This is a genomic window from Pseudomonas sp. B14-6 (assembly GCF_013260315.1).
GTDB classification, from domain to species: domain Bacteria; phylum Pseudomonadota; class Gammaproteobacteria; order Pseudomonadales; family Pseudomonadaceae; genus Aquipseudomonas; species Aquipseudomonas mandelii.
On the sequence record NZ_CP053929.1, the window covers coordinates 4,948,634 to 5,179,319 of the forward strand.

The following is a 230,686-nucleotide window of genomic DNA, read 5'->3' on the forward strand; positions in this document are numbered from 1 at the left end:
GCGACGCGCCTGGTGCAATGGGCCGACGTGATCGGCGCCATGAGCTTCGAAGCCCAGCGTGGCCAGATCGCGGCGTTCGATGCCGAGATCATCGCGCTCAAACCGCATCCGGGCATGCAGCAGGTCGGCATCAATCTGCGAGCGTTGCTGGATGGCAGTGAAGTGATTGCATCGAGCAAAGGCATTCGCACGCAGGATGCGCTGAGCATCCGTTCAATCCCGCAAGTCCACGGTGCTGCACGGGATCAACTGACGCACGCGATCCGCCAGATCGAAACCGAACTCAACGGCTGTACCGACAACCCGTTGCTGCTGGGTACGCCAGACAACTTCCGTGTCATGTCCCAAGCCAACCCGCATGGCCAATCGGTCGCGCTGGCGGCGGATTTGCTGGCCATCGCCATGGCCGAAATCGGCTCCATCGCCGAGCGTCGCCTGGACCGCTTGATCAACCCGCACGTCAGCGGCCTGCCAGCGTTTTTGGTGGCCAACCCCGGGGTGAACTCCGGGATGATGATTGTCCAGTACGTCGCCGCCTCGCTGTGCGCGGAAAATCGCCAATTGGCGCAACCGGCCGTGCTCGACAACTACGTCACCTCGGGCTTGCAGGAAGACCACTTGAGCATGGGCACCAACGCGGCGCTGAAGCTGCATCGTGCCTTGGAAAACTGCACGCAGATCCTCGCCATCGAGTACCTGCTGGCGGCCCAGGCGTTTGAATTTCTCAAGGAACAGCGTTTTGGCGCAGGCACCGATGCCGCTTGGCGTCTGCTGCGTGAACGCGTCCCGGCCTACGACCAGGACCGCTGGCTGGCGCCGGACATCGCCGCCGCTGCCGGCGTGTTGAAAGATCCGATTTTGCTGCACAAGGCTTTACCGAACCTCAACTGATTCCTACATCAAACCAGCGTGCCAAGGCGCCAGCCCCCACGAGGCGGGAAGCGACGGACAACGGACATTTCCGGAGCGTCTGGTTAGTTAACAAAAAGACTCTCAAAAGGAGAATAAAAGTGACTGCGCTAAATTTGATTCCCGGCCAACTGAGCCTTGCCCAACTGCGTGATATCTATCAGCAGCCGGTCAAAATCACCCTCGACAACAGTGCATCAAAGCAGATCGAAGCCAGCGTTGCCTGCGTGGAACAGATCCTCGCCGAGAACCGCACCGCCTACGGCATCAACACCGGTTTTGGCCTGCTGGCTTCGACCCGCATCGCCAGCGAAGACCTGGAAAACCTGCAGCGCTCGCTGGTGCTGTCCCATGCCGCCGGTGTCGGCGAGCCGATCAGCGACGCGCTGGTGCGGTTGGTCATGGTGCTCAAGGTCAACAGCCTGAGCCGTGGTTTCTCCGGCATTCGCCGCGTCGTGATTGACGCGTTGATCGCGCTGATCAACGCCGAGGTTTACCCGCACATTCCATTGAAAGGTTCAGTCGGTGCGTCCGGCGATTTGGCGCCTTTGGCGCACATGTCCCTGGTGTTGCTGGGTGAAGGCAAGGCCCGCTACAAAGGCGAGTGGATGGAAGCGACTGAAGCACTGAAAGTCGCCGGCCTGACGCCGTTGACCCTGGCGGCGAAAGAAGGCCTGGCGCTGCTCAACGGCACTCAGGTGTCGACCGCTTATGCGCTGCGCGGTCTGTTCGAAGGCGAAGATCTGTTCGCCGGTGCCGTGGCGATTGGTGCCCTGACGGTCGAAGCCGTGCTGGGTTCGCGTTCGCCGTTCGACGCCCGCATCCACGCCGCCCGTGGCCAGAAAGGCCAGATCGACGCCGCTGCCGCCTACCGTGATCTGCTGGGCGAGCGCAGTGAAGTATCCGACTCGCATCAGAACTGCGAAAAGGTCCAGGACCCGTACTCCCTGCGCTGCCAGCCGCAAGTCATGGGCGCCTGCCTGACTCAGTTCCGTCAGGCGGCCGAAGTGCTGGCCGTCGAAGCCAACGCCGTTTCCGATAACCCTCTGGTCTTCGCCGCTGAAGGCGATGTGATCTCCGGTGGTAACTTCCACGCCGAACCGGTGGCCATGGCCGCTGACAACATGGCCCTGGCCATCGCTGAAATCGGTTCCCTGAGCGAACGTCGCATCTCGCTGATGATGGACAAGCACATGTCGCAACTGCCGCCGTTCCTGGTGGCCAATGGCGGGGTGAACTCCGGTTTCATGATCGCCCAGGTGACTGCGGCGGCACTGGCTAGCGAGAACAAGGCGTTGTCCCATCCGCATTCGGTGGACAGCCTGCCGACTTCCGCGAACCAGGAAGATCACGTATCGATGGCACCGGCTGCCGGCAAGCGCTTGTGGGAAATGGCTGAAAACACGCGCGGTGTGTTGGCGGTGGAATGGTTGGCGGCGGTTCAGGGGCTGGATTTGCGTGAAGGTCTGAAGACTTCGGCGAAGCTGGAAAACGCCCGTGGGATTCTGCGTAAAGAAGTGCCGTTCTATGAGAAGGATCGCTTCTTTGCGCCGGACATCAATGCGGCGACTGAACTGTTGGCCACGCGTTGCCTGAATGAACTGGTGTCGGCCAGGCTTTTGCCGAGCCTTTAACCCCCACCCACCGATCGTTCCCACGCTCTGCGTGGGAATGCAGCCCGTGACGCTCCGCGTCACCGGACGCAGAGCGTCCCTAGAGGCATTCCCACGTGGAGCGTGGGAACGATCAAAGACGAGGAACTCGGGATGAAAACTCTCTGGCAACACTGCCACGTCGCAACCATGGCGCAAGGCGTCTACTCGATCATCGAGGATGCGGCCATCGTGACGTCCGGTGCGCACATTGAGTGGGTCGGCCCGCGCAGTGAACTGCCGTCGGGCGAGTACCCCGCCGTCAACGATTTGAAAGGGGCCTGGGTCACCCCGGGCCTGATCGACTGCCACACCCACACGGTGTTCGGCGGTAACCGCAGCGGTGAATTCGAACAGCGCCTGAAAGGTGTCAGCTACGCGGAAATTGCAGCAGCCGGTGGCGGCATCGCCAGCACCGTGCGCGCCACCCGTGCAGCGACCGAAGATGAGCTGTTCGCCAGCGCCGCCAAGCGTCTGAAAAGCCTGATGCGCGACGGCGTGACCACGGTCGAAATGAAATCCGGCTACGGCCTCGACCTGGCCAGTGAACGCAAGATCCTGCGAGTCATCCGTCGTCTCGGCGCCGAACTGCCGGTCAGCGTGCGCAGCACGTGCCTGGCCGCTCATGCGTTGCCACCGGAATATGCGGATCGCGCCGACGACTACATCGATCACATCTGCGCTGAAATGCTCCCGGCCCTGGCCGCCGAAGGGCTGGTGGATGCTGTGGACGCGTTCTGCGAATACCTGGCCTTTTCGCCGACACAGGTCGAGCGGGTGTTCATCACCGCACAAGAACTGGGTCTGCCGGTGAAGCTGCACGCCGAGCAATTGTCGTCGCTGCACGGTTCGAGCCTGGCGGCGCGTTACCACGCTCTGTCGGCCGATCACCTGGAATTCATGACCGAAGACGACGCCATCGCCATGGCCAGATCCGGCACCGTCGCGGTGCTGCTACCCGGTGCGTTTTACTTCCTGCGTGAAACCCAGTTGCCACCGATGGATGCCCTGCGCAAACACGGCGTGAAAATCGCCATCGCCAGCGACCTCAACCCCGGCACGTCACCGGCACTGTCGTTGCGCTTGATGCTGAACATGGCCTGCACCTGTTTCCGCATGACCCCGGAAGAAGCCTTGGCGGGCGCGACCATTCATGCCGCCACCGCGCTGGGCATGGCTGATACTCACGGTTCGCTGGAAGCCGGCAAGGTCGCGGATTTCGTCGCCTGGCAAATCGATCGTCCCGCCGATCTGTCGTACTGGCTGGGCGGTGACCTGGAAAAACGCGTCGTGCGTCACGGCGTCGAAACGAGCGTTTAGGAGAGCAGTTGTGGATAAGGTTCTGAACTTCAAACAAGGCCGCGTGCCGCTGCTGATCAGCATGCCCCACGCCGGCCTGCGCCTGACTCCGGCGGTGGAAGCCGGGTTGATCCCCGATGCGCGCAGCCTGCCGGACACGGACTGGCACATTCCCCAACTTTATGAGTTCGCTGCCGAACTGGGCGCCAGTACATTGGCTGCCGAGTACTCGCGCTTCGTCATCGACTTGAACCGTCCGTCTGACGACAAGCCGCTGTATGTCGGCGCCACCACCGGTCTGTATCCGGCGACGCTGTTCGACGGTATTCCGTTGTTCCGTGAAGGGATGGAACCGTCGGCGGCGGAACGAGCGACGTATCTGGAGCAGGTGTGGACGCCGTATCACACCACCCTGCAGAACGAACTGGCGCGACTCAAAGCCGAGTTCGGCTACGCGCTGCTGTTCGATGCGCATTCGATCCGCTCGATCATCCCGCACCTGTTCGACGGCAAGCTGCCGGACTTCAACCTCGGCACCTTCAACGGCGCCAGTTGCGATCCACAGTTGGCTACTCAGCTGGAAGCGATCTGCGCCAGGCACACCGATTACAGCCACGTGCTGAACGGTCGCTTCAAGGGCGGCCACATCACCCGGCATTACGGCAACCCGGCCGAAAACATTCATGCGGTGCAACTGGAGCTAGGGCAGTGCACGTACATGGAAGAGTTTGAGCCGTTTCGCTATCGCCCGGACCTGGCGGCGCCGACGCAGGTTGTGCTCAAGGAATTGCTGCAAGGTCTGCTGGCCTGGGGCCAAAAGCACTACAACGCATAACCCTGTGGGAGCGCGCTTTTGTGGCGAGGGCGCTTGCTCCCGCTCGGCGGCGAAGCCGTCGTAAACCCGGCGAGTCGGGTGTATCTGATAACACTCGGTTGAATGGGTTGGGTACTGCTTCGCAACTCAGCGGGAGCAAGCTCCCTCGCCACAGGGTGGGGTTGGTCTCGCTACCTGAGCGGAACGGTCGCCACCGTGCAAATCTCGGTCGCTACAGTTCGCTTTTACCCTCTCGACGCTGCGTAATGTGCTGGTCACGGTGCAAGAAGACACCGGCCCTCACAATAATCTGCCGCACGAGAACGCTCTCTATGACAAGCACCAAAGGTTTGTTCACCCGCTGTCTCTCAATCCTCTGCGGCACCGCTCTTCTGAGCACTAGCGTCCTGGCCAGTGACGACGCGTCCTGCAAGGCCGTGCGCATGGGCGTGGTCAACTGGACCGACGTGATCGCCACCAGCGGCATGGCTGACGTATTGCTCAACGGCCTCGGCTACGAAAGCAAGCAAACCAGCGCCGTGCAGCAAATCATCTTTGCCGGCATCCGCGACAAACGCCTCGATATCTTCCTCGGTTACTGGAAACCGGCGATGGACAAGAACATCGCGCCGTTCCTCGATGCCAAACAAGTGAAGGTCCTGGATAAGCCGAGCCTGGCCGACGCGCAGGCAACGCTCGCGGTGCCTCAGTACGTTGCGGACGCCGGGCTGAAAACCTTCGCTGACATCGCCAAGTTCAAAGACAAGCTCGGCGGCAAGATCTATGGCATCGAGCCCGGCAGTGGCGCCAACACCACGATCAAAACCATGATCGAGACCAATCACTTCGGCTTGAAAGACTTCAAGCTGATCGAGTCCGGTGAGGCCGGCATGCTCGCGGCCGTTCAGCGGGCGGTGAACCGTAAGGAGTTCGTGGTGTTCGTCGGTTGGACCCCGCACCCCATGAACATCAACATGAAAATCGCCTACCTGACCGGCAGCGAAGACGTTTATGGCCCCAACGAAGGCGCAGCGACGGTCTCGACTGTGACGTCCCCGGACTATGCCGAACGTTGCCCGAACGTGAACCGTTTGCTGGAGAACCTGACTTTCACCGCCGCTCAGGAAAGCCAGTTGATGGTGCCGATCATGGAGCGCAAGACGCCTCAGGACGTTGCCCGGCAATGGCTGCGTGATCATCCCGAAGACCTTCAGCGCTGGCTGGCCGGTGTGACCAGCTTTGAGGGCAAGGAGGGCGCGGCGACCGTTTTGGCCAGCTTGAAGCCCTAAACGCAAAACCTGTGGGAGCGAGCCTGTTCGCGAAGACGGAGTGTCAGTCGACATCAATGTTGACTGACACTCCGCTTTCGCGAGCGGGGCTCGCTCTCACAGGGGTTGGCCCCATCTCCTGAACGGGCACCAGACCCATGAAGCCTTACCCGATTTCTGAACAAATGTCGGCATTCGTCGAGAAAACCGTCAGCTTCAACAGCACCGACAGCAGCCTCGACGGTTTGCGCCAGGCCTACAGCGCGATGTGCCGGGCGTTCACTCCGCCACGTCCCGCCGGGCTCTACGTGGTCGATTTCGAGTTGGCCGGCGTGTCGGTGCGGTCTTATCAGCCGCCGGTTTCACCTCCGACCGGCGTTGGACCGTGCATCGTGTATCTGCATGGCGGTGGTTGGGTGGTAGGGGATCTGGAATCCCACGATTTCATCTGCGCCGAACTGGCGTCGACACTCGGCGCACTGGTGATCGCGGTCGATTACCGATTGGCGCCGGAACATCCTTTTCCGGCGGCGTTCAATGATTGCCTGGGTGTCTGGCGCGCGCTGCGAAGCGGACCTTTTCGGCTTGATCCCGGACGAACGCTGGTGGCGGGGGACAGTGCCGGTGGCAATCTGGCTGCTGCGTTGTGTCTGGCGCTGCGGGATGCGGGCGAGCCGGTCCCGGCGGCGCAGGTTTTGATCTATCCGGGGCTGGGCGGTGATCGCTCGTTGCCGTCGCGTAGCGAATGCATCGACGCGCCATTGCTCGCCAGCAGTGATGTGGATTGTTATCACGCCCTGTACTTGCGCGGCACCCGACAGCCGGGCGCCTATGCGATGCCGTTGCTCGCCGGACACTTCGGCGGGCTGCCGCCGGCATTGATTGCCGTGGCGCAATTCGATCCGCTGCGCGATGACGGCGTGCTCTATGCCGAGCATCTCCAGGCCGCGGGTGTGCCCACCACGCTTTACTATGGAGAAGGGCTGGTTCATGGCTGTTTGCGAGCCCGGGGCCAGGTTGCCGAGGTCGACTTGCTGTATGAAACGCTGCTCGGGTTTTTGGCTGACAGGTTATGACGCTGCAAGGGGCATGCTCATTGGCGTAATTCGGGTTTATGATGCCGGACGGCAGAATAATAGAAGTCCCCCAGGGATGACCTCGACCCCTTACGGAGCGCGCAATGCAGACTTTGTACCCGCAGATCAAACCCCACGCCCGGCACGATCTGGCCGTCGATGAAACTCACACCCTGTATGTCGACGAAAGCGGTTCACCGGAAGGTTTGCCGGTGGTGTTCATCCACGGCGGCCCCGGTGCCGGGTGTGATGCCCAGAGTCGACGGTACTTTGATCCGAACATGTACCGCATCGTGACCTTCGACCAGCGCGGTTGCGGGCGCTCCACGCCCCACGCCAGTCTTGAAAACAACACCACCTGGGATCTGGTCGCCGACCTTGAGCGCATTCGCAAACACCTGGGCATCGAAAAATGGGTGCTGTTTGGCGGCTCTTGGGGCTCGACCCTGGCGCTGGCCTACGCGCAAACCCACCCGGAGCGTGTACACGGTCTGATCCTGCGCGGGATTTTTCTCTGCCGTCCGCAGGAAATCGAGTGGTTCTACCAGTGTGGCGCCAGCCGTCTGTTCCCCGATTACTGGCAGGACTATGTCGCGCCGATTCCATTGGATGAGCGCGGCGACTTGCTCAGCGCTTTCCACAAGCGCCTGACCGGCAACGATCAGATCGCCCAGATGCATGCGGCCAAGGCCTGGTCCACCTGGGAAGGCCGGACCGCGACCTTGCGTCCGAATCCGCTGGTAGTCGATCGCTTCTCCGAGCCGCAGCGCGCATTGTCCATCGCACGTATCGAATGTCACTACTTCACCAACAATGCCTTCCTCGAGCCGAACCAGCTGATTCGCGACATGGGCAAGATCGCCCATTTGCCTGGCGTGATCGTCCACGGTCGTTATGACGTGATCTGCCCACTGGACAACGCCTGGGAACTGCATCAGGCCTGGCCGAACAGTGAACTCCAGGTGATCCGCGACGCCGGCCACGCCGCCTCCGAGCCGGGCATCACCGATGCACTGGTGCGTGCCGCCGGGCAGATGGCTCGCCGCTTGCTCGACCTGCCGCCCGAAGAAGCATGAAAGGCCTGCTGCAACGCGTGCATGGCGCGCGAGTCGAGGTAGCGGGGGAGGTGGTGGGGGCGGTCGATCAGGGATTATTGGTGCTGGTGGCGGTAGAGCCCGAGGATACTCGTGCCAGCGCCGACAAACTTCTGCATAAACTGCTTAACTATCGAGTATTCAGTGACGCCGAGGGCAAGATGAACCTGTCTTTGGCGGATGTAGGCGGCGGGTTGCTGCTGGTCTCGCAGTTCACCCTGGCCGCAGACACCAAGAGCGGGTTGCGCCCGAGTTTTTCGACCGCTGCCCCTCCAGCCCTGGGCGAGGAGCTTTTCGACTATTTATTAAGCAAAGCGAAACAGGTGCATGGCACTGTGGCATCAGGTAGATTCGGCGCGGATATGCAGGTGCACCTGGTCAACGATGGCCCGGTCACCTTCCTGTTACAGACGTGAAAGCACTTGAAACATGTTTTTCAGGGCTTTTCGACTGAAAACAGGGGTTTTTCGCGATAAATACTTTGTTACCCCTGATGCGTTGTAACGCGGCCTACTAGATAATCGCGCGCTACGGGGATCAGCGTTCGTTGGTCCATTTTGACTTAGGTAGAGACTTGTCCGAGACCTGTTGGGGAATCATTTAGCCCCATAGGAGTCGGAACAATGCTCGCCAACCTGGCATATAGATAGCTGGCCGTTGGTTTTTTGATCTGTTTTCGGCGAGGGTTGCTCGTGATTGTTACTCCCTGTAATGCACCAAAATTGACTGCCAAACGGTTCCGAAGCGCTCTGGTAGCGGGCTCAGCACTGCTCTGCCTGCTCAGCGCCGGCCAGATTTGGGCATTCAATCTGGAGGATGTATCGGTCAAGGCGAAAGAGCTGGCCGGACAAAAATACGAAGCCCCGCGCAGTAACCTGCCGAACGAATTCCGCGAAATGAAATTCGCGGACTATCAAAAAATTCGTTTCCGCACTGAAAAAGCCGAGTGGGCCGATCAGAAAACCCCGTTCAAGCTTTCGTTCTATCACCAGGGCATGCACTTCGACACGCCGGTGAAAATCAACGAAATCACGGCTAACACCGTCGAAGAGATCAAATACGACCCAACTCGTTTCGATTTCGGCGATGTGAAGTTCGATCCTAAAGCTACCGAACAACTGGGTTATGCCGGTTTCCGTGTGCTTTACCCGATCAACAAGGCCGACAAGCAAGACGAAATCATGACCATGCTCGGCGCGAGCTACTTCCGCGTTGTCGGCAAGGGTCACACCTATGGCTTGTCCGCTCGCGGCATGGCCATCGATACCGCATTGCCGTCCGGCGAAGAATTCCCGCGCTTCACCGAATTCTGGATTCAACGGCCAAAACCGGGTGACAAACACCTGGTGATCTTCGCGCTGCTGGATTCGCCACGTGCCACCGGTGCTTATCGTCTGACCCTGCGTCCTGGCAGCGACACCATTGTCGACGTCAAGGCCCGCATGTTCCTGCGTGACAAGGTCACCAAGCTTGGCGTTGCGCCGCTGACCAGCATGTTCCTGTTCGGCGCCAACCAGCCGTCGAAAGTGCTGAACTACCGTCGTGAATTGCACGATTCCAGCGGTCTGTCGATTCATGCCGGCAACGGCGAATGGATCTGGCGTCCACTGAATAATCCAAAACACTTGGCCGTGAGCAACTACTCGATCGAAAACCCGCGTGGTTTCGGCTTGCTGCAACGTGGCCGCGACTTTAGCCACTACGAAGACCTCGACGACCGCTACGACAAGCGCCCAAGTGCCTGGATCGAACCAAAAGGCGATTGGGGCAAGGGTTCCGTCGATCTGGTAGAGATTCCGACTGCCGACGAAACCAACGACAATATCGTTGCGTTCTGGAGCCCGGAAAAACTGCCTGAGCCTGGTCAGCCGCTGGACGTCGCCTATCGCATGCACTGGACCATCGACGAAGCCGCCCTTCACGCACCGGACAGTGCCTGGGTTCAACAGACCCTGCGTTCCACGGGTGACGTGAAACAGTCCAACCTGATCCGTCAGCCGGATGGCAGCGTTGCCTATCTGGTGGACTTCGAAGGTCCGTCCCTGGCAGCACTGCCGGAAACCGCGGACGTTCGCAGCCAGGTCAGCGTGGGCGACAATGCCGAGCTGGTCGAAAACAGCGTGCGCTACAACCCTGAAACCAAGGGCTGGCGCCTGACCCTGCGGATGAAAATCAAGGATCCGGGCAAGCCTACCGAGATGCGTGCGGCACTGGTCGAGAACATCGTGCCGGGCGACCTCGCCAAGAACTCGCTGCCAGTCTCCAACTCTTCGGTTGCCAAGGCCGATAAAGTGGCCGCCAAGCAACAAGAGAAGGCGGACAAGGAAGCCAAGGACGCCAAGCAAGCCGAAGCCAAGCAGGCCGACGCGAAGCCAGTTGCCGATACCAAGGAAAAGGACAAGGACAACAAAGACGCCAAGCAGCCTGTTGCTGCGGACGCGGCCCCAGCCACACCGGAATCGGCAGCGACGGAAGAAGTCCTGACCGAGACCTGGAGCTACCAGTTGCCTGCCGATGAGTAATTCTCAACTACAGCCAGAGACTCTTGCCGAGTATCTGGCGCATCTACCGATGACCGACCAGCAGCGCGCGGAACTCGCGGGCTGCCAGTCCTTCAGCGAATTGCACCAACGTCTGTCGTCTTCGACGTTCGACGCTCCGACCGAGGCTGCCCAAGCCTCGGTGGGCCGTCGCCTGACCCTGAGCACTGCTGAAGAACTGGAAGAAGCGGAAATGCTGGCGGTCGACGCCAGTGGTCGGGTTTGCCTCAAGGCCACCCCGCCGATCCGTCGGACCAAAGTCGTGCCGGAGCCGTGGCGCACCAACATTCTGGTGCGTGGCTGGCGGCGTCTGACCGGTCGCACCAATCCCCGGCCCCGCCGAAGGACGAGAACGTGCTGCCGGCGGCTCGCTGGCGCACCGTCGGTTCGATCCGCCGTTACATTCTGCTGGTCCTGATGCTTGGCCAGACCATCGTCGCCGGCTGGTACATGAAAGGCATCATGCCGTACCAGGGCTGGTCGTTCGTCGACCTGAACGAGGTTCTGCACCAACCGATCCTGAAAACCGTCACGCAAGTGCTGCCGTATGCGCTGCAAACCAGCATTCTGATTCTGTTCGGGATTCTGTTCTGCTGGGTGTCGGCCGGTTTCTGGACGGCGCTGATGGGCTTCCTCGAATTGCTCACTGGCCACGACAAATACCGGATCTCCGGTAAAAGTGCTGGCAACGAGCCAATTGCCAAGGACGCGCGCACTGCACTGGTGATGCCGATCTGCAACGAAGACGTGCCACGGGTGTTTGCCGGTTTGCGTGCGACCTTCGAGTCGGTTGCAGCCACGGGTGACCTGGATCGCTTCGACTTTTTCGTCCTCAGTGACAGTAATGACGCGGACATTTGCGTGGCCGAGCAGCAAGCCTGGCTGGACGTCTGCCGTGAAGCCAAGGGTTTCGGCAAGATTTTCTATCGCCGTCGTCGCCGTCGTGTGAAACGTAAAAGCGGCAACCTCGACGACTTCTGCCGTCGCTGGGGCGGTGACTACAAGTACATGGTCGTGCTCGACGCGGACTCCGTGATGAGCGGTGACTGCCTGACCAGCCTGGTGCGCTTGATGGAAGCCACGCCGGACGCCGGGATCATCCAGACCGCGCCGCGTGCGTCGGGCATGGACACCCTTTATGCGCGTATGCAGCAGTTTGCTACCCGCGTGTACGGTCCGTTGTTCACCGCCGGCCTGCACTTCTGGCAGTTGGGTGAATCCCACTATTGGGGCCACAACGCGATCATCCGCATGAAGCCGTTCATCGAGCACTGCGCCTTGGCGCCGTTGCCGGGTAAAGGTGCTTTTGCCGGTGCGATTCTGTCCCACGACTTCGTCGAAGCTGCGCTGATGCGCCGTGCCGGCTGGGGCGTGTGGATTGCCTACGATTTGCCGGGCAGCTACGAAGAACTGCCGCCGAACCTGCTGGACGAACTCAAGCGTGATCGTCGCTGGTGTCACGGTAACCTGATGAACTTCCGCCTGTTCCTGGTCAAGGGCATGCACCCGGTTCACCGTGCGGTATTCCTGACCGGCGTGATGTCTTACCTGTCGGCGCCGTTATGGTTCTTCTTCCTGGTGTTGTCGACGGCGCTGCTGGCGGTCAACACCTTGATGGAACCGCAGTACTTCCTTGAGCCGCGTCAGCTCTATCCGCTGTGGCCGCAATGGCACCCGGACAAAGCAATTGCGCTGTTCTCGACGACGATTGTGCTGTTGTTCCTGCCGAAGCTGTTGAGCATCATCCTGATCTGGGCCAAGGGCGCGAAAGAGTTCGGTGGCAAGTTCAAGGTGACCTTGTCGATGCTGCTGGAGATGTTGTTCTCCATGCTGCTGGCGCCGGTGCGGATGATTTTCCACACCCGTTTCGTCCTCGCCGCGTTCCTCGGCTGGGCCGCGACCTGGAATTCGCCACAACGTGACGACGACTCCACGCCATGGAGCGAAGCGGTCAAGCGCCACGGTCCGCAAACCTTGCTGGGCTTCTTCTGGGCCCTGCTGGTGGTCTGGCTGAACCCGAGCTTCCTGTGGTGGCTGGTGCCGATCGTCGGTTCGTTGATGCTGTCGATCCCGGTATCGGTGATTTCCAGTCGTGTCGGCCTGGGCCTCAAGTCCCGTGACGAAAGCCTGTTCCTGATCCCTGAGGAATACAATCCGCCGCAGGCGTTGCTGGCAACCGATCAGTACACCCACGAAAACCGTTGGCATGCACTGAACGACGGTTTCATCCGTGCGGTGGTCGATCCACAGCAGAACGCCTTGGCGTGCTCGCTGGCGACCTCGCGTCACGGTCAGGCCGAGCCGATCGAATGGTTGCGCATCGAGCGGGTGCGTCACGCCTTGAAAGTTGGGCCTGACGGCCTGAACAACAATGAGCGTGTGCAATTGCTGAGCGACCCGGTGGCATTGGCTCGCTTGCATGAGCAGATCTGGAATGAAGGCCATCCCGAGTGGCTGGCGGCCTGGCGCAAATCGGTGAAAGCCGATCCCCATGCGCCGCTGCTACCGCTCAAACCACTGAGTGCGCAGCCTCAGTTGGCCTGACGAGAAACCCCGCGAAAGCGGGGTTTTTTTTGCGCTGCTGATCGCTCCCACGCAGAGCGTGTGAACGACCAGCGTTAGAGCAACAATTCCTGCTTAAACCCTTGTGCAAACGGAGGCATGACCATGGTCTGCGTCACCCACGAGATGGGCTTTGCACGGGAAGTCGCGGATCGAGTGCTGTTCTTCGATCACGCCAAATTGCTGGAAGATGCCTCGCCGGCCGAATTCTTCGATGCGCCGAAGGATCCGCGGGCGCAGGCCTTCTTGCGCCAGGTTTTGTAGCTTTAGCACCTGTCCTGACGCCTTCGCGGGCAAGCCTCGCTCCTACAGTATTGTGTCGTGGCTCAATCGAGCGATACGCAAAGCCCTGTAGGCGCGAGGCTTGCCCGCGAAGGCATCACCTCTGTTTCAAACCTTGAACCTGCCCACTAGCATCTGCAGATGCGTCCCCAGGCGCGCCAGCTCGACGCTGGACGCCGCGGTCTCTTCACTGGCTGCCGAGGTCTGCTCGGACACATCGCGCACGTTCAGCACGCTCCGGTTGATCTCCTCGGCCACTGCGGTTTGCTGCTCGGCAGCGGCGGCAATCTGCTGGTTCATCGACTGAATCGCCGACACCGTGCGGGTGATGCTTTCCAGCGAGCTACCGGCGCGGCGGGTCAGTTCGACGCTGCTGTCGGTCAGGCTGCGGCTGTTGTCCATGATGGTCGCCACTTGCTGGGTGCCGGTTTGCAGGCCGACGATCAGCTCTTCGATTTCCTCGGTCGACTTCTGAGTGCGCTGGGCCAGGCTGCGCACCTCGTCGGCGACCACCGCGAAACCACGTCCGGCCTCACCGGCACGGGCAGCTTCAATCGCGGCGTTGAGGGCCAGAAGGTTGGTTTGTTGGGCCACGGATTTGATCACGTCCAGCACGCTGCCGATCTTGTCGCTCTCGCGTTTCAGATCACCCATGGCCGCTGTGGAATTGCCAACCTCGAGGGCCAGGCGCTCGATCTGAGCGATGGCCTCTCCGACCACTTTGTCACCTTCGCGGGCCTGCTGATCGGCGGCGACGGCGGCTTCGGAGGCTTCTTCGGCGTTTCGCGCGACTTCCTGCACGGTGGCCGTCATTTCGTTCATTGCCGTGGCCACCTGATCGGTCTCGACCTTCTGGCTGTTGACCCCGGCGCTGGTCTGTTCGGTGACGGCGGACAGTTCTTCGGCGGCGCTGGCGATTTGCGTTACGCCATCGCTGATACCGCCGATCAGTTCGCGCAGGCCCAGAGTCATGTTCTGCATGGCACGCTGGAGCTGGCCCAATTCGTCGCGACGTTCGGAAACAAGGTTTTGCGTCAGGTCACCAGCCGCCACGCGTTCGGCGACTTTGAGGGTCTGGTTCAGCGGAACCACGATCTGGCGAGTGATCGCCCATGCCGCCAGCAAGCCAAACGCCAGGGCCAGAACGGTGGCCATCAGCAGCAGGTTTTTGGCGTGTGCGGCGTCGGTGTCGCGGACGATGGTTTGTGACACGGTGAGTTTTTTACTGACGTCGAGCAAGATATCGCCTTGCGCGGCCATACGCTTGAGGGCGGCGGCGCTGGCCACTTGCGAGTCGCGGAACTGGCTGACGGCGGCGCGATAGGCCTTGAGCGAATCGCTGGCCTGTTGCAGGTTGGCAATGTGCTGTTCCGGCAGTTTGGAGGGCAGGCTTTCGAGGTTCTTCAGGGCGTTGTCGATGGCGTCCAGTGCAGGTTGCTCGGCCTCGGTCTTGCCGCTGTAGGTGTAGCCGCGCACCTGGAAGCGTGCCTGCTGAATCAGTTTGCTCAGGTCGATCACGCTGTTGAAGTCGGCGACGCTGTCGCCTTGCAGCATGGATTTTTCGACTTCAGCGACGCGGGCCACGGCGTTATCGGCGGTCGCGCCCAGTTTGCTGCGGGCGTCTTCGCGGTTGGCACCGGCCTGGGTCATCGCGATGAAGGCTTGCTTGTACTGGCTGACGGCGGCCAGTTGCTGGTCGATCATCGCCGCATCAGCGGGCTGTTCGATCAATTTGCGTGCGGTTTGCAGGCCCGTGTCGAGTTGGCTCAACAGATCGTTGACGGCGCCCGGGCCTTGTTCGCCTCGGCGCATTTCGTAGTCCAGACGGGCCAGGCGCAGGTCTTTGGTCTGGTCGTTGAGGCTGGCAATGAACCCCAGCTTGTCGCCCCGGCTCATCACGCCCGTCAGGCCGGTCCAGGCGGTGAAGGTGATCAGCAGCGTCAGCAGCAGCACCAGACCGAAACCGATCCCCAGTTTGCGATTGACGCTTACGTTTCCCAGACTCTCGGTTAGCCAACGGTACATGCTGCTACTCCCTCGGACTACAAATTGGTTTTATGGGAGCTGTATCGGCCGGCGGCCGGGAATCTGTAGGTACAGCGAGGTATTCAGGTCGAGTAAATCCCTGTGGCGAGGGAGCTTGCTCCCGTTCGGCGGCGAAGCAGTCGCAAATCAGGCTGAGATGGTTTTGCAGGAATAAAGCGGTGGCCGCGGCGCGCCCAAACGGGAGCAAGCTCCCTCGCCACAGTGACCGTGCTTGATCTTAAAAGAGGCGGGCGAGCAGGGCGGTGACGGCGGTTTCGACGCGCAGGATGCGCTCGCCGAGTTGTACCGGTTGCAGGCCAGACTTGGCCAGCAGGTCGATTTCGTAAGGGATCCAGCCGCCTTCGGGGCCGATGGCCAGGGTCACCGGTTCATTCAGGCCGCGAGGGCAGGGCGGGTAATTGCCCGGGTGACCCACCAGGCCGAGGGTGCCTTCGGAAATGGCCGGCAGCCGATCTTCGACGAACGGCTTGAAGCGCTTCTCGATGACGATTTCCGGCAGCACGCTGTCCCGGGCCTGTTCCAGGCCGAGGATCAATTGCTCGCGAATCGCTTCAGGTTCCAGAAACGGCGTCTGCCAGAAGCTCTTCTCGACGCGATAGCTGTTCACCAGGATGATTCGTGGCACACCCATGGCCGCCACGGTCTGAAACACCCTGCGCAGCATTTTCGGCCGTGGCAGGGCCAATATCAGTGTCAGGGGCAGCTTGGTCGGCGGCGGCTGGTCAAGGGTGACGCGCAATTCGGCTTCATCAGCGTCCAGGCGCAGAACTTCGGCCGCACCCATCAGGCCGCCGATACGCCCGACGCGCATGCTGTCACCCACTTCACAGCGGTGGACTTCCTGCATGTGCGTCAACCGGCGATCACGCAGGATCACCCGGTCGGCCGCAATGAAATCGGCCTCTTCGAGGAGCAGCAGGTTCACGGCTGGGTCGCTGGCGGCTGGTCGTTGTGATCGTCTGCCGGCTGGTTGTCCGGCTGATCGTCTGGATGATCGCCGCGCTTGCTGATCAGACCGCCGAACAGGATGCCGATCTCGAACAGCAGCCACATCGGTACAGCCAACAGCGTCTGCGAGAAGATGTCCGGTGGTGTCAGGATCATGCCGACCACGAAGCAGCCGATGATCACGTAGGGGCGGATTTTCTTCAGGTATTTGACGTCGACCACGCCGATCCATACCAGCAGCACCACAGCCACCGGGATCTCGAACGCCACGCCGAAGGCAAAGAATAGCGTCATGACGAAGTCGAGGTAGCTGCTGATGTCAGTCATCATTTCCACGCCGGCCGGGGTGGCGGCGGCGAAGAATTTGAAGATCAGCGGGAACACCAGGTAATAGGCGAATGCCATGCCGGCATAGAACAGCATGATGCTGGACACCAGCAACGGCACGGCGATGCGCTTCTCATGCTTGTACAGGCCCGGCGCGATGAAGCCCCAGATCTGATGCAGGATCACCGGGATTGCCAGGAACAGCGAGACCATCATGGTCAGCTTCAATGGCGTCAGGAACGGCGACGACACGTCGGTGGCGATCATCGTTGCGCCCACGGGCAAATACTGGCGCAGCGGCGTCGAAACGAAGGTATAGATCTGCTGGGTGAAGGCGAACAACCCGGCGAAGATGATGAAGATCGCCGCTACGCAACGCAGCAGGCGGGTACGCAACTCGGTGAGGTGCGAAACCAGCGGCATGTGCTGGTCGTTTTCAGGAAGATCGCTCATGGGGCTCGCGGCGCCAGTGTTGGGTCATGAGGGGCCGGCGCAACAGGCGCAGCCGCAGGCGTGGCAGGTTCAACCGGTGGCGTTGCAACAACGGGTGCAGGTGCTTCTACGGCGACGACAGGTGCTGGCTCGGCGGCGGGGGCATGAATCGTTTGCTCCGCGATCGGTTCAACAGGCTGAACGGGCGTGGCCTCCTGCTGGGTCGGCGTGAAAATCTTCCGCGCCTCCTGTTCCAGCGACAGGATGTGCTCGTTGTGCAGTTGCCGACGAATCTCGTCGGCACCGATTTCACGTTCAACTTCCTGTTTGATCGCGTTGAAGCTGCGCTTCAGACGACCGACCCACAGGCCGGCGGTGCGCGCAGCGCCCGGCAGGCGCTCGGGGCCCAGCACTAGCAGGGCGACGAGGCCGACGAGCAGCAGTTCAGAGAAGCTGATACCAAACATTAGTCAGTGCTCACACGTCTTTGCGGATCGGCTCTTCGACTTTTTGCGCCTGCACGTCGATGGTGTGCGGCTGGTTCACGGACTGCGTGGTCTGTGGCTGAACAGGTGGAACCGGTTGCGCCGGGGTCACGGTAGGATCGGCCGGTTTCTCGTCATCGTTCATGGCTTTCTTGAAACCCTTGATCGACTCGCCCACGTCAGTGCCGAGGTTTTTCAGTTTCTTGGTGCCGAACACCAGCACGACAACAACCAGGATGACGATCCAGTGTTTCCAGTCAAAAATGCCCATGTTGCTGCTCCTCTCTAATAGTTGTTCAGGCGGACGGGCGCGAGGCTTTCTCGGCGTGTCCGGACAGACCGAAACGACGGTCCAGTTCATCGAGTACAGCCTGTGGATGCTGCCCCAGTTGGGCGAGCATGACCATGCTGTGGAACCACAGGTCGGCGGTCTCGTAGATCACATCGCTGCAGTCGCCACTGATGGCGGCATCCTTGGCGGCAATGATGGTTTCGACCGACTCTTCGCCGACTTTTTCCAGAATCTTGTTCAAGCCCTTGTGGTACAGGCTGGCGACATACGAGCTGTCAGCGGCAGCGCCTTTGCGCTCTTCCAGCACCTCGGCCAGACGGGTCAGGGTGTCACTCATGGCTGTGTCCTGCGGAATAAATGGCGTGCGGGTCCTTGAGCACGGGATCGACGGTTTTCCAGTCGCCGTTCTCGAAGACGCGGTAGAAGCAGCTCTGCCGACCGGTATGGCAAGCAATGTCGCCGATCTGCTCGACCATCAGGATGATCACGTCGGCGTCACAGTCCAGGCGCATCTCATGCAGCGTTTGCACGTGGCCGGACTCCTCGCCCTTGCGCCACAGCTTGCCACGGGAACGTGACCAGTAAATGGCACGGTTCTCGGCAGCGCTCAGTTCCAGTGATTCGCGGTTCATCCAGGCCATCATCAGGACGCGCCCGGTCTTGTGATCCTGGGCAATCGCCGGCACCAGGCCGTCTGCGTCCCACTTGATCTCGTCCAGCCAGTTTTTCATCTTCGACTCCGACAGCGGGTTCCACACTTCATGAGCAGAACCCAAGCGTTCAAACAGTGTGCCAGCGTGCGGGGGCGCTGGCTATCGGCGAACGACCAGATACAAACCGACGGCCACCATGATTCCGGCCGGCCAATGACCCATATCGCTCAATGGCCCGCCGGCCAGCAGAATGGCGCCGCCCGCCAGGTGAGCGCAGCCGAGCAGGCGCAGGAACCAGTCGTCCTTGCGCTTGTGCCACGGTGGCGGCGGATCGTTGGCGTGGGGCTGGGACATGCGTTCGAGCAGGTCACGGGCCATGTTGGCCAGGTGCGGAATCTGTTCGAACTGGCTCTGCACGTTGCCGAGCAAGGCTTTGGGGCTGACGCGCTCACGCATCCAGCGTTCGAGGAACGGCTGGGCGGTGTTCCACAGATCGAGATCCGGGTACAGCTGACGGCCGAGGCCTTCGATGTTCAGCAAGGTTTTTTGCAGCAACACGAGTTGCGGCTGCACTTCCATGTTGAAGCGGCGAGCGGTCTGGAACAGGCGCATCAGCACTTGGCCGAATGAAATATCTTTTAACGGTTTTTCGAAGATCGGCTCGCACACGGTGCGGATCGCTGCCTCGAATTCGTTGAGCTTGGTTTCTGCCGGTACCCAGCCCGAATCGATGTGCAATTGCGCCACACGACGGTAGTCACGCTTGAAGAACGCGAACAGGTTACGCGCCAGGTAATCCTGATCTTCAGGGGTCAGGCTGCCGACGATGCCGCAGTCGATCGCAATGTATTGCGGGCTCCACGGGTTGACGGTGCTGACAAAGATGTTGCCCGGGTGCATGTCGGCGTGAAAGAAACTGTCGCGGAACACTTGGGTGAAGAAGATTTCCACACCCCGTTCGGCGAGCATCTTCATGTCGGTGCGCTGGTCGGCCAGGGTCGCGAGGTCGGTGACCTGAATCCCGTAGATGCGCTCCATTACCAGCACTTTCGGCCGGCACCAGTCCCAATAGACTTGTGGCACATACAGCAGCGGCGAGCCTTCGAAGTTGCGCTTCAACTGGCTGGCATTGGCCGCTTCGCGCAGCAGGTCGAGTTCGTCGTAGATGGTTTTTTCGTAGTCCTGGACCACGTCCACCGGGTGCAGCAAACGTGCATCGGCCGAGAGTTTTTCGGCGGCGCGGGCGAGGATGAACAGCCACGCCAGGTCTTGGGCAATGATCGGTTTCAGGCCCGGGCGTATCACCTTGACCACCACTTCTTCGCCGGTCTTCAGTTGCGCGGCATGCACCTGCGCCACCGAGGCTGAGGCCAGCGGTTCGACGTCGAAACGGCTGAACACTTCACTGATCTTTTTGCCGAGCTGCTCTTCGATCAGGTTGACCGACACTTGCGAGTCGAACGGCGGCACACGGTCCTGCAGCTTCATCAACTCATCGGCGATGTCTTCGGGCAGCAGGTCGCGGCGCGTCGAAAGGATCTGCCCGAACTTGATGAAAATCGGCCCAAGGTCCTGCAACGCCAGGCGCAATCGCGCACCACGGCTCAGGTCCAGCGTCTTGCGCGGGAACCAGCGCCACGGCAAGGCGTAGCGCAGCGCCAGGAGAAACCAGGGCAGCGGCAGGGCGAACAGCAGGTCATCGAGGCGGTAGCGAATCACAACGCGCTGGATGCGCAACAAACGGCGGACGGCAAGCAGCTTCATGCGTTATCGCTTGGGTCGAGGGATCGGGAAAGGCGCTCGAAACGCGCCTCGAGACGTTCCAGATCGAGCTTGATCTGGTCCAGTTCACTGAAACGGGCTTCGGCTTCGCGCTGACCGACGAGGGTGCGCGATTCTTCGGCCAGGTATTCGCCAAGATTCTGATTCAGGCTGGCGAAACCTTGCTGATACCAGCGTGCGCGGCTGCGCAGGTGACCGCCGACCAGTTGCGTGGCGACCGGGCCGAGCCAGCGCGAGAGTTCGTACTCCCAGTCCAGCTCAAGGTCCTGAAGGATCGCCGCCAGCTCCAGCAGCACGCCGCTGTCACCGTCGAGCTCGACTTCAGGGCCATGCAGCACCGAGGTCTTTTCCTTGCTCATCGCCAGTTTCAACAGGCTGGAGGCCGGTGCACGCAACGTGCAGTCAGCGCCGGATTCCCAGTGGGAAGCGAGCATCAGGCCTTCGTCGCTGGGCAGGATGAACAGTTGCAGCGCCGGGCTGCGGCAGTCGACGGCAATCACCCTGCCGCTCAAATGCGCCAGTCGCGGCAGCGCCGTGCTGTCGAGACGCAGCACCCGGTTCAGACCGAGTTCAACGCTGGCGAGCAGGCCGGCCAGCAACATCAGGGTTTGATGCCGCGGTGCAGGGCGACGATGCCTGCGGTCATGTTGTGGTAGGTCACGCGGTCGAAACCGGCCTCGACCATCATCGACTTCAGGGTTTCCTGATTCGGGTGCATGCGGATCGATTCGGCCAGGTAGCGATAGCTTTCCGAGTCGTTGGTGATCAGCTTGCCCATCAACGGCATGAAGGCGAACGAGTAGGCGTCGTAGGCTTTGGACATCAGCGCATTGGTCGGCTTGGAGAATTCCAGCACCAGCAAACGGCCGCCCGGTTTCAGTACTCGCAGCATCGAGCGCAGGGCGTCTTCTTTATGGGTCACGTTGCGCAGACCGAACGCGATGGTCACGCAGTCAAAATGGTTGTCCGGGAACGGCAGCTTTTCAGCGTCGGCCTGAACGAACTCGACATTGCCGGCCACACCCAGATCCAGCAGGCGGTCACGACCGACCTTGAGCATGGATTCGTTGATGTCGGCCAACACCACCTGGCCGGTCGGGCCAACGAGGTGCGAGAACTTCTTGGTCAGGTCGCCTGTGCCGCCGGCGATGTCCAGCACGCGGTTACCGGTGCGAACACCCGACAGCTCGATCGCAAAACGCTTCCACAGACGGTGCATGCCGCCCGACAGGAGGTCGTTCATCAAGTCGTACTTGGCGGCTACCGAGTGGAAAACCTCAGCGACTTTTTCCGCTTTCTGGCTTTCCGGTACGTTTTTGAAGCCGAAGTGAGTGGTGGGTTCGGCATCGCTGCCTTTGCGCTGATCAGTCATATCGCTGTCACCAAAAGAGAATGCGGGACATTCTAATCCCGGTGGCCTGCTTTGTCTTGGCAAGGCTGAAGGTAAGATAGGCAACCACCGGGACGTTTTGCCGCAGCAGCGGTCAAGATGCTTCAGGAAAGTATCCATAAAGCAGGAGTCATTCGATGGCCCGTATTAGTGTTGAGCGTGCCCACGGCCTGGGCAAGGAAGCAGCCCGCGAGAAGGCTGATCTGTTGGCGCAGAAGCTGTCCGATCAATATGGCCTGGAGCCGCAATGGTCCGGCGACACCCTGAACCTCAAACGTTCCGGTGTGAAAGGCGCGGTACATGTCAGCGAAGATTCGATCCGCGTCGATGTGGAGTTGGGCCTGATGATGTCGGCCATGAGCGGCATGATCAAATCGGAAATCGAAAAAGCCCTTGATAAGGCCTTGGTCTGATTCCGGATTGAAATCCCTTCATCTGTAGGAGTGAGCCTGCTCGCGATAGCGGTCTGTCAGTCGACATTGATTTCGACTGACAGACCGCTATCGCGAGCAGGCTCACTCCTGCATTTGTTTTGTGTGAAGCCAAAGTTTTATGTCAGTTGTTAGGGTGCCGTTTCTAATTTTTCTCCCTACTTTGTGCCTGAGCCCGACACTTTCGCGGGCAGTTCCTCAAACCTTCTGCGCGTGAGGTGCACCATGGCCAAAGTTATTTTGAAGAAAAAAATCGACGCTTCGACTACTGCTCTGGGCGACGTCAAATCCTATGCCCGCAAGATCTGGCTGGCAGGCCTGGGGGCCTACACCAAGGTCGGCCAAGAGGGCAGCGAGTACTTTCAAGAGTTGATCAAGGCTGGTCAAACTGTTGAAACCAAAGGTAAAAAAGTAGTTGCCGAGAAACTTGAAGCGGCTAACACAGAGATTGAAGAAGCCAAGAGTGAAGTGAGCACTTTCAAAGGCAAGGTCGAAGTTCAACTCGACAAGGTCGAGAAGGCTTTTGACTCGCGTGTCGCAAGTGCCTTGAATCGTATCGGCATTCCGTCTAAACATGACGTTGAGACACTCTCTGCTAAGCTCGATGAGCTGACGGCATTGCTCGAACGCGTCGCGCGTAAATCTTAAGGAGAACGGGATGGCTGGTAAAAAGAACACCGAAAAAGAAGGCAGCTCGTGGATCGGGAAAGTCGAAGACTACTCCCGCAAAATCTGGCTTGCTGGTTTAGGCGTGTACTCGAAGATCGACACTGACGGCAGCAAGCTCTTCGATACATTGGTTAAAGACGGCGAGAAAGCCGAGAAGCTCACCAAGAGCGCTGTCGGCAAGAAAGTCGATGCCGCCAAGGACTCCGCTTCGTCGGCCAAGTCGCGCATCAGCGGCGTGAAAGATCGGGCACTGGGCAAGTGGGATGAGCTGGAAGGGGCTTTTGACAAGCGCCTGAACAGCGCCATTTCGCGCCTGGGTGTACCGAGCCGCAATGAAGTGAAAGCGCTGCACAGCAAGGTCGATACCCTGACCAAGCAGATCGAGAAACTCACCGGCGCCAAGGTTGCACCTGTTGCGGCGAAAACCGCAGCGGCCAAACCTGCTGCTAAACCAGCCGCCAAAAGCGCTGCCAAGCCACTGGTAAAAGCGGCTGCCAAACCGGTCGCCAAAGCCGCGTCGAAAGTCGCATCCGCCGCCAAGTCCGCTACCAAAACTGCCGCCGCCAAACCTGCAGCAGCCAAGACAGCGGTCAAATCGGTTGCTGCCAAAGCCGCCGCCAAACCAGCAGCAAAACCGGCTGCCAAAACTGCAGCGGCCAAACCGGCAGCCAAGCCAGCGGCAAAACCTGCCGCAGCGAAGAAGCCAGCAGTGAAGAAACCGGCCACGCCTAAGGCTGCCGCGCCAAAACCAGCAGTGGCTGCCGCCAAACCGGCGACCCCGGTCAGCACGTCGAACTCCGCTGCTGCACCGACCCCTGCTGTAACCCCGACTGTCGCGCCAGCTCCATCGACGCCAACCAGTCAGTCCTGATTTTTCAGGGCTCAAGAAAACGCCCGGCCTGCAAAGGTCGGGCGTTTTTGTTTGTGCACGATTTCATATACACCGCAGAACCCTTGTGGGAGTGAGCCTGCTCGCGATTGCGGTGTGTCATTCAACATTGATATTGACTGACCCGGCGACATCGCGAGCAGGCTCACTCCCACAGTGAAATGTGTTTATCCGGTGAAAGGGTTACTCGTGTTCTTCGAGGTATTGCAGGGCCAGGTGCTCGGTCGCCACTTTGATCGGCGGCAGCAAATGCGGCGCCACCAGCATCATGATCTGATACACCACCAACCTGACTTCACCCTCGCGATCAAGAATCCGCTGATAGTCCAGTGAGAACAGCAGCGTCATGGTGATCTGCTCCACCAACTGCCCCAGCGCTTGAGTGTCACTGACCAACTGCCCTTGCGCCTTCAATCGCGCCAGCAACGAAGCCAGCGTGCGCTTCAGTGCATTGAGCAGATTGCGGATGCCCTTGGCCAGTTTCGGCAGGCGCCCGGCCAGGTTTGACAGGTCCTGGAACAGAAACCGGTAATGGGCCAGCCGCTCGACGATCAAGTGCAGGAACAGCCAGTAATCCTCCGGTGCCAGCTCCACGTCGGCCGGAGGATCAAGCAGTGGCGCAAGCTCGGCCTGGAAACGCTCGAACAAGCCGAGAATCAACGGTTCCTTGCCGTGGAAGTGGTAGTAGAGGTTGCCCGGGCTAATGCCCATTTCGTTGGCAACTTCCATGGTGGAAACGTTCGGTTCACCCTTCTGATTGAACAATTGCAGGGCACATTCGAGGATCCGGTCGCGGGTTTTCATCCAGTCTTCTTAATGGTCGGGTCATGCCACGGCAGGCGTGTGCCGTGGTTCGTTGTCAGTCAGCGCACACGCACGTAAGTACCGGGTGCCGCCTCCATCGGTGGATAGTTCTGGTTGCCGAGGGCCATGTGGGTTTCTTTTTGCGCGCCCGAGCGTTCCTGAATCCAGCTCAGCCATTGGGTCCACCAACTGCCGTCGACTTGCTTGGCGTCGTAATACCACGCTCGTGGGTCGCTACTTAGTTTCGCGCTCTCGACGAAGTTGGCCTTCGGGTTGCTCGGCGGGTTGAGGATGCTCTGCACATGACCGCTGTTGGACAGGACGAAACGTCGCTCGCCACCCAGCAGCAGCGTCGAGCGATACACCGCGTCCCACGGCGTGATGTGGTCGTTGATGCCGGCCACGCTGAAGCTGTCGACCGTGACTTTCTGCAAGTCGATCGGCGTGCCGCACACTTCAAGGCCGCCCGGATGACTCAGTGGGTTGTGCTTGAAGAAGTCCAGCAGGTCGCCATGCAAGGCTGCCGGCAACCGGGTGTTGTCGTTGTTCCAGTAGAGGATGTCGAACGCTGGAGGCTCCTTGCCCAACAGGTAGTTATTGACGAAGTAACTCCAGATCAAATCGTTGGGACGCATCCAGGCAAAGACCTTGGCCATGTCGCGCCCGTCCAGCACACCTTTCTGATAGGAGCGACGCTTCGCCGCTTCGAGGGTCTGTTCGTCAGCGAAAAGCGTCGCCGGAGAGTCCATCTGACTGTCGAGCAGGCTCACCAGATACGTCGCGCTGGATACCCGCCGCAGTTGTCGCTTGGCCTGCAAGTGGCCTTGCAGCGCGGCGATGGTCAGCCCACCGGCGCAAGCGCCCATCAAGTTCACTTCGCGAGCGCCGGTGATTGCCCGGCAAACGTTCATCGCTTCTTCAACCGCTTCGACGTAGGTCGACAGACCCCATTCGCGATGGCGCACATCCGGATTGCGCCAGCTGATCATGAAGGTCTGCAGGCCGTTTTTCAGGGCGAACTGGACGAAGCTGTTATGCGGGCTCAGGTCGAAAATGTAGTACTTGTTGATCTGCGGCGGCACCACCAGCAGCGGTTTGGAATACTGCTTTTCGCTCATCGGCTTGTACTGGATCAGCTCCAGCAGCTCGTTGCGAAACACCACGGAACCCGTGGTGGTGGCGACCGTTTTACCGACCTCGAACGCTTGCTTGGTGACTTGTCTGGGCAGGCCGTCGTTGTGCAGGAAATCGTCGACCAGATGGCTGATGCCACGCACCAGGCTGTTACCGCCGGAATTGAAGATTTCCTTGATCGCCAGCGGATTGAGCAGGGTGTTGGACGGCGCCACGGCGTCATTGAGCAAGGCGAACGCAAAGTGGGCGCGAGCGCGATCGTCCGGGGTCATGTTGCTTTCGTCGATCCAGCTTTTAACTTCTTTCTGCCAGCTCAGGTAGGCCTGCAAGCTGCGGCGATAAAACGGGTTGAGGCTCCACGCCGGGTCGGCAAAACGACTGTCCTGCGGGTTGGTCGGGTGCAGGGTTTCCCCCAGCATGACGCGACCCAGTTGGCCGCCCAGTTTCAAGGCATGTCGAACGCTGTGCACCGGGTTACGCAAGCCATGGGCGGCAACGCTGCGCAGGGTCGAAAACAGATCCCGGCCACGCAGGCCGGTGATCGCACTCTGCGCGTTGATGAACGCGGCGGGAGTGGGCAAAAAGTCCCTCGCTGGTTTGTCGCGCATGTGTCAACACTCCTTCGTCTTTCAGGCCAAATACAAACACATCGAACCAGAACACCATAGACGCTGTTATGGGTTGTTGCGCGGTGCGGCGTCCTGCCGACCGACAATGGGCCGGTTAACCGCCCAATGGCGCGGGATGCGGATGCATCACGGCGCGCTGACGTTCCTCCTCGAGGAATTTCATGATGATCGGTGCCACCGCTTCGGCGCGGGTAATCAGGAACAGATGCCCGTCATCGATGATGTGCAACTGCGCATTGGGGATCCGCCAGGCCAGCATGCGCATGTTGATCAGCGGGATCAGTGGATCGTCGTCGCCGGCCAGTACCAGCGTCGGCTGGTTGATCTTGTGCAGCCAGTGAATACTGGTCCAGCCAAGCCCGGCGAACAGCTGCCAGTAGTAACCGAGCTTGCCCGCCGAACGGACCTTCGCCGCATGGCTGGCGGCCAGGGTCGGATCGCGACGGAAAGAGCCGCCGTAGATCATCGGCGCAATGCGGATCACGTGAGACGGCTGGATGTAGCGCCGCGGGCTGGCCATCATCCACAGCACTTTCGGTTTGCCCGGCACCATCACCGCGCCGGCCGCCGTGGCCGCCAGCACGAGTTTTTTGCAGCGCTCAGGATAGTCGTAGGCGAACTGCTGAGCGAGTGCGCCTCCCCAGGACACGCCGATGACGTTGACTTGCCCATAGTCGAGATAGTCGAGCATCCGCGCCGTGAGTTTCGCCAGGCCCGGAAAACGGTACGGCCGATTCGGCGTCGACGAACCGCCGACACCGGGAACGTCGAAGGCGATGACTTCCAGGTCCGGGTCCAGCGCTGCGACGAACGGAAACACCAGCTCCAGGTTGGCGCCGATGCCGTTGAAAATCAGCAAGGGCGTCAAGTGAGGCTTGCCGGGGCGTACCGCCGTGCGGAGGGTCTGGCCATCCAGGTCGACAGTACGGAATATGAACGGTTGCGGCATGCTTCAGGCCCTGTGGGTTAATTCATCCCCGGTCCCCCTGCAGGAGCGAAGCTTGCTCGCGAAGGCGTCAAGTCAGTCGACATCCATGTTGAATGAAAGACCGTTTTCGCGAGCAAGCTTCGCTCCTGCAGAGGGGCGCGGGGTGTGTCAGTTACCGCTCATGCACATAAGTGCCGGGTGCTGCTTCGCCTGCTGGATAGGCCTTGTTCCCCAGGCTCGCCGGGGACTTCTTCAGCTTGCCCGAACGCTCGGCCTGCCAGGCCTGCCAGTGCAGCCACCAGGAGTCAGTGTGCTTGGTGGAGTTCTCTTGCCAGTCTTCGGCTTTGACCGGCATTTCGGTGCTGGTCATGTAGCGCGATTTCGGATTGCCCGGCGGGTTCAGAATGCTCTGGATATGCCCGCTGCTGGACAGCACGAACTCGACCTTGCCGCCAAACAACTGCGCCGACTTGTAGCAGGACTTCCACGGCGTGATGTGGTCGTTGGTGCCGGCCAGGGAAAAGATGTCGGCCGTGACCTGCTTCAGGTCGATCGGCGTGCCGCACACTTCCAGTGCATCAGGACGGATCAGCGGGTTGTTTTTGAACATTTCGATCAGGTCGCCGTGGAATGCGGCGGGTAACCGGGTGGTGTCGTTGTTCCAGAACAGGATGTCGAATACCGGCGGCTCGTTGCCCAGCAGGTAGTTGTTGACCCAGTAGTTCCAGATCAGATCGTTGGGGCGCATCCAGGCGAAGACTTTCGCCATGTCGCGGCCTTCCAGCACACCGGCCTGATAGGAATGGCGCTTGGCGGCTTCGAGGGTCTGCTCGTCGACGAACAAGGCCACGTCGCTGTCCAGGGTCGTATCCAGCACGCTGACCAGCAGGGTGAGGGCGTTGACCTTCTTCTCGCCGATTGCGGCGTAGTGGCCCAGCAGCGCGGTGCAGGTGATGCCACCGGAGCAGGCGCCCAGCATGTTCACGTCTTTGCTGCCGGTGATCGCAGTAACCACGTCGACCGCTTCCTTGAGCGCTTCGATGTAGGTCGACAGACCCCACTCGCGCTGCTCCTTGGTCGGGTTGCGCCAGCTGACGATGAACGTCTGCACGTTGTTGCGCAGGCAGAAGCGCGCCAGGCTCTTGTCCGGGCTCAGGTCGAATACGTAGAACTTGTTGATCTGCGGCGGCACCACCAGCAGCGGACGCTCGTGCACCTGCTCGGTGATCGGGCGGTACTGGATCAATTCCAGCACGTCATTGCGGAACACCACCGCGCCTTCGGTCACGCCCAGGCTCTTGCCGACTTCGAACGCGCCCATGTTGACTTGGCTCGGCATGCCGCCGTTGTGTACCAGATCCTTGGCCAGGTGCGAGAGGCCGTCGAGCAGGCTTTTGCCGCCGGTCTCGAAGAAACGTTTGACCGCCGCCGGGTTGGCCGCACTGTTGGTCGGGGCCATGGCTTCGGTCATGAGGTTGATCACGAAATGCCCGCGACTGACGTCTTTGGGCGGCAGGTTGCTGTCGTCAATCCAGTCGTGGAGTTCCTTGCGCCACGCCAGGTAAGTTTGCAGATAACGTTTATAGAGCGGGTTCTGGCTCCAGGCCGGATCGGCGAAGCGACGGTCATCGCTGGTAGGTTGAAGTTCTGATTTGCCGAACAACACGTTCTTCAATTCAAGGCCGAAATGGGCGACATGCTTGGCACTGTGAATCGGTTGTTTGATGGCCTGCCTGAGCACCATTCGAGCAGAAGCCAGTAGATCCTTTCCACGCAGCCCAACGACAGGATTCAGCCCCAAGGTGTTTTCCGAGGCTTGATACTTCAAGTCATCGTTATTCTTGTTACTCATCTACGACGCTCCATTGTCCTGAGACGAGTACCTGGGCCCAGCTGTCATCACACAGCCAATGCCAGGTACTTCTGCTCGGGTGACCGTTAATTCTGCATCGCTGCTTTTTACGGCAGAGAGCACTGCAGGGAACTTGCCAGCTCCATTGGTTACCCGAGTTTAATTTTTTTCGCAAGCGGGCCAATCATTGACCCAGGAGCGGAGCATTCAAACAGATGGAATTAGAAAATGCCCTCTAAAGAGCAAGAGGGCTGACCTAGAGCATCAGCTTGACGATGGATTCGTTCGGATCGCGGGTTTTTCCGGCGGCTTTGAGTTCGGCAAGATAATCGTTCCAGAGATCCTCTTGGCGCACGCCCAACTGGTACAGATATTCCCAGGTGAACAGGCCGCTGTCGTGCCCGTCGTCGAAGGTCAATTTCAGTGCGTACTGACCGGCCGGTTCTACCTTGGTCAGGCCTACGCCGATCTTGCCAAATTGCAGGATAGGTTTGCCGTGGCCCTGGACCTCGGCGGAAGGAGAGTGCACGCGAAGGAGCTCGGCGGGCAGGTGATATTCCTCGCCGGACGCGTATTTCAGCGACAGGGTTTTCGAGGCTTTGTGCAGTTTGATGTCGGTGGGAAGCATAGGAAGAGCCTCGGGCGGAAAGCTACAAGCTGCAAGCTTAACTCGATAAGCTTGACGCTTGTAGCTTGCAACTTGAGGCTTACAGAATGTAGCGGGACAGGTCTTCGTTCTGTGCCAATTCGCCGAGGTGACTGTTGACGTAATCGGCGTCGATCAGGATCGCCTTGTCGTCATGGGCGCTGGCCAGGTCGCCGGCGCTGAACGACACTTCTTCGAGCAAGCGTTCGAGCAAGGTGTGCAGGCGACGGGCACCGATGTTCTCGGTCTTCTCGTTGACCTGCCAGGCGATCTCGGCAATACGCTTGATGCCGTCCGGCTGGAACTCGATGACCAGGCCTTCGGTTTTCAGCAGGGCGCAATACTGCTCGGTGAGCGACGCATGCGGCTCGCTGAGGATGCGCTCGAAATCTTCCGGCGTCAGCGCCTTCAGCTCGACACGAATCGGCAGGCGACCTTGCAGCTCCGGCACCAGGTCACTTGGCTTGCTCAGGTGGAACGCACCGGAAGCGATGAACAGGATGTGGTCGGTCTTGACCATGCCCAGCTTGGTGTTGACGGTGCAGCCTTCGATCAGTGGCAGCAAGTCACGCTGCACGCCTTCACGGGATACGTCGACGCCGCCGGAGTTACCGCGCTTGGCGACCTTGTCGATTTCATCGATGAACACGATGCCGTGCTGCTCGACCGCTTCCAGCGCCTTGGCCTTCAACTCTTCATCGTTGACCAGGCGGCTGGCTTCCTCGTCACGCACCAGTTTCAGCGCTTCCTTGACCTTGATCTTGCGGTTTTTCTTTTTGCCCTTGCCCATGTTGGCGAACAGGCTCTGCAACTGGTTGGTCATTTCTTCCATGCCCGGTGGCGCGGAGATGTCGACGCCGGCCATTTCGGCGACTTCGATTTCGATCTCCTTGTCATCCAGCTGACCTTCGCGCAGGCGCTTGCGAAACAGCTGGCGGGTGTTGGAGTCGGCTGACGGGGCGTCGTCATTGTTAAAGCCCATGCGTGCCGGTGGCAGCAGGGCGTCGAGGATGCGTTCCTCGGCGGCGTCTTCGGCGCGGTGGCGAACCTTGGTCATTTCCTGTTCGCGCAGCAGCTTGATCGCCGCGTCGGCCAGGTCACGAATGATCGATTCGACATCGCGACCGACGTAGCCGACTTCGGTGAACTTGGTCGCTTCGACTTTGATGAACGGCGCGTTGGCGAGTTTGGCCAGGCGACGGGCGATCTCGGTTTTACCGACACCGGTCGGGCCGATCATCAGGATGTTCTTTGGCGTTACTTCAACGCGCAGCTCTTCGGGCAGCTGCATCCGGCGCCAGCGGTTACGCAGCGCGATGGCGACGGCGCGCTTGGCATCGTCCTGGCCGATGATGTGGCGATTGAGTTCGTGGACGATTTCACGGGGAGTCATGGACATAGTAATTGGCGGTCCTCAAGCAAAAGTGAGCCGTGGCACTAAGGCCGGAACAGGCTTACTCGGCGAGGTCCTGCTCCTCAATGGTGAAGGTGTGGTTGGTGAATACGCAAATGTCGCCGGCGATACCGAGTGCGGTTTCGACGATTTCCCGGGCCGACAGATCGGTTTTCTTCAGCAGCGCGCTGGCGGCGGCCTGGGCGTAACCGCCACCGGAACCCATGGCGATCAGGCCTTCTTCGGGTTCGACCACGTCGCCGTTGCCGGTGATGATCAGGGAGGCGTCTTTGTTCGCGACGGCGAGCATGGCTTCGAGGCGGCTGAGGGAGCGGTCAGTGCGCCATTCTTTGGCGAGTTCGACAGCGGCGCGAACCAGGTGGCCCTGATGTTTCTCAAGCTGGCCTTCAAAACGCTCGAAGAGGGTGAAGGCGTCAGCGGTGGCCCCGGCAAAACCGGCGATGACCTGGCCGTGGTACAGGCGACGAACTTTCTTCGCGTTGCCTTTCATCACGGTATTGCCGAGAGAAACCTGGCCGTCGCCGCCCATGACGACTTTGCCGTGGCGGCGAACTGAAACGATGGTGGTCAAGGGAGAGTCTCCACGCAGCGGGGCGAAAATGCCTTATGCCAACTCATATGGGGGTGGCGATGCGTTTTTCAACTGCGGGGCGGGAGAGGGGACGAGCGGTGTTGCGCGGGGAAGGGTGTGTTGGCTGTTCTGGCGCCTTCGCGGGCACGCCTCGCTCCTACAGGGAATCACGCAATCCTTGTAGGAGCGAGGCTTGCCCGCGAAGAACGATAACGCGGTGCCCCTGACGAAATCAGCGGTTCTGGCGTTGTTGTAACAGCAGGTTGCTGAAGCCGGCGCCGGACAGTTGTTTCTGCGCCGTGGTCAGCTGTTCGCGATTGCTGAACGGCCCGACCAGCACTCGATACCAGGTTTCATCTTTGACTGTGCCGGATTCAACCGCCACCGCCTGGCCCAGCAGGATGATCTGCGCCCGAACCTTGTCCGCGTCAGCTTCCTTGCGGAACGAACCGGCCTGGAGGAAGAACTTGGTCACCGGGGCCGCTTTGGACACCGGTGGCGCTGGCGGCGGCGTGATCCCGGCCAGTGCCGCCTGGGCTCGCGCAGTATCAATCTTCGCTGCTTGCTCTGGCGTGACCGGCGTGGTCGGAATTGCCGGCACTTGTGGCGTCGGCAGGGTTTTCTCCGGCACGGCATCCGGCGGCACGATCACTTCCGATTCCGGCAGCAGGGTGTAGAAGTCGTACTTTGGCTTCACCGGTTGCGTCGGGCTCGGCGGGGTCTTGTTGGCCTCGGCGATCTTGGTGGCTTTCTGCTGTTCGATCTTCTCGCGCTTGACGCTCTCGCTGCCCTTGCCCGGTTCCAGTTTCATCAGGAACACAATGAACGCGCCGACCGTCAGGCCGATGGCCATCCACAGCCAACCCGGGATCGGTTGCTTTGCAGGAGCTTGGTAACGGCTGGCGCCACGCTTGGGTGCAGGTTTTTTCTTGGCAGCCAACTTACATACGCTCCAGAGTTTCCAGACCCAAGAGTTCCAGGCCTTGCTTGAGAGTGCGGCCGGTCAGCGCGGCGAGGCGCAGACGGCTCTGCATTTGCGCCGGGGTGTCGGCGCTGAGGATCGGGCAGTTCTCGTAGAAGCTGGAGAACAGGCCGGCGACATCGTACAGGTAGGTGCACAGAATGTGTGGCGTGCCTTTTTCGCACACGTTGTTCAGCACTTCGCCAAATTGCGCGAGCTTGGCTGCCAACTCGTGTTCGTGTGCTGCTTCGAGGACGATCTGGCCTTCGACTTCACTGAAGTCCTTACCGAGTTTGCGGAATACACCGGCCACGCGGGTGTAGGCGTACAGCAGGTACGGAGCAGTGTTGCCTTCGAAGTTGAGCATCAGGTCGAAGTTGAAGCTGTAGTCGCTGGTACGGTGCTTGGACAGGTCAGCGTATTTCACGGCGCCAATGCCTACGACCCTGGCGATGTTGCGCAATTCGTTTTCGGCCAGCTCCGGGTTCTTGTCTTTCACCAGGGTGTAGGCGCGTTCCTGGGCTTCGGTCAGCAGGTCGATCAGCTTCACGGTGCCGCCATCACGGGTCTTGAACGGACGGCCATCGGCGCCGTTCATGGTGCCGAAGCCCATGTGTTCCATTTCCATCGGGTGCGTCACGAAGCCGGCCTTGCGGGCGACTGCGAACACTTGCTGGAAGTGCAGCGCCTGGCGCTGATCGACGAAGTACAGCGCGCGGTCAGCCTTGAGTTTGCCGCTGCGATAACGCACGGCTGCCAGGTCAGTGGTGGCGTAGAGGTAGCCGCCATCGGCCTTGACGATGATCACCGGCAGCGGGTCGCCGTCGGCGTTCTTGAATTCGTCGAGGAACACGCACTGGGCGCCATTGCTTTCGACCAGCATGCCGGCGGCCTTGAGGTCGTTGACCACGTTGATCAGGTCGTCGTTATAGGCGCTTTCGCCCATCACGTCGGCCATGGTCAGTTTGACGTTCAGCAGTTCGTAGATTTTCTGGCAGTGCGACAGCGAGATGTCCTTGAACTTGGTCCACAGGGCCAGGCAGTCCGGGTCGCCGGCTTGCAGCTTGACCACCAGGCCACGGGCGCGATCGGCGAACTCTTCGGATTCGTCGAAGCGTTGCTTGGCGGCGCGGTAGAAGTTTTCCAGGTCGGACAGTTCATCGCTGGTGATCGGGTTTTCTTGCAGATAAGCCATCAGCATGCCGAACTGGGTGCCCCAGTCGCCGACGTGGTTCTGACGGATGACGTCGTCGCCGAGGAACTCCAGAACGCGTGCCACGCCGTCGCCAATGATGGTCGAACGCAAGTGACCGACGTGCATCTCTTTGGCCAGGTTCGGGGCCGACAGGTCGACCACAGTGCGCTGCACCGGGCCAGCTTTGCGCACGCCGATGTGGTCGTCGGCGAGGGCGGCATCCAGGCGAGTGGCCAGGGCATCAGTGTTCTGGAAGAAATTCAGGAAGCCCGGGCCGGCGATTTCGGTCTTGGTGACGTTTTCATCAGCCGGCAGCGCAGCGATGATTTTCTCAGCCAGGTCACGCGGCTTCATGCCGGCCGGTTTGGCCAGCATCATCGCGATGTTGCTGGCGAAGTCGCCGTTCTTCTTGTCACGGGAGTTTTCCACCTGGATCGCCGGCGACAGGCCTTCAGGCAACACACCTTCGTTGACGAGTTGGGTGATGGCTTGTTGGATCAGCTGGCGAATGGTGTCTTTCATGGTGTTCTCTTTCGACCGCAAGCGCGGCGGCGCTTCGATGCGCTAGTGGAAAAACTGGGCATTATCCGTTGCGAAGACGGGCTTGCCAACTATAGCGGGCAGGTTATGGATATGTGGTGACAAATCGGGCCTCTTCGCGGGCCAGCCTCGCTCCTACAGTTTTTGTGTCGTTCACAGTATTGGCAAACGACTCTCCCCCTGTAGAGCGAGCCTTGCCCGCGAAGGCGATCGACCAATCAATACAAATCGACGGGATCCACATCCAGCGACCAACGCACCGCCCGCCCGCTCGGCATCTGCTCCAGCGCCAGCAACCAGCTACTCAGCAGCCGATGCAACGGCGCCCGGGCCGTGGCTTGCAACAACAACTGCGCACGATAACGCCCGGCCCGGCGCTCCATCGGAGCCGGCACCGGGCCGAGCAGCTCAATACCGGTCAGATTCTGCTCAGCCAGCAAGCGCTCGGCCTCGCTACACGCTTCATCGAGAAAACCTTCGGCCTGTCCCGGTTTGTGCGCTTCGGCCCGCAGCAACGCCAAATGCGCAAACGGCGGCAATCCTGCCGAGCGGCGTTCGCTCAAGGCCTGTTCGGCAAAGGCGAAATAGCCTTGTTCGGTCAATTGCACCAGCAGCGGATGATCGGCCAGGTGCGTCTGGATAATCACCTTGCCCGGCTCTTCTGCCCGCCCGGCCCGGCCTGCCACCTGAACGATCAACTGTGCCATGCGCTCGCTGGCGCGGAAGTCGCCAGAGAACAATCCACCGTCGGCATCGAGAATCGACACCAGCGTTACCCGTGGAAAGTGGTGCCCTTTGGCGAGCATTTGCGTGCCCACCAGAATGCACGGCTGGCCTTTCTGGATGGTGGCGAATAACTGATTCATCGCGTCCTTGCGCGACGTACTGTCGCGGTCGACCCGCAGTACCGGGACGTCCGGGAACAGAATCGCCAGGCGCTCTTCTGCGCGTTCGGTGCCGGCACCCACCGGCCGTAAATCGACCTTGCCGCACTTCGGGCAATGCCGCGGCACGCGTTCCACGTAGCCGCAATGGTGGCAGCGCAATTCGCCGGAGCGCTGGTGCACGGTCATCCGCGCATCGCAGCGCTGGCACTCGGACATCCAGCCGCAGTCATGGCACAGCAGCGTCGGCGCAAAGCCGCGACGATTGAGAAACACCAGGACTTGCTGGCCAGCCGCCAGCGTCTGGCCGATGGCTTGCTGCATCGGCCCGGAAATACCGCTATCCAGCGGACGGCTTTTTACATCGAGACGCAGGAATCGCGGTTGTTTGGCGCCGCCAGCACGCTCGTTCAGGCGTAGGAGCCCATACCGACCGGTGTAGGCGTTGTGCAGGCTTTCCAGTGAAGGCGTGGCGGAGCCGAGGACAATCGGGATGTTTTCCTGCCGCGCGCGCACCAAAGCCAGATCGCGGGCGTGATAGCGCAGGCCTTCCTGCTGTTTATAGGAGCCGTCGTGCTCTTCGTCGATGATGATCAGGCCGGGATTTTTCATCGGCGTGAACAGCGCCGAGCGGGTGCCGATAATGATGTCGGCGTCACCGTCCCGGGCCGCGAGCCAGGCCTCGAGGCGCTCCCGATCATTGACTGCCGAGTGAATCAGGGCGATGCGCGCATTGAAACGCTGCTCGAAGCGCGCCAGGGTTTGCGGGCCGAGGTTGATCTCCGGGATAAGGACCAGCGCCTGCTTGCCGGCTTCGAGGGTTTCGCGGATCAGCTGCAAATAGACTTCGGTCTTGCCGCTGCCGGTAACGCCGGCCAACAGGAACGCATGATAACTGTCGAACCCGGCGCGAATCGCTTCATACGCGGCACGCTGCTCTGGGTTGAGCGGCAATTCCGGTTGCGCCAGCCAATGTTCGTGGCGGGCGCCGGGAGCGTGCTTGCGGATTTCCACCTGCACCAGATCCTTGGCCAGCAACAGATCCAGGCTGTCCTTGCTCAGCATCAGTTTGCTCAACAACTGATGGGCCACGCCGTGAGGATGCTGGGCCAACGTGGCCAGGGCTTCGCGCTGGCGCGGGGCACGGGCGATACGCGGATCATCCAGGCTGGCACCGGGCGCGGCGGACCAGAAGCGTTCCTGGCGCGCCTCGGCCAATTCGCCTTGGCGCAGCAACACCGGAAGCGCCCAGCTCAAGGTGTCACCGAGGCTGTGCTGGTAATACTGCGAGGTCCACAGACACAGCTTGAACAGTGCTGGCGGTAGCGGCGGGGTGGCGTCGAGCAGGGCCAGCGCCGGTTTGAGCTTTTCCACCGGGACTTCGCTGGTGTCGGTGACCTCCACAAGAATCCCGATCATCTCCCGCCGGCCAAACGGCACCCGCAGGCGCATGCCCGGTTGCAACTGGGCGCGCAGGATCCCGGCCGGGGCACGGTAATCGAACAGGCGGCGCAGCGGCGAAGGCAGGGCGAGGCGCAAAATGGCGTCGGGCACGCGGGGATCTCGATAAACGGGCAGTAAAAGAAGTCGGACGCATACTAATTGTGGGAGTGGGCTTGCTCGCGTATGCGTTGGGTCAGACACCTCATCGCTGGCTGGCAGGCCGTATTCGCGAGCAAGCCCGCTCCCACAAGGGGCACATATCAGGCGGGGAGCCTAGCAGACGGTCGGTAGAAGCGACAGCTTGCGCGATTGGCATTGTCTGGTAGAATCCGCGGCCTAATTACGTGCGGTATTCAACAATAGTGTTGAGTGGCGGCACGCTAGCTCGAGGAAGACACCATGAAAGCCGATATCCATCCAGATTATCCAGTCATTGCTGTTACTTGCAGCTGTGGCAACAAGTTCGAAACCCGTTCGACCTTCGGCAAAGCTCTGCCGATCGACGTTTGCAACGAATGCCACCCGTTCTACACCGGTAAGCAGAAGACTCTGGATACTGGCGGTCGTGTACAGCGCTTCGCAGACCGTTTCGGCGCTTTCGGCAAGAAAGCTCCTGCTGCTGCAGAGTAAGCTTGAAAAGCCCCATGGGCTTTACCTTGCTAACGAAAAAGGCGTCCCTCGCGGGCGCCTTTTTTGTGTCCGCGATTTGGCTGTCCGGCGCCCAGGCCTTCTGCCCGGTGCCGAGCGGGCTTACACCCGTCGCGGTGCAGCGTGTGGTGGATGGCGACACCTTGCGCCTGAGCGATGGCCGCAGTGTGCGCATGATCGGCTTGAATACGCCTGAGCTGGGCAAGCAGGGCCGTTCCGACGAGCCGTTCGCCGTGGTCGCGCACAAACGCCTGGAAGTGCTGGTGGCGGCCAGCGACGGGCGCGTGGGTTTGCGTCCCGGTAAAGAGAGCAAAGATCATTACGGTCGCACGCTGGCCCATGTCTATGGCGCCAATGGCGCCAACCTCGAAGCGCAGATGCTCGCCGAGGGCCTTGGTTTTCAAGTGGCGGTCGCGCCGAATGTCGATTTGGTCAGCTGTCAGCAAGCCGCCGAACTCAGCGCCCGTCAGGCCGGCCTTGGCCTGTGGCGGCACTCACCTGTACTGAAAGCGGAGCAGATCAACGCCTCCGGTTTCGCCGTGCTCAGTGGTCGTGTGAGCAAGGTTCAGCGCAATCGCGGCGGAGTTTGGATTGAGTTGCAGGACGCGGTTGTATTGCGCGTTGCACCCAATTTGCTCGGGCAGTTCGATGTTGCATCGCTTGAGCGGCTGAAGGGCAAGCAGATTGAGGCGCGTGGCTGGGTCGTGGATCGATCGCGTCGGGGCGGCTTGAAACCCGGGCAGGCACGCTGGCTTCTGCCGCTGACCGATCCGGCGATGCTGCAAGCGGCGCCCCGATAAAAAATTGTAGACATTTTTTATGGCGATTGTGAACAGTATATCCCTTGTGTTCCGCGGCTCTTGGCCCAAAGTCGTAGGGCTGGGCGCTTGACAGGGGTGACCGGTCAGTCTTGTGGGGACTTTGCGACACGCGTATCCTCGGCGGTCCGTCTGTCCAACAGTAAAAGCGGAATGCCCACATGTCTGATTTGAAAACTGCCGCTCTCGAATATCATGCCCATCCTCGTCCAGGGAAGCTGAGTGTCGAGCTCACCAAGGCCACCGCTACCGCCCGCGACCTGTCGCTGGCCTACAGCCCCGGCGTAGCCGAACCAGTACGCGAAATCGCCCGCGATCCTGAACTGGCCTACAAATACACCGGCAAAGGCAACCTGGTTGCAGTCATTTCCGATGGCACCGCGATTCTCGGCCTGGGTAACCTCGGCCCATTGGCTTCCAAGCCAGTCATGGAAGGTAAGGGCGTGTTGTTCAAGCGCTTCGCCGGCATCGACGTTTTCGACATCGAAGTCGACTCCGAAAGCCCGCAAGCCTTCATCGACACCGTCAAGCGTATCTCCATCACCTTCGGCGGCATCAACCTGGAAGACATCAAGGCACCTGAGTGCTTTGAGATCGAGCGCGCTCTGATCGAGCAGTGCGACATTCCAGTGTTCCACGATGACCAGCACGGCACCGCAATCGTTACCGCGGCCGGCATGATCAACGCCCTGGAAATCGCTGGCAAAACCCTCGCTGACGCCAAGATCGTCTGCCTGGGCGCCGGTGCGGCCGCCATCTCCTGCATGAAATTGCTGGTGAGCATGGGCGCCAACATCGAAAACATCTTCATGGTTGACCGTACCGGTGTGATCCACTCCGGCCGTGACGACCTGAACCAGTACAAGGCTGTCTTCGCCCACGCGACCGACAAGCGCACCCTGGCTGACGCCCTGACCGGTGCTGACGTGTTCGTTGGCCTGTCCGGCCCGAACCTGCTGAGTGCTGAAGGCCTGAAGTCCATGGCGGCCAACCCGATCGTGTTCGCCTGCTCGAACCCGGATCCGGAAATCGCCCCGGAACTGGCGCACGCCACCCGTGACGACGTGATCATGGCGACCGGCCGTTCGGACTACCCGAACCAGGTCAACAACGTATTGGGCTTCCCGTTCATCTTCCGCGGTGCCCTGGACGTTCGCGCCAAGCGCATCAACGAAGAAATGAAAGTGGCAGCGGCCAACGCCCTGCGCGAACTGGCCAAGCTGCCGGTTCCTCAGGAAGTGTGCGACGCCTATGGCGGCATCAAGCTGGAATTCGGTCGTGAGTACATCATTCCGAAGCCAATGGATGCCCGCCTGATCACCGTGATCTCCGATGCCGTGGCCAAGGCCGCCATTGAGACCGGCGTAGCGACCCTGCCGTATCCGAAGAACTACCCGCTGAAAAGCGTGGATGACGTGTTCAACGGCTAAACCGTTGTAGCGCTTCAACCGAAAGCCCCGGCTCATTTGAGTCGGGGCTTTTTTTTTGTCTGTGGTTTTTGTGGTGTCTGTAAGGATCTCTTCGCGGGCAAGCCTCGCTCCTACAGGGGCAAGCGCTGGGAACTTTCCATGTCCGTAGGAGCGAGGTTTGCCCGCGGAGAGGCCCTCAAGGACAAAGCAAAACCTGCAGGCCATAAAAAGCCCCGCTCTTCTTGAGAAGGCGGGGCTTTTGCGTTGCGCTACGCGATCAGAACAGATCGATTGGCGCTGCTTCGTCCGCTGGCAGCGGGCTGCCCGGCGCATTGCCGTTACCCAGCTCATTCACCGACGGAGGCGTGTCCTCGGCCTTGAACAGCTCGAAGTACGCGCCTGGCGTGCCTGGGCTGGCCGCGCGGCCGCTGACGGGGTCAACCCGCAAACTGAGAATGCCTTCCGGCTCTGGTTGAGTGTGAGGCGGCTTGTCCTTGAGCGCGGCAGCCATGTAGTTCATCCAGATCGGCAGCGCGACGGTGCCACCGAACTCGCGCTTGCCCAGGCTTTCAGGCTGATCGAACCCGGTCCAGACGGTGGTTACGTAATCGGCGTTGTAGCCGGAGAACCAGGCGTCCTTGGATTCGTTGGTGGTACCGGTCTTGCCCGCAATGTCACTGCGACCCAAGGCCAGTGCGCGGCGGCCGGTGCCGAGTTTGATCACGTCCTCAAGCATGCTGTTGAGGATGTAAGTGGTGCGACCGTCGACGATGCGTTCGGCCACGGCCGGCGTTTGCGGCTCAGTGCCGGGTGCGGCTGGAGCTTCCCCTGGAGTCGCATTGACCGTGAATGCCTGGGCGTCGGTCGGTGCGGCGATGCCGTTGGTCACTGCGGCGCCCTGAGGAACGCTCGGCGGGTTGGCGACGAACAGCGTGTCGCCATTGCGGCTTTCGATCTTGTCGATGATGTACGGGCTGATTTTGTAGCCACCGTTGGCGAAGGTGCTCCAGCCGGTGGCGATTTCCATTGGCGTCAGGGTCGCGGTGCCCAGGGCCAGGGACAGGTTGCGCGGCAGGTCCTGCTTGTTGAAGCCGAACTTGCTGATGTAGTCGATGGTGCGATCGATGCCCAGCGCCTGCACCAGACGGATCGACACCAGGTTGCGCGACTTGTACAGCCCTTCACGCAGGCGGATCGGGCCGAGGAAGGTGTTGGTGTCGTTCTTCGGGCGCCAGACCTTGTCCAGGTATTCATCGACGAACACGATCGGCGCATCGTTCACCAGGCTGGCGGCGGTGTAGCCGTTATCCAGCGCGGCGCTGTACACGAAGGGCTTGAAGCTCGAACCCGGCTGACGCTTGGCCTGCATGGCGCGGTTGTAGTTGCTCTGCTCAAAGGCGAAACCACCGACCAGTGAGCGAATGGCGCCGTTCTGCGGATCAAGGGATACCAGCGCGCCTTGCGCTTGCGGGATCTGGCTGAACTTCAGCGAATTGTCCGGTTGGCGCTGCACGCGAATCAGGTCGCCGACCTGAGCCACGTCCGAGGGCTGCTTCGGATTGGCGCCCATGCTGTTGGTGTTCAGGAACGGACGCGCCCATTTCATGCTGTCCCAGCCGACGTGTTCTTCGCCGGTGCGGGTCAATACTTGCAGGCCAGTCTTGTCGACCTGAGTGACGATGGCGGGCTCAAGGCTGCTGATGGTCCGCTGTTTGGTCAGTTCGGTGGCCCAGGCCTCGCGAGTCTTGCCCGGCAGGCGCGACTCGGGACCGCGATAGCCGTGACGCTGATCGTAGGTCATCAAGCCTTCGTGCAGCGCGGTGTTGGCCATTTCCTGGAGATTGCTCGGCACCGTCGTGGTCACGCGAAAACCTTCGGTGTACGCATCGCTGCCATAGCGGCCGACCATTTCGGCACGGGCCATTTCAGCAATGTACGGCGCGTTCACTTCCGGCGTCGGCACGTGGTAGCTGGCGTTCAGCGGTTCGTTGATCGCAGTGGTGTAGTCGGCTTCGGTGATTTTGCCGAGCTTGTACATGCGCCCCAGGATCCAGTCGCGACGTTCCTTGCTGCGGGCCGGATTGGCCAGCGGGTTGAAGCGCGAAGGGGCTTTTGGCAGGCCGGCGATCATCGCCATCTGCGCCAGGCTGACATCACGAATCGATTTGCCGTAGTAAACCTGCGCGGCGGCTTCGATGCCATAGGCGCGGTTACCCAGGTAGATCTTGTTGACGTACAGCTCCAGGATTTCGTCCTTGGTCAGCTGCCGTTCGATCTGCAGGGCCAGGAGGATTTCGGTGGTTTTGCGCGAGAAGCTGCGTTCGCTGGTCAGGAAGAAGTTCTTCGCCACCTGCATGGTGATGGTGCTGCCGCCGGACTGGATGTGTCCGCTTTTTACCAACTGGGTTGCAGCGCGCATCAAGCTGCTGGGATCGACGCCGTAGTGGTTGGCGAAATTGTCGTCTTCAGCACTTAGTAACGCATTGATGAAATTGGGGGGGATGTCGGCGAAACGGATTGGTGTGCGGCGCATCTCGCCAAATTCTGCGATCAACTTGTTGTCGCTGCTGTATACCCGCAATGGAATCTGCAACTGGATGCTTCGCAGAGCCTCCACAGATGGCAATCCCGGACTAAGGTAAAGAAACGCGCCGCTCAGACCAAGGAGCAGTCCGCAGAAAACGGCGACGATGGACCAACCGAAAAATTTCAGCAGACGAATCAAGGCTTTGGGATATCCAGGGCAAAGAATGAATTGGGCAACAGGGTTCAGATAACAGGGAACGACCCGCGCTTGCAGTAAAAACCGGAAAAAATCGCTGGGCATTATAAGCATTTTTCCGTCGAGGGCGTCATTTGCGCTGCTGTCAAGACGGGTGGTTTGAACGCAATGGGTATTACAGAGTCCGTAAGACACGGATAGTCATAGGGAATTGGTAGTGCTAGGACTCTTCAATAAAAAAGCCAATACGCTTCTGGGCATCGACATCAGCTCCACGTCGGTGAAGTTGCTTGAGCTAAGTCGCCAGGGTGAGCGTTATCGGGTCGAGGCCTATGCGGTCGAGCCCTTGCCTACCAACGCAGTGGTCGAAAAAAATATCGCCGAGCTCGAAGGCGTGGGCCAGGCACTCGCGCGCGTGCTGCTCAAGGCCAAAACCAACCTCAGGAATGTCGCCGTGGCCGTCGCCGGTTCGGCAGTCATCACCAAAACCATCGAGATGGACGCAGGTCTTTCCGACGACGAGATGGAAAACCAGCTGAAGATCGAGGCCGATCAGTACATCCCCTATCCATTGGATGAAGTCGCCATCGACTTCGAAGTCCAGGGCTTGTCGGTGCGTAACCCCGAACGGGTCAATGTGCTGCTGGCGGCCTGTCGCAAGGAAAACGTGGAGGTGCGTGAAGCTGCCCTGGCGCTGGCCGGCCTGACCGCGCGAGTGGTGGATGTCGAGGCCTATGCGCTGGAGCGGTCGTTCTCCTTGCTGGCGGGGCAACTGGCGGTCTCTCAGGAGGGGCTGACCGTGGCGGTGGTCGACATCGGTGCGACCATGACCACCCTGAGCGTGCTGTACAACGGGCGGATCATCTACACCCGGGAACAATTGTTCGGCGGTCGTCAGCTCACGGAGGAAATCCAGCGTCGTTATGGCCTGACCGTCGAGCAGGCGGGGTTGGCGAAGAAGCAGGGCGGGTTGCCGGATGACTACGTCAGCGAAGTCTTGCAACCGTTTCGCGATGCGCTGGTGCAGCAGGTTTTCCGGTCGTTGCAGTTCTTCTTCGCATCCGGTCAGTACAACGCGGTCGATCACATCCTGCTGGCTGGCGGTACCGCGTCGGTCCCGGGGCTTGATCGCCTGATCGAGCAGCGGTTGGGCACGCCAACCCAGGTGGCCAATCCGTTCTCCGACATGGCATTGAGCAGTAAGGTCAACGCCGGGGCCCTGGCGAGCGATGCGCCAGCACTGATGATCGCTTGCGGGCTCGCCCTCAGGAGTTTCGACTGATGGCACGGATCAATCTTTTACCCTGGCGCGAAGAGCTGCGTGAAGAGCGTCGCAAGCGCTTTTTGCTGGCACTGGTCGGCGTATTGGTGTGCTCGGTGGGCGCGATTTTTATCGCGGACCAGGTCATCAGCAGCGCCATTGACCGACAAGTGGCCCGTAACGAATACATCGGCAAACAGATTGCCGTGGTCGACGAGCGCATCAAGCAGATCAGCGACCTGAAGTCCCGTCGCCAGCAGCTCGTCGAGCGCATGCGCATCATCCAGGACCTGCAAGGTAACCGTCCGATCAGTGGGCGGATTTTCGACCAGTTGGCGCGTACCCTGCCTGACGGGGTGTATTTCACCGAAGTGAAAATGGCCGGAAAAACCCTGTCCATTACCGGTGCGGCGGAATCGAACAATCGTGTTTCGGACCTGATGCGCAATCTGGATGCGTCCGACTGGTTCGATGCGCCGAGTCTCACGGAAGTCAAAGCCACCACCGCCGGTCAGCTGGATCAGGCCAACGTCTTTCAGTTGACCGTCCGTCAGACTCAGCCCGCCGTTGTGGAGGCTGGCAAATGAGCCCCTCGGAATGGTTCGAAAGCCTGCGCAAGATCGACATCAACGATCTGGACACCAACAACATGGGGTCCTGGCCGCCAGCGATCAAGGCCCTGGCGGGCGTCTTGCTCATGGTTCTGGTGTTGACCCTCGGCTACACCTTTTACATCAGCGATCAGGAAGATCACCTCGGACTCAAGCGTGAAGAGGAGTCGACCCTCAAGGAGCAATTCGCGAACAAGGCGCACATGGCGGCAAACCTGGAGCTGTATACCCAGCAGATGAAAGAGATGGAGAACTCTTTTGGCGTGTTGCTGCGGCAATTGCCCAGCGATACCGAGGTGCCCGGGCTGCTGGAGGACATCACCCGCACCGGCCTCGGTAGCGGGCTGGAGTTCGAAGAGATCAAGCTGTTGCCGGAGGTTGCCCAGCAGTTCTACATCGAACTGCCGATCCAGATCACCGTGACGGGTGCCTATCACGACCTGGCGACGTTCGTCAGTGGCGTGGCCGGGTTGCCGCGGATCGTTACGCTGCATGATTTCGACCTTGCGCCGGCCGACCCCGAGGGCGGTCCGAAACTACGCATGAGCATCCTTGCCAAGACCTATCGCTACAACGACAAGGGGTTGCAGAAATGAACCCGATTCGTTGCGTGTCGATGGTTGTGTTGCTCGCCGGCCTGGCCGGTTGCGGCAACGGCAATGACGTTGGCGACCTCGACGCCTTCATGAATGAAGTCCGTCTGCGGCCGCCGGGCAAGATTGAACCAACGCCGACATTCCGGTCTTACCCAACGTTCACCTATAACGCTGCCAACCTGCGCAGCCCGTTTTCTCGGCAGGTCAGGGTCGATCTGGCGGGGCAGAAGCGCGGCTCGCGCAACGTCAAACCCGACCCCAACCGGGCCAGGCAATACCTCGAAGGTTTCAACATCGAGCAGTTTGAAATGGTCGGCACGATCTCCAATGCAACCGGCTCCTTTGCGCTGTTGCGCGGGGCAGGCGGGGTGCATCGGCTGAAAGTCGGCGATTACCTGGGGCGTAACGATGGACGGATCGTCGCCATCAGCGGCTCGCAAGTCGATGTGGTCGAAATCGTTCCCGACGGCGAAGGCGCCTGGCTGGAACGGCCACGAACCATCCCTTTGAAAGAGCACTCATAGTGGAACTCGAATAATGAACAGGATTTTCTCAACCCTCGGTATCTCGCTATGGATAGCGTTGCTGTCGCCGATGGTACAAGCGGCCAACCTCAAAGCGCTGGATGTTGCTGCGCTGCCGGGTGATCGTGTCGAGTTGAAGTTGTCTTTCGATGGCCCGCCCCCACAACCTCACGGTTATACGACCGAGTCGCCGGCACGAATCGCGCTGGATCTGCCCGGGGTCGTCAATCAGCTTTCGAGCAAGAGTCGTGAGCTGGGTGGTGGCAATGCCCGTAGCGCGACGGTGGTGGAAGCCAAGGACCGGACGCGGCTAATCATCAATCTGACCCAGTTGACCCCGTACAGCGCCCGTGTCGACGGCAACAACCTGATTGTGGTGGTCGGGCAAGGCGCCAATAACAAAACGCCTCGGCCGACTACCCGCGCGCCTCGCGCCGCGACTGCAATGCCCGCCCGACGAAAGCCTATGCGCCCGTGGGCAAAGCCATTCGCGGTGTGGATTTCCAGCGCGGTACGCAGGGTGAAGGCAATGTAGTGATTGATCTGTCGGATCCGTCCATCGCCCCGGACATCCAGGAGCGCGACGGAAAGATCATCCTGGGATTCGCCAAAACCCAATTGCCAGAACCGTTGCGCGTGCGCCTGGACGTCAAGGATTTCGCCACCCCGGTGCAGTTCGTCAATGCCAGCGCCACGGGGGATCGGGCCACGATCAGTATCGAGCCCAGTGGAGCCTTCGATTATTCGACCTACCAGACCGACAACAAGCTGACGGTCAGCATTCGGCCAATGACCGTCGACGACCTGCAAAAGCGCAACGCCGAACGTTTTGCCTACACCGGTGAAAAACTCTCGCTGAATTTCCAGGACATCGATGTGCGTTCGGTGCTGCAACTGATCGCCGATTTCACCAACCTCAATCTGGTGGCCAGCGACACGGTGCAGGGCGGCATCACCTTGCGTTTGCAGAACGTGCCGTGGGACCAGGCGCTGGACCTGGTGCTGAAAACCAAAGGCCTGGACAAGCGCAAGATCGGTAACGTCCTGCTGGTGGCGCCTGCCGATGAAATCGCCGCGCGTGAACGTCAGGAACTGGAATCGCAGAAGCAGATTTCCGAGCTCGCGCCTTTGCGTCGCGAACTGCTTCAGGTCAACTACGCCAAGGCCGCCGACATCGCCAAGCTGTTCACGTCGGTGACCAGTGCCGAAGCGAAAATCGACGAGCGGGGTTCGATCACGGTTGATGAACGGACCAACAACATCATTGCCTACCAGACCCAGGACCGACTCGACGAACTTCGTCGCATCGTCGCGCAACTGGATATCCCGGTGCGTCAGGTGATGATCGAGGCGCGAATCGTCGAAGCCAACGTCGACTACGACAAAAGCCTCGGCGTGCGCTGGGGCGGTTCGGTGCAGAACAAGGGCAACTGGAACACATCCGGCGTCAGCAATGGCTCGTCGACCACTATCGGTACTCCGGGCAGCACCAGCACCAACTCGCCGTTTGTCGACCTGGGCGCTGCGGGCAACACCTCGGGGATCGGCATCGCCTTCATCACCGATAACGTGTTGCTGGACCTGGAGCTGACCGCAATGGAGAAGACCGGTAACGGCGAAATCGTCTCACAACCCAAGGTAGTCACGTCCGACAAGGAAACCGCGAAAATCCTCAAGGGCACCGAGATTCCCTATCAGGAAGCCAGTTCCAGCGGTGCCACGTCGGTGTCGTTCAAGGAAGCGTCGCTGTCCCTTGAGGTCACGCCGCAGATCACCCCGGACAACCGGATCATCATGGAGGTCAAGGTGACCAAGGATGAGCCGGACTACCTGAACAAGGTCCAGGATGTACCCCCGATCAAGAAAAACGAGGTCAATGCCAAGGTCCTGGTCAATGATGGCGAGACCATCGTGATTGGTGGGGTTTTCTCAAATACTCAGAGCAAGGTTGTAGATAAGGTGCCATTTCTCGGTGATGTGCCGTATCTTGGCCGCCTTTTCCGGCGTGATGTGGTTTCGGAGAAAAAATCCGAGCTGCTGGTATTTCTCACTCCGCGTATCATGAATAACCAGGCGATTGCTGTGAGTCATTGATTCTGTGCGAAATTTGATTCTTGTTGGACCGATGGGGGCTGGAAAAAGCACCATCGGCCGGTTGCTGGCCAAAGAGCTGCGCCTGCCGTTCAAAGATTCCGATAAGGAAATTGAATTGCGCACGGGCGCCAATATCCCGTGGATTTTCGATAAAGAAGGCGAACCGGGCTTTCGTGACCGCGAGCAGGCGATGATTGCCGAGCTGTGCGGCTGCGATGGCGTGGTGTTGGCGACCGGTGGTGGCGCGGTGATGCGCGAAGCCAATCGTCGGGCGTTGCACGCCGGCGGTCGGGTGGTCTATCTGCATGCCTCTGTCGAGCAGCAGGTCGGCCGCACGTCCCGCGATCGCAATCGCCCCTTGTTGCGCACCGCTGATCCGGCCAAGACCCTGCGGGATCTGCTGGCGATCCGCGACCCGCTGTATCGGGAAATCGCTGACCTGGTGGTTGAAACCGATGAGCGGCCGCCGCGAATGGTCGTGCTCGATATTCTCGAACGCTTGCAGCAACTACCTCCCCGTTAAAGCGAGGCGCGAAATGCGCTATCCTCGGCGTCCTGTCACGACTGCTCATGGTTGTGGCGGATGGCTACCGAACGGCGTCACACCAGCAGACGCCGTGGACATTCGTTAATTCAAGGCAGGACGCCTGATTCCATCTTCACTGTGGGGACACATGCAGACACTCAAGGTCGATCTAGGCGAGCGCAGCTACCCGATTCATATTGGCGAAGGTTTGTTGGATCAGCCGGAACTGCTGGCACCGCACATCCGCGGACGGCAAGTGGCGATCATCTCAAACGAGACCGTTGCGCCGCTCTATCTCGAACGTCTGACCCGCAGCCTCGCGCAGTTCTCGGTGATTTCCGTGGTGCTGCCCGACGGCGAAGCCTTCAAGACCTGGGAAACCCTGCAACTGATTTTCGACGGCCTGCTGACTGCACGCCACGACCGCCGTACCACGGTGATCGCCCTCGGTGGCGGTGTGATTGGTGACATGGCCGGTTTCGCGGCTGCCTGCTATCAGCGCGGTGTCGATTTCATCCAGGTCCCGACCACGTTGCTGTCGCAAGTCGACTCCTCGGTGGGCGGCAAGACCGGGATCAACCATCCGCTGGGCAAGAACATGGTCGGCGCGTTCTATCAGCCGAACGTCGTGCTGATCGATACCGCGACCCTCAACACCCTGCCGGCCCGCGAACTCTCTGCGGGGCTGGCGGAAGTCATCAAGTACGGGCTGATCTGCGACGAGCCATTCCTGACCTGGCTCGAAGAAAACGTCGATCGCCTGCGCGCCCTGGACCAGGTCGCCCTGACGTATGCCATCGAGCGTTCCTGCGCCGCCAAGGCTGAAGTGGTCGGTGCCGACGAGAAGGAAACCGGTGTTCGTGCCACGTTGAACCTGGGTCACACCTTCGGCCACGCTATCGAAACCCATATGGGCTATGGTGTCTGGCTTCATGGTGAAGCCGTCGCTGCTGGCACCGTAATGGCTTTGGAAATGTCCGCGCGATTGGGCTGGATCAGCGAGCAAGAACGCGATCGCGGTATTCGCCTGTTTCAGCGTGCCGGCCTGCCGGTCATCCCGCCTGAAGAGATGACTGAAGCCGATTTTCTAGAACACATGGCAATTGACAAGAAAGTGATCGACGGTCGTTTACGCCTGGTGCTGCTGCGCCACATGGGCGAAGCGGTGGTGACCGACGATTATCCGAAAGAAGTTTTACAGGCCACGCTGGGAGCGGATTACCGCGCCCTGGCTCAGCTTAAAGGTTAATAAGATCCCGATGACTAGTTTGCATGCCGACGAGGCTTTCCTCGGCCATTACCAGTTGAGTCATGACCCTTTTGCTCCACGGGTGCCTGGCTTCAAATTCTTCCCGGCCCAGCGCAAACCGGTGCTGGGGCAGCTGCATCATCTGGCGCGCTATAGCCAGTTGCTGCTGGTGGTCACCGGCCCGCAGGGCAGCGGCAAGACCCTGTTGCGCCAGGCCCTGGTGGCCAGCACCAACAAGCAATCGGTGCAAAGCGTGGTGGTTTCCGCCCGTGGCGCTGGCGATGCGGCTGGCGTGCTGCACCAGGTGGCCCAGGCGCTGAACGTTGCCCAGGCGGAGGTCAATGCGATTCTGTCGCAGGTCGTGCAGCTGGCGCTGACCGGGCAGGAAGTCTATTTGCTGGTCGATGACGCCGAGCAGCTCGACGAATCCGCGCTGGAGGCCTTGCTGGCCCTGGCCGCTGGTGCGCCGGAAGGTCGTCCGCATGTGTTCCTGTTCGGTGAGTCGTCGCTGATTGCGCAACTGGACGCGCTGAGCCTCGAGGAAGAACGCTTCCACGTCATCGAGTTGCAGCCTTACACCGAAGAAGAAACCCGCGAATACCTGGACCAGCGGCTCGAAGGCGCCGGCCGGGGTATCGAACTTTTTACCGCAGATCAGATCTCTGATATTCACGAAAGCTCCGACGGCTGGCCTGGCAACATCAACCAGGTTGCCCGCGATGCAATGATCGAAGCCATGATTGCCAGCCGCTCAGCGGTCAAGCGTCCAAGTATGGGGTTCAACATGCCGAAGAAACACGTATTGGCGATTTCCGCCGTCGTCGTGGTCGCGGTAGCCGCCGCCTGGTTGATGCCGGGCCGCAGCAAAGCACCGACCACCGGCGCGCCGGCCAACGAACAGGCGCAACTGCCGCTCGGCCAGGGCACGCCACAACCTGATAGCGGCGGGGCACCTTCCGTCGAATTCGCCGGTAATTCGCAGCCGATGCCATTGCCGCTGGTCGGCAATTCGCAACCGGTCATGCGCGGTCCGCTGGCCGAAGCCGCCGGTGGCATCACCGAAGGCGACGACGGTGTGCCGGTCGAAGGTTCCAGCGCTACACCGCCAACCGTGACCACCACTGCGCCGCCGGCGGGCATCCAGCCTGGCCCTGCGCCGACGCCTGCCGCCAAACCGGTGCCTGCGCCGACTCAGGTTGCGACCGCCAAGCCAGTCCCGACTGCGCCAGCCGTGAAGCCGGCCCCAGCGCCAGCCAAGCCAGCCGCCGTGGCCACCGCCAAGCCTGTCGAGAAGCCAGCTGCCGCTCCTGCGAAAGGCGCTGGTGGTACCTGGTACGCCGGGCAGCCTACCAGCAACTATGTGGTGCAGATCCTCGGCACCAGCTCCGAAGCGACCGCGCAAAACTTCGTGAAAGAGCAGGGCGGCGAGTACCGTTACTTCAAGAAAGTCCTCAACGGCAAGCCGCTTTACGTCATCACCTACGGTAACTTCGCCAACCGCGATGCAGCCCTGACCGCCATCAAGGCCTTGCCAGCGAAGGTTCAGGCTGGTAAACCTTGGCCTCGCACTGTCGCCAGCGTCCAACAGGAACTGGCAACAACTCGCTGAAGATTCGGCGGCCTTACCCAGGCCGCCTCTCCAAGCACCTCAAAATTTCTACAAGTGCATGCCGCCTCTACAGGCCGCGTGCCTTGTGGTGTCTGCGTCACAGTAGTCTTTGAGTCGTTGCGGTCAAAATTAAAAAAGTTTTGACTAGCACAGCAGATCGCTTTAAACCTTTCACAAATGCGACATAGATTTGCGACAGTTCGTCGTCAAATTTGTGAGCCTCTGTGTCGCTGTGTACAATGACCACCCTTTTGCCCCCGCTGAAGCCGGCGAACGTTCGGCGCGGAACGCAAGTGGTTGAATTGAAAAGAAATTTGCCTCGAAAAGAGGCAGCCTGGTGAGAAAGTGTCTATGAAAGCAGGTCTGTACCAACCAGATGAATTCAAGGATAACTGCGGTTTCGGCCTGATAGCCCATATGCAGGGCGAGCCCAGTCATACCCTTTTGCAAACGGCCATCGAGGCCCTGACCTGTATGACCCACCGCGGTGGGATCAACGCCGACGGCAAGACCGGTGACGGTTGCGGTCTGCTGATTCAAAAGCCGGACGTGTTCCTGCGAGCCATCGCCCAGGAAACCTTCGGCGTCGAACTGCCCAAGCAATATGCCGTGGGCATGGTCTTCTTCAACCAAGACCCGGTCAAAGCCGAAGCCGCTCGCGAGAACATGAACCGCGAGATTCTGGCCGCCGGCCTGCAGCTTATCGGCTGGCGCAAAGTGCCGATCGATACCAGCGTCCTCGGCCGTCTGGCCCTGGAGCGCCTGCCGCAGATCGAACAGGTGTACATCGGCGGTGAAGGCCTGAGCGACCAGGACATGGCGATCAAGCTGTTCACCTCCCGTCGTCGCTCGTCCGTGGCCAACGCTGCCGATGCCGATCACTACATCTGCAGCTTTTCGCACAAGACCATCATTTATAAAGGCCTGATGATGCCGGCGGATTTGACCGCCTTCTATCCAGACCTCAGCGATCAGCGCCTGCAAACCTCGATTTGCGTGTTCCACCAGCGCTTCTCGACCAACACCCTGCCGAAATGGCCGTTGGCGCAGCCGTTCCGCTTCCTCGCCCACAACGGCGAGATCAACACCATCACCGGCAACCGTAACTGGGCCGTGGCCCGTCGCACCAAGTTCACCAACGATCTGATGGACCTGGAAGAGCTCGGCCCGCTGGTCAATCGTGTCGGTTCCGACTCCTCCAGCATGGACAACATGCTCGAGCTGATGGTTACCGGTGGCATCGACCTGTTCCGTGGCGTGCGGATGATCATTCCGCCTGCGTGGCAGAACGTCGAAACCATGGACCCGGATCTGCGGGCGTTCTACGAATACAACTCGATGCACATGGAACCGTGGGACGGCCCGGCCGGCGTGGTAATGACCGATGGTCGTTACGCGGTGTGCCTGCTCGACCGTAACGGTCTGCGTCCGGCGCGTTGGGTCACCACCAAGAACGGTTTCATCACCCTGGCCTCGGAAATCGGCGTCTGGAACTACCAGCCTGAAGACGTGATCGCCAAGGGGCGTGTGGGCCCGGGCCAGATCTTCGCCGTGGACACCGAAACCGGTCAGATCCTCGACACCGACGCCATCGACAACCGCTTGAAGTCCCGTCACCCGTACAAGCAATGGCTGCGCAAGAATGCCCTGCGCATCCAGGCGACCATGGAAGACAACGACCACGGTTCGGCTTTCTACGATGTCGACCAGCTCAAGCAATACATGAAGATGTACCAGGTCACGTTCGAAGAGCGCGACCAGGTATTGCGTCCGCTCGGCGAGCAGGGCTACGAAGCCGTCGGCTCGATGGGCGACGATACGCCAATGGCCGTGCTGTCCCAGCGCGTGCGCACGCCATACGACTATTTCCGCCAGCAGTTCGCGCAGGTCACCAACCCGCCGATCGACCCGCTGCGTGAAGCCATCGTCATGTCGCTGGAGATCTGCCTCGGTGCCGAGCGCAACATCTTCCAGGAGTCGCCGGAACACGCCTCGCGCGTGATCCTAAGCTCGCCGGTCATTTCGCCGGCCAAGTGGCGTTCGCTGATGAACCTGGATCGTCCGGGCTTCGAGCGCGCGATTATCGACCTCAACTACGACGAAAGCGTCGGCCTCGAAGCGGCCATCCGCAACGTCGCCGATCAGGCTGAAGAAGCCGTGCGCTCCGGCCGCACCCAGGTCGTGCTGAGTGACCGCCACATTGCCCCGGGCAAGTTGCCGATCCACGCTTCGCTCGCCACCGGCGCGGTGCACCACCGCCTGACCGAGAAAGGCCTGCGTTGCGACTCCAACATCCTCGTGGAAACCGCCACCGCTCGTGACCCGCATCACTTTGCAGTGTTGATCGGTTTCGGCGCCTCGGCGGTCTATCCGTTCCTGGCCTACGAAGTGCTGGGCGACCTGATCCGTACCGGTGAAGTGCTGGGCGACCTCTATGAGGTGTTCAAGAACTACCGCAAAGGCATCACCAAAGGTCTGTTGAAGATCCTGTCGAAGATGGGTATCTCGACCATTACGTCGTACCGCGGTGCGCAGTTGTTCGAAGCCATCGGCCTGTCTGAAGAAGTCTGTGAGCTGAGCTTCCGTGGCGTACCGAGCCGCATCAAGGGCGCGCGTTTCGTCGACATCGAAGCCGAGCAGAAAGCCCTGGCGGCCGAAGCCTGGAGCCCGCGCAAGCCGATCCAGCAGGGCGGTTTGCTGAAGTTCGTCCACGGTGGCGAATATCATGCGTACAACCCGGACGTGGTCAACACTCTGCAAGCCGCTGTGCAGCAGGGCGACTACAGCAAGTTCAAGGAATACACGGCGCTGGTGGATAACCGTCCGGTGTCGATGATCCGCGATCTGTTCAAGGTGAAGACCCTGGACACGCCGCTGGACATCAGCGAGATCGAACCGCTGGAATCGGTGCTCAAGCGCTTCGACTCTGCCGGCATCTCGTTGGGCGCCCTGTCGCCGGAAGCCCACGAAGCCCTGGCCGAAGCCATGAACCGCCTCGGTGCGCGTTCCAACTCCGGCGAAGGCGGCGAAGACCCGGCGCGTTACGGCACCATCAAAAGCTCGAAAATCAAGCAAGTCGCGACTGGCCGTTTCGGTGTAACCCCGGAATACCTGGTCAACGCTGAAGTGCTGCAGATCAAAGTCGCTCAGGGCGCCAAGCCCGGTGAAGGGGGGCAGCTGCCAGGTGGCAAGGTCAACGGTCTGATCGCCAAGCTGCGTTACGCGGTGCCGGGCGTGACCCTGATTTCGCCGCCGCCGCACCACGACATCTATTCGATCGAAGACTTGTCGCAGTTGATTTTCGACCTGAAACAAGTCAACCCGAAGGCCCTGGTCTCGGTGAAGCTGGTGGCAGAAGCAGGCGTCGGCACCATCGCCGCCGGTGTGGCCAAGGCCTACGCGGACTTGATCACCATCTCCGGCTATGACGGCGGCACCGGTGCATCGCCGCTGACGTCGATCAAATACGCCGGTGCTCCGTGGGAGCTCGGCCTGGCCGAAACCCACCAGACCCTGCGTGGCAACGACCTGCGCGGCAAAGTCCGGGTGCAGACCGACGGCGGCCTGAAAACCGGCCTCGACGTGATCAAGGCCGCGATCCTCGGCGCTGAAAGCTTCGGCTTCGGCACCGCGCCAATGATCGCGTTGGGCTGCAAATACCTGCGCATCTGCCACCTGAACAACTGCGCCACCGGCGTCGCCACTCAGAACGAGAAGCTGCGCAAGGATCACTACATCGGGACCGTCGACATGGTGGTGAATTTCTTCACCTACGTCGCCGAAGAAACCCGCGAGTGGCTGGCCAAGCTGGGCGTGCGCTCCCTCGAAGAGCTGATCGGTCGTACCGATCTGCTGGATATCCTCGAAGGCCAGACCGCCAAGCAGCAACACCTGGACCTGACCCCGTTGCTCGGCAGCGATCACATCCCGGCAGACAAGCCCCAATTCTGCCAGGTCGACCGCAACCCGCCGTTCGACAAGGGCCTGCTGGCCGAGAAAATGGTCGACATGGCCACCTCGGCCATCAACGACATGAGCGGCGCTGATTTCGCCCTGGATATCTGCAACTGCGACCGTTCGATCGGCGCGCGGATCTCCGGTGAAATCGCCCGCAAACACGGCAACCAAGGCATGGCGAACGCGCCGATCACCTTCCGCTTCAAAGGGACGGCCGGTCAGAGCTTCGGCGTGTGGAACGCCGGCGGCCTGAACATGTACCTGGAAGGCGACGCCAACGACTACGTCGGCAAAGGCATGACTGGCGGCAAGCTGGTTATCGTTCCGCCGAAGGGCAGCGTCTACAAGACTCAGGACAGTGCCATCATCGGCAACACCTGCCTGTACGGCGCCACGGGCGGCAAGTTGTTTGCCGCCGGCACCGCGGGCGAGCGGTTTGCCGTGCGTAACTCCGGTGCTCACACCGTGGTCGAAGGCACTGGCGATCACTGCTGCGAGTACATGACCGGTGGTTTCGTCTGCGTCCTGGGCAAGACCGGCTACAACTTCGGCTCAGGCATGACCGGTGGTTTCGCCTACGTGCTCGACCAGGACAACAGCTTCGTTGACCGGGTCAACCACGAACTGGTGGAAATCCAGCGGATCAGCGGTGAGGCGATGGAAGCCTATCGCAGCCACCTGCAACGCGTGCTGAACGAATACGTCGAGGAAACCGACAGCGAGTGGGGTCGTAACCTCGCTGAAAACCTCGATGACTATTTGCGTCGTTTCTGGCTCGTCAAACCTAAGGCGGCGAGTCTGAAATCTCTGCTCTCAAGTACTCGTGCGAGTCCGCAATAAACGACGCAGCGGCAAGTCGCAAGCTTCAAGCGCCAAGCTTGAAGCTTGCGCGGTGTGGCGGATTAATTTGATTTTCTTGCAGCTTGAAGCTTGTAGCTTGAAGCTGTCGTGTACGAGGTTTTGAAGATGGCCGAACGTCTCAGCAACGACTTCCAATTCATCGATGTCGGGCGCAAAGATCCGAAGAAGAAACTGTTGCGTCAACGCAAGAAAGAGTTCGTGGAAATCTACGAACCCTTCAAACCCCAGCATTCGGCCGATCAGGCCCACCGCTGCCTGGGTTGCGGTAACCCGTATTGCGAATGGAAGTGCCCGGTGCACAACTTCATTCCGAACTGGCTGAAACTGGTGGCCGAGGGCAACATCCTCCAGGCCGCCGAGCTGTCGCACCAGACCAACACCCTGCCGGAAGTCTGCGGCCGGGTGTGCCCGCAGGATCGTCTGTGCGAGGGTGCCTGCACCCTCAACGACGGCTTCGGCGCGGTGACCATTGGTTCGGTCGAGAAGTACATCACCGATACCGCGTTCGCCATGGGCTGGCGCCCGGACATGTCCAAGGTTATACCGACCGGCAAGCGTGTTGCGGTGATCGGTGCAGGCCCGGCAGGTTTGGGTTGTGCCGACGTGCTGGTACGCGGCGGTGTGACCCCGGTGGTGTTCGACAAGAACCCGGAAATCGGCGGTCTGCTGACCTTCGGTATCCCCGAGTTCAAGCTGGAAAAGACCGTGTTGAGCAATCGTCGCGAAGTCTTCACCGGCATGGGTATCGAGTTTCGCCTGAACACCGAAGTGGGCAAGGACGTGACGATCGAGCAACTGCTCGAAGAATACGATGCCGTGTTTATGGGCATGGGCACCTACACCTACATGAAGGGCGGCTTTGCCGGTGAGGATCTGCCGGGCGTGCATGACGCGCTCGACTTCCTGATCGCCAACGTCAACCGCAACCTGGGCTTTGAAAAGTCGCCGGAAGATTTCGTCGACATGAAAGGCAAGAAGGTTGTGGTGCTGGGCGGCGGCGACACGGCGATGGACTGCAACCGCACCTCGATTCGCCAGGGTGCCAAGTCGGTGACCTGCGCTTATCGTCGTGACGAAGCGAACATGCCGGGCTCGCGCAAAGAGGTGAAGAACGCCAAGGAAGAAGGGGTGAAATTCCTCTACAACCGCCAGCCGATCGCCATCGTCGGTGAAGACCGCGTCGAAGGCGTGAAGGTGGTCGAGACCCGTCTCGGCGAACCGGACGCCCGTGGCCGTCGCAGCCCCGAGCCGATCCCGGGCTCCGAAGAGATCATCCCGGCCGACGCCGTGGTCATCGCATTTGGTTTCCGTCCGAGCCCGGCGTCGTGGTTCGAGCAGTTCAGCATCCAGACCGACAGCCAGGGCCGCGTGGTGGCCCCGGAACAAGGTCAGTACAAGCACCAGACCAGCAACCCGAAAATCTTCGCCGGTGGCGATATGGTTCGCGGATCTGACCTGGTGGTAACGGCGATCTTCGAAGGCCGTAATGCGGCCGAAGGGATCCTGGATTACTTGGGCGTCTGACGACGCCAGCGACAAGTTTCAAGGGTTTAGCTGCAAGCTCAAAGCCACGGCGCTTGCGGCTTGCAGCTTGAAACTTACCGCTGCATCTGTGCGACAAATTGACCCGATAGACAAAAGGCTGACCTGCAACCGTGCCTTTTGCGTCGAGCTCTGAGAAAATGCCCGCACTTTTTTTCCGGATGCCGACATGACTGCCCTGAAGAACGACCGTTTCCTTCGCGCCCTGCTCAAGCAACCCGTAGACGTCACGCCGGTATGGATGATGCGTCAGGCCGGTCGCTACCTGCCGGAATACCGCGCCAGCCGTGCCAAGGCCGGTGACTTCATGAGCCTGTGCATGAACCCGGAGTTCGCTTGCGAAGTCACGATGCAGCCACTCGACCGCTATCCGCAACTGGACGCGGCGATCCTGTTCTCCGACATCCTCACCATCCCGGACGCCATGGGCCAAGGCCTGTACTTCGAAACCGGCGAAGGTCCACGCTTCAAGAAAGTCGTCAGCACGATGGCCGATATCGAAGCCCTGCCGATTCCTGATCCGCACAAAGACCTTGGCTACGTCATGGACGCGGTCAGCACCATCCGCCGCGAACTCAACGGCCGCGTGCCGCTGATCGGCTTCTCCGGCAGCCCGTGGACCCTGGCCACTTACATGGTCGAAGGCGGTTCGTCGAAAGACTTCCGCAAGACCAAGGCTATGCTCTACGACAACCCGCAAGCCATGCACCTGCTGCTGGACAAGCTCGCGCAGTCGGTCACCAGCTACCTCAATGGCCAGATCATGGCCGGCGCGCAAGCGGTGCAGATCTTCGACACCTGGGGCGGTAACCTCTCGGCGGCGGCGTACCAGGAGTTCTCCCTGGCCTACATGCGCAAAATCGTCAGCGGCCTGATCCGCGAACACGAAGGCCGCAAAGTACCGGTCATCCTGTTCACCAAGAACGGCGGCCTGTGGCTGGAAAGCATCGCCGACGCTGGCGCTGATGCGTTGGGCCTGGACTGGACCTGCGACATTGGCGAAGCCCGCCGACGCGTCGGCAACAAAGTCGCCCTGCAAGGCAACATGGACCCGACTGTGCTGTACGCCAAGCCAGAAGCCATCCGCACCGAAGTCGGTCGGATTCTCGCCAGCTACGGCAAAGGCAGTGGTCATGTGTTCAACCTCGGCCATGGCATTACCCCGGAAGTTGATCCGGAACATGCGGGTGCGTTCATGCGCGCGGTACATGAGCTGTCGGCGCAATATCACGAGTGATCGTCGTCCAATAAAAAACGCCCGGCTTATGCCGGGCGTTTTTGTATAGAGATCTTCGGAACCACTCGGTCAATGTGGGAGCGAGCCTGCTCGCGAAGAGGCCGGCACATCCAACAGTGATGTCTGTTGAAAGACCGCTTTCGCGAGCAGGCTCGCTCCCACACGGAGTGGTGTCAGGCTTTGACTCCGCCCAACGGCGGTAACTTCGCCAGCTTCAACGCCACCAGCAGCGCAATCACCAGCAACGCACCAATGAACAACCCGATCCCGTTCCACCCGCCCAAGTGCCAGAACACCCCGCCCGCCGTCCCTGCAATACTCGACCCGGCGTAATAGCTGAACAGGTACAGCGACGAAGCCTGCCCCTTGGCTTTCACCGCTCGCCGTCCTATCCAACTGCTGGCCACGGAATGCGCGCCAAAGAAGCCGAAGGTGAAGATCAACATGCCGATAATCACCAACGGCAGCGGCGTGAACATGGTCAGCGCAAGGCCTGCGAGCATCAGCACAATCGTCGCCCACAGCACTTTGCGCCGGCCCAGTTGGTCGGCCAAGGAGCCGATTTTCGCCGAGCTGTAGATGCCCGACAGGTACACCACCGACAGCAGACCGACGAAGACCTGGTCCATGTGGTACGGCTCGGCCAGCAAGCGATAGCCGATGTAGTTGAATAGGGTGACAAACGCACCCATCAGCACGAAGGCTTCAAGGAACAGCAGCGGCAGGCCAGCGTCGCGAAAGTGCATGGTGAAGCCATCGAGCAGACTGCGCGGGTGCAGCGAGCGGGGGCGGAAGTTGCGTGATTCGGGGAGGATTTTCCAGAACACCGTCGCCGCGATCAGCGCCAGCCCGCCAATCACCAGCATTGCCGTGTGCCAGCTGACGAAGTCGATCAATACGCCGGTGATCAAGCGGCCGCTCATCCCGCCAATCGCATTGCCGGCGATGTACAAACCCATCGCCAGCCCGATGTGCTGCGGGTGGATCTCTTCGCTCAGATACGTCATGGCGACCGCCGCCAGGCCGCTCAACGACAAGCCGATCAACGCACGCATCACCAGCACGCCTTGCCAGCTCGGCATCATCGCGCTGGCCATGGTGCACAGTGCGGCGGCGAACAAGGCCGCGACCATCACCGGTTTGCGTCCGACACGGTCGGAGATCGGGCCGGTGATCAACAAGCCAATGGCGAGCATGCCGGTGGCCACCGAGAGGATCAGGCTGCTCTGCGCCGCATTGATCGAATACTCGTGGGACAGCAGCGGCATCATCGGCTGTACGCAGTAGAGCAGGGCGAAGGTCGCAAAGCCGCCGGAGAACAGCGCCAGTACCGTGCGCATGAACATCGGCGTGCCTTTCTCGATGTAGATCTCTTTCAATTCGGCGACAACATCGTCCACCGAGGTGGGCGGAACTTCGTGGGCAAGGGGGGCGACAGCAGTTTTCACTTCGGACCTCGGAGGGCGCAGCCGGTCAGGCAATGAAAAAAGCATATAGCTGCCTAATGATTCAATCCAATATATTGTTCGACCTGTTTGATAGGTTTAACGACCTAATGGAGTTTTCATGGAATTGCGTCACCTGCGCTACTTCATCGCCGTCGCCGAAGAATTGCACTTCGGCCGCGCCGCTCAGGTGCTGGGCATCTCGCAACCGCCCCTGAGCCAGCAGATTCAGGCGCTGGAACAGGAAGTCGGAGCACGGCTGTTCGAGAGAACCAATCGTCGGGTCGAACTCAGCGAGGCCGGTCGGCTGTTTCTGGAAGAAGCGCGACTGGTGCTGGCGCAGGTCGACAAAGCGGCCGACGTGGCACGGCGTGCGCAGTTGGGTGAGTTGGGCGAACTGAAAATTGGTTTCACTTCGTCGGCGCCGTTCAACTCGACCATTCCCCAGGCGATTTTCTCGTTCCGCCAGCGTTTCCCGGCGGTGCATTTGAATCTGCGGGAGATGAGCAGCACCCAAGTGGCCGACGCGCTGGTCGATGAGTCGATCGAAGTCGGCATCATGCGACCGCTTGGGCTGCCGGATTCCCTCAGCGTCGTGGAGTTGATGCGTGAGCCGCTGGTCGCGGTGCTCAGCTCCAAACATCCGCTAGTGAACGACAGCGAAGAGGGTTTGTTCCTCTCGGCATTGGCCCTCGAACCGTTCGTTTTCTTCCCACGCAGCTATGGCAGCGGTCTGTACGCACAGTTGCTCAGCTTGGCCCGCGATGCCGGTTTCAGCCCGCACTTCGCGCAAGAGGCAGGCGAGGCAATGACGATTATCGGGTTGGTGGCGGCGGGGCTGGGCGTGTCGGTGCTGCCGGCGTCTTATCAGCGGATGCGCATTGACGGCGTGGTGTACCGGCCGTTGCTTGATCCGGAAGCGGTGTCGGCGGTGTGGCTGGTGCAGCGCAAGGACCAGAAGTCGCCGATGGCCAAGGCGTTTGTGGATTTGTTGACGAGGAAGGTTGAGGGGGCTTGAGCGCAGGGACACTTAAAGTAACGGATCCTGTTTAGTGATTTGCGCGATTGTTGAGCAAAATCGATTTCTTTCGATGAGTGCCATGGATGCCACTTCTATATCAACCGAAGGAAGGCAGTGTGCTGATTTGTGATTTCAGGGGGTATGAAGTCCCCGAAATGATCAAAGTCAGACCTGTTGTCGTGATACGAAAACACAAAACCAACAGCTTACTGGTGACAGTTGTGCCGCTCAGTACTACCGCTCCGGATCGCATACTTGATCACCACCTGGAACTTCAAAGTCATCTACAGGGTGCCAGTCCTGTTTGCTGGGCGAAATGCGATATGGTTGCGACAGTAAGCCTCTCCAGGCTGGACCGGATCAAAAGTCGAGACCGACATGGAAAGCGTGTTTATGTTATTTCACACCTTGAAACAGATGAGTTTTACGCAATCAAAGTCGCGGTACGTAGTGCGCTTGGCCTGTGATGGCATCGGAAGTGGCGCAGTCAGGCGAATGGCCAGTCGTTGCCCTTGATCCTGTTTCGGGCAATACTCCCCCCGTTCCCGTAAGGGGCTTGTGAGACTCTGAGGATCCTGGGCAACCAGCCATCGCAGAGCCAGACAGGTACAGGGCGATGACAAGCCGACCTGTTTGTGAAGGGGCGCCGAAAGGCGCCCTTTGTCGTTCTCGAGGTGCTCGCCTCAGTCAACCCGCACCAGATCCCCGCGCAACGCCACCCCGGACACCACGGCCTTGAGCGCTTCCAGCCCAGGTATTTCCTCGTCGTCACTGCACTGGTATTTCCCGGTGTCCTGGCTCAGGTCGCGCTTGTTGATGCCGGCGATGTTGATCACGGCGTTAGCACCAGCCTTCTTGGCCTTGCTTTGCAACGTCGCCAAGGTCGATTGCAACGCCCAGTAGCAGGCGTCTTCAGCGGATTTGTCTTCGTTGTCGTCGGCTCTTCGGCTGCTGCTCACCGCATTCAGCTTGTGCACCTGGGTCGGCAGTGCTTCTCCCGCCAGGTAGAACTTGACGCTGCCATCCAGCAGACCAACCTCGGTGGCGCGTTTCACGCCTTCCTGAAAGTCCTGGTAGGTGGGTTCATAGGCGCCTTGCGAGGCGAAGACTTGATCAGCGTCCGGGTCGGTGGCCAGTTGTTTGACCACGTCGTCGCGCAGGTAATTGATCCAGCGGTTGTAGGTGCCGTGGATCCTGCCGTCCTTGTAGTCCAGGCCGCGGCTGTCGCGGTAGTCCATTTCGAACGAGGTGGAGGTATAGGGAATGTCGATTTCGGCGTGGTGCCGGTCGCGCACGGTGATTGCCGCTTTGATCATGCCGGGGCGCGCCGACTGCACGATCCATTGGCGCTCGATCAGTGCGGTGACGATGGCGCGGCTCATCCTGTCGTCGCTCAGGCCCTTGTCGCCGGGAAAGTGTTCCTTGGCGGTGTACACCGGGCTGGTGCAGCCGCTCAGCGCAACGGCCAGGGTGAATACTGCGCCGATGCGCTGAAACAGAGTCATTCCCTTCACTCCAGACGTTTTTTCAGATCAGTGCCAGCGACGGAAAATCAGCGAAGTGTTGACGCCACCAAACGCAAAATTGTTGTTCATCACGTACTCATTACTCATCTGGCGGAACTCGCCGCGCAGGTAGTCGAGCTTGCCGCAGTGCGGATCGACCTCGTCGAGGTTGAACGTGTGCACGTACAGGTCGCGGTTCATCATTTCGATGCTGAACCAGGATTCCAGCGCACCGCAGGCGCCCAAGGTGTGCCCGAGGAAGCTCTTCTGCGAACTGATCGGCATGTGCTCGCCGAACAACGCGCTGGTGGCCAGTGTTTCGGCAATGTCGCCCTGCTCTGTCGCCGTGCCGTGGCCGTTTACGTAGCCGATGTCTGACGGTTGCAGCCCGGCGTCTTCCAGCGCCAGTTCCATGGCCCGGCGCATGGTGACTTGCTCTGGGCGGGTGGTGTGCTGGCCGTCGGCGTTGCTGCCGAAACCGACGAGTTCGGCATGGATGTGCGCGCCGCGTGCCAACGCATGTTCAAGCTCTTCGAGCACCAGCATGCCGCCGCCCTCACCGATCACCAGGCCATCGCGGTCTTTGTCATACGGACGTGGGCTGGTTTGCGGGGCGTCGTTTTTCAGGCTGGTGGCGTAGAGCGCGTCGAAGACCATGGCTTCGGTGGGGCACAGTTCTTCAGCACCGCCGGCGAGCATCAGCGGCAGGCGCCCGAATTTGATCGACTCGTAGGCGTAGCCGATGCCCTGGCTGCCGCTGGTGCAGGCGCTGGACGTCGGGATCAGCCGGCCGGTGAGGCCGAAGAAGATGCTGATGTTCGCCGCAGTGGTGTGCGGCATCATCCGCACGTAGGAGTTGGCATTAAGGCCCTCCGCCACCGAGTTGAGCAGCATATTGCCGAACGCCTTGATCTCGTCGGTGCTGCCGGTGGAGGAGCCGCAGGCGACGCCCATGCGGCCATCCTTGATGATCGGGTTACCCAACAGTCCGGCATCGGCCAGCGCCTGCTCCGACGCGTCGACCGCCAGGCGCGAGACTCGGCCCATGCTGCGCAGCTGCTTGCGGGTCCAGTGGCTCGGGACTTTGAAGTCGTCGATAGGCCCGGCCAGGCGCGTGTTGAGTTCGGTGAACCGATCCCACTCGTCCATCCGGCGTATGCCGCTGCGGTTGGCCGCGAAGTTGCCAGCGATGGTCTCCCAGTCGCTGCCCAGTGAAGTGATGCCGGCCATGCCGGTGACGACGACGCGCTTCATCAGCACAGGCCTCCGTTGACGGCCAGAACCTGCCGGGTGATGTACGACGCTTCCGCCGACATCAGGAAATTCACCGCGCTGGCCACTTCTTGCGGAGTGCCCATGCGTTGTGCGGGGATCATTTTCATCAGTTCTTCCACCGGCACGTTTTCGTCAAGCATGGCCGTGTCGATCAGGCCGGGTGCGACACAGTTGACGGTGATTTTGCGCTTGCCCAGTTCGATCGCCAACGCTTTCGCCGCGCCGATCAAACCGGCCTTGGAGGCGCTGTAGTTGACCTGGCCACGGTTACCGATCAACCCGGAAACCGAGGTGATGCAGACAATCCGTCCGGCCGCGCGACGCCGAATCATCGGCATCATCACCGGGTGCAGCACGTTGTAGAAACCGTCGAGGTTGGTGCGCATCACCACATCCCAATCATCCTCGCTCAGCGCCGGAAAAGCACCGTCACGCGTCAGGCCGGCGTTCAGCACTACGCCGTAATAGGCGCCATGAGCTTCCACGTCGGCTTCGAGGATGGCTTTGCAGCTGGCGCGATCTGAGACGTCGAACTGCAAAACGCGAGCATTGCGTCCCAGCGCCTGGATTTCGCCCTGGACGGCGATGGCGTCGGCCAGGCCGCTGCGGCAATGCAGCACGATGTCGTGCCCGGCCTGGGCCAGACGCAACGCAATGGCACGGCCGATGCCGCGGCTGGAACCGGTGACCAATACGGATTCAGTCATGGCTGGCTCCTTGGGATTCATGAAGGTATTGAGCGGCCTGAGGCGGGCGGAACACGTTCAGGCGGGCGGTGGCGTGAATGCCGGGGGCGTTGATGTGGCATTCGAACACGCCCATGCCGTTGTCGTCTTCCAGCGAGCGCAGTCCATGGATGGTCAGTTCGGTGCCCGCGGGGAAGTGCTCCACGTTGCATTCGAATTTCCGGGTGCCGAGCAGAAACCCCAGCACCACCGCATCACCGCGCTGGCGCGCATGGCAACCGGCGTAGGCGGCAACACTCTGGGCCATCAGTTCTATACCGACCCACGCCGGCAGGCTGCCGTCGGGACGATTGAACAGGCCCCCGGGCTTGACGGTGAGGCGGGTGTGAATCTGCTCGTCATCGAACGCCAGGATCTGCTCGATGAGGATCATGTCGCCAGCGTGCGGCAGCAGCTCGGCGAGCGGCCAGTCAATCATGGGGCATCTCCGATAATCAGGCTGACGTTGTTGCCACCGAAGGCAAAGGAATTGCTCATCAGGTAGCGAGGAGCAATGGACGTCAGGCGATGGTCCGGGGTCACCCACTGCAAGGCCGGCAAGTCGGGGTCGGGCTGACCGTCCCACACGTGGGGCGGCAGGAGGTTTTCCCGATTGTTCGTGCTCAGGCTCAACCAGCAGAACGCCGCTTCCAGGGCGCCGGCCGCGCCGAGCGTGTGTCCGGTCATCGGCTTGGTGGAGGAGCAGGGCACGCCGTGCGGGAACAGGGCCGAGACCGCCAGGCTTTCCATCGCGTCGTTGTGTTGGGTCGCGGTGCCGTGCAGGTTCAGGTAGCCGATTTGCTCGGGCTGCACCTTCGCGCGGTTCAGGGCTTTGCTCATCGCTTGCAGGGCGCCCCGGCCGGTCGGCTCCGGCGCCGAGATATGGTGCGCATCGGAACTGGCGCCGCTGCCGAGCAGGGCAATCGGTTGGCTCGCGCCGGCTTTTTTGCTCATCAGAAACAGCACGGCGGCTTCGCCGATATTGATGCCGTTGCGGTTGGCCGAAAACGGATTGCAGCGCTGCTCGGACACCGCTTCCAGGGCCGAAAAGCCGTTGAGGGTCAGTTTGCACAAACTGTCGACGCCGCCGCACAGTACGGCATCGCACACACCCAGATCGAGCAGCCGCTGGGCACTCATCAGCGCCCGGGCGCTGGAGGTGCAAGCCGTGGAGATCACATACGCCGGGCCGCTCAATTGCAGCCAGTCGGCGAGGAAGTTGGCCGGCGCGCCGAGTTCCTGCTGCTGATAATCGTAGTCGGCAGGGAATTCATGTTCACGAATGTAATGGGCCAGGCCACGGCTGGCTTCATCGATGCCGGAAGTGCTGGTGCCGAGGATCACGCCGATTCGATCGCGGCCGTAAGTCTGGATCACTTGATCAATGTCATCGCGAATTTGCAGCGCGGCTTCCAGCAGCAGTTGGTTGTTGCGGCTGCTTTGCTCGGCCAGTTCCGGCGGGATCGGCGCCAGCTCACCACGCACCGCCGCCACTGGCAACGACCGCTCCGGCACCCAGCCGGATTCGCTGCGCATGCCGGAGCAATCGCCAGCAAACAGGTTGCGGGCGACTTCCTGTTTGTCGCGACCCAGGGCGCAGATCACCCCGAGAGCATTCAGGTAAGCGGTCATGGCGTCTCCCCGCTCAAGGGCGTTACCAAGTACTTCGGACCTTTAGGCAGGATCAACTCAAATCTCAGTGGTGGCGAGTAACGCACGTCCCAGCGAGTGGGCAGGGAACGTTGGGAGCCGTGTTGCCAGGCTTCGGGGTAGTTGGCCTGCAATTCGTCTTGCGGGGTCAACGCGAACAGTAACGCTGCGAACAATTCCCGGGCTTCCGGATTCGGCGGCAGCAGGCCGTCAGCTTGCCACTGGCCATCGATCAGTTTCTGGCGTGCCTGCGGAATGCCCAACAAATCCATCATCGACCAGCGAATGCCGGGGCCTTCGCGCGCAATTACTAACACCCAGTCCTGACGCTGATCAGCCAGCAAGCGCTGAATGTGCAGTTGCTGCGGCAGCGGCAGGTTTTCGGTTTGCCCGGGCAGCGGCGCCTGGCTGGCGCAAGCGCTCAGCAGCAGGAGGCAACCCAGAAGCAGGTAACGGATCATGTGGCATCTCTAGCGCAAAGTTCCGACAGCACGCGCAGCCGACGTTTGGGTTCGCTGACGAACGGATTACGCTCGTCCCAGGCATAACCGGCGAGGATTGCGCTGATCATACGGCGGATATCCGCTGAGCTGCCTGGATGATAAATCACATCCTGGAAAGTCCCGGCGTACCAGCCTTCGACGTAGCAGCGGAACGTGTCGACGCCGCGCTTGAGCGGTGCGGCGAACTCGGTCTGCCAGTCGACGCTTTCACCTTGCAGCTGGCGATGCAACACGCCGGCGGCCATGCTGGCCGAGCGCATGGCGATGGTCACGCCGGAGGAGAACACCGGATCGAGGAATTCTGCCGCGTTGCCGAGCAACGCAAAGCCCGGACCGTGCAAGGTTTTGACGTTGGCCGAGTAGCCGCCGATGGTGCGGGCTGGCGTGTCCCAGACCGCGTTTTCCAGGACACAGGCCAGGCTTGGAGTTTCAGCGATGAAGCCGCGCAGGCACTCGTCCAGGTTCTCCATGCGGCCTTCGAAGTGCTCGGCGGCCGCGACCACGCCCACCGAGCAGCGACCGTTGCTGAACGGAATGGTCCAGAACCAGATGTCGCGATGGATCGGATGGGTGGTGATAAGGATCTTTTCCCGCTCGAAGGTCGGGCTGTCGATATGGTCTTCGATGTGGGTGAACACCGCCTGGCGCACCGGGAAATTCGACGGTGCTTCAAGGTCCAGCAGGCGTGGCAACACGCGGCCGTAGCCGCTGGCATCCAGCACAAAATCAGCTTCGACGCGGTACTGGCTGCCATCCTCACGAAGCACATCGAGCTGCGGCATGGGCAGGTCGAAATCGGCACTGACGATGGCTTCGCCATAACGAACGTCGACGCCTTGCAGCGCGGCCTGATCGGCCAGCAGTTTGTCGAAATCGGCGCGCTGGACCTGGAAGGTGGTCGGCTTGCCGTTGCTGAACGTGTCGCCGAAATCAAAGGCGCTGTAGTGCTCGCCCCAGGCGAACGCGGCGCCGTTTTTCATCTGGAACCCGGCGGCGTTCACGGCGTCGAGCATGCCGGCTTCTTCGACGAAATCCAGGCAGTGCGACAACAGGCTTTCACCGATGGAAAACCGTGGAAAATGCTGGCGTTCAATCATCAGCACATCGTGGCCTTTGCGCTTGAGCAGCGCGGCGGCAATGGCGCCCGAAGGACCCGCGCCAATGACAACAACCTGGCGACGTTCCATTTCAACTGTTGGCACGGGGGCTCCTTGCCGGGGCGGCGATATTCAAAGGGGTTTGGTGCATGCCGGCAAGTGCCGGCAGCAGTGTGGCGATCAGGCCCATCACCATCAGCGCGAAGTACAACGCCGGGCTGATGAGCTGTTGTTGCAGCAGCAGGTTGAGAAAGACGATCTCGCTCAAACCGCGAATATTGAGCAGCAGGCTTTCGCGCCAGCGACTGGCGCCTTCAAATGACGCGCCGGCCCAGCCGAGGCCGAGCCAGTTGCCCAGCAGTTTGCTGGCAATCGGCAACAGCAGCAGCGCCGCCAACTGCACCCAGCCGAGACTGGCCATGGCGGCGTGGACATTGATCTGCACGATACCGAAGGTGAGGATCAGCGGGATGGCGATCCAGGTTTGCAAACGGTTCATCCAGATCGCCGGCAACGGCAACACCAGCGGCATTTTCAGCGCGGCCATGCACAGCAGATAACCGATGCCGAAAATCAGAGCATTGAGCTTGAAGTGTTCGGCGACCACCAGCAGCGCAAAAAAGCAGCCGCTGTGCAGTAGCGGTTGGCGCAAACCCAGCAAATGCAGAAGCACCGGAAGGCAGGCGCCGGCCAGCGGCAGCAGCAGACTGCTCAGGTGCAGACTGCCTTGGGCGAAGCCGAACAGGGTCCAGCATGCCAGGTCGATGAGGATCGCGGTTTGCACCAGCCGCCGGGTTGCGGCGGGCGGGTAATTGATGTGTCGCAGGTAGAGGTACAACACCGGGATCGCGGTGATGGCGAACACCAGGCCCACTGCCAATGAACTGATCCACGGCTGTGCGGGTAACAACCAGACCGCAGTCGCCAGACCGCAGACAAATGGAATGCAAAAACTCGGCAGGGCGATCTTCAGGCTCTGGCGATCGAGTCGCAGGTCGATCACATCGCTGAGGATGTTTCCCAGCAACAAGGCAAAACCGAGGCTGTAGAGGTTTTTCAGCCATACCGGCGAGATCAGCTCGGCGCCGCTGAGTTGCCAGCCCGGCTCGATCCAGAAGTACATCAGCAGCGGTAGACCGAAGGTCGCCAGCAGCAACTGACTGACGATCGGGATCAGGCCGAAGTGACGACCCACACGGGTGGCCACGGCGAACATCGTCAGGGCCATCAGCCAAAACAGGGCGATCATCATGCGGCTGGCTCCACGACGGCGGCGGCATGCACTTGGCGTCCGGCCCAGGGCGCAAGGATGAAACTGAACGCCAGCCCGAGGCTCACGGACAGGCCGAAGTTGCTCACCGCCGGTGTGCTGGACACGGCCAGCAAACCGAATGACAGCCATGTGGTCACCGCTGCCAGCAAGGTGCCCAGCAGGCTCACGGCGGCGCCGCCGACCTGTTCGCGCATGAGGATTGCGTAATCGACGCTGATCGCCGTCACCAGTAACAGGCCGAACAGGCTGAACAGGGTCAGGGGTTGGCCCATCCAGCCGAGGCTGGCCAGGCTGCACAGCGCGGCCAGCAAGGGCAGTGAGACGATGCGCAACGCACCACCGAAGCCAAACGGCAGGATCAGCACCAGCACGATCAACACGCAGGAGGCGAGTTTCAGCTGCGCCGCGCTGATCTGTGTCGCGGCGAAAACGCTGTTCAGTTCACCGAGACGGTCGACCAGTTCGACCCCCGGCAAGTCCAGCGCCTGAATGCGCAACAGCGAAGGATTATTCAGGCCTTGCAGGCTGACCATCGCCGCCACGCCCTCATCGGTCGGCCCCAGCCACAGGGTGCGATAAGGTTCCGCCAGCGGACCGACCAGCGAGGCGTCGATGTCTTCGGCGGGCAGCGCCAGCAACGTTGCAAGCTCCGCTTGCAGCGCTTCTGCCGGCACGCCGAGGTCGAGCAAGGGTTGCCAGAACTGCGGCAACTTGCTCAACGCTTCGCGCACTTTGCGCTGCTCGCTCGGCTGGCTGACCAGTTGATTTAGCGACAGGTAACCCTGGAGTTTTTCCAGGTTGACCAACTGATCCAGGCGCTCGCTCAGTGCAGTCTGGCGTTCGAGCAGTTCCTGTTGATTGGCCGCGCGCACCAGGAAGAACTGGCTGGTCGGCTGATAGCCGGTGATGCGCGCAATGGCCTGGGCTTCGTCGGTCAATTGCTGCGGTGCGCCGATCCACTGGCGGATATCGTTTTTGCTCTCCAGTTGCAACAGGCCGCCGACGCAGAAGGCAATCAGCAGTGCCAATAACACGGGCGTACTGACGTGTTTGAGCAGCGCTTCGCGCAGGTTCAGCAAACACTCGCAGATACGCAGCGGCCAATGCGCCGGTCGCAGGTTCACGCCCTTGAGCAACGCTGGCAGCAGGCACACGGCCGACAAGTAGGCACCGAGCAGGCCGGCGGCGGAGAACACGGCAATCTGGGTCAGGGCCGGGAAAGGCGTCCAGGCCAGGGCCAGGTAGCCGATGCAACTGGTGATCAGGCTCAGCGTCAGGCCCGGCAGGGTCAGGCGTAACGCCGGCCAGCTGTTCCAGGGTTTCAGGCTCCAGCTTTTCGACAGGTAATGCAGCGGGTAATCGACAGCCACGCCGATCAGGCTCGAGCCCAGTACCAGCGTCATCACATGCATGTGACCGAATAGCGCCACGCACGCCACCGCACCAAACAGCATGCCCACCAGCACGGGAACGAAAGCGAGCAAGACACGCCAGCGCCGGAAGGCCAGCAACAGCAGCAACAAAATGCCCACGGTGGCACCGCCGCCGACCCATGTCATTTCGCGGGTGGCTTGTTGCTGACCGTTGGCCGCGTACAGCAGGCCGCTGGCAGCGAGCAGTTGCACGTCGGCCTGGGCGGCTTCTTTTCGGCTGCGTTCAAGCAGGTCAGCCACTTGCAGCGGCAGGCTCATGTCGAAGGCATTGCCGGTGGTTTTTGCCCGCAGCAACACCCAGCTCTTGCCGTCGGCATCGGCGACCAGCGCTCCGCTGCCGATGTCCAGTTGCACGGCGCCGTGTTGGGGTTGGCTGTTCTGGATGCGCCCGGTCAGGCCCAGCCAGTCATCCTGGCTCGGCACCAGGCTGAAACCGGTGAACGGGTCGAACAGCGCTTGCACCCGCTGCTGGATAAAGGCGTCGGGGTGTTCGATCAACTGCTGCCGATCCATCGCCGAAAGCATCGACAGCCGGCCTTGCAGCAATTGCGTGCGCAGCGCCGGCAAGTCGGCTTGCAGGTTCCACTGAACCTTCTCGAACAAACCGCTGGCCTGCCACTGCTCGCCGAGTTTCTGCGCCATGGCAATGGCTCGCTGGCGATCTTTATGGCCTACCAGCACCAGCATTTCCCGGTTCAACGGTTCTTGTATGCGTTGTTCGGCGCGCAGTTCCAGCGCGTCCGGCGCCGTGCCCGGCACCAGTTCCATCAGGTTGGCCGACAGCGGTGCACCGTCGCGCCATTGCCAACCGGCGAGCGCGAGCACCGCCAACAGCAGGATCAGAAACAGCCACGGTAGTCTGCGTTCACTCGGCAAAGTCATGTTGCTCCGCGTCGCTCAACGGTTGGGTGCTGGTGCTGTCCTGCATGCGCAAAAGGGTGCTGTCGCCCTGGGTTTCCAGCAGCTCGATGCTGTGCACCAATTCGCTGCCGGTGATGTTGATCTGATTGAACACCTGCTTGAGCAGCATTGAGCGCGGGATCAGCGTCAGTTTCCAGTTCTGTGCGTCGCCGCTCAGAGACAGTTCGAAGTCCCGTTGCAGACCGCTGCTGTCACCTTGCAACACGGCGAGGAACAAGCGGTTCTGCTCGGCGCCGGCGCTCTTGCCCGGGAGCATTTGCCAGCCGCTGGCGTCGCGGCGGGCAATGCCTTTGTTGGTGATGCGGTAATCCTGTTGCAGCGGGGTTTTCAACAACCAGAGCAATCCGTGGTTTTTAGCGAGGATAAAAGTGCCCTTGCTGGTCAGCGGCTGGGGCAATGCGCGCAGGTGTTTTTCCTGGATGAAATGGCCGTGGATCACATCAGGCTTGGCCAGTTGATCGCTCAACTGCTGCAAATCGAAGGCATGAGCCATCGATGACAGCCCGAGCAACGCCAACGCACCGAGGTATTTGAAAAACGGGGTCATGCGAGCATCCTTTCTACGGCATCGGTGAAGATCTTCGGTGAGGCCAGCTGCATCTCGCGGCTGCTCATGTCGACAGCGACCTGTACGGAACTGGCGCGGGTCAAACGCTCACCGGTTTTCACATCGCTGATCAGGTAATTGATCTTCAGACGGTTCTCCCACTCCACCAGATTGGCCCGCACGTTCAGCTTTTGACCGAACACGGCGCCGCGCACATAGCGCAATTGCAGGTCGATCACCGGCCAGGCATAACCCGACTCGACCATGGCGGTGTAGTTGTGACCGATCTTGTCCAGCAGCGCACAACGGGCGACTTCCAGGTATTTGACGTAATGGCCGTGCCAGACCACGTTCATGGTGTCGACGTCAAAGAACGGCACGAGGATTTCCGTATCGGTGTGAAGCACTCCCTTGCTACGCATGCAGCCTCCAGTGTTGCTCGGCGATACGTTTCAGGCACAGGCGCAATTCGCCTTCCAGCGCGCGATCTTCGATGACCGGCGGGAAGTCTTTGGCCAGCTCTTCGTGCATGGCCGCCAGGGCTGGCGGTAACGGGCGCGCGTCCTCGGCTTTGCTGCGCAGCCAAACACCCTGGTTGGCGGCGAGCAAGGTGGCGGCGGCGACCTGTTCGGTCAGCTCCAACACACGGATCGCATCGCGGGCGGCGATGGTGCCCATGCTCACCTTGTCCTGGTTGTGGCACTCGGTGGAGCGCGAGAAGACGCTGGCCGGCATGGTGTTTTTCAGCGCTTCGGCGGTCCAGGCGCTGGTGCCGATCTGCACGGCCTTGAAGCCGTGATTGAGCATCGCGCGGTCAGCCGTGGCGCCGGAAAGGTTGCTTGGCAAGCCATGGTTGTAACGCTCGTCCACCAGCAGGGCGAGTTGCCGGTCCAGCAGATCGGCCACGTTGGCCACCAGGTTTTTCAGGCTGTCCATGGCGAACGCAATATGGCCGCCGTAGAAGTGCCCGCCGTGCAGCACGCGTTCGGCTTCAGCGTCGATGATCGGGTTGTCGTTGGCGCTGTTGAGTTCGATCTCGATGAACGAACGCAGCCAGTTCAGGCTGTCGGCCAGGACGCCGAGGACATGCGGCGCGCAGCGCAGTGAATAGCGGTCCTGCAGGCGGTGCAGCGGTGCGGTCGGCGCATCGATTGCCAGATCCTTGCGCAACCACGCGGCGACTTGCATCTGCCCCGGATGCGGTTTGGCGGCGAACAGGCGCTCGTCGAAGTGCTCGGGATTGCCTTGCAGCGCGACCACGTTCAGCGCGGTGATACGGGTCGCCAGTTGCAGCAGGTAATCGGCGCGGGCGTAGGCCAGGCAGGCGAGGCCGGTCATCACGGCGGTGCCGTTCATCAGCGCCAACGCTTCTTTCGGGCGCAGCACCAGCGGTGTCCAGCCCAGTTCGCGATGGACGTCGGCGGCTTGTCGGCGCTCGCCCCGGAACATTACTTCGCGCTCGCCGGACAAGGTTGCGGCGACGTAGGACAGCGGCGTCAGATCACCGCTGGCGCCCACCGACCCTTCTTCCGGGATCAGCGGCAGGATGTCGTGTTCGAGGAAGGCCTGAAGACGCTCCAGCAGTTCCACGCGCACCCCGGACACGCCGTGGCACAACGACTGCAAACGCGCCGCCAATAAGGCCCGAGTGGCCTGGGCGTCGAGCAGTTTGCCCAGTCCGCAGCCGTGGAAGGTGTACAGATGACGGGGCAATGCCTCGACGTGATGCAGCGGCACCGCGACCACGCACGAGTCGCCGTAACCGGTGGTCACGCCATAGATCACGCCTTCCTTGTCCAGCAGGGAATCGAGAAATCGCGCGCCCTTGGCGATGCGCTCAAGGTACGCAGGGTCGCTTTGCAACTGCGTCGGCACCTGACGGTTGGCCGCGGCCAGCACGTCTTCGATGCGCAAAGGGAGTTCGCCGAAGGTTACCGGCTCAAGCGTTGGCGTCGTCATCGGTCTTCCAGAAAGGGTAAAAGTTGAACCATTGTTGGGGCGCTTCAAGGCAATAGTGACCCAGGCGTTCGGCGTAGCGGGAAGCCCACTGATGAATGACCTGCTCGCGGTCGCTGCGTTTCCACACCACGGCCTCGGCAAACGGTTCGAGGGTCACGCGATATTGCCCCGTCGGTTTCTTCAGGCACATCAGCAAATTGATCGGGCATTTCAGCAAGCCGGCCAGCAGCCACGGCCCCTGGGGCAATGCAGCCTGATGACCGAGGAAGTCTACGGTCACGCTGCGCCCGCCATGCAGCGGCACGCGGTCGCCGGCAATCGCCAGCCACTCGCCACGCTCCAGTCGTTCATGCAGTTGCAGCATGATCACCGGGTCCAGTTCACTGACCTGAATCAGCCGCAGATTGGTCGCGCCGGCCTCGCCCAGTAATCGGTTGAACTGCTCGGCGTGCTTGGTGTGCACCAGCACGTTCATGGTGACCTTCTCGCCGATCTCCGCGAGTGCGCGGCAGACTTCGAGATTGCCCAGGTGCGCGCCCACCAGCATCTGCCCGCGAGTGCCACGCAGCTGACTGCGCAGCAGCGCCGGGTCGACGATTTCGATGTGATCGATGCTCAACTTGCCGTTCCATACGTCGAGTTTGTCGAGCATCGAATCGGCGAAGGCCATGAACTGGCTGAACACTCGCCAGTGGGTCGGTCGCAATTGCGGGCGTGCGCTCCAGTCCGCGAGGCGTTGCTGGTATTGCCAGGCACTGCGGCGGGCACTGCGACCGAACAGGAAAAAGTACAGGACGATGCCGTACAGCAACGGACTCAGCAGCCGTCGGCCCAGCACTTTGGCGCAGAGCGCGGTGAATTTCATCAGCCAGAAGCTGCCGCGCTCCTGGCGGTCGGCCCAGTGCTGTTTGTCTGCGTTACTGCTCATGCTCGCCACCGTCGCCAGAGGATCACCGGGGCCCTCAGCAGCATGCCGAAGAACAGCCGGGTGTGCATGCTCGAAATCAGCACATTGTCGTGGAACATACGGAAATGCGAGACACCGTCCAGCGGGTAATGGACCTTGGTCGGCAGCCACTGCATCGGCTGATTGCGCCAGGCCAGGCGCACGAGGATGTCCGAGTCGAAATCCATGCGCTTGCCGATCTTCGCCGAGTCGATCACTGCCAGGGTCGGCGGCAATGGGTAGACGCGGAAACCGCACATGGAATCGCGGATCTGCAAGGAAAGCGTGTTGATCCAGACCATGACGTGGGTCAGGTAGCGGGCGTACAGACGGCCCTTCGGCACGCTGGCGTCGTATTGCGGATAGCCGCAGATCACCGCGTCGGGATGAGCGCGCGATTGTGCGATGAAGGTCGTGACATCCTGCAGGTCGTGCTGGCCGTCGGCGTCCACCTGCAAGGCATGGCTGAAACCCAGGCGCGAGGCTTCGCGCAGGCCGGTCATGACCGCGCCGCCCTTGCCTTGATTGGCGGCGAGGCGGATCAGGTTGACCATTTCACGCTGCGCCAGTTGGTCGAGCACCCTGGCGCAGGATGGATCGCTGGCATCGTCCACCAGAATGCACGGCAGGCCACTGGCGATCAGCGCGTCGACCACCGTGGTGATCGCGGTTTCGTGGTTGTAGACCGGGATGATTGCGCAAGGGTTAAACATCACCTGCAACCTCCAGCAGAATCCGCCCACTGGAGCAGGTTGCGGTTTCATTGCGGTAGGCGAAATACAATTTGCCGCGTTCCGGATCGAAGCGCAGGTGCAGTTGGACTTCATCGCCGGGGCGCACCAGTTGCTGGAACTTCAGCACTTCCATGCCAGCGAATTTAGCCGGCAGGTCCATCAATTGCTGGCCGAGGCTCAGCGCCCAATCCACCTGCACCACACCGGGCAATACCGGCGTTTGCGGGAAGTGTCCGCTGAAGTAGGCGAGGTCCGGCGGAACGGCCAGTTGCAGGCTCCATTCGCCATCGACCTCGACCTGTTCCAACACTTCCGGCGCTTTCGGGCGGGGGGTCAACAGCAAGGCTTCGACGTCGGCTTGAGGCAGTTTGCCTTGAGCGTTCAGGGGCAATTGCCGCAGTAACCGCCAGCGTCGTGGCAGGGCCAGGGCTTCGCAGTGCTGGCTCAGGTGCTGACGCAGTTCTTGCGTGACGGTGCGTCGGCCCTGATTGCGCAAGGCATGCAGGCCGGCGTCGGTCAGCACCAGCAGCGCGCCCAGCGAGGCGCGGTTTTCCCGGACCACGCCGAGGCGTGCTTCTGCGACCCAGTCATGCTCCATCAACGCCTTTTCCAGCATCGGCAGCGAGATACGTTTTTCTTCCAGTTTGACGATCCGGTCCAGCCGTCCGAGCAGTTCGAATCGGCCGTTGGCAGCGATTCTGGCGGCATCAGCGGTGTGTTCAATATGGCCGACGGGCAAGTAGGGAGAGGCGATCAGCAGCGCGCCCTCGCTGTCCTGACTCAGTTCGACTTCAGCAAACGGCTGCCAGAGATCGTGACCCTGACGCCAGGCGATGCCACCGGTTTCCGAGCTGCCAAGGATTTCCGTCGGCCATTGCTGCAAGCGTTCGTAGAGGCTTTGCGCAGCCTCGGCCGGTAGCGCTCCACCCGAGGAAAACACCCTGCGAACCGCGCTCAAGGCCGGCCAGTCGAGGTTGTCGCCCATGCGCTTGAGCAGCGCCGGGCTGGCGACCCAGGCAAACGCCATGTGTTCGCGACTGGCTCGCTGCAAGTCTTCCGGGAAGGCCAGTTGCTTGCGCACAAACGAGCGCCCGGCACACAGCGGCCACAGCACCCGAAACAGCAGGCCGTAGATGTGTTGGGCGGCGACGCTGCCGATGATGCACGCCTGGTCCAGATCGGCACCCCAGAGCTGCTCCAGCGCCTGCACTTCATTGGCTATCTGGCGCAGGGTCTTGTCGATGCGCTTGGGTTCGCCGCTGGAACCGGACGTGCACAGGCTCAGGCGACAGGCGTCCAGATCCAGTGCGGCGTGGGGCAGGGGCGGTTGCCGATAGTCGGTGAGGTGCGCGTCATCGGCCAGGTCGGTCAGCCACAGATCGACTTCGCTCGACCAGCGTTGGCGAGTCTGCGGTTGCAGGTCGGCAGGCAGCAGCACACTGACCCCGGCACGCCAGGCGCCGAGCAGGGCAATCGCCAGGTCAGCAGCATCTTCAAGGTGCACGGCGATGCGCTGCACGCCTTGGGATTGCAGGCCGGCCGCCAGGCTTAGCGCCTGTTCGCACAGCTGTGCGTGATTCAACGCCGGTTCTGCCGTAACGGCACGCTCCGGCTGTGCCTTGAGCAACAGCTGCTCAAGTGATATCCAATTCATGGGTGGCCTCGTACCCGTTGTCGTATGAGCCATTCAATGGCAAACAGCAGGCCCATCAATCCATAGGAAATCAGGCCGGTGTACAACATCCACCAACTCAGCGGCGCCCACAGGGTCAGGGCGGCGGCAAGCAAACCGTTACAGAGGAAAAACACACACCAGACGACGGTCACCTGGCGGGTGTAAACAATCGCCTTGGCCGGCAAGTGCGGCTCACGCAGGCGCGCCAGGCGCTCAACCATCGGCGGCCCGATTTTCAGGCTCAGGCCAAACAGCCCCAGCATGAAAGCGCTGATCAGCACCGGATACCAACGCAGCAACAACGGGCTGTCGAACAGCGCCAGCAACAGGCAAAAGCCGATCGCAGTGAGCGCCATCCACAGGCTGCCGGGGCGACGGGGACCCAGCAGTGCCCGCGCCAGCCACAGGCTGCCCAGCAGCAGACCGAACTGCCACGGAGCAAAGTGTTCCATGCCGAAATACACCGCAAAGGGGTACAACAGGCCCGCCAGCAGCAGGCCAAGGCCGATCAGTCGACTCATGCGGCCGGTTGAACCAGACGGTAGACCGCCTCGACCACGTCACTGACGGTGCGCACCGATTTGAATTCTTCGGCGGCGATTTTCTTGCCGGTCTGACGCTTGATGTGATCAATCAGGTCGACGGCGTCGATGCTGTCGATTTCCAGATCCTGATACAGGTTGGATTCGAGGCTCACGCGCTCAGGGTCCAGCTCGAAGAGTTCTACCAAGGCATCGCGCAGGGTGTTGAAAATGTCATCACGAGTTTGCATGGTCCGGTCTCAAGCTGCCTGTTTTGCGGTGACGAACGCCGCAAGGCTCGCCACGTTGCTGAAATGATTGCGGGTGTCCTTGGCGTCGGCGTCGATTTTGATGCCGTACTTTTTCTGGATGGCCAGGCCGAGTTCCAGGGCGTCTACCGAATCCAGGCCCAGGCCTTCGCCGAACAGCGTCTGGTCATCGCCGATGTCTTGTGCGCTGATGTCTTCAAGGCCCAGGGCGTCGATGATCAGTTCTTTGATTTCACGGTGTAGATCGCTCATCTTCGGCGAGCTCCTTAATAAAGTAAGAGTGCAAATAATCGTTGAGCTTGCGCGAAGCCTGAGGTGCAGGGCCACATGAAGCAAAGGCTTGTGGGTCTATATCGGCCCCGACACGGAAACTGAAGTGCACGCGACGTTTCGGGATGCGATACCAGGGTTCGGCCTTGGTCAATGTGGTCGGACTGACCTTAATAATCACCGGGGTCAGGATTCTCGCACCGCGCAGGGCGATTGCCGCGCCCCCCGATGAAAGGCTGGCGGTTCGCCCGGCTGGGTGCGCGTGCCTTCGGGAAAGATGATCAGCGTCTGACCGCTTTTCAGTGCGTCAGCCGCGGCGTCGAGCATGTCCATGCTGCCGTCGTTGCTGATGTAGTCGGTACGGCGTAGCGGGCCGCGGGTGAACGGGTTCTCCCAGAGGCTGTTTTTGACCACGCAGTTGGCGTGACGCACCAGGCCGATCAGAAATACCACGTCGATCAGCGACGGGTGATTGGCCATGATCATCTGGCCCGGGCGACCGAGTTTTTCCGCGCCCTGGATGTCGTAAGTCAGTACCCCGGTACGGGCCATGAACCGGACGAAAAACCAAAAGCAGCGACTGACGGTTTGCCGTGCCCGTAACCGATGGGTCTGCGCATCGCCGGGCAGGCAGCCCAGCAACGGGAACACCACCAGCCGCAGGCACAGCCCGCCCAACCCGAACAGGGTGAAGCTTGCGGCAGTGGCCAGCAGACGCCAGTAATAGGCGTCGCGGTTTTTTTCGCTTACAGGTTGCGTTGCCAGGTCCATACACGATTTTTCCAGGCATGTTGGCAGGTAGTCTGCTGGCCGAGCAGGGTACGCAAGAGATTCAGGGCATGGGGCCAGTGGGCGTTGGACAACGTATCTGAAGTGCTGTTCAGGGACAGCTGCCAGTCGGTACCCGGTGTCAGCAACAGGCCAACTGCATAGGGGAACGGCACGTCGTCGATCCAGGCCGAGTAGGCTTCGGGCGGTATTTCTTCAGTGACGATCAGCAGCACGGCAGGCGCGCCTTCGGAAAGTAGCGCCGCGGCCTCTAGCATGCCGTTTTCAAGGCCGTCACCCTCGGCGGCAAGGGCGGTCATCTCGCTGGTTTCACCGCGCATGATCGACCACAGGCCAATGACCGCGTTGTGCACCGACAAGCTGAATTGAGTTGGCGACAAGGGTTGCCCGGCTGCCAGATCACTCAGGATCTCGAAGGTACGGGGTGTTTCGCCATGACGGGAAATAAAGACCAGCGGTAGGTCTTGGCGACCATCGGCCAGGGGCCAGCCGACGCTGAACGCCATCCGCGCCAGGCGACTGAGCCGTCGGCGCTGCATGGCGGGCAGAAAAGACACGTCGGGGGCGGCATCGCTGCTCTGAAGCACGACCGGTTGTCGGCTCCAGACCTGCCAATCGTCCACGCTTTCGAGCCCAGGGGCCCACGCGCGCCATTGGGCGATGTTGAAATTGATCACAGCCATTCATCCCGCCCTGCGGGCTTTCTTGACACGGCGAATCGCAAAAAAAAGCGAACGGCCATACGTGGCGCTTAGCGCCGAGTGGCGCGCATTATCCCGTTGCGACGGGCGTGTAGCAAATGATGGTTACATTTTGCTCAGTGAAACGTACTGGTTGGTCCGTGAAAAAGCTGTCGTTTGGCCATTATCCACATCGGGGTGATCATGTCTGTCAGCTCTGTCGGTAATCAGTGGCGGGGTTGGCGGCTTTTTTATTAAGAGATTGCCGCTGACTGTGTAGTCCCCATGCCAGCGAGGTAGCTAAGCAGTGTCGTGGCCTACTACACTCGGTCATTCTTTGATACACGGAGGTTTTTGACATGCGGCGCGTGGTGTTCAATCAGAAAGGTGGCGTGGGCAAATCCAGCATTGCCTGCAATCTGGCGGCGGTCAGTGCCAGCGAGGGTTATCGCACCCTGTTGGTGGATCTCGATGCCCAGGCCAACTCCACTCAGTACCTGACAGGCCTTACCGGTGATGACATCCCGATGGGCATCGCCGACTTCTTCAAGCAGACCCTGTCCTCTGGACCGTTCTCGAAGAAAAACAAGGTCGACATCTACGAAACGCCGTTCGAAAACCTCCATGTCATTACCGCGACCGCCGAGTTGGCTGACCTGCAGCCCAAACTTGAGGCCAAACACAAGATCAACAAGCTGCGCAAACTGCTTGAGGAACTGGGGGAAGATTACGACCGCATCTACCTTGACACCCCGCCTGCGCTGAACTTCTATGCGGTATCGGCATTGATTGCCGCTGACCGGGTGCTGATCCCCTTCGATTGCGACAGCTTCTCGCGCCAGGCGCTGTACGGTCTGCTGGCGGAAATCGAAGAGTTGAAGGACGACCACAACGAAGGCCTGGAGGTTGAAGGCATCGTGGTCAATCAGTTCCAGGCCCGTGCCAGCCTGCCGCAGCAAATTCTCGACGAGCTGATCGCCGAAGGATTGCCGGTGCTGCCGGTGTACCTGACCAGCTCGGTGCGCATGCGCGAATCCCACCAGGCCAATACGCCGCTGATCCACCTCGACCCACGGCACAAGTTGACGCAGCAATTCGTCGAGCTGCACAACCTGCTCGAAAATGCCTGACAGTCCCCTGTAGGAGCGAGGCTTGCCCGCGAAGACGATCTGGCAGTCAACTGTAGTTTTGAATGTTATGCCCTCTTCGCGGGCAAGCCTCGCTCCTACAGTTGCGGGGTGATGACGAAATCTCGTTCAGATCCCTTGGCTACGCAACCAGCTCATCAACTGCGGTAACGGAAACGCCCCGCTCTGACGCGCCACTTCCCGGCCGTTCTTGAACAGAATCAGACTCGGAATCGAGCGAATCCCCAACTGCGCCGACAATTGCTGATTCGCCTCGCTGTCCAGCTTGGCCAGCCGACACTTACCCGCCAATTGCCCTGCCGCCTGCTCGAACACCGGCGCAAACGACTTGCACGGCCCACACCACTGCGCCCACACGTCCACCAGCAGCGGCAGATCACCCTTGATCTGACTGGCGTAATCGCCTTGCTTCAATTCGAACGGCTTGCTCAGCAGGACCTGGGCCTTGCAGCGGCCGCACTTTGGATGGTCGTTGAGGCGTTCGGCGGGGATGCGGTTGAGGCCGTTGCAGTGGGGGCAGGGGATGAGGAGTGGGTCGGTCATGGTCGGAGCTCTGAATGTTTGGGCTGTCTAAAACTGATTTGGAGTCGCACGCTACGTTTATCAAGACAACACAACCGGGCAGGCACGGTGATGCTCACATATTCGGGAGAAACAAACGGTGTCGCGGTTTGTAATCAGGTACGTAGTTTTGATATTGAGCAGCGTGCGCGCGACGGCTCAGCCAGGTTCATTGAGCGACTTGATGACGTTACGATGGCAGACATCGTTGCTCGCGTCGTCAGCGCCATTGATCCCTGGACTGACCACCCTCACGACGAACAACTGATCTCCAAATGCTTCCCCCACTCTGGCGGCCGCTCGGCGTAGCTTTCCATCCCCGCTTGCTCGTCGAATGGATTGCTCAACACCGCATGCAGTCGCCGAACCTCTGAATAGTCGCCGCTCTCTGCCGCATCGATGGCTTTCTGCGCCAGATAGTTGCGCAGGATGTACAGCGGATTGACGGCATGCATCCGCTTGCGCCGCTGCTCCTGATCTATCTCGCCTTCGCGGGCAACCCGGGCGACATACAGCTCGGCCCAGGCATCGAAGCCTTTGATGTCGACGAAGTCATCGCGCAAGCGGGCGACGGCCAGTTCCGGTGATTCATCCCCCAGGCGACGGAAGAACAAGGTGTAATCGACGCCGCTGTTCTGCATCAGTTGCAGCAGGTGTTCCAGCAGTTTCTGGTCATCATCTTCAGCGGTGGTGAGGCCGAGGCGGCGGCGCATCAGGTCCAGGTAGTGGGCCTGGTACAGCGGCAGGTACAGGCCAAGGGTTTCGCGCAGGGCGTCGACGCTGATGAACGGCGTCAGTGCCTGGGCGAGGGCGCTGAGGTTCCACTGGCCGATCGGCACCTGGTTGCTGAAGGAATACCGGCCCTGATCATCCGAGTGATTGCAGATGAAATGGGCGTCGAAGTCGTCGAGAAAGGCGAACGGTCCGAAGTCGAAGGTGATGCCAAGGATCGACATGTTGTCGGTGTTCATCACGCCGTGGCAGAAGCCATACGCCTGCCATTTGGCGATCAGCTCGGCATTGCGCTCGACGATTTCGCGGAACATCGCCAGATACGGTTCCGGTTGTTCCAGGCACTCGGGGAAATGCATGGCCAATACGTGCTCGCCGAGTTCTTTCTGCTTCTCGGGGCGTTTGGTGTAGTAGAAATATTCGAAATGCCCGAAGCGCACATGGCTCGGCGCCAGGCGCAGGACCATGGCCGCGCGTTCCTGCTTCTCGCGCCACACCGGGGTGTCGGAGCCGATCACGCACAGGGCGCGGGTGGTCGGGATGTTCAGGGCATTCAGTGCTTCGGAGGCGAGAAACTCGCGGATCGACGAGCGCAGTACCGCGCGTCCATCGCCCATGCGCGAAAAGGGTGTCTGACCGGCGCCCTTGAGGTGCAGGTCCCAGTGTTCGCCGGCCTCGTTGTAGACCTCGCCCAGCAACAAACCGCGACCGTCGCCCAGCTGCGGGTTGTAGGAACCGAACTGATGCCCGGAATAAACCATCGCCCGAGGCACCGCGTCGGCCCAGAGCTTGTGGCCGCTGAACAGTTCGGCGAACTCCCGGGTGTCGGCCACGGCCGGGTCGAGGTCGAGCAACGCCATGGCTGCTGGGCTGGCCACCACCAGGCGCGGGTTGTCGATGGGCTCGGGCAGCACATGGGCGGAAAACGTATCGCCCAGGCGGGCGAAGCGATTATCGAAGGTCAGTTCGTCGAGAGGTTTCAACGGCCATCTCCAGCAGAATGTCCGAGCATTCTGCTAGGGATAGGGCCGTTAGTCGAGTTTGGTGGGCGGCGGCTCTTGCGGCGCCTTGCTATCCACCAGCGGCGCGATGGTTTTGGACTCGGGATCGATCGGCACCATTTTGTATTCCTGGCCTTGAAGGTTCTTGAGGTAAACCTCCATCTGCCGGAACGAGATGTTGATGTGCTGCTTCTTGAACTCGCGATTGATGAAGCGGTTGACCTCGTCCAGCACCGGGTTGCGGTCACCGAGGTCACGCACGTGCATGCGCAACTCGTGGTCGAGGGTGCTTTCACCGAAGTTCAGGAAGTACACGTGGGGTTCCGGGTCTTTCAGGACGCGTGGGTTATCGCGCGCGGCTTTGAGCAGCAGCTCTTTCACCAGGTCCAGGTCTGAACCGTAATCGACGCCGAGCTTGAGGGTCACCCGGGTAATGGTGTCGGTCAGGGACCAGTTGATCAGTTGCCCGGTGATGAACGTCTTGTTCGGGACAATGATGTCCTTGCGGTCGAAGTCGGTGATGGTTGTGGCGCGGATACGGATCTTGCTGACCGTGCCCGACAGGTTGCCGATGGTGATGGTGTCGCCGATCCGCACCGGGCGTTCGAACAGAATCATGATGCCGGAGATGAAGTTGGCGAAGATCTCCTGCATGCCAAAGCCGAGGCCGACCGACAACGCCGCCACCAGCCATTGCAACTTGTCCCAGCTCACGCCGAGGGTGGACAGGGTCGAGACGAAACCGATGCCGGCGATCGCATAGGACAGCAACGTGGTCGTGGCATAGGCGCTGCCCTGCGCCAGGTTCAACTTCGACAGCACCAGCACTTCCAGCAGCCCCGGCAAGTTGCGCGCCAGAGCGAATGTGATGCCGATGATGATCAGCGCGCCGAGCATGTCGCCGATGCTGATCGGCACCATGCTCATATTGGCGCCGGTGCCGCTGGTGTATTCGTAGAGGGTGACGTTGTCCAGGTACGAAAACACCGAAATCAGATCGGACCAGACCCAATACAGCGCCGCGATGAATCCGCCCAGCAGTGCCAGGCGAATCAGGCGCAGGGACTGTTCGTTGACCTTCTCGATGTCCAGCGTCGGCTCTTCGATCACCGCTTCGCCGTCGCCGGCCTCTTTCGCCGCCTGGCGTTTGGCCAGGGCGCGTTGGTAGGCCAGGCGTCGTGCCGCCACGCTGAGGCCACGAACGAACGTGGCTTCGATCACCAGCCAGAACATCAGCAGGTAAAGGGTGTTGATCAACCGGTCGCTGAGCTTCAGCGCGGTGTAGTAGTAGCCGAAGCACACCGCCACGAACAATGCCACGGGCAGGATGGTAAACAGGACCCCGACTGCTTTGCGGAACAGCGAAGCGTTCTGGTGCGTCGGGCTGCTGACCAGCAGGCGGCTGAGCAGCCAGGCCATCAAGGCGTAGCAGGTCAGCACCACGGGCATGCCGAGCACGTCATCCGCCAGCGTCGAGGGCTGCAGTTCGGCAACCGCCACCACGGCAACCAATGCCATCACCACCAACCCGAGTCGGCGGACCCAGCCCTGAAGGAATTCGACCTGGGGTTTTTCCCAGCGGAAATGTAGTTCAGCCACGCCGCCCGGCGCGAGAATCCGGTAAGCGGTGTAGAACACCAGCCAGGCCTGGGCCATTTGCAGCAGCGCCGCGCCCATGTTGGCGTTCTGCCCGCGGGCGTCGATCTGCAGGGCCAGGCCGCACAAGGCCAGGCCCAGCGAGACCGGCATCGCCAGCAGAATATTGATCAAGATGGCCTGCGGCGTGTGCCATTGGCTGTCACGCTTGAAGTGGCCGATGTCCTGGTGAACTTTGCTCAGTCGGGCGTACAGGCTTTTACGCCGCCACAGCAGGGCGCCGATCAGCAACACCAGGGGCAGGAACAACAACGGCCGCTGGATCAGGCCATCGCTCAATTCGCTCAGGCTGGAAGCCCACGGCAGCGTGGTGACCTGCCGTTGCAAACGCTCCGGTACGCCGTGCATCCATTCCAGATCCAGCGGCTTGTTGCTGGGGATCCAGAACATCTGCTCATCGAGCGTCGCCCGCAGGCTTTGCGTGGTACTGAGCAGTTGCTTCTGGTTGAGTTGCAGGGTGATGGATTGGTTGAGCACCGCGCTCAGTTCGCGGTTGAGGCGCTCCAGCAGGTCTGCGCGGGTGGTGGCCAGCTCCAGCAGGCTCTTGCGCAGTTGCGGGGTGACTTGCTCCGGCGGTTGGGTCGCCAACAGATTGTCGACGTAGGTTGCCGGGTTGTTGAGCAGCTCCCGTTGCTGGCTGACTTCGAATTGAAACAGGCGAATGTCGGCGATCTGGTCAGCGAGGTCGCGGTCGAGTTTGAGGCGCGGCAGGGCCGCCTTCTGTTTGTAGAGAATCTTGGAGAGCAGCAGGCTGCCCTTGAGTACGCTGATCTGCTCGTCCAGGGCCGAATCGCTTTGGGTCACGCTGTCCAGTTGCTGTTTGGTTTGCAGGTTTTGCTGGGTGATTGCGTTGAGGCGGTCGGTGTTTTTGAGCAGGTAGTCAGAGAGTTTCAGGTTCGCCGCGCTTTCGGTGGCCAGCAAGCTGCTGCTGCCGGATTTCTGCGCTTCTATGGATTGTTGGGTGACGGCCTCTTGGGAGTGGGCCAGGCGCTTCTGATTGATCAGGGTCTGCAACTCCTGGATTTCCTGATCCAGGCGATCGGTTTTTTCCGTGAGCAAATCATGCTGGCTGTTGCCCAGGTCCTGCAACTGGCTGTTACCGGCCAGCTCCTCGCGGCGCAGCGGGATCAAGGCATTCAGTGCCGCAAGCTCGGCGTTGAGCTGGTCACGCTGTTCGCCGCTCAAGGCTTTGCCGTTGTCTTTGCCGGCCTTGAGAATGTTGTTGATCTGCTGGATGCGCGTCTGGCTGGTGGAAATTTCAGCCTGGGCGCGCTCGGGTCGTGTCTGGGCGGTAATCACCAGACTGTTGGCGTCGGCCAGTGCTTTCTGCAGATCGCTTTGCTGGGTCGAGCGCTCGGTGAGCACTTGCTCGAGCTGCTGGACCGACTGGTTGGCGTAGCGCTGCGCAACTGGCTGTGCCTTGCTGGCTTTCAGCCGCGCCAATTCCCGCTGGTTCTCGATGTTCTGCTTGGGAGCGGTGGCCAGTTGCTGCTTCAGATCGATCAATTTCTGATCGTAATCGCGCTTGTTATTGAGCTGAGTCAGCGTGTTTTGCAGGATGCCCTGCAACGCTTTTTGATCCGCTTCCGGCAGTTTGCGATCGGCGATCTTGTCCAGACTCGCCTGCACGGCTTCGCTGGTCGGCGGTCCAGCCGCTTGCAACGTACCGACAGAAAGACTCAAGCCCAACAGGGCCATGATGAAAAAAGTGCGCAGGGTTGGCATAGAGACCGATCGAAAACGAGACGAAGGTTGGAGTTTAGAGGAACAAGCCCGGGCCGGGGCGACTTCCTTCGGGGAATCTGACGCCCACTTTGCCGATCTTGTTCCCTTCCATGACCGCAACGGTCCAGATGGTGTTGTTCCACTCCACCTGGTCACCGACGACGGGAGCACCGCCGACTTTCTGGGCAATGAATCGACCCAGGGACATGTCTGGATCGATGCCTTCGACTTTCAACCCGTACAGTGCCGCAACCGCGGCCAGCTGGGCGTCTCCTTCGAGCACGAAGTCGCCGAAGAAGCGCAAATCGAGGCCGCGCTGCGGTGCCTGACTGAAGAGCTTTCCGAGGGCTGGAAGATTGTGCTCGTGGCCGATCACACACAGCAAATCATCGACTTCGAGCACCGTACTACCCGACGGATGGAGCAGTTGCTGACCACGAAACAGAGCGGCGATACGCGTGCCGTCGGGCATTTTCAGCTCGCGAAGGGGCGAACCGATGCACCATTTCTCGGCGCCGAGGCGATAAACGAACAACTCCCACTCGCTGGTAACGTGCACTTCCAGCGCTGCGCGCGAGATCGGTGCCGGCTCCGGCGGAACGGTCACTTTCAAAAGTTTCGCCACCCACGGCAGGCTCGTGCCCTGCACCAGCAGCGACACCAGCACGATAAAGAAGGCAAGGTTGAAGTAGAGCTGGGCATCCGGCAGGCCGGCCATCAGCGGGAACACCGCCAGAATGATCGGGACCGCGCCGCGTAGGCCGACCCAGGAAATAAACGCCTTCTCGCGGCCATGGAACGCCTTGAACGGCAGCAGGCCGACCAGCACCGACAGCGGCCGTGCAAACAGAATCATCCACAGCGCCAGACCCAGCGCGGGCAGGGCGATCGGCAACAGGTCATGCGGCGTCACCAGCAGCCCCAGCACCAGGAACATGCCGATCTGTGCCAACCAGGCCATGCCGTCGAGCATGTGGAGAATGCCGTGACGGCTGCGCACCGGACGATTGCCGATCACCAGGCCGCAGAGGTAAACCGCCAGGAAGCCACTGCCATGCAAGGCGTTGGTCAGGGCGAAGACGGCCAGGCCGCCGGCAATCACCAGAATCGGGTAGAGGCCGTTGGCGAGGTTGATCCGGTTGACCAATTGCAGCATGACCCAGCCACCGCCGAGGCCGATCACGGCCCCGATGCCGAATTCACGCACGAAATGCCCGAGCAGGCTCCAATGCAGGCCCGTCTGGCCGCTGGCGAGCATGTCGATCAGGGTGACGGTGAGAAACACCGCCATCGGGTCGTTGCTGCCGGATTCGATTTCGAGGCTGGCAGTCACCCGTTCGTTCAGGCCTTTACCGCCCAGCAGCGAGAACACTGCCGCGGCGTCGGTCGAGCCGACGATGGCACCGATCAGCAAACCCTGGATCATGTTCAGGTTGAACAGCCAGGCGGCGGCCATGCCGGTCAGCGCGGTGGTGATCAACACCCCGACCGTGGCCAGCGACAACGCCGGCCACAACGCCACGCGAAAGCTGGATACGCGTGTGCGCAAGCCACCATCGAGCAGGATCACCGCGAGGGCGAGGTTGCCGACCAGATAAGCCGTGGGGTAGTTATCAAAGATAATGCCGCCGCCGTCGACGCCGGCGGCCATGCCCACGGCGAGGATGATCACCAGAATCGGGATGCCGAGGCGCGAGGAAAGTGAACTCACCAGAATGCTCGCACCTACCAGCAACGCGCCGATCAAGAACAGGCTGTTGATGGTCGTCGCATTCAAAGGCAGTACTCCAGAAAGCTGAAAGGCGGGCAAAAACTGACCATGCAGTCTGCGTGCCAGCGATTCTAACCTGTTGAAATGTGATGCTGTCAAAAAGCTTTTGCAGCAGCGACAACGTCACCCGGATTGAGCATGATCCCTGTGGCGAGGGAGCTTGCTCCCGTTGGATCGCGCAGCGACCCCGAAGAGGCGGCGCGGTGAAACAGATTCAACGCGCAGGCTGATTGGCGACTGCTTCGCAGCCGAACGGGAGCAAACTCCCTCGCCACAGAAAAGGTGTCGGCGGTTAGAGGCTAAACCGCCCAACCATGTTGTTCAGGTCCAGCGCCAATCGCGACAACTCATTGCTCGCCGCACTCGTCTGATTCGCCCCGGTCGCCGATTGCACCGACAAATCACGGATATTCACCAGATTGCGATCCACTTCACGGGCGACCTGCGCCTGTTCTTCGGCCGCGCTGGCAATTACCAGGTTGCGCTCGTTGATCTCGACAATGGCACTGTTGATCGTATCCAGCGAAAGACCTGCACCGCGGGCGATGTTCAAGGTCGATTCAGCACGTTCGGTGCTGTTGCGCATCGAGTTCACCGCATGTTCGGTGCCGCTCTGAATGCTGCCGATCATGCGTTCGATCTCGCTGGTCGACTGCTGAGTGCGATGCGCCAGTGCACGCACCTCATCCGCCACCACTGCGAAGCCACGTCCAGCTTCACCGGCACGCGCGGCTTCAATCGCTGCGTTCAACGCCAGCAGGTTGGTCTGGTCAGCCAGTCCACGGATCACGTCCAGCACCTTGCCGATGTCACGGGACTCGTTGGCCAGATCACCAATCAAGGTCGCGGTGCTCTGCACATCGGCGCTCATGCGTTCGATGGCGCTGACGGTTTCCTGCACCAGGTCTCGGCCGTCACCGGCCGAGGTGGTGGCGTTCTTCGAGGCTTCGGACGTGCTCACAGCGTTGCGCGCGACTTCTTCCACGGCGCTGGTCATTTCATTGACAGCGGTGGCGGCCTGTTCGATTTCGTTGTTCTGCTGGGTCAGGCCACGGGCGCTTTCGTCGGTGACGCTGTTCAGCTCTTCAGCGGCGGACGCCAGTTGCGTGGCCGAGCCGGAAATCCGCTGCAGGGTGTCACGCAGCTTCTCCTGCATCTTCGACATGGCCAGCAGCAAGCGGCCGGCTTCGTCATCGCCATCGACATGAATCGGGCGAGTCAGGTTGCCTTCGGCGATTTCTTCGGCCGCGCTCAAGGCGTTGGCAATCGGTTTGGTGATGCTGTTGGTCAGGAGCCAGGCGAACAGCAGGGTAAGGCCGCTGGCAATAACCAATAAGGTGATCACCAGGTTGAGCGACGTTGAATACTGTTCGCCGGCCCGGGTGTCGGTGACTTCGATCTGTTGCGTATTGATTTCGAGCAACTTGGCCAGTGCCGCGTTGACGGCCTCGGAGTTGGAGAGCAATTCGCTATTGAGCATTGTGCGCAGTTCATCGACCTGATTGTTGCGCGAGAGGGTCTTCATGCGGTCTTCAAGTTGGCGGTATTGCGCCAGCAACTGCACGTACTGATCGTAGGCGGCACGCTCTTGCGGGCCCTCGATCAGCGGTTCGTAGACTTTCTGCGCGTCACGAATCTGCTGATTACGCAGATCGAACAGCTCGAAGGTTTTCTGCTGCACGTCTGGTTCGCGGTTCACCAGCAAGCGGTAGGACAGCACCCGCAGGCGCAGGGTCAGTTGAGTGAATTCGTCCAGGCTTTTGATGCTCGGCACGCTCATGGAGGCAATGTCTTCGCCGGCGCCGCGAATCTTGCTCATCTGGTTCAAGGCAAACACCCCCAGAACCAGCATCAAACCGCCAATCAGGGCGAAACCGAGGAACGCCCGCGGTGCGATATTCATATTACGAAGGGACATGGTGTTTACCAAAGTGAGCGCACCCGTGCGGCGCTGAAGCTGACGTATGGGTGACTTATCGGTCATACGACTAAAGTCTTGAGGGCCTGCGCGTTTTTGTCGCACAACCGCTCCGGCGACGAAGTGCAGGAACCAGATTCGCCAATCACAGTCTTTAAAGCTCGCGAGGAAGGTCGCCCGCCAGGAAAATCAAGGCCTTGCGTCCCAATAACCCTGGCATCGGTGGTGACTTTTCTTTATCGTACGCGCCCTTTGAAATGCTTGGAAAATCAAAATGTTGGAAGCATCCCTTAGTCAATTGGAACAGCTGGTCAGCGACCTGGTGCAACAGAACCAAACCCTGCTCGCCACCAACCAGACCCTGAGCACAGAACTGGCCCAGGCCAAGGATGAAAACGAAAGCCTGCAACTGAACCTGATGGAACAGGAAGAGAAACAAGGGGCCACCGCAGCCCGCATCCAGGCCCTGGTTGAGCGCGTCAGCGCCGGCCCGGTCAGCGCATGAATCACGGCGCCGCAGGGGTAAAAGTCGTCTCGATCCTGGGGGAGGACTATTCGATCAAGGCGCCGGCCGGGGAAGAGCAAACCCTGCTGGACGCCGCGATGATGTTGAAAGCTGCCTTGGCCGACACCAAAAGGAAGTACCCGACACTGATCGGTGACCGACTGCTGGTATTGGCTGCGATGAATCTGTGTTCCCAGCAGATCGAAATGCAAAAGCAGCACAAGCAGGAACTCGACCGTTACCAAGAGCAAGTCAGCGCCACGGTTGAAGTGATCTCCAAGACGATCAATCAGGCCTGATCGGCTTTGCGCACAACCAAAGAATAGATTGTCGTTTTAGTTGTATACAATCGGCACGGCTGTTGCAGTGTTTCAGCCTCTTATTCTTTGGGGGTGCTCCATGCAGTTCTGGCGACGCAGTATTCAATGGCAGTTGATCCTCAGTATGGGCACCGCCCTGCTGGTCAGCATCCTGATCGTGGTTGGCATTTATACCCTCGTGGTCAACCGCCTTGCCCAGAGCTATCTGGTCGAACAGGCACTGCCGTCCAGCATCGAAGCGATGCGCAACGACATCGAACGAATCCTCGTCCAACCCCTCACCGCCGCCAAGGACATCGCCAGCAACAGCATGGTGCGCGACTGGTTGGCCGGGGGTGAAAACAGTGCCCAGACCGCCGCGTTCGTCCAGTATCTGGAAGGCATCCGGGCCGAACACAAAGCCTTTACCGCGCTGATCGTCGGCACGGCTTCAAACCATTACTTCACTGAAAAAGGCCTGGACCGGACCCTCAGCCGTACCAACCCCAAGGACGCCTGGTTCTACGCGTTCCTCGACAGTAACCAGCCACGCACCCTCAATATCGACAATGACACCGCGACCGGAGAATTGGCGCTGTTCATCGACCTCAAGGTCGAGCAGGCCGGTAAAGTCGTGGGCGTTGCCGGGCTTGGGTTGAGCATGAAAGAGCTGTCGGAGCTGATTCACAATTTCAACTTCGGTGAGCGCGGCAAGGTCTATCTCGTGCGTTCCGACGGTTTGATCCAGGTTCACCCTGAGGCGCAGTTCAGCGGCAAGCGCACGCTGGCCGAGCAAATCGGCGCGCCCGCCGCACAATCGGTCATGGGTCAAAAAGTTGCCACCAACAGCAGCTTTGTCCGCGATGGCGAAGATTATCTGGCGTTGAGCCTGCCGTTGCGGGATCTGGGCTGGACCCTGGTGGCCGAAGTGCCACAGTCGCAGATCTACGCCGAAGCGCGTCGCGCCATGTGGATGAGCAGCGGCATTGGTCTGGCGGTGGCGCTGGTGTGTCTGTTGCTGGTGGTATTACTGGCCCGTGGCCTGGTGCGGCCGATCCGTCAGGTAACAGCGGCGCTGGTAGCCATTGGTAGCGGTGGTGGAGATTTGACCCACCGGTTAGATTCCAGCCGCGCCGATGAACTGGGTGACCTGGCGCGAGGCTTTAATCGATTCCTCGACAGTCAGCGCGAGATGATCGGTGAAGTGCTGACCACCAGCGAGCGTTTGCGCACGGCGGTCAGCCAAGTGGCGAAGGTCGTGGACAACACCGCCGAGCGCTCCGGTCGTCAGCAGGAAATGACCGATATGGTCGCCACCGCTGTTCATGAGATGGGCCTGACCGTGCAGGAAATCGCCCAGAACGCGGGTAACGCCGCGGTCGCTTCACAGAACGCTCGCGATGAAGCGATGCAGGCGCGGGAAGTGGTCGGTGGGTCGATCCGGCATATAGAAAGCATGTCCGACGAAATCGGCATCGCCGCCAGTGCCGTCGGCGAATTGGCTGATCAGGTCGCATCCATCGATCAGGTGCTGGCAGTGATTCGCGGGATCTCCGAGCAAACCAATTTACTGGCACTGAACGCGGCCATCGAAGCCGCGCGGGCCGGAGACATGGGCCGTGGATTTGCGGTCGTGGCGGATGAAGTGCGCACGTTGGCGCGGCGCACGCAGTCGTCGACCGATGAGATCCAGCAGATGATCGGCAGCCTCAAGCAGGGCGCGGAGAATGCCGTTTCATCCATGCACTCCGGGAAGGCAGCAACAGGCACCGGCGTGGAATCGAGCCAGCGCACTGGCGCGTCGTTGACGGCGATTACCGGTCAGGTCGAGCGCATCAGCGACATGAACCATCAAGTGGCGACGGCCACGGAGGAGCAATCGGCGGTGACGGAGGAGATCAACCGCAATGTGCAGGGCATTTCCGATTTGGCCCGGGCGACGGCGGGGGAAGTCAGGGCTTGTCGCGAAGACTGTCAGACATTGCAGCGGTTGGCGGATGATCTGGCGCGGCAGATGGGTGGGTTCAAGCTGAGCTGATAAATATGTTGTTTGTGCTGACGTCATCGCGAGCAGGCTCGCTCCCACATTGGATCTGTGAACACTTGACCCTGTGGGAGCGAGCCTGCTCGCGATTGGATTTCAGCAGCAGCAAAAAATTCTGATCAGAACCACTCATCCTGCATCGTCAGGCAAACATCATCCCGAGCCTCAAGAATCGCCAGCTCATGGTGGCAACCCGGCACTTCCCAGGTCAGGAAATACCGCGCCGCCTGCAGCTTGCCTTTATAGAAGCTCACATCCGCCGCATTCCCCTTCGCCAACCCTTCCTCGGCGCGAATCGCCTGTTCCAGCCAGCGCCAGCCGATCACCGTGTGCCCGAACACTTTCAGGTACAGCGCCGAGTTCGCCAGACTGCTGTTGACCTTGCCTTGGCCCAGATCCATCAGCAAGCCGATGGTCACCGTTTGCAGGCGCGCGACCAGCTTCTCCAGCGGTTCACGCAGCGCAGTCAATGACTCATGTGCCTGCGAGCGTTCGGCAGTGTTGGCAATCAAGCGGATCAGCTGCTTGAGCCCCGCCCCTCCGTTCTGCGCCAGTTTGCGTCCCAGCAAATCCAGCGACTGAATACCGTGCGTGCCTTCGTGGATCGGGTTCAAACGGTTGTCGCGGTAATACTGCTCCACCGGGTATTCGCGGGTGTAGCCGTGGCCGCCGAGAATCTGGATCGCCAGTTCGTTGGCCTTCAGGCAAAACTCCGAGGGCCAGGATTTGACGATGGGTGTCAGCAAATCCAGCAGTTCGTGCGCCTGTTTGCGCTGGTCTTCGGCCTCCAGCGTCGTGGTGTCATCGAACAGTCGCGCCGCATACAACCCAAGGTCGAACGAGCCTTCGACATAGGCTTTCTGCGTCAGCAGCATGCGCTTGACGTCGGCGTGCTGAATGATCGCCACTGGCGCGGTATTCGGATCCTTGCTGTCCGGCACGCGACCTTGCGGACGTTCGCGGGCGTACTCCAGGGAATACAGATACCCGGCATAACCGAGCATCACCGCGCCCATGCCGACGCCGATCCGCGCCTCGTTCATCATCTGGAACATGTAGCTCAGACCGTGGTGCGCCTTGCCCACCAGATAGCCGACGCACTCACCGTTATCGCCGAAGTTCAGCGCGGTGGAGGTGGTGCCGCGCCAGCCCATCTTGTGAAACAGGCCTGCCAGCAAGACGTCGTTGCGCTTGCCGAGGCTGCCGTCATCGTTGACCAGGAACTTGGGCACGATAAACAACGAAATCCCTTTCACCCCGGCCGGTGCATCCGGCAGTTTCGCCAGGACCATGTGCACGATGTTCTCCGAGAGCGGGTGATCGCCACCGGAGATGAAAATCTTGTTGCCCTTGAGTCGATAGGTGCCGTCAGACGCAGGCTCGGCGCGTGTACGAATATCCGACAGCGAAGAACCGGCGTGCGGTTCGGTCAGGGCCATGGTGCCGAAGAAGCGACCGTCAATCATCGGTTGCAGGAAACGCTGCTTCTGCTCATCGGTGCCGAAGCTTTCAATCAGGTTCGCCGCGCCCATGGTCAGGAACGGGTACGAGGTCGATGCCGCGTTGGCCGATTGGAAATGCGCGAAGCAGGCCTGGGACAGCAGCGTAGGCAGTTGCATGCCGCCGGCGTCGAAGCTGCGCGCCGCGTTGAGGAAACCGGCTTCGAGAAACGCATCCACCGCCGGTTTTACTTCCGGAATCAGAATCGCCTGACCGTTCTCGTAGCGCGGCTCGTTCTCGTCGTTCTTGCGGTTGTGTGGCGCGAAGAACTTCTCGGCGATGTTTCGGGCCGTGCCGATGGCGGCATCGAAGGTTTCGCGGTTGTGCTCGGCAAAACGCTCACGCTGGGTCAGGCCCTCGGCATCGAGGACTTCGTACAGCTCGAAAGCCAGATTGCGGGAACTGAGCAGCGTCTCGGACATGGCGGCCTACCTTTTTTTGGAATGGACCGAGTCTAGGCGTGAGAATAAAAGCTGAACAGGATGATTGATGAGCGTGATGGTGGAGCCGCGCAGCAACTTAGCAGACACCCCAAAACAACTGTAGGAGTGAGCCTGCTCGCGATAGCGGTGTGTCATCCAATAAATAGGTCGGATGACAGAGCGCTATCGCGAGCAGACTCACTCCTACAGGGTTTTGCATACCGGGCAGCCATTGCGGTTGCCCGGTTTTGTTGCGGTTTAGCCGATGGTCATCAAGCTGGCGTTACCACCCGCCGCAGCGGTGTTGACGCTCAACGCCCGCTCAATCACCAGACGCTCCAGCGCAATGCTGGTCTCGCCCTGCGACAGACCATGAACCCCGACAATCGCCCCGGCACGCTTGGCCACTTGCTGGCACACCGCACGCAGCTGGTCGGAATGGCCATGATGCAGAACCGCATCAAACACCACTTCGTCCTTGCTCCAGTCGGAAACAAGCTTGATTCGCGCCTGAACTTCCTTCGGCAGACGTGCGAACACCGCCTTGGTCAATTCAGCTTCCGGCCACACCGCCGAACCGCCGACAGCCAATACCGCCGCCAGCTGCGTCAGCAGATCGCCTTCGACTTCCGCCAGGCACAGCACGTGTTCACGCGGCAGGATGGCGTAGCTGTTGCGCTCGCCAGTCGGGCCAGCGAGGACACGGGTGATGCCGCTTTGCGACTGCGCCGCGAACTGCACACACAGCGTGCTCAGGTCTGCAAACGTGTTGCTGTCGGCCCACGCCTTCAGGGCGGTCAGTGGTTTGCTCATGGCATCACGCAAACGGACATCCGGTGCTGCGATGGCGTCGCCGCGAGCGAAGGATTGTTCGATGGCATCGGTAGGACGCGTCGACAGCAAACGGTACAGGTACAGCGGACCACCGGCCTTCGGGCCGGTGCCCGACAAGCCTTCGCCACCGAACGGCTGTACGCCAACCACAGCACCCACGATGTTGCGGTTTACGTAGACGTTACCGGCGTTGACGTTGTCGATCACCTTGGCGATGGTCTCGTCGATCCGGGTGTGCACACCCAAGGTCAGGCCATAACCCGAAGCGTTGATTTGACCGATCAGTTGATCGATGTCTTTGCGCTTGTAGCGAACAACGTGCAGCACCGGACCGAAGATCTCCCGTTGCAGTTCGTCGAAGCTTTCCAGTTCGATCAGGGTCGGCATCACGAAGGTGCCGCGTTTGACTTCTTCGCTGTTGGCGATGGCCACCTGATACACGTTGCGACCTTTGTCGCGCATGGCCTGGATGTGCTTCTCGATGCCGGCCTTGGCTTCGGCGTCGATCACCGGGCCGATGTCCACGGACAGGCGCTCAGGGTTGCCCAGACGGCATTCAGCCATGGCGCCCTTGAGCATTTCGATCACACGGTCAGCGGAATCTTCCTGCAGGCACAGCACGCGCAGGGCCGAGCAACGTTGGCCGGCGCTGTCGAAAGCTGACGACACCACATCGATCACCACCTGTTCGGTCAGTGCCGAAGAGTCGACGATCATCGCGTTCTGGCCACCGGTTTCGGCGATCAGCGGAATCGGACGACCCTGTGCATCCAGGCGACCGGCGACATTGCGTTGCAGCAAACGAGCGACTTCGGTGGAGCCGGTGAACATCACGCCTTTGACCCGATCGTCGCCGACCAGACGGGCGCCGACGGTTTCGCCACGGCCCGGCAGCAGTTGCAGCACACCTTCCGGAATCCCGGCTTCGAGCAGCAAACGCACGGCTTGAGCCGCTACCAGCGGGGTTTGTTCCGCAGGCTTGGCCAATACCGGGTTGCCTGCGGCCAGTGCAGCAGCTACCTGGCCACTGAAGATTGCCAGCGGGAAGTTCCACGGGCTGATGCAGACCACCGGACCCAATGGGCGGTGGGCGTCGTTGGTGAAATCGTTACGCGCCTGCACCGCGTAATAACGCAGGAAGTCGACGGCTTCACGCACTTCGGCGATGGCGTTGGCGAAGGTCTTGCCGGCTTCGCGAGCCAGCAGGCCCATCAGCGGCTGGATCTCGCCTTCCATCAAATCGGCGGCGCGTTCCAGAATCGCAGCGCGTTCGGCGGGCGGAGTGGCCTGCCAGATCGGTGCAGCGTTCAGGGCGCACTGGATCGCGTTGTCGACGTCTTCGACGGTTGCTTCCTGTACGTGGCCGACGACGTCACGCAGATCCGACGGGTTCAGCACCGGAGCCGGGGTTTCAGTGCTGGACGCGCAACCTAGCATCGGCGCGGCTTTCCAGTGATTGTGAGCGGTGGCCAGCAAAGCACAGGACAGCGAAGCCAGACGATGTTCGTTGGCCATGTCGATGCCGCTGGAGTTGGCGCGCTCGGCACCATAAAGATCACGCGGCAGCGGGATACGCGGGTGCGGCAGGCCGAAGCCGCCTTCCAGCGTCGCCATCTGCTCGATGCTGGCCACTGGATCGGCCACCAGCTCCTGAATCGAAATGGATTGGTCGGCGATGCGGTTGACGAACGAAGTGTTCGCGCCGTTTTCCAGCAGACGACGCACCAGATACGCCAACAGCGTTTCGTGAGTACCGACCGGGGCGTACACGCGGCACGGACGATTCAACTTGCCTTCGGAGACTTTGCCTACAACCTGTTCGTACAGCGGTTCACCCATGCCGTGCAGGCACTGGAACTCGTACTGACCCGGGTAATAGTTCTGACCGGCAATATGGTAAATAGCCGACAGGGTGTGGGCGTTGTGCGTGGCGAACTGCGGGTAGATGACTTCCGGCACCGACAGCAGCTTGCGTGCGCAAGCGATGTAGGAAACGTCGGTGTACACCTTGCGGGTGTAGACCGGATAGCCTTCCAGGCCCTCGACCTGGGCGCGCTTGATTTCGCTGTCCCAGTACGCGCCTTTTACCAGGCGGATCATCAGGCGATGACGGCTGCGACGAGCCAGGTCGATCACGTAGTCGATCACATACGGGCAACGCTTCTGATAAGCCTGGATCACGAAACCGATGCCGTTCCAGCCGGTCAGTTGTGGCTCGAAGCACAGGCGCTCCAGCAGATCCAGCGACAGTTCGAGGCGGTCGGCTTCTTCGGCGTCGATGTTCAGGCCGATGTCGTATTGCTTGGCCAGCAGGGTCAGCGACAGCAGGCGCGGGTACAACTCGTCCATCACGCGCTCGTACTGCGCACGGCTGTAACGCGGGTGCAGTGCCGAGAGCTTGATGGAAATGCCGGGACCTTCATAAATCCCACGACCGTGGGAGGCTTTGCCGATCGAGTGGATGGCTTGTTCGTACGAGGCCAGGTATTTCTGGGCATCATGCTCGGTGAGTGCGGCTTCACCCAGCATGTCGTAGGAATAGCGGAAACCCTTGGCTTCGAACTTGCTCGCATTGGCCAGGGCTTCGGCGATGGTTTCGCCGGTGACGAACTGCTCGCCCATCAGGCGCATGGCCATGTCGACGCCCTTGCGGATCATCGGCTCGCCGCTCTTGCCGATGATGCGGCTCAAGGAGGAAGTCAGGCCCGCTTCATTGTGGGTGGCGACCAGTTTGCCGGTCAGCAACAAGCCCCAGGTCGCGGCGTTGACGAACAGCGACGGGCTGTTGCCCAAGTGCGGGTGCCAGTTGCCGGTGCTGATCTTGTCGCGGATCAGCGCGTCACGGGTGCCTTTGTCCGGGATGCGCAGCAGCGCTTCGGCGAGGCACATCAGCGCGACGCCTTCCTGGGACGACAGGGAAAATTCCTGCAACAGACCCTGAACAATTCCGGCACGGCCGCCGGCGCTCTTCTGATTGCGCAGTTTTTCGGCGATCGAGGAGGCGAGCTTGTTAGTGGCTTCGGCCATCGCCGCCGGCAGACGCGCCTGCTCGATCAGCATCGGCACCACTTCAGGTTCCGGGCGACGGTAAGCGGCAGTGATCGAGGCGCGCAGCACCGATTGCGGCAGGATGCTTTCAGCAAATTCGAGGAAGCACTGGTGGGCGTGATCCAGAGGCGCATCGACGGCTTCGTCGGAATCCTTGGTCAAACCGCTCAGCTCGGTCAGGGTTGCACCACCCTCGAGTTTTTCCAGGTAATTGAAAATTGCCTGCTTGATCAGCCAGTGCGGCGTGCGATCAATCGAGGTCGCGGCCGCCTTGAGGCGCTCGCGGGTCGGGTCGTCAAGTTTGACCCCAAGGGTGGTGGTAGCCATATTTTTATCCTCATGTTTGCCACGACCGCGTGGCATCAGCTGGCCGCAAGATTAGCTGGGCAACCTTTGAGGTGCAACCGGGTGCAACCCTTTTTTTGTCGGAATAATAGGCAGCTCGTCAGGAAATAAATTCCGGAACGAACGTACCGCGCTGACTTGGTGCTTTTCATTCTAGTAAACCGTCAGGACTGCCCTAAAAGGGAGCAAAAACAGGGGTTTTTCAGGTAAATCCGACTAGGTGCAACTTATTCTCGAAAAATGGGTTGCACCTTATTTGCTTTGTTGAATAGCATTCGCGGCCAAGGTGCAACCGGTCATAAAAGACTGGTGTACCGGCTGATGGCTTTCCTGGGGAAACATCAGTCATAAATGCGCGGGACCTGAAATCGTCTGTCAAACGTCGTCGTTTGCGCGCGGTTCACCAGCCGCCGCTACATAAAAACAAAGCCAGGGCGAAACTTAATGAGCGTTAGCAATCCAACTCTGATCACGTTCGTGATCTACATCGCAGCAATGGTGCTGATCGGCTTCATGGCCTATCGCTCCACCAACAACCTTTCTGATTACATTCTGGGCGGTCGTAGCCTGGGCAGCGTCGTGACTGCATTGTCTGCCGGTGCTTCCGACATGAGCGGCTGGTTGTTGATGGGCCTGCCGGGCGCCATCTACATGTCCGGTCTGTCCGAAAGCTGGATCGCCATCGGCCTGATCATCGGTGCTTACCTGAACTGGCTGTTCGTCGCCGGCCGTCTGCGCGTGCAGACTGAGCACAACGGCGATGCACTGACCCTGCCGGATTACTTCTCCAGCCGTTTCGAAGACAAAAGCGGCCTGCTGCGGATCATTTCCGCCGTCGTGATCCTGGTGTTCTTCACCATCTACTGCGCTTCCGGCATTGTGGCTGGCGCCCGTCTGTTCGAAAGCACCTTCGGCATGTCCTACGAGACCGCGCTGTGGGCCGGTGCTGCTGCGACGATTGCCTACACCTTCGTCGGCGGTTTCCTGGCCGTGAGCTGGACGGACACCGTACAAGCCACGCTGATGATCTTCGCCCTGTTGCTGACCCCGATCATCGTGCTGCTGGCCACCGGCGGCGTCGACACCACGTTCCTGGCCATCGAAGCGCAGGATCCAAGCAACTTCGACATGCTGAAAAACACCACCTTCATCGGCATCATCTCGCTGATGGGCTGGGGCCTGGGCTACTTCGGCCAGCCGCACATCCTCGCGCGTTTCATGGCGGCGGATTCGGTCAAGTCGATCGCCAAGGCACGTCGCATTTCCATGGCCTGGATGATCCTGTGCCTGGGCGGCACCGTCGCTGTAGGTTTCTTCGGTATCGCTTACTTCTCGGCACACCCCGAGCTGGCCGGCCCTGTGACCGAAAACCCAGAGCGCGTGTTCATCGAACTGGCGAAAATCCTGTTCAACCCATGGGTTGCCGGTGTCCTGCTGTCGGCCATTCTGGCTGCCGTCATGAGCACCTTGAGCTGCCAACTGTTGGTGTGCTCGAGCGCCCTGACCGAAGACTTCTACAAAACTTTCCTGCGTAAAACCGCTTCCCAGGTTGAATTGGTCTGGGTCGGCCGCGCCATGGTGCTGCTGGTTGCCCTGATCGCCATCGCGTTGGCCGCTAACCCGGAAAACCGCGTATTGGGTCTGGTCAGCTACGCCTGGGCCGGTTTCGGTGCTGCGTTCGGTCCGGTGGTCCTGATCTCCGTGATCTGGAAAGACATGACCCGCAACGGCGCACTGGCCGGCATCCTGGTCGGCGCGATCACCGTGATCGTCTGGAAGCACTTCGAACTGCTGGGCCTGTACGAAATCATCCCGGGCTTCATCTTCGCCAGCCTGGCCATCTACATCGTCAGCAAGCTGGGCGCGCCGACTCAAGGCATGCTTCAGCGTTTCGCCGCTGCCGAGGCTGATTTCCGCCTGAACAAGTGATAGGGATGAGCTAAGGCTCTGAGCTTTCGCCGAACATGAAAACGGCCCGCTTCCTTTTGGAGGCGGGCCGTTTTTTTGTCTGCGGGAAAAGATTGGGTGTTTTTTATGGCCTTTTCGCGGGCAAGCCTCGCTCCTGCAGGGTTGGAGATTCGCCACAAAACTGTGGGCGCTAGGCTTGCCCGCGAAGAGGTCATCAGCTGCAACACACTACTTTGCAGAGAATGTCTGTAGCCAAAAATCCCAATTCTTGAAGGACAAATCCCTAAAAAAGTAGGGCAAATCTGATTTTCCTGTCCCTCCCTCAACACCCCTTGTCGCTCATGCAGAATCGCCCGCCCTCATTCTGCAGAGACACATCGGATGTTCGCTCCTGCCAATCAACCGCGTTTCACGTTGACGATCGACGGCGTCCAGATTGAGCTCAAGGTGCTTGAGTTCACAGGCACGGAAGCCATCAGCCAACCCTACCGCTTCGATCTGGAACTGGTCAGCGACCGGCCAGACATCGAGCTCGAAAACCTGCTGCATCGTCAGGCGTTTCTGAGTTTCGATGCACAAGGTTCTGGCGTACACGGTCAGATCTTTCGCGTCGGTCAAAGCGATTCCGGGAAACGTCTGACGGGCTATCAAATCAGTCTCGTACCGCGACTGGCCTACCTCGGTCAGCGCATCAACCAGCGGATTTTCCAGCACCAAAGCGTGCCAGCGATCATCGCGCAGGTCCTCAAGGACCATGGCATCCAGCGCGATGCCTTCGAGTTCCGGCTCGGCAGCGACTACTCACCGCGCGAATACTGCGTGCAATACGCCGAAAGCGACCTCGCGTTTATCCAGCGCCTGTGTGCCGAGATCGGCATTCATTACCACTTCCAGCACAGCCCCGACGGACATCTGCTGGTGTTTGGCGATGATCAGACAGTATTCCCGCGCCTGCCTGAGCCGACGCTGTACTTGCCGGGCAGTGGCATGGCGGCGGACGCGCCGGCCATCAAGCGTTTCAACGTGCGTCTGGAGACCCGCACCACGGCGGTCACCCGGCGCGATTACGACTTCCAGAAACCGCGTCTCTCCTTGGAAAATCGGGTCGACAGCGAACAGCGTCCGGTGCTGGAGGATTACCACTTTCCCGGCCAATTCACTGACCGCGAGCATGGCAAACAGCTGACACAGCGAGCGCTGGAACGGCACAACGCAGACTTCCGTCAGGCCGAAGGTCGTGGCGACGATTCTGCCTTGGTCAGCGGACATTTCCTGCACCTCGCCGAGCACCCGCGTCAGGCGTGGAACGACCTGTGGCTGATCACTGAAATCGAACACCGTGGCCGACAGCCGCAAGTGCTGGAGGAGTCGGCCACCAGTGATGACCCGGATGATTTCCAGGGTTATCGCAATACCTTTCTGGCGACGCCGTGGGATGTTTCGTTTCGTCCACCACTGGGGCCGGAAAAACCACGGATGCTCGGCTACCAACCTGCCGTGGTCACCAGTCCTGTCGACAGCGAAATCCATTGCGATGAGTTCGGCCGGGTAAAGGTCCAGCTCGCTTGGGACCGCGACGGTCAGCTCAATGAGCATTCCAGTTGCTGGTTGCGGGTCGCCACGGGCTGGGCCCACGACCATTACGGCAGCGTGCTGATCCCACGAGTGGGCATGGAAGTGCTGGTGGGTTTCATCGACGCCGATGCCGACAAACCGCTGGTGATGGGGTGCCTGCCCAACGCCGCAACACCGGTGCCGCTGGATTTGCCCGCCGAGAAGACCCGCAGCATTTTCCGCAGCCAAAGTAGTCCGGGCGGCGGCGGTTACAACGAATTGCGCATCGAGGATCGCAAAGGCGCCGAGGAAATCTACCTGCGCGCCCAGCGAAACTGGACCCAGCACGTGTTGAATGATCAGCAGGTGCAGGTCGATAACCAGCGCACCATCGTCGTCACGGGGACCGCTCGCCATGAGCTTAAGGCTGACGAGCAACGCATCACCCACGGCCAGCGCCAGGCCGAAGTGAAGCTCGACGATCACTTGCTGGTGATGGGCGACCGGCACATCCGCGTGTCCAGTCAGGCGCTCAACGCCAGTCAGCAATTTCACGTCAGCGCCGGTCAGCAAGTGGTGATCGACGGCGGTGCCAGCGCGACGATTCAGGCGGGCGGGCAGTGGATCAACATCGGTCCTGGCGGGATTTTCAGCAGCGTTCCGATTCAGGTTGGGGGCGCGCTGATGCCGCCTATGGCCGCTACGCCCGTGTCGCCCAATACGCCGTTGAAACTCGTCGCCGCCCCAGCCGCCCTGCTGAGCGCCGCACAGATCATGAGCCTGCAAAGCGACGCGCCGTTCTGTGAAGAATGCGAGCGCTGCAAGGACGGTGTCTGTGCCGCCTGATCGCATGTCACCCCACGCCTGGCTGGAACGCCAACCGCTCAAACCCGGACAGCAGTTGTTCGCGATTTTCGGCAACGCCAGTGCGTCGCAGCCGATGAAAGCCTGGCAGCTCTCGACCCCGGCCCAAGCACCGAGCCCGATCTGGGCCGACACCACCTATGCCGAGTGGGAACCGGTGATGCCCTATGTAGGAATCGTTCCCGCAAGCAGTGAGTTTCTGCAGTGGGTCGCCACGACCGAGTCCCGTGATTGGGGTTGGCTGGCGGTTTCTTCTGCGTCTCAGGAAGCGCTGGTCGAACATCTGCGCAGCCTTACACAAGTGCTTTTGCCCAACGGCAGTGCGGTGTTTTTTCGGTTCTGGGATGGGCGTTATTTGCTGCCGATTCTTCAGTCTGCCGACGTTAACCCAACGCAGTTAATGCCTGTGCTTGACCGCTGTTTGATCAATGGGCAGCCGCTCGATATCGGCGGCAGTGCATTGAAAGTCTCCAGGGTTTTTCCGTGGTGGGAAGTGTCCGAATCGCTGCTCGACGACCTCGCCGCCGAGTCCGCGACAACCCGGATCAACAACTTGATGAAGTGGTTGAGCGAAGACCGTCCTGATCTTTTTGAGGCGTTTTCGGCGCGTGTATTGCGGCACAAGGTTGCGACCTTTCTGAAGACGCCGGACCTGCCTCAAGCACCGAAACAAGCCTTGGCGGATTACCTGATGGCGGAGCGGAACTGATGGACCAGATTGTGCGGATCGAGCAGGAGCTCGACGGTTTCAAAGACACGTTGGTTTTGTATCGCGAGCAGCTCGGCAGTTTCTTGAGTCGGAATGCGGACAAGATCAGCCGGTCGATGGACATGCCTTCGCTGATGGGCATGGAGCGGCTGATAAAGCTTGGCGATTCGACGACAGCGTTGAGCAGTCGCGACGATGATTTTCTCTCGGGTTTGGCACAGTGTCCTGCGAACGGAATTCTGGAGATCGAGAGCAAGTTTGAATCGGTTTATGACATCCCGCTGGGGAATATTCAGGTCGATGTGATCGCCATGGACGGGGGTGAGAGCACCGCGGTCCCGCTCGACGAAAACGGCAAGGGACAGTTCGAAGGCACGCCTGGCAAGTTCTATCGCGTTCATGTCCAGAGTGACGTTTCATCGGATCAAATCGAAGACCTGTTCTCCTCTTACGATGGCCTGACCCAAGAGCTGGACAGTTGGCTGCGCAACGAGTGGGAAGGGTTCAAGCCGCAATGGTCGCAGTCGACATTTGCGGCCGCCGGTAATGGAATACTCGCGGGAAGTTGGGAGGCGATTACCGGTGTCTGGGACAGCATCAGCCTGCTCTCGGACATTCTCCAGGATCCCCGAAAGTTCGTTGGCTGCTTGGGCGATGGGGCCGACAAGCTTGCCGAACTGGCAGAGAAACTCCCGGCAACAATGGAAAAGGTCCAGCTGCTGGTCAGCGATGAAGCGGCCCTTTGTCTGTTGCTGCGCACGGCAAGCCTCTGGCTGGAGATGCTGCCCCCCAGTGAAATCGCCGGCAAAACTGCCGAAGCGCTTTCAACCGTGGTGGTGCAACTGCTCATCGATATTCTGATCGGGGTTGTTCTGACTTTTGCGGGCGCAGGCGCAGGCGTTGCCTATTTGGGGATGCGCCTTGCCAACTACGGCGCCCGAATCGTCGACGCTGTTGTGGGCTTCGTCAAAGCCATCTTCAACATCACCAACAGCTTCATTACCTACGTTGACCGCTACAAAAAAGTGGCCGCACGCGGTGTAGCGGCAGGCCTGAAAAAAGGTCGCATGCAACTGCGCTGGGACGCCAAACGCAACACCACACTCAAACAAAACGAACACCACGACAACGTCCCGGATCAGGCGAAAAACCCCAACGGCGACAGTGCCGATTCCGTCGATAAAACCGCCACCAACAAATGCCCGGTGTCGATGGTTACCGGCGAAGAACTGCTGACCCTCATCGACGGTTCGCTGGACGGCATTCTGCCGTTCGACTTTGTCAGGCTCTATCGCACCAGCGCCGCCGAGATTGATTGCGGCTTGGGCTTCGGCTGGAGCCACTCGCTCTCCCATCGACTGGAAATCGACGGTGACACCGTCGTCTGGATCGACCACGAGAACCGTCGCACCACGTTCCCGCTGCCGTCCGCTGAACGCCCGGCGATTCATAACAGCCTGTCGCGCGCCGCGATTTACGTTGGCAATGAACCCGAAGAATTGATCCTCGCCGTCGCCGGCGACGAGTCACGTTTCTACCATTTTCGTAATGGTTTTCTCACAGCGATCAGCGACCGATACGACAACCGCCTGTGCATAACCCGCGATCGTCAGGGCCGCATTCGGCGCCTCGACAACGGTGCGGGCCGCGCCTTGTTATTGCGTTATGAATGCAGTCACTTGGTCGCCGTCGATTATCAGGTTTTCGCCCCGGCCCAAACCCTGGACGAAGCCTGGCAGACCGAGCAGACCCTGGTCGGTTACCGCTACGACGAACGCGGTCGACTCATCGAGGCCACCAACGCCGCCGGCGAAAGCGAGCGATACGACTACGACGATCAGCACGTCATTCTCCAGCGGCAACTGGCCGGTGGGGCGAGTTTCTTCTGGGAGTGGGAAAGGTCCGGCAAGGCCGCCCGATGCATCCGCCACTGGGCGTCGTTTGCGCAGATGGACGCGCGGTATACCTGGGATGACCAGGGCAGCGTCACCGTCCACAACATCGACGGCAGCGAAGAGGTTTACGTCCACGACGACCGGGCGCGGCTGGTGCGCAAGGTCGAACTGGATGGCGGTGAACACCTCAAGGCCTACGACGACCAGGGTCGGCTGATTGCCGAGCAGGACCCGCTCGGCGCGGTCACCGAATACCGCTACGACGAAGTCGGACGCTTGGTGGCGCTGATTCCGCCAGAAGATGAGCCAACGGCCTACGAGTATCGCAACGGTTTCCTGCACGCACGCTATCGCGGCAAAGCGGTGTGGAAGTATCAGCGCAATGCGCAGGGGGATGTTACCGAAGCGACCGATCCCGATGGCCATGTCACCCACTATCACTACGACGAAAAAGGTCAGTTGCTGTCGATCCGCTACCCGGACACCAGCCGGCATGTGTTCGTCTGGAATGGCTTGGGGCAACTGGTCGAAGAGACGCTGCCGGACGGTGGCGTACGGCGGTTTTCCTACGATGCGCTCGGGCGGCAGATTACCCGTCAAGACGAACATGGCGCGGTCACCCAGTCGCAATGGGACGCCATTGGCCGACTGATCCAGACGATTCTTCCTACCGGTGCCAGTCGCGCCTACAGCTACAACGCCTACGGAAAAATCACCGCCGAACGCGACGAACTCGGCCGCGTCACCCGCTACGAATACCTCGACGACCTTCACCTGGTCAGCCGCCGGCTCAATGCCGACGGTACCCAGCTGAAGTATCGCTACGACAACGCGCAGCTGTTGCTCACGGAAATCGAAAACGAATCCGGCGAAAAATATCAGCTGGACTACACCCCCGGCGGATTGATCCGACATGAAACCGGCTTCGACGGCCGACGCACGGCGTATGCCTACGACCTCAACGGCCATCTGCTGGAGAAAACCGAGTTTGGCGACGATGGTTCGCAGCTCGCCACCGCCTATGAACGAGACTCGGCAGGGCGGTTACTGGTCAAAACGCTGCCCGACGGCGTCAAGGTCGAATACCGCTACGACAGCCTCGGTCGACTGATTGGCGTCGACGATGGCCACGACCATCCGCTGGAATTCGAGTACGACCAACAGGATCGGCTGATCACCGAGCATCAGGGTTGGGGCACGCTGCGTTATGGCTACGACGCCTGCGGCCAACTCAATCGCCTGCGCCTGCCGGATGGCAGCAAACTCGATTATCACCACGCCAAGGGCGGCGCACTGACCGCAATCGACCTCAACGGCGCAAGGCTTTCCAGCCACCAATTTGCGTTTGGTCGCGAGCAGCAACGTCAGCAAGGCCAACTGCTCAGCGAATATGCCTACGACGATCAAGGCCGCTTGAAGGCCCACGCTGTCAGACAGCAGCACCAAACGCTGTATCGCCGCGACTATGCCTACAGCGCCAACGGCAATCTCGACAGCATCGCCGACACCCGTCACGGCCAGCGCAACTACCAATACGACCCGCTCAACCGCCTGACCCGCGTCCGTCACACCCGCGACGACCCGGCGGAAAGCTTCGCCCACGACCCGGCCGGTAACCTGCTGATGCAGGATCGGCCTGGCTTGGCGACCGTTAAAGGCAATCGCCTGCTGATGCAGGGCGACCGCCATTACGACTACGACGCCTTCGGCAACCTGATCCGCGAACGCCGCGGCACCGCGCAAAAACTGGTCACCGAATACCGCTACGACTGCCAGCACCGATTGCTCGGCGTCACCACCCCGGACGGTCGCACCGCCAGTTACCGCTACGACGCCTTCGGCCGCCGCATCGCCAAAACCGTCGACGGCAAAACCACCGAGTTCTTCTGGCAAGGCGACAACCTCATCGCCGAAAGCAGCCGCGAACACTACCGCAGCTACGTCTACGAACCCGGCAGCTTCCGCCCGCTGGCGATGCTCGACGGCAAAGGCCCACGCAAAGCCTGCCCGTTCTACTACCAACTCGACCACCTCGGCACGCCGCAGGAACTGACCGATTTTGGTGGCGAGATCGTCTGGTCAGCGAAGTACAACGCCTACGGCAAAGTCACTCGCCAGACGTTCGGCGGGGGCGAGCAGCTTGAGCAACCGTTGCGGTTTCAGGGGCAGTACTTTGATGCGGAGAGCGGCCTGCACTACAACCGGCATCGGTACTATGATCCGAAGATTGGCCGATACCTGACGCCGGACCCGATCAAGTTGGCGGGCGGGCTGAATCAGTATCAGTACACGCCGAATCCGACGGGGTGGGTTGATCCGTTGGGGTTGAGCGGGAACTGTCCGCAGTCGGGTAAAGCTGGGTGCGAGGCGCCGGATGATACGACTGGCGTTAAGGTTGATGAAGGTGAACCGGCGCTGCCGAAGCTGACGGGTGATCAGCGGCGAGAAAGGATTGGGATTCTTAAGGAGGAGGTTGCTAAGCGCTGGGTTGAGCGGTTTGAGAAAAAGTACCCTGGAATGCATTCCATCGGTAAGCATAGTATCGAGGTTCCTGATGTGGTAATTCGACAGCGCTCGGTAGACGGTACGGATCCCATTACTAAGGTTCCCCATAGAGAAAACAGAGGGAACTTAAGCTCGCAATATAAAAGCTGGAACTTGCAAATGCATACGCTAAACGATGATATGACTAGGGTTGTTCGAGGGCTTCCGCAATTCACCGGCAAAGATGTCAATGGCTACAATGTGGTTAGAAGGGAGAATAGAAATGTTGGGCGAGGGTATAAGCCAAATAGAAAAGACCCGGAAAATCCACACCTGTTTGAAAATATGCACGGTTCGGAAACAAAATTTAGTAAAGGTGAAAACCCTAAACCGTTTACATCTCATCCGGTGATAATTAAATGATTAAAGATCCATATTTAGATCAGCCATACTCGCCAACAGTGAGGGAGCTTATAGGGGATTTTGATATTTATGATAGGGAGCACACTCTTGGTGTAGAGTTAGAGAAATACGATATCAATCTTTCTATTGATAGAAGGGCTCTTGCAAGAAAATATATTTTAGTTAGTTACGATTTTTTGAGTCATAGACATAAGTTTTTGCTGGTGGCCGTTCTTGAGTCTGCACTACAAGATGAGTCTTATGACTTTCAGGCATTGCTAGAGCATGACTGCGAAAGCACGAATCTCTTTCCAAGTGGTTGGGATGAAATGAAAAATCCTCGTGCATTTTTTGAAGATATTTACAGTGTTTTGAGCGATGAGTGGAAAGGTCAGCTGCTAAAGGCAAGCCTTGAGGATCAATCCACTTGGTGAGATGAAGTCAGCGAAGTTTCTGGGTAAGGTCTTCGGAAGTTTCCTGCAAATCTGCGGCGGCTTTCATGAACGGGTGGGCAACGTGTTTCATCAATAGTCTCTGGTGGTCACTGAAAATTCAGTGGCAGGGTGTAGGAACCCTTCAAGACTAGAGAGGACGCTTTGGCCTCGACACCTGAATTGCGGCCATCAACATGCATCCGTAAGATCAGTTGCGGCGGCTGTGCGCGGGCACGCTTTGGTGTGGTCGAGTTCTCTGGTCTCGATATTCCTACCCCGCGTATAGCTGCCACCCAAGCCTGTAGGATGCCAAAGGGGACGGATTTATTTTTGCTGATTTTTTGCTGCCAGCTTCGAAGGTGTTGTTATAGAGCAACAAATATATCCGTCCCCTTTGTGGTTTAACTACTGCTTCACTTGTGCTCGCGAATGCAACATTGTTTTGACAGTGGTAGCGAGCGGATACACTGTTGGAAAGTGTCATTGAGGAATTAGAAAAATAAATCCGCCATCTTTTTCAAGCTTGATAAGGATAATGTGCTGCGGCCTTTTACTGCTTATCCTTCGGGGAGAAAATGATGCTGCGAGATCCATTTTTAAATAAAGAATTTCAACCCGATTTGATGTGGTTTATTGGCGTCTTTGATGTTTATGATCGCGAGGAAACTCGAGGTGCGGAGCTGGAAGTGTTTAACCCTAATGATCGCATTGACAGAACGGAACTGATCAAAAGATACAGCTTGAATCTAGGTTGTCTGTCCTATAGACATAAGCTCGTGCTGATGGATTTTCTAGCGGAAAAGCTAAACGATGCGTCTTATGACTTTCAGAGTTTGTTTGATATAGATGAAGAAGATGCAGGGAGTTGGCCGCGTGGTGAGTGGTATGCATTGGTGGATCCCCGTGGATTTCTTCAAGATGTCTATACGTTGGCTCAGGAGGCCTGGAAGGAAGATGTTTTTTTAGCGAGCTTTGAAGATCGGGCCAGTTGGTGATAGAGAAGGTGGCACCTGTCAGTCTGGAGTCCTCCGCGTCGGTATTCGCAATGCCAATTGCCAGCACTACGGAATGTTTAAGTGTTGTTTAAAGACCTCGTAACTACTACGAAATTTCCGGGCAAGCTCATCGGAAGTTTCCTTCAAGTTGTGACGGCTTCCATGAACTGGTGGGCGATGGGTTGCAGGGATAGTCTTTGGCTGTCACCGCGCAAGTGGTGGCAGGGTGTAGGAGCCCTCTCTCATGATGCAACAGCTCTGTCGTCTGATTGCGGCACTTAACTCGTGTCCATATGATCGTTCGCGGCGGCTGTGTGCGGGACACGCTTCGGCGTGACCGAGGTTCATGAGTGCTCGGTACTCCTACTCCTGCGCATGGCTGCCACCCAAACCTGTAGGAGGGTGCGTTTGGCAGCTAATTTTCATACTCATGGAATTTACAAATGACAACGCTAACGCCAGATCCACCCTACGAAAAACCAATCCCCCACCCCAAAAACCGCTTCATGGCCCTCACCAGCAACTGCACCGACATGCCCACGCTATTCGTTGATACCCACGCGCCGCTCGATGTTCTATACGACGCCGCCAACTACCGAATTCACGCCGTCACGCAGGTGCTGGAGAACATGTCGATGCGCGGTTCGGTTGAGTGTGAGTCGTTCATTCTCAGTGATTTTGCGCTGCTGTGTGCCATTCCGTTGCGGGATGGGTGTGATGTCCTGGATGTGATTGGGCGGCGGTTGCGGGCTCTGCCGTAGCATCTGAATAAAGAGTGATCCTTCCTGTTTGATTGCAGGAAGGATCGTCCTTACTCATTTTGATGATCTACTTTGGCAGGTATTGATCCTGAGACTGAATGAATGCATCGAACTCCTTGGAGTTGTAAACCTCTAGGCAACCATAAAAAACCATTTTTTTATCAGAATGCTTGCTGAGGGACGAGGTCTTTGCATAGGCATTACGCATGTACTTCTCGGTTTCTGCGTAAGGGTCGTGTGTGACCTCGAGGGTGTCCTCGTTTTGAATGATTAGATGCTGACCTTTGCCCATCGACGAGTAGGCGCCAATCGCAAGTCCAATGTCAGATTTGATGTCTGACTCGTTCTTGAACTGGCTGGAAATACAGTTGGCCAATCCATAATCTTTAAGCGTTTCTCGCGCCTTATCGATATTGATTTCTGCAGATAAGGCTTGCCCTGAAACGAGTAGCAGTGCCAGCACAACTAGCCGCGAGCTTGTCATCCTTTCAACTCCCAGAAGTTTATTTTTTCCAGCTTTACCCTTGGATTGTCATAGGTATGGCTGTCTTGCCTGTGGTAGTCACTGTCGTCACCGGTAACGCTCCCGTTCCAAAGGGTTGCGTGGCCTGACGCGTCGCTCCATCCGTTGATTTCCATGACAATGACGCCCTTTTTTCCATTTATAAAATTTGAATTGGTTTGCGTCAGCGTGTGGTCGGGCTCGCCCCAGTTATGCCTAAGAAAAGCGAGGAAATCGACCACCTTCATTATGTAGGGAAGCTGGTCCGCTCCACTCAGTCGATAGATGGGCTGGTTTTGTATGATCGTGCCTTTGGGGATTTTATATCCGCCGTAATTAAAAGCTCTGCTTATCCTCAGTGCGCAGGCATTCGCATAAGCATCAGGTTTTTCCGCTCTTGCCGCTTCGACTCCGCCTCCGACAAGTCCGTAAACCTCGACTGAGCCTTTATTACCTACTTCTGCATATGCGTTCCATAGCGTGCTGAAACGAGGCCTTTTAACTGAGATGCTGGAAGACACTCCGCCGGCGTTGATAACCACTTGAGCCATTATGCTTCCCCTTCCATGTCAATGATTTCGCTTGCGAATGCATTTGGGATGATGGCTACGCCCTTGACCCCGACTATCCCTGTCAGCGCTTTTTCGGTGGGGCCGCTAATGTTGACGGTAACCGTCTCGCCGGGCAAATAACCCGAGGTTGTCACATGAATATTCAAGTCGGTGTAAAACCGGGAAACTGACTTAACAGGAATCTGCTCATCGCCATAGGACAAAGAAATATCGGTGATGGACTTGGGACGATTGAGCACGGCAGTGATACCTGAAAAATCTGCTTTGTTGTGCTCTGCTCCACCATATACAGATGACTGAGCGGACATCACCTTGTTGGATTGTGGAGGGCAGCCGCAGGCAACGTAGTCACCTTCCAGGGCAACCAATCCGGCCGGTAACGTGATGGTTCTGGGCCCGACCGCGATGATGGGGCCTTTTCCTTTGCTGCAGGCTGGGCAACTTGCCAAGTGTCCAATGGAAGAGGTACTTACAGCGCTATCGATGTTGATACCGACATTCCCTTCCAGTACCGAGCCGCCGGTTGAGGTAGGCGCACCGATACCAATCATTTTCCGTCCCATGTAAATCTCCATTTTTACGGGCGTTAGGTCGGTCCGATCTTCGCACTCATGTGTAAGCTCCACGATGGCAGGTCTTTGGCAAAGTGTGACTTGATGTTGCCCGCCACATGAGCAAGATCAGAACATCGCAACCTTTGGGGCTTCGACGCGCAGGGATGATTGCGATTGCAGGACCAAACGCCCGCTCAGCCGCGAACCCCTGACGTTCGCCTCGGTACAAGGTAAACTTCCCGGCCTTCGCAGGAGCAATCATGAATTATCGTCACGCCTTCCATGCCGGCAATCACGCCGATGTGTTCAAACACCTGACTCTGACCCGCATCATCGCCCTGATGTCGCGCAAGGAGCAGCCGTTTGCCTATCTCGACACTCACGCCGGCATTGGTCTGTATGACCTGCAGGGTGATCAGGCGAGCCGTACCGGTGAGTACCTGGAAGGTATTGCGCGTCTGTGGGATCAGCCGGATCTGCCAGCGCTGACCGCCGACTACATGAAAGTGCTGCACGACATGAACCCGGATGGCCAATTGCGCTATTACCCGGGGTCGCCGGAGTTGGCGCGGCGTCTGACGCGGCCGCAGGATCGGGTGATGCTCAACGAGAAGCACCCCGAAGACGGTTTGCTGCTCAAGGACAACATGGCCGGCGACCGTCGGGTGAAAGTGCATCTGGGCGAAGGCTGGCATGTGCCGCGGGCGATGTTGCCGGTGCAGGAGAAGCGGGCGGTGATGTTGATTGATCCGCCGTTCGAGCAGCTCGATGAGATGCAGCGTTGCGCGGCGTCGCTGAAAGAGGCGATTGGCCGGATGCGGCAGACGGTGGCAGCGATCTGGTACCCGGTGAAGGATCAGCGCATGTTGCGACGTTTTTATCAGGATCTGGCGGGCACGGGCGCACCAAAGTTGTTGCGTGTGGAGTTGCTGGTGCATCCGCTGGATACGCCGAACAGTTTGAATGGCTCCGGGTTGGCGATTGCGAATCCGCCGTGGGGCCTGGAAGAGGAATTGCGTGAGTTGCTGCCGTGGTTGTCCAAGAAGCTTGGGCAGACCCAGGGCGGGTGGCAGATGGATTGGTTGATTGCTGAGAGTTGATGGCTGATCAGATGGATTGATGGCGTCTGATCGGACGCCTTCGCGGGCAAGCCTCGCTCCTACAGGGATCGATATCTGAGCACAATTTTGTGATCGACATAAATCCCGTAGGAGCGAGGCTTGCCCGCGAAGCTTTTCAGGGCCCGAGAGTTAGATCGGGCAGGTAACGCCCGTACCACCAATACCGCAATACCCTTCAGGGTTCTTCGCCAGGTACTGCTGGTGATACGCCTCGGCGAAGTAGAACGTCGGCGCTTCTTCGATTTCGGTGGTGATTTCGCCTTTCCCGGCCTTGGTCAACTCAGCCTGGAACACGTCCTTGCTGTGCTTGGCGGCGGCCAGTTGCGTCGGGTTGGTCGCATAGATCACCGAGCGGTACTGAGTGCCGATGTCGTTGCCCTGACGCATGCCTTGCGTCGGGTTGTGCAATTCCCAGAACATTTTCAGCAGTTCTTCGTAGCTGACTTTGGCCGGTTCGTAGACCACCAGCACCACTTCGCTGTGGCCGGTCAGGCCCGAACAAACTTCTTCATAGGTCGGGTTCGGGGTAAAACCGCCGGCATAACCCACCGCCGTGCTGACCACGCCTTCACGTTGCCAGAACTTGCGTTCCGCGCCCCAGAAGCAGCCCAGGCCGAAGATCGCGAAATCCACGTCCATCGCGAACGGACCCAGCAGTGGGGCGTCGTGGACGAAGTGTTTTTCCGGCACGGTCATCGGGGTTTCACGGCCGGGCAGAGCTTGTTCTTTGGTAGGGAGCACGTTTTTGTTCACCAGGATTTCCGAGCGCAAGACCATCATCAGTCCCCTCAGTCAGGTTGAATTTAAATTGTCAGACACGCAGTTTGCCCAATGCCGGCCGGTTACGCACTACCCCTATGCGAGCGTGCCTGCTTGCGATAGCGGCGGGACATTAAACATTGATGGCGACTGACACACCGCTATCGCGAGCAGGCTCGCTCCCACCGGGGATTACGGTGTTCCACAGGGATTTTGCGGTGTGCTGTCAGACGAGCGGCCCGCGTGGGTAGCGCTTGAGCTTTTCGATCAGCTCGGCGCCGGGGATGGGGCGGTCGAACAGGTAGCCCTGGCCGACATCGCAGCGGTGGCGACGCAAGAACGCAAGCTGCTCGGCCGTCTCGATCCCTTCCGCCACGACCTTGAGTTTCAGGTTGTGGGCCATGGCGATCACCGCGGAGGTGATTTCCATGTCGTCCTGGTTGTCCGGGATTTCGTGGATGAAGCTTCGGTCGATCTTGATGATGTCGATCGGGAATTTTTTCAGGTAACTGAGCGACGAGTAACCGGTGCCGAAATCGTCCATGGCCAGGGTCAGGCCCAGGCGCTTGAGTTGATCGAGCTGCAAGTGGGTGTCTTCGGTGGCTTCCAGCAGCAGGCCTTCGGTCAGTTCCAGCTCCAGCAGGTTCCCCGGCAGCGCTTCTTCCTTGAGGATGTTGGCGATGGACGCCACCAGGTCCGGGTCGGAGAACTGCTTGGGCGACAAGTTGATCGCCACTTGAAGATTGCCCAGGCCGGCGGCGGTCAGGTCTTTGCTCATGCGGCAGGCCTGGCGGGCAATCCATTTGCCGATCGGGATGATCAAGCCGGTTTCTTCGGCAACGCTGATGAACTGGTCCGGGCGGATCATGCCTTTTTCTGGATGGTTCCAACGCAGCAGCGCTTCCATGCCCAGCAGGCGACCGCTGCGCAGGCACAGTTTGGGCTGATAGAACACGTCCAGCTCATTCTGGGTCAGGGCGCGGCGCAGGTTGTTTTCCACGAACAGCTTGTAGCTGGCCTCGGCGTTCAGTGCTTCGGTGAACACCTGGACCTGGTGTTTGCCATTGGCCTTGGCCTTGTGCAGCGCCAGGCCGGCGTTGCGCATTAATGTCTGTGGATCGCGACCGTGCAGCGGCGCGCAGGCCAGGCCCACGGAGCCGGTGACGCTGATCAACTGGTTGTCGACGAACATCGGCTTGTCGAGGGTCGCCAGCAATTGGTTGGCGACGTGCTGGCCCATTGCGAGGTCGGTGTTGTCCAGCAGCACGGCGAATTCGTTACTGGCGAATCGCGCCAGGCTGCCGCTCGGGCTCAGGCTGTTGCGCAGGCGCCGGGCCAGGCTGATCAGCAGTTTGTCGCCGGTCTGGTGGCCGAGGCTGTCGTTGATGCGCTTGAAATTGTCGATGTCCACCAGGAGCAGGCTGATCGGCGTATCGCTGTCCCGGGCGAAGCGTTCGTCGAGGTTGCGGATGAACGCCGGGCGGTTGCCGAGGTTGGTCAGATTGTCGGTGTAGGCCAGGCGCTCGATGCGCTGCTGGGCGAGCTTGGTCTGGGTGATGTCTTCGTAGATGCCGATGTAGTGCGTCAGCTCTCGGTTGTCGCCATAGACCTTGGAAATCGACAACTGGCCCCAGTAGGGTTCGAGGTTTTTGCGCCGGCTCTTGAACTCGCCCTGCCAGCTGTTGCTCTTGGCCAGCGCCGACGGTGCGTCGAACAGCAGTTCGCTGAGGTTCTCCAACGCAGGCAGTTCCGATAGCCGCTGGCCGTGGACTTCCTCGGTGGTGTACTGGGTGATCGCCGTGAAGCTCGGGTTGACGTATTCCACCACGCCATCGCAATTGACCAGCAAAAACGCGTTGGCGCTTTGCTCGACCGCCCGCTGGAACAAGTGCAAGGCACTCGTGGCGGTGCGGCGGTTGTGGTTGTTGATGACTTGGGCGAACTGATCGGCCAGCTCGCCGGCGAAGGCGATTTCATCCGACTGCCAGGCACGGGTCGCGCCAGTCTGTTCCAGGCACAGCACGCCGACCACTTGGCCGTCGACGCGGATACTGGCGTCGAGCATGGCGTTCACATCGCGCGGGCGCAGGTGTTCGGCCATTTCCCGGGTACGCGGATCGCGAATGGCGTTGTGCGCATCGATGGCGCGGCTGCCGTGCAAGGCGTCGAGGTAATCCGGGAAGCCGCTGACGTCGATCGGTTCCGGCAGCTGATATTCCCCGGAGGTGCGGTGATAGGCCGAGATCGGCACCAGCAGCGAGCCTTCGAGGTTCCACAGGCTGGCGCAGTCGATTTCATAGATGTCGCAAGCGCTGCGGGTAATCAGTTCGGCGGCTTCTTGCAGGGAATTGTTGGTGCTGTAGCGCTGGCGGGTCAGCAGCAGGATCAAGTCTTGCTGGGCGCGGACCCGATCCAGATGCTGCAGTTGTTCCAACTGGGCGCGCTGATTGAGTTCCAGGGCGATTTGCAGGCGCGAGTTCTGGGTTTCCAGGTCCAGCGACGGCAGCAGCGGTTCACCCTCGAACAAGCCGTCCACGACCATCAGGTAACCGCGCAGAAGGTGTCGATTGTGTTGTCGGTAGGCTTCGCCCAGTTCGAGCAGGCTCAAGGAGCCTTTGGCGGTGTGCAGGTTGTAGCGGATCAGGTAATGCGGGCTCTCTCTGAGTTGCTGCTGAATCGCGTCGTGCAGTTGATAGCGCGCTTCAGGCTCCATCAGGCTGGCATAAGGCGAGTCGACCAAGGCACAAAGCTCCACGGCCGGCAGACCAAATTGTCGTTCGCAATTGGGATCGAGAAACAGGAGTGCCCAGCTAGCTTCATTCAGCCGTTCGAAACGCAGCATGCCGAGCCGCGAGGGCACAGGCAATTGCGTCACTACCTCGGCCACCATACGGCTGGCGGCATCAGGTTGGCTTTTCATTGAGGGAAACTCGCTTCGAATGTGCTGATCGCGCCGGGCTCTCGCCCTCTTTACTGTTGCCTGCGGCAAGGTTGCATCATTGCGACACTGACTGACAAGAGACATGAAGGCCAAGTGCTATAAGAATATGTCGGCAGGGGCGAGGATTTCTCCAGCCAGGGCCGAAAACTAATGTATTTGGCCTTCATTTTCCTTAGTGCAGCGGGATGTTGATCGATTGCAGGCGTCGGCCGTTCCGGTCGTGGTAACTGACCTGAATCTGCTCCCGATCCACCACCAGATGAGCAAAGTTGTCTTCGCTGACCACCTTGCTGGTCAATTCATGTCGATAATCTCCCGCTGCGGTACGTGCCAGCGCCTGGTTCAGAATGAAGGTGGACTCGGAGGCATAGGGCAGCAATTTGCTGTTGCACAGCGGGGACGAGACGATGGTGTGCACGTCGAAGTCCGGATCCTCGCTGTGGGTCAGGCGGCTGGTCAGTGAGCCGTGGACATCGCCGGAAACGAAGATGACGTTCTTGATGCGATGCGTGCGAATCGTCTCCAGCAACCGCAGGCGTTGTTCCGGGAAGGCTTTCCAGGCGTCATCGCCGTTGAGTTTGCGGTCGGGGTAGAACATCACGCTGGTGACCACGAACTTGACCCGGGCCGGGCTGTGGATCAGCCATTTGCACAGCGCCTGTTCCTGCTCATCGTCGAGGATGCGTCGATCATTGGGCGACAAGTTACGACGGGTTCGGCTGTCGGTGACAAACCATTCAATATCGCCTTCGGCGAACTGATACCAATACTGTTCCAACTTTCGGCTTACTTGACCGTTGGGTAATAAGTCATGCGCCGGACTGTGGCTGGCTTGGTATATCTCATAGGCTGCCATGGCGTTCTTATATAAATAGGCATCGGCCTTGCTTTCGTTGGCGGGCCAGTTGTCTTCTATTTCATGATCGTCGAGGATCATATAAGTCGAGGTGTTGGACATTAATCGGGCGATGTTCGGTTGGGAAAACGCCGCGCGATATTTGCTGAGTATTTCCTTGTATTCCCGGTCGGGAGCAATAACGTTCAGATCATCGACGTAAATTTGATCACCCGTCATTAACATCGCGCTGATGGGCGGCTCGGCCTGCTGCGCAAGTTCGGTGATCGAGGCAAAAATACGGTCGCCCAGATGAGGTGCCGAAGGGATGCCTGCGGTCATGCGCAGGTAGCGGCATGAGCCGACGATGTACGCCCGCGGTGTGTTGGCTTTGCTGGACAGGGTGCGAAATCGATAAATCTCCCGTGGCCATTGCAGCGGCAGTTCCTGAACGGTCTCCACGGTGTGCACCGGGCTCATGGGGCTGAACCATCCGGCCTGGTATTCATAGTCGGTATCGGTGGCGAGGTTGTTGAGTGCAATCACATCGGACATATCGCGCAAGATCGACAGTTTGGCAAAGACACCTTGCGACCAACGCTCTTCCCCCGCGCGCCGATAACGAATGCCGGCAAATACCAGCGAGTTATCTTGACGTTCTCCCCGCAAAAAAATACGTACGTGGTTAGTTGTAGTGTGGCCAATAATAGGGCCGACAGTTGGTTTAAACATGTTCGAATCCGTTCGAAATAACGTTAACTAAGCAAATGAGGTTTTCAGTATTTAAAAGAAAATGCTGTCGAACTAAGCCTAGTTATTAAACGGCAAAAAATATCGAGCGAAAGCCGCCATGAGTTGTGGGCGGTGTAAGCCACGGCTGTAGGAAATTACTTTGTTCAAGGCAAAAAAAGCCCCGCCAAATTGGCGGGGTTGAGGTACGAGCGTGGCGCTCGGAAAACGTGGAACGCGACAGGCCCTCCGATGAAGGAGGGCCGGCCGGTGTTACAGCAGGATGGTACGGATGTCCGCCAGCAGGCTGCTCAGACGCTGGGTGAAGCGTGCAGCAGCAGCGCCGTTGATCACGCGGTGATCGTAGGACAGCGACAGTGGCAGCATCAGTTTCGGCTGGAAGGCTTTGCCGTCCCAGACTGGCTGGATGGTTGCCTTGGAAACACCGAGGATCGCCACTTCCGGCGCGTTGACGATCGGCGTGAAGCCGGTGCCGCCAATGTGGCCGAGGCTGGAAATGGTGAAGCAGGCGCCTTGCATGTCGTCAGCGGTGAGCTTTTTGTCGCGGGCTTTGGCGGCCAGCGCAGCGGCTTCGGCTGCCAGTTGCAACAGGCTCTTCTGGTCGACGTTCTTGATGACCGGTACCAGCAGGCCTTCAGGGGTGTCGACGGCGAAGCCGATGTTCACATACTTCTTGCGGATGATCGCCTTGCCGCTTGGCGCCAGCGAACTGTTGAAGTCCGGCAGCTCCTTGAGCAGGTGCGCGCACGACTTGAGCAGCAGCGGCAGGATGGTCAGCTTGACGCCGGCCTTCTCTGCGACGGCTTTCTGAGCGATGCGGAACGCTTCCAGGTCGGTGATATCAGCCGAATCGAACTGAGTCACGTGCGGGATGTTCAGCCAGCTGCGGTGCAGGCTCGACGCGCCGATTTGCATCAGGCGAGTCATCGGCACTTCTTCGGTTTCACCGAAGCGGCTGAAGTCCACGACCGGAATCGGCGGGATGCCCGCGCCGCCGGTTGCGCCGGCAGCAGCGGCCGGCGCTTCCTTGGCCTTCTGCATCATCGCTTTGACGTAAACCTGCACGTCTTCTTTGAGGATGCGACCGTGCGGGCCACTGGCGCCGACGGCGTTCAGCTCGACGCCGAATTCACGGGCCAGTTGGCGTACAGCCGGGCCAGCGTGAACCTTGGCGCCCGGCTTGGCCGGTGCAGCCGCGGGTGCGGCAGGTGCCGGAGCAGCAGGTGCTGCGGCGGCCGGAGCAGGAGCGCTCGGTGCAGCAGCGGCTGGAGCCGGAGCAGCGGCCGGCGCAGCGCCTTTGACTTTCAGCTTCAGAATCAGGTCGCCAGTACCGACTTCGTCATCCAGCTTGATGGAAACGCTTTCCACCACGCCAGCGGCAGGCGATGGAATTTCCATGCTCGCCTTGTCGGATTCCAGTGTGATCAGCGACTGGTCGGCGGTGACGGTGTCGCCGGCCTTGACCAGTACTTCGATGATCTTGGCCTTGCCCGACGAACCGATGTCCGGGACATGAATGTCCTGGACGCTATCGGCAACCGGTGCGGCCGGGGCTGCAGCGGCTGGCGCCGGAGCAGCGGCAGCAGGCGCAGCAGCCTGGGCTGGCGCGGCAGCAGCAGGGGCCGCAGCACCCGCCACTTCCAGATCCAGAATCAGGTCACCCGTACCGACTTCGTCGTTGAGCTTGACGCTGATGGCCTTGACCACGCCAGCGGCAGGCGATGGGATTTCCATGCTGGCCTTGTCGGATTCCAGGGTGATCAGCGACTGATCAGCCTCGACGGTGTCGCCGACCTTGACCTGGATCTCGATGATCTGGGCCTTGCCCGCCGAACCGATATCCGGGACGTGCACTTGCTGAACCGAAGCGGCAGCAGGCGCGGCTGCTGGCGCTGGAGCAGCGGCGGCGGCAGGCGCAGCAGCCGGTTTCTCTTCAGCTTTTGCAGCCGGCGCAGCGGCAGCCGCAGGGGCCGCAGCAGCGGCACCTTCGACTTCCAGTTCCAGCAGTTCGTCGCCTTCTTTCAGGCGATCGCCCAGCTTCACTTTCAAACTTTTGACGATGCCGGCCTTGGGAGCAGGGACTTCCATGCTCGCCTTGTCCGATTCCAGCGTCAGGATGCTCTGTTCGGCTTCGATACGGTCGCCGACCTTCACAAACAGTTCAATTACTTCACCTTCACCGCTGCCGATGTCAGGTACGCGAATGAGTTCGCTCACAGAGTGTCTCCTCAGCAGTCCAGTGGGTTGCGTTTTTCCGGGTTGATCCCGAACTTGGCGATGGCCTCGGCCACCACTTTAGGTTCGATGTCACCACGGTCAGCCAAGGCTTCCAGGGCTGCCAACACCACGAAATGACGGTCGACTTCGAAGAAGTGACGCAGCTTCTTGCGGCTGTCACTGCGGCCGAAACCGTCGGTGCCCAGGACTTTGAATTCCTTGGACGGGACCCACTGACGAATTTGCTCAGCGAACAGCTTCATGTAGTCGGTAGACGCGATGACCGGACCTTTACGGCCGTTCAGGCACTCTTCGACATAGCTCAGTTTAGGCTTCTGGCCCGGGTGCAGACGGTTGGTGCGCTCGACGGCCAGGCCATCGCGACGCAGTTCGTTGAAGCTGGTAACGCTCCAGACGTCGGCGGCAACGTTGAACTCTTCACGCAGAATTTTCGCCGCTTCACGGACTTCACGCAGGATGGTGCCGGAGCCCATCAGCTGAACGTGGTGCGCCGCTTCGCGGGTGTCTTCTTCGAGCAGGTACATGCCCTTGATGATGCCTTCCTCGACACCGGCCGGCATGGCTGGCTGCTGATAGGACTCGTTCATCACGGTGATGTAGTAGAAAACGTCCTGCTGCTCTTCGGTCATCTTCTTCATGCCGTCCTGGATGATCACCGCCAGCTCGTAGCCGTAGGTTGGATCAAAGGTGCGGCAGTTCGGGATGGTGGCAGCCAGGATGTGGCTGTGACCGTCTTCGTGTTGCAGGCCTTCGCCGTTCAGCGTGGTCCGGCCGGCGGTGCCGCCGATCAGGAAGCCACGGGTACGGCTGTCGCCTGCAGCCCAAGCCAGGTCGCCGATGCGCTGGAAGCCGAACATCGAATAGAAGATGTAGAACGGCAGCATTGGCTGGTTGTGGCTGGAGTACGAAGTACCGGCTGCAATGAAGGAGCTCATGGCGCCCGCTTCGTTGATGCCTTCTTCGAGGATCTGGCCCTTCTTGTCTTCCTTGTAGAACATCACCTGGTCTTTATCGACTGGCTCGTAGAGCTGGCCGACGGACGAGTAGATGCCCAACTGACGGAACATGCCTTCCATACCGAAGGTACGGGCTTCGTCCGGGATGATCGGGACGATGCGCGGGCCGATTTCCTTGTCCTTGACCAGCTGCGCGAGGATCCGCACGAAGGCCATGGTGGTGGAGATTTCACGGTCGCCCGAGCCATCAAGAATCGCCTTGAGGGTATCGAGTGACGGCGTCGGCACGCTGAAGCTTTGCGCGCGGCGCTGAGGCACGAAACCGCCCAATGCAGTGCGGCGCTCGCTCAGGTAGCGGGCTTCGGCGCTGTTTGGCTCTGGCTTGAAGAACGGCAGGTTTTCCAGCTCTTCGTCGCGAACCGGAATGTCGAAACGATCGCGGAACAGCTTCAGGCTTTCAACATCAACCTTCTTGGTGTTGTGCGCGGTGTTTTTCGCTTCGCCGGCACCGGTGCCATAACCCTTGATGGTCTTGGCGAGGATGACGGTCGGTTGTTCTTTGTGGTTGACCGCTTCGTGGTACGCCGCGTAGACCTTGTACGGGTCGTGGCCGCCACGGTTGAGTTTCCAGATCTCGTCGTCGGACAGATCAGCAACCATCGCCTTGAGTTCTGGCGAGTTGAAGAAGTGTTCACGCACGAACGCGCCGTCTTTGGCTTTGTAGTTCTGGTACTCGCCGTCGATGACTTCGTCCATGCGACGTTGCAGGATACCGTCGACGTCTTTGGCCAGCAGTGGGTCCCAGAAACGGCCCCAGATGACTTTGGTCACGTTCCACTGAGCACCGCGGAACACGCCTTCGAGTTCCTGGATGATCTTGCCGTTGCCGCGAACCGGGCCGTCGAGGCGCTGCAGGTTGCAGTTGATGACGAAGATCAGGTTGTCGAGCTTCTCGCGGCCAGCCAGCGAGATCGCGCCCAGGGATTCTGGCTCGTCGCACTCGCCGTCGCCCAGGAAGCACCAGACTTTCTGCTTGCCTTCTGGGATGAAGCCACGGGCTTCCAGGTACTTCATGAAACGTGCCTGGTAGATCGCCTGGATCGGGCCCAGACCCATGGATACGGTCGGGAACTGCCAGAAATCAGGCATCAGCCAAGGGTGCGGATAGGAAGACAGGCCTTGACCATCGACTTCCTGGCGGAAGTTGTTCATCTGGTCTTCGGTGATGCGGCCTTCCATGAACGCACGGGCGTAAACGCCTGGCGAGGTGTGGCCCTGGAAGTAGATCAGGTCGCCGCCGTGTTCATCGGTCGGGGCCTGGAAGAAATAGTTGAAGCCGATGTCATACAGGGTGGCGCTGGAGGCGAAGCTGGAGATGTGACCGCCCAGGTCCGAATCTTTCAGGTTCGTGCGCATCACCATGGCCATCGCGTTCCAGCGTACCAGCGAGCGAATGCGGCGTTCCATGAACAGGTCGCCAGGCATGCGTGCTTCGTGGGTAACGGGAATGGTGTTGCGGTATGGCGTGGTGATGGCGTAAGGCAACTGCGAACCGCTGCGGGTTGCGAGTTCGCCCATACGGGTCATCAGATAGTGAGCGCGGTCTTCGCCTTCTTTGTCGAGAACCGATTCCAGGGCGTCCAGCCATTCCTGGGTTTCGACGGGATCGAGGTCTTGCATGGCTTGCTCCAGGGCGGAAAGGCTTCCAGAATCGGTTGCCTGAGTTTGCGACTGGCCTTGTGGGCAGACGATATAAATTCTTGGATTGCCGAGTGGTAGGTTCCGGCGGCGTGTAGTTTTACTACAAATCATCGGGCATTTCAGCTATCTGGATGTATATACGAGTAGTAAAACTACAGATGAGCGGCTTGTGGCCTCCGGCTGCGTTGTGAGAATAATCGTTAAGGTTGGTCTTTTGCCAACCGAAAAAGGTGAAAGCTTGATGCTGCCTGCCAAAAAAAAAGAAATTTCAGCTATTTCTAACCTTTGTTCGACAGTCGATCACGTAGTGCGTTTTGAAAAATCACTACATGCCGCCCTCTACACGCCGATCAAGGATAGACCATGAGCCTCCCTCCGCTTGCCGAACTGCCCGGCATTCTCCTGCCGTTTGTCACCCGCGCCGAGCAGTCGTTCCGTACCGCCGTTGCCGAGTTGGAAGACGACCATGGCCTGTCTGCCTGGACAGCTGAGCGCTGGGCGCAATTCGCCCGCGTCACCGCCGCCAGCGATTTCGTGACCGAACAGAGTGTGCGTGACCCCTTGATGTTGCTGGCGCTGGTGCAGTCCGGCGAACTGGACCGCAGCTTCGCACCCGGCGAGTTATGCGGGCAGATCGCGGCAGCGGTGAATGCGGCCGAAACCGATGACGAGCTTGGTCGCGCCTTGCGCCGTCAGCGCACGCGTCAGCAAGTGCGGATCATCTGGCGCGACCTGACTCGTCAGGCTGATCTGGTCCAGACCTGCCGCGACCTCTCGGACATGGCCGATGCGAGCATCGATCAGGCCTATCAGTGGTTGTACTCGCGGCATTGCCAGCAGTTCGGCGTGCCCACCGGCCGGCGCAGCGGCGAGCCGCAGCAGATGGTCATCCTAGGCATGGGCAAGCTCGGTGCAGTGGAGCTCAACCTGTCATCGGACATCGACCTGATCTTCGCCTACCCCGAGGGCGGCGAAACCGTCGGCGTGAAACGCTCGCTGGATAACCAGGAATTCTTCATTCGTCTCGGCCAGCGCCTGATCAAGGCGCTGGACCCGATGACCGTCGACGGTTTTGTATTCCGGGTCGACATGCGTCTGCGGCCTTACGGCTCGGCCGGTGCCCTGGTGTTGAGCTTCAACGCGCTGGAGCAGTATTACCAGGACCAGGGCCGCGACTGGGAACGCTACGCGATGATCAAGTCGCGGGTGGTGGCTGGCGATCAAGTGGCCGGCGCGCAACTGCAAGAGATGCTGCGCCCGTTCGTTTACCGGCGTTACCTCGACTTCTCGGCGATCGAAGCGCTGCGCACCATGAAGCAGCTGATCCAGCAGGAAGTGCGGCGCAAAGGCATGGCCGACAACATCAAGCTCGGCTCGGGCGGCATCCGCGAAGTGGAGTTTATCGCCCAGGCGTTCCAGCTGATCCACGGCGGTCGCGACCTGAGCCTGCAGCAACGCCCTCTATTAAAAGTACTGAGCACCCTGGAAGGTCAGGGCTACCTGCCGCCGGCGGTGATCAGCGAGCTGCGCGAAGGCTATGAATTCCTGCGGTACACCGAGCACGCGATCCAGGCGATTGCCGACCGCCAGACCCAGATGCTGTCGGACGGTGCGCAGGATCAGGCGCGCATTGCCTTTATGTTGGGCTTCGCTGACTGGGAGGCTTTCCATGCGCAGCTTATGTATTGGCGAGGCCGCGTGGCCTGGCACTTTGGACAAGTGATCGCCGATCCCGATGAAGAGGAAGGCACCGAAAGCGAAGTGGTGGTCGGCGGTGAATGGCTGCCGCTGTGGGAAGAGGCCCAGGATGAAGAAGCCGCCTGCCGTCAGTTGGAAGAGGGCGGTTTTGCCGATGCCACCAAGGCACTGAAAGCGTTGGCCGGTTTGCGCAGCAGCCCGCAGTTGCGCGCGATGCAGCGTTTGGGGCGCGAACGCCTCGATGCATTTATTCCGCGTTTGCTGGCTCAGGCGGTCGAGCATGCCAATCCGGATCTGGTACTTGAGCGTGTGCTGCCGTTGGTTGAAGCGGTGGCCCGTCGCTCGGCGTATCTGGTGCTGCTGACCGAGAACCCCGGCGCGCTGCGACGTTTGCTGACCTTGTGCGCGGCAAGCCCATGGATCGCCGAGCAGATCACCCGCTTCCCGCTGCTGCTCGACGAATTGCTCAATGAAGGTCGATTGTTCAAGCCCCCCTGGCGCCGGAACTGGCCGCCGAGTTGCGCGAGCGCCTGACGCGGATTCCCGAAGACGACCTCGAACAGCAAATGGAAGCCCTGCGCCATTTCAAACTGGCGCACCGCTTGCGGGTCGCCGCTTCGGAAATCGCCGGCAGCCTGCCGTTGATGAAAGTCAGCGATTACCTGACCTGGCTGGCTGAAGCGATTCTCGCACAAGTACTCGCCCTGGCCTGGCGTCAGACCGTGGCCAAATATGGCACGCCACTGCGCACCGACGGCACGTTGTGCGATCCGGGCTTCATTATTGTCGGTTATGGGAAAGTCGGCGGACTGGAATTGGGGCATGGTTCGGACCTTGACCTGGTGTTCATCCATGACGGTGATCCGCAGGCGGAAACCGACGGAGCGAAACCTATCGACGGCGCGCAGTTTTTCACCCGGTTGGGGCAGCGGATCATTCATTTGATTACGACCCAGACCAACTCCGGCCAGCTGTATGAAGTCGATATGCGCCTGCGGCCGTCCGGCGCCTCGGGGTTGCTGGTGAGTTCGGTCGGGGCGTTTGCCCGCTACCAGGAAAACGAAGCCTGGACCTGGGAACATCAGGCACTGGTGCGGGCCCGGGTGTTGGTGGGCAGCCAGGATGTCGGCCAGGCATTCGAGAAGGTGCGCGCGGCGATATTGGGTAAGCACCGGGACCTGGCGACCTTGCGTCAGGAGGTGAGCGAGATGCGCGCCAAGATGCGCGATAACCTCGGTAGCAAGAGCACCGCAGCCGGCACGGCGGCAAATGCCTTCGAGGCCACGGCGCCATTCGATCTCAAGCAGGACGCCGGAGGTATCGTCGATATTGAATTTATGGTGCAATACGCGGCCCTGGCGTGGTCCGAAACACACCCGCCATTGCTGCGCTGGACGGATAACATCCGCATTCTGGAAGAGCTGGAACACGAAGGGCTGATGCCTGCCGAAGACGCCAGCCTGCTACGCGAGGCCTACAAGGCCTACCGTTCCGCCGCCCACCGGCAGGCCTTGCAGAAGGACCCCGGGGTGATACCGGGTGACCAGTTTGTCGATGAGCGTCGGCAGGTATTGCGGATCTGGCGTGAACTAGGGTTAAGCTGAAACGCGCGAGTTGAAGCAACAAGATTCAAATGTGGGAGCGAGCCTGCTCGCGAAGGCGGGGTGTCAGTCGCCATCGATGCTGGATGTGACGGCCCCTTCGCGAGCAGGCTCGCTCCCACAGTAGATCTGCTTTGTATCGCAGAACGATGCACACCAAATCCCAATGTGGGAGCGAGCCTGCTCGCGATAGCGGAGTGACAGTCGACAGCAATGTTGAAGGTGATGACCCATCGCAAGCCGACAGGCTCCCGCAGTGATTCTCGAGGCGGGGAGGCGTATGCCTCCCCGGTTCGTTTATGGAAACCACATGAAAATTCTGATCGTTGGGCCCAGTTGGGTCGGTGACATGGTGATGGCGCAGACACTGTTTCAGTGTCTCAAGCAACGCCACCCGCAATGCGAAATCGACGTCCTGGCCCCCGAATGGAGCCGGCCGATCCTGGAGCGCATGCCCGAAGTCCGTCAAGCCTTGAGCTTTCCGCTCGGCCATGGCGCCTTGGAGCTGGCGACGCGTCGGCGCATCGGCAAATCCCTGGCCGGCCAGTACGATCAGGCGATCCTGCTGCCAAACTCCTTGAAGTCGGCGCTGGTGCCGTTCTTCGCCGGCATCCCGAAACGCACCGGCTGGCGCGGCGAGTTCCGCTACGGCCTGCTTAATGACGTGCGCACGCTGGATAAAGAACGTTATCCGCTGATGATCGAGCGCTTCATGGCGCTGGCATTTGAGCGCGGTGCCGAACTGCCGACACCGTATCCACGGCCAAGCCTGCAGATCGACCCGGTCACCCGCGAGGCGGCGCTGGCCAAGTTCGGCCTGACCCTCGACCGCCCGGTGTTGGCCCTGTGCCCAGGTGCAGAGTTCGGCGAATCCAAGCGCTGGCCGTCCGAGCACTACGCCAAGGTCGCCGAAGCGAAGATCCGTGAAGGCTGGCAAGTCTGGCTTTTCGGTTCGAAAAACGATCACGCGGTCGGCGAGGACATCCGCGCGCGGCTGATTCCCGGCCTGCGCGAAGAGTCGGTCAACCTCAGCGGCGGGACCTCCCTGGCCGAAGCTATCGACCTGATGTCCTGCGCCGATTCGGTGGTGTCCAACGACTCCGGCCTGATGCACGTCGCCGCTGCGCTCAACCGCCCGCTGGTGGCCGTCTACGGTTCGACATCGCCGGGCTTCACGCCACCCTTGGCCGAGCACGTCGAGATTGTGCGCCTGGGCCTCGAATGCAGCCCGTGCTTCGATCGCACCTGCCGCTTCGGTCATTACAACTGCCTGCGCCAGCTCATGCCGCAAGCGGTGAACGAAGCCTTGCAGCGGTTGCAGGGCACTGTGGTCGAGGTCAAATAGCTTGCGCGTTCTGTTGATCAAGACATCTTCGCTGGGCGACGTGATTCACGCGTTGCCCGCGTTGACCGACGCGGCGCGGGCGATCCCCGGCATCACGTTCGACTGGGTGGTGGAAGAAGGCTTCGCCGAGATCCCGACCTGGCACCCGGCCGTGGGCAAGGTGATCCCGGTGGCGATCCGTCGCTGGCGCAAAAACCTCTGGCAAACCCTCAAGAGTGGCGAGTGGAAGCGCTTCAAACAAAGCGTTCGCGCCACCCGATACGATCTGGTGATTGATGCCCAGGGCCTGCTCAAAAGCGCCTGGTTGACGCGCTATGTCAAAGCGCCGGTCGCCGGGCTCGACAAGGACTCGGCGCGCGAGCCCATCGCCGCACGTTTCTATTCCCGTCGCCTGGCCGTGGGCCGTGGACAACACGCGGTAGAACGGGTGCGTCAATTGTTCGCTCTGGCCTTGGGCTACGACCTGCCCAAAGGCCTGGGCGATTACGGCTTGAACGTCGAGCGCCTGGTGGAACTGCCGCGCAAGAACCCCTATGTGCTGTTCCTGCACGGCACCACGTGGGACACCAAGCACTGGCCGGAAGCCTATTGGCGCGAACTGGCCGAGCGCGTTGGCTATCTCGGTGTTGCCGTGAAGCTGCCGTGGGGCAATCCGGTCGAGAAGGCCCGGGCCGAACGCATCGCCACCGGGTTCCGGCATGTCGAAGTGCTGCCCAAACTGAACCTGGCCGGTGTCGGCAAAGTGTTGGCTGGTGCTCAAGCCTGCGTGGCCGTGGACACCGGCCTCGGTCATCTGGCCGCCGCGCTCGACGTACCGACCCTGTCGCTGTTCGGTCCGACCAACCCGGGCCTGACCGGTGCCTACGGCAAGGCGCAGATTCACATCGCCAGCGATTTCCCCTGCGCGCCGTGCCTGCAAAAGAAATGTACGTATCAACCGACGGCCGAAGATGCCCGTCAGTTCGACCTGAAACGCGAGTGGCCCCTGTGCTTCACGCGTCTGAATCCCGAGCGTGTCGCGACCCGACTGAGCACGTTGTTACTGGCTGAGGAGCTGCGCTGATGCAATTGGCATTCGTCTTGTACAAGTACTTTCCGTTCGGGGGGTTGCAGCGCGATTTCATGCGCATCGCCCTGGAGTGCCAACAGCGCGGCCATCAGATTCGCGTCTACACGCTGATCTGGGAAGGCGATGTCCCGCCGGGTTTCGAAGTGCTGGTGGCGCCGGTCAAGGCGTTCTTCAATCATCGCCGTAATGAAAAGCTCAGCGAGTGGATGGAAGCGGACCTGGCCAAGCGTCCTGTGGACCGTCTGATCGGCTTCAACAAGATGCCGGGCCTGGACGTTTACTACGCCGCCGATGGTTGCTTTGAAGACAAGGCGCAGAACCTGCGCAACTCGCTGTACCGTCGTTGGGGCCGCTACCGGCACTTCGCCGAGTACGAGCGCGCGGTGTTCGCCAAGGACGCCAAGACGGAAGTGCTGATGATTTCCGAAGTCCAGCAGCCGCTGTTCATCAAGTATTACGACACACCGCTGGAACGCTTCCATTTGCTGCCGCCGGGGATCTCCCAGGACCGGCGCGCACCCGCCAATGCCGCCGAAATCCGAGCCGATTTCCGTCGCGAATTCAACCTCAAGGACGATGAGCTGCTGCTGGTGCAGATCGGCTCCGGGTTCAAGACCAAGGGGGTGGATCGCAGCCTCAAGGCGCTGGCCGCGTTGCCCGCTGATCTGAAGAAACGCACCCGGCTGTTTGTAATTGGCCAGGATGACCCCAAATTATTCCAGATGCAGAGCGCCACTTTGGGGCTCGGCGACAACGTGACGTTCCTCAAGGGGCGCAGCGATATCCCACGTTTCCTGCTGGGTGCCGACCTGCTGATTCATCCGGCGTATAACGAAAACACCGGGACTGTGTTGCTCGAAGCCCTGGTGGCCGGGTTGCCGGTATTGGTGAGCGCGGTCTGTGGTTACGCCCATTACATCGCCGAGGCCGACGCCGGCCTGGTGTTGGACGAACCGTTCGATCAGGCGCAACTGACGCAGTACCTGACCGGCATGTTGAACGACGCTCAAGCACGGGCGGCCTGGAGCCGCAACGGTCTGGCCTTCGCTGAGACGGCCGACCTCTACAGCATGCCGCAGCACGCGGCCGATGTGATTCTGGCGGAGCACGCTTAATGAAGTTGATGCTGGCTGAACCGTTCAAGAGCCTTTGGGCCGGACGCGATGCGTTCACCGAAGTGGAAGGCTTGCAGGGCGAGGTTTACCGTGAACTGGAAGCGCGCCGGACCTTGCGCACTGAAGTGAACGGCAATGGCTTTTTCGTGAAGATCCACCGTGGCATCGGCTGGGGCGAGATCTTCAAGAACCTGCTGACGGCCAAGCTGCCGGTACTCGGCGCGGGTCAGGAGTGGAAGGCCATTCAGCGCCTCAAAGAAGTCGGCGTGCCGACCATGACCGCCGTCGCTTATGGCGAAAAGGGCAGCAACCCGGCGGATCAACACTCGTTTATCGTCACCGAAGAGCTGGCGCCCACCGTTAGCCTCGAAGACTTCAGCATCGACTGGATCAAGAACCCGCCCGAGCCCAGACTCAAGCGCGCGCTGATCGCCGAAGTCGCGCGCATGACCGGCATGATGCACCGCGCCGGGGTCAACCACCGCGACTGCTACATCTGCCACTTCCTGCTGCACACCGATAAACCGGTGACGGCTGATGACTTCAAGCTCTCGGTGATCGACCTGCACCGCGCCCAGACCCGGCCGGCCATTACCCAGCGCTGGCGCAACAAGGATCTGGCGGCGTTGTACTTTTCGGCCCTGGACATCGGCCTGACCCAGCGCGACAAACTGCGATTCCTCAAAGGCTACTTCCAGCAGCCATTGCGCCAGATTCTGGCTGAAGAAGCGTCGCTGCTCGCCTGGCTTGAAGGCAAAGCCAACAAACTTTACGACCGTAAACAGCGATACGGGGATGCGCTCTGATGCCCGGTTGGAAGCTGGAACCTGCTTACAGCGATCTGACGGAAGATTTTGGCAGCCTGGAAGCAGTGTTTGCGCTTCAGGGTGAACGCCTGACCCGCGACCCGTTGTCCGAGGTCATCCGCGTCAATCGCAACGGCGTCAATTATTACGTCAAGCGCTACGTGGGTGCCGGCAAAGGCCTGCGCCGCTACCTGGGCAAACCCCGGGTCAAGGCCGAATGGCAGAACCTCAAGCGCTTCGCCAAGTGGGGCATTCCGACCGCTGAAGTGGTTGCCTGGGGGCTGGAGCGGCGAGGCGCGGCGTATGCTCGTGGCGCGATGATCACCCGCGAACTGCCCAACACCGAAGACTTGTCGGCCCTCGCCGACCGCCACGATCCCAAGCTGGCGGACCGCGCCTGGGTCGATTCCGTCAGCCGTCAGTTGGCCGGTTACACCCGGACCATGCACGACAACCGTTTCACCCATAACGATTTGAAGTGGCGTAATCTGCTGATCGACGATGAGGCCAAGCTGTTCCTGATCGATTGCCCCAACGGCGATTTCTGGCGCGGCTTCTGGCTCAAATACCGGATCACCAAAGACCTGGCCTGCCTCGACAAGGTGGCGAAATATCACCTGTCGGCCACCCAGCGCCTGCGCTTTTACCTGCAATACCGCCAGCGTGACCGGCTGAATGCCGACGACAAAAAACGCATCCGGCACGTGGTGAGATTTTTCGAGGGGCGCGAATGACTGATTTCCTGGCCGCTGAAGACCGTGCGCTGCTTGAGCGCCATGGCCTCGGCACGTTCGATGCACTCTGGGACAAGCAACTCGAGGCGGTGGATGAGCCCAACACCGTCAGTGGCGGCTGGAGTAGCGTGTTTCGGCTGGATCTGGAAGGTCATGGCTACTACCTCAAGCGCCAGAGCAACTACCTGACGCGCACCTTCCATGCGCCGTTCGGCGAACCGAGTTTTGCCCGCGAGTTTCGCAACATCAGTCGTTATCAGAAGCTGGGTATTCCGGCGCTGAAAGCGGCGTTTTTTGGTGAGCGCAAAGTCGATGGGGAAGTGCGGGCGGTTCTGCTGACCCGTGCGTTGGACGGTTGGGATGACCTGGATTCGCTGTTACAGCGCTGGTCGGACCTGAGCGAAGCGCAACACACGGCCATCATGAAAGCCTGTGGCGAGCTGGCGCGGCGCCTGCACGGCGTGCGCCAGCTTCACGGCTGTTTCTACCCCAAGCACATTTTCCTCCAGGCCACGGGTGAGGGTTATCAGGCGCAGTTGATCGACCTGGAAAAAACCCGGCCGTTGCTGTTCGGCCAGCGTGACCGGGTCAAGGACCTGGAACCGTTGCTGCGCCGCGCGCCGGAGTGGACCGAAGCGCAGTTGCGCGAATTGCTGGCGGTTTATGTGGATCAGCCACGGGACAGTTCGCTGGTGGACAGTTGGGTTTCGCGCCTCACCGCGCGACGCAGTCACAAGGAGGCGCGCTGATGCGTTTGTCCGAATTGAAAGGCGCGGGCCGCAGCCCGAGCCTGCCGATGAGCATTTCACTGGCCGATGCTGCCGGTCCCGCCGAGTTGCAGTTGCTGAGCTTGTTGCGCGTATTGCCGGGGCAGCGTTATGTCGGCGCCGGCGTGTGGCGCGGCCGGCCGGTGCTGGCCAAGTTGTTGGTCGGCGGCAAGGCGGCGCGGCATTTTCAGCGTGAACTGGACGGCGTGCGTTTGCTCGCCGATCAAGGGCTGACCACTCCGCAGTTGCTGGTGGACGGCCTGAAAGAGGGCGAGGGCGGCTGGCTACTGTTCGATTTCCTCGAAGGCGCCGAGAGCCTGGGGGAGACCTGGAAAAAAGTCGAACACTTGCCGGTGCTGGCTGATATGCAAGGGGCCGTGTTGGCCGAGGCGTTAGGCGCTATCGGCCAAATGCATCGCAAGGGGCTCTGGCAGGAAGACCTTCATCTGGACAATCTCCTGCGTCAGCGAGGTCGGCTGTACCTGATCGATGGCGGCGGAGTCTGTGCTGAAACCCCGGGCCAGCCGCTGTCACGGCAGAAAGTCCTGGAAAACCTCGGCGTATTTTTCGCCCAGTTGCCCAAGTCTTTGGAACCGTTCACCGAAGAATTGCTGGTGTATTACCTGCTGAGTAACGGCGAACACGCCTTGCCGATGGAAGCGTTGCAGAAGCAGATCGACAAGGTTCGCAGCTGGCGCTTGAAGGACTACCTGATCAAGGTGGGGCGCGAGTGTTCGTTGTTCAGCGTCCAGCGCGGGCCTTTTGGCTTGCGGGCTATTCGTCGTGAAGAAGAGGCGGCGATGCTGCCGGTGCTGGAACAGGCCGATGCCTTGCTCGATCAGGGCCATCTGTACAAGACTGGCGGTGCAGCGAGTGTAGGAAAAGTCGAGGTTGGTGGTCGGACGCTGGTGATCAAGCGCTACAACATCAAAGGCTTTGCCCACTGGCTCAAACGCTTCTGGCGTCCGAGCCGTGCCTGGCACTCGTGGCGCGAAGGCAATCGCCTCGCGTTCCTCGGCATCGCCACGCCCAAACCGCTGGCGTTGCTGGAGAAGCGTTTTCTCTGGCTGCGCAGCCGGGCGTACTTGATCACTGAGTATCTGCCGGGGCCGGACATCATCGAGCGCTTTGCGCCGTACGTTGAAAAGGGTGATGCGCCCGAGGCTGAATTGGTGGCGCTGGATCATTTGTTTGCCGAGCTGATCCGCGAGCGCATCAGTCATGGGGATTTCAAGGGGCATAACCTGTTCTGGCAGCAGGATCGCTGGGCGCTGATCGATCTGGATTCGATGTGTCAGCATGGCTCTGTAGGGAGCTTTGCCCCGGCGTATGCGCGGGACCGGGCGCGGTTCATGCGTAACTGGCCCGAGAGCAGTGCGCTGTATCAGGTCATTGACCAGCGTCTGCCCAAAGACATCTCTGGCGCGGCCTGAATCGGGTCTTCGACCCTATCGTCGGAACGCCGCCCGGAGCCGGCTCGCTCCCACAGGGGCTCTGTGTTCACCGCAGATCAAATGTAGGAGCGAGCCTGCTCGCGATGGGGCCAGAACAGACACCCGAGATTAAGAGGACAAGTTCTTGTGAACCGTCCTACATGATCCCCAGACCCCGTGAACTGTGCGCTGAAGAGCCGCGATGCTAGTTTCGCCTGACGTTCACGGAGGGCAAACCTTGACCATAAAAACGGCTGTTGCAATCGGTACATTCTCACTGGCTTTATCGGGATGCGGGACCGCGCTGACGGTGCTGCAAGATGACGAAGACGCCGCTCGCGGCCTGCGAAAACAAAAAACCTACTGCCAGTCCATCCCCCGCATCTACAGCGGCCTGGCCTACGACTTCTGCATCCTGAATGCCCCGCCAGATCCCACCGGCTTCCTCGTCCCCTTTGTGTTGCTGGACCTGACCCTGTCAGGGGTCATGGACACCGTTTCCTTGCCCTATACGATTTACCGCCAGGCTATCGACGGCAATCTGAGTATTTACTGGCGAGCAGGCCGCGGGTAGCGCTTTTGTAATCCGGCGGGTGATGTGTCTAGTCCTGAAACAGGTTTTCCCTGTTTCAGAAAGCGAAAAGCCCCGATGAACTCACCGAGGCTATAGCGCCGACCGGGATCTCCCAGTCCATTTGAGCAGGAGCCTATGTCGACGTCTTTCTGCTGTCAACGCGTGAGCTTGCTGCTTGCCACTTCCCGCTAGAGGCTTGCCGTCGCTTTTAAGCTATAATCCCGCCCTTTAGCTGTCTCTCGCCCCTTGCGAGGGGCACATCAATTTTTGAGGCGCTTGTCGCCTGAATGCAGACTAAAGAGGCTAGACCCCTGTGGCATTGACGATTCTTGGCCTGTCCGGCGCCCTTAGCCATGATCCTTCAGCAGCCTTGTACATCGACGGCAAGCTGGTCGCGGCGGCTGAGGAAGAGCGCTTCGTACGCGATAAACATGCAAAGAACCGCATGCCTTACGAATCGGCGAAGTTCTGCCTGGAGCAGGCAGGCATCAAGCCGTCCGACGTTGACGTGGTCGCGATTCCGTTCGCCCCGATCAGCATTTTCGGCAAGGCTCGCTGGCAGTACGCCAAGCGTTACTGGTACGCCCCGGACCGCGCACTCGACGCGATCCTGATGGGCAACCGTCGCTACAAGCGCTATCGCAACAAGATCGTCTGGTGCCTGGAGCAACTGGGCTTCGATCCGAAGAAAATCAAGATCGAGCCGGTTGAACACCACCTGGCCCACGCTTCCAGCGCTTATCACTGCTCGGGTTTCAAAGAGAAAACCGCGATCCTCGGGATCGACGGCAAGGGCGAGTACGCCACGACCTTCTTCGGTTATGGCGAAAACGGCAAGATCCACAAGATCAAGGAATTCTTTGATCCGGACTCCCTCGGCGGCCTGTACGGCGCGATCACCGAGTTCCTCGGTTTCGACATGCTGGACGGTGAGTTCAAGGTCATGGGCATGGCGCCGTACGGCGATGCCAGCAAATACGATTTCTCGCGTCTGGCCTCGTTCGAGAACGGCGAACTGGTGATCAACACCGACTACGCCAACGTGATCGGCCTGCGCCGTTATAAAGAGAAGGGCAAGGGTTACTACTTCTCGCCGAAGCTGATCGAGTGGCTGGGGCCGAAGCGCGAAGGCGACATCGCCGACGAGCCGTACATCCACTACGCCGCCAGCATTCAGGCGCTGTTCGAAAAAATTGCGCTGCAGATGATCGACTACTACCTGGGCGACGTGCTCAAGGAAACCGGCAAACTGGCCTACGCCGGTGGCTGTGCGTTGAACGTCAAGCTCAACCAGAAAATCATCGCCCGTGACGACGTCAAGGAGCTGTTCGTACAGCCTGCTTCCGGCGATGCCGGCACCGCAGTCGGCGCAGCAGCCTACGTGTCCAATGCCCGTGGCGTGCCGGTCGAGAAGATGGAACACGTCTACCTCGGCCCGTCGTACAGCAACGAAGACGTGGTCGCCGCGTGCGCCCGTCATCCGAGCAAGCCGGTCTGGCGCAAACTCGAAAACATGCCGGAAAACATCGCCAAAATCATGGTCGACGGTAACCCGGTAGCCTGGTTCCAGGGCCGCATGGAGTTCGGTCCGCGGGCCTTGGGCGGTCGTTCGATCATCGGTTGCCCGAGCGCTGTCGGCGTGGCTGACCGCATCAACCACCAGATCAAGTTCCGCGAGCGCTGGAGGCCTTTCTGCCCGTCGATGCTCGACACCGTGGCCCCGCAGATGATCAAGATCGATCACCCGGCGCCGTTCATGACCTTCACTTTCGAAGTGGCTGAAGAATGGAAGACCCGCGTGCCGGAAGTCGTCCACGAAGACGGCACGTCCCGGGCCCAGGTGCTCAAGCGCGAATACAACCCGCGTTATTACGACATGATGAAGGCGCTGGAAGTGCTGACCGGCAACGGCGTGTCGCTGAACACCTCGCTCAACCGTCGTGGCGAGCCGATGATCTGCTCGCCGACCGACGCGCTGAACATGTTCTTCGGTTCCGATCTACAGTATCTGATCATGGAAGACATCCTGGTGGTCAAAGAGGGCGCCAACGCTTATGACACGCTCGGCTGAACGCCATGTGTTGCAGTTCTGCCACGGCTATGACGGGCCGTTCCTGGACTGCGCCCGGCAGTACGCCAGCCTGTTCGCGGGGACCGGTTATCGGGTGACCACGGTCTTTTTGACCGGGGCCGCCGATAGCGAAGTCGCCGCGAACTGCGCTTCCGATGAAGTGCTGTTCATGGAATACAGCTCCAAGGCCATTCGTGGCCTGAAGCTGGGCGCCATCAGCGATCTGCGCAAGATCGCCGCCTCGCGCAATTTCAGTTTCTGCATTGCTCACCGCTTCAAGCCGATCTACATCGCCTTGCTCGGCACCTCGCTGCCGGTGATTGGTGTGCATCACGCGTTTGGCGATTACAAACGCGGCACCCGCAAACTGTTCGCGCATATTTTCCGCAAGCGCCTGAGCCTGCTCGGGGTCTCCGATGCGGTGCGTGACGACATGCGCCGTTGCCTGCCGAAATGGCCGGCCGGGCGGATTCAGACGCTGTATAACCGGGTCGATGTGCCGGCGTTGCAAACCAGCCAGGTGTCGGTGCGCGAGGCCCGGGAAACCCTCGGCCTGTCGGCGGATGCCTGGATTGTCGGCAACGTCGGACGGCTGCACCCAGACAAAGACCAGACCACGCTGCTGCACGGATTTGCCGAGGCATTGCCGGGCTTGCCGGGCAACAGTCAACTGGTGATCCTCGGCAGTGGTCGCCTGGAGGAGGACCTCAAGGCCCTGGCCCGGGAGCTGGGTATCGGCGACCGCGTGCTGTTCCTCGGCCAGGTGCCGGATGCCCGTCGTTACTTCCGTGCCTTCGATGTGTTTGCCCTGAGTTCTGATCACGAACCGTTCGGCATGGTGCTGCTCGAAGCCATGGCCGCCGGTGTACCGTTGCTCGCCACCGCGTGCGGTGGGGCCAAGGAGGTCGTCGAAGGCGTGGGCATTCTGTTCCCGTTGGGCGATGCCGAACACCTGGCCCAAGGGCTGCAACACCTGGCCGCGATGGACGACCAGCAACGTCACCAGTGTGCCGAGCTGATGCTCGATCGCCTGCGTGAGCGTTTCTCCGACCGCGCGGTACGCGATGCTTTCTGGCATTTGCCGCACGTCACTGAACTGGCACCGAGGGGCTGATGCTCAACCGATTTCAAGGCTGGCGCGAACGGGGCTGGGCGGTGGTCGACGCCTCGACTTATGCACAGGCCTGGCAACGTTTTGGCGGCAGCGTCGCGACCCATCCTCTGGTAGTTGAACGTCTGGCACAGTTGGCCGGGATCCCGGTGCGTTACCTGGCCTGGGAAAAAAACGGTGAAGTTAAAGCCGCCATCCCGACCTGGGGCCGCGACCTGGCGCTGTCCAAAGATGTACTCAAGCGCCGTGGTAAAAAAGGCCTGTTCGACCTCGGCAATGCCGAGTTGATCCTGCCGGCCGCCGCTGATGCGCAGGCGCCGCTGCGCCATCGCGGACGTTATTTGTCGGCGCTCAACGAAGGCCGTTTCACCGGCATCAAGCTGCAGACTGAGCAACTGGCGATGGCCCGCACGCCCGAAGAGTTGTCGAAGAAGTTTCGCTACAACCAGCGCCGTGAATTGCGTCTGCTGGAAGAGGCGGGCGGGGTGGTGCGGCCGGTCGCCGAGTTTTCCAGCGCTGAGCTGGGCGCGATCTATTGCGACCTGTTCCAGCGTCGCTGGGGCTTCCCGGCCACCGGCGCCGAGCGCATGGGCGAGGTGATCGAGCTGCTGCGGGACTTGCTGATCGGCTCGGTGATTTTCCTCAACGATGCGCCGATTGCGATTCAACTGGTGTACCGCGTCGAGGCGCCGGAGTGGATCAGCGTCGAGTACATCAATGGGGGTGTCGATCCCGAAACGCGAGAGTTCAGCCCCGGCAGCGTGCTGAGTTTTCTCAATACCCAAAGTGCCTGGGAACACGCCCGCGCCCTGGGTAAACCCTTGCGGTTCTCCTTCGGCCGCGCCGACCGGGAATACAAGGACCGCTGGTGCAATCCCGTGCCGGTCTTCACCGTGTGAGTGAACCCATGAGCCGCAAACAGCAACTGCTCAAGCGCCATCGGCGCAACAAACGCATCGGTCTGTTGATCGCACTGGTGCTGTTGATTGCCATCGGCGTGCTGGTGGCGTGGTGGTTGCCGCTGGTACTCGCGGTGCTGGGCTGGATTGCCCACGAGGCATGGTTCGCCGACCATTTGTTCTATTCGCCCAAAGACGATTACCAATACAGCTTCCCGCCCTACACCCCGCAGCCCAAGGTGCATCTGGACGGTGAGTGTTTGCGCCTGGACGAAGGCGTGATGCTGGTCGACGACGCAACGCTGGTGTTGGCGCTGCGGGTAAAAAGCACGTGGCTGGGGCGCTTTATCGACCCGGTGGTCGAGTTGCTGGGTGGCGAAAACCCGGATCGACAAACCTTTGAACGCGGTGTGAATGGCCTGCGTTACCTGAACCTCAGTGGTCAGGCGCAAGTATTGTCGCGGGGCGAGTTGCGCCTGCGCGGACGCTTCTGCCGCTTGCTCGGTGAGCCTGTGCTGTGGGCGCTGGAACAACCGGATTACCGCCGCCAGCGCGTAATGGTGATCGCCCCTCATGCCGATGACGCCGAACTGGCCGCCTATGGTTTATACAGCCAGGCCGATGAAGCCTGGATCGTGACCCTCACCGCCGGTGAAATCGAAGCCGAGCATTATCAGCAGATCGGCCTGAACAAGGTCGAGGCGGCGCGGCTCAAGGGCCGTTTGCGCGCCTGGGACAGCATCGCTGTGCCGCGTTGGGCTGGCGTGCCTGAAGCGCATTGCGTGCAACTGGGTTATTTCTGCCTGCAACTGGCTGCGATGCAGGCCGCACCGGCGAAGCCGATGGGTTCCCGCGAAGCCGAATTGAGCGACACCCGCGTGTATCGCCAGTTGAATCCATTTGCCCTGCCGGGCGACGTCGACGGTGCTCCGACCTGGAACAACCTGCTGGCCGATCTGCGTGAACTGATACTGCGCGCGCGCCCTGAAGTGATCGTGCTGCCGCACCCGACGCTCGACCCGCATCCCGATCATCTCTGTGCCCAGCAAGCGGTCCTCGAAGCCTTGCGAGGCCTGGAATGGCAACCGACCACCTTGCTCGGCTACGCCAATCATCTGCACGATAACGATCGCTGGCCGATGGGCGATGCGGGGCATGGCATCGCGCTGCCGCCGGCCTTCGACTCGACCACACCGATGCAGCCTTGCTGCCTGCCGCTGTCGCTGGACCTTCAGCGTGATAAAGCCATGGCACTGGGCATGATGCACGACCTGCAACCGCCCATGCCGTTCAAGCGACGTTTGCGTCGGTTGATACAGCGTCTGCTGGCCCGTAGAGTGCCGCCCCTTTATGGCGAAAACGAATTTTTTCGCAAGGCGGTCAGACGTCATGAATTGTTATGGCTTTTGAATCATGATGAAACATCTCGACAGCAGAAATGAAGCACTTCGCTGTCTAGCATGGCCGCGTCTTAAACCACTGCAGTGATTCTTCTGTGATCAACCCACGCCCGCGCATTGTTTTTCTGATTCCGTATTTCGGCCAATGGCCGTTCTGGATGCCGTTTTTCCTGGAAAGTTGTCGTCGCAATGCCGATATCGACTGGTTGCTGTTCAGCGATTGCGGCACGCCCGATAACCTGCCACCCAACGTCACCGTCGAGTTCATGACGTTCAGCGAATACTGCGGGTTGGTGTCAAAACGGCTGGGCATCGATTTTGCACCGGATACAGCTTACAAGCTTTGCGACATCAAGCCGGCGCTGGGGCATATTCATGCCGACCGCTTGCAAGGCTATGACTTCTGGGGGTTCGGCGATATTGATCTGGTGTATGGTGACCTGCGAAGTTACTTCACCCCTGATCGTCTGGCCGGTTATGACCTGTTCTCGACTCACGAGCGGCGGGTAGCAGGGCATCTCTGCCTGATGCGCAACAACGCCCGCAAACGTGAGTTGTTCATGCAGATGAAGGACTGGCGAAAGCGCTTCACCGATCAGGAGCATCATGCGCTGGACGAGGGCGCATTCAGTCGGATCTTTCTCTGGCGCAAGAATTTCCCCGAGCCTTTGTTCACTTTGGTGGGCAAGTTCAATCCGTGGCGTCGGCGCAGCGAATTCACCGAGGCGTTCAGCACGCCGGGTGGCTGCATCAAGTGGCACGACGGCACTGATGATTTTCCGCAACGCTGGTATTGGCGTAATGGCTGTTTGAGTAATGATCGCGATGGCGATCGCCGGTTTCCGTACTTCCATTTTGTTTGCTGGAAACGCAACGAGTGGTCACGGTTACCTCCACCCGATCCAGCCGAGGTCAGGCGTATTGCCGCCGAACCGGCCTGGGTCATCGATGCGACAGGTTTTCACCGGGGAGAGTTATGAGTCAACGGTCAAAGGTTCTGCAATTGCAGCCTGACTACAACGTCAAAGCCCATGATTTTGCCGACCTCGCGGAGCAGATCGTCAAGGCGCTGCCGAGTGATCGCTATGAGGTCACGGCGGCATTCCTGCGTGGCAAACCCGGGCCGGGCGAGGCTGTGAGCCGGGCCGACCGTTCGGTGTACTTCGAGTTTTCCGACAAGTCCCTCAAGGGCATGCGCCTGCGGGCGATGTGGCAGCTGTACAAGTTTTGCCGCGCAGAAAAATTCGACGTGGTGATTTGTAACCGCTTCAAGCCGGTAAACATGATGCTGACGCTCAACCGCTGGTTGAAGGTCCCGCTGTGCATCGGCATTTCCCACGGTTTTGGCGAGTACGACCGGTTTTACCGGCGCCGCCAGACCCAGCGCCTGATCGATCGTCACTGGCGCTTCGTCGGTGTGTCGCCGGCAGTCAAGCAGTACCTGTTGGACTGTGACTGCGGTTTCACCGACCAGAATACCTACGCCATTACCAACGCCATCGACATCGAGCAGGCCGAAGGCTTGCAGCACAGCCGCGAGCGTGCCCGTGAACTGCTGGGCATCGATCCGTCGGTGCGCTTGATCGGGGCGCTGGGTCGTCTGGTACCGGTCAAGGGGCACACCTATCTGTTGCAGGCTTTTGCTGCCCTCAAAGACAAATACCCCAATACCCAGTTGGCGATCATCGGTGCCGGCCGCGAAGAGTCGCGCCTGAAATCCGAAATCGAAAGCCTGGGCCTGACCGGCCGCGCGCACCTGCTGGGCTTCAAGGAAATCGCCTTGCAGTACATTCGCGCGTTCGACATCTGGACCATGCCGTCCCTGGCTGAAGGCTTGGGACTGGCGCTGCTCGAAGGCATGAGCGGGCACCTGCCGGTGATCGCCTCCAACGTGCCGGCCATGCTGCCGTTGATCGAAGGTGCCGGCGGGTTGGCGATTACGCCAAAAGACGTGCCGAGCCTGATCACGGCACTGGATAACTACCTCGGGCTGTCGGATGACGAGCTCAAGGTCAAGGGCGAGCAGTCCTTCCGTTATCTCCAGGAACAACATGACATCGAGGTGTTCCGCCAGGAATACCTGAACCTGATCGACTCCGGCCTGGAACAGGCCCGCAAGGAACAACCATGAGCGATGCGCAACCTCTAGTAACTGTCATCATCGCGTCGTATAACCACGCTCCCTATATCGAGGAAAGCATTCTCAGCGTCCTCAACCAGACCTATAAGAACATCGAGCTGCTGGTGGTCGACGACGGCTCCAAGGATGACAGCGTCGAGCGGATCAAGGTGTTGCAGGCGCAGTACGGTTTCGATTTCCAGGTTCAGCAGAACCAGGGGCTGACCAACACGCTCAATGCCGCCATTGCCCGTTCAAAGGGCAGTCTGATCGTGCCATTCGGTTCCGACGACATCATGCTGCCGGAGCGCATCGCGACTCAGGTGGCGTACATGGATGGCAAGCCCGAGGTCGGTATCTGCGCCGGCAACATCGAGCTGATCGACGCCGACGGCAATCTGTATCCGGAGAAGCGTCAGCGCCGTGATGTGCCGTTCCGTCGTCTGGATTTCGATGACATGTTCCTGGAGCGCAAACCCTATCCGCCCGCACCAACCCTGATGATCCGCCGGGAAGCGCTGGACAAGGTGGGTGGGTTCGATCCGAACATCCGACTGGAAGACTTGCTGATCGAGCTGAAGGTGACCCGTGCCGGTTACTTTATCGATGGCCTGAATGTGCTGATGGCGCGCTATCGCAAGCACGCCACCAACTCCTATAAGAACCACCGCTTCATGGTCGACAACATCCTGCGCTCCTACGCGCTGTTCAGCGATCATCCGCTGTACGACGAGGTGCGTTACAAGTTCCTCAGTTCTATGTTCCTCAAGACCGCCAACCGTGACCGCAAGCTCGCCCGCGAGCTGCTGGCGCAGATCCCGTTCAGGGCCTGGAACAAGAAGACCTGGCGCGGTCTGGGGCGGCTGTATTTCTCGCCGTTGGAAAAAGACTAAGGTCGTATCGCGATCTGTGCAGCAGCTGGCGAAACCTGCGTTCGGTTGTGCCAGCTGCTACAGAGGATGCGTTATCAGCTTTGGAAAGGGGGCTGATCGCTTCAGCGAGCGACCTTCTCCGTCAGGCTCTTTTCGGCCTTTTTGCCTTGGCGCAGCCACTGCAAGAGTTTGCGGCCGGCCGACATGCCTGGCTTTTCTATGTACAAGAACGTCAGGCTACTGATGACAATCAGCAGGCACGTGCATACGGCCAGCAGCGACAGATAGGTCCAGGTGTCACGAGCGTCCAGGTCCATCACGAGCGGCAGGCGTTGCACCATCACCCAAAGCACGAACCCGTGCAGCAAATAGGTGCTGTAGCTGATTTCCCCGAGCCAGCGGATGCTGCGCGGCTTGAGAGCGCCGAACAGGGTGTTTCCAGAGGCCACGATGACAAAAAACAGGGAAAGCAGCAGCAGTGGCAGCAGGTTGAACGCGCGGTTGAATGCCGTAAAGGCAATCGCCAGCGCCAGCAACGCGATAATCCCCGCCTGTCGCGTCTGACCCCAGGCCATCAAGTGTGGGCGGCGTATCCAGTACGCCGCACCAATGCCGCCCAGGAAACTCGCCAGAAAGTGCTTCTTCAGTGAGTGCTCCCACCCGACCAATTGGTACAGAGCGTAAATGCCGATCAGGCACAGCACCACTTGCAGCCAGCTGCCGCGATAAATGAAGACCATGCCGGCCAATGGCAGCGCCAGATAGAAAAACACCTCGTAGCCCAGGGTCCAGGTGACGTTGGAGATCAGCATGCCGGTTTGGTGGTACTGGTTGACGTCCGGCCGGTCGAACGTCAGCCAGGCCAGTATCTGCCCGGCCAGTCGGATGCCGGGGTCCTTGAGTTCCCAGTCCTGCAAATAGAACACCGTGACAAATACAATCAGCATCAACGGCAGGTACAACGGGTAGAGGCGAAACACCCGAGAGACTGCGAAGGCCAGCCAGTCGTGTTGACGTCCCTGAGTGAGCAATCGGTTCCAGAACAGAAAACCGGTGATCATGAAAAACAGCGCGACGCTTCCCTGGCCCAGCTGCGAGTAGAAGTTGCTTGGCGGAAATTCGATAACGCCGGTGCGCAGGAAGATCCAGGTGATGATCGAATGGTGCACGAACACACCAAACGCCAGATAGCCGCGTAGTCCGTCAATGCTGGCATAGCGGCTTTCGCCGGAATGCTCCAGGTGACGGGTGATTTTCGGAACGGCGCGCAACAACAGGGCGGCGGTCACGATGGCCAGCAGGTAGGCTGCCAGCGCAATGAACGGATTGGTTTCAGTCATCATTGAGTCCGAGCCGGGGAACTCCCGGCCAGCACTTGCCTGTGCAGGTTATCGACAGCGGATTTCGACGCCATCATGGCGTATCCCTGGAGCAGTGCTTCGAAATGGTCTTCGAACAACCAGCGCTTATCCACCGTGTAGCGCTGCATATGGCGCAGATTACGCTGACGCAGGGACAGGCTCAGCGACGAAGGATAGATGCGCATGTCGGCGACATCGATCAGGCCGAACTCGCCATCTTCCAACACCAGTACGTTACCCAGATGCAGCGAGCGGAAATAGACGCCCTGTTCATGCAGTTGCGCCATGAACTTGCCGAACCGCTCCACCAGCGCCTGACGTACCGCCGGTGCGGTAATGCCTTGCAGCACCTGACGCAACGTATTGCCCGGCAGTGGCGAGTAGTGCACGGCGCTGCTGCCATCGTCGAGCCGATACAGGTCAAGGATTTGGGGGGTGGGAATGCCGAGGTTGCGCAATTGCTCACTGTTGACCGCAAAGCGTTCGGAATATGGGTTGAAGTTACCCGAGGTGTACCAGCGGCGTCGCCGGAACAGCTTGAGGAAGCTGCCATCGACCAGACGCAGCACTTTGGGGCCCAGACCATCTTCTTCAATCACCTGCGCATTGGCAGTCATCGTATGCATGACGGTCGATTTCAGTGACTTGACCGGCATCGCCAATAAACGTTTGGCGCGCTGGTTAATGCTCAGCGCAGCGATCAGCGCCAACGGAATCCACAGCAGGAACCAGTGTTCCTTCGGTCGGGAAATGATCCCGCCACCTTCGGTCAAACCCGCGCCGATGCCGAATACCAGCCAGGTGGACGCAATGATGAACAGCGGTTGCACGCGATGGCGCCAGCTGCTCAGCAAACCCCAGGCTTGAAAGAACAACCACGGCAGAAGGCCGAGAATGCCGACGTAATAGAGCACGCCCAATACAAAGCTGTGAGGCTCCTGAAAATTCGTACCAACCCCAGGGTCGATGGCCAGGTCCGCGTTATAGCCATGACCGATCCACGGGTGATCAGCAATTTTGTTCAGGGCCAACTGCCAGATTTCAAAGCGATAGGAGTCGCCGCGTTCGATGATCATCTGCGAGAACAGTACGGTCACCGTTGCCCCACTGATGAGCAGCGCGCCGAGCAAGACCACGGACCTGCGACCCCAACAAATGAAACTCAGCCACAGTGACGCCAACGTCAGTGCAACCAGAGGCGTTCTTGACCCCGTTTCAAGCACCGCAGCGAACATGATGGCCATCGCCGGGATGCTCAGCCAGAGCACTTTCTGGCACTTGCAGGTCATGCTCAAACTCAGCCAGTACGCGCAAAAAAAGCCGAAGATGTGAGAACTGAGCAAAGGATTGTCGAACGCGCCGCCACCTATCAGCCGCAGCCCGGGCTCGTAGATTCGAGCAAAGAGGCATAAGTAGTAAGCCGTGCCGATCAGGGCGACCATCGAGGCGCTGAACAACAGCGGCTGAACGATTTCACTGCGATAACGCACCAGCAAGTAACAGCCTGCAAACAACAACAATGTATGCAGTGGCGGCTTGAACTGACCGATGCTTTTGTTTTCAGGACCCCAGCACAAACTCACCAGCGCCCAGGCTGCGAACACCAGCACTGCGACGAAGATCGGTTCGCGCAGCAATTCCTTGAATTCACGGGGCCGCAAGCAAAGGGCAATCAGCGCTGGAATGCTGAACAGGCCATAAAAAAGCTTGTGATGCAGACTTCGTCCCGGCAGGAAAAACAGCGCGCACAAAAGCAAAAAGTAGCCGACCGGAAGAATCCAGAGGCAAATGAAATCGAAGACTCGATTGGACACGCTATTGAAACCGCTGAGTTGCATGCTGAGAGATTCAATCCTGAAGTTGATCGGCCATTTTGGAGCGATGGCTATTTGATGCTTAATCTGACGCGTAACAATAACAGCCTTTATGCGATTGCCAGAACCCTGAGGAAGCTGTGCTAAAGTCAGCGTCCTTTTTATCGACATTCGCGTGATATGACCGACTCCAGTCTCTCCGCAAGCCCTTCGAGCTTGAAAATCTACTTCCGCCTGCTCGGCTATGTCCGGCCGTATATCAGCCTGTTTCTGATCAGCATCGTCGGTTTTCTGATTTTCGCTTCGACGCAGCCAATGCTCGGCTACATCCTAAAGTACTTCGTCGACGGCCTGTCCAACCCCGAGGCAGTGCTGTTTCCAACCGTGCCTTACCTGCGAGACCTGCAACTGCTGCAGGCGGTGCCGTTGCTGATCATCCTGATCGCCGCATGGCAGGGGCTGGGATCTTATCTGGGCAACTACTTTCTGGCCAAGGTTTCCCTCGGGCTGGTCCATGATTTACGTGTGCAGTTGTTTAATAACCTGCTGGTTTTGCCCAATCGGTATTTCGACAAGCATAACTCGGGTCATCTGATTTCACGTATCACCTTCAACGTGACGATGGTCACTGGGGCGGCCACAGATGCGATCAAGGTCGTAATCCGAGAAGGCATGACGGTCATCTTCCTGTTCGCCTCGCTGCTGTTCATGAACTGGAAGCTGACGCTGGTGATGGTTGCGATCCTGCCGTTGATCGCGGTGATGGTGCGCACAGCAAGCAAGAAATTCCGCAAGCAAAGCAAGAAAATCCAGTTGGCCATGGGCGACGTGACGCACGTGGCTTCGGAAACCATCCAGGGCTATCGCGTGGTGCGCAGCTTCGGCGGCGAAGTCTACGAAGAAAAGCGCTTTTACGAGGCCAGCCAGGGCAATACTGACAAACAACTGCGCATGACCCGTACCGGCGCCATCTATACGCCGTTGCTGCAACTGGTGATCTACAGCGCCATGGCGGTGCTGATGTTCCTGGTGCTGTACCTGCGCGGCGATGCGTCGGCCGGTGACATGGTCGCCTACATCACCCTGGCCGGCCTGCTTCCCAAGCCGATCCGTCAATTGTCCGAAGTCAGCTCGACCATCCAGAAAGGTGTGGCTGGTGCCGAGAGCATCTTCGAGCAGCTGGACGTCGCGCCGGAAATCGATACCGGCACGGTCGAGCGTGATGCCGTCAGCGGTCGTCTGGACGTGCGCCACTTGAGCTTCACTTACCCGGACACCGATCGCCAGGTACTCGACGACATCAGTTTCTCGGTCGAGCCGGGGCAAATGGTGGCACTGGTCGGGCGTTCGGGCAGCGGCAAGTCGACCCTGGCCAACCTGATTCCGCGTTTCTATCACCACGACAAAGGCGAGATCCTGATCGATGGCGTTGAAGTGGAGCAGTACAAATTGCTGAACCTGCGCAAGCACATCGCCCAGGTGACCCAGCACGTGACCCTGTTCAGCGACACCGTGGCCAACAACATTGCCTATGGCGATCTGGCGGGGGCGCCCCGTGAAGACATCGAAAAAGCGGCAAGAGACGCCTATGCGATGGACTTTATCGCGCAGTTGCCCGAAGGCCTGGACACTCAGGTCGGCGAGAACGGCGTGTTGCTGTCCGGCGGTCAGCGCCAGCGCCTGGCGATTGCCCGTGCGTTGTTGAAGAACGCTCCGTTGCTGATTCTCGACGAAGCCACTTCGGCCCTCGATACCGAGTCCGAGCGGCATATACAGGCGGCACTGGACCAGGTCATGAAAGGCCGGACCACCCTGGTGATCGCTCACCGCTTGTCGACCATCGAGAAGGCGGACCTGATTCTGGTCATGGACCAGGGCCGGATCGTCGAGCGCGGCACCCATGCCGAACTCCTGGCGCACAATGGCTACTACGCCCGACTGAATGCCATGGGCCTCGACGCCCCGGCGGAAGACATCGCCTGACCCTTGTTCACCGGGCGTGCAATGCGCCCGGTGATTTGTATCAGTTATCAGTATTTCTGCTCAATAAATGATCAGATTTGCCTGTCGAATCATCCCGTTGCAGCCGTCGCGCAAGCCAGTGCCAACCCTGTGGTAATATCGCGCCCCTGTTCATTTTGTATGTGGGTTGCTCCATGAAGTTGTCCATGCCGCGATTCGATCAAGCCCCTGTCTTGGTGGTCGGCGATGTCATGCTCGACCGTTACTGGCATGGTGGTACCTCACGGATTTCCCCTGAGGCGCCGGTGCCGGTAGTCAAGGTCGAGCAAATCGAGGACCGCCCGGGCGGTGCCGCCAACGTTGCGTTGAACATTGCCGCCCTCGGCGCACCGGCCTCGCTGGTCGGCGTGACCGGCGACGATGAAGCTGCCGACAGCCTGGCCAATAGCCTCAAGGGCGCTGGCGTGCGGGCATTGTTCCAGCGCATTGCGCACCAGCCGACCATCGTCAAGCTGCGGGTCATGAGCCGTCACCAGCAATTGCTGCGTATCGACTTCGAAGAACCCTTCGCCACCGACGCCCTGGCGCTGGGCGAGCAGGTCGACGAACTGCTCGAAGGCATCAAGGTGCTGGTGCTGTCCGACTACGGCAAAGGCGCACTGAAAAACCATCAGGTGCTGATCCAGGCCGCCCGTGCCCGTGGCATTCCGGTGCTGGCCGATCCCAAGGGCAAGGACTTCTCGATCTACCGTGGCGCGAGCTTGATCACGCCGAACCTCAGCGAATTCGAAACCATCGTTGGCGGTTGCGCCGATGAGCATGAGCTGGTCAGCAAGGGCGCGCAGTTGATGCACGACCTTGACCTCGGCGCGTTGCTGGTGACCCGTGGCGAGCACGGCATGACCTTGTTGCGCCCGGACCATCCGGCGCTGCACCTGCCGGCTCGAGCGCGTGAAGTGTTCGACGTGACCGGTGCCGGCGACACGGTGATTTCCACGCTGGCGGCCGCGATTGCCGCGGGCGAAGAGCTGCCACACGCGGTGGCCCTGGCCAATCTGGCGGCGGGCATCGTCGTCGGCAAGCTCGGTACGGCGGCGATAAGTGCCCCGGAACTGCGTCGTGCCATCCAGCGCGAAGAAGGTTCCGAGCGCGGTGTGCTGGGCCTTGAGCAGTTGCTGCTGGCGGTTGACGATGCGCGAGCACATAAAGAGAAGATTGTTTTCACCAACGGCTGCTTCGACATCCTGCACGCCGGCCACGTGACTTACCTCGAGCAGGCACGCGCCCAAGGCGATCGTCTGATCGTTGCGGTCAACGACGATGCCTCGGTCAGCCGCCTGAAAGGGCCGGGTCGTCCGATCAATAGCGTCGACCGTCGCATGGCCGTACTGGCCGGTCTGGGCGCCGTGGATTGGGTGATCAGCTTCCCTGAAGGCACCCCTGAAAACCTGCTGCGCGAGGTCAAGCCGGACGTGTTGGTCAAGGGCGGGGATTACGGGATCGACCAGGTGGTCGGCGCGGACATCGTGACCGCTTACGGCGGAACCGTGAAAGTACTGGGGCTGGTGGCAAACAGCTCGACTACCGCAATAGTCGAAAAAATCCGCAATAACTGAAGACGACGCGGTCCCTGTGGTGAGGGAGCTTGCTCCCGCTGGGCTGCGAAGCGGCCCCAAAACCATACACCGCGTGATTTCAGGGAATACTCGTTAGCCGGTGCGGCTACTGCGTAGCCGAGCGGGAGCAAGCTCCCTCGCCACACAAGCGCTCTTGTTCCTATCGCACTGCCTTACGCGGCACAATCTTCTTCAGCAATTGCTTCGCCTTCCCGCGTAACCGGGCCAGACCCGAATCCTTCCCCGGCGGGCTCAACCCCTGCTGCCGTACCCAATCCTTCCAACGAATCCGCTCATCGCGCACCAGCCAGCCTTCCTGCTGGGCAAAACTCTCTGCCAGGTACAGCCCGCGCGTACTCGCCGGGTACAGCTGATCCTTTTTCAAGGTATACAGCTCGGCCATCGGCTGGCCGTCCTGCAGCGGCATCAAATACAAATCGGGGCGCTTGCGATCGAGCCGGGCCACCAGCTGATCGCCCTCCAGTCGCTCATCGACATGAAACAGGCTCAGGGACTTGGCTTCCTTGGGTACGTCCAGGCGCAAGTCATAAATCAATTGCAGCGAAGCCGTCGGCAAATGCACGTAAGCCCGCGGACGTTCGATCAACTGCATCTTGGCGCAACGCACAGGCCGCGCGGAGCCGGACAACGGCGTCAGGCGAAAGGGTAATGCCTCGCGATAATGCAGCGCCGAGGAGTAGGGCGCCGGCAGCCAGGTGTCATTGAAGCGTCCGCCAAGCCAGCCTTCGGGGGTTTCCAGCAGGCACTCTTCGGCGATCTCCTGGATCGCCGTATGCAGTGGCAGGTTCAGCTCGTGGGCTGGCACGTAACCGGAGATTAACTTGAGCACCACATCGCCGCGGTCTTGCCGGCGTTGACGCACCAAGACCCAGTAATCGCGATTCTGCCAATGCAGGGTCAGGCGCACCGAGACCCCAAGGTTGGCCAGTTCCAGCGAGAAGCGCTCAGTGTCGGGCACCGTCACCGGGCGGCGACGTTGCAGGGTCTGGGAGAAATTGAGCGGCATCCCGACGCTCTGATAGCTCAAGCCTTCGGGAGTCGCTTCGACGTACAACGGCAGGGTCTTGAAGTTGCTCGGGTTCTTTCTTATGAGCGTGCGCGGCATGTCGGCTCCTGCTTAAGGCCGCGTGGGCGGCATCAGTTTCTACGTAGGACCTGGGCAACGGTCGCGACGTTGTGGGCGAGGTGCAGCGGATTGATGGTCCCGACAATAGCACTGGCAACACCCGGATGTTCAAACAACAACTCGAAGCTGGCGCGCACCGGGTCCACGCCCGGACTCAGGCAGACGTGACCGCTGGCGAGGGCTTTTTTGACCAGAATGGCTTTGCCGTGAGCAGCAGCATAGTCAATGACCGGCTTCTCGCTCTGTTCGTTCAGATTGTAGGTGACCATGGCGCAATCACCCTGTTCCAGAGCCTTCAAACCCCCTTCGACGGTTTTGCCGGAAAAACCGAAGCCGCGAATCTTGCCTTCGGCCTTGAGCGCGGCGAGGGTCGCGTAGACTTCGCTGTCGTTGAGAATTGCCAGGTCGTTGCCGTCGGAGTGCACCAGCACCAGATCGATAACATCTGTTTCCAGGCGTTGCAGGCTGCGCTCCACTGAACGTCGAGTATGGGCGGCGCTGAAGTCGTGACTCGACTGGCCGTCGGCAAATTCTTCGCCGACCTTGCTGACGATCACCCAGTCCTCACGCTGACCACGCAACAGCGGGCCGAGGCGCTCTTCACTGCGGCCATAAGCCGGGGCGGTGTCGATCAGGTTAATGCCCATATCGCGCGCGAGTTTGAGCAGCATGCGCGCTTCGTCATCGCCGGGAATCTGGAAACCGTTGGGGTATTTCACGCCTTGGTCGCGGCCCAGTTTTACCGTGCCCAGGCCCAGGGGCGAAACCATCAGGCCAGTGCTGCCCAGGGGGCGATGCAGGTCGTGCAGGGTCTTTACGCTCATGGCAGCAGTTGCTCCCAGGCTGGAACGCAAATCGGTGGTTTTGGCAAGTCGGGCAGCGGCGCTGTATGGCTTGGCTGGATGCCGTCACGCTGTAAAGACGCGATGACCCGGTCGGCGAAGTCCGGCGCCAGTGCCAGTTTGGTCGGCCAACCGACCAGCAGCCGGCCTTCTTCGGCAAGGAAGGCATTGTCTGGGCGCGTCAGTCCCGATTGCAGCGGTTCGGCGCGATCCACACGCAAGGTGGCCCATTGCGCGGTGCTCAGGTCGATCCATGGCAGCAACTGGCCAAGTTCTTTCTGCGCTGTGGCGATTTGCTCGGCGGGTTCACGGGCAACCCCTTCGGCTTCAGCGATATCGCCGCCCATGTACCAGACCCATTGGCCATCGGCGGCCGGATGGGTGGTCACGGTCAGGCGCGGTTTGGTGCCGCCGCCCAGGCAGTGGGCATACAGCGGTTTGAGGCTCGGGCCTTTGGCGATGATCATGTGCAACGGCCGGCGCTGCATGGCGGGCTGGCTCAGCCCCAGGGCGTCGAGCAGCGTCGCGGTGCCGGCACCGGCGCTGAGCACGATGCGCTGGGCGCGGATCTCACGTCCGTCGACCTTCAGGCCCACCAGAACCCCGGCCTCCAGCAACGGTTCGATCTTCTGACCGGCGAGCAGGCCATCACCGGCCAAGTCGGCCAGGCGCTGAATCAGGCTTGGCACGTCGATGACCAGTTCCGCCAATCGGTAAACCTTGCCCTTGAAGCGCTTGTCTTGCAGGGCCGGCGGCAGTTGGTCGCCCTTGACCTGATCGACACGGCCACGCACGGCTTTGCTGGCGAAGAAACTGGTGAGGTTGCCAGCGAGGGTGCCAGGGGACCAGAGGTAATGGGCTTCGGACAGCAGGCGCACGCCGGTCAGATCCAGCTCGCCGTCGCCGGCAAGGGCTTCACGCCAGCGGCGTGGCATGTCGGCGATGGCTTCCGAGGCACCGGTCAGGGCGCCATGCAGCGCGTACTTGGCGCCGCCGTGGATGATGCCCTGGGACTTCACACTCTGCCCGCCGCCGAGGCTGGCGCTTTCCACCAGCACGGTCGAAAAACCCTGGCGGCGCAGGCGCGCATTCAGCCAGAGGCCGGCGACACCAGCGCCGACAATCAGAACGTCGGTGGAAATAACGGATGGCATGCAGCGACCTCAGTGTTCAAGACGAGGGCGCAGTATACAGACTCGAAGATTGGAGGTTTTATTGCCTCTCAACAGAGGCTATACGCAGGACCTGTGGCGAGGGAGCTTGCTCCCGTTGGGTCGCGAAGCGGCCCCAAAATCTAACGATGCGGTTATTCAGATAAACCGCATCAGGCTATTTACGACTGCTTCGCAGCCGAGCGGGAGCAAGCTCCCTCGCCACAGGGGATCGGGGTGACAGTCAGTGGCCAGCGGTTTTGGAGAAGAGCTGGATGACGACGACGCCCAATACGATCAACGCCATCCCCAGCATCGCCGGTACATCCAGTTTCTGCCCGTAGATAAACAGCGCCGCGATGCTGACCATCACGATGCCCAAACCGGCCCACACCGCATAAGCGACGCCCACCGGAACGCTGCGCACCACCAGGGTCAGCATCCAGAAGGCAATGCCGTAACCGACAATCACCAGAATCAGCGGCAGCGGGGTGCTGAAGCCTTTGACGGCTTTCATTGAAACGGTCGCGATCACTTCGGCGCAGATGGCAATGGCCAGGTAGTAGTAAGCGGTCATAGGTGCATCCTCGTGTGAAGTGTTGCTGTCTGAGTTCGGCATTCTAGAGATTCTCCAGATGCGGTAAAGTCATTACCTATCTGTTCTGAAGATGGGTTGACTCATGAGCATGCAATGGAATCTGGAGCAGCTGCGCCTGTTTGTCAGCGTAGCGGAGCAACGTTCGTTTTCTGCCGTAGCACGGGTTCAGCGCAAGGCGCAGTCGGCGGTCAGCAGTTCGATTGCGCTGCTGGAGGAAGACCTCGGCGTCAGCCTGTTCGACCGCAGCAGCGGCCGGCAGCCGAAACTCACCGAGGCCGGCAATGCCTTGCTGGAGGAGGCGCGGGAAGTCTTGCGTCAGTGCGAGCGCCTGAACGGTCGGGCGCTGGCGATGATGCGCGGACAGGAAGCGCGTTTGCGCGTGGCTCAGGATGAGGCGATGCCCTATCAGCCGATCATCGAAAGCTTTGCAGCCCTGGCCGACAAATTTCCCAGCCTTGAAGTGCAGCTGACCAGTGCGGCTCAAGGTGATGTGGCGCGCAAACTGGTCGAGCGTCGGGCCGATCTGGGACTGTTGTTTTATCACGACCAGATCCCCGAAGCGCTTGAGCGTCGGGTGCTCGGCAGCGTCGAAATGCTCACCGTATGCGGCGTGCGTCATCCCCTGGCGAAACAGGCGCGCGTTGATTGTCAGCAACTGGCGCAGCACCGCCAGCTGTTGATGTCCACCCAGTCCAGTGTCTATCCCGGCAGTGAGCCGGCCAGTCCGCAGGTCTGGCGGGCTGACAGCTTCTACGTGATGGCCGAATGGCTGGTGCGCGGCCTCGGCTGGGCCTGGCTGCCACGGCACGTGGTGCAGTACCCGGCGTATCAGGACCTGATGGTCGAACTGGACAGCGAATGGACCCCGCCGGCGCTGGTTGTTGAGCTGGTCTGGCGCCGCGATGAACCCCTCGGCCCGGCGGCTCGTTGGCTGGCAGAACGTTTTGCCGTGCATTTGCGGGCGATCGGCGAAAAAACCGATAAACTCCGCCGCCATGAATAGAACTCTCTACACCGCGCTGTTTTACTTGGGGCTGCCATTGGTAGCGATTCGGCTGTGGCTGCGTTCGCGCAAGGCGCCGGCGTATGCCAAACGCATTGGCGAACGCTTCTCCCTCGGCCTGCCGACGATGAAGCCGGGCGGCATCTGGGTGCACGCGGTGTCCGTGGGCGAGAGCATTGCCGCAGCGCCGATGATTCGCGCCCTGCTGCAACGTTATCCACAGCTGCCGATTACCGTGACCTGCATGACCCCGACCGGTTCGGAGCGCATCCATGCCCTGTTTGCCAACGAGCCGCGCATCCAGCACTGCTATTTGCCTTACGACTTGCCGTGCGCGGCGGCACGGTTTCTCGATCGGGTCCAGCCGAAACTGGCGGTAATCATGGAGACCGAACTCTGGCCGAACCACATCCATCAGTGCGCCAAGCGCGGGATTGCGGTGGCGTTGGCCAATGCGCGATTGTCCGAACGTTCGGCCAAGGGCTATGGCCGCTTCCGGAAACTCACCCAGCCGATGCTCGCCGAGATGAGCCTGTTCGCGGTGCAGACCGAAGCCGAAGCTCAGCGCTTCCTTAACCTGGGTGCGCGTGCGGACACTGTCGAAGTGACCGGCTCGATCAAGTTTGACCTGACCATCGATCCGCAATTGCTTCTGCGCGCCACCGAATTGCGCGCGCAATGGCAGGCGCAGGAACGCCCGGTGTGGATCGCCGCGAGTACTCACGAAGGTGAAGACGAAGTGGTGCTGGCGGCCCATCGTCAGTTGCTGGCCAATCATCCCGATGCGTTGCTGATTCTGGTGCCACGTCATCCAGAGCGTTTCAACTCAGTGTTCGCCTTGTGCCAGCAGCAGGGATTCGCCACGGTGCGTCGTTCCTCCGGCGAGCCGGTCACGGCTAATACGTCGGTGTTGCTGGGCGACACCATGGGTGAGTTGCTGTTTCTTTATGCCTTGGCGGACAGCGCGTTTGTCGGCGGCAGCCTGGTGCCGAACGGCGGGCATAACCTGCTGGAACCGGCGGCGCTGGCCAAACCGGTGCTGTGCGGCCCGCACCTGTTCAACTTCCTCGAAATCGCCGCACAATTGCGCAGCGCCGGGGCGTTGCAGGAAGTGGAGGATGCCGAAGGCCTGGCGCTGGCGGTGCAGCGGCTGTTCGAATTGCCGCGCGATGCGCAGCGAATGGCGGAGGCTGGGTTGAAAGTGATGCGCACCAATCAAGGCGCGTTGCAGCGGCTACTGGATGGGTTGGGGCGGTTGATCGACTTGACTTGATACCTGTGGCGAGGGAGCTTGCTCCCGTTCGGCTGCGAAGCAGTCGTCAGTCCGGCTTTCTCGGTGTGTCAGGAAACTGCGAGTTGCAGGAGTTGGGGCCGCTTCGCAGCCCAGCGGGAGCAAGCTCCCTCGCCACAGAACCGGTTTTCACTGCGTTGGATTTGCCTTCAACTGCGCCGCCGCAGCCTTCGCCAGATCCGGTGGCAGGAAGTCCTTGTCCGGGTTGTAGTCGGCCTTGAGATAACGCGCCAGGTCCTGCAAATCCCCCGGGTTCAACGTGCCGGCAGCCTGCTTCAAACGCAGGTTGTCGAGGATGTAGTCGTAGCGGGTGTTGTTGTAGTTGCGCACCGAGGTGTACAGCTGACGCTGGGCATCCAGCACGTCAACGATATTTCGCGTGCCGACCTGATAACCGATTTCAGTCGCTTCCACCGCACTCTGGTTGGAGATGATCGACTGTTTGCGTGCCTGCACCTGCTCGACGTCGGTGTTCACCGCCCGGTGCAGGTTGCGGGTGCTTTCCACGATTTGCCGGCGCAGGGATTCACGTTGCTGCTCGGACTGGTCCAGTTGCGCATACGATTGGCGCACCTGGGAGTTGATCAGGCCGCCACTGTAGATCGGGATGTTCACTTGCAGGCCCACCGTCGTTTGTTCGACGTTGCCGCCATACGGCTGGCCAAAGGCGTTCGGGTTGCCGAAGCCCAAGGCGTCGTTATCACCTTTTTCGTACTTCGCCACGGCATCGAGGGTCGGTGCATGACCCGCCTTGCGCTGCTTGAGTGTTTCTTCGGCAGCACTGACAGCGTAGTTGCTGGCCAGCAAATTAAGGTTCTGCTTCGCCGCGGTATCGACCCAGGCCTTGGCATCATTCGGTGATGGCGGCAGGATCGGCAGTGTGTGGACAATGCCCTGGATCGAGTTGTATTGGCGGTTGGTCAGGGTGATCAACGCTTCGAACGCATCATCCACCTGGCGCTGGGCGAGGATCCGGTTGGCCCGTGCCGTGTCGTAGCTGGCTTGCGACTGCAGCACGTCGGTCTTGTCCGACAGGCCGACATCGAAGCGCTCGTTGGACTGGTCGAGCTGGCGTTTGAACGCCGCTTCCTCGGCCTTGGTCGAGGCCAGGTTGTCCTGGGTGCGCAGAACGTTGAAGTAGCTTTCGGCTGTCTGCAGGATCAGGTTCTGTTCAGTTGCCGAGAGTTGCAACGCGGCCTGTTCGTTGACGTCCTTGGCGGCCTGGAACTGGAACCAGCGATCGGCACGGAACAGCGGTTGTGCCAACGTCGCTTGATAGGAATGAGCGTTACGGTTGGCGGTGGCCGAAGGCTGATCGATCGTGGTGCGCACGTTGGCGAGCTCGGCGCCGCCCGAGAGATTGGGCAGCAGCCCGGCGCGGGCCTGGGGCACCACTTCTTTCTGGGCACCGTATTGGGCACGGGCGGCAGCCAGGTCGGCGTTGTTGTCCACCGCTTCCTGGTAGACGCTGACCAGATCGGTTTTGGTCGATAAGGGCGCTTCTGCTGCCCAGGCCATTCCATTGGACGCACAAGACACGGCAAGGGCCAGTGATAGGTTGCGCAGCATGAGGCCATCCCTAAAATTACGCTGATAATTTGAGCGCCAAGGCTACGGCGCGGCCCATACAGCGTCAAGGCGCAGCATGGCTTGGCGAGTGTAATTGTCGCCAAGCACGGCAACAATCCGGTAATTGCGCCATTCATCATGGTGTTTACCGCGGTGTTGGCGTTCTTTGCCAGTTGTGTCTAGACTGGCCGGGTTCTTGTCGGGGTGCCTTGCTATGAGGCTGAGATCGAATAATTTCGGATCCCGTTGAACCTGATCAGGTTAGCGCCTGCGTAGGGAACAAGATTTCTCGTCACCCGGCGAGTCCTCTTGTGCTTCGTCCGGGATGTTGTTCGACAATCGAACACCCCTCGAGCACTGAGCACAGCACCAACGGCTTCGTTATGGCTGATTGGTCGCGTCCATTCGTTACAGGTTCGCTCCGACAAAATTCCACTGCCTGGATGCTGTCTGGAGAGCCCGTGATGACGATAAAACTAAAAAACACTACGAACCTGAGTGACTCGGCCCAAGTCGATCAACAATCGGTTCAGCCGTTTACCCGCTCGCAAAAAATCTATGTCCAGGGTTCCCGCCCGGACATCCTTGTACCGATGCGCGAAATCAGCCTCGACGTGACCCCGACCGACTTCGGCGGCGAGATCAACGCACCCGTGGTTGTGTACGACACCTCGGGCCCGTACACCGACCCCAACGTCATCATCGACGTGCGCAAAGGCCTGGCTGATGTGCGCTCGCCTTGGATTGAATCCCGTGGCGACACCGAGCGCCTGTCCGGCCTGAGCTCGAACTTCGGCCAGGAACGCCTCGCCGACGCCGAACTGACCAAGCTGCGTTTCGCCCACGTCAACAACCCGCGCCGCGCCAAGGCCGGGGCCAACGTCAGCCAGATGCACTACGCCCGCAAAGGCATCATTACCGCCGAGATGGAATACGTCGCCATCCGCGAAAACATGAAGCTCGAAGTGGCTCGCGCCGCCGGGCTGCTGGACCAGCAACACGCCGGTCACAGCTTCGGTGCCAGCGTGCCGAAAATCATCACCCCTGAATTTGTCCGTGACGAGATCGCCCGCGGTCGCGCGATCATTCCGGCCAACATCAACCACACCGAACTGGAACCGATGATCATCGGCCGTAACTTCCTGGTGAAGATCAACGGCAACATCGGCAACAGCGCCTTGGGTTCGTCCATCGAAGAAGAAGTGGCGAAACTGACCTGGGGCATTCGCTGGGGGTCGGACACGGTCATGGACCTGTCCACCGGCAAGCACATTCACGAAACCCGCGAGTGGATCATCCGCAACTCGCCGGTGCCTATCGGTACCGTGCCGATCTATCAAGCGTTGGAAAAAGTCGGCGGCGCCGCCGAAGACCTGACCTGGGAGCTGTTCCGCGACACGCTGATCGAACAGGCCGAGCAGGGCGTCGACTACTTCACCATCCACGCCGGCGTGTTGCTGCGCTACGTGCCGCTGACCGCCAAACGCGTCACCGGGATCGTTTCCCGTGGCGGCTCGATCATGGCCAAGTGGTGCCTGGCCCACCACAAAGAGAACTTCCTCTACACCCATTTCGAAGACATCTGCGAAATCATGAAGGCCTACGACGTCAGCTTCTCGCTGGGCGATGGCCTGCGTCCGGGCTCGATTGCCGACGCCAACGACGCCGCGCAATTCGGTGAGCTGGAAACCCTCGGCGAGCTGACCAAGATCGCATGGAAGCACGATGTGCAATGCATGATCGAGGGCCCTGGCCACGTGCCGATGCAGTTGATCAAGGAAAACATGGACAAGCAGCTCGAGTGCTGCGACGAGGCGCCGTTCTACACCCTCGGTCCGCTGACCACTGACATCGCACCGGGATACGACCACATCACCTCGGGTATCGGTGCGGCGATGATCGGCTGGTTCGGTTGCGCCATGCTTTGCTACGTGACGCCGAAGGAGCACTTGGGCCTGCCGAACAAGGATGACGTGAAGACCGGGATCATCACCTACAAGATCGCCGCGCATGCCGCCGATCTGGCCAAAGGGCATCCGGGCGCGCAGATCCGCGACAATGCCTTGAGCAAGGCGCGTTTCGAATTCCGTTGGGAAGACCAGTTCAACCTGGGCCTTGATCCCGACACCGCTCGTTCGTATCACGATGAGACCTTGCCGAAGGATTCGGCCAAGGTCGCGCATTTCTGCTCCATGTGCGGGCCGAAATTCTGTTCGATGAAGATCACCCAGGAAGTCCGCGAATACGCGGCTAACCAACGGATCGAAACCGTCGACGCCGAAGTCGCCCAGGGATTGGCGGACCAGGCTGAGCGGTTCAAGCAGGAAGGCAGTCAGCTGTACAAGAAAATCTAGCCACGAGCGACAAGCGACAAGCTGCAAGAAGAAGCGGTTTGCTTCTAACTTGTAGCTTGCAGCTTGAAACTTGTCTCTGCTCTTATTGAGATAACACCCTTGAGCATTCAACCCAGCACTTATTCCCCCGACATCGCGGTGCCCATGGACAAACGTGTCTTTGGCGGTCGCGATCTGTTTTCCCTGTGGTTCTCCCTCGGCATCGGCCTGATGGTGCTGCAGACCGGCGCCTTGCTCGCGCCATGTCTGGGCCTGTCCGGCTCGTTGCTGGCGATCTTCCTCGGCACGCTGGTCGGCGTTCTGCTGCTGGCCGCCGTCGGCGTGATCGGCAGCGACACCGGCCTGTCGTCGATGGCCGCGCTCAAGCTCAGCCTCGGCAAACGTGGCGCGAGCCTGCCGGCCGTGCTGAACCTGCTGCAACTGATCGGTTGGGGTTCGTTCGAAATCATTGTGATGCGCGACGCTGCCAGTTTGCTGGGTGCGCGGGCGTTCAGCGAAGGCAGCCTGCTGTCGAATCCACTGCTCTGGACCGTATTTTTTGGTGGTTTGGCGACCTTGCTGGCCGTCAGCGGTCCGTTGACGTTCGTGCGACAAATCCTGCGCAAGTGGGGTATCTGGCTGTTGCTGGCCGCGTGCATCTGGCTGACGTGGAACCTGTTTGCCAAGGCCGATCTGACCGCGTTGTGGGCACAGGCCGGTGACGGTTCGATGCCCTTCGCCGTGGGCTTCGACATTGCCATTGCGATGCCGCTGTCGTGGCTGCCGCTGATTGCCGACTACTCACGCTTCGGCAAGCGTGCGAAAAATGTGTTCGGCGGTACAGCGATTGGCTTCTTTATCGGCAACTTCTGGCTGATGAGCCTCGGCGTGGCCTACACCCTGGCGTTCGCGCCGAGCGGTGAAGTGAATGCCTTGTTGCTGGCGCTGGCGGGTGCAGGCCTGGGCATTCCGCTGCTGCTGATTCTGCTCGACGAGTCGGAAAACGCCTTCGCCGACATTCACTCGGCGGCTGTCTCCAGCGGAATTCTGTTGCGCTTGAAAGTCGAGCATCTTGCGTTGGCCATCGGCGTGATTTGCACACTGATTGCGTGCCTGGCGCCACTGGCGCAGTACCAGAACTTCCTGCTGTTGATCGGTTCGGTGTTTGCGCCGCTGTTCGGCGTGGTGCTGGTGGATCACTTCATTCTGCGCAAACGCAGTGCTCAGGTGGCGTCAGCCGCGTTGCGCTGGCCGGCGCTGCTCGCCTGGTTGGGCGGGGTGAGCACCTATCATTTGTTGGCCAATCTGTATCCGGACATCGGCGCAACCCTGCCGTCGTTGATTCTGGCAGGGTTGCTCCAGCTAGTGCTGGGCCGGGCCTTCAGTTACGGCCGGGAAACAGCTCGGGCTTGAGAATGCCGTTCAGGCGCGGGTAGGGGATCTTCAGTTCGACGTGGCCCAGCGCGTAAGGCGCGATGGTGCTCACTTCGTACTTGAGGATCACCCCGCCGTAGGTCAGCGCCACATTCTGGGTTTTCTGGAACGGCCACTGCTTCACGAACTCCGGTTCCTGATCGAGCTTGGTGCTGATCAGCCAGCTGTTGTGCGCCACTTGCGCGGCTTTCCAGAACGCCTCTTCCTGACCCGGCACCAACATGTCGGACAAGGTCAGCACTTTATGCTGCTGGCGCGAATAGTTGATGAAGCCGCGGCCTGGTGTGCCATGTGCGCCGCCGGTGTCCAGGTAGCTGGAAAACTCGACGATCACCAAGCCGTCATGCTGCTCACGTACCTTGGCTTGCAGGTAGCTGCTGTTACGCGGGCCAGCGGTGCGCAAAAACTCATCGCGATAGGCCGCCAGCGTCGGTGCCGCAGGGGCTTCGGGCGAGGTGCGGGTCATTTGCAGCAGGCGCTTTTCGACAATACCGTCAAGCTGAGGCTCGGCCGGGAAGCGCAGCGTATCGATGTTCACTAGCGGGCAGTCAGGCGTCGTGCAACCCGGTTTCAGTGTTTCGGTGGCGTCGCGGGTAGTTTCCAGCGGAGCTCGGTAGTTGGGTTGGAACAAACTCTGGCAGGCACCCAGGGTCAGGGCGATTGCGGCCACGGAGGCGATTTTAAAAAGCGACATGGGCGTCCTTCGTAAAACAGGGAAAGGCAAAAAGTTATCCGCTTCGACTCTCAACGAAGCAGTCAGTTCGCCACTAAGCTAATTAGAGTTGGTTTCGCCCTCACCGTCTATCTCGCTGACGGGAAAGGGGCTGCATCAAACGGCGCGGGCGCGTTAGGATGGCGCGAAGTCGAGGTTGGAGCCTCTTCATGGATTTGCAGTAAACGAGGATTGTCATGACTGATTTTGCCAACGCCATTCCGACCGCCGTTGATATCGTTCGGCGCGAAAAGTGCTACGAGGGCTTCTACAAGCTCGATCGTGTGCACTTGCGCCATGAGTTGTTTGCCGGTGGCATGAGTCGCGAGATCAATCGTGAAGTGTTTGTTCGCCATGATGCGGTGTGCGTGTTGCCATACGATCCGCAGCGCGATGAAGTGGTGCTGATCGAGCAGTTTCGCGTGGGCGCCATGGGCAAGACCGACAACCCGTGGCTGATCGAGCTGGTCGCCGGTCTGATCGACAAGGATGAAGTGCCGGAAGAAGTTGCTCACCGCGAGGCGCAGGAGGAAGCTGGGCTTGTGTTCGGGGCGCTCTGGCCGATGACCAAATACTTTCCATCGCCGGGCGGCAGCAACGAATTTGTGCACTTGTACCTGGGGCGTTGCGACAGCACCGGAGTCGGCGGCCTGCATGGGCTGGAGGAAGAAGCAGAAGATATCCGCGTTACGGTCTGGGCGTTCGAAGATGCCTTGCAGGCCGTCCGCGACGGACGTATTGCCAACGCGCCAAGCATCATTGCCTTGCAATGGTTGGCCTTGAACCGCGCTGAAGTGAGGGGGCTATGGTCGTAAACAAGCTGCGCGATCGTTACAGGGTGGACCTCGTGGGGCTGCAAGCCTCCTGCGAGGCCAACTACGCGCGCCTCATGCGACTGCTGCCGGACATGCGCAACGAACCCGAGGCGCGGCGCATTGCCGTGACTCACGGCGACCAGATGCTCGGCGTACTGGCTCTCGAAGTGCTGCAGGTCTGTCCGTACACCACGACCCTGCAAGTGCGCCAGGAACACAGCCTGCCGTGGCTGCCGGTGCCGCAACTGGAAGTGCAGGTCTACCACGATGCGTGCATGGCCGAAGTGGTCAGCGCCGAACATGCACGACGCTTTCGCGGCATCTATCCTTACCCGAATGCCTCAATGCATCAGCCGGATGAAAAGGCCCAGTTGAATATGTTCCTGGGTGAATGGCTGAGCCATTGTCTAGCGTGTGGGCATGAGTACGCCGTTGTGCGCTGAGTGTGAACTGCGTCAGATTCACACGTTTCCTCTTTTGATCGTCCCCCAGCATAATTGCGGCACTCATCCAATCCCGTGATTCAGCCTGGGAGAACGCCTTGCCGAGCGTATCCACATTGACCACCGCCGATTCGGCGTTGCTGGTGCAACTGTCCGACAGTCATCTGTTTGCCGAAGCGGACGGGAAGTTGCTGGGTATGAATACCCGGGACAGCCTGCAAAAGGTCATTGAGCTGGTGCGCCTGCAGCAGCCGCAGATTGACCTGATCGTTGCCAGCGGTGATCTGTCTCAGGACGGGACGCTGGAGTCTTATCAGCTGTTTCGCGACCTGACCCGGCAGCTCGATGCGCCGGCGCGCTGGATTCCTGGCAATCATGATGAACCGCGGATCATGGCCGAGGCGGCGGTGCAAAGCGCATTGCTGGAGCCGGTGGTGGATGTCGGTAACTGGCGGGTGACTTTGCTGGATTCGGCGGTGCCGGGGTCGGTGCCGGGCTATTTGCAGGATGAGCAGTTGCAGTTGCTGGCGCGTTCGTTGAGTGAGGCGCCGGAGCGGCATCATCTGGTCTGCTTTCACCATCATCCGGTGTTGATCGGCTGTTTGTGGATGGAGCCTATCGGCTTGCGTAATCCTGAGGCCTTGTTTGCGGTGCTGGATCGCTTTCCGCAGGTGCGTGCTGTTTTGTGGGGGCATGTGCATCAGGAGGTTGATCAGGTGCGCAAAGGGGTGCGGTTGATTGCTTCGCCTTCGACTTGCATTCAGTTTGAGCCTGGGAGTGATGATTTCAAGGTTGGGGAGCAGGCACCGGGGTATCGCTGGTTGCGGTTGTTGCCGGATGGGCAGATTGAAACGGGTGTTGAGCGGGTCACCGGGTTTGATTTTCAGGTTGATTTCGGGTCGAACGGGTACTGACTTTTCATCTTGGTCTTGGCGGCCTGATAGCCGACCAGGTTCTTGTTTACCGGGTACATATCCGTTTCTGCGGTAACGGCGGCTGGCGGTTTCGCCCTTACGGCGAGTCCCTTTTGTCAAACGCCACAAAAGGAACCAAAAAGTCTCGCCCCATGCGTCCGGCCCCTCGCTAAGGCTCGGCGTTCCTTCGCTCCGGTATCCATCCGGGGACACTGCCCTCCGGTCTGCTTCGCGACGACCTACATGCAGCGTGTTCGACTGCGTCGAACGGCGCTGCGCGCCACTCCCCGGATGAACACCTCCACTCAGCCTCCCGAAAGGGGCGGGTAGATCAAGATCAAGAGCTGCAGGCGAGCTAACGCTCGGCCTGATGAGTGGTGAAGAGCGAAGCGTGTACAGCGAACCCCTTGTAGGAGCGAGGCTTGCCCGCGAAGGCGGCCTGACAGCCGACCAATCTCTTTTCAGGTACCCACATTCCACTGTAGGAGCGAGGCTTGCCCGCGAAGGCGGCCTGACAGCCGACCAATCTCTTTTGCAAGTACCCACATTCCACTGTAGGAGCGAGGCTTGCCCGCGAAGACGGCCTGACAGCCGACCAATCTCTTTTACAGGTACACCCATTCCACTGTAGGAGCGAGGCTGCCCGCGAAGACGGCCTGACAGCCGACCAATCTCTTGCAGGTACCCACATTCCCCTGTAGGAGCAAGACTGCCCGCGATGGCTTCTACCCAGACCCCCATGCCCGCCATGCATATCCCGATCCCCTCGACTCCCTGTAAACTCTGCGTTCTTTACCGACGCACAGGGAGCTCAAATGTCCGGTTCGATCCTTTATATCCACGGCTTCAACAGCGCGCCTTCGTCAAAAAAGGCCACGCAGTTGGTGCAAGTGATGGACCGCCTGGGTTTGAGCGATCAGTTGCGCGTTCCTGCCTTGCATCACCACCCGCGCGAAGCCATCGGTCAGCTGAACAAGGCGATTGAAGACCTTGGGCGGCCACTGCTGGTAGGCAGCTCACTCGGCGGCTACTATGCGACTCACTTGGCCGAGCGCCATGGCCTCAAGGCCCTGTTGATCAACCCTGCCGTCAGTCCGCACCGGATGTTTGACGGGTATCTGGGGACGCAGAAAAACCTGTATACCGATGAGGCCTGGGAATTGACCCACGACCACGTGACGGCCCTGGCCGAGCTGGAAGTGCCGGCGCCCCAGGATCCGCAGCGGTATCAGGTGTGGTTGCAGACCGGCGACGAAACGCTGGACTATCGCCTCGCCCAGCAGTATTACCGCGCCTGTGCCTTGCGCATCCAGGCCGGCGGCGACCATAGTTTCCAGGGTTTTGCCGCACAACTGCCGGCAATGCTGAGTTTTGCCGGTATCGGCGCAGATTTGTATCAGGCGATCGATTTCACAGCACTGTGAGTCGTCGTCTCTTTTTCACAGAACACTTTTTTGACAGGCGGACGACGAGACCCCATGGCCACTCCCAGCGCTAGCTCTTATAACGCAGACGCCATCGAAGTCCTCTCGGGCCTCGACCCGGTGCGCAAACGCCCCGGCATGTACACCGACACCAGTCGGCCGAACCACCTCGCCCAGGAAGTCATCGACAACAGCGTCGACGAAGCCTTGGCCGGGCACGCAACGTCGGTGCAGGTCATCCTGCACGCCGATCACTCCCTGGAAGTCAGCGATGACGGCCGTGGCATGCCGGTGGACATTCACCCGGAAGAAGGTGTGTCGGGCGTCGAGCTGATCCTCACCAAGCTTCATGCGGGTGGCAAGTTTTCCAACAAGAACTACCAGTTCTCCGGCGGTCTGCACGGGGTGGGTATTTCGGTGGTCAACGCTTTGTCGACCGAAGTCCGGGTGCGCGTGAAGCGCGACGGCAACGAATACCAGATGACTTTCGCCGACGGTTACAAGAAAACCGAGCTGGAAGTGATCGGCACCGTCGGCAAGCGCAACACTGGCACCAGCGTGTTCTTCGCCCCGGACCCGAAGTACTTCGATTCACCGAAATTCTCCATCAGCCGCCTCAAGCACGTGCTCAAGGCCAAGGCCGTTCTGTGCCCGGGGCTACTGGTCAGTTTTGAAGACAAGGCCACCGGCGAGAAAGTCGAATGGCATTACGAAGACGGCCTGCGCTCCTACCTGGTTGACGCCGTCAGCGAATTCGAACGCCTGCCGGACGAGCCGTTCTGCGGCAGCCTGGCCGGTAACAAGGAAGCGGTCGATTGGGCGCTGCTGTGGTTACCGGAAGGTGGCGACAGCGTGCAGGAAAGCTACGTCAACCTGATCCCGACGGCGCAGGGCGGCACTCACGTCAACGGTCTGCGTCAGGGCTTGCTCGATGCGATGCGCGAGTTCTGCGAATTCCGCAGCCTGTTGCCGCGCGGTGTGAAGCTGGCGCCGGAAGACGTCTGGGAACGCATCGCTTTCGTGCTGTCGATGAAAATGCAGGAACCGCAGTTCTCCGGCCAGACCAAGGAACGTCTGTCGTCCCGTGAAGCGGCGGCGTTCGTTTCCGGTGTGGTCAAGGATGCGTTCAGCCTGTGGCTCAACGCTCATCCGGAAACCGGCATGCTGCTGGCGGAACTGGCGATCAACAACGCCGGCCGTCGTCTCAAGGCCAGCAAGAAGGTCGAGCGCAAGCGCATCACCGCCGGGCCGGCATTGCCGGGCAAACTCGCCGACTGCGCCGGGCAAGACCCGATGCGTTCCGAGCTGTTCCTGGTGGAAGGTGATTCCGCCGGCGGTTCGGCCAAACAAGCGCGGGACAAGGAATTCCAGGCGATCCTGCCGTTGCGCGGCAAGATTCTGAACACCTGGGAAGTCGACGGCAGCGAAGTGCTGGCCAGTCAGGAAGTGCACAACATCGCCGTCGCCATCGGTGTCGATCCGGGCGCGGCGGACATGAGCCAGCTGCGTTACGGCAAGATCTGCATTCTCGCCGACGCCGACTCCGACGGCCTGCACATCGCCACCTTGCTTTGCGCCTTGTTCGTCCAGCATTTCCGCCCGCTGGTGGATGCCGGTCACGTTTACGTCGCGATGCCGCCGCTGTACCGCATCGACCTGGGCAAAGAGATTTACTACGCCCTCGACGAAGCCGAGCGCGATGGCATTCTCGATCGCCTGGTGGCCGAGAAGAAACGCGGCAAGCCGCAGGTCACCCGATTCAAAGGCCTGGGTGAAATGAACCCGCCGCAACTGCGCGAAACCACCATGGACCCGAACACGCGGCGTCTGGTGCAGTTGACGCTGGACGATTTCGAAGCGACCTCGGAAATGATGGATATGCTGCTGGCGAAGAAACGCGCCGGTGACCGCAAATCCTGGCTGGAATCCAAAGGCAACCTCGCCGAGGTTCTTGGCTGATGCGGGCTGGCTTTGCCCTGGCGTGTGCGTTACTTCTGACCTCCGTTTCGGCGCTTTCCGAACCGGCACCGCAGTTGCGCCTGTTGTCCGAGCATCCCGTCGACGGCATGCGCGGCGGCAATCTGTCGGGGCTGGCCCAGTGCGGCAAAGACTTGTGGACGGTCTCCGATCGCGACGATGACCAGATCTACCGTCTCGATACCCGCGACACGGTCTGGCAGGCCGAAACCGTGGGCATCGGCGTGCCGGCGGTGCCGGACAGCGGTTTGCCCTGGGGGTTGCGTTCGCGGGCCTGGGTCGCGGCGTTTGTACGGGGCGGGGACTTGGATTTTGAAGGCATCACTTGCGACAGCGCGGGTAATCGCTACATCGTCAGCGAGTCCCATGCCGCGATCCTGCAAGTGCCGCCCGTTGGGCCATCGTCCTGGCTGAAGATCTCGCCGATGCTGGTTCGCGAAGCGCGGGCCAGCGGCATGCTGTTGCAGTTCAATGCGCTGTTCGAGGGGCTGGCGATCAATCCGGCGGGCGATCAATTGTGGCTCGCCGCCGAGCGTCAAAGCCGTGGCTTGTTGCTGATCAAGCGCAAACAGACGGTGTGGGATTGCGACGGTGGCTGCGTGCTGCTGAGCGAGGCGGGGAAAGAAATGCAGCCGGCACAGTTTCCACGGGCCAAAGCCGTGACTCGGGACTTTGCCGATGTATCGCTGTTCAACGGCAAGCTGTTTACCCTTGAACGCAACGCTTACCAGATCTGCCGCCGCGACCCGGAGACGGCCAAGGTCGAGCGCTGCTGGTCATTTGCCGATGAAGCCTTGCAGGAACACCGCCGCTATCAAAATCCGTTTGGTCTGACTGAAGCGTTGATGGTCGACGCTGAGGGTGCCTGGGTCGGCACCGACAACAACAACGATGCCCGCGCCGATGGCGAGGTTCGCCCGGTCGTCTGGCGCTTCGCCGCGCCTGAAGGTGGCTGGAGTGCCAAGCCGTGAGCCAGCAAACGCCGGGAAAGCGTGCCGGTCGGGTGTTCATGGTGCTGGCCTGGTGCGCGGCCCTGTTCCTGGCGACGCGGTTTTTCGGCCAGTGGGAGGATCGGCAGCAAAATCCCAATGTGGTCGTCAGCTCGGAGCAGGGCGAAGGTTTTATTGAAGTGAAACTGGCCAGCAACACCCAGGGGCACTTCGTCGCCAGCGGCCAGATCAATGGCCAGCCGGTGGATTTCATGCTGGATACCGGGGCAACCGATGTGGCAATCCCGGCGCAAATGGCCGAACGGCTGAAACTGGAACAAGGCTTCGGGGTGACCCTGAGCACCGCCAACGGTCGTACCGAGGGTTATCGAACCCGCGTCGACCGGCTGCAACTGGGCGACATTGTGCTGCGTGATGTGCGCGCCATCGTCGTGCCAGGCCTGGATGGCAAGCAAGTGCTGCTCGGTATGAGCGCGCTGAACAAACTTGAATTTACCCAGCGCGGTGGCACCATGCTGCTGCGCCAGACAACGAACCGATGAGGCCCGCATGAGCGACTCCCTTGATCTCAGCCTGGACGGTGTAGAACGCCGGTCACTGGCTGACTTCACCGAAAATGCCTACCTCAACTACTCCATGTACGTGATCATGGACCGTGCCTTGCCGCATATCGGCGACGGCCTGAAACCGGTACAGCGGCGCATCATCTATGCGATGAGCGAGTTGGGGCTGGACGCCGACTCCAAGCACAAGAAATCGGCGCGTACCGTCGGTGACGTGCTCGGTAAATTCCACCCGCACGGCGATTCGGCCTGCTACGAAGCCATGGTCCTGATGGCCCAGCCGTTCAGCTATCGCTACACGCTGGTCGACGGCCAGGGTAACTGGGGTGCGCCGGATGATCCCAAGTCCTTCGCCGCCATGCGTTACACCGAGGCGCGGCTGTCGCGTTATTCCGAAGTGCTGCTCAGCGAACTGGGCCAGGGCACGGCGGACTGGGGGCCGAACTTCGACGGTACACTCGACGAGCCGCTGGTGTTGCCGGCGCGTTTGCCGAATATCCTGCTCAACGGCACCACCGGCATCGCCGTGGGCATGGCCACCGACGTACCGCCGCACAACCTGCGCGAAGTCGCGACAGCCTGCGTGCGCTTGCTCGATGAACCCAAAGCCACGGTCGAGCAGCTCTGCGAGCACATCCAGGGCCCGGATTACCCGACCGAAGCGGAAATCATCACGCCTCGTGCCGATCTGCTGAAAATGTACGAAACCGGCAAGGGGTCGGTGCGCATGCGCGCCGTGTACCACATCGAAGACGGCGACATCATCGTCACCGCGCTGCCGCATCAAGTCTCGGGCGCCAAGGTGCTGGAGCAGATCGCGGCGATGATGCAGGCCAAACCGTCCAAAGCCCCGCAAATCGCTGACCTGCGCGACGAATCCGACCACGAGAACCCGTGCCGGATCGTGATCATTCCGGGCGCGCGGAAGAATTTCGACCACGATGCGCTGATGCAACACCTGTTCGCCAGCACCGAGCTGGAGTCGAGCTACCGGGTCAACATCAACATCATTGGCCTGGACGGCAAACCGCAACTGAAAAACCTGCGGGCGCTGCTGGTCGAGTGGCTGGAATTCCGCGTGCAGACCGTGCGTCGCCGCCTGCAATTCCGCCTCGACAAGGTCGAGCGTCGCCTGCACCTGTTGGACGGTTTGTTGATTGCCTACCTCAACCTGGATGAAGTGATTCACATCATCCGCACCGAGGAACACCCAAAAGCCGCGCTGATCGCACGGTTCGCCTTGAGCGAAATCCAGGCCGACTACATTCTCGACACCCGTTTGCGTCAGTTGGCGCGACTGGAAGAGATGAAACTGCGTGCCGAGCAGGATGAACTGCTCAAGGAGCAAGCCAAGCTGCAAGCCCTGCTGAGCAGCGAAGCCAAGCTGAAAAAGCTGGTACGTACCGAGCTGATCAAGGACGCCGAAACCTATGGCGACGACCGTCGTTCGCCCATCGTCGAGCGCACCGAAGCCAAGGCCCTGACCGAGCACGATCTGCTGCCGAACGAGAAAGTGACTGTCGTGCTGTCGGAAAAAGGCTGGGTGCGTTCTGCCAAAGGCCACGAGATCGACGCCACCGGGCTTTCCTACAAGGCCGGGGATGGTTTCAAGGCGTTGGCACCGGGTCGCTCCAACCAGTTTGCAGTGTTTATCGACTCCACCGGTCGCAGTTATTCGGTGGCGGCCCACACGCTGCCATCTGCCCGTGGCCAGGGCGAGCCGTTGACCGGCCGTCTGACGCCGCCGCCAGGGGCGAGTTTCGAATGCGTGCTGATGCCGGAAGACGATTCGCTGTACGTGATCGCCTCCGATGCCGGATACGGCTTCGTGGTCAAGGGTGAAGACCTGCAAGCCAAGAACAAGGCGGGCAAGGCGTTGTTGAGCTTGCCGAACAACTCGAAGGTCATTCTTCCGCGCCCGGTGACCGATCGCGAGAACAATTGGCTGGCCTCGGTGACCACCGAAGGTCGCCTGCTGATCTTCAAGATCAGTGATCTGCCACAATTAGGTAAGGGCAAAGGCAACAAAATCATCGGGATCAACGGTGAGCGTGTGGCCAGTCGCGAAGAATATGTCACGGACATCGCCGTACTGCCGGAGGGCGCCACGTTGGTGCTTCAGGCCGGAAAACGTACGTTGTCCCTGAAAGCGGACGACCTCGAACACTACAAAGGTGAGCGTGGTCGTCGTGGTAACAAACTGCCACGTGGCTTCCAGCGGGTCGATGCGCTGCTCGTCGAAAACCTCAATTAAGCGGCCTAGAGCGCTCGATCTGCGATTTAACGCGTAGATCGACGCTTTGCCGCTGGAGTCGGAACGCATATTCACGGATGATATGGCCTTTCAAGCGCCGGCGTGGCCGAGCGTTCTTCATATTTATTGAGTATTTTCACTGTGGTTAGCCTTGTGGCAACCACCTGGATGGGACGATGACTGCTCTGCGCCTTCCTTTTATTTTGATGCTCGCTGGCGTTCTTGGCCTGGCGGGTTGCAGCGTTCACCAGCCGGTGTCGCTGTATCAGCTGGACAGCGGAAGTCCGGTTCAGCCTGCGCAAAGCGCCGGCATGGCGGTATTGCTCGGCCCGGTAACGCTTGCGGATTACCTGCAACGCGAAACCTTGTTGCAGCGACAGCCGGATGGCAGCCTTCAGGCGTCGACCGACGGTCGTTGGGCTGGAAGCCTGTCGTCGGACGTTGATCAGCTGTTGCTGCGTCAGGTGGCGGGCCATCTGGACAGTCAGCGGGTTGTGCTGGCGCCTGCGACCCTCGGCTTCACGCCGGATGTCCAGGTGCTGCTGACGATTACTCGTCTGGACTCGGGCGAATCGCAACCGGCGATCCTGGATGCGCAATGGCGCCTGATCGACCGTCGTGGCCAGGTTCGCGATAACCGCATCATTCACCTGCAAGAGCAGCACGCAGGCGGCACGGCGGCTCAGGTTCAGGCTCAAGGGGTGTTGCTGCAGCGTCTGGCCGAGCAATTGTCCGTGGCGCTCAAGCCACTGGCTAATCAACCGCCGATCGCTGAAGCACCCAAAAAGCCTGCTCCGAAGCCTGTGGCTCCCGCGGCAGAGCAAGAGAAACAGCCGAAGATCCCGATGGCCTCGCCGATCCGGACCGATATGGAAGTGTTCAGGTTCTAAGCCTGGATTGATCCAAGAACAAAGCCCGCAGTGATGTGGGCTTTGTTGTTTCTGCAGGGTGCAGATATCTGACGCTTGTCCTGAGCTCTTCGCGAGCAGGTTTTGTGTCGTACACCTATCGCGCGAACGACGCAGGACCTGTGGGAGCGAGCCTGCTCGCGAAGAGGCCGGGACACAGGCAACAAAAAAGCCCGCAGACGATCACTCGTCTGCGGGCTTCTTCACTTCTGGGTTTAAGGCTTACGCCCGACGCTCATGCATCCGCGCCAGTTGTCGCTCCAGCATCGACGGATAAGGCTCCATCAACCGCTCCACACAGCACGCACCCTCAGGGCTGGCAATCGGGCGGATCCGCGCACGCTGGCGTATCAGCGCGTCGTCACCGATCTTGCGCTCCACCAGCAGCAGGTTGCGGCTGTGTTGCGACAAGGCCAGGGCATCCTGAGCGGCTTCGGTCAGCAGCAGGTCGATCTGGCTCAGACCGAATAGCTCATCACCCAGCGTCAGGCCCAGCTGCAATTGCAGGGTGATGCCGCTGTCTGCAACTTCAATCTGTAACTGATGACCCAAGGCTCGCAACAATTCACCGCAGCAGATTGCGTTGGTCAGGTAATCGTCGCCGCTGTCTTCGGTGTGGAACAGCATCAGCGTGCTGCCATCGTTCAGGGTGTGCAGTTCGCTCTGATAGAGCGAAGCTGCCTGATCGAGGCAGTCGCGATAGCGTTTCAGCAGTTCTTCCAGGCGGGTGCGAGGCAGACGACGCAGTTGATCTTGAGCGCCCAGTTGCACGGCCAGTACGGCGCTGTGCTGCGGCACGTTCGAAATCACCGGTTTGGCGAGCGGCTTAGGCGCAACGTCGGACGATTCATCACGCAAGTCAGCAAACGCATCGTCGTCATCATCGTCTTCAACGGTGCTGACACTGCGCCGTGGCGCTGGCTTGAGGCCGGCCACAGGTTTGCTTTCATCGAAACTCGGATCCCGCAGGTTGCGCACTTCGAAGGACGGCTCGTTATCGTCGGCGTCTTCATAGTCGCTGTCGTCGAATTCCGGCTCCGGCACGGGTTCCGGTTCGGCCGGCTCCGGCGCGAAGTTGGCGTGCAGCTGACGGGCCAGGTCGCCGATCTCGTCCTGGCGCTCGGTGGCCGGGGTGTATTCGTCGATATTGCGCAGCCACACGCGCAGTTGCAGCAGCGGCGTGGAGATGTGTCGGCCCAGGCGCAGGCTCAAGGCCAGGGACAGGGCCAGCAGAATCGCACTCAAAATGCCCATGCTTTGCAGGCTGATGGTCATGGGCTGCTGGAACTGATCCATGTCCAGGCTGATGCGCAGTTGCCCGGCGGTGACGTCCTGGAACGTGATCTTGCTCTGGTACATGCCCTCGGCTTCGCCCAGCAGGCTGTGCTTGGGGCGCTGACCGGCTTCGGCGAGGATGCGGTTATCCACGCTGTAAATGGCGGCGTGGGCCACCAGCTTGTTTTTGGTCAGGTTGTTGAGCAGCACGTTGAGGCTGAGGATGTCGTTGGACACCAACAGCTCCGTGGCGGACGTGGCAGTCTGCGTGGTCAGGCTTTCACCCAGCGCATCGGCCTGCTCGTGCATGGCCTGCTTGAACTGCAAACCCATCACGCAGGCGTAGATCACCAGGGCCAGAGCGACCAGGATCACGTTATGGCTGGCGATGCGCAATGCAATCGGTACACGGCGGTGGCGCAGTGCACGGAAGATCAGCAGAAAGAAGTTATCGGTTTTTACTGGCGTGGGCCGGTTCACTTGAGCTCGGCTCTTTTGTCCGTGAAGTTGACGCGCAGTATAGCGACAGGCCCTAGACCGGCAAAGCGCTCACGGTGCCCGATGGTCACTGAAAGTGGGTAGAATGCGGTTTTTTTCCACTTGCGGGGGTGCGCCTTGCGCGAAATCGTCCTGATAAACATCACGGGAGTCGACCGACCGGGTCTGACTGCGGCCATTACCGGCGTTCTGGCCCAGGGTGGTGTGAACATTCTCGACATTGGTCAGGCGGTGATCCACGACACCCTGTCGTTCGGCATCCTGGTTGAAATTCCTGATACCGAGCAAGGCAAGTCGGTGCTCAAGGACATCCTGTTCAAGGGGTACGAGCTCGATCAGCAGGTGCGATTCACCCCGGTGTCCGAAGGGGATTACCAGCAGTGGGTCGGCAATCAGGGCAAAAAGCGCCACATCGTGACGCTGTTGACCCGCAAAGTAACCGCCGGACAGTTGCAGGCCGTGAGCTCGATCACCGCCAAATATGGCCTGAACATCGACCACATCGATCGCTTGTCCGGGCGCATGCCGTTGGACACCCCGGCCGACAAGGGCAAGGGCTGCATCGAGTTTTCCGTGCGCGGCGAAGCGGCTGACCCGCAGGCGCTGCGGGCTGAATTCCTCAGCGTCGCCCAGGAACTGAACGTCGACATCGCCTTTCAGGAAGATTCGCTGTTTCGCCGTAACCGCCGCCTGGCGGTATTTGACATGGACTCGACGCTGATCGAAGCCGAAGTCATCGACGAACTGGCCAAGGCAGCGGGCGTGGGCGATCAGGTGTCGGAAATCACCGAGCGAGCGATGGCCGGTGAACTGGATTTTCGCGCGAGCTTCAAGGAACGCCTGGCCTTGCTCAAGGGGCTGGACGTCAGCGTGCTGGATTCGATCGGTGCTTCGTTGCGCCTGACTGAAGGCGCCGAAACCCTGTTTGCCGAGCTAAAGCGCCTGGGCTACAAGACCGCGATCCTGTCGGGCGGCTTCACCTACTTCGCCAAGCAATTGCAGGCCAAGTTGGGCATCGACTATGTGTTTGCCAACGAGCTGGAAGTGGTCGACGGCAAGGTCACCGGTGTGGCGGTCGAGCCGATTGTCGATGCGCAGCGCAAGGCGGATCTGCTGAAGGAGCTGGCGCACAAGGAAGGTTTGCGCCTGGAGCAGACCATTGCGGTCGGCGACGGTGCCAACGATTTGCCGATGCTGGCAATTGCCGGCCTGGGCGTGGCGTTCCGCGCCAAGCCGCTGGTGAAGCAGTCGGCAAAGCAGGCGATTTCCACCCTTGGATTGGATGGCGTGCTGTATCTGCTGGGCTTTCGGGACCGTGACGGGCAGCTCTGAGTCTCCCCAGAGCTGAAAGGCGCTTGTGGCGAGGGAGCTTGTCGGATCGCCGCACCGTCCCGCTGGGCTGCGAAGCGGCCCCGAAAAAGGACTGCTACGCAGTCCATACGGGAGCAAGCTCCCTCGCCACAGGTATTGGATTCATCCTCAGAGCGACTTCCACAACGAATCGAAATCCTCCTCGACGCCGCTCCCCGCGGCGTTGTCGTTTCTGCTCGCCTCCAGCGAACGGTAGGCAAACTGATTGAAGCTGTTGGTGCTCGCTACTCGCCGATCCAGCCCGGCGCGGCGTTCCTGGCCGTTGGTGTTGATCAGCACTTTGCTGCCTTCCTGAAAGGGCAGGCGCGGAGCGAGCAACGTGGCGGGCAGGTCGATGGCGCTGATTTCCGGCAGCAACAGGCCGCGCAGATATTGACTGTGGTCGTCCCGCGTTCGCACCAGTTGCAACCCGCAAGGCTCGGCGTAAGGCGCGACCTGCTCGATCCCCATTTGCGTCCCGCCGCCGCGCACCTGACGAATCCAGCGCACCACCGCAATACTCCAGCCCTGATTGGCAGAGTCCTGGATGCCGATCATTTCGCCAGCCTGCAACTCGGCGGGCACCGCGTCGGGCCACGCCAGGCAATAACCGCCGGGGCTGTGGTTGATGACCGGCAGGGCGTAAGTCGGAAAGTGCCGATTGTTATCGGCCGCCTCCTGGCCGTCGTCGCTCTGGAGGTGCGGGTATTCAATTTCTTCGTAGGGCAGCAAGGTATCGGCGCTGCCGTGGGGGGCGGCGTCGAACGCGTGGTGCCATTGGTCCTTTCCCTGGTTCGTCGGGGACGCTGCCGAGAACTGCGCGAGTCGAGTGCCGGGGTTTTTCAGAATATCGCTGAACGAACGTTGCCCGCCCAGGTAGAAGTGCAATGCGCTCATGCCCACACACAAGGTCAAGGTGCCTTGGCCAACCGTGCGCTGAAAACTGCGTTCGGCCGCCTGGCCCCAGGCAGCGTGCAGGTGTTGCAGGGTATCCAGGCTGAGCCCGGTCGGTACCGGCAGCGGCGGTGTGCCGTCATTGCCTTGCAGATGCGCTTCGATGGCGGCGACCAGTGGCTGCGGATCAATCCCCAGCAAACCGGCCTGCTGCTCGGCCCTGAATTTCGAACGATAGCGCGGCCCGGTGTCGAGGTCCGGCGCGACGGCAAACAATCCGTCTGCGGGTTGGCCGGGTTGCAACTTTATCCATTGGCTCCAGGGCTCCAAGACCTCGGCGAGCCGGGCGATCTGGTTCTGGCGCAGTTGATTGCAGCGGGACGCGCCCAGCAGCAGGGCGGTTACATAAGTCTGTTCGACGCTCAGGGTTTTGGTCTGGCTGGCCAACTCATCGCGCAGGCTCAGGTGCTGGAGTTTGAGTGCGCAGGCGATCCGATACAGCTGATGCAGCTCCAGCCACAGGCCTTCCGGTACCGGGCAATACAGTTGAGTCGAGCGAATCAGCGGCCCGTTCAGGCAATGGATCGCCCGCTGCAACGCTTGGGTCAGCAGCGATGCTCGGTCCTTGCTGAAGCGCGGGGTGATGCGCACGACGATCTGTTTGTAACCAATCGCCAAGTGATTTTGCAGGGCCTGGCAGAGGTTGGCGATCTTGCGCGAACGCTCGTCGAGCACTATCGCCTGGTGCAGGAAATGCCGTTCCAGGTGTTTGCAGACGTAATACACCTCGGGTCGCAACAGTTCGAGCAGTTGCAGGCGATTGTCGCTGGGGGTGAGCAGCTGGTTGAGTTCGCTCAAGCCTTGATAGAGCAGGCGAGCGGTTTCACCGATGTTTGCTTTGGGCAGGTTGGCGATCCAGCGCTTGAGGTCGCGTGGCGTCGGTTCACAGAATGTCAGGCGCAATTGAGCCGGGATCGGGGCGCGTAGCAGCTGGTGAGGGCTGGTTTCATTCATGCCGTAGAAAAACTCCAACCGGGAAATGGGCAGTGAATGATCTGACTGTAGCAGTTACGGATGTCGACCGTTTGTCTGTCAGTCGAGTGCTGCCCGGGCGTACTACTAATCTGACACACGTGCGACTGGATACGCACGGTCGTGCGGCCTGCTGCCTACGCAGGGCAGGTCTCTTGTAACTTCAAGGAGATGAGGTTCATGTCTAGATACGTAGTGGCAAATCAATGGGGCGGTAGTTCGGCACCCTGGCATCCGGGCGGAGACTGGACGTTGGGTGCGAGGGACAACCAGAACGTGGTCGCGATCGAGATCAAATCGGGCGATGGCGGGAAGAGCTTCACCGGCACCATGACTTACGCGGGTGAAGGTCCCATTGGCTTCAAGGCTCAGCGCACGGGCCAGAACCAGTACAACGTGGAAAATCAGTGGGGCGGCAACGACGCTCCATGGCATCCGGGTGGCAAGTGGGTCATCGGCGGCCGTGATAATCAGAACGTTGTGGCGTTGAGCGTCACCTCCAGTGATGGAGGGAAAAACCTCAGTGGCACCAATACCTACGCCAACGAAGGGCCGATCGGCTTTCGTGGGCAGATAGAGTAACGGCGCTACCGAAATGTCCGCCCCTTCGAAGACGTTCGATGGGGCGGATTAGCCAATCAGGCTGCTGGCAGGCCCAGCGCCTGGCCCATTTGTACTGGCGACAGGGCGCCGAGCCCTTCAGCCCACTTCACCTGATCCGGCCCGAACAGCACCACAGCGGTCGAACCCAGCTTGAAGCGACCCAGTTCCGCACCTTTTTCCAGATGGATTGGCGCGCGGGCGGCTTCGTCGTAACGGAAGGTTTTCAGCTCGCGTTTCGGCGGCGTCACCAGCCCGGCCCACACGGTTTCAATCGACGCCACGATCATCGCGCCCACCAGCACCACGGCCATCGGCCCGCGCTCGGTGTCGAAAATGCACGCCACACGTTCGTTGCGGGCAAACAGTTCCGGCACGTTTTCGGCGGTGGTCTGGTTGACCGAGAAAATCCGGCCCGGGATGTAGACCATCTCGCGCAGGGTGCCGGCCAGCGGCATGTGCACGCGGTGGTAGTCTTTCGGTGACAGGTAAATCGTCGCAAAGTCGCCGCCCATGAACGGCGCAGCATTGGCGGCATCACCGCCCAGCAATTCCAGCACGCTGAAACTGTGGCCCTTGGCCTGGAACACGCGGCCATGTTCGATCGGGCCGAGTTGGCTGACCGCACCGTCTGCCGGGCTGAGAATGGCGCCCGGGGTTTCATCGAGCGGGCGAGCGCCGTCTTTCAAGGCACGGGTGAAGAACGCGTTGAAGTGCTCGTAAGCCGTCAGGTCTTCGACCAGCGCCTGGGACATGTCCACCTGATAGCGCTTGGCGAACCAGGCGGTAAAGGCATTCTTGAACCAACGCACGCGGCATTCGGCAATGCAGCCGGCCAGTCGCGAGAGCAAGTGGTGAGGCAGCAGGTATTGGCTGAGGATAAACAAACGCTTATTCATGGACTGTCCTTAAAAACCTTAAATCTCTACGGGCGTATCGGGGTGGTTGCCCCATTCGCCCCAGGAGCCGGCGTAGCCTTTGACCCGCGGATAACCGAGGGATTTGGCCACCAGATAAGTGAAGCCAGAGCGATGGTGAGTCTGGCAGTGGGTAATGACTTCTTTGTCTTTGGTGATACCGAGTTGTTCCAGGATCTGCGGCATGTCCGTGCGGATGCGCAGGTTGCGCGCTTGATCCATGCCGGCCGTCCATTCGAAATTTACTGCTCCGGGAATGTGCCCGGCCTTGGCTGCCAGGACTTTCTCGCCGGAGTATTCCAGAGGGCCACGCGCGTCCCAGATCGCCAGGTCGGCGGCACCGAGACGGCTTTGCAGGTATTCGCGGGTGGCGGTCGGCTCGTCGTGCAGGGTCAACGCAATCGGGCCGCCAGCGGGGGCCGGGATCTGGATCGACATGGGCATGCCTTCTGCCAGCCAGGCTGTCAGGCCGCCGTCGAGATAGTGGTAGTTGCGATGGCCGATGACATCGAGCAGCCAGATAAAGCGCCCGGCCCAGCCGCCGCCTTCGTCGTCATAGACCACGTAGGTGGCATTGGCGTTATGTCCCAACTCACCGAACAACGTTTCGAGTGCCGCTTGCGGCGGCATCAGCCCAGGCGCAGGCGCCTGGCCGAGTTGTGTGCGTTTGGGATCGACAAAGCGTGCACCGGGAATATGCCCTTCGGTATAGCGGGCACTGCTGGTCAGGTCCACCAGAATCAGTTCGCGGGACTCAAGGCGAGGGAGCAAGTCGCTCGGCTCGATGACCAGCGCCAAGCCAGAGAAGTCAGACATGTGAGGTCTCCAGAGCACAAAAGGGAGGATTGTAGCGCAGCATTCATTGACCGCGCTGGCTAAAGCTATGGAGTGCCTTTTCAATGCACTGCGCGGTTTTACCGAAGGCTTGCACGGTGATTTCCGAGAATGGCCCGCCGCCCTGATCCGCCACAACGACCATGATCACCCGACCATTGTTGACCAGCGAGCGCAGCAGCAGGTGTTCGCCGCGAAACTGCGCACGCAGGCTGGCGGGTAGCAGCGCCGAGAACTGGGCGTTGTTGGCCGGGGTCAATCGCACCTGGGCCTGTTGCGAGAGCAACCGTTGCAGCACAGTGCTCTGACTCACGACCAGGTTTAGCCCCGCCGCTTCCTTCGCCAGCCCGGCCGTTTGATGCGCACGCAAATTGGCGTGGGTGCGGTCAGCCATCAAAATCATCACTCGACGCATACCGCATGCGACCAGTGCGTCCCGGGCCGACGTGGTCAAGTGCATTGCATTGGTGAAGCGGCTCGGCTCGACCAGCAGTTCAGCACATTGTTTACGCCATGCCGTCAGGTTTTCGGTGGTCGGCGCCGGTGCCGGCAGCAACCCGGCGTGAATGCGGTTCACGCCCGAGGGCCAGATCAACGCTACGGCGGGGTGCCAGATGTCCGGCATGGCGTGCTGGTGCGCGCTGTTCACGGCTTGTTGATGCAGTTGCTGCTGCACGTCGCTCATCGGCATTTGCAGGTAAAGGCTGGTCAGGTATTGCCAGCGCTCGCTGTGCGGGCTGTCCCAGGCCTGTTGCGCCGACAGTGCCAGCCCATTGGCCAGCAACACGGTATTGGCCGGTTGGTTGAGCCAGCGACGCAAGGTCGGATCGTCATCGAGGCGGTTTTGCTGGCGCAAGGGATGCTCGCTGTCCCGGGCAATACGCAGGACTTTGACCAGTTCGCGCTGCTCGTTGAGCAGCAGGCGATAACCTTGCTGCACCCAGATTGGCAGGCGCCAGATGTCCACCAGCGCCTGGCAGATGTCCAGCAGGCGAACGCCGAACAGGTCCTTTTCGACTTTGCGCGCTGACTCGCCTTTATGAATGACCCGCAGTTCCCATTCTTCGAGCAACTGCGGATGAGTCAACGCCATCGGCCAGAGCGGCGAGAGAAACAGCAGGCTGCCCCAGTGGATGTCCTGCCAGAGCCGCGCCAGGCGAGCGGCAAAAAAACCGTTGGCCTGTTGGGTCGCGTGCTGGCTGATCATCTGTATCTGACGCAACGCCACCGGGATCTGTGATTGCGGTTCGGCAGGCAACCGGGCGAGCAATTCCTCGGTGCGTTTCAACCCGAGACGATTGATCGCCACCTCAAGGTTTTCCGCCGGGTCGGTCATGCTGCCGTGGGTATGACGATTGGCTTCACGAATCACGCTCAAGGCCAGGGCCGGGCTGTCCTGCAACAATTCGGCGATGTCGCGAATCGAGCTGCGGTTGTCGGCGAGGGCCTTGCAGACACGGTCGTGACTGTCTTGCGGAACCGGCAGACGCACGCCATCGAGAAGCTTGACCCAGCCTTCAAGAGTGGTTGGTTTTGGGATCGGGGTGTTCGTTTCGTTAGCCATGGTTGGACGTGATCATCGTCTGCATTACCTATGCCCAGAGAGGGCTAAATTAGCTTTTCGCTTGAACTGGCTATAGTCTGGCGCAGTTTTGCCGATAAGTAGAAGAAGAGATTTTTTAACTTCCGAATATGACCTTGAACCCGACTCAGTAAGTGCTCTCCTACCTATGGCTAAAATAATCGGCATCATCGTCGTATTCGCGAGCGTGCTCGGCGGATACGTGCTTTCCCACGGCAAGATTGCCGCCCTGATTCAACCTTTCGAGGTGTTGATTATCGGTGGTGCGGCCCTCGGTGCATTCCTGCAGGCCAACCCAGGTCACATGTTCAAACTCGTTCTCAAGAAAGCGCTGGGAATGTTCAGTTCGCGCTTCAACCACACGTTCTATCTGGAAGTGCTGGGCCTGATCTACGAGATCCTCAACAAGAGCCGCCGCGAAGGCATGATGGCGATCGAAGGCGACATCGAAGACGCCGCCGCGAGCCCGATCTTCGCCAAGTACCCTGCGGTTCTGAAAGATGACCGCATGACCGCTTACATCTGCGATTACCTGCGCATCATGTCCTCCGGCAACATGGCGCCCCATGAGCTCGAAGGTCTGTTCGACATGGAACTGACCAGCCTCAAGGAAGACCTCGATCACCCGTCCCACGCCGTGAACGGCATCGCCGACGCCATGCCTGGCTTCGGTATTGTCGCGGCCGTATTGGGTATCGTGGTGACCATGGCCTCCCTGGGTGAAAGCGATCAGAAAATGATCGGCTTACACGTGGGTGCGGCACTGGTAGGTACTTTCTTCGGTATTCTCGCCGCCTACGGCTTCTTCGGCCCGCTGGCCCATGCCCTGGCCCACGAAGCCAAGGAGGAGCTGAACGTCTACGAAGCCATCAAGGCTTCGCTGGTTGCTTCGGCTTCCGGCATGCCGCCATCGCTGGCAGTGGAATTTGGCCGCAAGGTTTTGTACCCGGCGCACCGTCCTAGCTTCGCTGAGCTGGAACAAGCGGTTCGCGGTCGCTAAGTCATGGAAAACAACCAGCCGATAATCATCAAACGCGTAAAAAAATACGCGGCCGGACATCACGGGGGCTCCTGGAAAATCGCCTTCGCGGACTTCGCGACGGCGATGATGGCGTTCTTCCTGGTGCTGTGGTTGCTGTCCACCGCCACGCCGGAACAGAAGATTGCCATCGCCGGTTACTTCAAGGACCCGGTCGGTTTTTCCGAAAGCGGCACGCCATACATCATCGATCTGGGCGGCTCCCCGACCCTGGCGCCGGAGAACACCCTCAACCCTGAGGTGAAGTCTCAGCCGCAGCCGGACCGAGTCACCGTCGACACCGACCAGGTCGAAGGCATGGCCGAACAGGTGGAGAAGGAACGCCTGGAACTGTTGCTGCAAGAATTGCAGAACAAGGTTGATGAAAACCCGCAGCTGCAAAAATTCAAGGACCAGATCCTGTTCGAAATCACACAGGACGGCTTGCGCATCCAGATCATGGACGCGGAAAACCGGCCTATGTTCGACTCAGGCTCAGCGCGTCTGAAACCGTATTTCGAAGACATCCTGCTGGCCATGGCCGACACCATCAAAGCGGTGCCGAACAAGATCAGCATCAGCGGCCATACCGATGCCAAGCCGTACTCGGGCACCGGTGATTTTGGTAACTGGGAACTCTCAGCCAACCGTGCCAACGCCGCCCGCCGTGCCCTGGTCGCCGGCAGCTATCCGGATCAGCAAGTGGCGCGGGTGGTCGGTTATGCCTCGTCGGCGCTGTTCGATCGCGAGAACCCGTTCAACCCGGTCAATCGCCGGATCGACATCGTGGTGCTGACCAAAAAGGCCCAACGCGCCATCGAAGGTTCGCAAGGCGTTGAACCGGCACCTGCGCCAACGCAAGGGCAGGGCGGTCCGGGCGAAGTGCCGGCCACGCCGATCGATCCGAACGCATTGCCGGCGGATAAACTACCGCTGCCGGCCCATGAGCTACGTGAGCGATTGAATATCTTCGAAGACCCGGCACCGAAACCGGCGGAACCGCCGAAGCAGTGATCCACAACAATCAAGCCGACAGAGATGTCGGCTTTTTTGTGCGGCTTTCACGGGTTTGGACGTCACTGCATTTTTAGCGTGGGCATGGTCCCTGTGGGAGCGAGCCTGCTCGCGAAGGCTTTGTGTCAGGCGACGGGGGGAGGGCGGTGTACATATCCGTTTCTGCGGTAACGGCCGCCCATGGATCATGTTCGTGGCATCACGAACATGATCACGGCTACTTAATAACTGGTTTCCGGCAAACTGGCGATGATCGAGCGATAGCTGTTCATCCGCTGCTGCTGCACGCGACCCTCTTCCAGCGCCTTGAGCAAGGCGCAACCCGGCTCGCGGTCGTGCTTGCAGTCGCGGAAGCGGCAGGTGCCGATCAAGTCGTTGAACTCGATGAAACCGGCTTCGACGTCGGCACGGCTGACGTGGCCCAGACCGAATTCGCGGATACCCGGGGAGTCGATCAACTCACCGCCACCGGGGAAGTGGAACAACCGCGCGGTCGTGGTGGTGTGGGTGCCCTGGCCGGACAGCTCGGACAGCGGGCCGACACGGGCTTCGACTTCCGGCAGCAGGCTGTTGACCAGCGAGGACTTGCCGACGCCGGACTGGCCGACGAATACGCTGATGCGTCCGTCCAGCTGTTTTTGCAGCTGTTCCATGCCGTTGCCGTGGTGCGCCGAGACCTCCAGCACCGGGTAACCCAGCGTGCGGTAAACCGCCAGCAAGGCATTCAGCGCCGGGGCGTTCTGCTCGTCGATCAGGTCGAACTTGTTGAGCAGCAGCAGCGGACGAATCCCGGCGTGCTCAGCAGCGACCAGGTAACGGTCGATCAGGTTCGCGTGTGGCTCGGGCAGCGGGGCGAAGACGATGACGATCATATCGACGTTGGCTGCAACGGGCTTGAGCTGGCCACGGCTGTCCGGACGGCAAAGTTCGGTTTTACGCGGCAGTTGCGCCACGATTACCCCGATGCCTTGGTTGCCGGCACGCCAGACCACCTGATCACCAGTCACCAGCGCCGGCAGGTTGGCGCGCAAATGGCAGCGGAACACTTCGCCGGCCAGTTCGCCCTCAAGGGCTTCGACTTCGACCTGCACACCGAAGTGCGCGATCACCAGGCCCGTCTGTTCCGGACCCAGGTCGCCGCCCTCAAGTGCCTCGACAGCCGAGGACTCGCGTTTGGCGGCGCGGGCAGCGCGTTCACCTTGGATCTTTTCGATGCGCCAGTTTTGACGACGATTGAGTTGGCGTTTGGCCATGGGTGTTCCGTATCAAGAATGCAGCGATTAGGTAAAACGGCCGCGAGTTTAGCACGCCCGGGCGCCGCCCTAGGCTAAACTGCGCAGCATTGCCTAGGAGCCGACACATGCAAAACCCGCAGAATCTGATCTGGATCGACCTGGAAATGACCGGTCTGAACCCTGATACCGACGTCATCATCGAAATGGCGACCATTGTCACCGACAGTGACCTGAACACCTTGGCCGAAGGGCCGGTGATCGCCATTCACCACAGCGACGAGATCCTCGCCGGCATGGACGAGTGGAACACCCGTCAACACGGCGGCTCGGGCCTGACCCAACGGGTGCGCGACAGCCGCATCAGCATGGCCGAAGCCGAAGCCGAGACCATTGCCTTCCTGGAGAAATGGGTGCCAAAGGGCAAGTCGCCGATCTGTGGCAACAGCATCTGCCAGGACCGTCGCTTCCTTTATACCCACATGAAATCCCTGGAAAGCTACTTCCACTACCGCAACCTCGACGTGTCGACCCTGAAAGAGCTCGCCGCACGCTGGGCACCGGACGTGCGCGACAGCTTCAAGAAAGGCAGCACCCACCTGGCCCTGGACGACATCCGCGAATCCATCGCCGAGTTGCAGCACTACCGCAAGCATTTCATCAAGTTCTGAAGGGTGTCGGGCCTTTGTGGCGAGGGAGCTTGCTCCCGCTCGGCTGCGAAGCAGTCGTAAAACCTGCAAATGCGGTGTGACTGGAAGAATGCCGGGGAGCGCTTCGCGCTCCAGCGGGAGCAAGCTCCCTCGCCACAGGTTGCGTGTAATGCGTTCTCTTGCCCTCTTTTGGTGCCGGGACTAAATGGCTAGACTGCGCGCCTTTCTGCAAGGACCGCCACCATGTTGCTGATGCTCTACCTGATCGCCATCACCGCCGAAGCCATGACCGGTGCCCTGTCCGCTGGTCGTCGCGGCATGGACTGGTTTGGTGTGGTGCTGATCGCCTGCATTACGGCGTTGGGCGGCGGTTCGGTGCGCGACGTGCTGCTCGGTCACTACCCGCTGACGTGGGTTAAACACCCGGAATACCTGGTGCTGACATCGATTGCAGCCATGTTCACGGTTTTCGCTGCGCGCTGGATGCGTCACTTGCGCTCACTGTTTCTGGTGCTCGACGCCGTGGGGCTGGTGGCATTCACCCTGATCGGCTGCATGACCGCCCTGGAAATGGGTCACGGCATGCTGGTGGCCTCGGTCAGCGGCGTGATCACCGGGGTGTTCGGCGGCATCCTGCGCGACATCTTCTGCAACGACATCCCGCTGATCTTCCGCCGCGAACTCTACGCCAGCGTCTCGTTCGCTGCGGCGTGGTGCTACATGCTGTGCATCTACCTGCAATTACCCGGCGAACAGGCGATTTTGATCACGTTGTTTGGCGGTTTCCTGTTGCGGTTGCTGGCGATTCGTTTCCACTGGGAAATGCCGAAATTCGTTTATAACGACGAAGCCTGACGCTCGGCGTGTTGTTTCAGCGCCCACTCGACGTGTTCCCGCACCAGTTCCGACGGATAGTCGCGCCGCGCTTTCAATGCTTCCAGCACCGGAATGCTCGAGGGTGCGTTCCCTAGCCCGACGGCGAGGTTACGCAACCAACGCTCGTAACCGGCACGGCGCAATGGTGAACCTTCGGTGCTGCTGAGGAACCTGTCCTCATCCCACATGAACAGTTCGGCCAGTTCGGCGTTGTCCAGGTTATGCCGTGGCTTGAAGTCGCTTTCGCCGGACGGGCGGGCGAAGCGGTTCCACGGGCAGACGATCTGGCAGTCATCGCAACCGAACACCCGGTTGCCGATCAACGGGCGCAAATCTTCGGGGATCGCGCTTTTCAGTTCGATGGTCAGGTAAGAAATGCAGCGCCGGGCGTCCAGCACATAGGGGCCGACGAAGGCGTTGGTCGGGCAAATGTCCAGGCACGCAGTGCAGCGTCCGCAATGTTCGGTGCTGTGCGGTGGATCGACTGGCAGCGGCAGATCGACAAAGAGTTCGCTGAGGAAGAAGTAACTGCCGGCCTTGCGATTCAACACCAGGGTGTTTTTGCCGATCCAGCCCAGGCCGGCCTTTTCTGCAATGGCCTTTTCCAGCACCGGCGCGCTGTCGACGAAGGCGCGGTAGCCGAACGGCCCGATGACCGCCTGAATTTTTTCTGCCAGTTGTTGCACACGTTTACGGATCAATTTGTGGTAATCGCGGCCCAAGGCATAACGCGATACGTATGCTTTTTCCGGTTGGGCCAGTAATTGCGCCATTTGGGTATCGCCGGGCAGGTAGTCCATGCGCAGGGAAACTACGCGCAACGTACCGGGGACAAGCTCTTCGGGATGCGAGCGTTTGCTGCCGTGGGCGCCCATGTAATCCATTTCGCCGTGGTAGCCGGCCGCCAGCCAGCGCTCCAGGTGCTGCTCATGCTCGGCCAGGTCGAGGCCGCTGATGCCGACTTGCTGAAAGCCAAGCTCGCGGCCCCAGTCCTTGATGGATTGGGCGAGGGCGGGCAGGTCTGTAGTAATAGCGGGCATGAGGCGAGAGAAACCGGAGCTGAGGTGCGTATAATTCTGCCAGACATCGGAGCCCGAAGACGCATGCCGCACACTAAAGATGATTTACCCGACGCGCTGTACAGCGCCGCGCACGTGCGAGCCCTTGATGCGAATCTGATCGCGGCCGGCACGCCGGGCTTCGAATTGATGCAGCGTGCAGCGCGAGCGACCTGGCGTGGACTCGTCCGTCAGTGGCCGTCGGCGAATGAATTGACAGTCGTGGCCGGTCGCGGCAATAACTCCGGTGACGGTTATCTGGTGGCGGTGCTGGCGCGACGTGCCGGTTGGCATGTCCGGGTCTTGGCGGCTGGCGATCCCCAGCGTTTGCAGGGGGACGCGGCGCTGGCCCATGCCGCGGCGGTGTCCGAGGGCATTGCGGTTCAAGCCTTCACTGCGCAGTCGGAATTGCGTGGAATCGTGCTCGACGCCTTGCTCGGTACCGGTTTGACCGGCGAAGTGCGAGAGCCCTTCGCCAGCGCGATCACCGCAATCAACGCCAGTGGACTGCCGGTGGCGGCGGTGGATATCCCTTCGGGTTTGTGCGCCGATACGGGGCGCATATTGGGCACGGCTGTCCGAGCTGATCTGACCGTGACCTACATTGCCTTGAAGGTGGGATTGTTCACGGGGGACGCCGCGGATGTGGTCGGCGAGCTGGTGTTCAACGATCTGCAAGCCAGCGCCGAGTCGTTTAACGGGGTCGACATTGATGCACGGCGCCTGACAGCCGGTAATTTGCCGCGTCTGGCAGGCCGCGTGCCAACCGCCCATAAAGGCAAATTCGGTCACGTCTTGCTGATCGGCGGTGATCGTGGCTTCGGCGGTGCCATTCTACTGAGCGCGCAGAGCGCATTGCGCAGTGGTGCGGGGATGGTGTCCGTGGCCACACGCAGTGAACATGTGCCTGCGGCGTTGGCGAGAATTCCTGAAGCGATGGTGTTGGGCACTTCCTCGGCCAATCAACTGATGGAACTGCTGCAAAAGGTTTCCGTGTTGGTGGTCGGCCCGGGCTTGGGTCAGGCTGCCTGGGGGCGCAGTCTTTTGTCGGCGGCGGCCAACGCGCCGTTGCCGCAAGTCTGGGATGCCGATGCGTTGAATTTGCTGGCTTCAAACCATGTGAGCTTGCCCAAGGACTGCGTGATCACGCCGCATCCGGGTGAAGCGGCGCGGTTGCTGGGGATCAGCACCGCCGAAGTCCAGGCTGATCGCCCGGCGGCAGCTCATGCATTGAGCAAAAAATATACAGCTGTTGTGATTCTTAAAGGCGTCGGCAGTCTGATCGCCAGCCCCGACGGGCGCCTGGCGTTGTCTCATCAAGGGCATCCGGCCATGGCCACCGCGGGTTTGGGTGATGTGCTGGCCGGTCTGGTCGGCGCGTTGCTGGCCCAAGGCATGGACGCGTTCAACGCTGCTTGTCTGGCGGTCTGGCTGCACGCCAATGCCGGCGAGCAACAAGGTAAATCGGGCCGCGGGCTGGCGGCCAGTGATCTGATCCCAGCCATTCGTCAGTTGTTGGAGGAGCAAGCACCGTGTCTGAAGTAACCCTGTACCTGGCCGATGAAGAGGCGATGACCGCATTTGGCGCACGCATCGCACAAACCACCCAAGGGCACGGTCTGATTTTTCTGGAAGGCGATCTGGGGGCGGGGAAAACCACGCTGTCACGGGGCATTATCCGTGGCCTGGGGCATGTGGGGGCGGTAAAAAGTCCGACGTTCACCCTGGTCGAGCCTTACGAAATCGGCGACATCCGGGCCTTCCATTTCGACCTCTATCGACTGGTTGATCCGGAAGAACTGGAGTACCTCGGTATCCGCGACTACTTCGAAGACGACGCGCTGTGCCTGATCGAATGGCCCAGAAGGGTGCAGGCTTTTTGCCAAAGCCCGACCTGACCATTACCATTAGCCCGCAAGACAGCGGGCGTTCGCTGAAAATTTTGTCCCAGGGCTCGCGCGGCGAGTCGTGGTGTGCCGCTTTGGCATTGGAATCCAATTAAATGATGGGGTCAGGTATGCGCTTTCGCGCGATGGTAGCTGCCGTAGGGATGTTGTTTTTGGCGGTGACCGTCGACGCTGTGGCCGAGACTAAGGTCAACAGCGTTCGCCTGTGGCGGGCGCCGGATAACACACGGTTGGTGTTCGACCTGACCGGGCCGGTGCAACACAGCGTTTTCACCCTGACCTCCCCGGATCGGCTGGTGATCGACATCAATGGCGCCTCCCTTGGCTCGCCGCTGAACGTCAACACCTCGAACACCCCGATTACCGCCATGCGCTCGGCCCAACGCACGCCGACCGATTTGCGGGTGGTCATCGACCTGAAAAAAGCTGTTACGCCAAAAAGCTTCACCCTGGCGCCAAATGCCCAATACGGCAATCGACTGGTGGTCGACCTGTTCGATAACGCCGCCGATGCCGCGCCAATACCGGCGCCGACCAATGTCGCGACGGTGGCGCCGGTGCCGGTCACGCCGGTAGAGCCTCCGGTGAAGCTGCCGCCTGCGCCTGCCGGCAAACGCGACATCATCGTGGTGATCGACGCCGGCCACGGCGGCGAAGACCCGGGTGCCTCGGGGTCTCGCGGTCAGCGTGAAAAAGACGTGGTGCTGGCCATCGCCCGCGAACTGCAACGCCAGGTCAACGGCATGAAAGGCTTCCGCGCCGAACTGACCCGTACCGGCGACTACTTCATTCCATTGCGCGGCCGTACCGAAATCGCCCGCAAGAAAGGCGCCGACCTGTTCGTCTCGATCCACGCCGATGCCGCCCCTTCGGCTGCGGCGTTCGGTGCGTCGGTGTTTGCCCTGTCTGATCGCGGCGCCACCTCGGAGACGGCCCGTTGGCTGGCCGATAGCGAAAACCGTTCCGACTTGATCGGCGGTGCCGGCAACGTCAGCCTCGACGACAAGGACCGCATGCTCGCGGGCGTGCTCCTCGATCTGTCGATGACGGCTTCCCTGACGTCCAGCCTGAACGTTGGTCAAAAAGTCTTGAGCAACATCGGTCGCGTCACGCCGCTGCACAAACAGCGCGTGGAGCAGGCCGGGTTCATGGTGTTGAAGTCGCCGGACATCCCGTCGATCCTGGTCGAAACCGGGTTCATCTCCAACGCCAACGAAGCGTCCAAACTGGCTGCCGCGAACCACCAGCAGGCGCTGGCGCGTTCGATCAGCAGTGGCGTGCGTCAGTTCTTCCAGCAGAACCCGCCGCCGGGCACCTACATCGCCTGGCTGCGTGATTCCGGCAAGATCGCTCAAGGCCCACGTGACCACCGGGTAAACCCGGGTGAGACGCTGGCGATGATTGCCGTGCGTTACCAAGTGTCTCCGGCCACATTACGCAGCGCCAATAACCTGAAAAGCGACGAGCTGAAAATCGGTCAGACCCTGACCATTCCCGGCACAGAACTGGCGTCCAAAGAATGAATCAGGTGCTGACCCATGCGGCTCGCATCGAGCTGCTCAGCCCGCGACTGGCGAACCAGATTGCCGCCGGTGAGGTGGTTGAACGCCCGGCCTCGGTGATCAAGGAGTTGCTGGAGAACAGCCTCGACTCCGGCGCCAAACGCATCGACGTCGATGTGGAGCAGGGTGGCGTCAAGCTGTTGCGGGTGCGCGATGACGGCAGCGGCATTTCGGCCGATGACCTGCCGCTGGCCCTGGCGCGACATGCCACCAGCAAGATTCGCAACCTGGAAGACCTCGAGCAGGTCATGAGCCTCGGGTTTCGCGGTGAAGCCCTCGCCTCGATCAGCTCCGTGGCGCGTCTGACCCTGACGTCCCGGACCAAGGATGCCGACCAGGCCTGGCAGGTCGAGACCGAAGGCCGGGACATGGCCCCCCGGGTTCAACCCGCGGCTCACCCGGTGGGCACCTCGGTTGAAGTGCGCGACCTGTTCTTCAACACCCCGGCGCGGCGCAAATTCCTCAAGACTGAAAAAACCGAATTCGATCACCTGCAAGAAGTGATCAAGCGTCTGGCGCTGGCGCGTTTCGACGTGGCGTTTCATTTGCGTCACAACGGCAAAACCATCCTCAGCCTGCACGAAGCCCATGACGACGCGGCCCGTGCGCGGCGAGTGGCAGCGATTTGCGGTTCAGGTTTCCTGGAACAGGCGCTGCCGATCGAAATCGAACGCAATGGCCTGCATTTGTGGGGTTGGGTCGGGTTGCCGACGTTCAACCGCAGCCAGGCGGACTTGCAGTATTTTTTTGTGAACGGCCGTGCCGTGCGCGACAAACTGGTGGCCCACGCGGTGCGCCAGGCGTATCGCGACGTGCTGTTCAATGGTCGGCACCCGACGTTCGTGCTGTTTTTCGAGGTCGATCCGGCCGGTGTCGACGTCAACGTGCACCCGACCAAACACGAAGTGCGCTTCCGTGACGGGCGTATGGTCCACGACTTTCTCTACGGCACCTTGCACCGCGCCTTGGGCGATGTGCGACCGGATGATCATCTGGCTGCGCCGGTGGCGACGGCGATCGTTCGGCCGACCGGCATAGACGCCGGTGAATTCGGTCCCCAGGGCGAAATGCGCCTGGCGGCCAATGCCCTGCTGGAGCAGCCTCAGGCGCAGCCGTCGTTCAATACGACGGCAGGCTCGGGCGCTGGCGCCGGTTATCAGTATCAATACACGCCGCGTCCTCAGTCCGGCGTGCCAGCGGCTGAAGCCCAGGCGGCGTACCGGGAGTTTTTTGCACCTTTGCCAGAGGCAAATGCCGTCGCGCTCCCGGCCGGTCAGGATGATATTCCTCCATTGGGCTACGCATTGGCGCAGCTCAAAGGTATCTACATTCTCTCGGAAAACGCCCAAGGCCTAGTGCTGGTGGACATGCACGCCGCCCACGAACGGATCATGTACGAGCGCCTGAAAATCGCGATGGCCAGCGAAGGCCTGAGCGGCCAGCCGCTGTTGGTGCCGGAATCGTTGGCGGTTAGCGAGCGCGAAGGCGATTGCGCCGAAGAAAACGTCGCGTGGTTCCAGCGTCTGGGCTTTGAACTGCAGCGCCTCGGCCCGGAAACACTGGCGATCCGGCAGATTCCAGCCTTGCTCAAGCAAGCTGAAGCGAATCGATTGGTGAGTGATGTGTTGGCCGATCTGATGGAATACGGCACCAGCGACCGTATCCAGGCGCACCTCAACGAACTGCTTGGCACCATGGCCTGCCACGGCGCGATTCGGGCAAACCGGCGTCTGGCGCTGCCGGAAATGAACGGTCTGCTGCGGGACATGGAAAACACCGAGCGCAGCGGTCAATGCAACCATGGCCGACCGACCTGGACCCAATTGGGCCTGGACGATCTGGACAAACTGTTCTTGCGCGGTCGTTGATGAGCCAGCTCCCACCTGCGATTTTCCTGATGGGCCCGACCGCAGCGGGCAAGACTGATCTGGCCATCGAACTGACCAAAGTGCTGCCTTGCGAGCTGATCAGTGTCGATTCGGCGCTGGTCTACCGCGGCATGGACATCGGCACCGCCAAGCCTTCGAAAGAGATTCTGGCCGAGTTTCCGCACCGTTTGATCGATATTCTTGACCCGGCCGAGAGCTATTCGGCGGCGGATTTTCGCCGTGATGCGCTGGAGGCGATGGCCGAGATCACTTCGCGCGGCAAAATTCCGCTGCTTGTAGGCGGCACGATGCTCTACTACAAGGCTTTGGTCGAAGGACTGGCAGAAATGCCGGCGGCGGATCCCGAGGTTCGTGCGCAAATCGAAGAAGAGGCTGCACGCCTTGGCTGGCAAGCCCTGCACGAACAATTGGCGCTCGTAGATCCGGTTTCGGCGGCGCGAATTCATCCGAACGATCCGCAGCGACTCAGTCGAGCGCTGGAAGTTTTTCGCGTCAGCGGTCAGAGCATGACCGAGCTGCGGCTGAGACAAAGTGCGCAAAGTACTGAAGCAGCCGCTTCGGGACTGCAACAATTGCCCTATACTGTCGCGAACTTGGCCATTGCTCCGGCAAATCGCCAGGTACTGCACGAGCGAATTAAACAAAGATTCACAGTTATGTTGGAACAGGGATTCATTGACGAGGTCGTAGCCCTGCGTAAGCGAAGTGACCTGCATTCCGGGTTGCCGTCTATACGTGCGGTAGGCTACCGACAAGTCTGGGACTACCTGGATGGCAAGCTGACCCAAGCCGAGATGCAGGAGCGTGGAATCATTGCCACGCGCCAATTGGCAAAGCGTCAGTTCACCTGGCTGCGCAGCTGGGCTGATTTACACTGGTTGGACAGCCTGGATTGCGACAATCTGCCGCGCGCCTTGAAATACCTGGGGACCATCTCCATATTGAGCTGAGTCCTTGCAATTGCCGTCTATCCTTGGGGGTGTGACGGCCACAAGCCATCTGTTTACCTATTTTTTATATTGAATCCTTAAAGGAGTGCGGCACATGTCAAAAGGGCATTCGCTACAAGACCCTTACTTGAATACTTTACGTAAAGAGAAAGTTGGGGTGTCCATCTACCTGGTGAACGGGATCAAACTGCAAGGCACGATCGAGTCTTTCGACCAGTTCGTTATCCTGCTGAAAAACACCGTCAGCCAGATGGTTTACAAACACGCTATCTCTACAGTGGTGCCGGTTCGTCCAATTCGTCTGCCTAGCGCAACCGAATCCGAAGCAGGTGACGCTGAGCCAGGTAACGCCTGATAGGAGTCTCCTTTGTTCTTTGAGCGCCACGGTGGTGGTGAGCGAGTGATCCTCGTTCACTTGGATGGACAGGACCCTGAGGCGCGCGAAGATCCGCAGGAGTTTCAGGAGTTGGCTAATTCGGCTGGCGCCGAGACCGTTGCGTTTTTTAACGTGCCGCGTCATCGGCCAACCGCCAAATTCCTGATTGGCAGCGGCAAGGTCGAGGAACTTCGCGACCTGGTCCATGCCGAGAAGGCAGATCTGGTGATCTTCAATCACATCCTCACGCCCAGTCAGGAACGTAACCTCGAACGTGTTTTCGAGTGTCGCGTGATCGACCGCACGGGTCTGATTCTCGATATTTTCGCCCAGCGCGCCCGTACCCATGAAGGCAAGCTCCAGGTAGAACTGGCCCAGCTTGACCACATGAGCACCCGGCTGGTTCGTGGCTGGACTCACCTTGAGCGTCAAGGTGGCGGTATCGGCATGCGTGGCCCGGGTGAAACCCAGCTGGAAACCGACCGCCGTTTGCTGCGGGTACGCCTGCGACAGATCAAGGGCCGACTGGAAAAAGTGCGCAGTCAGCGCGAGCAGTCGCGACGCGGCCGTTCGCGTGCGGATATTCCTACCGTGTCCCTTGTGGGCTATACCAACGCCGGCAAATCCACGCTCTTCAATAACGTGACGAAATCCGACGTGTACGCGGCTGACCAGTTGTTTGCCACGCTGGACCCGACCTTGCGCCGTCTGGAGCTCGACGACCTGGGGCCGATTGTCCTGGCCGACACGGTGGGTTTCATACGCCACTTGCCTCACAAACTGGTTGAGGCATTTCGGTCTACGCTCGAAGAGTCGAGCAACTCAGACCTGCTGTTGCACGTGATCGATGCGGCCGAACCGGATCGCATGTTGCAGATCGAGCAGGTGATGGTGGTGCTGGGCGAGATCGGTGCCCAGGACTTGCCGATCCTCGAGGTCTATAACAAACTCGATTTGCTTGAAGGCGTTGAGCCACAAATCCAGCGCGACGAAAACGGCAAGCCCCTACGGGTCTGGCTGTCGGCGCGTGATGGCAGTGGTCTGGAATTGCTTGAGCAAGCCATTGCCGAGTTGCTGGGCGGTGATTTGTTTGTTGGCACCTTGCGCTTGCCGCAACGTTTTGCTCGACTGCGTGCGCAGTTTTTCGAACTCGGTGCGGTGCAGAAAGAAGAACACGACGAAGAAGGCATCAGCCTGCTGGCCGTTCGCTTGCCACGGGTTGAGTTGAATCGACTGGTGAGTCGCGAAGGTCTGCAACCGATGGAATTCATCGAACAACACACTTTGCAATAAAAGCCTGAAAAAGCGGTTGTGCCGCGGTGACAGGCATTCTGTAGCATTGGTCGGCGCGCCGTGGGTGCGTCTTTGCTTTATCAGATGGAGAGCGCTATGGCTTGGAATGAGCCGGGTGGCAACTCGAATAATCAGGATCCTTGGGGTGGCAAGCGCCGCAATAACGGCGACCGCAAGGGACCACCGGATCTCGACGAGGCCTTCCGAAAGCTGCAGGAAAGCCTGAACGGGTTGTTCGGTGGTGGTAAGAAACGCGGTGATGACGGCGGTGGTTCGGGCAAGAGTGGCGGCTTTGGCGGCCTGCTCGGCATCGGCCTGGTCGTGTTGGCGGCCGTATGGCTGTACAGCGCGGTCTACGTAGTCGACGAGCAGGAGCAAGCCGTAGTGCTGCGCTTCGGCAAGTACTACGAAACCGTCGGCCCGGGCCTGAACATCTACTTCCCGCCGATCGATCGCAAGTACCTGGAAAACGTCACGCGCGAGCGTGCCTATACCAAGCAGGGTCAAATGCTCACTGAAGACGAGAACATCGTCGAAGTGCCGCTGACCGTGCAGTACAAGATCAGCAACCTGCAGGACTTCGTGCTGAACGTCGATGCGCCGGAAATCAGCCTGCAGCACGCGACCGAAAGTGCCTTGCGCCATGTGGTGGGTTCCACCGCGATGGACCAGGTGCTGACCGAAGGTCGTGAGTTGATGGCCAGCGAAATCAAGGAGCGTCTGCAACGCTTCATGGATACCTATCGCACCGGTATCACCATCACTCAGGTGAACGTACAGAGCGCAGCGGCACCGCGCGAAGTACAGGAAGCCTTCGATGACGTGATCCGTGCCCGTGAAGACGAGCAGCGTTCGCGCAACCAGGCTGAAACCTACGCCAACGGCGTCGTGCCGGAAGCCCGTGGTCAGGCCCAGCGTATCCTCGAAGATGCCAACGGCTACCGTGACGAAACCGTCTCGCGTGCCAAGGGTGAGGCTGATCGCTTCACCAAACTGGTGAGCGAGTACCGCAAGGCCCCTGAAGTCACCCGCGAGCGTCTGTACCTGGACACCATGCAGGAAGTCTTCACCAATACCAGCAAGGTCCTCGTGACCGGCAACAAGAATGGCCAGAGCAATCTGCTGTACTTGCCGCTGGACAAGATGGTCGAAAGTGGTCGCAACACCAGCACTCCGGTGACCGGTGCGGCAGCCACCAGCAATGAAGCGAATGCGCGTGCGGCAGCTGATCTGCAGCAACAGCAAGCACGTACCAGGGAGAGTCGCTGATGAGCAATAAATCGCTGATCGCCCTTATTGTCGGCGTCGTCGTGGCCATCGCTGCCTGGAACTGCTTCTACATCGTGGCTCAGACCGAGCGTGCGGTGCTGCTGCAGTTCGGTCGGGTGGTCCAGGCCGATGTTCAGCCGGGCCTGCATGTGAAAGTGCCTTACGTTAACCAGGTGCGCAAATTCGACGCACGCCTGATGACGCTGGATGCACCGACGCAACGCTTCCTGACGCTGGAAAAGAAAGCCGTGATGGTCGATGCCTACGCCAAGTGGCGCGTGAAAGATGCCGAGCGCTTCTACACCGCGACTTCCGGCCTCAAGCAGATTGCCGACGAGCGTCTTTCCCGTCGTCTGGAATCGGGCCTGCGTGACCAGTTCGGTAAGCGCACGCTGCACGAAGTGGTGTCCGGTGAGCGTGATGCGCTGATGTCCGACATCACTGCCTCACTGAACAAGATGGCGGAAAAAGAGCTGGGTATCGAAGTTGTCGATGTCCGGGTCAAGGCCATCGATCTGCCGAAAGAAGTAAACCGCAGTGTGTTCGAGCGTATGAGCTCCGAGCGTGAGCGTGAAGCTCGCGAGCACCGCGCCAAGGGTAACGAGCTGGCAGAAGGCATCCGTGCCGACGCCGATCGTCAACGCCGTGTGCTGCTGGCTGAAGCCTATCGTGAATCTGAAGAGGTTCGCGGTGATGGTGATGCCCAGGCCGCTGCGATCTACTCCAAGGCCTACGGCCAGGATCAGGAGTTCTACGGTTTCTACCGTAGCCTGCGCGCCTACCGTGAAAGCTTCGCGAACAAATCCGACGTCATGGTCCTGGACCCAAGCAGCGACTTCTTCCGTTACCTGGAAAAAGCCAAGCCTTGATACGACGTTGACCTGAATCATCCCCCGCCTGGCGGCTAAAGCCTCGGGCGGGGTGATCCTTTGGGAAAACGTGTGTATGATGCGGCAGCCGGGAAATTCCCGGCTTTTTTGCGTCTGCACGTTTGATTGCTGTTTTTAGCGGGCGCCCGAGTTGAATGACTCGACAGGTTTTTCGAGGAAAGTGGTTGGCGAAGCCGGTTTCAGGCTTTTCGCCACGTTGTTTATGCGCGTGGTTTGCACATGCGCCGACCATTTTCTGCTTCACTCAAGGCTCGCCCAACGGCTGGCCGCCCGGATCATAGGGGAATGGCGTAATGGCAACGGTAGACCGCTGGCTGCTGCCAGATGGCATCGAAGAAGTACTGCCACCAGAGGCGGCGCGCATTGAAGTCGCGCGTCGTCAGGTGTTGGATCTGTTCCAGAGCTGGGGTTACGAGTTTGTCGTGACTCCCCATATCGAGTACCTGGAATCCCTGCTGACCGGCGCGGGCTCGGACCTCGATCTGCGGACCTTCAAGGTCATCGACCCGCAATCGGGCCGGCAGATGGGTTTCCGTGCCGACATCACGCCGCAAGTGGCGCGCATCGATGCGCACACCCTGCGCCGTGAAGGCCCGAGCCGCCTGTGCTATGCCGGCAGCGTGCTGCATGCCCAGCCGCGCGCCCTGTCGTCCTCACGCAGCCCGATCCAGCTGGGCGCCGAGTTGTATGGCGATGCCAGCCCGAGCAGCGACGTGGAAGTCATCAGCCTGATGCTGGCCATGCTGCAACTGGCCGACGTGCCGGATGTGCACATGGACCTCGGTCATGTCGGCATCTACCGCGGCCTGGCCCGTGCGGCCGGTCTGTCTGGCGAAGTTGAACAGCAGTTGTTCGATGCGTTGCAACGCAAGGCCATCGACGAGGTCATTACCTTGACCGAAGGCTTGCCTGCCGATCTGTCGGGCATGTTGCGCGCGTTGGTCGATCTGTGTGGCGGCCGTGAAGTATTGAGCGCTGCTCGCGAGCGTCTGGCGCATGCGCCAGCGCCGGTTCTGGCGGCGCTGGACGATTTGCTGGCGATTGCCGAGCGTCTGTCCACGCGTTTCCCGGAGTTACCGCTTTATTTCGACCTGGGCGAGTTGCGCGGCTATCACTACCACACCGGTGTGGTGTTCGCGGTGTTCGTACCGGGTGTTGGCCAGTCCATTGCCCAGGGCGGTCGTTACGACGACATCGGCGCCGACTTCGGTCGCGCTCGTCCGGCAACCGGCTTCTCCACCGATTTGAAAACCCTGGTGACCCTGGGGCGTGCTGAGATCAAGCTACCGTCTGGCGGTATCTGGATGCCTGACAGTACGGATGCGGCACTCTGGCAGCAGGTTTGTCAGTTGCGCAGTGAGGGTCAGCGTGTCGTTCAGGCGTTGCCTGGACAACCTTTGGCCGCCGCCCGTGAAGCGGACTGCGACCGGCAATTGATTCAGCAGAACGGGCTTTGGCAAGTATCGCCACTGGCTTCTTGAGTTTTCCTGTCGGCTGCGGCCGGCACCAAGTTTGCGCGAATGAGGACAAGTGTTATGGGTAAGAATGTCGTAGTCCTGGGCACCCAATGGGGTGATGAGGGCAAAGGCAAGATCGTTGATCTGCTGACCGAACATGCTGCCGCCGTAGTGCGCTACCAGGGTGGCCACAACGCGGGTCACACCCTGGTGATCGACGGCGAAAAAACCGTCTTGCACCTGATTCCGTCGGGCGTGTTGCGCGAAGGCGTGCAGTGCCTGATCGGCAACGGCGTGGTGGTTGCACCCGACGCTCTGCTGCGGGAAATCATCAAGCTGGAAGAGAAAGGCGTACCGGTGCGTGAGCGCCTGCGTATCAGCCCGTCCTGCCCGCTGATCCTGTCCTACCACGTCGCGCTGGACCAGGCCCGTGAAAAGGCCCGTGGTGAGCTGAAGATCGGTACCACCGGTCGCGGCATCGGCCCGGCTTATGAAGACAAGGTTGCACGTCGCGGTCTGCGCATCGGTGACTTGTTCCACCGTGAGCGTTTCGCCGCCAAGCTGGGTGAGTTGCTGGATTACCACAACTTCGTCCTGGTCAATTACTACAAAGAGCCTGCGATCGACTTCCAGAAAACACTCGACGAGTGCATGGAATACGCCGAGCTGCTGAAGCCGATGATGCTCGACGTCACCGCCGAGCTGCACGAGTTGCGTCGCGCTGGCAAAGACATCATGTTCGAAGGCGCCCAAGGCTCCCTGCTGGACATCGACCACGGTACCTACCCGTACGTGACCAGCTCCAACACCACCGCGGGCGGCATCGCTACCGGTTCGGGTTTTGGTCCGATGTACCTGGATTACATCCTGGGCATCACCAAGGCGTACACCACTCGCGTGGGTTCGGGTCCGTTTCCGACTGAGCTGTTCGACGACGTGGGTGCATTCCTGGCCAAGCGTGGCCACGAGTTCGGTGCTACCACCGGCCGTGCCCGTCGTTGCGGTTGGTTCGATGCCGTCATCCTGCGTCGCGCGATCGACGTCAACAGCATCTCGGGCCTGTGCCTGACCAAGCTGGACGTGCTGGACGGTCTGGAAACCATCAACATCTGTGTTGGCTACAAGAACCAGGATGGTGCAGTGATCGACGCGCCGACTGACGCCGACAGCTACATCGGCCTGGAGCCGGTGTACGAAGAGATGCCAGGCTGGACCGAATCCACCGTCGGTGCCAAGACGCTGGAAGAGCTGCCGCAAGCTGCTCGCAACTACATCAAGCGCGTCGAAGAGTTGGTCGGTGCGCCGATTGACATTATTTCGACGGGCCCGGACCGCAACGAAACCATCGTTTTGCGTCACCCGTTCGCTTAATAAGTTGTTGATGTAGAAAGCAAAGGGCCCTTGATTGGGCCCTTTGTCGTTTATACCTGCCGGACGGCATGACCTTTGCTGTGATGTTGAATAAAAGCATCGCTTCCAGTGCGCCATCAATTTAATGGCGCCAAAGCAGAGGGATTCCAAGTGTCGGCCGTTCTCTCATTGTTACAAAGCCGTTTGTTGCGGCCTGTGTTCGTTACCCTTGGTATCGCCCTTTTGGTGCAGGTGCTGGTGGCTGTTGCTCTGACTCGGAGCACGGTGACTGCGCTTGAGGCTGATCTTGGTGTGCGTCTGGGTGTCGACAGCCAAAAACTGTCTGGAGAGCTTGAGCAGGCGGGGCGTGAAGTCACGTCGAGCCTGGACAACCTCTCTACCAGCACCCGTCAGCGACTCACTGCCGGCTTGTCGACTCGTTTGAAAGACGAGCAGGTGCAATTGCGTGCTACGTTGGAAAAGGATCTCAAGGATTCGGCCAACGACATGGCGCAACTGCTGGCCTCGGTCGCTCCGCGTGCCATGTGGGACAGCGACGTTCCAACCCTGTCCGAATTTGCCCGCCGGGCCCAGCGCAATCCCAACGTGTTGTTCGTGGTGTATGACGACGCGACGGGTCAGCACCTGACGCGCTACCTCAACCGCGAAAACCCGATCAACAAGGCGCTGCTGGAGAAAGGCCAGGGCGAGCGTGCGCTGGACAAAGTGCTGGACGCGGCGAAGAACGATCCGTCGGTCTACTACCTCGAAGCATCGATCAACCCCAATGGTGTGGAAATCGGCAAGGTCTTGATGGGTGTCTCGACCGCCTCGGTGGAAACTGATCTGGCGGCCCTGGATAAACGTTTTGCGGCGCTGATCGCCAGCGGAGATCAACTGGTTGGCGACAGCCTCAAAGGCGCGGCCGCCGACAGCGCTACGGCGATGCGTGCGCGTCTGACGTCTGCGCAGGCTACGGCCTCTGAAATGAAAGCCAACACCACCAGCACCGTGCAGGAAGCGGCGTCGACATTGCGCTGGCGCATCGGGATGTTCCTGGCGCTGGTCGGTTGCGGTGTGCTGCTGTTGCTCGCAGTGGTACTGGGCCGTCGCGTGGTCAATCGCTTGAAAATGCTCATTGCGGCCATGGATGACCTGGCGGCGGGTGAGGGCGACCTGACCAAGCGCGTGCAGATCAATAGCAAAGATGAAATCGGCGATATGGCCGCGGCGGTCAACCGCTTTGTGGATAAGTTGCAGCCGATCGTGCGCGAAGCGGGCGATGTGGCCCAGCGTACCGGTGTGGAAATCGGCGCCATGACCCTGCGCAATGCCGGAGCTGATGCGGCGGCGGGCATGCAGCGTGATGAGGTGGCTGAGAGCCTGCGCGCGTTGTCGCAGATGGCCGATGAGGCCCAGTCGGAAAGCCACGCCATGCAGGCTGCGTTGCAGCAAGTGGTGGACATTCGTTCGGCCACCGATGAGAACACTCGAACTTCGGCGAAGGTCGGCAGCCTGATCGAGGCGTTGGCCGGGCAGGTCGATACCGGAGCGAAAGTCATCGAGCGTCTGGCGCAGCAGAGCGAGCAGATTGAAGTGGTGCTGACGGTGATTCACGGGATCGCCGAGCAAACCAACCTGCTGGCACTGAACGCCGCCATCGAAGCGGCGCGTGCCGGCGAAACCGGTCGCGGCTTTGCGGTGGTGGCGGACGAAGTCCGGGCGTTGGCGAGCAAGACCCAAAGCTCCACCGGCGACATCCAGGCGCACATCGTGGCCTTGCAGCAAGGTGCGCGTGAAGCGGTGGCAGCGATCGGCCAGGCCGGGCGTCAGGCCAATGAAGGTTTGCTGGTATTGCGTGACAGCGCACGGTTGCAGCAATCGGTGCAGGCATCGGTCGAGCAGGTGCATGCGGCGATTGGTCTGGCGACCCAGGCAGCGGCGCATCAGGCGCAAGGTGCGCAGGCGGTGCGCGGTCGGGTTGAGACGATTCATGCGCAAGCTGAGAAAGCGGCTCAGGCGGTGGTGGAAACCACGGCCAGCGGCAAGGTGCTGGATGGGTTGGCGGCGCAGCTGAAGGCAAGCCTGGGGCAGTTCAGGGCGTAAGATTTGTATTGGTTGAGCTGACGTCATCGCGAGCAGGCTCGCTCCCACGGGATTGTGGGTGGGCACAGAATTTGTGACCACCTCAGATCAAATGTGGGGGTGAGCCTGCTCGCGATGGCGGTCTTATCGGCTCAAATACATCCGTGTTGTCAGTAAATAAACCGGCAGCCCCGACACCAGAATCAACAACGCCGCATAAGGCGCCGCTGCCGCGAACTCCACGTTCGCGGTAAGCGCCCAAACCTCCGTCGCCAGCGTATTGAGCCCGGTCGGACTCAACAGCAGCGTCGCCGTCAGCTCCTTCATCGCATCCAGAAACACCAGCGCAAACGCTGCACCCAGTGCTGGAAAGATGATCGGCAGCGTCACCCGGCAAAACGCACTGAAAGACGATGCCCCCAGCGTGCGTGCCGCCTCTTCCAGTTGCGGCGCGGCCTTGTTCAGCGCCGTGCGAATCGGTGCCTGCGCCAATGGCAAAAACAGTAGCGCATAAGCGATCAGCAGCAGTGCCGAAGTCTGGTACAGCACCGGCACGTAGTGCAGGGCGAAATACACCAGCGTCAGCGCAATCACCAAGCCTGGCAGCGCGTGCAGCAGATAGGGCAAGCGCTCGGCCCAGATCGCCAGCCGGCCTTTGTGCCGCACCACCAGCAATCCCACCGGCACCGCCAGCATCAGGCACAGTGCAGCGCCACCCAGCGACAGCGCCAGGGACGACAGTAGCGCCTCGCTGATTGCTGCCACCGGGAATGCTGCCGACGAACCTACCGCCAGCCAGTACGCCAGCATCCCCAGCGGAATGCCGCTGCCGATGATTGCCAATGCCAGGCAGTAAACCTGTCCGGCAACCGTCCATGGCCCCAGTCGAACCTGTTCCGCCTGCCGCGCTGCGCCCTGGCCGGTGCGCACGTGCCGGCCTTTGCCGCGTACTCGCAACTCAAGCCACAACAGCACCAGGCACAGCGCCAGAAGCACCGCCGACAGCATCGCCGCGTTGGCGTTGCTGAATTCCAGTTCGAACTGCTGATAAATCGCGGTGGTAAAGGTTTGCAGGCCGATGATCGACAGGGCGCCGAACTCCACCAGCATGTGCAGGGCAATCAACAGCGAACCTGCAAGCAGGGACGGCCAAAGCAGGGGGAGGGTGATCCTGAAAAACACGCCCCACCGATTCTGTCCCAGCGTGCGGGCTGACTCTTCCAGGGACGGATCGAGGTTGCGCAGGGTTGCTGCAACGGGCAGAAAGATCAGCGGGTACTTGGACAGGGTCATCACCAGGATCGCGCCGCCCAGGCCTTCGAAATGCGCGCTCAGGGATACCCAGGTAAAACTGCTGACGAACGCCGGCACGGCGAACGGCAAGCACAGGATAACGCCCCACACACGCCGTCCCGGCAGATTGCTGCGTTCCAGCAGCCAGGCAAGGGACAAACCGATCACGCCGCAGGCGACGGTCACGCCGATCATCAGCGCCAATGTATTGCGCAGCAGCCCGAACACATAAGGCCGCCACAGCAAATGCAGCGCCTCGGCCCAGCCGGCCTGCCAGGTCTTGAGCCCGACATACACCAGCGGCAAAAGGCTGAGCACCACCAGCAGCAAAACCGGCAGCAGCAGCCAGATCGACGGCCGCTTGCGCCGTGGCACGTAACCCCCGCGCGAGGCGGGGGCGGATAACGATGCGCTCATCAGTTCAAGCCAACGTCACGTTCCAGGTCCAGGGCTTCTTCGGCGTTGCCGAGGTCGGCCGGGGTGACTTTCGGTGCCTCCAGTTCGCTGAACGGCTTGAGACCGCGATCCGATTCCATGCCTTTGTGCAGCGGGTATTCGGCGGTGGTCTGGGTGATCACGCGCTGACCTTCTTCGCTGGCCATGTAGGCGAGAAATTGCTGGGCTTCTTTTGGATGCTTGCTGGATTTCAGCACGGCGGCGCTGGAAACAGTGATCAGGCCGCCGACGTCGCCGCCGGTGAAGTAATGCAGTTTCGAGTCGAGCTGGCCTTTTTCCCGTTGCAAGGCGAACCAGTAGTAGTTGTTCACCAGCACGGTGGCGACTTCGCCGTTTTCCACCGCTTTCAGCGCAACCATGTTGTTGCTGTAAGTCTTGCCGAACGCGCGCAGGCCGGTCAGCCATTCTTCGGCCGCGTCCATGCCATGCACTTTGATGATTGCCACGGCCTGTTCCTGGAACGCGCCGCTGGTAGGTACGAAACCGACCTTGCCTTGCCATTTCGGATCGGAGAATTCCATCACCGACTTGGGCAGGTCTTTTTCATCGATCAGTTTCGGGTTGAAAGCGACCACGCGGACCCGGGCGGTGATGCCGATCCAGGTGCCATTACCGGCGACGTAGTCTTTCGGCAGAACGGCGAGGGTGGCGGCGTCGGTCTGGGCCAGCAGGCCCTGTTCGCCGAGTTTGTTCAGCGGAGGCGATTCTTCTGTGTAGATCACATCGGCGGGAGAGCGGTCGCCTTCTTCGACGACCTGGCTGGCGAGCTGATTGCTGCTGCCTTTGCGCACATTGACGTGAATGCCGGTCTTGGCCTCGAAGGCTTTGGCGATGGCGTCGCCGACTTCCTTGTGTTGGCCGTTGTAGAGGGTCAGGGAAACTGGATCAGCAGCCTGGGTGAGGGGAGTGGCGAGTGCCAGGCCGAGCAGGGTGAAGGTCAGGCCGCGGCGCAGGGTATTTCGAAACATCATTCGCAGGGTTCCTCACTGTCGCATTGCAAAAACTTGAAACAATGATAAACGATATTGTTTCTCAAGTGCGCCTTGCGGGGCGCAGAGGGTTTTGCTAGAGGGGTGCGATCTCTTTGGCGAGGGAGGAGTAATGGCTTGAAGTTTTTGAATGCCAGAAACGCAAAAACCCGCTTTCGCGGGTTTCTGTGAAATCCAAGATCGAAACCTTGAATTTGAATTGGTGCCCAGAAGAAGACTCGAACTTCCACGACCTTGCGGTCACCAGCACCTGAAGCTGGCGTGTCTACCAATTTCACCATCTGGGCATAATCTTCAGCGTCGCCGCTGTTGATGTGGCGCACTATACGGAGAGCGTTTTGATCTGTAAACCCCTGATTTAGATTTAATAAATCAGATGTTTAGAATGCAAAAAACCCGCTTTCGCGGGTTTTTGTGTGAGCCTTGAAATTGATCTAATCTCAAGCTCGTAATTGGTGCCCAGAAGAAGACTCGAACTTCCACGACCTTGCGGTCACCAGCACCTGAAGCTGGCGTGTCTACCAATTTCACCATCTGGGCAGTATCGGCAACGCTAGTGCGTCGTCGATGGCGCGCACTATACGGAGCGTCTTTTTAACTGTAAACCCCTGGCATCAAAAAAACCTGGAAAATTTTACCAGCGGCATTTAAATCAGCTTTGCGCTGTCGATATAAGGCTTTAGATGGGCTGTCGCAGCCTGAAATTTCCCGTTTCATTACGCCTATGCCAAACTAACCCGCATATAGACAAGGTGAAAACTCTCTAATGGCCGATTGGCAGTCCCTCGATCCCGAGGCCGCTCGTGAAGCGGAAAAATATGAAAACCCTATTCCTAGCCGCGAACTGATCCTTCAGCACCTTGCTGATCGGGGTTCGCCTGCTAACCGCGAGCAGTTGGTGGAAGAGTTTGGTCTGACCACGGAAGACCAGATCGAAGCCCTGCGTCGCCGCCTGCGCGCCATGGAGCGCGACGCTCAACTGATCTATACCCGTCGCGGCACCTATGCGCCTGTGGATAAGCTCGACCTGATCCTGGGCCGCATCAGCGGTCACCGTGACGGCTTCGGCTTCCTGGTCCCGGACGACGGCAGCGATGACCTGTTCATGAGCCCGGCGCAAATGCGCCTGGTGTTCGATGGTGACCGAGCCCTGGCCCGTGTGTCTGGCCTCGACCGTCGCGGTCGTCGCGAAGGCATGATCGTCGAAGTGGTGTCCCGTGCCCACGAGACCATCGTCGGTCGCTACTTCGAAGAAGGCGGTATCGGCTTCGTGGTGGCGGACAACCCGAAGATCCAGCAAGAAGTGCTGGTCACTCCGGGTCGTAACGCCAACGCGCAGATCGGTCAATTCGTCGAAGTGAAGATCACGCACTGGCCGACCCCACGCTTCCAGCCGCAAGGCGACGTGGTCGAGGTCGTGGGCAACTACATGGCGCCGGGCATGGAAATCGACGTTGCCCTGCGCACCTACGATATTCCTCACGTCTGGCCTGAGGCGGTGCTCAAAGAAGCCGCCAAGCTCAAGCCTGAAGTTGAAGAGAAAGACAAAGAGAAGCGCATCGACCTGCGTCATCTGCCGTTCGTGACCATCGACGGTGAAGATGCGCGCGACTTCGATGACGCGGTTTACTGCGAAGCCAAGCCTGGCAAGCTGCGCCTGTTCTCCGGCGGCTGGAAGTTGTACGTGGCGATTGCCGACGTTTCCAGCTACGTGAAGATCGGTTCGGCACTGGATAACGAATCCCAGGTTCGCGGCAACTCGGTGTACTTCCCCGAGCGCGTCGTGCCGATGCTGCCGGAGCAGCTGTCCAACGGCCTGTGCTCGCTGAATCCGCACGTCGATCGCCTGGCCATGGTTTGCGAGATGACCATCTCCAAAACCGGCGAGATGACCGACTACTGCTTCTATGAAGCGGTGATTCACTCCCACGCCCGCCTGACCTACAACAAGGTCAGCGCGATGCTGGAAACGCCGAAACTCACAGAAGCGCGTCAGCTGCGTGGCGAGTACACCGATGTCCTGCCACACCTCAAGCAGCTTTACGCACTGTACAAAGTGCTGCTGGCTGCTCGTCACGTGCGTGGCGCGATCGATTTCGAAACGCAGGAAACCCGGATCATTTTCGGTACCGAGCGCAAGATTGCCGAAATCCGTCCGACCGTGCGTAACGATGCGCACAAGCTGATCGAGGAATGCATGCTGGCGGCCAACGTGGCCACCGCCGAATTCCTGAAAAAGCACGAAATCCCTGCGCTGTATCGCGTCCACGACGGTCCGCCACCGGAGCGTCTGGAAAAACTGCGCGCCTTCCTCGGCGAGCTCGGCCTGTCCTTGCACAAAGGCAAGGACGGCCCGTCGCCGAAGGATTACCAGGCCTTGCTGGCCAGCATCAAGGACCGTCCGGATTTCCACTTGATCCAGACCGTCATGCTGCGCTCGTTGAGCCAGGCGGTGTACAGCGCCGATAACCAGGGCCACTTCGGCCTGAATTACGAAGCCTATACCCACTTCACCTCGCCGATCCGCCGCTACCCGGACTTGCTCACGCACCGGGCGATCCGCAGCGTCATCCATTCCAAGCAGAACACCCCGCACGTTCGCCGTGCCGGCGCGATGACTATTCCGAAAGCGCGCATCTATCCATACGACGAAGCGGCGCTGGAGCAGCTCGGCGAGCAATGCTCGATGAGCGAACGCCGTGCCGACGAAGCCACCCGCGACGTGGTGAACTGGCTCAAGTGCGAGTTCATGAAAGACCGTGTGGGCGAATCGTTCCCGGGTGTGATCACCGCAGTGACCGGTTTTGGTCTGTTCGTCGAGCTGACCGACATCTACGTCGAAGGCCTGGTGCACGTCACCGCGCTGCCGGGCGATTACTACCACTTCGACCCTGTGCACCACCGCCTCGCCGGTGAGCGTACCGGTCGCAGCTTCCGCCTTGGCGACACCGTTGAAGTGCGCGTGATGCGCGTTGACCTCGACGAACGCAAGATCGACTTCGAGATGGCGGAAAAAACCATCAGCGCGCCGATCGGCCGCAAAAAGCGCGGAACTGAAAAGACCGAGCCAGCCGCCAAGACATCGGCCAAAACCGCAGCAGAACCGGCACCGGCAAAAACCGGTCGTCGTCCTGCCAAGGAAAAGGCTGTCGAAGCCTATCGCCCAAGCGATGCTGCGGCGAAAAATGCCGAGCTGCGTAAAAGCCGTGAATTGAAACAGGCGTTACTGTCTGAAGCAAAAAGCGGCGGTAAAGCGGCGTCTGGGGGAAAGACCGGACGGTCGGCGCCTGACAAGGCCCCCGGCAGCAAGCCAAGCAAACACCGTAAAGGCCCGCCAAAAGCGGGTTCGGCCCCAGCCAAAAGCGGCGGTGCGCGTAAACCTAAGGCCAAGTCATGAGTAATCTGGAAAAGATCTACGGCGTGCACGCTGTAGAAGCATTGCTGCGTCACCACCCGAAACGCGTCAAGCAAATCTGGCTGGCTGAAGGCCGCAGTGATCCGCGGGTTCAGACACTGATCGCCCTGGCTGCGGAAAATCGCGTGGCCGTCGGCCAGGCCGAGCGCCGTGAGCTGGATGCCTGGGTTGAGGGCGTGCACCAGGGCGTCGTGGCGGATGTGAGCCCGAGCCAGGTCTGGGGCGAAGCGATGCTCGACGAGTTGCTCGATCGGACCGAAGGCGCGCCGCTGCTGCTGGTGCTCGACGGCGTGACCGATCCGCACAACCTGGGCGCTTGCCTGCGTTCGGCCGATGCGGCCGGTGCGCTGGCGGTGATCGTGCCGAAGGACAAGTCGGCCACCCTGACCCCGACGGTACGGAAGGTGGCTTGTGGTGCGGCGGAAGTGATTCCGTTGGTCGCCGTGACCAACCTGGCGCGAACCCTGGAAAAACTCAAGCAGCGAGGCTTGTGGGTTGTCGGTACGGCGGGCGAGGCTGAGCAGAGTCTGTATCAGCAAGACATGACCGGCCCGACCATCCTGATCATGGGCGCGGAAGGCAGTGGCATGCGTCGCCTGACTCGCGATCTTTGCGACTACCTGGTGCATCTGCCGATGACGGGCAGCGTCAGCAGTCTCAACGTGTCTGTGGCGACTGGCGTTTGCCTGTTCGAGGCCCAGCGCCAGCGCAGCGTCAAAGCGGCGGCGGGCGGCAAGAAGTCTTAAGCCGGTTGTAATCCCTGTGGGAGCGAACCTGCTCGCGAAAGCGGAGTAACATTCAGCATCAATGTTGAATGTCATGCCCCCTTCGCGAGCAGGCTCGCTCCCACAGTGGTTTGTGTCAGGGTGAAAAGTTGCGGTGCGAACGAACTGTTCAAATAATCACCAATTGCCTTGCACCTCTTCTATCCCTTCTCTACAATTGCGCCCCTTGCTGTGACGGCAGGCACTCACGTGTCTATCGCAAGCAAGTCCATAAGTGTCATTCACTCCTTGTCTGACCGTTTTTGAACGGCAGGCTACAACCCGTAAGGAGCATTCATGCGTCATTACGAAATCATCTTTTTGGTCCACCCGGATCAAAGCGAGCAAGTCGGCGGCATGGTTGAGCGTTACACCAAGCTGATCGAAGAAGACGGCGGCAAAATCCACCGTCTGGAAGATTGGGGCCGTCGTCAACTGGCCTACGCAATCAACAATGTTCACAAGGCTCACTACGTGATGCTGAACGTTGAGTGCACTGGCAAGGCCCTGGCCGAGCTGGAAGACAACTTCCGCTACAACGATGCAGTGATCCGTAACCTGGTCATCCGTCGCGAAGAAGCCGTTACCGGCCAATCCGAGATGCTCAAGGCTGAAGAAAACCGCAGTGAGCGCCGTGAGCGTCGCGACCGTCCTGAGCACGAAGGCGCTGAAAGCGCTGATAGTGATGACAGCGACAACAGCGATAACGCTGACGAGTAATCCACGGACCTTTTAAGGAGCCTATCAAATGGCACGTTTCTTCCGTCGTCGTAAATTCTGCCGCTTCACCGCTGAAGACGTGAAAGAGATCGATTACAAAGATCTCAACACTCTGAAAGCCTACGTATCCGAGACCGGCAAAATCGTTCCAAGCCGCATCACCGGTACCAAAGCTCGTTATCAGCGTCAGCTGGCCACCGCTATCAAGCGCGCCCGCTTCCTGGCCCTGCTGGCCTACACCGACAGCCACGGCCGCTGAGACCGGGCAGTCGACACGTAGCAAAGGATTGAATGCATGCGCGCCTTAGCTGAGTTCATCATGCGCGGCCGTATGCAGGCCACTCTGGTAGTGGCTGGATGCGCAATACTGCCGTTGTTGTATTGGTTGGGTGCTGCCGCCGGATGCCTTGTGCTCCTGCGGCGCGGATTGAAGGACGCCATTGGCGTACTTGCTCTGGGGCTGCTGCCGGCGTTGATCTGGTGGCTTTACTCCGATGACCCACGGGCACTTCTGGTGCTGCTGGGGTCTTCGAGCCTTGCGTTGGTTTTGCGCGCAAGCGAGTCCTGGAACCGCGTGCTGCTGGTCAGCATAGCGATGGGAGTGGTGTTTGCAGTGGTGCTGGGGACAGTTTTTGCTCCCCAAATCGAGATGCTGGCGCAGGCTTTGATAAAAGTCATGCCGTCGCTACTCGGTGATGTCTACCAGAAGTTGTCGGTAGACGAGCAAGCGCATTTTGCGTCCCTGATTGCACCGGTCCTGACCGGCCTGATTGCGGCCTTGTTGCAAATCGTCAGTGTGCTGAGCCTGATTGTCGGGCGCTACTGGCAGGCGTTGTTGTACAACCCGGGTGGTTTTGGTCGCGAGTTTCGCGCCATCCGATTCCCGCTTTTACCAGCGATGTTGCTGCTGGCGTTCATGCTTCTGGGACCGAACATCGGTCCACAGATGGCCATGTTGACGCCGTTGTGCAGCGTACCGCTGGTGTTCGCCGGGCTGGCCCTGATTCACGGGCTGGTGGCGCAAAAGCGACTGGCCAGGTTCTGGCTGGTGGGGTTGTACGTCACGCTGTTGCTGTTCATGCAGCTGATCTATCCGTTGCTGGTGGTCTTGGCCATCGTCGACAGCCTGATTGATTTTCGCGGTCGTTCGACGCCGAAAGACGTCGATAGCGCGAACGGTGAAGGTTAAAAGTTAAGAGGATTTTCACATGCAACTGATCCTTCTGGAAAAAGTCACCAACCTGGGCAACCTGGGTGACAAAGTAAACGTTAAGGCTGGTTACGGTCGTAACTACCTGCTGCCTTACGGCAAAGCTACCGCTGCGACCGCTGCCAACCTGGCTGCGTTCGAAGAGCGTCGCGCTGAGCTGGAAAAAGCCGCAGCAGACCGTAAAACTTCGGCTGAAAGCCGTGCCGCCCAACTGGCTGAGCTGGAAGTGACTATCACTGCCACCGCTGGTGACGAAGGCAAGCTGTTCGGTTCGATCGGTACTCACGACATCGCTGATGCACTGACCGCCTCTGGCGTTGAAGTGGCAAAAAGCGAAGTTCGTCTGCCGAACGGCACCATCCGCAACGTAGGCGAATTCGACGTAGCCGTGCACCTGCACGCCGAAGTTGAAGCCACCGTACGCGTTGTCGTGGTAGCAGCTTAAGCAGCACTTGTCGGCTGGCACCCTCGGGTGCTTGCCGGTAACATCGGGCACGATCCTGTTTACAGGTCGTGCCCTTTGTCTTTCTGAAACCCCCAATTTCTAGTGGCCATGAACGATATCTCCGCTCCCGAGCAATACGATCTGCAAACCGCTGCCCTGAAGGTGCCGCCGCATTCCATCGAGGCCGAACAGGCCGTGCTCGGTGGTTTGATGCTGGACAACAACGCCTGGGAACGCGTGTTGGATCAAGTGTCGGACGGCGATTTCTATCGGCATGACCACCGTTTGATCTTCCGCGCGATCGCCAAGCTCGCCGACCAGAACTCCCCCATCGACGTCGTGACCCTTGCCGAGCAATTGGACAAGGAAGGTCAGACCTCGCAGGTCGGTGGTCTCGGTTACCTGGGTGAGCTGGCGAAAAACACGCCGTCCGTCGCCAACATCAAGGCTTATGCCCAGATTGTTCGTGCGCGGGCAACCTTGCGCCAACTGATCGGTATTGCCTCCGAAATTGCCGACAGTGCCTTCAACCCGGAAGGCCGTACCGCTGAAGAGATTCTCGACGAAGCCGAGCGCCAGATCTTCCAGATCGCTGAGGCCCGGCCAAAGACCGGCGGCCCGGTGAGTGTGAATGACCTGTTGACCAAGGCTATCGACCGCATCGACACCTTGTTCAACACCGACAACGCCATTACCGGCCTGTCCACCGGTTACACCGACCTCGACGGAATGACCAGTGGCTTGCAACCGTCTGACCTGATCATCGTCGCCGGCCGTCCATCCATGGGTAAAACCACCTTTGCGATGAACCTGGTGGAAAACGCCGTGTTGCGCAGCGACAAGTGCGTACTGGTGTACTCGCTCGAGATGCCAGGCGAATCGCTGATCATGCGTATGCTGTCGTCCCTCGGCCGTATCGACCAGACCAAGGTCCGTGCCGGTCGCCTGGACGACGACGATTGGCCGCGCCTGACCTCGGCGGTCAACCTGCTCAACGATCGCAAACTGTTCATCGACGATACGGCCGGCATCAGCCCGTCGGAAATGCGTGCGCGGACCCGACGCCTGGTGCGTGAGCACGGCGACATCGCCCTGATCATGATCGACTACCTGCAATTGATGCAGATCCCGGGTTCGGGCGGTGACAACCGGACCAACGAGATTTCCGAGATCTCCCGTTCCTTGAAGGCCCTGGCCAAGGAATTCAACTGCCCGGTGGTTGCGTTGTCCCAGCTCAACCGCTCCCTGGAGCAGCGACCGAACAAACGGCCGATCAACTCCGACCTCCGGGAATCCGGAGCGATCGAGCAGGATGCTGACGTGATCATGTTCGTTTACCGGGACGAGGTGTACCACCCGGAAACCGAGCACAAAGGCATCGCCGAGATCATCATCGGCAAGCAGCGGAACGGCCCGATTGGCACGTCGCGGCTGGCGTTCATCGGCAAGTACACCCGCTTCGAAAACCTCGCACCGGGCAGCTACAACTTCGACGACGAGTAACGCCCAGGCAGGACGCTTGCCTGTGGCGAGGGAGCTTGCTCCCGCTCGGCTGCGCAGCAGTCGCAAAGCTGAGGAATGCGGTCCGTCTGGAAAAATTCGGTCGAAGGTTTTGGGGCCGCTTCGCTGCCCAGCGGGAGCAAGCTCCCTCGCCACAAGGGTTGCGCCTGGCCTCTGGATCTTTGCGCGAAACGGGCGCCGCAATTTCCGACCATAGCCGTCGGAATTGGTTGTTTTTTGTGCTATATTCCGCGCCCGCGATTTTTCATCTCAACACCGGTCATCGTCATGCAAACAGCCAAGCCGTTATTTGACTATCCCAAGTACTGGGCCGAATGTTTCGGCCCGGCGCCATTCCTGCCGATGAGCAGGGAGGAGATGGATCAGCTTGGCTGGGATTCCTGCGACATCATCATCGTCACCGGTGATGCGTACGTTGACCATCCGTCGTTCGGCATGGCAATCATCGGCCGGCTGCTGGAGTCGCAAGGCTTCCGCGTCGGGATCATTGCCCAGCCAAACTGGCAGTCCAAAGACGACTTCATGAAGCTCGGCGAGCCGAACCTGTTCTTCGGTGTCGCGGCCGGCAACATGGATTCGATGATCAACCGCTACACCGCCGACAAGAAAATCCGTTCCGATGACGCCTACACCCCGGGTGGCCTGGCGGGCAAACGTCCGGACCGCGCGAGCCTGGTTTACAGCCAGCGCTGCAAGGAAGCCTACAAGAATGTACCGATCGTGCTCGGCGGCATCGAAGCTTCCCTGCGTCGCATCGCCCACTACGATTACTGGCAGGACCGGGTGCGCAACTCGATCCTGATCGACGCCTGCGCCGACATCCTGCTCTACGGCAACGCCGAGCGTGCGATCGTCGAAGTCGCCCAGCGTCTGTCCTTCGGTCACAAGATCGAAGACATCACTGACGTGCGCGGCACCGCGTTCATCCGTCGTGACACGCCGAAGGACTGGTACGAAGTCGATTCCACGCGCATCGACCGTCCGGGCAAGGTCGACAAGATCATCAACCCGTACGTGAACACCCAGGACACCCAGGCCTGCGCGATCGAGCAGGAAAAAGGTCCGGTTGAAGACCCGAGCGAAGCCAAGGTCGTGCAGATCCTGGCCAGCCCGAAAATGACCCGCGACAAAACCGTGATTCGTCTGCCCTCGGTCGAGAAAGTCCGTGGCGATGCGGTTCTGTACGCTCACGCCAACCGCGTGCTTCACCTGGAAACCAACCCGGGCAACGCCCGCGCCTTGGTGCAGAAGCATGGCGAAGTCGACGTCTGGTTCAACCCGCCGCCGATTCCGATGACCACTGAAGAAATGGACTACGTGTTCGGCATGCCTTACGCACGGGTTCCGCACCCGGCGTATGGCAAGGAAAAAATTCCTGCCTACGACATGATTCGCTTCTCGGTGAACATCATGCGTGGCTGCTTCGGTGGCTGCACCTTCTGCTCCATCACCGAGCACGAAGGCCGGATCATCCAGAACCGTTCCGAAGAATCGATCATTCGCGAAATCGAAGAGATCCGCGACAAGGTTCCAGGCTTCACCGGCGTGATTTCCGACCTCGGTGGCCCGACTGCGAACATGTACCGCATCGCCTGCAAGAGCCCGGAAATCGAATCCGCGTGCCGCAAGCCGTCGTGCGTGTTCCCGGGCATCTGCCCCAACCTGAACACCGATCACTCATCGCTGATTCAGCTGTACCGCAGCGCCCGTGCCTTGCCGGGTGTGAAGAAGATCCTGATCGCGTCCGGTCTGCGCTACGACCTCGCGGTCGAGTCGCCGGAATACGTCAAAGAGCTGGTGACCCACCACGTCGGCGGTTACCTGAAGATCGCCCCGGAACACACCGAGGAAGGTCCGCTCAACCAGATGATGAAACCGGGCATCGGCAGCTATGACAAGTTCAAGCGCATGTTCGAGAAGTACTCCAAGGAAGCCGGGAAAGAGCAGTACCTGATTCCGTACTTCATCGCCGCCCACCCGGGCACCACCGACGAAGACATGATGAACCTGGCCCTGTGGCTCAAGGGCAACGGCTTCCGCGCCGACCAGGTGCAGGCGTTCTACCCGTCGCCGATGGCCACCGCCACCGCGATGTACCATTCGGGCAAGAACCCGCTGCGCAAGGTCACTTACAAGAGCGACGCGGTGACCATCGTCAAGAGTGAAGAGCAGCGTCGCCTGCACAAGGCGTTCTTGCGTTATCACGACCCGAAAGGCTGGCCGATGCTGCGTGAAGCGTTGACCCGCATGGGCCGCGCCGACCTGATCGGACCGGGCAAGAACCAGTTGATCCCGCTGCATCAGCCGGCGACCGACAGCTACCAGAGCGCCCGTCGCAAGAACTCGACGCCGGCCGGCAGTCACAAGGTTGCAGGGGAAAAAACCACCAAGATCCTGACCCAGCACACCGGCCTGCCACCACGTGCCAGCGATGGCGGCAATCCGTGGGACAAGCGTGAACAGGCCAAGGCGGCGGCATTCGCCCGCAACCAACAGGCGGCCAAAGATCGCAAGGACGCGGCCAAAGGCAAGGGACCGAAGCCTGCGCGCAAGCCGGTAGTGCCGCGCTAAACGCTGACCGCTGATAACAGAACGCCAACCTTCGGGTTGGCGTTTTTTATTGTCTGCTGATCGTTCCCACGCGCTGCGTGGTAATGCCTCAAGGGACGCTCCGCGTCCAGTGACGCGGAGCGTTACGGGCTGCATTCCCACACAGAGCGTGGGAACGATCGTAGGTATCTCGCCACATTTGCGTGCAATCCTCTCAAACCAATTTCCCGCATCGCCCGATTTTGGTGCTGTACTGCCTCAAGCAATCGAAGAAAGCGCCAGCGCTGCTGGATGGCATAAGTCTTGCGCGCTTTCCCAATACGCTTAAGGCTCGCAGGAGGCACGCCGTGTCGATTCATGTCGCATTGCACCACGTCACGCATTACCGCTACGACCGCGCCATCGAGCTCGGTCCGCAGATCGTTCGCTTGCGCCCGGCCGCCCACAGTCGCACGCGGATTCTGTCCTATGCGCTGAAAGTCTCCCCCGAGCAGCATTTCATCAACTGGCAGCAGGACCCCCAGGGCAATTACCTGGCGCGGTTGGTGTTCCCGGAGAAAACCGCTGAGCTGCGCATCGAGGTCGATCTGCTGGCGGAGATGGCGGTGTTCAATCCGTTCGACTTCTTCCTTGAGCCCTACGCGGAAAAGATCCCGTTCACCTACGCCTCGGATGAGCGCAAGGAACTGGCGCCGTACCTGGAAACTTTGCCCCTGACGCCGAAGTTCAAGGCCTATCTGGACGGCATCGACCGCACGCCGCTGCCGAGCGTCGACTTCCTCGTGGCGCTCAATCAGCGCCTGAGCGAAGACATCGGCTACCTGATCCGCATGGAGCCGGGGGTGCAAACCCCCGAGCACACCCTTGAACATGCGTCCGGTTCCTGCCGTGACTCGGCGTGGTTGCTGGTGCAGTTGCTGCGTAACCTCGGACTGGCGGCGCGTTTCGTCTCTGGTTATCTGATCCAGCTGACTGCCGACGTCAAAAGCCTCGACGGTCCCTCGGGCACGGAAGTGGACTTCACCGACTTGCACGCCTGGTGCGAGGTCTATTTGCCCGGCGCCGGCTGGATCGGCCTGGACGCGACGTCAGGGCTGTTTGCCGGTGAAGGGCACATTCCGTTGGCGTGCAGCCCCGATCCGGGCTCTGCGGCACCGATCAGTGGCCTGGTGGAACCGTGCGAGTGCGAGTTCACCCACGAAATGTCCGTGGAGCGGATCTGGGAAGCGCCGCGAGTAACAAAGCCCTATACCGAAGATCAGTGGTTGGCGATCCAAGCGCTGGGGCGGCAGATCGATGCCGACCTGCTGGAGGGCGACGTGCGCCTGACCATGGGCGGCGAGCCGACGTTTGTTTCCATTGACGATCCGGACGGCGCCGAGTGGAACACCGCCGCACTTGGCCCGGACAAGCGTCGGCTGTCCGCCGAGCTGTTCCAGCGCATGCGCAAACACTACGCGCCCAAAGGCCTGGTGCATTTCGGTCAGGGCAAGTGGTATCCCGGCGAACAACTGCCACGCTGGTCGCTGAACTGCTACTGGCGGCGCGATGGCGTGCCGATCTGGCACAACAGCGCGCTGATTGCCGATGAGCAGGAAGACTACGGTGCCGATGGCGAACTGGCCGGGCGTTTTCTGTCGAGTGTCGCCGAACGCCTGAAAATTCCGACACGCTTTGTTTTCCCCGCCTACGAAGACAATTTCTATTACCTCTGGCGCGAAGGCACGTTGCCGCTGAACGTCAGCGCCGAAGACTCGCGTCTTGAAGAACCGCTGGAGCGGGCCCGCCTGCGTAAAGTCTTCAGCCAGGGCCTGGACAAGGTGATCGGTCAGGTCCTGCCGCTGGCGCGCACCGCCAAGGGTGATCAATGGCAGAGCGGTCGCTGGTACCTGCGTGACGAGCACTGCCGACTGGTGCCCGGTGATTCACCGCTGGGCTATCGGCTTCCGTTGGGCTCGCAGCCATGGGTAAAAGCGGCGGAGTATCCGTTCATCCATCCTAACGATCCGAATCAGGCATTCCCCTCGCTACCAGACACTCAGCAGTTGAACAGTCCGGGAGCACCGGCCGAACCGGTCGAGCGGGAACTGAAAGTCGATGAATCCGCCGACTGGCTGACCCGCACCGCATTCTGCGCCGAGGCACGGGAAGGTCGGTTGTACCTGTTCATGCCGCCGCTGGAGCGGGTCGAAGATTATCTGGAACTGGTCACCGCGATCGAGGCCACGGCGCAGGAACTGCATTGCCCGGTGCTGCTGGAAGGCTACGAGCCGCCGAGCGATCCGCGCTTGAGCAACTTCCGTATCACCCCTGACCCGGGCGTGATTGAGGTCAATGTGCAGCCGTCCGCCACGTGGGATGAGCTGGTCGAGCGCACCGAGTTCCTCTACGAAGAAGCGCGCCAGACCCGACTGACCACCGAGAAATTCATGATCGACGGCCGGCACACCGGCACTGGCGGCGGCAACCATTTCGTCCTGGGTGGCGCGACGCCGGCTGACTCACCGTTTCTGCGCCGTCCCGACCTGCTGCGCAGCCTGATCAGTTACTGGCATAACCACCCGTCCTTGTCCTACTTGTTTTCCGGATTGTTCATCGGCCCGACGTCCCAGGCGCCGCGTGTCGATGAAGCGCGCAACGATGCCTTGTACGAACTGGAAATCGCTTTCGCCCAGATGCCGGAGCCGGGCGAGGAGTGTGCGCCGTGGCTGGTCGACCGGTTGCTGCGCAATTTGCTGATCGACGTGACCGGCAATACGCACCGCGCCGAGTTCTGCATCGACAAGCTCTATTCGCCGGATGGCGCGACGGGGCGGCTTGGATTGCTTGAGTTGCGCGCCTTTGAAATGCCACCGCATGCGCGCATGAGCCTGGCGCAACAGTTGCTGCTGCGGGCGCTGGTGGCGCGGTTCTGGCGCGAGCCGTATGCGCCGCCGAAACTGGCGCGCTGGGGCACTGAGCTGCATGACCGGTTCCTGCTGCCGCACTTTATCGAGCAGGATTTCGCCGATGTGATCGTCGATCTCAATGCCGCCGGTTATCCCGTGCGCGCAGAGTGGTTTGCCGCGCATCTGGAATTTCGTTTTCCCAAGGTCGGCGATTACGCCGTCAGCGGCATCGAGCTGGAAGTGCGTCAGGCGCTGGAGCCTTGGCATGTGCTGGGTGAGGAGGGCGCGGTCGGCGGCACGGTGCGCTACGTGGATTCGTCGCTGGAACGCTTGCAGGTGAAGCTCACCGGTCTGGCACCGCAGCGTTATTTGCTGACGTGCAATGGCGTTCCCGTACCGTTGCAGCCGACCGGCCGCGTCGGCGAGTTCGTTGCCGGCGTGCGTTTCCGCGCCTGGCAACCGGCCAACTGCCTGCAACCGACCATCCCGGTCCACGCGCCGTTGGTGTTCGACCTGCTCGACACCTGGATGCAGCGTTCGCTGGGGGGCTGTCAATACCACGTCGCCCATCCGGGCGGGCGTAATTACGACAGCTTGCCGGTGAATGCCAATGAGGCCGAGAGCCGACGGATGGCGCGTTTCTTCCGCATCGGACACAGCCCGGGGAAACTTCCGATACCGATTCTGGAAATTAATGACGAGCTGCCGATGACGCTCGATTTACGACGTTTCTAAACCGTACACGACGCTCGGATTTTTCGTCTATCCGGGCGTCATGAGCCTGCGTTAGTCTGACCGTTCTTTGCTGTCTGCCGAGCTTTCCATGCCTGACCTGCTTGACCGCTACCCGCTGACGGCGGGCACTTATCACGAACTGCTCGACGACAGCGGCGCCGTGCGCCCCCACTGGCGCCGGTTGTTCGACCAATTGCAACGCAGCACGCCAGCGCAATTGGTGCAGCGTCAGGCTTTGTTGACCCGGCAGATCCAGGAAAACGGCGTGACCTACAACGTCTACGCCGACCCCAAGGGCGCGGATCGGCCGTGGGAGCTTGACCTGCTGCCGCATGTGATTGCGGCAGATGAGTGGCAGCAGTTATCGGCCGGGATTGCCCAGCGAGCTCGGTTGTTGAACGCCGTGCTGGCAGACCTTTACGGCCCGCAGCGATTGATTGCCGAAGGGCTGCTGCCGGCGGAACTGGTATTTGGCCACAACAATTTCCTCTGGCCCTGTCAGGGCATTACGCCGCCGGACGGGGCTTTTCTGCATTTGTACGCCGTGGATCTGGCGCGCACGCCGGATGGCCGCTGGTGGGTGACGGCGGACCGGACTCAAGCGCCTTCCGGTGCCGGTTATGCGCTGGAAAACCGTACCATCGTGTCCCGAGCGTTTCCCGAGTTGTATCGCGACCTGAAGGTGCAGCACCTGGCCGGGTTCTTCCGCACGCTCCAGGAAACCCTCGTCCGCCAGGCGCCAAACGATGAAGACGCGCCACTGATCGTGCTGCTGACGCCGGGGCGTTTCAACGAAAGCTATTTCGAACATCTCTATCTGGCGCGTCAGCTCGGTTATCCACTGGTGGAAGGCGGCGACCTCACGGTGCGCGATGCCACGGTCTACCTGAAGACCCTCAGTGGCCTGCGTCGGGTTCACGCGATCATGCGTCGGCTCGACGATGATTTCTGCGATCCGCTGGAACTGCGTACCGACTCGGCACTCGGTGTGCCGGGCTTGCTCGAAGCCGTGCGGCAGGGGCGCGTGCTGGTGGCCAATGCCCTCGGCAGCGGAGTACTCGAGTCGCCGGGGTTGCTGGGCTTTTTGCCGAAGATCAATCAATTCCTGTTCGGCGAAGAACTGATCCTTCCGTCCATTGCGACGTGGTGGTGTGGCGAAGCGCCGGTGCTGGCCCAGGCGCTGGAGAAACTGCCGGAATTGCTGATCAAACCCGCCTTCCCGTCGCAAAGCTTCGCCCCTGTATTTGGCCGCGATTTGAGTGAAAAACAGCGTCAGGCTTTGGCTGAGCGCATGCAGGCGCGGCCTTATGCGTATGTTGCGCAAGAATTGGCGCAATTGTCCCAGGCGCCGATCTGGCAGGCCGAGGACGGTCAGCTGCAACCGCGAGCCATTGGAATGCGTATGTATGCAGTGGCCAGTCAAGACGGTTATCGGGTGTTGCCGGGCGGATTGACCCGGGTGGCCGCCGAAGCGGATGCGGAAGTGGTGTCGATGCAGCGCGGCGGTGCGAGTAAGGACACCTGGGTATTGGGGGATCGTCCGCCGAGCGGCGAGCAATGGAAAACCCAGCGCACGATCGGTGTGCATGACCTGGTTCGGCGCGATCCGTACCTGCCGTCGCGGGTGGTCGAGAACCTGTTCTGGTTTGGCCGCTATTGCGAACGCTGTGATAACAGCGCGCGATTGTTGCGGATCATGCTGGCGCGCTACGTCGATGGCGATGACCCGCAGGCCCTGGACGCGGCGGTCGACCTCGGCGAGCGCCTCAATCTGTTGCCAGACGAAGGTGAGTTGCCCGAGCGGTTGTTGGCGGCGTTACTCGGCGATGATTGGCCCTTCAGCCTGCGCTCCAATTTGCAGCGCTTGCAGTGGGCCGCCTCGCAAGTGCGCGGCAAGCTCTCGCGGGAAAACTGGCAGGCGCTGGTGGAATTGCAGCGCGAAGCCATGGAGCTGGAAACCGAAGAGCCGGATTTCGGTGAGTTGCTGGACTTCCTCAACCGGCTGGTGATGTCCCTGGCGGCACTGTCCGGTTTTGCCCTGGACGACATGACCCGGGATGAAGGCTGGCGTTTTCTGATGATCGGTCGGCGGATCGAGCGTCTGCAATTTCTCAGCGCCAGCCTGGCGGCGTTTCTGCGCGGTGCCGGTGCCTTCGATCAGGCTGGGCTGGAATGGCTGCTGGAACTGGGCAACAGCAGCATCACATACCGCTCGCGGTACCTGGCGGTGGCGCAGTTGATTCCGGTGCTCGATCTGTTGCTACTCGACGAGCAGAACCCTCATGCGGTGCTGTTCCAGTTGAAACTGGTGACCCGCACCCTGAAACGCTTGAACGATGATTTTGGCGTGCCTCGCGAAGCCGGTCTGCCGCAACTGGTAGAGCGTCTGGCGCGGTTCGATCTGGGTTGCCTGGAGAATTCGTTGTTCGGCGAAGCCAGCGTTCGCGCCGCCATCAACGGTCTGGCCGATCTGCTGCAAGAGATCGCCGATGCCAGCGGGCAAGTGTCGGATCGTCTGGCCTTGCGCCATTTCGCCCATGTCGATGATGTCAGCCAGCGCACGGTGTCCGTCTGATGAGCGCCCGTTACCAGATTCTCCACGACACCCATTATCACTACGACAGCCCGGTGTCCCTGGCCCAGCAACTCGCGCACCTGTGGCCACGTGTCTGTGCCTGGCAACGCTGCATCGAACAACACTTGCAGATCAGTCCCGACCCGACCTCACGCCGGGATGAATTGGATGTGTTTGGCAATCCGCTCACCCGGTTGGCGTTTGAGCGGCCGCATGATGAATTGCTGGTCAACGCCCGGCTTACGGTCGAGGTGCTGGCCCGGCCAACGCTGGATTTCAATCAATCCCCCGCGTGGGAAGAAACCCGCAATGCGCTGACCTACAGCAGTCAGCCGCTTTCTACAGATTTACTGGAAGCGTGCCGTTACCGGTTTGAATCGCCTTATGTGCATCTGAAGCGCAACTTTGTCGAATTCTCGGAAAGCTGTTTTCCACCGGGACAGCCTTTGTTGCTGGGCGTCCAGGCGTTGATGGAGAAGATTTTCAGCGAATTCACCTTCGACGCCGAGGCGACTCAAGTGGCAACGCCGCTGGTGGAGGTGCTGGAGCGTCGGCGCGGGGTCTGTCAGGACTTCGCGCACCTGATGCTCGCTTGCGTGCGTTCCCGTGGACTGGCGGCGCGTTACATCAGCGGCTACCTGCTGACCCAACCACCGCCCGGCCAGCCACGACTGATCGGTGCCGATGCCTCGCATGCCTGGGTTTCGGTGTTTTGCCCGGTGCTGGGCTGGGTGGATTTTGATCCGACCAACAATGTGCAACCGGCGCTGGAGCACATCACCCTGGCCTGGGGACGGGATTTTTCCGATGTGTCGCCGTTGCGTGGGGTGATTCTGGGGGCGGCAATCACGACCCCGAGGTCCGCGTCACCGTGATGCCCCTGGACTAACAAAATCCCCTGTAGGAGCGGTGTAAGTCAGTTCGGGATGGGGTGTTTCAGATTGGCCTGTGAGGGTCAGCAAGGAACTGCTGACCCTGGACACAGATCCGGTGGGCCTGATCAGATCATCGGGCCCTGAGGGTCTCAGGCGTCGGGCGCCTGATCTTTCGGTGCTTCAGTTTCGTCTGTAGCCACTTCGCCTTCGGCATCCGGGTTCAGTGCTGCTGCTTCTTCTTCAGCTGTAGCTTTCTTGCGCTGAAGCTTTTCCTCTTTCTTCTGCTCCTTGGCCAAGTCTCTCTGACGTTTGGCGAAGGAATAATTAGGTTTAGCCATGGGCGATCCTCTGGGGTCGAAGGTGAGGTTGAGCGGCGCATATTCTGCCCTGTATCGGGACCGAGCCGTTAGCTGGGTTTTTGCTCTGTCCATTTGGGCACCACTGTCGGCTGCCAAGCGTCCAGCGCATCGATCAGGGTTTGCGGCGATTCGCTCACTTGCAGCATGTCACGGTGCGCTTCGCGAACGAAGCCTTCGCCGACGATATGATCAAGAAAACCGGTCAATTTGCTATAGAAACCGTTCACTTCCAGCAACCCGAGCGGTTTGCCATGGTAGCCGAGCTGGCCCCAGGTCCAGACTTCAAACAATTCTTCCAGGGTGCCCAGGCCTCCGGGCAGCGCGATGAAGGCATCGCTGAGCTCGGCCATTCGCGCCTTGCGCGCATGCATGCCGTCGACCACCTCCAGACGAGTCAGGCCGCTGTGGCCGATTTCCTTGTCTTTGAGGCTTTGCGGAATGATCCCGATCACTTCGCCGCCGGCCGCCAGTGCCGCATCGGCGACGATGCCCATCAGCCCGACGGCACCGCCGCCATAAACCAAGGTCAGCTTGCGCTCGGCCAGTGCTCGCCCGAGGGCGACAGCCGCTTCACGATAAGCCGGACTGGTGCCGGTGCTGGCACCGCAAAATACACAAACGGACGCTAAAGACATGCCTTACTCCACGGTCAGGATGGCCATAGAGTAAAGGCAGGCGGGCGGCGCTCCAAGGTCTAAACTTCGCGTTCAGGTGTTTCGTAGGTGCCGCTGGCGCCACAGGCATAAGCGGCGAGCAAACTGCGCAACAGGCTGTTAAAGGACATGACAGGCGCTCCAGATCAGGGATGACGGCCTGATGATAGGGCCGGGCCAGACGTCTGGTTGGTAGATTGTTTCGATAGGTGTCATAGCCCGAAAGTTGTATACAATTTTTGATTCAGGTCATAGGAACTTGCGCAGTTTTCAGGCAGTCTTCTGTCCATTCGCACTTTTGTTAACCCCTGCCTTGGAGATTCACCATGTTTGCCAAACTTGTTGCGGTATCCCTGCTGACACTGGCCAGCAGCCAACTGATGGCTGCTGAATGCAAGGTCACTGTCGACTCCACCGATCAAATGTCCTTCAACACCAAGGCCATCGAAATCGACAAAAGCTGCAAGACGTTTACCGTAGAACTGACCCACTCCGGCAGCCTGCCGAAAAATGTCATGGGCCATAACCTGGTGATCAGTAAAGCGGCAGATATGCAGCCGATCGCTACCGATGGCCTGGCAGCCGGTATCGACAAAAACTATCTGAAAGACGGTGATGATCGCGTTATTGCTCATACCAAAATCATCGGAGCCGGAGAGAAGGATACGCTGACCATCGATGTATCGAAGCTGACAGCGGGCACCGATTACGGCTTCTTCTGCTCGTTCCCGGGCCACATCTCGATGATGAAAGGTACGGTTACCCTGAAGTAATCGATTCGAGTACATAAAAAAGCGTCCCGATTGGGACGCTTTTTTTGTGCCTGACGAAAGACCGAGTCATCGTTCATCGTCGGAACGCCGCCCGGAGCCGGTTCGCTCCCACAGGTACAGCGTTGTCCTTGTGGGAGCGAGCCTGCTCGCGATGGCGTCAGTACAGACGCCGCAGCTTCAAGGCGCGAACGGCATCACGCGCTTGTGATGGGTCTTTTTATACGTATCGCAAATAATCCTGAACGCTTCCTCACGCACCGGCTGACCGTGCAGGAACGCGTCGATCTCGGCATAGGTCACGCCGTGGGACGCTTCGTCGGGTTTGCCCGGCGACAGGTCTTCAAGGTCGGCGGTCGGGATTTTTTCCACCAGCGATTCCGGCGCGCCGAAACTGCGGGCGATGTCTCGAACCTGGTTTTTCACCAGGCCACTCAACGGGGCCAGGTCGCAGGCGCCATCACCGAACTTGGTGAAGAAACCCATCACCGCTTCCGCCGCGTGGTCGGTACCGATGACCAGCCCGTGCGCCGCGCCGGCGATGGTGTACTGGGCGACCATGCGCATCCGCGCCTTGGTGTTGCCGAGCACGAAATCCACCGAGACCGCGTGCTTGCCTTCGAAAGCCGCCACTTCATTGGCCAGGGCTTTCACCGCCGGGCCGATGTTCACGGTGTGACGTTCGTCCGGGGCGATGAAATCCACCGAGGCCTGGGCATCGTGTTCATCGAACTGGGTTTCATAAGGCAGGCGCACGGCGATGAACTTGTAGCTTTTGTCGCTGGTTTGCTCGCGCAACTCACGCATGGCGCGTTGGGCCAGCAGGCCGGCGGTCAGCGAGTCGACGCCGCCGCTGATGCCGAGCACCAGGGTCTTGAGCCCGGAATTGACCAGGCAATCCTGAATGAAGCTGACCCGCCGGGCGACCTCGGCCTCAAGGGCTGCGTGGTCGGCGAATGGCGGCTGAACCTTGAGCTGCTCAGCAATCTCACGCTGTACGGCTTGCATGAATTCACTCCTTGCTAGTGGTGCCAGATGTGCTGGAAAGGGCGGCAGGTACTTTGAAAACGTGTCGCAAATAGGCGACGAAATTTGGGTCTTTGCAGTGAGTCTTGCCAGGCTCATCGGAAATCTTTGCCACGGGCTGGCCGTTGCAGGCCGCCATTTTAAGCACGATGCTCATCGGTTCGACACCCGGAATATCACACGTCAGGTTGGTGCCGATCCCGAAGCTGACATTAATCCGACCGCGCAACGCCCGAAATATTTCCAGGGATTTTGGCAGCGTCAGGCTGTCGGAGAACGTCAGGGTCTTGCTCATCGGGTCGATGCCCAGCTTTTGATAGTGGGCGATCGCCTTTTCTGCCCAGATCACCGGATCGCCGGAGTCATGGCGCAGGCCGTCGAAGAGCTTGGCAAAGAACAGGTCGAAGTCGTTAAGAAAGGCATCCATGGTGATGCAGTCGGTCAGGGCGATCCCCAGCAGCCCCCGATACTCGCGCACCCAGCAATCGAGGGCGGCAATCTGGCTGTCGATCAGTCGGGGACCGAGCTGCTGATGCGCCATGATCCATTCGTGGGCCATGGTGCCCAAAGGTTTCATGTCCAGTTCCCGTGACAGATGCACGTTGCTGGTACCGACGAAACGCCCGGGGAAATCGTGCTTGAGCACGTTCACCACTTCTTCCTGCACGCGGAACGAGAAGCGACGGCGTGTGCCGAAATCGGCTACCTGCAGTTCGGACAATTCGTCGCTGCTGGCGTTGGCGGTCAACCAGTCGAACTTGCGGTAGAGCTGCTCGCGAGCCTGTTCCAGAACAATTTCGCGGTAGCGATAGCGGTTGCGCACTTCGCTGACGATGGAAAGCAGCGGTACTTCAAACAGAATCACATGCAACCACGGCCCGCGCAGGCGGATGAACAGCTCGCCGTTTTCGATACCCGTGTGGACGTAACGCAGGTTGAAGCGGAACAGCCCGAGAAAGCGCAGGAAATCCGGCTTCATGAAGCTGATGCGTTCCATGAAGCTCAACTGGTCGGCGCTCAGGCTCAACTCGGCCAGGCGTTCGATCTGGAAGCGGATTTCTGCCAGATACGGGCGCAGATCCTCATTGTTACGGCAACGAAACTCCCATTCGACTTCCACGTTCGGGTAGTTGTGCAGCACCGCCTGCATCATCGTCAGTTTGTAGAAATCGGTGTCGAGCAGGTTCTGCACAATGCGATCGCCAAACACGCTCTCGCTCATAACGGGGTTCTCCAGGCGGGCCGCGGCCTGTGGTCGCGACGTTTCAGCTGTTTCTATGAATGGGGCTAGTGGCGCATATCAGAGGCAGTTATTGCCAGCGATTTTTTAGACAGTGCATATCCTTGTGGCGAGGGAGCTTGCTCCTGCTGGGGTGCGAAGCGCCCCCAATACAGGACTGCTGCGCAGCCCAACGGGAGCAAGCTCCCTCGCCACAAGAATTAGCCGGGGCTTCAAATCTACGGCGCATCCGGGCTGTCGATCTGCTCCAGCATCCACTTCACAAAATCGCGCACCTTGGGCACTTCCGCCGAGTGCTCGGGATACGCCAGGTAATAGGCATCCGTGCTTGGCATCGCGTGTTTCCAGGGGATAACCAGTTTGCCGTCCGCCAACTCTTCTTCCACCAAAAACCTTGGCAGCAGCGCCACGCCGCAGCCGACCTGGGCGGCGCGGATGCACATATAAAACGTTTCGAAGCGCGGGCCGTGGTAGCTGTGTTCGGTGTGGTAGCCCTGGCTGTCGAACCAATCGTGCCAGGCCTGGGGCCGCGAGGCGTTTTGCAGCAGGACGAGGTCGGCGAGCTGCGTAGGGTCGGTGAACGGCGTGTCCGGCAGGCTGCCCGGCGCGCAGACCGGCACCAGCTCCTCGCCAAACAGCTTCAGGCATTCGGTGCCGGGCCGAGAGCCTTGGCCGAAGTAGAACGCCAGGTCGCTGCGACCTTGCAGCAAATCGTCGGCTTCCTGCTCGCTGCACAGGTCCAGATGGATTGACGGGTGGCGCAGGCGCCAGCCTTTCAGGCGTGGCACCAGCCAGCGCGCGCCGAAGGTCGGCGGCGTCGAAACCCGCAAGACTTCGGTTTCGCCGCCGTAGGAACGTAGGTAATGGGTCGACATCTCGACCTGGGTGAGGATTTTTCGTACTTCCACCAGGTACAAATCACCGGCCGGGGTCATTTGCAGACGTCGGCGCACCCGGCGGAACAGCAAGTGCTGCAACAACTCTTCGAGTTGCGCGACCTGTTTGCTGACGGCGCTCTGGGTCAGGTTCAGCTCTTCGGCGGCCCGGGTGAAGCTTAAATGCCGGGTCACGGCCTCGAAACACTGCAGTGCGGTGATCGACGGCAAATAGCGTTTATTCAGCATGGACGGTCCTTTTTCTTGTTTCTTTTACTGCCAGCAATTCAAAGCATGAATAAACGGAATGATATCTCTCTTAAAGGTCGTTTGTTGGGTAACCTCCGGGGAGCTAAAACTACAGGTCTGATCAGCCGTGAATGTCCGGCTGTACGTTTTCTGTTTTTTGCTCGAGGAGTGACCCATGGTTGCCGCATTGCTTGATCGTCTTGGTGTGAACCCGGCCCTGTACCAGAACGGCAAAGTGCCGGTGCATTCGCCGATCGATGGCAGCCGGATCGCTGCCGTGAACTGGGAAGGCGCCGCTGAAGTCGAGCAGCACATCAGTCGTGCAGATCATGCGTTCGAATTGTGGCGCAAGGTCCCGGCCCCGCGCCGTGGCGAACTGGTGCGTCAACTGGGCGACATCCTGCGCGAATACAAGGCCGACCTCGGCGAGCTGGTGTCCTGGGAAGCCGGCAAGATCACCCAGGAAGGCCTGGGTGAAGTTCAGGAAATGATCGACATCTGCGATTTCGCCGTCGGCCTGTCCCGTCAGCTGTACGGTCTGACCATCGCGTCCGAGCGTCCTGGCCACCACATGCGCGAAACCTGGCACCCGCTGGGCGTCGTCGGCGTCATCAGCGCCTTCAACTTCCCGGTTGCGGTCTGGGCCTGGAACACCACGCTGGCGCTGGTCTGCGGCAACCCGGTGATCTGGAAACCGTCCGAGAAAACCCCGCTGACCGCACTGGCTTGTCAGGCGCTGTTCGACCGCGTACTGAAGAACTTCAGCGACGCACCTCCACACCTCAGCCAAGTGATCATCGGCGGCCGCGATGCCGGCGAAGCGCTGGTCGATGACCCGCGTGTCGCGCTGATCAGCGCCACTGGCAGCACCCGCATGGGCCGTGAAGTGGCGCCGAAAATCGCCGCCCGTTTCGCCCGCAGCATTCTGGAGCTGGGCGGCAACAACGCCATGATCCTCGCCCCAAGCGCCGACCTGGACATGGCCGTCCGCGCCATCCTGTTCAGCGCCGTCGGCACCGCCGGTCAGCGTTGCACCACGTTGCGTCGCCTGATTGCCCATGAGTCGGTGAAGGAAGAAATCGTCACTCGCCTCAAGGCTGCCTATTCCAAGGTCCGCATCGGCAATCCGCTCGAGGGCAACCTGATCGGTCCGCTGATCGACAAAAACAGTTTCGAAAACATGCAGGACGCGCTGGAACAAGCCTTGAGCGAAGGCGGCCGGGTGTTTGGCGGCGAACGCCAGCTGGAAGACAAATACCCGAACGCTTATTACGTCTCGCCGGCCATCGTTGAAATGCCGGAGCAGAGCGATGTGGTCTGCAATGAAACCTTCGCACCGATCTTGTACGTGGTCGGTTACAAGGACTTCGACGAAGCGCTGCGTCTGAACAACTCGGTGCCACAAGGCCTGTCCTCGTGCATATTCACCACCGACGTGCGTGAAGCCGAACAGTTCATGTCGGCGGTGGGCAGCGACTGCGGCATCGCCAACGTCAACATCGGCCCGAGCGGTGCGGAAATTGGCGGCGCGTTCGGTGGCGAGAAAGAAACCGGTGGTGGGCGTGAGTCGGGCTCCGATGCATGGCGCGGCTACATGCGCCGCCAGACCAACACCGTGAACTACTCGCTGGAGTTGCCGTTGGCGCAGGGTATTACGTTCGACTGATCCTCGAGTCGAACAGTGATCCCCTGTAGGAGTGAGCCTGCTCGCGATTGCGGTCTATCAGTCAACATAGATGTTGAATGTTAAATCGCTATCGCGAGCAGGCTCACTCCTACATTTTGAACTGTGTGTTGGTTAGGTTTCTGTTGGAGTCTGGCAATGCCGTTACGCGAAGAGTGTCTGTGGGAAAAACTGACGCCGCAAAGGCCCGACAATGCCGCGCTCAAGGGCGAAGTTACCGTCGATGTCTGCGTCATTGGTGCCGGTTTCACCGGCCTGTCGGCGGCGGTGCATCTACTTGAAAAAGGTAAAAAGGTCTGCGTGCTCGAAGCCCATCGCGCCGGTCACGGCGGTTCGGGGCGCAACGTCGGTCTGGTCAACGCCGGGATGTGGATTCCACCGGACGAGATCGAAGCCGGGTTCGGCGAAGCGGTGGGCAGTCAGCTCAATCGCATGCTGGGTGCAGCGCCATCGCTGGTGTTCAGCCTAGTCGACAAATACAACATCGATTGCCAGTTACGCCGCGAAGGCACGCTGCACATGGCGCACAACGCCCGTGGCGAAGCCGATCTGCGCAGTCGCGAAGAACAATGGAAACGTCGCGGAGCACCGGTCGAACTGCTGACCGGGCAATCCTGCGAACAAGCGACGGGTACCAAAAAGATTGCTGCCGCG

At 60.2% G+C, this 230,686-nt stretch carries 178 protein-coding genes, 2 tRNA genes, 11 pseudogenes and 1 riboswitch (2 of these 192 cut by a window edge); of the genes and pseudogenes, 108 read left to right on the forward strand and 83 right to left on the reverse strand.

The window, feature by feature from the left end; translation table 11 throughout:
• From hutH (HP062_RS22670) to HP062_RS22720, 11 genes and pseudogenes are all read left to right on the forward strand, one after another.
• On the forward strand, positions 1-891 hold the 3' portion of the coding sequence (hutH, locus tag HP062_RS22670) for a histidine ammonia-lyase (RefSeq protein WP_169857534.1). It extends 633 nt beyond the left edge of the window; only the last 891 of its 1,524 coding nucleotides appear in the window; its start codon lies beyond the left edge, outside the window; the stop codon is at positions 889-891.
• A 119-nt stretch (positions 892-1,010) separates the two neighbouring features.
• Entirely contained in the window at positions 1,011-2,543 is a 1,533-nt protein-coding gene (gene hutH, locus HP062_RS22675) for a histidine ammonia-lyase (protein WP_010464511.1), read from the forward strand.
• A 132-nt stretch (positions 2,544-2,675) separates the two neighbouring features.
• Positions 2,676-3,881 (forward strand): imidazolonepropionase, encoded by a 1,206-nt coding sequence (gene hutI, locus HP062_RS22680; RefSeq protein ID WP_172792056.1) that lies wholly within the window; start codon positions 2,676-2,678, stop codon positions 3,879-3,881.
• A 10-nt stretch (positions 3,882-3,891) separates the two neighbouring features.
• Positions 3,892-4,695 carry an N-formylglutamate deformylase gene (hutG, locus tag HP062_RS22685; protein ID WP_010464507.1) on the forward strand — a complete coding sequence of 268 codons (804 nt, stop codon included), beginning with the start codon at positions 3,892-3,894 and terminating at the stop codon, positions 4,693-4,695.
• Positions 4,696-5,006: 311 nt separating this feature from the next.
• Complete coding sequence (locus HP062_RS22690; protein WP_077747605.1) at positions 5,007-5,963, forward strand: choline ABC transporter substrate-binding protein; 957 nt, start codon at positions 5,007-5,009, stop codon at positions 5,961-5,963.
• 137 nt (positions 5,964-6,100) lie between these two features.
• Positions 6,101-7,018, forward strand: a complete 918-nt coding sequence (locus HP062_RS22695; protein WP_172792057.1) for an alpha/beta hydrolase — start codon at positions 6,101-6,103, stop codon at positions 7,016-7,018.
• Between the two features lie 104 nt (positions 7,019-7,122).
• Positions 7,123-8,094, forward strand: a complete 972-nt coding sequence (gene pip / locus HP062_RS22700; RefSeq protein WP_010464501.1) for a prolyl aminopeptidase — start codon at positions 7,123-7,125, stop codon at positions 8,092-8,094.
• A complete protein-coding gene (gene dtd / locus HP062_RS22705; RefSeq protein WP_010464499.1) occupies positions 8,091-8,528 on the forward strand; it encodes a D-aminoacyl-tRNA deacylase in 438 nt (145 codons plus the stop codon). Before pip ends, dtd begins: the two co-directional genes overlap by 4 nt.
• Before the next feature lie 276 nt (positions 8,529-8,804).
• Positions 8,805-10,634 (forward strand): glucan biosynthesis protein G, encoded by a 1,830-nt coding sequence (locus HP062_RS22710; protein WP_010464497.1) that lies wholly within the window; start codon positions 8,805-8,807, stop codon positions 10,632-10,634.
• Positions 10,627-13,196 (forward strand): annotated as a pseudogene (mdoH, locus tag HP062_RS22715) (glucans biosynthesis glucosyltransferase MdoH). Before HP062_RS22710 ends, mdoH begins: the two are co-directional and overlap by 8 nt.
• Before the next feature lie 114 nt (positions 13,197-13,310).
• Positions 13,311-13,478, forward strand: a pseudogene (locus tag HP062_RS22720) (peptide ABC transporter ATP-binding protein); the annotation flags it as partial.
• Positions 13,479-13,604: 126 nt separating this feature from the next.
• Here HP062_RS22720 and HP062_RS31555 read toward each other — a convergent pair.
• The 11 genes and pseudogenes from HP062_RS31555 to ubiE all read right to left on the reverse strand — a co-directional run bounded on the left by HP062_RS31555 (position 13,605) and on the right by ubiE (position 21,833).
• Entirely contained in the window at positions 13,605-14,477 is an 873-nt protein-coding gene (locus tag HP062_RS31555) for a methyl-accepting chemotaxis protein (RefSeq protein WP_370655189.1), read from the reverse strand.
• Between the two features lie 33 nt (positions 14,478-14,510).
• A pseudogene (locus HP062_RS31560) lies at positions 14,511-15,521 on the reverse strand (methyl-accepting chemotaxis protein); the annotation flags it as partial.
• A gap of 238 nt (positions 15,522-15,759) precedes the next feature.
• Positions 15,760-16,467, reverse strand: coding sequence for a 16S rRNA (uracil(1498)-N(3))-methyltransferase (locus HP062_RS22730; protein WP_083375232.1), 708 nt, complete (start codon positions 16,465-16,467; stop codon positions 15,760-15,762).
• Entirely contained in the window at positions 16,464-17,270 is an 807-nt protein-coding gene (gene tatC, locus HP062_RS22735) for a twin-arginine translocase subunit TatC (protein ID WP_010464487.1), read from the reverse strand. Before tatC ends, HP062_RS22730 begins: the two co-directional genes overlap by 4 nt.
• Positions 17,267-17,716, reverse strand: a complete 450-nt coding sequence (gene tatB / locus HP062_RS22740; protein WP_077747609.1) for a Sec-independent protein translocase protein TatB — start codon at positions 17,714-17,716, stop codon at positions 17,267-17,269. The genes tatC and tatB overlap by 4 nt, the downstream gene beginning before the upstream one ends.
• Positions 17,717-17,726: 10 nt before the next feature.
• Complete coding sequence (locus HP062_RS22745) at positions 17,727-18,005, reverse strand: twin-arginine translocase TatA/TatE family subunit (RefSeq protein ID WP_010464483.1); 279 nt, start codon at positions 18,003-18,005, stop codon at positions 17,727-17,729.
• Between the two features lie 25 nt (positions 18,006-18,030).
• Positions 18,031-18,363 (reverse strand): phosphoribosyl-ATP diphosphatase, encoded by a 333-nt coding sequence (locus tag HP062_RS22750; protein WP_008047820.1) that lies wholly within the window; start codon positions 18,361-18,363, stop codon positions 18,031-18,033.
• Complete coding sequence (gene hisI / locus HP062_RS22755; protein WP_010464478.1) at positions 18,356-18,757, reverse strand: phosphoribosyl-AMP cyclohydrolase; 402 nt, start codon at positions 18,755-18,757, stop codon at positions 18,356-18,358. The genes HP062_RS22750 and hisI overlap by 8 nt, the downstream gene beginning before the upstream one ends.
• An 81-nt stretch (positions 18,758-18,838) precedes the next feature.
• A complete protein-coding gene (gene ubiB / locus HP062_RS22760; protein WP_010464476.1) occupies positions 18,839-20,443 on the reverse strand; it encodes a ubiquinone biosynthesis regulatory protein kinase UbiB in 1,605 nt (534 codons plus the stop codon).
• Entirely contained in the window at positions 20,440-21,063 is a 624-nt protein-coding gene (locus HP062_RS22765; RefSeq protein WP_172792059.1) for an SCP2 domain-containing protein, read from the reverse strand. The genes ubiB and HP062_RS22765 overlap by 4 nt, the downstream gene beginning before the upstream one ends.
• Positions 21,063-21,833, reverse strand: a complete 771-nt coding sequence (gene ubiE, locus HP062_RS22770; RefSeq protein WP_007948968.1) for a bifunctional demethylmenaquinone methyltransferase/2-methoxy-6-polyprenyl-1,4-benzoquinol methylase UbiE — start codon at positions 21,831-21,833, stop codon at positions 21,063-21,065. Before ubiE ends, HP062_RS22765 begins: the two co-directional genes overlap by 1 nt.
• A gap of 155 nt (positions 21,834-21,988) precedes the next feature.
• On the opposite strand from ubiE, the gene HP062_RS22775 reads away from it, so the two are divergent.
• The 3 genes from HP062_RS22775 (at position 21,989) to HP062_RS22785 (ending at position 23,822) form a co-directional block, all read left to right on the forward strand.
• Entirely contained in the window at positions 21,989-22,264 is a 276-nt protein-coding gene (locus HP062_RS22775) for a polyhydroxyalkanoic acid system family protein (RefSeq protein WP_010464468.1), read from the forward strand.
• Positions 22,265-22,507: 243 nt separating this feature from the next.
• Positions 22,508-22,930: a phasin family protein gene (locus tag HP062_RS22780; RefSeq protein ID WP_010464467.1), complete on the forward strand. Its 423-nt coding sequence runs from the start codon at positions 22,508-22,510 to the stop codon at positions 22,928-22,930.
• A 10-nt stretch (positions 22,931-22,940) separates the two neighbouring features.
• Entirely contained in the window at positions 22,941-23,822 is an 882-nt protein-coding gene (locus tag HP062_RS22785; RefSeq protein ID WP_010464464.1) for a phasin family protein, read from the forward strand.
• A 201-nt stretch (positions 23,823-24,023) separates the two neighbouring features.
• Here the strand turns inward: HP062_RS22785 and HP062_RS22790 are convergent, their stop codons facing one another.
• The 10 genes from HP062_RS22790 to HP062_RS22835 all read right to left on the reverse strand — a co-directional run bounded on the left by HP062_RS22790 (position 24,024) and on the right by HP062_RS22835 (position 36,952).
• On the reverse strand, positions 24,024-24,644 hold the full coding sequence (locus tag HP062_RS22790) for a TetR/AcrR family transcriptional regulator (protein ID WP_010464462.1): 621 nt from the start codon (positions 24,642-24,644) through the stop codon (positions 24,024-24,026).
• A 59-nt stretch (positions 24,645-24,703) separates the two neighbouring features.
• The gene (gene phaC, locus HP062_RS22795; protein ID WP_010464460.1) at positions 24,704-26,386 is read right to left on the reverse strand and encodes a class II poly(R)-hydroxyalkanoic acid synthase; all 1,683 of its coding nucleotides are present in this window, start codon (positions 26,384-26,386) and stop codon (positions 24,704-24,706) included.
• Between the two features lie 115 nt (positions 26,387-26,501).
• A complete protein-coding gene (gene phaZ, locus HP062_RS22800) occupies positions 26,502-27,356 on the reverse strand; it encodes a poly(3-hydroxyalkanoate) depolymerase (RefSeq protein WP_010464458.1) in 855 nt (284 codons plus the stop codon).
• Between the two features lie 151 nt (positions 27,357-27,507).
• The gene (gene phaC, locus HP062_RS22805; protein WP_010464456.1) at positions 27,508-29,187 is read right to left on the reverse strand and encodes a class II poly(R)-hydroxyalkanoic acid synthase; all 1,680 of its coding nucleotides are present in this window, start codon (positions 29,185-29,187) and stop codon (positions 27,508-27,510) included.
• 256 nt (positions 29,188-29,443) lie between these two features.
• A complete protein-coding gene (locus HP062_RS22810; protein WP_172792060.1) occupies positions 29,444-29,815 on the reverse strand; it encodes a gamma-butyrobetaine hydroxylase-like domain-containing protein in 372 nt (123 codons plus the stop codon).
• Between the two features lie 79 nt (positions 29,816-29,894).
• Positions 29,895-31,232 (reverse strand): ATP-dependent protease ATPase subunit HslU, encoded by a 1,338-nt coding sequence (gene hslU, locus HP062_RS22815; protein WP_010464452.1) that lies wholly within the window; start codon positions 31,230-31,232, stop codon positions 29,895-29,897.
• A gap of 55 nt (positions 31,233-31,287) precedes the next feature.
• A complete protein-coding gene (hslV, locus tag HP062_RS22820) occupies positions 31,288-31,818 on the reverse strand; it encodes an ATP-dependent protease subunit HslV (protein ID WP_007899242.1) in 531 nt (176 codons plus the stop codon).
• A gap of 232 nt (positions 31,819-32,050) precedes the next feature.
• The gene (locus tag HP062_RS22825) at positions 32,051-32,758 is read right to left on the reverse strand and encodes an SPOR domain-containing protein (RefSeq protein ID WP_010464446.1); all 708 of its coding nucleotides are present in this window, start codon (positions 32,756-32,758) and stop codon (positions 32,051-32,053) included.
• Between the two features lies 1 nt (position 32,759).
• Positions 32,760-34,496, reverse strand: coding sequence for an arginine--tRNA ligase (gene argS, locus HP062_RS22830; protein WP_010464443.1), 1,737 nt, complete (start codon positions 34,494-34,496; stop codon positions 32,760-32,762).
• Between the two features lie 236 nt (positions 34,497-34,732).
• The gene (locus HP062_RS22835) at positions 34,733-36,952 is read right to left on the reverse strand and encodes a primosomal protein N' (RefSeq protein WP_010464441.1); all 2,220 of its coding nucleotides are present in this window, start codon (positions 36,950-36,952) and stop codon (positions 34,733-34,735) included.
• A 288-nt stretch (positions 36,953-37,240) separates the two neighbouring features.
• Between HP062_RS22835 and rpmE the strand changes: the two genes are divergently transcribed.
• The 3 genes from rpmE to HP062_RS22850 all read left to right on the forward strand — a co-directional run bounded on the left by rpmE (position 37,241) and on the right by HP062_RS22850 (position 39,737).
• The gene (rpmE, locus tag HP062_RS22840; protein ID WP_077747612.1) at positions 37,241-37,471 is read left to right on the forward strand and encodes a 50S ribosomal protein L31; all 231 of its coding nucleotides are present in this window, start codon (positions 37,241-37,243) and stop codon (positions 37,469-37,471) included.
• A gap of 14 nt (positions 37,472-37,485) precedes the next feature.
• Entirely contained in the window at positions 37,486-38,289 is an 804-nt protein-coding gene (locus HP062_RS22845) for a thermonuclease family protein (protein ID WP_172792061.1), read from the forward strand.
• 179 nt (positions 38,290-38,468) lie between these two features.
• Complete coding sequence (locus HP062_RS22850; RefSeq protein ID WP_010464435.1) at positions 38,469-39,737, forward strand: malic enzyme-like NAD(P)-binding protein; 1,269 nt, start codon at positions 38,469-38,471, stop codon at positions 39,735-39,737.
• Between the two features lie 256 nt (positions 39,738-39,993).
• Here HP062_RS22850 and HP062_RS22855 read toward each other — a convergent pair whose 3' ends face one another.
• A complete protein-coding gene (locus HP062_RS22855) occupies positions 39,994-42,438 on the reverse strand; it encodes a penicillin-binding protein 1A (protein WP_372242827.1) in 2,445 nt (814 codons plus the stop codon).
• Positions 42,439-42,655: 217 nt separating this feature from the next.
• Between HP062_RS22855 and HP062_RS22860 the strand changes: the two genes are divergently transcribed.
• From HP062_RS22860 to hemE, 11 genes and pseudogenes are all read left to right on the forward strand, one after another.
• The gene (locus HP062_RS22860; protein ID WP_172792063.1) at positions 42,656-43,720 is read left to right on the forward strand and encodes a pilus assembly protein PilM; all 1,065 of its coding nucleotides are present in this window, start codon (positions 42,656-42,658) and stop codon (positions 43,718-43,720) included.
• Complete coding sequence (locus HP062_RS22865) at positions 43,720-44,286, forward strand: PilN domain-containing protein (RefSeq protein WP_010464430.1); 567 nt, start codon at positions 43,720-43,722, stop codon at positions 44,284-44,286. The genes HP062_RS22860 and HP062_RS22865 overlap by 1 nt, the downstream gene beginning before the upstream one ends.
• Positions 44,283-44,906, forward strand: coding sequence for a type 4a pilus biogenesis protein PilO (gene pilO, locus HP062_RS22870; protein ID WP_010464427.1), 624 nt, complete (start codon positions 44,283-44,285; stop codon positions 44,904-44,906). Before HP062_RS22865 ends, pilO begins: the two co-directional genes overlap by 4 nt.
• Complete coding sequence (locus HP062_RS22875; protein WP_010464425.1) at positions 44,903-45,430, forward strand: pilus assembly protein PilP; 528 nt, start codon at positions 44,903-44,905, stop codon at positions 45,428-45,430. Before pilO ends, HP062_RS22875 begins: the two co-directional genes overlap by 4 nt.
• A gap of 13 nt (positions 45,431-45,443) precedes the next feature.
• A pseudogene (gene pilQ / locus HP062_RS22880) lies at positions 45,444-47,524 on the forward strand (type IV pilus secretin PilQ).
• Positions 47,525-47,528: 4 nt separating this feature from the next.
• Positions 47,529-48,047: a shikimate kinase AroK gene (aroK, locus tag HP062_RS22885; protein WP_010464421.1), complete on the forward strand. Its 519-nt coding sequence runs from the start codon at positions 47,529-47,531 to the stop codon at positions 48,045-48,047.
• Positions 48,048-48,198: 151 nt separating this feature from the next.
• Positions 48,199-49,299: a 3-dehydroquinate synthase gene (gene aroB, locus HP062_RS22890; RefSeq protein WP_102593630.1), complete on the forward strand. Its 1,101-nt coding sequence runs from the start codon at positions 48,199-48,201 to the stop codon at positions 49,297-49,299.
• 10 nt (positions 49,300-49,309) lie between these two features.
• Positions 49,310-50,908 (forward strand): SPOR domain-containing protein, encoded by a 1,599-nt coding sequence (locus HP062_RS22895; RefSeq protein WP_172792064.1) that lies wholly within the window; start codon positions 49,310-49,312, stop codon positions 50,906-50,908.
• Between the two features lie 351 nt (positions 50,909-51,259).
• Positions 51,260-55,705 carry a glutamate synthase large subunit gene (gene gltB, locus HP062_RS22900; RefSeq protein ID WP_077747616.1) on the forward strand — a complete coding sequence of 1,482 codons (4,446 nt, stop codon included), beginning with the start codon at positions 51,260-51,262 and terminating at the stop codon, positions 55,703-55,705.
• Positions 55,706-55,831: 126 nt separating this feature from the next.
• The gene (locus HP062_RS22905) at positions 55,832-57,250 is read left to right on the forward strand and encodes an FAD-dependent oxidoreductase (RefSeq protein WP_010464413.1); all 1,419 of its coding nucleotides are present in this window, start codon (positions 55,832-55,834) and stop codon (positions 57,248-57,250) included.
• A 187-nt stretch (positions 57,251-57,437) separates the two neighbouring features.
• Positions 57,438-58,505, forward strand: coding sequence for a uroporphyrinogen decarboxylase (gene hemE / locus HP062_RS22910; RefSeq protein ID WP_010464411.1), 1,068 nt, complete (start codon positions 57,438-57,440; stop codon positions 58,503-58,505).
• 173 nt (positions 58,506-58,678) lie between these two features.
• On the opposite strand, the gene HP062_RS22915 is transcribed toward hemE, so the two are convergent.
• Positions 58,679-59,953, reverse strand: coding sequence for an MFS transporter (locus HP062_RS22915; protein WP_077747677.1), 1,275 nt, complete (start codon positions 59,951-59,953; stop codon positions 58,679-58,681).
• Between the two features lie 118 nt (positions 59,954-60,071).
• On the opposite strand from HP062_RS22915, the gene HP062_RS22920 reads away from it, so the two are divergent.
• Together HP062_RS22920 and HP062_RS22925 are read left to right on the forward strand one after the other, a co-directional pair.
• Positions 60,072-60,968 (forward strand): LysR family transcriptional regulator, encoded by an 897-nt coding sequence (locus HP062_RS22920; RefSeq protein WP_010464406.1) that lies wholly within the window; start codon positions 60,072-60,074, stop codon positions 60,966-60,968.
• A gap of 86 nt (positions 60,969-61,054) precedes the next feature.
• Positions 61,055-61,438 carry a type II toxin-antitoxin system PemK/MazF family toxin gene (locus HP062_RS22925; RefSeq protein WP_010464404.1) on the forward strand — a complete coding sequence of 128 codons (384 nt, stop codon included), beginning with the start codon at positions 61,055-61,057 and terminating at the stop codon, positions 61,436-61,438.
• A 216-nt stretch (positions 61,439-61,654) separates the two neighbouring features.
• Here HP062_RS22925 and HP062_RS22930 read toward each other — a convergent pair whose 3' ends face one another.
• From HP062_RS22930 to HP062_RS23025, 20 genes and pseudogenes are all read right to left on the reverse strand, one after another.
• The gene (locus HP062_RS22930) at positions 61,655-62,476 is read right to left on the reverse strand and encodes a hypothetical protein (protein WP_172792065.1); all 822 of its coding nucleotides are present in this window, start codon (positions 62,474-62,476) and stop codon (positions 61,655-61,657) included.
• 27 nt (positions 62,477-62,503) lie between these two features.
• Entirely contained in the window at positions 62,504-63,730 is a 1,227-nt protein-coding gene (locus HP062_RS22935; protein WP_172792066.1) for a beta-ketoacyl-ACP synthase, read from the reverse strand.
• Positions 63,730-64,458, reverse strand: coding sequence for a 3-ketoacyl-ACP reductase FabG2 (fabG, locus tag HP062_RS22940; protein ID WP_145309907.1), 729 nt, complete (start codon positions 64,456-64,458; stop codon positions 63,730-63,732). The genes HP062_RS22935 and fabG overlap by 1 nt, the downstream gene beginning before the upstream one ends.
• Complete coding sequence (locus HP062_RS22945) at positions 64,451-64,915, reverse strand: hotdog family protein (protein ID WP_083375221.1); 465 nt, start codon at positions 64,913-64,915, stop codon at positions 64,451-64,453. Before HP062_RS22945 ends, fabG begins: the two co-directional genes overlap by 8 nt.
• On the reverse strand, positions 64,912-66,108 hold the full coding sequence (locus HP062_RS22950) for a beta-ketoacyl-[acyl-carrier-protein] synthase family protein (RefSeq protein WP_083375220.1): 1,197 nt from the start codon (positions 66,106-66,108) through the stop codon (positions 64,912-64,914). The genes HP062_RS22945 and HP062_RS22950 overlap by 4 nt, the downstream gene beginning before the upstream one ends.
• Positions 66,105-66,587 (reverse strand): hypothetical protein, encoded by a 483-nt coding sequence (locus HP062_RS22955; RefSeq protein ID WP_172792067.1) that lies wholly within the window; start codon positions 66,585-66,587, stop codon positions 66,105-66,107. The genes HP062_RS22950 and HP062_RS22955 overlap by 4 nt, the downstream gene beginning before the upstream one ends.
• Positions 66,584-67,831 (reverse strand): NAD(P)/FAD-dependent oxidoreductase, encoded by a 1,248-nt coding sequence (locus HP062_RS22960; protein WP_083375218.1) that lies wholly within the window; start codon positions 67,829-67,831, stop codon positions 66,584-66,586. Before HP062_RS22960 ends, HP062_RS22955 begins: the two co-directional genes overlap by 4 nt.
• Positions 67,818-68,978: a sodium:proton antiporter gene (locus HP062_RS22965; protein WP_083375217.1), complete on the reverse strand. Its 1,161-nt coding sequence runs from the start codon at positions 68,976-68,978 to the stop codon at positions 67,818-67,820. Before HP062_RS22965 ends, HP062_RS22960 begins: the two co-directional genes overlap by 14 nt.
• On the reverse strand, positions 68,975-71,314 hold the full coding sequence (locus HP062_RS22970; RefSeq protein WP_172792068.1) for an MMPL family transporter: 2,340 nt from the start codon (positions 71,312-71,314) through the stop codon (positions 68,975-68,977). Before HP062_RS22970 ends, HP062_RS22965 begins: the two co-directional genes overlap by 4 nt.
• A complete protein-coding gene (locus tag HP062_RS22975; protein WP_077747624.1) occupies positions 71,298-71,900 on the reverse strand; it encodes an outer membrane lipoprotein carrier protein LolA in 603 nt (200 codons plus the stop codon). The genes HP062_RS22970 and HP062_RS22975 overlap by 17 nt, the downstream gene beginning before the upstream one ends.
• Positions 71,897-72,322, reverse strand: a complete 426-nt coding sequence (locus HP062_RS22980) for a thioesterase family protein (RefSeq protein ID WP_010464383.1) — start codon at positions 72,320-72,322, stop codon at positions 71,897-71,899. Before HP062_RS22980 ends, HP062_RS22975 begins: the two co-directional genes overlap by 4 nt.
• On the reverse strand, positions 72,315-73,859 hold the full coding sequence (hutH, locus tag HP062_RS22985) for a histidine ammonia-lyase (protein ID WP_172792069.1): 1,545 nt from the start codon (positions 73,857-73,859) through the stop codon (positions 72,315-72,317). Before hutH (HP062_RS22985) ends, HP062_RS22980 begins: the two co-directional genes overlap by 8 nt.
• Entirely contained in the window at positions 73,840-74,787 is a 948-nt protein-coding gene (locus HP062_RS22990; RefSeq protein WP_010464379.1) for a glycosyl transferase, read from the reverse strand. Before HP062_RS22990 ends, hutH (HP062_RS22985) begins: the two co-directional genes overlap by 20 nt.
• Positions 74,784-75,518 (reverse strand): glycosyltransferase family 2 protein, encoded by a 735-nt coding sequence (locus HP062_RS22995; protein ID WP_172792603.1) that lies wholly within the window; start codon positions 75,516-75,518, stop codon positions 74,784-74,786. The genes HP062_RS22990 and HP062_RS22995 overlap by 4 nt, the downstream gene beginning before the upstream one ends.
• Positions 75,511-77,193 carry an acyl-CoA synthetase family protein gene (locus HP062_RS23000; RefSeq protein ID WP_172792070.1) on the reverse strand — a complete coding sequence of 561 codons (1,683 nt, stop codon included), beginning with the start codon at positions 77,191-77,193 and terminating at the stop codon, positions 75,511-75,513. The genes HP062_RS22995 and HP062_RS23000 overlap by 8 nt, the downstream gene beginning before the upstream one ends.
• The gene (locus tag HP062_RS23005; RefSeq protein WP_083375213.1) at positions 77,190-77,735 is read right to left on the reverse strand and encodes a hypothetical protein; all 546 of its coding nucleotides are present in this window, start codon (positions 77,733-77,735) and stop codon (positions 77,190-77,192) included. The genes HP062_RS23000 and HP062_RS23005 overlap by 4 nt, the downstream gene beginning before the upstream one ends.
• The gene (locus tag HP062_RS23010; protein WP_007992314.1) at positions 77,732-77,986 is read right to left on the reverse strand and encodes an acyl carrier protein; all 255 of its coding nucleotides are present in this window, start codon (positions 77,984-77,986) and stop codon (positions 77,732-77,734) included. Before HP062_RS23010 ends, HP062_RS23005 begins: the two co-directional genes overlap by 4 nt.
• 9 nt (positions 77,987-77,995) lie before the next feature.
• Positions 77,996-78,256 carry a phosphopantetheine-binding protein gene (locus HP062_RS23015; protein WP_008149626.1) on the reverse strand — a complete coding sequence of 87 codons (261 nt, stop codon included), beginning with the start codon at positions 78,254-78,256 and terminating at the stop codon, positions 77,996-77,998.
• Positions 78,237-79,045, reverse strand: a pseudogene (locus HP062_RS23020) (lysophospholipid acyltransferase family protein). Before HP062_RS23020 ends, HP062_RS23015 begins: the two are co-directional and overlap by 20 nt.
• Positions 79,021-79,746, reverse strand: a complete 726-nt coding sequence (locus tag HP062_RS23025) for a beta-ketoacyl synthase chain length factor (RefSeq protein ID WP_172792071.1) — start codon at positions 79,744-79,746, stop codon at positions 79,021-79,023. Before HP062_RS23025 ends, HP062_RS23020 begins: the two are co-directional and overlap by 25 nt.
• 356 nt (positions 79,747-80,102) lie before the next feature.
• On the opposite strand from HP062_RS23025, the gene HP062_RS23030 reads away from it, so the two are divergent.
• Positions 80,103-80,873, forward strand: coding sequence for a ParA family protein (locus tag HP062_RS23030; RefSeq protein WP_010464357.1), 771 nt, complete (start codon positions 80,103-80,105; stop codon positions 80,871-80,873).
• 126 nt (positions 80,874-80,999) lie between these two features.
• On the opposite strand, the gene trxC is transcribed toward HP062_RS23030, so the two are convergent.
• The 6 genes and pseudogenes from trxC to HP062_RS31570 form a co-directional block, all read right to left on the reverse strand.
• Positions 81,000-81,434 carry a thioredoxin TrxC gene (gene trxC / locus HP062_RS23035; protein ID WP_010464355.1) on the reverse strand — a complete coding sequence of 145 codons (435 nt, stop codon included), beginning with the start codon at positions 81,432-81,434 and terminating at the stop codon, positions 81,000-81,002.
• 269 nt (positions 81,435-81,703) lie between these two features.
• The gene (selO, locus tag HP062_RS23040; RefSeq protein ID WP_154911978.1) at positions 81,704-83,167 is read right to left on the reverse strand and encodes a protein adenylyltransferase SelO; all 1,464 of its coding nucleotides are present in this window, start codon (positions 83,165-83,167) and stop codon (positions 81,704-81,706) included.
• A gap of 48 nt (positions 83,168-83,215) precedes the next feature.
• Complete coding sequence (gene mscK / locus HP062_RS23045; RefSeq protein WP_010464350.1) at positions 83,216-86,566, reverse strand: mechanosensitive channel MscK; 3,351 nt, start codon at positions 86,564-86,566, stop codon at positions 83,216-83,218.
• Between the two features lie 34 nt (positions 86,567-86,600).
• Positions 86,601-88,343 (reverse strand): potassium/proton antiporter, encoded by a 1,743-nt coding sequence (locus HP062_RS23050; protein ID WP_010464348.1) that lies wholly within the window; start codon positions 88,341-88,343, stop codon positions 86,601-86,603.
• 286 nt (positions 88,344-88,629) lie between these two features.
• Positions 88,630-89,502 carry a methyl-accepting chemotaxis protein gene (locus HP062_RS31565; protein ID WP_370654431.1) on the reverse strand — a complete coding sequence of 291 codons (873 nt, stop codon included), beginning with the start codon at positions 89,500-89,502 and terminating at the stop codon, positions 88,630-88,632.
• A 30-nt stretch (positions 89,503-89,532) separates the two neighbouring features.
• Positions 89,533-90,321 (reverse strand): annotated as a pseudogene (locus HP062_RS31570) (MCP four helix bundle domain-containing protein); the annotation flags it as partial.
• 208 nt (positions 90,322-90,529) lie between these two features.
• On the opposite strand from HP062_RS31570, the gene HP062_RS23060 reads away from it, so the two are divergent.
• The 4 genes and pseudogenes from HP062_RS23060 (at position 90,530) to HP062_RS31580 (ending at position 93,097) form a co-directional block, all read left to right on the forward strand.
• Complete coding sequence (locus HP062_RS23060) at positions 90,530-90,760, forward strand: hypothetical protein (protein WP_010464345.1); 231 nt, start codon at positions 90,530-90,532, stop codon at positions 90,758-90,760.
• A complete protein-coding gene (locus HP062_RS23065; RefSeq protein ID WP_010464343.1) occupies positions 90,757-91,059 on the forward strand; it encodes a cell division protein ZapA in 303 nt (100 codons plus the stop codon). Before HP062_RS23060 ends, HP062_RS23065 begins: the two co-directional genes overlap by 4 nt.
• Before the next feature lie 262 nt (positions 91,060-91,321).
• Positions 91,322-92,185: pseudogene (locus tag HP062_RS31575) on the forward strand (cache domain-containing protein); the annotation flags it as partial.
• Positions 92,186-92,389: 204 nt separating this feature from the next.
• Entirely contained in the window at positions 92,390-93,097 is a 708-nt protein-coding gene (locus HP062_RS31580; RefSeq protein WP_372242828.1) for a methyl-accepting chemotaxis protein, read from the forward strand.
• Positions 93,098-93,222: 125 nt separating this feature from the next.
• On the opposite strand, the gene HP062_RS23075 is transcribed toward HP062_RS31580, so the two are convergent.
• On the reverse strand, positions 93,223-95,025 hold the full coding sequence (locus HP062_RS23075) for an acyl-CoA dehydrogenase (RefSeq protein ID WP_172792073.1): 1,803 nt from the start codon (positions 95,023-95,025) through the stop codon (positions 93,223-93,225).
• 258 nt (positions 95,026-95,283) lie between these two features.
• The gene (gene putA, locus HP062_RS23080) at positions 95,284-99,234 is read right to left on the reverse strand and encodes a trifunctional transcriptional regulator/proline dehydrogenase/L-glutamate gamma-semialdehyde dehydrogenase (protein WP_172792074.1); all 3,951 of its coding nucleotides are present in this window, start codon (positions 99,232-99,234) and stop codon (positions 95,284-95,286) included.
• 462 nt (positions 99,235-99,696) lie between these two features.
• On the opposite strand from putA, the gene putP reads away from it, so the two are divergent.
• The 7 genes from putP (at position 99,697) to HP062_RS23115 (ending at position 111,258) form a co-directional block, all read left to right on the forward strand.
• Positions 99,697-101,181 (forward strand): sodium/proline symporter PutP, encoded by a 1,485-nt coding sequence (gene putP, locus HP062_RS23085; RefSeq protein WP_010464334.1) that lies wholly within the window; start codon positions 99,697-99,699, stop codon positions 101,179-101,181.
• 360 nt (positions 101,182-101,541) lie between these two features.
• Positions 101,542-103,560, forward strand: a complete 2,019-nt coding sequence (locus HP062_RS23090; protein WP_172792075.1) for a type VI secretion system tip protein VgrG — start codon at positions 101,542-101,544, stop codon at positions 103,558-103,560.
• A complete protein-coding gene (locus HP062_RS23095; protein ID WP_172792076.1) occupies positions 103,550-104,287 on the forward strand; it encodes a DUF4123 domain-containing protein in 738 nt (245 codons plus the stop codon). Before HP062_RS23090 ends, HP062_RS23095 begins: the two co-directional genes overlap by 11 nt.
• Positions 104,287-109,089, forward strand: coding sequence for an RHS repeat-associated core domain-containing protein (locus HP062_RS23100; RefSeq protein ID WP_172792077.1), 4,803 nt, complete (start codon positions 104,287-104,289; stop codon positions 109,087-109,089). Before HP062_RS23095 ends, HP062_RS23100 begins: the two co-directional genes overlap by 1 nt.
• A complete protein-coding gene (locus HP062_RS23105) occupies positions 109,086-109,502 on the forward strand; it encodes a hypothetical protein (RefSeq protein ID WP_077747639.1) in 417 nt (138 codons plus the stop codon). The genes HP062_RS23100 and HP062_RS23105 overlap by 4 nt, the downstream gene beginning before the upstream one ends.
• A gap of 578 nt (positions 109,503-110,080) precedes the next feature.
• Entirely contained in the window at positions 110,081-110,497 is a 417-nt protein-coding gene (locus tag HP062_RS23110; RefSeq protein WP_256665901.1) for a hypothetical protein, read from the forward strand.
• 443 nt (positions 110,498-110,940) lie between these two features.
• Positions 110,941-111,258, forward strand: a complete 318-nt coding sequence (locus HP062_RS23115; RefSeq protein ID WP_172792079.1) for a hypothetical protein — start codon at positions 110,941-110,943, stop codon at positions 111,256-111,258.
• A 67-nt stretch (positions 111,259-111,325) separates the two neighbouring features.
• Here HP062_RS23115 and HP062_RS23120 read toward each other — a convergent pair whose 3' ends face one another.
• From HP062_RS23120 to HP062_RS23130, 3 genes are read right to left on the reverse strand one after another with little or no spacing between them, the layout of a single operon-like run.
• On the reverse strand, positions 111,326-111,742 hold the full coding sequence (locus HP062_RS23120; protein WP_010464320.1) for a T6SS amidase immunity protein Tai4 family protein: 417 nt from the start codon (positions 111,740-111,742) through the stop codon (positions 111,326-111,328).
• Positions 111,739-112,311 (reverse strand): type VI secretion system amidase effector protein Tae4, encoded by a 573-nt coding sequence (locus HP062_RS23125; RefSeq protein ID WP_010464318.1) that lies wholly within the window; start codon positions 112,309-112,311, stop codon positions 111,739-111,741. The genes HP062_RS23120 and HP062_RS23125 overlap by 4 nt, the downstream gene beginning before the upstream one ends.
• Positions 112,311-112,895, reverse strand: a complete 585-nt coding sequence (locus tag HP062_RS23130) for a PAAR domain-containing protein (RefSeq protein ID WP_010464316.1) — start codon at positions 112,893-112,895, stop codon at positions 112,311-112,313. Before HP062_RS23130 ends, HP062_RS23125 begins: the two co-directional genes overlap by 1 nt.
• A 251-nt stretch (positions 112,896-113,146) precedes the next feature.
• On the opposite strand from HP062_RS23130, the gene HP062_RS23135 reads away from it, so the two are divergent.
• Positions 113,147-113,986: a 23S rRNA (adenine(2030)-N(6))-methyltransferase RlmJ gene (locus tag HP062_RS23135; RefSeq protein ID WP_010464314.1), complete on the forward strand. Its 840-nt coding sequence runs from the start codon at positions 113,147-113,149 to the stop codon at positions 113,984-113,986.
• Between the two features lie 150 nt (positions 113,987-114,136).
• On the opposite strand, the gene msrA is transcribed toward HP062_RS23135, so the two are convergent.
• From msrA to aceE, 5 genes are all read right to left on the reverse strand, one after another.
• Positions 114,137-114,784, reverse strand: a complete 648-nt coding sequence (gene msrA, locus HP062_RS23140; protein WP_083377249.1) for a peptide-methionine (S)-S-oxide reductase MsrA — start codon at positions 114,782-114,784, stop codon at positions 114,137-114,139.
• A 208-nt stretch (positions 114,785-114,992) separates the two neighbouring features.
• On the reverse strand, positions 114,993-117,686 hold the full coding sequence (locus tag HP062_RS23145; protein WP_083375203.1) for a GGDEF and EAL domain-containing protein: 2,694 nt from the start codon (positions 117,684-117,686) through the stop codon (positions 114,993-114,995).
• 193 nt (positions 117,687-117,879) lie between these two features.
• Complete coding sequence (locus HP062_RS23150; RefSeq protein WP_083375202.1) at positions 117,880-119,274, reverse strand: alkaline phosphatase D family protein; 1,395 nt, start codon at positions 119,272-119,274, stop codon at positions 117,880-117,882.
• 270 nt (positions 119,275-119,544) lie between these two features.
• On the reverse strand, positions 119,545-121,509 hold the full coding sequence (aceF, locus tag HP062_RS23155) for a dihydrolipoyllysine-residue acetyltransferase (protein WP_102593648.1): 1,965 nt from the start codon (positions 121,507-121,509) through the stop codon (positions 119,545-119,547).
• An 11-nt stretch (positions 121,510-121,520) separates the two neighbouring features.
• Complete coding sequence (gene aceE, locus HP062_RS23160; protein WP_010464306.1) at positions 121,521-124,166, reverse strand: pyruvate dehydrogenase (acetyl-transferring), homodimeric type; 2,646 nt, start codon at positions 124,164-124,166, stop codon at positions 121,521-121,523.
• 262 nt (positions 124,167-124,428) lie between these two features.
• On the opposite strand from aceE, the gene HP062_RS31200 reads away from it, so the two are divergent.
• The 17 genes and pseudogenes from HP062_RS31200 (at position 124,429) to HP062_RS23240 (ending at position 143,822) form a co-directional block, all read left to right on the forward strand.
• Positions 124,429-124,554: a hypothetical protein gene (locus HP062_RS31200; RefSeq protein WP_256665904.1), complete on the forward strand. Its 126-nt coding sequence runs from the start codon at positions 124,429-124,431 to the stop codon at positions 124,552-124,554.
• Positions 124,551-127,489 (forward strand): annotated as a pseudogene (gene glnE / locus HP062_RS23165) (bifunctional [glutamate--ammonia ligase]-adenylyl-L-tyrosine phosphorylase/[glutamate--ammonia-ligase] adenylyltransferase). The gene HP062_RS31200 and the pseudogene glnE overlap by 4 nt, the downstream one beginning before the upstream one ends.
• 307 nt (positions 127,490-127,796) lie before the next feature.
• On the forward strand, positions 127,797-128,831 hold the full coding sequence (gene waaF / locus HP062_RS23170) for a lipopolysaccharide heptosyltransferase II (RefSeq protein WP_010464302.1): 1,035 nt from the start codon (positions 127,797-127,799) through the stop codon (positions 128,829-128,831).
• Between the two features lies 1 nt (position 128,832).
• Positions 128,833-129,894: a lipopolysaccharide heptosyltransferase I gene (gene waaC / locus HP062_RS23175; RefSeq protein WP_172792080.1), complete on the forward strand. Its 1,062-nt coding sequence runs from the start codon at positions 128,833-128,835 to the stop codon at positions 129,892-129,894.
• Positions 129,894-131,015, forward strand: a complete 1,122-nt coding sequence (locus tag HP062_RS23180; protein ID WP_172792081.1) for a glycosyltransferase family 4 protein — start codon at positions 129,894-129,896, stop codon at positions 131,013-131,015. The genes waaC and HP062_RS23180 overlap by 1 nt, the downstream gene beginning before the upstream one ends.
• Positions 131,015-131,821 carry a lipopolysaccharide core heptose(I) kinase RfaP gene (gene rfaP / locus HP062_RS23185; RefSeq protein ID WP_145310704.1) on the forward strand — a complete coding sequence of 269 codons (807 nt, stop codon included), beginning with the start codon at positions 131,015-131,017 and terminating at the stop codon, positions 131,819-131,821. The genes HP062_RS23180 and rfaP overlap by 1 nt, the downstream gene beginning before the upstream one ends.
• Positions 131,821-132,555, forward strand: a complete 735-nt coding sequence (locus HP062_RS23190) for a lipopolysaccharide kinase InaA family protein (RefSeq protein ID WP_010464295.1) — start codon at positions 131,821-131,823, stop codon at positions 132,553-132,555. The genes rfaP and HP062_RS23190 overlap by 1 nt, the downstream gene beginning before the upstream one ends.
• Positions 132,552-133,304, forward strand: a complete 753-nt coding sequence (locus HP062_RS23195) for a lipopolysaccharide kinase InaA family protein (RefSeq protein ID WP_077747651.1) — start codon at positions 132,552-132,554, stop codon at positions 133,302-133,304. Before HP062_RS23190 ends, HP062_RS23195 begins: the two co-directional genes overlap by 4 nt.
• Positions 133,304-134,755, forward strand: a complete 1,452-nt coding sequence (locus tag HP062_RS23200; RefSeq protein WP_154502778.1) for a lipopolysaccharide kinase InaA family protein — start codon at positions 133,304-133,306, stop codon at positions 134,753-134,755. The genes HP062_RS23195 and HP062_RS23200 overlap by 1 nt, the downstream gene beginning before the upstream one ends.
• Positions 134,756-134,993: 238 nt before the next feature.
• Entirely contained in the window at positions 134,994-135,329 is a 336-nt protein-coding gene (locus HP062_RS23205; RefSeq protein WP_083375197.1) for a YceK/YidQ family lipoprotein, read from the forward strand.
• A gap of 313 nt (positions 135,330-135,642) precedes the next feature.
• Positions 135,643-137,400, forward strand: a complete 1,758-nt coding sequence (locus HP062_RS23210; RefSeq protein ID WP_010464288.1) for a carbamoyltransferase — start codon at positions 135,643-135,645, stop codon at positions 137,398-137,400.
• Positions 137,384-138,514 (forward strand): glycosyltransferase, encoded by a 1,131-nt coding sequence (locus HP062_RS23215; RefSeq protein ID WP_077747654.1) that lies wholly within the window; start codon positions 137,384-137,386, stop codon positions 138,512-138,514. Before HP062_RS23210 ends, HP062_RS23215 begins: the two co-directional genes overlap by 17 nt.
• Positions 138,514-139,410, forward strand: coding sequence for an antimicrobial resistance protein Mig-14 (locus tag HP062_RS23220; protein WP_083375195.1), 897 nt, complete (start codon positions 138,514-138,516; stop codon positions 139,408-139,410). The genes HP062_RS23215 and HP062_RS23220 overlap by 1 nt, the downstream gene beginning before the upstream one ends.
• Before the next feature lie 8 nt (positions 139,411-139,418).
• Positions 139,419-140,852: a PIG-L deacetylase family protein gene (locus tag HP062_RS23225; RefSeq protein WP_172792082.1), complete on the forward strand. Its 1,434-nt coding sequence runs from the start codon at positions 139,419-139,421 to the stop codon at positions 140,850-140,852.
• 53 nt (positions 140,853-140,905) lie between these two features.
• Complete coding sequence (locus HP062_RS23230) at positions 140,906-141,790, forward strand: DUF6625 family protein (RefSeq protein WP_010464281.1); 885 nt, start codon at positions 140,906-140,908, stop codon at positions 141,788-141,790.
• Positions 141,787-142,941, forward strand: a complete 1,155-nt coding sequence (locus HP062_RS23235; protein WP_172792083.1) for a glycosyltransferase family 4 protein — start codon at positions 141,787-141,789, stop codon at positions 142,939-142,941. Before HP062_RS23230 ends, HP062_RS23235 begins: the two co-directional genes overlap by 4 nt.
• Positions 142,938-143,822 carry a glycosyltransferase gene (locus HP062_RS23240; RefSeq protein ID WP_172792084.1) on the forward strand — a complete coding sequence of 295 codons (885 nt, stop codon included), beginning with the start codon at positions 142,938-142,940 and terminating at the stop codon, positions 143,820-143,822. Before HP062_RS23235 ends, HP062_RS23240 begins: the two co-directional genes overlap by 4 nt.
• 101 nt (positions 143,823-143,923) lie before the next feature.
• Here HP062_RS23240 and HP062_RS23245 read toward each other — a convergent pair whose 3' ends face one another.
• The gene (locus HP062_RS23245) at positions 143,924-145,141 is read right to left on the reverse strand and encodes an acyltransferase (protein WP_172792085.1); all 1,218 of its coding nucleotides are present in this window, start codon (positions 145,139-145,141) and stop codon (positions 143,924-143,926) included.
• Entirely contained in the window at positions 145,141-146,823 is a 1,683-nt protein-coding gene (locus tag HP062_RS23250; protein WP_256665907.1) for a bifunctional O-antigen ligase/aminoglycoside phosphotransferase family protein, read from the reverse strand. Before HP062_RS23250 ends, HP062_RS23245 begins: the two co-directional genes overlap by 1 nt.
• A gap of 51 nt (positions 146,824-146,874) precedes the next feature.
• Between HP062_RS23250 and HP062_RS31205 the strand changes: the two genes are divergently transcribed.
• The 3 genes from HP062_RS31205 (at position 146,875) to hldE (ending at position 150,554) form a co-directional block, all read left to right on the forward strand.
• Positions 146,875-147,123 (forward strand): hypothetical protein, encoded by a 249-nt coding sequence (locus HP062_RS31205; RefSeq protein ID WP_256665908.1) that lies wholly within the window; start codon positions 146,875-146,877, stop codon positions 147,121-147,123.
• Between the two features lie 33 nt (positions 147,124-147,156).
• On the forward strand, positions 147,157-148,959 hold the full coding sequence (msbA, locus tag HP062_RS23255) for a lipid A export permease/ATP-binding protein MsbA (RefSeq protein ID WP_083375191.1): 1,803 nt from the start codon (positions 147,157-147,159) through the stop codon (positions 148,957-148,959).
• A gap of 173 nt (positions 148,960-149,132) precedes the next feature.
• Positions 149,133-150,554: a bifunctional D-glycero-beta-D-manno-heptose-7-phosphate kinase/D-glycero-beta-D-manno-heptose 1-phosphate adenylyltransferase HldE gene (gene hldE, locus HP062_RS23260; RefSeq protein WP_010464267.1), complete on the forward strand. Its 1,422-nt coding sequence runs from the start codon at positions 149,133-149,135 to the stop codon at positions 150,552-150,554.
• 160 nt (positions 150,555-150,714) lie between these two features.
• Here the strand turns inward: hldE and HP062_RS23265 are convergent, their stop codons facing one another.
• From HP062_RS23265 to HP062_RS23280, 4 genes are all read right to left on the reverse strand, one after another.
• The gene (locus HP062_RS23265; RefSeq protein WP_010464265.1) at positions 150,715-151,680 is read right to left on the reverse strand and encodes a hypothetical protein; all 966 of its coding nucleotides are present in this window, start codon (positions 151,678-151,680) and stop codon (positions 150,715-150,717) included.
• A gap of 32 nt (positions 151,681-151,712) precedes the next feature.
• Positions 151,713-152,525, reverse strand: a complete 813-nt coding sequence (locus HP062_RS23270) for an aldo/keto reductase (RefSeq protein WP_077747663.1) — start codon at positions 152,523-152,525, stop codon at positions 151,713-151,715.
• Positions 152,522-153,697 (reverse strand): FAD-binding oxidoreductase, encoded by a 1,176-nt coding sequence (locus HP062_RS23275; RefSeq protein ID WP_077747664.1) that lies wholly within the window; start codon positions 153,695-153,697, stop codon positions 152,522-152,524. The genes HP062_RS23270 and HP062_RS23275 overlap by 4 nt, the downstream gene beginning before the upstream one ends.
• A 241-nt stretch (positions 153,698-153,938) precedes the next feature.
• A complete protein-coding gene (locus HP062_RS23280; RefSeq protein WP_010464258.1) occupies positions 153,939-154,271 on the reverse strand; it encodes a multidrug efflux SMR transporter in 333 nt (110 codons plus the stop codon).
• A 103-nt stretch (positions 154,272-154,374) separates the two neighbouring features.
• Between HP062_RS23280 and HP062_RS23285 the strand changes: the two genes are divergently transcribed.
• Together HP062_RS23285 and waaA are read left to right on the forward strand one after the other, a co-directional pair.
• Positions 154,375-155,295, forward strand: a complete 921-nt coding sequence (locus HP062_RS23285; protein WP_172792087.1) for a LysR family transcriptional regulator — start codon at positions 154,375-154,377, stop codon at positions 155,293-155,295.
• Positions 155,288-156,568, forward strand: coding sequence for a lipid IV(A) 3-deoxy-D-manno-octulosonic acid transferase (gene waaA / locus HP062_RS23290; RefSeq protein WP_010464254.1), 1,281 nt, complete (start codon positions 155,288-155,290; stop codon positions 156,566-156,568). The genes HP062_RS23285 and waaA overlap by 8 nt, the downstream gene beginning before the upstream one ends.
• Positions 156,569-156,715: 147 nt before the next feature.
• On the opposite strand, the gene HP062_RS23295 is transcribed toward waaA, so the two are convergent.
• Positions 156,716-158,155 (reverse strand): TolC family outer membrane protein, encoded by a 1,440-nt coding sequence (locus HP062_RS23295; protein ID WP_172792088.1) that lies wholly within the window; start codon positions 158,153-158,155, stop codon positions 156,716-156,718.
• A gap of 190 nt (positions 158,156-158,345) precedes the next feature.
• A riboswitch (TPP riboswitch) is annotated at positions 158,346-158,451 on the forward strand.
• 168 nt (positions 158,452-158,619) lie between these two features.
• On the opposite strand from HP062_RS23295, the gene thiC reads away from it, so the two are divergent.
• Both thiC and cytX read left to right on the forward strand, forming a co-directional pair.
• Positions 158,620-160,509: a phosphomethylpyrimidine synthase ThiC gene (gene thiC / locus HP062_RS23300; protein ID WP_077747667.1), complete on the forward strand. Its 1,890-nt coding sequence runs from the start codon at positions 158,620-158,622 to the stop codon at positions 160,507-160,509.
• 99 nt (positions 160,510-160,608) lie between these two features.
• Entirely contained in the window at positions 160,609-161,901 is a 1,293-nt protein-coding gene (cytX, locus tag HP062_RS23305) for a putative hydroxymethylpyrimidine transporter CytX (protein WP_172792089.1), read from the forward strand.
• Here the strand turns inward: cytX and HP062_RS23310 are convergent.
• The gene (locus HP062_RS23310) at positions 161,870-162,616 is read right to left on the reverse strand and encodes an RsiV family protein (protein WP_010464245.1); all 747 of its coding nucleotides are present in this window, start codon (positions 162,614-162,616) and stop codon (positions 161,870-161,872) included. The genes cytX and HP062_RS23310 overlap by 32 nt on opposite strands.
• 215 nt (positions 162,617-162,831) lie before the next feature.
• Between HP062_RS23310 and HP062_RS23315 the strand changes: the two genes are divergently transcribed.
• The 9 genes from HP062_RS23315 (at position 162,832) to HP062_RS23355 (ending at position 172,864) form a co-directional block, all read left to right on the forward strand.
• On the forward strand, positions 162,832-163,449 hold the full coding sequence (locus HP062_RS23315; RefSeq protein ID WP_010464243.1) for an NUDIX domain-containing protein: 618 nt from the start codon (positions 162,832-162,834) through the stop codon (positions 163,447-163,449).
• The gene (locus HP062_RS23320; RefSeq protein ID WP_008153350.1) at positions 163,440-163,892 is read left to right on the forward strand and encodes a DUF1249 domain-containing protein; all 453 of its coding nucleotides are present in this window, start codon (positions 163,440-163,442) and stop codon (positions 163,890-163,892) included. The genes HP062_RS23315 and HP062_RS23320 overlap by 10 nt, the downstream gene beginning before the upstream one ends.
• Before the next feature lie 98 nt (positions 163,893-163,990).
• Positions 163,991-164,806, forward strand: a complete 816-nt coding sequence (gene cpdA, locus HP062_RS23325; protein WP_083375186.1) for a 3',5'-cyclic-AMP phosphodiesterase — start codon at positions 163,991-163,993, stop codon at positions 164,804-164,806.
• Between the two features lie 815 nt (positions 164,807-165,621).
• A complete protein-coding gene (locus HP062_RS23330; protein ID WP_077750227.1) occupies positions 165,622-166,230 on the forward strand; it encodes a YqiA/YcfP family alpha/beta fold hydrolase in 609 nt (202 codons plus the stop codon).
• A gap of 54 nt (positions 166,231-166,284) precedes the next feature.
• On the forward strand, positions 166,285-168,189 hold the full coding sequence (gene parE / locus HP062_RS23335) for a DNA topoisomerase IV subunit B (RefSeq protein ID WP_010464236.1): 1,905 nt from the start codon (positions 166,285-166,287) through the stop codon (positions 168,187-168,189).
• Positions 168,189-169,178, forward strand: coding sequence for an esterase-like activity of phytase family protein (locus HP062_RS23340; RefSeq protein WP_077750228.1), 990 nt, complete (start codon positions 168,189-168,191; stop codon positions 169,176-169,178). Before parE ends, HP062_RS23340 begins: the two co-directional genes overlap by 1 nt.
• Entirely contained in the window at positions 169,175-169,699 is a 525-nt protein-coding gene (locus HP062_RS23345) for a TIGR02281 family clan AA aspartic protease (RefSeq protein ID WP_077750229.1), read from the forward strand. The genes HP062_RS23340 and HP062_RS23345 overlap by 4 nt, the downstream gene beginning before the upstream one ends.
• A gap of 7 nt (positions 169,700-169,706) precedes the next feature.
• Positions 169,707-171,974 (forward strand): DNA topoisomerase IV subunit A, encoded by a 2,268-nt coding sequence (gene parC / locus HP062_RS23350; RefSeq protein WP_010464231.1) that lies wholly within the window; start codon positions 169,707-169,709, stop codon positions 171,972-171,974.
• A 176-nt stretch (positions 171,975-172,150) separates the two neighbouring features.
• On the forward strand, positions 172,151-172,864 hold the full coding sequence (locus HP062_RS23355; protein WP_010464228.1) for a membrane integrity-associated transporter subunit PqiC: 714 nt from the start codon (positions 172,151-172,153) through the stop codon (positions 172,862-172,864).
• 240 nt (positions 172,865-173,104) lie between these two features.
• Here the strand turns inward: HP062_RS23355 and HP062_RS23360 are convergent, their stop codons facing one another.
• Positions 173,105-174,637: an AhpA/YtjB family protein gene (locus HP062_RS23360; RefSeq protein WP_172792090.1), complete on the reverse strand. Its 1,533-nt coding sequence runs from the start codon at positions 174,635-174,637 to the stop codon at positions 173,105-173,107.
• 135 nt (positions 174,638-174,772) lie between these two features.
• Between HP062_RS23360 and serB the strand changes: the two genes are divergently transcribed.
• Positions 174,773-175,987 carry a phosphoserine phosphatase SerB gene (serB, locus tag HP062_RS23365; protein ID WP_010464223.1) on the forward strand — a complete coding sequence of 405 codons (1,215 nt, stop codon included), beginning with the start codon at positions 174,773-174,775 and terminating at the stop codon, positions 175,985-175,987.
• A gap of 147 nt (positions 175,988-176,134) precedes the next feature.
• Here the strand turns inward: serB and HP062_RS23370 are convergent, their stop codons facing one another.
• Positions 176,135-177,913 carry a molecular chaperone gene (locus HP062_RS23370; RefSeq protein WP_172792091.1) on the reverse strand — a complete coding sequence of 593 codons (1,779 nt, stop codon included), beginning with the start codon at positions 177,911-177,913 and terminating at the stop codon, positions 176,135-176,137.
• Positions 177,914-178,111: 198 nt separating this feature from the next.
• Here HP062_RS23370 and HP062_RS23375 point away from each other — a divergent pair, with 198 nt between their 5' ends.
• Positions 178,112-178,513, forward strand: a complete 402-nt coding sequence (locus HP062_RS23375) for a hypothetical protein (RefSeq protein WP_042932429.1) — start codon at positions 178,112-178,114, stop codon at positions 178,511-178,513.
• Positions 178,514-178,569: 56 nt separating this feature from the next.
• On the opposite strand, the gene asd is transcribed toward HP062_RS23375, so the two are convergent.
• The 3 genes from asd to HP062_RS23390 are packed head-to-tail and all read right to left on the reverse strand — an operon-like array spanning position 178,570 to position 181,846.
• A complete protein-coding gene (gene asd / locus HP062_RS23380; protein WP_010464219.1) occupies positions 178,570-179,430 on the reverse strand; it encodes an archaetidylserine decarboxylase in 861 nt (286 codons plus the stop codon).
• Between the two features lie 18 nt (positions 179,431-179,448).
• Positions 179,449-180,264, reverse strand: a complete 816-nt coding sequence (locus tag HP062_RS23385; protein ID WP_010464217.1) for a rhodanese-like domain-containing protein — start codon at positions 180,262-180,264, stop codon at positions 179,449-179,451.
• Positions 180,265-180,307: 43 nt separating this feature from the next.
• A complete protein-coding gene (locus HP062_RS23390; protein ID WP_172792092.1) occupies positions 180,308-181,846 on the reverse strand; it encodes an HDOD domain-containing protein in 1,539 nt (512 codons plus the stop codon).
• Positions 181,847-182,012: 166 nt separating this feature from the next.
• Here HP062_RS23390 and motA point away from each other — a divergent pair, with 166 nt between their 5' ends.
• Both motA and motB read left to right on the forward strand, forming a co-directional pair.
• Positions 182,013-182,864, forward strand: coding sequence for a flagellar motor stator protein MotA (gene motA / locus HP062_RS23395; protein ID WP_077750234.1), 852 nt, complete (start codon positions 182,013-182,015; stop codon positions 182,862-182,864).
• A gap of 3 nt (positions 182,865-182,867) precedes the next feature.
• Positions 182,868-183,896: a flagellar motor protein MotB gene (gene motB / locus HP062_RS23400; RefSeq protein WP_102594084.1), complete on the forward strand. Its 1,029-nt coding sequence runs from the start codon at positions 182,868-182,870 to the stop codon at positions 183,894-183,896.
• A gap of 221 nt (positions 183,897-184,117) precedes the next feature.
• On the opposite strand, the gene rsgA is transcribed toward motB, so the two are convergent.
• The gene (rsgA, locus tag HP062_RS23405) at positions 184,118-185,149 is read right to left on the reverse strand and encodes a small ribosomal subunit biogenesis GTPase RsgA (protein WP_010464204.1); all 1,032 of its coding nucleotides are present in this window, start codon (positions 185,147-185,149) and stop codon (positions 184,118-184,120) included.
• A 107-nt stretch (positions 185,150-185,256) separates the two neighbouring features.
• On the opposite strand from rsgA, the gene orn reads away from it, so the two are divergent.
• A complete protein-coding gene (gene orn / locus HP062_RS23410) occupies positions 185,257-185,799 on the forward strand; it encodes an oligoribonuclease (protein ID WP_007995036.1) in 543 nt (180 codons plus the stop codon).
• Between the two features lie 222 nt (positions 185,800-186,021).
• Positions 186,022-186,633 (forward strand): trimeric intracellular cation channel family protein, encoded by a 612-nt coding sequence (locus HP062_RS23415; protein ID WP_007945604.1) that lies wholly within the window; start codon positions 186,022-186,024, stop codon positions 186,631-186,633.
• On the opposite strand, the gene queG is transcribed toward HP062_RS23415, so the two are convergent.
• Positions 186,615-187,694 carry a tRNA epoxyqueuosine(34) reductase QueG gene (queG, locus tag HP062_RS23420; RefSeq protein ID WP_083375176.1) on the reverse strand — a complete coding sequence of 360 codons (1,080 nt, stop codon included), beginning with the start codon at positions 187,692-187,694 and terminating at the stop codon, positions 186,615-186,617. The two genes, HP062_RS23415 and queG, sit on opposite strands and share 19 nt — an antisense overlap.
• Before the next feature lie 63 nt (positions 187,695-187,757).
• On the opposite strand from queG, the gene HP062_RS23425 reads away from it, so the two are divergent.
• The 12 genes and pseudogenes from HP062_RS23425 to HP062_RS23480 all read left to right on the forward strand — a co-directional run bounded on the left by HP062_RS23425 (position 187,758) and on the right by HP062_RS23480 (position 202,761).
• Positions 187,758-189,257, forward strand: coding sequence for an NAD(P)H-hydrate dehydratase (locus HP062_RS23425; RefSeq protein ID WP_172792093.1), 1,500 nt, complete (start codon positions 187,758-187,760; stop codon positions 189,255-189,257).
• Positions 189,245-189,714 (forward strand): annotated as a pseudogene (tsaE, locus tag HP062_RS23430) (tRNA (adenosine(37)-N6)-threonylcarbamoyltransferase complex ATPase subunit type 1 TsaE). The gene HP062_RS23425 and the pseudogene tsaE overlap by 13 nt, the downstream one beginning before the upstream one ends.
• Positions 189,715-189,762: 48 nt before the next feature.
• Positions 189,763-191,142, forward strand: coding sequence for an N-acetylmuramoyl-L-alanine amidase (locus HP062_RS23435; protein WP_370654465.1), 1,380 nt, complete (start codon positions 189,763-189,765; stop codon positions 191,140-191,142).
• Positions 191,143-191,150: 8 nt separating this feature from the next.
• Positions 191,151-193,049, forward strand: a complete 1,899-nt coding sequence (mutL, locus tag HP062_RS23440) for a DNA mismatch repair endonuclease MutL (RefSeq protein WP_010464199.1) — start codon at positions 191,151-191,153, stop codon at positions 193,047-193,049.
• On the forward strand, positions 193,049-194,020 hold the full coding sequence (gene miaA / locus HP062_RS23445; RefSeq protein WP_172792094.1) for a tRNA (adenosine(37)-N6)-dimethylallyltransferase MiaA: 972 nt from the start codon (positions 193,049-193,051) through the stop codon (positions 194,018-194,020). Before mutL ends, miaA begins: the two co-directional genes overlap by 1 nt.
• Positions 194,021-194,114: 94 nt before the next feature.
• The gene (gene hfq, locus HP062_RS23450) at positions 194,115-194,375 is read left to right on the forward strand and encodes an RNA chaperone Hfq (protein WP_007902656.1); all 261 of its coding nucleotides are present in this window, start codon (positions 194,115-194,117) and stop codon (positions 194,373-194,375) included.
• Positions 194,376-194,387: 12 nt separating this feature from the next.
• Entirely contained in the window at positions 194,388-195,689 is a 1,302-nt protein-coding gene (hflX, locus tag HP062_RS23455; protein WP_154502815.1) for a ribosome rescue GTPase HflX, read from the forward strand.
• A 96-nt stretch (positions 195,690-195,785) separates the two neighbouring features.
• On the forward strand, positions 195,786-196,958 hold the full coding sequence (hflK, locus tag HP062_RS23460; protein ID WP_010464196.1) for an FtsH protease activity modulator HflK: 1,173 nt from the start codon (positions 195,786-195,788) through the stop codon (positions 196,956-196,958).
• Complete coding sequence (gene hflC / locus HP062_RS23465; RefSeq protein WP_010464195.1) at positions 196,958-197,827, forward strand: protease modulator HflC; 870 nt, start codon at positions 196,958-196,960, stop codon at positions 197,825-197,827. Before hflK ends, hflC begins: the two co-directional genes overlap by 1 nt.
• Positions 197,828-198,141: 314 nt before the next feature.
• The gene (locus tag HP062_RS23470) at positions 198,142-199,329 is read left to right on the forward strand and encodes an ATP phosphoribosyltransferase regulatory subunit (RefSeq protein WP_010464194.1); all 1,188 of its coding nucleotides are present in this window, start codon (positions 198,142-198,144) and stop codon (positions 199,327-199,329) included.
• 54 nt (positions 199,330-199,383) lie between these two features.
• Entirely contained in the window at positions 199,384-200,676 is a 1,293-nt protein-coding gene (locus tag HP062_RS23475) for an adenylosuccinate synthase (protein ID WP_010464193.1), read from the forward strand.
• 150 nt (positions 200,677-200,826) lie between these two features.
• Positions 200,827-202,761, forward strand: a complete 1,935-nt coding sequence (locus tag HP062_RS23480) for a methyl-accepting chemotaxis protein (protein WP_172792095.1) — start codon at positions 200,827-200,829, stop codon at positions 202,759-202,761.
• Positions 202,762-202,884: 123 nt separating this feature from the next.
• Here HP062_RS23480 and HP062_RS23485 read toward each other — a convergent pair whose 3' ends face one another.
• From HP062_RS23485 to HP062_RS23500, 4 genes are all read right to left on the reverse strand, one after another.
• On the reverse strand, positions 202,885-204,450 hold the full coding sequence (locus HP062_RS23485; protein ID WP_172792096.1) for an iron ABC transporter permease: 1,566 nt from the start codon (positions 204,448-204,450) through the stop codon (positions 202,885-202,887).
• Complete coding sequence (locus HP062_RS23490) at positions 204,450-205,460, reverse strand: extracellular solute-binding protein (protein ID WP_145310242.1); 1,011 nt, start codon at positions 205,458-205,460, stop codon at positions 204,450-204,452. The genes HP062_RS23485 and HP062_RS23490 overlap by 1 nt, the downstream gene beginning before the upstream one ends.
• A gap of 218 nt (positions 205,461-205,678) precedes the next feature.
• Positions 205,679-205,765 (reverse strand) — tRNA-Leu (locus HP062_RS23495).
• Positions 205,766-205,931: 166 nt separating this feature from the next.
• Positions 205,932-206,018 (reverse strand) — tRNA-Leu (locus tag HP062_RS23500).
• A 226-nt stretch (positions 206,019-206,244) separates the two neighbouring features.
• On the opposite strand from HP062_RS23500, the gene rnr reads away from it, so the two are divergent.
• The 11 genes and pseudogenes from rnr (at position 206,245) to HP062_RS23555 (ending at position 223,190) form a co-directional block, all read left to right on the forward strand.
• Entirely contained in the window at positions 206,245-208,875 is a 2,631-nt protein-coding gene (gene rnr, locus HP062_RS23505; protein ID WP_010464189.1) for a ribonuclease R, read from the forward strand.
• Positions 208,872-209,639, forward strand: a complete 768-nt coding sequence (gene rlmB, locus HP062_RS23510; protein ID WP_010464188.1) for a 23S rRNA (guanosine(2251)-2'-O)-methyltransferase RlmB — start codon at positions 208,872-208,874, stop codon at positions 209,637-209,639. Before rnr ends, rlmB begins: the two co-directional genes overlap by 4 nt.
• A 315-nt stretch (positions 209,640-209,954) precedes the next feature.
• Positions 209,955-210,377 carry a 30S ribosomal protein S6 gene (gene rpsF / locus HP062_RS23515; protein ID WP_003217491.1) on the forward strand — a complete coding sequence of 141 codons (423 nt, stop codon included), beginning with the start codon at positions 209,955-209,957 and terminating at the stop codon, positions 210,375-210,377.
• Between the two features lie 28 nt (positions 210,378-210,405).
• A complete protein-coding gene (gene rpsR, locus HP062_RS23520) occupies positions 210,406-210,636 on the forward strand; it encodes a 30S ribosomal protein S18 (protein ID WP_002551829.1) in 231 nt (76 codons plus the stop codon).
• A gap of 36 nt (positions 210,637-210,672) precedes the next feature.
• The gene (locus tag HP062_RS23525; RefSeq protein ID WP_010464187.1) at positions 210,673-211,566 is read left to right on the forward strand and encodes a hypothetical protein; all 894 of its coding nucleotides are present in this window, start codon (positions 210,673-210,675) and stop codon (positions 211,564-211,566) included.
• Positions 211,567-211,585: 19 nt separating this feature from the next.
• Positions 211,586-212,032, forward strand: coding sequence for a 50S ribosomal protein L9 (gene rplI / locus HP062_RS23530; RefSeq protein ID WP_003197251.1), 447 nt, complete (start codon positions 211,586-211,588; stop codon positions 212,030-212,032).
• A gap of 108 nt (positions 212,033-212,140) precedes the next feature.
• Positions 212,141-213,535 carry a replicative DNA helicase gene (gene dnaB / locus HP062_RS23535; RefSeq protein WP_010464182.1) on the forward strand — a complete coding sequence of 465 codons (1,395 nt, stop codon included), beginning with the start codon at positions 212,141-212,143 and terminating at the stop codon, positions 213,533-213,535.
• Between the two features lie 285 nt (positions 213,536-213,820).
• Positions 213,821-216,124, forward strand: a complete 2,304-nt coding sequence (locus HP062_RS23540; protein WP_077748929.1) for a YgiQ family radical SAM protein — start codon at positions 213,821-213,823, stop codon at positions 216,122-216,124.
• Positions 216,125-216,450: 326 nt separating this feature from the next.
• Entirely contained in the window at positions 216,451-219,726 is a 3,276-nt protein-coding gene (locus tag HP062_RS23545) for a DUF2126 domain-containing protein (protein ID WP_172792097.1), read from the forward strand.
• Between the two features lie 88 nt (positions 219,727-219,814).
• Positions 219,815-222,301: a circularly permuted type 2 ATP-grasp protein gene (locus tag HP062_RS23550; RefSeq protein ID WP_154912015.1), complete on the forward strand. Its 2,487-nt coding sequence runs from the start codon at positions 219,815-219,817 to the stop codon at positions 222,299-222,301.
• Positions 222,301-223,190 (forward strand): annotated as a pseudogene (locus tag HP062_RS23555) (transglutaminase N-terminal domain-containing protein). Before HP062_RS23550 ends, HP062_RS23555 begins: the two are co-directional and overlap by 1 nt.
• A 135-nt stretch (positions 223,191-223,325) precedes the next feature.
• Here the strand turns inward: HP062_RS23555 and HP062_RS23560 are convergent.
• Together HP062_RS23560 and HP062_RS23565 are read right to left on the reverse strand one after the other, a co-directional pair.
• Positions 223,326-223,514: a hypothetical protein gene (locus HP062_RS23560; RefSeq protein ID WP_007947526.1), complete on the reverse strand. Its 189-nt coding sequence runs from the start codon at positions 223,512-223,514 to the stop codon at positions 223,326-223,328.
• 68 nt (positions 223,515-223,582) lie between these two features.
• The gene (locus HP062_RS23565; protein WP_010464168.1) at positions 223,583-224,170 is read right to left on the reverse strand and encodes a TIGR00730 family Rossman fold protein; all 588 of its coding nucleotides are present in this window, start codon (positions 224,168-224,170) and stop codon (positions 223,583-223,585) included.
• A 344-nt stretch (positions 224,171-224,514) separates the two neighbouring features.
• Between HP062_RS23565 and azu the strand changes: the two genes are divergently transcribed.
• On the forward strand, positions 224,515-224,961 hold the full coding sequence (gene azu, locus HP062_RS23570) for an azurin (protein ID WP_172792099.1): 447 nt from the start codon (positions 224,515-224,517) through the stop codon (positions 224,959-224,961).
• A gap of 177 nt (positions 224,962-225,138) precedes the next feature.
• On the opposite strand, the gene nadE is transcribed toward azu, so the two are convergent.
• The 3 genes from nadE to HP062_RS23585 form a co-directional block, all read right to left on the reverse strand.
• On the reverse strand, positions 225,139-225,966 hold the full coding sequence (gene nadE / locus HP062_RS23575; protein WP_010464159.1) for an ammonia-dependent NAD(+) synthetase: 828 nt from the start codon (positions 225,964-225,966) through the stop codon (positions 225,139-225,141).
• Positions 225,967-225,970: 4 nt separating this feature from the next.
• Complete coding sequence (pncB, locus tag HP062_RS23580) at positions 225,971-227,206, reverse strand: nicotinate phosphoribosyltransferase (RefSeq protein ID WP_172792100.1); 1,236 nt, start codon at positions 227,204-227,206, stop codon at positions 225,971-225,973.
• A 236-nt stretch (positions 227,207-227,442) separates the two neighbouring features.
• Positions 227,443-228,348, reverse strand: a complete 906-nt coding sequence (locus tag HP062_RS23585) for a LysR family transcriptional regulator (RefSeq protein ID WP_083375171.1) — start codon at positions 228,346-228,348, stop codon at positions 227,443-227,445.
• Positions 228,349-228,523: 175 nt separating this feature from the next.
• On the opposite strand from HP062_RS23585, the gene HP062_RS23590 reads away from it, so the two are divergent.
• On the forward strand, positions 228,524-230,014 hold the full coding sequence (locus HP062_RS23590; protein WP_010464154.1) for an aldehyde dehydrogenase family protein: 1,491 nt from the start codon (positions 228,524-228,526) through the stop codon (positions 230,012-230,014).
• 156 nt (positions 230,015-230,170) lie between these two features.
• Positions 230,171-230,686: pseudogene (locus HP062_RS23595) on the forward strand (NAD(P)/FAD-dependent oxidoreductase) (it continues 767 nt past the right edge of the window).

Excerpts from the sequence above, each read along its gene's own strand:
- hutH (WP_172792069.1), bottom strand. The coding sequence starts at position 73,859 with ATGACGACGCCAACGCTTGAGCCGGTAACCTTCGGCGAACTCCCTTTG.
- HP062_RS23195 (WP_077747651.1), top strand. The coding sequence starts at position 132,552 with ATGACTGATTTCCTGGCCGCTGAAGACCGTGCGCTGCTTGAGCGCCAT.
- HP062_RS22935 (WP_172792066.1), bottom strand. The coding sequence starts at position 63,730 with ATGAAGCGCGTCGTCGTCACCGGCATGGCCGGCATCACTTCACTGGGC.
- HP062_RS23180 (WP_172792081.1), top strand. The coding sequence starts at position 129,894 with ATGCAATTGGCATTCGTCTTGTACAAGTACTTTCCGTTCGGGGGGTTG.
- hfq (WP_007902656.1), top strand. The coding sequence starts at position 194,115 with ATGTCAAAAGGGCATTCGCTACAAGACCCTTACTTGAATACTTTACGT.
- HP062_RS23565 (WP_010464168.1), bottom strand. The coding sequence starts at position 224,170 with ATGTCTTTAGCGTCCGTTTGTGTATTTTGCGGTGCCAGCACCGGCACC.
- HP062_RS23485 (WP_172792096.1), bottom strand. The coding sequence starts at position 204,450 with ATGAGCGCATCGTTATCCGCCCCCGCCTCGCGCGGGGGTTACGTGCCA.
- aroB (WP_102593630.1), top strand. The coding sequence starts at position 48,199 with ATGCAGACACTCAAGGTCGATCTAGGCGAGCGCAGCTACCCGATTCAT.
- gltB (WP_077747616.1), top strand. The coding sequence starts at position 51,260 with ATGAAAGCAGGTCTGTACCAACCAGATGAATTCAAGGATAACTGCGGT.
- HP062_RS23115 (WP_172792079.1), top strand. The coding sequence starts at position 110,941 with ATGACAACGCTAACGCCAGATCCACCCTACGAAAAACCAATCCCCCAC.
- hflK (WP_010464196.1), top strand. The coding sequence starts at position 195,786 with ATGGCTTGGAATGAGCCGGGTGGCAACTCGAATAATCAGGATCCTTGG.
- azu (WP_172792099.1), top strand. The coding sequence starts at position 224,515 with ATGTTTGCCAAACTTGTTGCGGTATCCCTGCTGACACTGGCCAGCAGC.
- rplI (WP_003197251.1), top strand. The coding sequence starts at position 211,586 with ATGCAACTGATCCTTCTGGAAAAAGTCACCAACCTGGGCAACCTGGGT.
- HP062_RS23475 (WP_010464193.1), top strand. The coding sequence starts at position 199,384 with ATGGGTAAGAATGTCGTAGTCCTGGGCACCCAATGGGGTGATGAGGGC.
- HP062_RS23280 (WP_010464258.1), bottom strand. The coding sequence starts at position 154,271 with ATGACCGCTTACTACTACCTGGCCATTGCCATCTGCGCCGAAGTGATC.
- HP062_RS31200 (WP_256665904.1), top strand. The coding sequence starts at position 124,429 with ATGCTGCCTGCCAAAAAAAAAGAAATTTCAGCTATTTCTAACCTTTGT.
- hemE (WP_010464411.1), top strand. The coding sequence starts at position 57,438 with ATGACTGCCCTGAAGAACGACCGTTTCCTTCGCGCCCTGCTCAAGCAA.
- waaA (WP_010464254.1), top strand. The coding sequence starts at position 155,288 with ATGAATAGAACTCTCTACACCGCGCTGTTTTACTTGGGGCTGCCATTG.
- HP062_RS23060 (WP_010464345.1), top strand. The coding sequence starts at position 90,530 with ATGTTGGAAGCATCCCTTAGTCAATTGGAACAGCTGGTCAGCGACCTG.
- tatC (WP_010464487.1), bottom strand. The coding sequence starts at position 17,270 with ATGAGCGATCTTCCTGAAAACGACCAGCACATGCCGCTGGTTTCGCAC.
- HP062_RS23065 (WP_010464343.1), top strand. The coding sequence starts at position 90,757 with ATGAATCACGGCGCCGCAGGGGTAAAAGTCGTCTCGATCCTGGGGGAG.
- HP062_RS23015 (WP_008149626.1), bottom strand. The coding sequence starts at position 78,256 with ATGAGCGATCTACACCGTGAAATCAAAGAACTGATCATCGACGCCCTG.
- HP062_RS23425 (WP_172792093.1), top strand. The coding sequence starts at position 187,758 with ATGCCGCACACTAAAGATGATTTACCCGACGCGCTGTACAGCGCCGCG.
- HP062_RS23150 (WP_083375202.1), bottom strand. The coding sequence starts at position 119,274 with ATGTTTAAACCAACTGTCGGCCCTATTATTGGCCACACTACAACTAAC.
- HP062_RS22995 (WP_172792603.1), bottom strand. The coding sequence starts at position 75,518 with ATGTTTAACCCTTGCGCAATCATCCCGGTCTACAACCACGAAACCGCG.
- orn (WP_007995036.1), top strand. The coding sequence starts at position 185,257 with ATGCAAAACCCGCAGAATCTGATCTGGATCGACCTGGAAATGACCGGT.
- HP062_RS22690 (WP_077747605.1), top strand. The coding sequence starts at position 5,007 with ATGACAAGCACCAAAGGTTTGTTCACCCGCTGTCTCTCAATCCTCTGC.
- HP062_RS23550 (WP_154912015.1), top strand. The coding sequence starts at position 219,815 with ATGCCTGACCTGCTTGACCGCTACCCGCTGACGGCGGGCACTTATCAC.
- HP062_RS23560 (WP_007947526.1), bottom strand. The coding sequence starts at position 223,514 with ATGGCTAAACCTAATTATTCCTTCGCCAAACGTCAGAGAGACTTGGCC.
- HP062_RS23120 (WP_010464320.1), bottom strand. The coding sequence starts at position 111,742 with ATGACAAGCTCGCGGCTAGTTGTGCTGGCACTGCTACTCGTTTCAGGG.
- HP062_RS23490 (WP_145310242.1), bottom strand. The coding sequence starts at position 205,460 with ATGATGTTTCGAAATACCCTGCGCCGCGGCCTGACCTTCACCCTGCTC.
- rsgA (WP_010464204.1), bottom strand. The coding sequence starts at position 185,149 with ATGGCCAAACGCCAACTCAATCGTCGTCAAAACTGGCGCATCGAAAAG.
- hflC (WP_010464195.1), top strand. The coding sequence starts at position 196,958 with ATGAGCAATAAATCGCTGATCGCCCTTATTGTCGGCGTCGTCGTGGCC.
- HP062_RS23470 (WP_010464194.1), top strand. The coding sequence starts at position 198,142 with ATGGCAACGGTAGACCGCTGGCTGCTGCCAGATGGCATCGAAGAAGTA.
- HP062_RS22780 (WP_010464467.1), top strand. The coding sequence starts at position 22,508 with ATGGCCAAAGTTATTTTGAAGAAAAAAATCGACGCTTCGACTACTGCT.
- hslU (WP_010464452.1), bottom strand. The coding sequence starts at position 31,232 with ATGTCCATGACTCCCCGTGAAATCGTCCACGAACTCAATCGCCACATC.
- HP062_RS23285 (WP_172792087.1), top strand. The coding sequence starts at position 154,375 with ATGAGCATGCAATGGAATCTGGAGCAGCTGCGCCTGTTTGTCAGCGTA.
- HP062_RS22875 (WP_010464425.1), top strand. The coding sequence starts at position 44,903 with ATGAACCCGATTCGTTGCGTGTCGATGGTTGTGTTGCTCGCCGGCCTG.
- queG (WP_083375176.1), bottom strand. The coding sequence starts at position 187,694 with ATGCCCGCTATTACTACAGACCTGCCCGCCCTCGCCCAATCCATCAAG.
- HP062_RS23265 (WP_010464265.1), bottom strand. The coding sequence starts at position 151,680 with ATGCCGCGCACGCTCATAAGAAAGAACCCGAGCAACTTCAAGACCCTG.
- HP062_RS23005 (WP_083375213.1), bottom strand. The coding sequence starts at position 77,735 with ATGAGTCGACTGATCGGCCTTGGCCTGCTGCTGGCGGGCCTGTTGTAC.
- HP062_RS23275 (WP_077747664.1), bottom strand. The coding sequence starts at position 153,697 with ATGCCATCCGTTATTTCCACCGACGTTCTGATTGTCGGCGCTGGTGTC.
- HP062_RS23225 (WP_172792082.1), top strand. The coding sequence starts at position 139,419 with ATGAGCCGCAAACAGCAACTGCTCAAGCGCCATCGGCGCAACAAACGC.
- HP062_RS22790 (WP_010464462.1), bottom strand. The coding sequence starts at position 24,644 with ATGAAAACCCGCGACCGGATCCTCGAATGTGCCCTGCAATTGTTCAAT.
- HP062_RS23010 (WP_007992314.1), bottom strand. The coding sequence starts at position 77,986 with ATGCAAACTCGTGATGACATTTTCAACACCCTGCGCGATGCCTTGGTA.
- HP062_RS23130 (WP_010464316.1), bottom strand. The coding sequence starts at position 112,895 with ATGGGACGGAAAATGATTGGTATCGGTGCGCCTACCTCAACCGGCGGC.
- HP062_RS23200 (WP_154502778.1), top strand. The coding sequence starts at position 133,304 with ATGCGTTTGTCCGAATTGAAAGGCGCGGGCCGCAGCCCGAGCCTGCCG.
- HP062_RS23320 (WP_008153350.1), top strand. The coding sequence starts at position 163,440 with ATGGTCGTAAACAAGCTGCGCGATCGTTACAGGGTGGACCTCGTGGGG.
- waaF (WP_010464302.1), top strand. The coding sequence starts at position 127,797 with ATGAAAATTCTGATCGTTGGGCCCAGTTGGGTCGGTGACATGGTGATG.
- HP062_RS22990 (WP_010464379.1), bottom strand. The coding sequence starts at position 74,787 with ATGAGCAGTAACGCAGACAAACAGCACTGGGCCGACCGCCAGGAGCGC.
- HP062_RS23245 (WP_172792085.1), bottom strand. The coding sequence starts at position 145,141 with ATGACTGAAACCAATCCGTTCATTGCGCTGGCAGCCTACCTGCTGGCC.
- phaC (WP_010464460.1), bottom strand. The coding sequence starts at position 26,386 with ATGCGCGACAAACCAGCGAGGGACTTTTTGCCCACTCCCGCCGCGTTC.
- hisI (WP_010464478.1), bottom strand. The coding sequence starts at position 18,757 with ATGAAAAACTGGCTGGACGAGATCAAGTGGGACGCAGACGGCCTGGTG.
- ubiB (WP_010464476.1), bottom strand. The coding sequence starts at position 20,443 with ATGAAGCTGCTTGCCGTCCGCCGTTTGTTGCGCATCCAGCGCGTTGTG.
- rfaP (WP_145310704.1), top strand. The coding sequence starts at position 131,015 with ATGAAGTTGATGCTGGCTGAACCGTTCAAGAGCCTTTGGGCCGGACGC.
- putA (WP_172792074.1), bottom strand. The coding sequence starts at position 99,234 with ATGGCTACCACCACCCTTGGGGTCAAACTTGACGACCCGACCCGCGAG.
- pncB (WP_172792100.1), bottom strand. The coding sequence starts at position 227,206 with ATGAGCGAGAGCGTGTTTGGCGATCGCATTGTGCAGAACCTGCTCGAC.
- HP062_RS23145 (WP_083375203.1), bottom strand. The coding sequence starts at position 117,686 with ATGAAAAGCCAACCTGATGCCGCCAGCCGTATGGTGGCCGAGGTAGTG.
- HP062_RS23135 (WP_010464314.1), top strand. The coding sequence starts at position 113,147 with ATGAATTATCGTCACGCCTTCCATGCCGGCAATCACGCCGATGTGTTC.
- rpsR (WP_002551829.1), top strand. The coding sequence starts at position 210,406 with ATGGCACGTTTCTTCCGTCGTCGTAAATTCTGCCGCTTCACCGCTGAA.
- HP062_RS22695 (WP_172792057.1), top strand. The coding sequence starts at position 6,101 with ATGAAGCCTTACCCGATTTCTGAACAAATGTCGGCATTCGTCGAGAAA.
- HP062_RS23590 (WP_010464154.1), top strand. The coding sequence starts at position 228,524 with ATGGTTGCCGCATTGCTTGATCGTCTTGGTGTGAACCCGGCCCTGTAC.
- HP062_RS22920 (WP_010464406.1), top strand. The coding sequence starts at position 60,072 with ATGGAATTGCGTCACCTGCGCTACTTCATCGCCGTCGCCGAAGAATTG.
- HP062_RS22930 (WP_172792065.1), bottom strand. The coding sequence starts at position 62,476 with ATGACTCTGTTTCAGCGCATCGGCGCAGTATTCACCCTGGCCGTTGCG.
- nadE (WP_010464159.1), bottom strand. The coding sequence starts at position 225,966 with ATGCAAGCCGTACAGCGTGAGATTGCTGAGCAGCTCAAGGTTCAGCCG.
- parE (WP_010464236.1), top strand. The coding sequence starts at position 166,285 with ATGGCCACTCCCAGCGCTAGCTCTTATAACGCAGACGCCATCGAAGTC.
- HP062_RS23370 (WP_172792091.1), bottom strand. The coding sequence starts at position 177,913 with ATGAATGAAACCAGCCCTCACCAGCTGCTACGCGCCCCGATCCCGGCT.
- phaZ (WP_010464458.1), bottom strand. The coding sequence starts at position 27,356 with ATGCCGCAACCGTTCATATTCCGTACTGTCGACCTGGATGGCCAGACC.
- HP062_RS22925 (WP_010464404.1), top strand. The coding sequence starts at position 61,055 with ATGCCACTTCTATATCAACCGAAGGAAGGCAGTGTGCTGATTTGTGAT.
- HP062_RS23125 (WP_010464318.1), bottom strand. The coding sequence starts at position 112,311 with ATGGCTCAAGTGGTTATCAACGCCGGCGGAGTGTCTTCCAGCATCTCA.
- HP062_RS22970 (WP_172792068.1), bottom strand. The coding sequence starts at position 71,314 with ATGACTTTGCCGAGTGAACGCAGACTACCGTGGCTGTTTCTGATCCTG.
- trxC (WP_010464355.1), bottom strand. The coding sequence starts at position 81,434 with ATGACCGACCCACTCCTCATCCCCTGCCCCCACTGCAACGGCCTCAAC.
- HP062_RS23355 (WP_010464228.1), top strand. The coding sequence starts at position 172,151 with ATGACTGCTCTGCGCCTTCCTTTTATTTTGATGCTCGCTGGCGTTCTT.
- HP062_RS23100 (WP_172792077.1), top strand. The coding sequence starts at position 104,287 with ATGGACCAGATTGTGCGGATCGAGCAGGAGCTCGACGGTTTCAAAGAC.
- HP062_RS22905 (WP_010464413.1), top strand. The coding sequence starts at position 55,832 with ATGGCCGAACGTCTCAGCAACGACTTCCAATTCATCGATGTCGGGCGC.
- asd (WP_010464219.1), bottom strand. The coding sequence starts at position 179,430 with ATGAATAAGCGTTTGTTTATCCTCAGCCAATACCTGCTGCCTCACCAC.
- HP062_RS23435 (WP_370654465.1), top strand. The coding sequence starts at position 189,763 with ATGTTGTTTTTGGCGGTGACCGTCGACGCTGTGGCCGAGACTAAGGTC.
- hldE (WP_010464267.1), top strand. The coding sequence starts at position 149,133 with ATGAAGTTGTCCATGCCGCGATTCGATCAAGCCCCTGTCTTGGTGGTC.
- thiC (WP_077747667.1), top strand. The coding sequence starts at position 158,620 with ATGACGATAAAACTAAAAAACACTACGAACCTGAGTGACTCGGCCCAA.
- HP062_RS23190 (WP_010464295.1), top strand. The coding sequence starts at position 131,821 with ATGCCCGGTTGGAAGCTGGAACCTGCTTACAGCGATCTGACGGAAGAT.
- HP062_RS22765 (WP_172792059.1), bottom strand. The coding sequence starts at position 21,063 with ATGTTGCTGGCCGGCCTGCTCGCCAGCGTTGAACTCGGTCTGAACCGG.
- HP062_RS23215 (WP_077747654.1), top strand. The coding sequence starts at position 137,384 with ATGACACGCTCGGCTGAACGCCATGTGTTGCAGTTCTGCCACGGCTAT.
- HP062_RS22850 (WP_010464435.1), top strand. The coding sequence starts at position 38,469 with ATGTCTGATTTGAAAACTGCCGCTCTCGAATATCATGCCCATCCTCGT.
- HP062_RS23295 (WP_172792088.1), bottom strand. The coding sequence starts at position 158,155 with ATGCTGCGCAACCTATCACTGGCCCTTGCCGTGTCTTGTGCGTCCAAT.
- HP062_RS23525 (WP_010464187.1), top strand. The coding sequence starts at position 210,673 with ATGCGCGCCTTAGCTGAGTTCATCATGCGCGGCCGTATGCAGGCCACT.
- HP062_RS22955 (WP_172792067.1), bottom strand. The coding sequence starts at position 66,587 with ATGATCCGTTACCTGCTTCTGGGTTGCCTCCTGCTGCTGAGCGCTTGC.
- HP062_RS31205 (WP_256665908.1), top strand. The coding sequence starts at position 146,875 with ATGCAGACTTCGTCCCGGCAGGAAAAACAGCGCGCACAAAAGCAAAAA.
- HP062_RS22775 (WP_010464468.1), top strand. The coding sequence starts at position 21,989 with ATGGCCCGTATTAGTGTTGAGCGTGCCCACGGCCTGGGCAAGGAAGCA.
- HP062_RS23075 (WP_172792073.1), bottom strand. The coding sequence starts at position 95,025 with ATGTCCGAGACGCTGCTCAGTTCCCGCAATCTGGCTTTCGAGCTGTAC.
- HP062_RS23340 (WP_077750228.1), top strand. The coding sequence starts at position 168,189 with ATGCGGGCTGGCTTTGCCCTGGCGTGTGCGTTACTTCTGACCTCCGTT.
- msbA (WP_083375191.1), top strand. The coding sequence starts at position 147,157 with ATGACCGACTCCAGTCTCTCCGCAAGCCCTTCGAGCTTGAAAATCTAC.
- miaA (WP_172792094.1), top strand. The coding sequence starts at position 193,049 with ATGAGCCAGCTCCCACCTGCGATTTTCCTGATGGGCCCGACCGCAGCG.
- HP062_RS22785 (WP_010464464.1), top strand. The coding sequence starts at position 22,941 with ATGGCTGGTAAAAAGAACACCGAAAAAGAAGGCAGCTCGTGGATCGGG.
- HP062_RS22750 (WP_008047820.1), bottom strand. The coding sequence starts at position 18,363 with ATGAGTGACACCCTGACCCGTCTGGCCGAGGTGCTGGAAGAGCGCAAA.
- HP062_RS23025 (WP_172792071.1), bottom strand. The coding sequence starts at position 79,746 with ATGGCTGTGATCAATTTCAACATCGCCCAATGGCGCGCGTGGGCCCCT.
- HP062_RS23415 (WP_007945604.1), top strand. The coding sequence starts at position 186,022 with ATGTTGCTGATGCTCTACCTGATCGCCATCACCGCCGAAGCCATGACC.
- HP062_RS31555 (WP_370655189.1), bottom strand. The coding sequence starts at position 14,477 with ATGCAGAACATGACTCTGGGCCTGCGCGAACTGATCGGCGGTATCAGC.
- rlmB (WP_010464188.1), top strand. The coding sequence starts at position 208,872 with ATGAGTAATCTGGAAAAGATCTACGGCGTGCACGCTGTAGAAGCATTG.
- motB (WP_102594084.1), top strand. The coding sequence starts at position 182,868 with ATGGAAAACAACCAGCCGATAATCATCAAACGCGTAAAAAAATACGCG.
- HP062_RS23315 (WP_010464243.1), top strand. The coding sequence starts at position 162,832 with ATGACTGATTTTGCCAACGCCATTCCGACCGCCGTTGATATCGTTCGG.
- putP (WP_010464334.1), top strand. The coding sequence starts at position 99,697 with ATGAGCGTTAGCAATCCAACTCTGATCACGTTCGTGATCTACATCGCA.
- aceE (WP_010464306.1), bottom strand. The coding sequence starts at position 124,166 with ATGCAAGACCTCGATCCCGTCGAAACCCAGGAATGGCTGGACGCCCTG.
- dnaB (WP_010464182.1), top strand. The coding sequence starts at position 212,141 with ATGAACGATATCTCCGCTCCCGAGCAATACGATCTGCAAACCGCTGCC.
- fabG (WP_145309907.1), bottom strand. The coding sequence starts at position 64,458 with ATGACTGAATCCGTATTGGTCACCGGTTCCAGCCGCGGCATCGGCCGT.
- HP062_RS22965 (WP_083375217.1), bottom strand. The coding sequence starts at position 68,978 with ATGATGATCGCCCTGTTTTGGCTGATGGCCCTGACGATGTTCGCCGTG.
- argS (WP_010464443.1), bottom strand. The coding sequence starts at position 34,496 with ATGAAAGACACCATTCGCCAGCTGATCCAACAAGCCATCACCCAACTC.
- HP062_RS31565 (WP_370654431.1), bottom strand. The coding sequence starts at position 89,502 with ATGTCGAAGATGCAGGAGAAGCTGCGTGACACCCTGCAGCGGATTTCC.
- HP062_RS22895 (WP_172792064.1), top strand. The coding sequence starts at position 49,310 with ATGACTAGTTTGCATGCCGACGAGGCTTTCCTCGGCCATTACCAGTTG.
- HP062_RS22865 (WP_010464430.1), top strand. The coding sequence starts at position 43,720 with ATGGCACGGATCAATCTTTTACCCTGGCGCGAAGAGCTGCGTGAAGAG.
- HP062_RS22845 (WP_172792061.1), top strand. The coding sequence starts at position 37,486 with ATGGGCTTTACCTTGCTAACGAAAAAGGCGTCCCTCGCGGGCGCCTTT.
- HP062_RS23585 (WP_083375171.1), bottom strand. The coding sequence starts at position 228,348 with ATGCTGAATAAACGCTATTTGCCGTCGATCACCGCACTGCAGTGTTTC.
- HP062_RS23235 (WP_172792083.1), top strand. The coding sequence starts at position 141,787 with ATGAGTCAACGGTCAAAGGTTCTGCAATTGCAGCCTGACTACAACGTC.
- hutI (WP_172792056.1), top strand. The coding sequence starts at position 2,676 with ATGAAAACTCTCTGGCAACACTGCCACGTCGCAACCATGGCGCAAGGC.
- HP062_RS23330 (WP_077750227.1), top strand. The coding sequence starts at position 165,622 with ATGTCCGGTTCGATCCTTTATATCCACGGCTTCAACAGCGCGCCTTCG.
- HP062_RS23385 (WP_010464217.1), bottom strand. The coding sequence starts at position 180,264 with ATGTCTGACTTCTCTGGCTTGGCGCTGGTCATCGAGCCGAGCGACTTG.
- HP062_RS22745 (WP_010464483.1), bottom strand. The coding sequence starts at position 18,005 with ATGGGCATTTTTGACTGGAAACACTGGATCGTCATCCTGGTTGTTGTC.
- parC (WP_010464231.1), top strand. The coding sequence starts at position 169,707 with ATGAGCGACTCCCTTGATCTCAGCCTGGACGGTGTAGAACGCCGGTCA.
- HP062_RS23090 (WP_172792075.1), top strand. The coding sequence starts at position 101,542 with ATGTTCGCTCCTGCCAATCAACCGCGTTTCACGTTGACGATCGACGGC.
- tatB (WP_077747609.1), bottom strand. The coding sequence starts at position 17,716 with ATGTTTGGTATCAGCTTCTCTGAACTGCTGCTCGTCGGCCTCGTCGCC.
- HP062_RS23270 (WP_077747663.1), bottom strand. The coding sequence starts at position 152,525 with ATGAGCGTAAAGACCCTGCACGACCTGCATCGCCCCCTGGGCAGCACT.
- HP062_RS22945 (WP_083375221.1), bottom strand. The coding sequence starts at position 64,915 with ATGATTGACTGGCCGCTCGCCGAGCTGCTGCCGCACGCTGGCGACATG.
- dtd (WP_010464499.1), top strand. The coding sequence starts at position 8,091 with ATGAAAGGCCTGCTGCAACGCGTGCATGGCGCGCGAGTCGAGGTAGCG.
- pip (WP_010464501.1), top strand. The coding sequence starts at position 7,123 with ATGCAGACTTTGTACCCGCAGATCAAACCCCACGCCCGGCACGATCTG.
- ubiE (WP_007948968.1), bottom strand. The coding sequence starts at position 21,833 with ATGACTGATCAGCGCAAAGGCAGCGATGCCGAACCCACCACTCACTTC.
- HP062_RS23310 (WP_010464245.1), bottom strand. The coding sequence starts at position 162,616 with ATGTCGCTTTTTAAAATCGCCTCCGTGGCCGCAATCGCCCTGACCCTG.
- HP062_RS23375 (WP_042932429.1), top strand. The coding sequence starts at position 178,112 with ATGTCTAGATACGTAGTGGCAAATCAATGGGGCGGTAGTTCGGCACCC.
- mscK (WP_010464350.1), bottom strand. The coding sequence starts at position 86,566 with ATGCCAACCCTGCGCACTTTTTTCATCATGGCCCTGTTGGGCTTGAGT.
- HP062_RS22950 (WP_083375220.1), bottom strand. The coding sequence starts at position 66,108 with ATGACCGCTTACCTGAATGCTCTCGGGGTGATCTGCGCCCTGGGTCGC.
- HP062_RS23390 (WP_172792092.1), bottom strand. The coding sequence starts at position 181,846 with ATGGCTAACGAAACGAACACCCCGATCCCAAAACCAACCACTCTTGAA.
- HP062_RS22980 (WP_010464383.1), bottom strand. The coding sequence starts at position 72,322 with ATGCGTAGCAAGGGAGTGCTTCACACCGATACGGAAATCCTCGTGCCG.
- phaC (WP_010464456.1), bottom strand. The coding sequence starts at position 29,187 with ATGAGTAACAAGAATAACGATGACTTGAAGTATCAAGCCTCGGAAAAC.
- HP062_RS22810 (WP_172792060.1), bottom strand. The coding sequence starts at position 29,815 with ATGCTTCCCACCGACATCAAACTGCACAAAGCCTCGAAAACCCTGTCG.
- HP062_RS23110 (WP_256665901.1), top strand. The coding sequence starts at position 110,081 with ATGCTGCGAGATCCATTTTTAAATAAAGAATTTCAACCCGATTTGATG.
- msrA (WP_083377249.1), bottom strand. The coding sequence starts at position 114,784 with ATGGTCTTGCGCTCGGAAATCCTGGTGAACAAAAACGTGCTCCCTACC.
- HP062_RS31580 (WP_372242828.1), top strand. The coding sequence starts at position 92,390 with ATGGGCCTGACCGTGCAGGAAATCGCCCAGAACGCGGGTAACGCCGCG.
- HP062_RS23540 (WP_077748929.1), top strand. The coding sequence starts at position 213,821 with ATGCAAACAGCCAAGCCGTTATTTGACTATCCCAAGTACTGGGCCGAA.
- rnr (WP_010464189.1), top strand. The coding sequence starts at position 206,245 with ATGGCCGATTGGCAGTCCCTCGATCCCGAGGCCGCTCGTGAAGCGGAA.
- motA (WP_077750234.1), top strand. The coding sequence starts at position 182,013 with ATGGCTAAAATAATCGGCATCATCGTCGTATTCGCGAGCGTGCTCGGC.
- HP062_RS23000 (WP_172792070.1), bottom strand. The coding sequence starts at position 77,193 with ATGAATTGGATATCACTTGAGCAGCTGTTGCTCAAGGCACAGCCGGAG.
- HP062_RS23105 (WP_077747639.1), top strand. The coding sequence starts at position 109,086 with ATGATTAAAGATCCATATTTAGATCAGCCATACTCGCCAACAGTGAGG.
- rpsF (WP_003217491.1), top strand. The coding sequence starts at position 209,955 with ATGCGTCATTACGAAATCATCTTTTTGGTCCACCCGGATCAAAGCGAG.
- HP062_RS23030 (WP_010464357.1), top strand. The coding sequence starts at position 80,103 with ATGCGGCGCGTGGTGTTCAATCAGAAAGGTGGCGTGGGCAAATCCAGC.
- HP062_RS22975 (WP_077747624.1), bottom strand. The coding sequence starts at position 71,900 with ATGACCCCGTTTTTCAAATACCTCGGTGCGTTGGCGTTGCTCGGGCTG.
- HP062_RS23240 (WP_172792084.1), top strand. The coding sequence starts at position 142,938 with ATGAGCGATGCGCAACCTCTAGTAACTGTCATCATCGCGTCGTATAAC.
- HP062_RS23220 (WP_083375195.1), top strand. The coding sequence starts at position 138,514 with ATGCTCAACCGATTTCAAGGCTGGCGCGAACGGGGCTGGGCGGTGGTC.
- rpmE (WP_077747612.1), top strand. The coding sequence starts at position 37,241 with ATGAAAGCCGATATCCATCCAGATTATCCAGTCATTGCTGTTACTTGC.
- pilO (WP_010464427.1), top strand. The coding sequence starts at position 44,283 with ATGAGCCCCTCGGAATGGTTCGAAAGCCTGCGCAAGATCGACATCAAC.